Consider the following 230686-nt stretch of genomic DNA (forward strand, 5'->3'; position numbering starts at 1 on the left):
TCCATGATGTGTCGTGCTTCACCAAAACCCAGTTGCCATTGTTTGACAACGAAGCGTACCCCATCCCACGCTATTTGTTGCCACTGACTCTGTGCAGGTGGCAATGTGAAAACAAACTTAGATTCTGCACGTACACGCTGTAAATTTCTACTAATAATTTGGTTAATATCATCAAGGAGAGCCTGACACTTGCGGCGTAGCTTGGCAGTGATATTCCACCAGAGAAGGTTCGGTAAATCAGCTTTGAGTATTTCTGCATCCTCAAGAAACTGTAGCGACATCTCTAAGAGATATGTAGCATGACCACCATAATAAACTTCCCGTTCTAATTGCTTTTTGAGTAGTTCTAATTCTTGCTGTGTACCATGAACTGGCCACTCTTTCAAGAGACGAGACAACAGTAAGGAGGGAATTTGACACCGTAAATCATCTTTCCAATCCAGCAGATCATCTAGCATTTGATTGGCAAGATAGAAGTGATCAATTGATGCCGTCAATGGAATTAAGAGTTCATCGTTTTGTGCTAGTTCTACTAATCCTGCGATTGTACACTTAGCTACACCTGTTTTGCCTTTAATAATTTCAATTGCCAGTGCTTGTGTATATTCAGACCAATGGCGTTTCCCTAATGCAAAATATTGCTCCTGAAGACAAGCGTCGGTATAACCTGCATAATAATTACGAAAGCGGCTCCAAAAGCTAGCATTTGGTAGAAACAACTGCTGTAGGAGTTGGTAAGCTTCAAATTGCATTGCTTGCATACCTAAAATTCTCTCTGCCTCTGGATAGGCAACTGCTAGAGAATCCATCATCTTGTCGCATAAAACCAATGAACTGGCAAATATCTGACCGGCAGATGTTAAGTATTCCAATTGAGTAGGTGTGATTCCCACAAAAGCACTGATAAACAGTTCAGGAAAGTAATCACAAATGTTTTCCCGTTCATTAGTTAAGGTTTCGATATAAATTCCACTCGGCCAATACTCTCGCAAAAAGTTTCTAGCAGGAGTGACCGCGCTTGTATCTTGTCGAATAAACAATGTATCCATTGTTTTAAAAATCTGATAAATTTAAATTGGGTGTCTTCAGTAGTAAATTAAGAAAAAAATTGTATATGCAGTACCGTCACTTCATCTATTGCTGTGTTGGTTTTTCCCGATGACTGCACTGCACATACATTACTTTTGTCAGTTAGGTATACAACCCTGGTATTTCCTCAAGATGCCAGGGATATACCATTTCCTAAGATATTGAGTCCTTTAGTTTGCAGTGGTGGTATCAGTGGTAGTCAATAATGGTTCTTTTGAGAATCCATCACAGTTACTACCACAACTTCCTCCCCAACCGGCAGTTGTAGCAACTGCTAGTTCTAAACGTCTTTCTAATTCTTCTACATCCATTTCTTCAAGGTTGAGGCTTTCAAACTCATTGTTGGGATTTTCAATGTTCTGACTCATTGGTATCTCTCCTTATGGATAAATAAACAGCAAATAGTGGAAATACACAGCTATACAGATGAAGACTTTTTTAAGCAGGACATACTTCTGGTTCTAACTCAACAGCATCCTCAGTCCTGGCAATATGATCTAGATAAGCCTCAGCTACACTGGCACGGAAGCGATTAGCAAAGCCATCACAATAATTTGTGTGAAATTTGTTTTTATGGCTCATAGCTAAGGCAGCACAACCTCCGCCGCAAGAAAATGCGTAGCGACACTTGCGACAGACGGGATTTGAAACTACTGTACGATTTCGCCAAGTTTGGTTTAACTCTTCATTCAAAATCACTTGGCTGTCTTCGGTAATGTGACCAATGCGAATTTTTTCATCACCAGTTTTTTCCCAACACGCATAGATGTCGCCAAAGGAATCAAAGATGTACATCTTATTGTGTGCTGAACAAAAACTAGATTTAAAACTTGGTAATGGATCTCGGTGTTGTGTGAACAACTGCTTTGCTTTTTCTACTAGACCATCATTAGGGCGATAAATTACTTGCATATTAGGATATTGATGGCGCATTTTGTCTAATGCCTGATTTAGCTCCCACGAGTTGAAAGTTGTTTTGACACTGGTTTGGGAATTGCTGGCGTGAACTGGCGAAGTATAGGCAGAAAACTTTTTGTATTTATGCCATCCCCTGGCAATTATTTCATCAGCTAAATCAGGTAATGTCTCAATATTATTGCGGTCAATATTCATGCGTACACTGACTTCAACTCCTAAGCTTAAAGCCATGCTAATATTTTCCGCAATCACCTCAAATGAGCCACTACCATCTGCATAGATTCGTCGTTTATTATGTTCATCTGGTGGGCCATCAAGAGTAATTTGTAGTCTGGAAATTTTGTCAGGACTTAGCAAATCTTGGTACGCTGTTAACTCAGTAGCATTAGTCACAGCCGAGAATGTAGCTTTACCTAAAGATAAGGCCTTATTGACAATGTAATTAACAATAGAATGGCTGGCTTCTAATAATGGCTCTCCACCAAAAAATGTAATATGTCTTGGTAAATCTGGATTGTCTAATATGCCATGACCGGCTTCAATCTTAGGCATAGCAGCAAAAATCCTATCTACCATTTCTGGCTGCATTGTTTGCAATAAATGTTTGAAAGCAGAATTTGTCCTCATGTGATCTTGGAAGCAATAAGGACAACGTAGATTACAACTATAGGTAGGCATAAATATATATCCAGGCATCAAACGGCTCTGGAAATAATGCAATTTTGTTGCCACCTGAGAAAAATATTCCTCTTCTTCCATCACTGTCATTTCAGTTAAGTAACCGCGTTTTTTGAGTAACTCGATAGTGACATTAGTAGGAGGAACTACTTTACCTGTAATTGTTGGTTCAGGACTCCAGTCTCCATAAAGTGGTTTAGGAGGATGTTTATGTTCTAGCGATCGCAAATAGGTAGCTACACGTTGAGAAACTTTATCATAAGCTCCTGTGTAGCCATGAATAATCAACATTTCTTCTTGATTGCCGGGTAAGTCTACATAAATTGTGTAACTGCTTGTACGCATCATATTTTTGTGTGTTTTCAATAGTAACTAGAGTATATAAATGCAGAAAATATTACCTGTGTTTTCTTTGCTAATCAGTGGTTTTAGCTCCAAAAATATTTAATTTTATAGGTTATTTATTTGGTTGATGCTTGCGCTTTTCTTCACAAATTCAAGACTAAAATTCAAAATTTAATTACTGCTTATAACTGAATTAACTTTTGATTAATTTCCATATTTAAACTACTTTATTTAGTTTTGTAATTAATAATAAATTATTAGTAATAATTAGCCAATAAATTCGTAAAAGCATATATTTTTGCTTGAAAATTTATTTATTAAAAAAATATTGATTATGTAAACACAAGTAAATTAATAATTAATAAATATTGAGAGAGTATACAAAAAGTTATATGGCAATCTGATTTGATTCCTACAATTATTTGCATAGGCCGGGAGTAGGGAAATCTTGCCCTGTTCCCTGTTCCCTTTAATACGCGGTCTTAGGGCTTCAGCTGGAATTTCGAGTTGAACTAAGCCCCTGCTTTGTAGATGATTAAGTGATTGCCCCATCTAAACCTCCGGGGTACTCCCGCCACATCTGTACTCAGATGATTACAGGCCGATTCAAATCCTCAATTCCCCAACCTATTTTGTCAAGTGGCTGAATATTGGGTTAAAATAAGCGATCGCAAACTTTGTAATTAGTAGCCGGATATTCCCCGGAGGTATAATTGTCCAAGTTCATTTTGAAAATTCTTTGGCTAGACGAGAACGTTGCCCTGGCAGTCGATCAAGTTGTAGGCAAAGGTACAAGTCCTTTGACTAAGTATTTTTTCTGGCCCAGAAATGATGCCTGGGAAGAGTTAAAGAAAGAACTCGAATCTAAACACTGGATCTCTGATATTGATCGCGTCGAGTTGCTCAACAAGGCAACAGAAGTGATTAACTACTGGCAAGAGGAAGGCAGAAACCGCCCGATGGCAGAAGCACAGTTGAAATTCCCTGAAGTTGCCTTCACTGGTAGTGCTTGATGAGGTATTGGGGATTGGGGATTGGGGACTGGGGACTGGGTAAAATTTTTACACCCAGCACTCATGACTCAATTGCCATAATTTAATGGTTTTGTCTTTACTACCACTGGCAATTAGTTGTGACACTTGACTGGTAGCGATAGCAGTCACTGAGTTTACATGACCGGAAAGGGTAGCAATCTCCTCGGTTGTGCTGATTTTCCAAAGCTTGATTGTTTTGTCCCAACTTGCACTAATCAGTGTTTTGCTATCGGCAGTAAAAGTTACTGCCACCACTGACCAGGAATGGCCTAAAAGTGTGCCAATTAGCTGACCAGTGTGAATATCCCACAATTTAATGGTGTTATCATCGCTGCCTGTGGACAGAATTTTACCATCTGGACTAAAAGCGATCGCTAAAACTGCCCGTGTATGATCTAACAAGGTATCACACGGGCAGTTTTGTATTTCTCCCTCAGACTCAGTAATTGCTTTCATCCGCCATAGCCGTATTGTTCTGTCAAAACCAGCACTGGCTAAAAGTTGCCCTTGGGGACTAAACCCTACTGCACTGACTTGTAGAGTATGTCCTTTTAAGGTGTGAATTTCTTTACCTGTGTTGACATCCCACAATTTGATGGTTTTGTCCCAACTACCACTGGCGAGAATTTGTCCATCGGGATGAAAACTCACTGATTTGACGGCGCGTGAGTGTCCAATTAAGGTGTACATTTCTCTTGATGTTTTGAGATGCCATAATTTGATGGTGTGATCATCGCTGGCTGTGGCTAAAATGTCTCCGTTGGGACTAAAAGCAACTGATGTTACAGTTTGGGAATGTCCCGATAAGGTATTAACTATTTTTTGAGTATTTAAATCCCATAATCTAATAATTTTGTCTTCGCCACCACTGGCTAATGTATTACTATCAGGACTAATGGCTAGAGAATTAATAGTATTGGTTGTGAGAGTTTGAACGCATTGCCAGGGCGATTTTAAATTACTACTGCTGGTGTTGTATATATTAGCAATACCCATTAATTGCATGACTTCTTTTGCTGATTGGAAACGTTGAGAAATAGCTTTTTGTAAGAGTTTTTCTATAAGTTGTGTCAGGCGATCGCCTATTTTATTAGTAAGATATTGTTGCCACACCCAGCAATCATTGGCAATGTCAAATAAGTCAAAGGGTGAAATCTGCGTTAGGAGATAAATACAAGTGATACCTAAGCTATAAAGGTCACTAGCAAATATGGGTTGACCTCGAATTTGCTCTGGTGCGGCATATTCGGGATTACCATGAATATTTTCATTATGCTTTATTCCTGAAGCGATTTGAGCAGTACCAAAATCGACTAATACTAAATTTCCTGAACTGGTACGAATGATATTTTGGGGTTTGATATCACAATGAATAATCTGGCGATCGCTAATAAATTTCAATACTGGTAATATATCTTTTAAAAGTTGCCAAATTTGAGCTTCATTAAAAGTTCCTTCTTCTTCAACTACCTGAGCTAAATTTGAGCCTGCAATAAATTCTTGTACTAAATAAAAGTGTCCGTTTTCTGGGAAGTATGCTAATAAAGCTGGTATGTGTGGATGTTGACCTAGTTCCTTTAATAGCTGTGCTTTTTGTGTAAATGTTTCTGGTGTGTAGTTGTGAGTCCATAATTTTTGGACTACGCAACGCACAGGAGGCAATTGACTCTCATCTACAGCCAGGTAGGTTTGACAAAATCCTCCTTGACTTAACAAAGTTAGTAGACGATAGCGGTTTTGTAAAAGCATTATTGGGGATTGGGGATTGGGGATTGGGGACTGGGAAAAGTCTTCCTCATCTTCCCTCACTCCCCCATCTCCCCTACCTTATTTATCCTTCGGTAATTCTACAAATAGCTGAGGAGTCCCATTCTGTGAGGCTGGTGTAGGTATTGGTTGTGGATGTATGGGTGTGACTTCACCAGTTTTATTGGTTTGATTCCATAAAATCATGGACAATAACCCATCAACTAAGCCGTTGGTGCTGCCGTTGCTGCCGCCTACTAAGATATCGGGAATCAAACGGACGTTGCGATCGCCTATAATCTGCATCAGTTGCATAGCGGTATAACCTTGTGTTCCCAAGGCTTCCACACCAGCGCGGTAGGTTTCGGCTTTGGCGTTACCTGTTGCTCTAATTCCTTCAGCTTCCGCAACTGCCCGTAGTTTGGTAGATTCAGCTTCCCCATTGGCTTGCTTAATGTGGGCTTGGGCTTTCAGTTCCGCAATTTGCACGCTTTGCTCTGATTTCACCATTTCTTGCTGAATATCAGCCAAAGCGGTTTCTCTCACAAGTTTCTGCCGTTGGGTTTGTGCCATCTGCTGCACTTCGTAAGTTTTACGTTCTTCCTCAGCAATTTTGCGGTCTGTTTGAGTCTGCATCAGCGATGCTGGCGGTTGAATGTCACCAATCAACGTATCAATTGCTTGCACATCGTAAGTCCGCAATGCTGTTTTGATATACTCCGAGGCTTCAACTTGGCGTTCACTCCGAGCATTCAAGAAGTCTAGTACCGTGTAATCTTGGGCTGAGTTGCGGAAATAATTCCCAATACTTGGTTCTAAGACGTTATCAACTAAGTTTTGCATTGAACCAACGCGAGAAATGACCTTTGGCGCATCCAACGCGCCGACATGAATAATTTGTGAAACTTCTAAATCAAAGGCAAAACCATCTTTAGAACGTACCGTTAAAGATTCTAAATTTGCGTCGTATTTGTGTCTTTCTGTGCGTCCTGACCAGTTCAAAACTATGTTAGTAGTTGGTACTAATTCCACTTTCATGATGCGGGTGTTAATAGGGTGTTTACCTGGATACAGAGGTTCAACCCAAACACCTTTATGACCAGGATTGACTAAGTTACCGTGGGTAAAAGCCGCACCACTCACATCTTCTTGGGCTTCACCCACAAAGGAAATTACTACACCAACATAACCAATGGGAATTTCCGTCATTGGTACTTGTTCAACATTTACCAACCAGGGATTGAGATTCCAAGAACCAGAAAGCAGAATCTGCTCTTGTAAACCTCTGCGTCCACCACCGTCCAAAAACTTCTGACCACTTTGAAAGTTATCATGTCCTGCAATCACCGGCCCGGCGATTTCACCCACAGGAATCGGCATCCCGTCCAAGGTGGTGACAATACCCACTTTATCAGAGGCCACGGTATACACCCGTAACTGTTCAGGACTCATGCCCTGAGCCGTGGCGTTAGCAGCCATGATGATTTTAAACAGGGCAGTGTTGATGCGGTATGTACCAGCCGTGAGAAACCCCATTTGTCGCCCTTTTTCACCACCTTGGGTGAGGAATTTCCGGGCATCTTGGAAGTTATCACAATCTATGATTTTACCTAAAATGCGCTCTGGTGGAATAGAACCGCCATCAGCAGCGACAAGTAAGGCAATTTCACCTTGCGGCACTACAACCACGGACTCCTTCCGTACTGAATACTGCCAAGGCCAGTAACCCCAGTGCCACCCAGGAGCAAGAGTATCTGCTTGTAAACCTGCTTCACCGTTGAGAGCAATCAACCGTCCGGCTGGTAGTCCCTTACCAGAAACAGCAAATTTTTTGACGACAATACCAACTTCCCGTTCGCCAATGACGACCAATCCGCCAAAAAACAGAGGAAAAAAGATCACCAAACCGCCAACTATCACAATCGGGACAAGCACCAGAGGATCAACCGCAGCAGCTCGATATTGTGTTGTGCTGATTGGTAATTGGATAATATTTGGTTTTGTTTGCTCCAGTGATATTACAGTAGATACTTTTACATTCGTAGCCTGAGCAGAGTTAACACCACCAGCTAATGCCAAAGAAGCTATTAAGGTAGTTGCAAAACGAGCTAATTTATTTTTTTCAGTCTTACCAAAGACAGATGAAAAACTTTTCATAATTTGCGCCCTTCTGGGCAACTAATTATCTAAAGTATCACTTCAACCGAACTGAGCAAGATTTCTTAAACTTAGTATTATTTTTCCTCTCTACTCTGCGTTTAAAAAACCCATAAACAAAATAGGGTGAGCCAATAGCCCACCCTAAAAAATACTTACTTAGGATACTTTTAAGCCAAACCGCCAGCCGCTTGAAAGCGAGCGCGAGCGCGTTTAAAGGCTTGATTTGCCTGAATTTGGGCTTGCCGATCGCCTGCGGGTACTTGGTTCAATTTTGCTTGTGCTTGGCTATAAGCAGCACGAGCTTCTTCTAGGTTAATGTTGTCGCCACGTTCAGCACCATTCACCAGAATAGTAACTTCGTTCTCTTCAACTTCAGCGAAACCACCTAGAAGGGCGATCGCTTGCCAATTTGTGCTTTTGCTGGGGCGTACTCTGAGTACGCCTGTATCCAGTGCGGTTAACAGTGGTGCGTGTCCACTGAGGATACCTAGCTGACCGGTAGTGCTGGGTAAAACCACTTCATCAGCTTCTGCATCCCACACTGTTTTATCTGGGGAAATTACACGGACAGTTAGGGTCATGTTGCGGTTATGAACTATCAGTTATTAGTGATTAGTGCTGAGTGCTGAGTTAAAGGGTATTTTAAAAAGCACATCAGCAACAAGTAAGGAGACATTACTCATTACTCATTACTCATTACTCATTACTCATTACTCATTACTCAGCACTACTGTTTAGCCTTTGAGTTTTTCGGCTTTGGCGATCGCTTCGTTGATGTCGCCTACCAAGTAGAAGGCTTGTTCTGGTAGATCATCTAACTCACCAGACAGAATCTTCTGGAACCCTTTGATGGTGTCTTCCAACTTCACATACTTACCAGGAGAACCGGTAAATACTTCTGCTACGAAGAAGGGCTGAGACAAGAAACGCTCAATCTTCCGCGCCCGTGCTACGGTGAGACGGTCGTCTTCAGACAATTCATCTAGACCCAAGATGGCGATGATGTCTTGCAATTCTTTGTAGCGTTGCAAAGTCGCCTGTACAGCACGCGCAGTGTTGTAATGTTCATCACCAACAATGTTGGGCTGCAACATGGTAGAAGTTGAACCCAGAGGATCAACTGCGGGATAAATACCCTTAGCTGCCAAACCACGAGACAGTACGGTTGTACCATCTAGGTGAGCGAAAGTAGTTGCTGGTGCGGGGTCGGTCAAGTCGTCCGCAGGAACGTATACAGCTTGAATTGAGGTAATAGAACCTTCGGTGGTGGAGGTAATCCGCTCTTGCAGTTCACCTACATCAGTACCCAAGGTTGGCTGATATCCTACAGCAGAAGGCATCCGACCTAACAGCGCGGATACTTCAGAACCTGCTTGTACGAACCGGAAGATGTTGTCAATAAACAGCAGTACGTCTTGCTTGTTCACATCCCGGAAGTATTCTGCCATTGTCAAACCGGACAAACCAACCCGCATTCTCGCTCCGGGTGGTTCGTTCATTTGACCGTACACCAGCGCAATCTTAGACTCGTTGAGGTTGTCTTTGTTGATTACCCCAGATTCAATCATTTCGTTGTAGAGGTCGTTCCCTTCACGGGTACGTTCACCCACACCAGCGAACACAGACACGCCACCGTGCTGAGTAGCGATGTTGTTGATCAACTCCATCATGATCACGGTTTTACCAACACCCGCACCGCCGAACAGACCAATTTTACCGCCACGACGATAAGGGGTGAGCAGGTCAACAACCTTAATTCCGGTTTCAAACACGGAAGGTTTGGTTTCCAGATCAGTTAGTTTAGGTGCGGAACGGTGGATGGGTAGAGTTTCTTCGTTGTTGACTGGCCCTTGGTTGTCTACAGGTTCGCCAAGAACGTTGAAAATCCGACCGAGGGTAGCTTTACCAACGGGTACGCTGATGGGAGCGCCTGTATCAACAACTTCCAAACCACGCACTAAACCATCGGTAGAACTCATAGCAACGGCGCGAACTTGGTTATCGCCCAAAAGTTGCTGTACTTCGATGGTGAGGTTGATTTCCTGTCCAGCTTCGTTAGTGCCTTTGATGGTCAAAGCGTTGTAGATTTGCGGTAATTTTCCGCCGGGAAATTTAACGTCTACAACCGGACCAATGATTTGGGTAATGTAGCCAATGTTTGTTTTTTCTGCGGTGGTGACCATGCTGCGCCTAATGATTGAAGCTATATTTCAGAATGGGTCTTAGAAGACATAAGATTATGCAATGTCATCTTTCACTCTAACACCGGAGGGGGACAGAGTTCCGTTAGTAATTCCTTAAAAAACAGTTCGGCGACTTTATTCCCACCAGCTTGACTGAATGACCCAAGTGTTTATCATAAATTGATTCTTAAGATTTAAAACGCAGAGGCGAAATTAAGCTAAGTCTGCATCCCCAGCAATGGATGGGGATACACTTAGTATTTTCGGAAACCTGAGCAATCAATGGCGCGATCGCGTATCCGCCTGTTGTAGGCGATCGCTAAGGAACGGCACGCTACGCGTCGCTCATTTTTACAAAAAGCTCAGTATAATTACCAAGTTTTTGGATTTGCTAAAAAATTATCTGGGGGTGGATTAACTGATATCCGGCTGCTTTGATTTTTTGGTTAGAAACTTTGGCATTATAGGGACGTGTACTTTTGCTGGTATCATCCCACGATACTTTGGGCAAATTATATGTTGATAACAGCGTATCTAGTAATTCTTTACTGGTGAGATAGGCATCGTCTACTAAATTATAAATGCCTTGTAATTGGTGTTGTCTGACAAACTCTATGGCTGCCACAATATCATCTAAATGAATCCAGTTGGTGACATCACTACCATTACCAGGACGAGTTGTGCCAGGAACACGGCTAAAGATTTTCATCAGTTCTCTACCATTACCATAAATACCTCCCAATCGCAAGATACAAACGCGAAGATTTTCATTAGATGCTGCTAGTAAAACATCTTCTGTTTCTTTCAGAATTTCTCCGTTCCGATTGCCGGGTTTAGCTGGGGTTTCTTCATCTACCCATGCGCCATTATGATCGCCATAAATGGAATAACTGCCTGTATATATCAGTTGTTTAACATGAGAATTTTCTTGTAAAACCGAAACTAAAGTTTTAGCAGTATTTAAATAAGTTTCTTCATAGACATCTGCACCTTTTGCACCAACACTTAAAAGTACAACATCTTGATTTTGTAGTGCTGCTTTTAATCCTTCTAAGTTATTGCCTTTAGTAACTACAACTTTATGAGCTAATGTTTGTAGTATGGGAACACGCTCAGGTGTAGTGGTGGTGACGGTAACAACAAAAGATGAATTTTGCTGCCAAGATTTAGCAATGGCGCAACCGACATAGCCACAGCCAATAATTGTAATGTTCATGGGGATTGGGGATTGGGGACTGGGGATTGGGGATTGGGGATTGGGGGAGATAAGGAAGTCAAACTATTGCCTATTGCCTATTCCCTATTGCCTACTAACTAACGATGAATTACTCCATCAGGCATAATTGCACCGCTTAAGTTTGCACCGATTAATTTTACCAGTAGGCGATCGCCTGAACGAATTCGCGCCCCTGTTAAGTCAGCGCCACGCAAATCCGCGCCACTCAAATCCGCGCCAATTAGGTTAGCCGCACGTAAGTTTGCTTCTCTTAAATCAGCTAAAAGTAAATTGGCTCTAAATAAATTAGCCTCTGATAAATCTGCACCTCTAAGAATGACTTTGTGCATGAAAGTATCACTGAGATTAGCACCGCTTAAGTTAGCATAACTGAGATTTCTACCAGATAAATCTTTATTACTGAGATTTGCTCTGCTGAAATCTTTACCACTTAAATCTGGGTTTTGTTTTGGTGGCTGATAGTGAGTTTCGGGTGTTTTTTGAGGTTGAGGTGATGGAGAATGATAAATATTTTGAGCTTTGCCATTGAAAGAGCGCAACCTTTCACGCGCTTCATTAATGGCTTTGAGTTTTTCTTGTGCTTTCTGTTGTAAGCGGAGATTATCTTTAGGTAGACGATCTGGATGCCATACAAATACCAAATCTTTATAAGCCTGGTTGATTTCCTCCAGGGTGGCTCCAGGTTCCAATTCCAATACCCGATAATACCGCTCCAATTCGCTCATAGGATGTTTTTAATGGAGAATCAACTTTATTTCAACAGGTGTAGCCCTCCATATATTTAAATAGGGACTGGGCATATCCTTAGTAACTATTTGTACAGTTTGATTCTACGGTAAAAAGTTAGCACTCAGATATTATATAAGCCTATCGCAGCCAGCAAAGTCGATCAATAACTTTTTATACGAAAATTCAGAGCGATCAGATCGCCCCATCGTAGTTGAGTACCATACTTTTTTTAAAATGTACAATTCTCGATTTTAATTATCTTTCCATCTGTCGATTTCTCCATCTATTCATGGCTCGCAAATAAGCAGATACAGGTATTTGATAAACTTCGATAAAAATCCAAATAATAATTGATAAATGCGATAAGAAAGTTAATATCGTCCAGATATATGGCAACCAAGTAATCGGATCGTGAGAACTTGGAGGGAAATAATAAGCTACTATACCAATTAAAAATGTAGGTAGCAAAATAAAAGTAATTGCAGCTAATCCATAACCCCAACCTAGTTCTACACCTTCTAACTGCACCTCTGACCAATTAAAACCATTCCATCGCCAAATCAAAGGCGGTTGTCGAGAAGGCATTTTCAGTTGTTGTTGTTCAACATTAACAGTAAAAATTTCATGGCAGAAATCACAACCCATTGCCTCCATCAATGGTATGTGAGAAATCTTACCTACCCGACAAACTGGACAGGGATAAACACCTTGAGGATCAAAAGGTTGAGTGAAGATTTTAGTCCTGGGCATAATTAAACTAGGTTGTGCTTAACAGTTGATGAAATAGATGCACAATTGGGTTAAAATTATCACAACGGTATATTTTTCCGTCTAGTTTCGATAATCCTCATCACCCATTAGTTGAACACAAATATATAAATCTGGTGTTATGTAGCTATATCAGCAACAAGTTTTGCTTGCCAGATTTGTAATGAGTTTATCGTTTTTTTTAGATGTTGTGCTGGTCTTGACGCTACCAAATCATTCTGTTATGTTTATTCTCATATAAGACATTCATTAGTTTTTTTAGCCTATCATCTTAGAAATGTTCAGCAGCACTCGTTACTTTTATTTTTGGTTTAAGGCGGTTCACCGGCGGTGAATTAGTTTCCGAATGGAAACCGCCCGGTGAACCGCAGAGCCAACTCTGCGGTTTTTGTTTTTTCAGGAGCAAATTTTGATCGTGATGACCTATTTAAGTAACTGGTTTTATGGCTTTTACTTTTGGCCCAGAGCAAGTTCCGGGTAAATAGCGTCATGCCGATAAATCATACGCGCCCGGAACTGATAAGGTTCTGGGCTTTTTTTTTCGAGATGAGGGAGATGAGGGAGAATTTTTCCCAATCCCCAATCCCCAGTCCCCAGTCCCCAATCCCCAAATTTAGGAGTCTAAAACCATGATTAACGCCAAACTTGTAGCACAATCTCATCCCAACCACCAAACCATCGTCAAGCTTTCCGAAACAGTTGCTTTCGGTGGGGAAGAACTGGTAATTATCGGTGGCCCCTGTACAGTGGAAAGCTTAGAACAAATGGAGACAGTCGCCGAAAATCTAGGGGCTGCACCTGTACAAGCCTTGCGCGGTGGTATTTTCAAACCACGTACTTCACCCTATGCTTTCCAGGGGATGGGTGAGGAAGGATTGGCAGTTTTAGCCCAAGTGCGATCGCGCTACAATATCCCTGTTGTGACTGAAGTCATGGCTATCTCTCAAATTGAGGTAGTCGCTGCCCATGCGGATATGCTACAAGTCGGTAGCCGCAATATGCAAAACTTTGACTTGCTCAAAGCCTTGGGAGCAGCTGGTAAACCGATATTACTGAAACGGGGTTTAGCCGCCACTATTGAAGAATTCGTCATGGCGGCGGAATATATTGTTAGCCACGGGAATCCTGATGTAGTGCTGTGTGAACGAGGTATCCGTAGTTTCGATACTTATACCCGCAATGTTTTAGATTTAGCGGCTGTAGCCGCACTCAAACAAATCACCCACTTACCTGTGATTGTAGATCCTTCCCATGCCGTCGGTAAACGGGAGCTAGTAGCACCTGTAGCGAAAGCGGCTATAGCTTGTGGTGCAGATGGCTTAATTATTGAGTGTCACCCAGAACCAGAAAAATCCGTATCTGATGCGCGTCAAGCTTTATCTTTGGAAGACATGGCGAATTTAGTTGCTAGTTTAAAGCCTGTAGCGGCTGCCGTAGGACGGAAAATATCAAACACAAAAGGGGTGGGTTTACAACCTACCCCTATTTGTTATGCAGCTTAAAGTTTATAGTGAGGGCTTCAGCCCTCATTCCGAACATAGAGATTGCACAGTTAAATCCTTCAAAGTAATAGTAAAACTACGCTGTTCTTTCGTAGCGATAAAAGAAAAGATTGCCTCATACCAATTCACGAAAATCTTGAAACAGATCCAAATCCGAAAACCCTTGTCAAGTCAGGATTTCTCAATTGCGAATTGCGTTAGCGGAGCGGGACGTTAGTCCATTGCGTAGGCGTTAGCCTTGCCGTAGGCTATTGTGAATTGGTATCACAGGTTACAGCCACAGTTAACATTACCAAGTTTCGCGCCAGTGGATAATCACACACATCATCATTCACATCGGAAGGAACGCGATTCTGCATCCTAGCAAACTGAATCTAAATTATTTGCTTAATTTTGGATTTTGCATTTTTACTGCTTCGGCCAGCGCCAATTATAGCGGTTCCATTCGTATATGCCTTGAATTTCATACTCAGTGCCGTTATAGAAGCGAACAACACAGTTAGTAGAACAATCATCATCGTGATTAATCTCATCAATCTGAATCACGATAGAAAGAAACCATTCCCGTTTGCAGGGTCCATCTTCCTGCACCCATTCCCACAAAGCATTGGAAACTTCAATGCGATCGCCTACTCTCAGTTTTAGGGCATCCTCAAAATAGGCATACTTGTCAAAGTGATACGACTCCACACGATTTAACCATTGCAAACCGTAGCGATCGCGAATAAACTGTACTTTGCCGGAATCATTATTATGTAGCCAGTCGTTAAGTAGTTGCACTTTCCAAGTCCGGTTTTGCTGTTCTTCTATCTTGACAAAATCTAAAAATGTTTCTAATTCCTCTGGGGTAAGTTCATCTAAAGGATTAGGAGTATCTGACTTCCCATGCTTAGATTTCTTGTGAATTTCCTCGACCAATTGCAATAAAATCTCTTTTTGCTTGTCAGTGAGAGGACAGCTGGCTGCATCACAACGATTAAATGCTGTTTGCAACGCTGTTGTTATCTCATCTGGTGTCATAAGTTAATACTAATCGAGGTTCTGATTTAATAATTATTACAAAAGTTAAATAGAAGTTTCTAGTCAATAGGCAATAGGCAATAGTTATTCTCCTCTGCTCCCCTGCTCCCCCATCTTTCCCAATCCCCAGTCCCCAGTCCCCAGTCCCCAATCCCCAATCCCCAGTCCCTATTCTCCATTCCCTCATCACAACGGTATAAAGTTTAGTTAGGTTTCCTTGCTACCTTATACAGTTATGGAAAAGAAAATCAGAATACCACTTAATTTAAACTACTCCAGATTGATGAGGGCGATCGCTATTTCTTGCCTCATGATTTTGATATCGTGGGTATGGACTCCTGTGGCTGTCGCCTTGACCCAAATTAAACTATCTGATTTGTCATATCAAGAATGTCCACCAGAATTAGCTCAAGGTGCTGTCACCAGTAGTGGTAGTGGTGCTGCTAATTGCTTTATTGTCACTGGGAAGGCAGAAAATAGCACTTATAAAACCGTCTACGATGCAGATATCTATGGGCGCATCTATGATGCTAACAATGACCCCATTTTACAAAATCGCACCCGTCTTGGTTCTATTGCGGAAGTTCCACCAGGAGTTAGTGATTTTGAATTAAGAATTTCTGTACCTGCCAATCAGCCTTTACCTCTGAAGCTGAAGCAGTTTAAAGCTTCGGGATTTAGTGCGACAGTCCGCAGGTAAATAAAAAGACAAAATTTGTAGAGACGCTGTTTGAGTTTCACGTCTCTACAAAGATGGTTTGGCGTGTCGATTAAAATCCCTGTACAAATGGCAAGCTAGTTAGAGTTCTCAAGAAATCACTGGTTAAAGTTAGTACCAAAAAGGCGAGGATAGGGGAAAAATCCATACCACCCAAGGGAGGGATGATAGAACGGAAGAGATTAAGATAGGGATCTGTAATTTGGCTCAAAGCCGCAAATGGCTGATTATACCAGTTGACATTGGGGAACCAAGTCAATAAAACCCGGATAATTAGCAAGTAGCTGTAAATAGATAAGAAAGTAACTAACGTAGTAATCAGTAAATTCATGGATTGGTTGGTTTCCTACTAAGTGTTAAAAGCGGTCTTACTATAGATTTTAATTTAGTCCATGTCAGGGCGTATGCTGAAAATTACCGCATTAACCGACTTAATTAGGGAGTGGGGAGTGGGAAGTAGGGAGTGGTGTAGTAACATCAAATTTGAAACGCTCTCACCACAAGTAATCTAAGAATCTTGGCTGAGGGAACGGTCATTCACAGATTGAGTGGAACCACCGTTAACATTACCAAGATGCTTTCTGACTTCATCGATGGTGGCATTCAACTGGGCAATTTTATCTTCTAGCGATCGCCTAGCAGTTTCTATTTCCATGCCTTCACTTTCAGAAGATATCATCTGACGGCGTTTGGTGGACACTTTTTTATTTTCTGTGGGGCTATTCATTAGTTCTGTAGCCTCTTCCACGATTTCGTCATCACGGCGAGAAGCAATCACAGCGCCCAAAATCCCCCCGACTACGCCGCCAAATATTGCCCCTGCGAAAAACCCACTGGCGAAACCATCACGCTGACTCATAACTTTACCCCTTCAAGCAACTTTGCAACCTGTACATCAGTTAAGCGATTGTTCTTCCCTAGCTGCATACTAACTTAAGTGCCGAAGATGCGATCGCCTGCATCTCCTAATCCCGGTACAATATATCCTTTACTATTGACCGTTTCATCAATTGTGGCAGTGTAAATTACTAAGTCAGGATAAGCATTACTCAATTTTTGTAAAGCTGGTGGTGCAGCTACTACGCAAACAATCCGTGTTAAGGCTGGATCAACACCCCGTTGAGTCAATTCTGACATTGCTGCCATAATTGATCCACCTGTAGCTAACATCGGGTCGGTAATCAACACTCTGGTTTGGGGGTCAAACTTTTCCGGCAATTTATTGAGGTAACAGGAAGGTTCTAGGGTTTCTTCGTTTCGCACCAAACCCAAATGATAAATCGAAGCTAAAGGTAGTAAAGTTTGCGCTCCTTCTAATAACCCCAAACCCGCCCGTAAAATCGGCACAACTGCCACAGGTATCCCTGGATTAACAACTGTTCCAGGGCAACTATCCAAGGGACTTTGCACCATGATATCTTGGGTGGCTAACCATTCCCGCGTCGCTTCATAAGTTAGCCAGCGCCCTAACTCGGTCATGGCACTACGAAATAATACTGAAGGCGTAGCAGCATCACGGGCAACTGCTAGCCAGTGCTTGATTAAAGGATGGGGTGGAACGTAAACACGCAGTTGTACCGCCATAGCTGAAAATAGCCGCTTTTTATTCTACAAGAACTGAAACATCATCATACTCTTTCCTGCGTAATGCTAACAGCTAAAATCAGCACTCACAAATTTTATTGCAAAATATTTGCATTAATAGTTGACATATATTCTCAATCAAGGTTATATTATTAATCAGTGTTCTCCTCTCTTTAAGGATCGGCAGACGGGATTAGTCGGCGGTAGCAGACTCGTCCCTCTTTTTTGTGTAAAAGAAGGGAGTGGGGGTACTAGAGTAAAAACTAATGACTAATGAATTGAGCAAAATAAAAGTAATATATAATACGATTCTCTTAGTTAATTTTTTGTATTTCCTGTCCCTATGTTGCCCAATTTCAGGACTTCCCCATCTTTTTCATTTGATGTGATTGTGATTGGCTCTGGCATTGGTGGCTTAGTAACAGCAACCCAATTAGCGGCAAAAGGCGCTAAAGTGCTGGTATTGGAAAGTTATTTAATTCCTGGGGGTAGTGCCGGCTATTTTGAAAGCCAGGACTATTGCTTCGATGTGGGAGCATCGATGATTTTTGGATTGGGACACAAAGGTACTACAAATTTACTTACTCGCGCCCTCAGTGCCGTTAATTCTAGCTTAGAAACTATCCCTGATCCTGTACAGATTCATTATCATCTACCCCAAGGATTAGACCTGAAAGTTGACAGGGATTATGACAAGTTTTTGCAAAATCTTATTGCTTACTTTCCCCATGAGTCTAGAGGGATTCGTCGCTTCTATGACGAATGTTGGCGAGTATTTAACTATCTCAACAAATTTGATTTACTGTCACTAGAAGAACCTCGCTATCTGCTGCGGACATTTTTGCAGCATCCTTTGGCTTGTCTTGGTTTAGCTAAGTATCTGCCACAAAATGCGGGTGACGTTGCCCGTCGCTACATCAAAGACCCCCAATTATTAAAATTTATCGATATGGAATGTTACTGCTGGTCTGTAGTTCCAGCAGATATGACACCAATGATTAATGCAGGCATGGTCTTTTCTGACAGACATTACGGTGGTGTGAACTATCCCAAAGGAGGGGTAGGACAAATTGCCCAAAAATTAGTGGCAGGTTTAGAAATGTCTGGTGGTACGATTAAATACCAAGCTAAAGTCACCAAAATCCTCACCCAAAGAGGCCGGGCTGTTGGTGTGCAATTAGCTAATGGCGAAATTTACCAGGGTAAACGCATAGTTTCTAATGCTACGCGTTGGGATACTTTTGAAAAATTACTACCCGTGGAGAAAATACCAAGTAATGAGAAAAATTGGCAGCAACGCTATCAAAAATCACCTAGTTTTTTGAGCTTACACATGGGGGTAAAAGAGTCGGTTTTACCTGGGGGGACGGAGTGCCATCATATTGTCTTGGAAGATTGGGCAGATATGACAACACCGGAAGGTACGCTGTTTGTATCTATTCCCACCTTACTTGATCCAGATTTAGCTCCAGAGGGACATCATATCATTCATGGGTTCACACCCCACTGGGTTAATGATTGGGAGGGAATGTCTGCAAGAGAATATGAGGCGAAGAAAGAAGATGCAGCTTGGCGAATTATTGACCGCTTAGAGAAGATTTTTCCAGGGTTAGATGCAGGTTTAGATTATTTAGAAGTAGGGACACCGCGCACCCATCGCCGTTTTTTGGGACGTGTAGATGGGACTTACGGGCCGATACCTCGGCGTAAGTTATGGGGGTTATTGGGAATGCCGTTTAATCGCACGTCTATTCCAGGGTTGTATTGTGTGGGTGATAGTACATTTCCAGGTCAGGGTTTGAATGCGGTGGCGTTTTCGGGGTTTGCTTGCGCCCATCGTATCGCGGTGGATTTGGGGTTGTAACGGGCATTGGGTATTGGGCATGAGTATTAAAAATAAAATCTTCCTCATCTGCCACCCTACGGGTAGGCTTACGCCATCGTAAGAGAAGCTGACGCTACATCTCTCCTTACTCTCCTGCCCCCTGCCTACATAGCGATGGGATATTTCTTTAGTTGGAAGTCGCTTAAAACCGTTGACCGATGCCTAAATGTACTCGACTTTCCCCTTGGTCATTAATGCCGTAGTCAGCGCGAATTAAACCCAAAGGCGAGTCTACCCGGACTCCAGCACCGTAACCAAAGCCAGCACCGGGTTTATTCCTGACACCTGCGGGGTTGCCGAGAACAGTGTCACCAGAACCTAAGTCTGAGGCAAAGTCAGCAAATACTACACCCCCAACAATAGGCAAGATGGGAAAGCGGTATTCGGCGGTGGCTAGTACATAACTGCGACTACTACCGACATTTCCAGCGTCGTAACCCCGCACGGAATTAGAACCGCCTAAGTTAAAGGCTTCATAAGGGGGCAAATTACCAAGGACAGTACCAGCTTGCACATTCAAAGCAAATACTTGGGGTGTTTGACTGTTAAATAGCTGTACTGGCACATACTGACTGTAATTGGCGGTGAGGCGATTCATGGAGATGTTACCTTGACCGATGGGTACAGATTGTTCTGTACTGAGTCTGAGAACAGAACCTTGGGTGGGGTTGATAGGGTTATCGCGTTGGTCTTTCGTAGCTGTGAAGGATACGGTAGTGAGGTCATCAACGCCAGTACGGCTAGCGGAGAGGGGATTTCCTTGGGCATCGGTGGGGGTGATATTGCCTTGGCGATCGCGGATGCTGGTACGAGTATAATTAAACCCTAGGGAGGTATCCCAATCATCAAGGGGTCGTTGTAAGCTAATACCTGCGCCAATCTTACCTTCCCGGACTTTATCACCGTTAGCTAGTTTAATCTCATCATCAAAGGTTGCCGAAATTTCTCGACTGCGGAAGGCTTTCACGGTGTAGCCTAGACGGTCAGGATTAGTGGCACGATAGGGACTAATAAATTTAGTATCAAACTGCAAATCACGGCTACTTAAACCGAGATTCACATTGAAAATATCATTCTTACCGCCAATATTTTGGTCTTGATAATTTAAAGTCCCCATTAACCCTGTATCAGCATTGTAACTACCACCCAAATTAATCGCACGGGCCCCATTTTCCTTAAGTTCGTAAATCACATCAAGGTTGGTAGCATCACCTTCAAAGGCGACATTAAGACTTTGAAATAAGCCAGTACGATATAACTGTTGGACATCTTGCCGGACAATATTTTCTTGAAAGACTTGCCCTGGTTTGAGTTGGAGTTGTTGTTTTAAGAAATCTGGTTTGGTACGTCCCCCGATGGGATTACCATTGTTATCGACGGTTTTACCTTCATCATTTACAAAACGGAACTTGATATCATTCACCAAACCTTCTGCGACATTGACGGAAAGGATACCTGCATCATTGGGTTGAATTGATAGCACCCGCGCCAAGTTATAACCATTATCGGTGTACCATTTATTAATTTGTTGGACTGCTTGTTTGAGTCCATCTGGACTGATGGGTTTACCAATTTGGGATTGAAAAGGTTTGAGGGCGACTGGATAGGTGAGGGCTTTAGCACCTGCTAGTTGGAGCGATCGCACTACCACTGGTTGCACCTGATACACTACATTTAAGCCAGATGGAGTAGTGCGGGTATTGACGTTAGCATTGACAAATAAACCAGTCTGCAAAATCGCCTCTACATCTCTTTGTAACTGGCTTTGGCTGGTTTCGCCACCAGTTTGGGTTTTAATGACTTGGCGGATGATTTCCTGTAATTCAGGAGTTGCGCCCACTATCTGCACATCGATAGCTGTCACAACCAAAGTGTTTTCAGGCGTGGTAGGCTTGGAGGCTGACGGAGTTGCAACCGAAGGTACAGGAGAAAGTACAACAGGTTTTTGAGCTATGACTGGAGATTGAGAAAATTGGGGAGTAATCTCTGTTTCTGGTGCAGCTACAGCCTTCAGAGGTGCAGGGTTTTCTTCCACTACTGGCACTACTAAATTTTGCTCTATCTCAGCCGGAGTTGAGGCGTTAGTCGATGCAGCCATAGTTTGTTGAGTGGCATTGCTAACCGCCAAAGTAGCTAAAGTCAAGATTGTAGTAGAAGAAACACGCATATGATTTAGGGAATTGGGCATAGGGAATTGGGCATGGGGACGAGAGATGTTCATCCCCATTGTTGTGTGATTGTTCACACGGCTTTATAGCTTCCGCAATAGCGGAATCAAGAATCAAAAATTACGAATTACCTAAACAGACAGCCAATTTTGTTATTTTGTTTCTTATGCACAACCCCCACCATCAACTACCCCTCCAGGAAACATTGGTTATGGAAGAGATAACGAAGTGGGGGGAGATGAGGAAGAAAAGCTTCCTTGTCTTGTTTCCAGACCCTAATCCCCAGTCCCCAGTCCCCAGTCCCCAATCCCCAGTCCCCAATTCATGAGCGATATATCCCAGTTATCCCTAGCCAATTCACCAACTGCCAGTTCTCGGTTGCAGTTGTTGGTATTAAGTAATGGTCATGGGGAAGATGTCATTGCTGTCCGCATTTTGCAAGAATTATTACAACTATCCCACCCACCAGATATCTTTGCTTTGCCTCTGGTGGGTGAAGGACGGGCTTACCAACAGTTAAATATTCCCCTCATTGGTGCAGTCCGGACTATGCCCTCTGGTGGGTTTATATATATGGATGGGCGACAATTGGCGCGGGATGTACGAGGTGGCTTGGTGCAACTGACTTGGAGTCAAATTCAAGCGATGCGGCGGTGGGTGCGTTCCCAAAAAAAATTAGGCAACAAGAACGCTGTTTTGGCAGTGGGGGATATTGTACCGTTATTGTTTGCCTTTGTTAGTGGTACTCAATATGCTTTTGTAGGAACGGCGAAGTCAGAATATTATGTGCGGGATGAAGTGGGAATCCTGCCGAGAAAATCAAAATCTGCCCGTTGGGAAAATTTTTCTGGTTCGATTTACCATCCTTGGGAGAGGTGGTTAATGAGTCGTCGCCGTTGTCGGGCGGTGTTTCCTAGGGATGGGTTGACAACACAAATCTTAAATCAATGGCCGATTCCGGCTGTTGATGTGGGAAATCCGATGATGGATGGTTTACAACCCAGGTTTACTACACAAAAATTTTATAGTGCTGATGCCCAACAACAAGAAATAGCTAGACCTTTGGTGATGACTCTTCTTCCTGGTTCTCGTCCACCGGAAGCTTATCAAAATTGGGAAATCATCATGATGGCTGTGTCTGCATTAATGGCAAGTTTCCGAGAACAGAACTCATTTGTACACAGTTCTGGTAGTGTAGTGTTTTTAGGAGCGATCGCACCCAATCTAGATATGCAGATCCTAGCTCAAAGTGTCCAGTCTCAAGGCTGGCGACCCCATACAGAATCACCTCTACCTCTACCCGATGCTGAGGCTTTAATATTCCAACAAAGAAACGCCTATTTCATCTTGACTCAACAAGCATACAACGAATGTGTGCATTGGGGAGACGTGGCGATCGCAATGGCTGGTACAGCTACAGAACAGTTTATCGGTTTAGGTAAACCTGCGATCGCTATTCCTGGGGAGGGGCCACAATATAACCCAGCCTTCGCAGAAGCCCAAAGCCGACTGTTAGGCTTATCGTTGATTTTAGTGGAAGAACCAGCACAAGTGGTGCAAGAAGTGCGATCGCTTTTCACTAATCCTGACAGGCTGCATATCATTGCAGAAAATGGTATGCGACGTATGGGTAAAGCCGGTGCAGCCCGCCGGATTGCTGAGTGTTTGCTGGAGAGATTTGAGTAATTGGGCATGGATATTGGGGGCTGGGGACTGGGTAAGAACTTAAATATTTATGATTCTCTTCTGCTCCCTCTGCTGTCTGAATGTGCAGATTATTACTCAGATGGTTGATAGAATCGTCTTTTTGCAGCCAGTAATAAGCTGATGTTTTGACTATTTAAAGCTGGGGAAAACAAGTGTCCTTGTGCTTGGTCACATTGTAATAATCTTAACTGTACTAACTGGCTGATTGTTTCTACACCTTCAGCAACTACACTCATACCCAAATTGGAAGCTAGGGTGACAATGGCTTTCACAATTGCTAATCTCTCGCCATCCCGGTCAATACGATTCACAAAAGAACGATCAATCTTTAAAACATCAATGGGAAAATGATGTAAATACGCTAAAGATGAGTAACCAGTACCAAAATCATCAATACACAACTTGATTCCTAAAGCTTTAAATTGCTGAAGAATGGTAGCCGCTTGTTCAGGGCTGGCCATAATGGCGCTTTCAGTAATTTCTAGTTTTAAACTACTGGGTTCTAGGTCAACATCTCGTAAAATTTGGACAATTTTTTCAACTAAATAAGGTTGAGAAAACTGTTTGCCGGAAAGGTTGACATTCATGCTTAAAGGTGGAATGTTAGGAACTTCTAATTGCCACTGCCGTAATTGTTGACACGACTCCCGCAATACAAATTCACCAATTGGGATGATGAGTCCAGTTTCTTCGGCTATGGGAATAAACTCGGCTGGTGAAATTAGCCCTCGTTCTGGGTGTTGCCAGCGTACTAGGGATTCAAATCCTGTAATTTTCCCTGTAGCTACAGAGACAATTGGTTGGTAGAAAACTTGTAATTCCTGGCGCTCAATCGCCCAGCGTAAGTCAGTTTCTAGTTGCAAAAGTGCTACAGCCCGGTCATACATAGTGGTATCAAAAACTATATGCCAAGCTTTACCTTGCTCTTTAGCACAATACAGAGCAGTATCAGCATCTCGCAGCAAATCTGCGGGTTGAGTGTAGCCTATTGTACTGAGAGCAATGCCAATACTCGTAGTAGTAAATACTTCATATCCATTGAGGTTAAATGGTGATTTCAGTACCTGATGAATATGTTCGGCGATGCGGGTAGCTTCATCGATGGAAGAAATTTGAGTCAACAAAATTGTAAACTCGTCTCCACCTAGGCGAGCAATGGTATCTTCAGGACGCAAGCAGTTTTGTAAACGTTCGGCAAAGCTTACCAGGAGTTGATCACCAACAAAGTGTCCTAAACTGTCATTGACGACTTTAAAACGGTCAAGATCCAAAAATAATACAGCAAATAATTGGTCTGGGTGTTGTTGTATTTGACCTATGGCCTGCTCTAGCCTGTCCATAAATAAAACTCGGTTGGGCAGCCCAGTGAGATGATCATAGAAGGCATGACGCATTAACTTTGCTTCCATGAATTTGCGTTCGCTAATATCTGTAGCGATGCCTTCGATACGGATAGGTTTACCACTTGCGTTATAAATTACATGACTGCGGTTATGCAACCAGCGTATCTCGCCATCGGGTCTCATAATCCGGTATTCTAGGTCTTGACTGCCAGTTAACAGCAAAGGCTGAATTGCCTGACTAACTATTGGTTGGTCTTCTGGATGAATTACCTCAAACCACAGATTTGAGTTTTCCACAAATTCAGATACAGAGCGGCCATAAATTTTGACAACGGCGGGATTAATATAGAGAGTCTCAAAAGTCTCTGCGGAAACTGACCAGACTACATCTTCCAGAGAGTTTAAAATCTCGTCGAGACGCTGTTTACTCTCTTGTAATGCAGCTTCTGCCCGTTTGCGATCGCTGATGTTTGTCACCATACCCAAGGCTCCGCTATAATTCCCTAGATTGTCAAACAATGGCGCACAGGAAATAATTGCCCATAGGTCTGAGCCATCCTGACAAAGAAATTTAAAATCGTGGGTTTCATTAATGCCTTGGTGACGGCGTTCCAGGTATGTCTGGGCAATTTCTAAGCCTTCGGCATCCATAAAGGCAAATAGCGTTTTACCTAGCATCTCTTCCACGGTGTAGCCCAACATAGCTGCCATTTGTTGATTGACGAAGGTAGTCTGGTTATCTGGATTCAGTAGCCAAATACCTTCAGTAGCTGTTTCCACAATGCGACGATATTGTTCTTCTCGCTCCTGTAATGCCTCCAAAGCCTGTAGGTGTTGAGTAATATCGTTTTGTACACCTATAAAGTTAGTTAAACGCCCAGAGTCATCAAACACAGGCGCAATGTAGAGTTCATTCCAAAAGGGAGTACCATCTTTACGATAATTTTTTAAGATGACATGGCATTCCCTCTGCTCTTGCAAGGCCTTACGCAACTCCTCAATCCCCAGCTGATCTTGAGCATTTCCTTGTAAAAAACGGCAGTTACGGCCAATCACTTCCTGAACAAAGTAGCCCGTTATGCTTTCAAAAGCAGGATTGACGTAAATGATGGGATTGTCTGGTTGAGTAGCGTCTGTCAACACAATCCCATTGCTGCTAGCAGCTAGCGCCCGTTCCATCAGATGTAAACGTGCTTGGGATTGTTGGTAGTTAATCTCACACGTAGAATTTACATTTTCTGGGGTAGTGGGGATAGCGATCGCATCCTCCGTTACTGGCTGTTTTTGCAGAGGTTCATTGATATCTGTAAAAACCAATAAAGCTGCTAACTTACCTTGGTAATTAACGGCTTTCGCTGAAATTCTGGTTACAACAGTATTGTTAAATACATTGACTTTTACTGCCAAATTACTAACAGACTCACTGCCTTTGAGACTACTATTTAACCATTTACATAAAGTATAGTTGTTATAAATATCTGCAACTAAATTATCATAATTTTGACAAAAATTAGCCCCAAAAACTTTTTCTACTAGCTTATTTTTAAATAAAATTTCATGAGTTTCTAAACAAAGAATAACAATAGGAAAGGGGCTAACTTCTGCTAAAAAAGTGACTATTTCTTGCAAGTTTAACATTGACATTTTTTGAACATCAACTTCTTGCACTAATCCTAAATTCGTACCATTGCCCCCAACTGTATGATTTTCTTCTACAGCTATCAAGGCTCTATTTTTATTTTGAATACTATGCTGATTTTTATACACTTTGCCACGAGTAAAAACCATTGCCAGAGTTATGTAAACTGCTGAGGATATTCAATAAAAAATGCACATTTAACAGTTGCTTTGACACGTTAGCTTATAGTGCTTGTACACCAGTAAATAGGACAGCAATGATTTAGCAATCTGACATCTGTATGAATGAAAGTTTGTTTAGCCAAAGTTTCCGTATTATGACAATATTCAGATTGAAAACCCCATATAAGTTCGGGGTTAAGTGTACAAGAATTAGTAGGCACTAACTATTAATAGTCAAAGCGATTTATTAAACTATTTTTAACTTTACCCCTTGAGATAGATGTAGTTACATTTTTTACTGAAACTTCATATAATATTGAAATATTTCTTAATCTTGATGTGATACGCTATTGTGAATCAATTGATATTCACAGCTATAAGTATATACCGCCAGTATTTGGTATAGGACTTACGCTTTAGTAACTAAAAATTAAGGATTTGGGTTGGGTATTGGGCATTGAGCATGGAAAATTCGCCAAAGCCCCATGCCTCATACCAGATATAAAGGAATAAGCTTGTTATGTAAGTCCTAAGTCCAAAAAACTACGTAAAGGCGTAGCACAGCTACGTCTCTCTCAAAATTTCAAGTAACGCATAATTAATTTGTGGATATGTCTATTAGAGATTTACATAGAAGTACAGTAAATCTCTAGTTCCCAACTGCCCTAATCATCAACAAACCAGCAAAACCTTAAATTTTGGTTTGCTTTATTACTCTGGCTTAATCTATTCTGTTGAAAATATAAACAAACATTAAGACAAGTGGTGTGTAAAACGACATGATGCAAATGTTGCTTGCAAGCTTGACTGAGATTGAGGCCAGGTTACAGATTAATTGGGAACTGGTGAATTCTGGCTTACAGTTTACCAGTTGGGGATTCTTCTCTGTACTGCTAGCAGAGATATTGAGAGATAGCTATCACGCGTTGTGTCACAAAGTCAATTGGTTAAGCAAATGGCACAACAAGCACCACATGGCATATCGCCGGGATTTATCAGTTGTTTCTCTGAAAATTTATCAAGAATCCCAGCTCTACAACGACATTGTAGAATCAAGTCTGTTGGTAGTAGTATTAGCGGTAATTGCCTTAGCTGTGCAGCAAATTGGATTATGGTTGGGAGTAGCTTATGCTAGCACTTTTTTGTTTGGTGCATCCCGGCGATATTTCTTGGGAATTATTGACACAGACTATAATCACTTACCAGGGCCTCTAGAGACAGCTCCTTCTGTGTGGTTTGTGAATCGGTCTTACCATTGGCGACACCATTTCGATGATGTTAACGCTTACTACAGTGGAGTATTTTCCTTGGTGGATAAAATACTGGGAACATCACTTTCTCTTAAGGGTAAAACTATCGCCATCACAGGTGCATCAGGTGCTTTGGGGCAAGCATTGATGGCGGAATTACTCAGGTATAATGTCAAAATTGTAGCATTAACTACTAATCCAGATAAATTACCTACGGTCGCAGGGCTAAAAGTAATTTCTTGGCAGTTAGGTAATGAAGCTGAAATCAAAGACAGTTTAGAGAAAGTAGATATTTTAATTATTAACCACGGTGTTAATGTTTACAGCGATCGCACATCACAAGCCATTAACTCTTCCTATGAAGTGAATACTTTTTCGGCGTTACGTTTAATGGACATATTTTTGACAACGGTGACAGGGCCACAAGCAAAAGCAACTAAAGAAATTTGGGTAAATACTTCTGAGGCTGAAGTATCCCCAGCTTTAAGTCCTCTCTACGAATTGAGCAAACGTACCTTGGGAAATCTAGTAACTCTGAAACGCTTGGATGGTAATTGTGTAATTCGCAAGTTAATTTTGGGGCCGTTTAAAAGTCAACTTAATCCTTATGGTGTGATGTCAGCACAGCAAGTAGCTCGTGCCATCTTGTTTTTAGCACGCCGTGATTTCCGCAATATTATTGTGACGATTAATCCTTTGACTTATGTACTGTTTCCTGTCAAGGAAGTTAGCACTTGGCTATATTATCGAATTTTTAGTAAGACACTGAAGAATTAAAATTTTGTGTCTGAATTTTTTGGTAAGATGATTCGTCAAAGCAGTTATTTGTCATACAAACAACTGCTTTGGCACGGTTAAATCTAAATTTATTTATAGATTTTAATCAAAGTATAAGGTGAATTTAAATAAATAAATAAAAAGTATAAATAGGAAATTAGTTGTACAGTAATTGCAGTCAGTAAGTTGCTGCAATAATAAATTAATTCACAGAAGCTATGTCCCAACCAATTCGCATTCTGTTACAAACTACAATTCCCACAACTGAAGATGACTGGAGCATTTTTCGATTTTCACTATTGCAAGAATACTTAACATCTATCAAAGATGAAGTAGGCAACCAATTATTTAAAGTTATAGCACGCGATCGCACCTCAGATTCAGAAGGGAATGACCCTGTTTTAAGTACCTTAGATAAATCAGATTATGACGAACTTTGGCTATTTGCTTTAGATACTGGTGATGGTTTAACGGAAAAAGATATTGCTGGAATTAATGCTTTTAGAAAACGCGGTGGAGGAATTCTTTCCACACGAGACCATCAAGATATGGGCTGTTCGATGTGTGGCTTAGTTGATATTGGTGATCTTCACTATTTCAATACTCAAAATCCTGATCCTGATGATTCTCGCTGGAGTCGTGATGATCCTCACACTACCTATATTTCCTGGCCAAATTACCATTCTGGAGCTAATGGGGACTATCAAACAATTATTCCTGTAGAACCAATTCACCCACTTTTGCAGAATCCCAATTCAGCTTCTGGATTAATTGAATTTTTTCCATCCCATCCCCATGAAGGTGGTATTGGTGTAAAGCCAGATAATCTTAATAGTCGTGTAATTGCATTAGGTGAAAGCCGAGTTACAGGGCGGACATTTAATCTAGTTGTAGCGATGGAACACTACACAGATACCCAAGGCAATCAGCTAGGAAGAGCAATAGCTAATTCTAGCTTCCATCACTTTGTTGATTACAACTGGGATATTGAAAAAGGTTGTCCTTCGTTTGTAGATGAAGCACCGGGAATGGGAATGAAAACACAGCCACAGGCTTTAGAAGATATCAAAACTTATGTGCATAATGTGGCTTTGTGGTTAGCAGGTTCGTAAAAAGCAAAGTTCAGGGGGCGCATTCCTGAACTTTGATGATTTGAATCCCTAAAGTGAATATAGGAATCCTATCTGGGTTTAGAATTCAAAGTAGAGTGCTATCTCTAAATTTTATTATTTTTCCTAGCCCAAGCTGTTCCCTTCCAAAAAGTAATAAATAAAGCCGCAGAAATTAAAGCACCTAAGTTCCATTTCACAGAACTCCTAAACAAATTCAGACGACCAGTAGCTTTAGTTGTTTCCACTCGTGTTTTCAACTGCTGTTTCGCTTCAGTAATTCCTAAAGATATTTGGTTTTTAATATCTTCAGTATTTCTATTACCCTCTAATCTGACACCTTGATTTCTCAGCAAATTTTCTATCTCTTGAGGTGTAGCTTCACTCAATCTTTTTTCTAGCTGATTAGCTTGGGACAGTTGCTGATTATATTGGTTAGTAATTTGTGTAACATTATTGTTATACAACCTCATGGTATTCACTATTCCTACAGGAATCAGCAATATATACAATAATCCCACTAACAAAGTTAAATAAGACAAAAATGCTAACAGGCGTGGTTCCCATCTAGCTCGCCTTTCTAATTTTCCTGAGAAGACAAATACTAACCCAATCAAAGGTACAGCTACTCGTTCTACTATTCTTCCCATAGTTTGGAATTCCCAACCAGGGTTCATAAAGTTGGGTGGGACAAATGTCTCAACTAGATCGAAAAATGCTAGTAGCAACATACCATAACCAATGATTCGCCACAGACCGATAAACTCTAGTGAAGAATCTAAAGAGTCTACAGATTTTTTTAGCTTTGAAAACTCTGTTTCTATTACTTTGGAAAACTCAAAATCAGTCATATTTTTAGGAAGTATTAAACGATTTGTATTGGATGAAATTTAAGGTTTAGGAAATCTAGGCTGCCACCATTGATACCACGAAAACCAAGCTTGTTCTAGAACTTTGTAGGCATTGTCTGGGGAAGAATTTTGTAAAGGCATAGACAAATGTACTAAAAGACAACGCTTATCTATTAATGCCTCCTGCCCTTGCAAAACAGGCAGTAACCGCTCGAAACTGATGTCTTGGGAATACCGATTATGTCTATATTGTGCATGAGTAAAGGTACTACCTCCCCTTGGATTGATACAGGCACTAAGATAAGCATTTTGTTTATCTAACCCAAGACCGTAATAGCCTACCCCATCTTTGTAACGTACAATATTTGAAGGTTGCTTAGTATTATCATGCTTTCTTAAAATAGTAACATCAGCAGGATAGAAATTTTGTAAATAACGCATATCAATATTCAACTTGAAGTCATTTTTGATATATTGATAATTGATGCGAGATAGCAAGTCTGGATACTTTTCTGCTACGACTTGTATAGACTGATAATCACTCAGTTGCCATGGTTTTAGAGGTACATCTTTGGGGAATATAAGAGTTCTATTCTTAGGCTTGCCAAAGCTGGGGAATAAGATTGATATTAAAGAAACTAATAAACCTATGCTAAAGGTTAAAGTTAGAAAATAAATACGAGTTTGTTGCCAGTACATTGCCCTTAGCTATCTGTTAAATTTTGTTCTTTGCGTTGATTGTTGCTCAGTAATACCCAACAGAAACAACAAAAAAGAAAAGCAGTAATCATAGAAAAGAGTAGAGAACCATCACCGTCATGCCAGTAATCAAATGCTTGTTTATCTCCTTGTGCTACTAAGAGTGCCATAAGACAGACACGTATTCCATTGATAATAAATGCCAGGATAGCAGCTACTAATGGTACGATAATTTTTTGCTTTAAATGTAGCTCAAACATGAAAAGAAAAAGTATGGCTAAACTCAAAGTGTCTAGAATTAGAACTATACCAGAGCAGCCATGATAAACTTCTACAGTTCCTGTTGGTAAACTAATTGTTAATCCAGAACGATTCACGTCAAAACCTGTATACCAAAGCAGAAAAGCAGAAAATTTGGCAGTAATAATGGATATGTCAATACTATTAATTGAAGGTATCCATGTGCGTAGACTAAAAAACAATATTGTCAGTAATTCTATGAAATATTGTTTTAAACCAGAAAAACCAGAAGCTATAATAGCTAACGCAAAACCAGATATAAACGGAGAAAATGACAGTAAAATCCCAGAGTTTAACTGATATATGCTATTGATAAATATAAATAGCAGCAGAAAGAAGCCTAAAAAACTAGATATAATTCCGCTTTCTAACTTTAAACTGTGCTGCTTTTCTTTAAGCTGAGAACATACAGTTGCTAAAAACAAAAAGCACAGACAAAAACTGACAGAATCTTTATATCTCCAGAATAAGCTGAGGTGGATGGCTATTAAGCTTGCACCTATCCCTATGAGCAAGAATTCAGGATTTTTAATTAATACGTTTGTTTTATTTCTAGTGTGTTCCATTTCAACTTAGTAGCAGCTATTTGTTGAACAATTTAATTAAGTCATATTCCTTATATTAAAGCTCATGCGATCGCCTACGATAAGGGATAGTGTATCGTACGTAAAATTACACAAGTTTATTATGGCCTTATGGAACACACTGAATGCCTACCAGATAAAATCTAGTCAAGATGGCATAAAAAGCTGAACAAGGACTTAAATAGATAAATTTAACTTTCTACAGATAGGTAGATGTTAAATTTATCTAGTATCTTCTAGATAACCATAATCTCATCGACGCATCAGTGAAATTTCGGTAAAGTCATGTTGTTTTATTTTAAAGACCTAGAGTACACAGTATAATTTAGCAATCAGTATTCATTAATCGGCGATAATTGGTTAGGTACTACCACTAGAACCTACAATCCGATTAACCGCACAATTACGGTTCTTTACCTACGAATAAAAGTGTTTATAGATACATATAAATTTTTGTACCTCTGCGGTAAAAACACCTTTTGAAACGCAGAGGCACAAAGACACCAACAAAAGAGCTATTTAATGTTTATTCCGACGACGGAATAACCATCCGAATAAAGGTACAATTCCTAATCCCACCATGGCACTAGGTTCAGGAACTAAAGCAGCACGTACTTTGAAGGCTGTATCTGGGTTATCGCTGAATACACCATCAAGACCAGTATTGTAAAAACGTCTGTATTCCTCTTCAGGATTACCTTGTAAATTGGCAGGTAGGAAGACGTTTTCATTACGGAATGTCCAAGCGTGAACTATCAAGCCTGCTGCATGAGCATCCTTAACCAGAGTAGTAGGAGATGCTAGATTACCACCCACTCTCGGAATAATCAGGTTTTTGTTAGCTCCAATACCATCAGCATAGGTAGCAATTTCTGCCAAACCCGCAGGAGTAATTAAATCAGCGTAAGTACGAGTATCTCCACTGACTACAAAATCATAGGGTCTACCACTAGGGCTAATGAGTTGTACTAAAGAGACATCGGTTAATGTGTTAAGGTCTTTGAGATTGCCAACTTCAAAAGATTGAATGTAAACTGGTGCAGTTTCATCGATGTAGCCGTTAGCATTTAAAATCTCCACCAATGGCTCTTCCATGGATAAACCAATGGAATCAAAATAGGTTGGGTGCTTAGTTTCGGGATAAATACCAATCGTCCGTCCCAAAGCTGCGCTGTTGGCTTTTGCTAAATCAATAACTTCTTGCAAAGTAGGAATTTCAAACAGTCCATCAAAAGCTGTGTTATCAGGACGAACAGCCGGAATTCTTTCAATGGCGCGGAGAGTTTTCAACTCAGCTAAGGTAAGATCCTCTGTAAACCAACCTGTGATAGTACGTCCATCAATAACCTTAGTGGTTTTGAGAGCAGCAAATTGTGGACGCAGATAGATATCTGTACTGGTGTCTGTAGTATTGAGCGTACCATCAGGATTGAGAATTGCTAACGCGTTTTCGTGGCGTGCTACCAAGACACCATCTTTGGTGGCGACTAAATCAGGTTCAATATAATCAGCCCCCATGTCAATAGCTAGTTGATAAGCAGCTAAAGTATGCTCTGGACGATAACCACTAGCACCTCTGTGTCCAATCACAATGGGGGGTTGACCTGTTAATGTTCCCGCTAGGACTTTTTCTGTTGGCATAACAGTTATTGTAGCCATTCCCAGCAAAAATGCTCCCAAGAAATGCCGCATGATTTCTCCTCACAAGTATTTGATTACAGGCGAATTACTTCAAGTAGCTAAGTTTGTGAAGTTGAGCTACTGAGTAAGTTTCAGTAAAAACACTTGAATAGGGTAGGAATCCAACGTTAACAAGTCATTAATCTTTAATTATGTATGTTTTAAATTTATCATCAAGCAAAAATAACCCTGGTTTCTTTAAAAAACCAGGGTTATGAGTTGGTAGTAAGCGGCTCTAGGTTTGATTATTAAATCTAAACAGGACTAAAATCCTTACTACAAACTAGGTTATTTTAAAATCTCATTCGCCAGTAATTGATAAGCCATCAACCCAAATTCTAGGAGCTACACCACCAGGGGTTAACTCTACTTCTTTCTCTACATAAATAATTGACTTCAAAAGTTCCAGAAAATCACCAGCAACGGTTGCTGATTCAATACTTGTTCTCTCACCTTGGTTAATTAACCAACCATCAAAGGGCAAAGAAAACGAACCTTGTAAAGATTTTACTCCAGCATGGAGAGCGTGTAAATCATCAATTAAAATCACGTTTTCAGCAGTGGCTAAACTCAATTCCTGATCAGAGCTTCCGGCTGAAAACACATGATAAAAATTCGGACTAACGCTCACCTTCGCCCCAATACTAGCATTACCTGTTGGTTGAGCATTTAACCTTTTGGCAGTGCCTGCACTGTGCAGAAAACTGGTTAAAACACCATTTTCGATTAACTTCACCTGACGAGTAGGTGTACCTTCACCATCAAAGGTTTCTGCGCCTATATTAGCTGGATGTAATGCGTCATCGTACACTGAAATTAGAGGTGAAGCAATTGGTTTACCCAAATCATCGGGAGTAGATAAGCTTTGTTTATCTAAAATACTTTGGGCATTAAACAAATTAGAAAATGCACCCAATAAGCTTAAAAAAGCCTCTGGTGAGAACACTACTTGATATTTACCAGTCTTAACTTTTTCGTAGTGCAAATGACTAATAGTTTTTTCAGCAGTTTCCTTGATACAACCATCAATATCTAAATTGTCTAAACTGCGGTTAACTCTATAAGCACCTGCACTGCGGGGTTTTCTATTTTCTTCCTCGGTTTTGCTGTAAAGATAAATCGAAGACAAAGACAGAGAATCTTTTCTCAAAGCACCATCACTATTGAGATAAAATCTATCAATGTCTCTTTGCGCTAAACCGTTATAAGGTACTCCTTTAATGGCTGGATGAGCCGCTAGTAATTCTTTCTCAGCTACTAACAGTTGTTCTATTAGTTCCGATACAGGTGCTTGGGGAACTTTTTCATCTAATGTTTTGGCTATTGGAACTGTCGCTTCTGGACTAAAATCTGGGACGTGTTCTTTGACTCCAAAAAAACTAGCTTCGTAAGCAGTTTTTAAAGCTAATTCTAATCCTTGGGGGTCTACATCGGTGGTACTGGTGATACCGATTGTATTGTCTTCGTTCCAAACACGGACAGTTACACCAGAGCGATTAGAGGCTTTAACTTGTTTTGGCTCACCTTGGTCAACTTGCACGCTAGTTTCATCAACGATTGAGCCGTAAATGTCAAATTTTTTAATGCCAAGTTTCTCGGCATTATCCTTGGCGTAAGCAGAAATTTCCTGAATATTTGGCATAACAATTCAAAATGCAAATTGATAAGTTTGTAGTGAGGACTTTAGTCCTCATAATTTTGGGGACTGAAGTCCCCACTACGAACAAATTGAAAATCTCAAATTTTTTAGCGGCCACCGACGGTAATAGAATCAACTTTGATATGGGGTTGTCCGACTGTGGTGTAAATACTGCCACTAATGGAACCGCAAAAACCAGGAGCAAGATCCAAATCTTGGGAACACATGGAAATTTTGTTCATAATTTCCTTAGCTTCACCAATGAGGGTAGCACCTTTTAATGGCTTGGTAATTTTGCCATTTTCAATTAAATAGGCTTCATCCACACTAAAGTTAAATTGACCAGTCGCGCCTACACTACCACCGCCCATTTTCTTACAGTAAATACCTTTATCTATAGAGGCGAATAAATCGTCAATTTTGTAATCACCAGGAGCGATGTAAGTATTACGCATCCGGCTAGCCGCAGCAAAGGTATAATTTTGACGGCGGCCACTGCCAGTTCTGGGGTGTCCAGTCCGCCAAGAACCGGCTCTATCTGCTAGGAAGTTCTTGAGAACGCCTTTTTCTATTAACAGGGTTCTTTGAGCAGGCATCCCTTCGTCATCCATATCAATTGTACCGAAGGCATTATCTGCACGTCCTTCATCCCAAGCTGTCAGGCTTTCGTGGGCAATTTTTTCGCCTTTTTTATCGGCAAAGGGTGAGGTGTTGCGCTCAATTTGGGTTGTTTCTAGTAGGTGTCCGCAGGCTTCATGGAAAATCACGCCACCAAAGTGATTGGCCATGATGATGGGGTAAGTACCTGATTCTACATAATCGGCGTAGAGCATTTTCCCGGCGGATTCTGCTATCTGTTCGGCAGCTTGTTGATAGTCCCAAGTTCTCAGGAAGTTAGCATCACTGGTATTACCAGCTCGTTCACCAATGGAGGCGCGATTGGCACCATCAGCACACAGGATGTTAAAACCCACCGATTGAGTCAGGCGAATGTCACGGGCAAAAGTGCCATCACTAGACGCAACTAAAACTTCTTGCCAATCACGGAAATAGCTGGCACGGCGGGATTGCACATGGTTAGCTTTGCGATTTAAGTAGGCAGTACCATCCAGGAGAATTTCGCCCATTTCACGGATTGAACTGCACAGAGGTAGCCAACCGTCTTTACCTCGTCTGGTGGCGTAGTCTCTGAGTAGTTCTAGGTTAATTTCTGGGATAAAAGCGTTGGGGGCTGGGAGTTGTAAGCCGAGGATGGAAAGCCCTTTTTCTAAAGCTGCTTTTAAGCCAGAAAATGATAAGTCATTGGTGCTGACGTAGCAATCAGCTTTGCCGCGAAATACTCTGACTCCCGCACCTGTGGTAAGACTAGGTGAAATACTGGTAATTGTGTCGTCTTCTGCCAAACTACTAATATAGTTGCGACGTTCTAGAAAAAGTTCTATAAAGTCAGCACCAGCTGCGCGTCCTAAACCCAGGAGGGTAGCCAGGGGGGCTTCCCAGGTTTCATCGAATCGCTCTGGTGTAGATGAATATTGCAGCGTGGGGAGTTGATTTGAGAGAAGTAGGGTATTTGTAAGCATGAATAGCCTCGTCTGCTGGCGTGATCAGAGATTTGACTGAAAAATCCTGGTGTCATCAGTCTAACAAATCGGTGAAAGAGGCAGTTGGCAGATAAGCGGTAAGGTTTACCCTACTTGGGAGCATAAAAAGATTGAATAACAAAAGCTTCGATTTATCTAATCGGGACTCTGAGGATGGCGGATGGCGATCGCTCACAAGTTTTGATTTACGGTCTACTACTTCTCTTAATATACAAGGGTGCGTCAGTACGAATACATTCCTGTTACATCAAGGGTTTCTCTAACTGACGCACTCTACTATAGGAATCCGGTTTGATTTTTGAAATTATCTGTGTAGGCAGGGAGTAGGGAGTAGGGAGTGGGGAGTAGGAAAGAGGGATTTTTGGGTGTACGGATTTTTTTTCATAAATCAAATATGAGTCCTATAGCAGGCAATTTGGCATAATCTGTTTTTGGTTTTCCCTTGTTAAAATTATATTACTAAGATTCTTTTTGTAGATGCTTCCTAATAGTTTCAACATCTAGTTCTAAAAAATCAGCAATTTCTTGAATACTCATACCTCTTTCAATACATTTAGGAACTAATTTTAATTTTGTTTCTAGTTCTGTTTCTGGCTTGGTCTTGGCTAAGATGCTTTTGTATAAACGAGTATTTTTGAATTCATCTAAATCAAGCATAGCTTCAATTTCCTCTAAGTCCAGGTTGGGAAATTTATAAAATACAATGGCTTGGATAAATGCTAGCACTTTCTTTTGCAGATTTTCATCAGATAAGTTTTCTCTTGCCTGAGTTATGAGCTGTTGTGCTAGAGTAGGAGCTTTTGTCGGTAACTCTACAAATAATTTGGCAATTCCTATACCCAAGGAGTCATCAGCACTTACTGCAAGTTCATTCAGATAAATACAGCGCAAATGTGATGCTATTAAAGCCTGATAGCGGTGATGGGGTGGGATTTCATTACTGCGTTTGTCGTAAATAACTATTGCATACCAATCTGAGTTGGCTGGTTGATATTGACGGAAGTAAACGAAAATTTCCCCAAAAAGTCGTTCGTAAAATTCTTCGTCTTTGTAAGTTTGTAATTCTACAAAGTATAAGGGTTCATGTTCAAATCCCTCGATGGTGTAAAATAAACCATCTAAACGAAATGACTGTTGTTTGACTTCCGGTGCTGTAAATATATAGATATTGGGATTAGTATCAGGTTTCCCAATCAGTTCAAAAAATATCTGTGGTAGTTCCTTAATTAATTCATAAAAAATTACGTCTGTTTTCATTGATGCTTATGATGGCGAACTATACAGCCGTTTTTCTTTGGATGCAATATATTGTAGCTTTCTGAGGATGCGGTAAGTTGTAAATATATAGATCAAGTTCTCCGAACTCAGACAAGTGAATGGTGAGAGTGCAGGGTTTATATCACCTATGATAAACAACCAAAAATAAGGTGATTCGGAAAAAACTAGCCTACGATCGCCTGACTTGTCTTTTGTGCAAACTAAACATCTGAATCAATTGTCAGTAGACAACAGGAGATATACCTGATTTATCCCAACTCACCACAGGACGTACTCGTAAATACACGTAAATATAGATTGAGGGAGAAAGTTTTTTTACTGAAGTGATAGATCACAGATCACAACTGGGTAAGTTCTTTTTAGAACAGAGCGATCGCCTACTACTTACCCCAAACTTCAGGAGAAACCCATGCTCAAGCCAGAATTGCAAGCTAAATTCCTCAGCCACCTCAGCAATCGTAAGAATAGAGAAGAAGAAGGTTTTACCTTAATTGAGTTGCTAGTTGTAGTAATTATTATCGGTGTACTTGCTGCGATCGCGCTACCTTCGCTACTAGGTCAGGTTAACAAAGCTAAACAATCAGAAGCGAGAAACTACACAGGTACGGTCAACCGTTCTCAACAAGCTTTCTTCTTAGAATATCAAAGATTTGCTACTGATCTCTCTGAGTTGCAAGTAGGTATTAGAACAGCATCTGAGAATTACAACTATAGCGTCGAAACTGCTAATGGTAGTGGTAGTGTTGCTAGTGTTGCCCAATTTAAAGGAATTGCTAGTAAAGATGCACTTAAATCTTACTATGGACTGGTAGGTACGCAACTGGGAGATAGTGCAACTAAAGAAGCACTGACAATAGCAATAGCTTGTGAGACGAAAGCCCCTTCTAAAACAGTAGCCAGCATCGCTACATTTTCTGAAACCTGTGCTGATGATTTTGTCTCTTTATCTAGGTAGAAACATATAAGAGTTTGTCTGCTTATCCTTCTAAGCAGTATCAGATAAAATTTTGTTCGATTGGGTAGTGTTTCTACACATTACCCAATTTTTGCAATTTGCTTACCATGACATTACTTATCCAATTTACATCCCAACATTTTTATCCACTATCACTATGCTTTCTTTAACTACTCCCAATGAATGGCATTATCGTGCTGAAAAATATTTACTCACCGGAAATTACTCACAGGCGGCTAGTCTCTACGAAGAAGCGATCGCCATAGAACCTGATGTTAAATCCTACTATTGGTATCTAGGATTAATGCTGCTGTTGCAAGAGCAAGATGTGGAAGCTCAAACAACTTGGTTGATAGCGATGATGGAAGGAGAACCGGAACAAGTTGAGCTTTGGAATAGTGAATTAGTAATAGTTCTGCAAACAGAGGCAGAAAGGCAGGAAGAATTAAAAGAATATTCAATTGCCAAGAAGATTCGTCAAAATATTAAAGAATTTTCTCCTCAAGATATTCACAATTTATTACATCTACTACAGCTAGCTATCAAGCTAGATGTCTATACAGGTGAAGATTTACAAGAATTAGGAATAATTGAAATTCTTCAATCTCAATCGATAGTAGAAGTCAATTTAGAACTATTGTTGCAATCTCTCCAGAATCTTCTAACTTATGATCCACTTCATCCATTAACGCTAAATTTTGTTGAAGAATGTTTACCATATTGTAAAAATAATACCCAAGATTTACTAATTATTTTATTACCAGCAGCCTTAGACATTGGTTATTCTCAAAAGCAATTTAGTATAGCAGTGAAACTGTGTGAACTATATTTAAATTTAAGCCCTAACAATACAGAATTTATCAGTCATTTGTCTAGCCTTTATCAAAATATTGGTCAATATGAAAAAGGTATAGCATCTGCTAAATTATTATTTTCTTTAGTAGAAGAAGTCGCTGATAAAGTTTTTGCTAATCGCCAAATACTCAGAGGATTAATGAGTACAGGAGGTCATTGGGAAGAATCTTATTATGTATATCAAAGACAAGAAAAATTAATAAAATTTCTCATAGAAGATAATCATACACAACTAGATGTCTCTAGAATAGCTAGATTATTTAACGCTAACTTTTTTACTCCTTATATTGAAGATAATCCTATAAACACTAGAAATATTCAAAATCAGTTATTGCAGATTTGTCAAGTCAATATAAATAATTTGGAGCAAGAACACATAGAGAAGTATTCTCAGGGAAATCTGAACAGAAAAACACAAAAACAAATTAATAAAAAATTGAACATAGGATATCTATCTCATTGCCTGAGAAGTCATTCTGTAGGTTGGCTAGCACGATGGTTATTTCAACATCATGACCGAGATAAATTTCAAGTCAATGGTTATTTTATTAATACTAATCCAACTTTAGACCCTTTGCATGAATGGTATCTTACCAAAGTTGACAAAACTTATAAATCAAACGACTATTTGCAACTAGCTGATGAAATCTACCAGGATGAAATTGATATTTTAATCGATTTAGATAGTATTACATTAGATACTACTTGTGACATCATAGCCCTGAAACCAGCACCCATTCAGGTTACTTGGTTGGGTTGGGATGCTTCAGGAAGCCCATCAGTTGATTATTTTATTGCTGATCCCTACGTTTTACCAGAATCAGCCCAGGAATACTACACAGAAAAAATTTGGCGTTTACCTCATACTTATATAGGAGTAGATGGCTTTGAGGTGAGTGTCCCTACAGTTAGACGTGAAGAATTAGATATTCCTAATGATGCAATAGTCTATTTTTGTGGGCAAAGAGGCTTTAAGCGACATCCAGATATAACTAGACTGCAATTGCAAATTATCAAAGAAGTTCCCAATAGCTACTTTTTAATCAAAGGAATGTCTGACGAAGAATCTACTAGAGTCTTCTTTGAAGAACTAGCAGACAAAGAAGGTGTAGAGATATCCCAACTAAGATTTCTTCCAGGCGTGATTTCAGAATCAGTTCATCGGGCTAATCTAGGAATTGCCGACATAGTATTAGATACCTATCCCTACAATGGAGCTACAACAACCCTAGAAACTTTGTGGATGTGCATTCCAATGGTAACAAAGGTAGGTGAGCAATTTGCGGCGCGTAACAGCTACACCATGATGATGAATGCTGGTATTACAGAAGGTATTGCTTGGACTGATGAAGAATATGTAGAGTGGGGTGTGCGCTTGGGTAAGGATGAAGCTTTAAGACAACAAATTGCTTGGAAGTTGAGACAATCAAGAAAAACATCACCGCTATGGAATGGTAAGCAATTTACCCGTGAAATGGAGAAAGCTTACACCCAAATGTGGGAAATATATACAAGTTCGTAGTGAGGGCTTTAGCCCTTACTACAAACTTTCTCAACAAAGTATTAATTTTATTTTTAAAAATAAAATTAATACTTTTTTATATGGTATTATTTCCCCATCAACTATCCGATCAATGACCAAGCATCGTAATATAAAAATAAGAAATATAATCATGGATAGATATGTCTGCTAGAGATATCTTTCATCAAGTGGTCAAACAAGCTTTACAGAAAGATGGTTGGTACATAACTCACGACCCACTGACAATTAGTGTGGGTGGAGTGAATGTCTCTATTGATTTAGGAGCAGAAAAACTAATTGCAGCAGAACGGGAAGGAGAAAAAATTGCAGTCGAAGTCAAAAGTTTTTTGGAGAAGTCATCTGCAATATCAGAATTTCATACCGCATTGGGACAATTTATTAACTATAGAGCGGCACTGAGGCGACGACATCCAGAGCGTGTTTTATACTTAGCAGTACCTTTGACAACTTATAAAACATTTTTTCAACTTGATTTTCCTCAAGAAATGATTGAAGAGAACCGAGTCAAGATGATTATTTATGATGTAGAAAAAGAGGTAATTGTTACATGGAAAAATTAGCTAAATATCGTAAAATTATACAACAAATATTACAAGATTATAGCCAACAAAAACCTGATAATGGGAATATAGAAGTTGAAAATATTTTTGATACAGAACGTGATCATTACCAAATAGTTCATGTGGGTTGGGAAGGACAGGATTGGATACATAGTTGTATCATCCATATTGATATTAAAAATGAAAAAGTTTGGCTTCAGTGGAATGGCACAGAGGATGATATAGCAGCCAATTTAGTCACTATGGGAGTTCCAAAAGAAGATATTGTTTTAGGTTTTCAATCTCCTTTTATGAGAAAATTTACAGAATATGCAGTTGGTTAACTCCAAATCATCTGCAAGTCTAAAGTAAAACCAATTAATATGTCTTCTCCAGATAAACTAGTAGGAGATTCTAATACTTCTTTTGATTGTCCTTGACGATAAATTTCTACACGACGGGTTTTTCTATCTATTAACCAACCTAACTGTACTCCCGCATTCATATATTCTTCCATTTTGGCTTGGGTTTGATTCAAGCTATCAGATGGAGACATTAACTCTAAAACAAAATCGGGAGCAATGGGAGGAAATTTTTCCCGTTGTTCTAATGCAAGTGCATTCCATCGGCTAATTTTTATCCAAGAAACATCGGGAGAGCGTTCTGCACCATTGGGGAGTTTAAAACAAGTAGAGGAGTCAAAAACTTCACCTAGTTTTGTTTGCTCATTCCACAAAACAAATCTTGTTGTAAGTTTAGCGTTATATCTTCCAGTTTCTCCCCCTGTGGGTGGCATGATGATTAATTCTCCATTGACATTGCGCTCAAATTTTACATCGGGATTATCCCGACAAAGCTGATAAAATTGGTCTTCGCTGAGTCTAATTACATTGTTCAAGTTAATAGTAATAGCAGCCACGGCGATATTTTAAGATAGGGGTATAGTATTGAGATATAGAACTTCTAGCCTTAATCTTAGTTTATCAGTACAGACATCAAAACAATGAAACTGCGATCGCATATAAAGAGTTTCGTAGTAAGGACTTCAGTCCTCGTTTAAGGGCTAAAGCCCTTACTACAAACATTACAAATCCCAATCTTGACCATAATCTCGCACTGGATATTTAACCCAGCAATCACGTAACCATTGTCTTCCGCAAACTTGTAAATACCAGTTCACACTACTTTCAACCCAGTCATAAGGAGATGTCACTAAACCATGTTTGACTGGATTGTAATGAATATAGTTAAACGTTGTATAGTAATGTCTTTCAGAACGAATAGCGCGATCGCTCCAAGAATACCAAATTTTTCGCTTGGTTACATTATCTTCAAGGTTCCATTGGCGTGAAGTCACACCATGTATCTGGCGAAATAAGTCACTCAAGGCATCAAAATTTACAACCTCAACCAACAAATGATAATGATTCAGCAAAACAACCCAAGCACAAATAGTTATGTTCGTAGTAAGTGCTAAAGCACTTTCTTCTTCATCTCCACCATCACCAAACCTATCAAAAATCATATTGAGTAATTGCTGACGGCGAGATTCAGTGTGCATATAACACTGATGTTCATAACAAGTAGCCGTCAACAAATAGAGTCTTTTATCTTTTACTGGATATGGTGGCGCGTGCGGAGGATAGCCACGTTTCACGCGCTCTTCAATAAGTTCAGCTTTTTGTTCTGGCGTAAGTTTGCGATATTCATACATAGATATTTAAGCACTGAAGTGCTTACTACAAACAAAAGTTTGTAGTGAGGACTTTAGTCCTCATTACTACTAAGACAAACAAAAAGAATCTTTCTCTTGCGCCTGACTCAAGCTTTCTAAGTTATAGGTTAATAAAGTTTCTGCTTTAGCTTGAATGAGTGCATCTTGGTTTTCATATTGCAAAGCAATGCGGGCGTGAATACGAGGTAATAAAGCTTGCCACTGAATATCACTCAAACTTTCCACAAGAGAAATTTCTAATCCCTCAGTTACATCTAAATCTTCTTCCATCAGCAGATTCATTGCCACAGCCGATAACAATAGTTCAACATCCTCAACAGCAACATTATTAATGTTGATTAGTAACGTGGTTTTTTCACTATTAGGATGAGTTGCCACTGCCTTAATCACCTGTTCCAATTCTGAACTAATCAACTCTTCTGGTTGCAACCAATCAGGGAAAATAATTAAGTTGATATCTCCTAAGCGTAAATTTTGACTGAGAGTATCAGCCATATAATTACTGAAGAGTTCTTGGAATAGGTTTCCTATTTTAGCTGAGTAAGAGCGACTATCTAAAAAACTAGGATTACTCTGCATTTTTTCTTTGATTTGGACGCTCTTTTCTCGCCGCAATTCCGAATTTGTACCTAATGCAACTGCTAACTCAATGTAAGATTCTTCACTATCTGCAACTAAATTAGGAATATCCAATGTTTGTATTATCGCTGCTCCCATTGCAGAACGAAAACAATTTCCTTGTCTAGCGATGACAGGTAAATTAACCTGTAGTGGTTCTATTAATGAAGTTGTTCCGGCAAATGGATAGGAATCTAAATAAACATCGGCAATTTTATAGTATTCCTTCATATCTTCCCGATCTGGGACGGGTTGAGGATCTAAGACTATTAGGCGTTCAGTAGCTAACCCATGCTTAGAAAATATAGATTTCAGGTGATGGATAAATTCTATTTTTGGATAATTATTTGACCAATTTAGCCCAAATGGTAAAAGAACTAAAACAGAATTTGAAACTTTAGAGATAATTTTAGCCCATGTCCCCATCAATTCTGGAACTGTTTTAAAGTAATTAGCACCAGAGATAAAAACAACAGCATCTTCAGGAACTCCTAAACTATTCCGCTCAACGGGAGTTGTTAATTTTCCTTCTTCAGTACCATAACTAAAACAGTGAGCAGTTCCTTCTAGTTTGATTAATTTTTCTTGATAGTGGTCTTGTGCTGTTGGTGAAGGATCAGTTAATGTACCGGAAATATAATAATCTACATTTCTCATTCCAGTTGTCACAACAGAACCGCCGCTAGTTACTTGTATTCTAGCTAATCTATGAATTGCTAATAGGCAGATTTGATTAGTTACTGCGGTTACATTAGTTGCAATGAATAATATATCTAAGTCATCACTACGAATTGTATTAATCTGTTCCGATAAATTTTGTGGTAACAGTTTAAAAGAGTTTGCAGACAATTGACAATATTGCTCTAATCTATGACCTGTTTCGATAAGTGAGTACAAAATTACTTCAAAATCTCGACTGATATATTCATAAACAGGAAGATAGGCAAACGTTTCGGCTGAGGGTGTAAAATGTGCTGCTAGGATACCCAGCCTAATTTTTTTTCGGTTTACAGGCGTATCTGTAAATTCATAATTAATTTCTTGTCCCTTGAGTTTCAATAAATATTCTATTATTTCTGCGCGTTTAACATATATATTTTTTAAATTTATCTCGTTAAAGTAAGCTTGGATAAAATTGACATTTTGGGCAAAATGCTCAACTATTTGATTCCATAAATCAGAATCAGAATTACTGAATGTAGATGCGTGTAGATAATCAAGTGACTTCTGTAAGTATTCAGAGTAATTATCTGCCTCATCAATTTCTAGGAAATAAGGTTTAGGAGAAAACAGAAATTTTAAATAACCATTTTCCTCAATTATCTGCTGATATTGGTGAAAAACTTTAGCATTTACATTAATTTGATTTTCACTTATATCAGATATTGGTTTAACTACACGTAATTCTGCTATAACATGAATGACGTTACCAGGAGATTCTTCCTGTTCAAGTTGCACAATATTAAACTCACCTTTAAATCCATACTTTCTACAAAGCTGTAGATAAACAGGGAATTCACTACAGTAGTAGAGGAAAGAATTAATATTCCAAAAACTGACGTGAGTTGGATCTTGAAAAGCACCTCTCCCATCTGTAGATGGTACTCGAATATCAACTTTTGCACCAGGTTTACAGACTCTCCAAATCTCATTCATTGTATGAATTCTGTCTTGGAGATGCTCAATAATATCATGCGCCTTTAATTCATCTACAGAACTATCAGGCAATGGAAATTTTTTATTTAAATCTGCAACAATATCAACGGATGGATCATTACAAATATCAACTCCAATAAACCCAACACTCTTATTAGCCCCACAGCCTAAATCAATTCTTACTGTTTGTCTATTTAACTGTTTTAAATAGCTAGAGATAGTATCTTGATGTTCATGTTCTTGGTTTGAAACTTTATTTTTTTTCTTTATTATTACGATAGCATCACTATAAATTTCACCAAATTGTCTGTCTTGGCTATCATAAAAATGAATAAATTCAATATTTTCTTGAATATCCTTTAATGTCTCAATTTTTAAAAATTGGGTGTCATTAATAATTCCATTTTCTAGAGATTTAAGAATCTCTTTAGTGGTTGTAATTCCTGGATATTCTATCTCACATGGCTGATAGTGTAAGTCTTCAATAATATAAAATCCACCTTCCCGAAGATGTTTAAACAGATATCCTAATGCTATCTGTTGATGATGAGAAGCATGGCTAGCATCATCAATTATAACATCAAATTTTGACGGATTTTCTTGCACTAATATTTGAAGATCGGATATTTTCCCCATATCACCACGTATAATTTTGACATTTTCTAAAGGTAGACATTTAGAGAAATCAGCAATATCAAAACCTACAATAAAGGCGTGAGGGAAATATTCTCTCCACATTTTTAGGCTAGGCGCATCATCATAAGGTCCTCCTGGATTTCTTTTTTGAACATCATGCCGAAGAAGACCTAGTTCGAGCAAATTTATATTTGAATCTTTATATTTAGAAAGATATTTTTGATAAATTGAAGCATAACCATGACAATTATAATATAGACTTCCTTTGTCAGTCTTATACTTATTGGCTATAACTTCAAGCTCCCATATGTATTTTCTATATGGTAGCTTCTTGTAAGCTCCTATTTCTAAATAATGTTGTCTTGGTGACATATGAGAAGTTGTCACTTCTGGATTCAACCATGAATAAATTTCATCTTTAAACCCCGGTGGTAGCCGAGGAATAGTTCCTTTAGGTGCTAACCACTCAATTATAGGATTAGATATCAATGAGCCATTAAATAACGAATATTTAAAATTCCGATGCCAAGCAACGAAAGGAAAAGATAGCTGATCTCTTTTAGAGAATCTTAGAACATGGTTAAACCATTCTTCTGTTAGTTCTATCAATTTTGTGTCTAAATGTTTACGCAGTAGTATTGTTCCTGCAATTAATCCTTGATGTTTTGGAAATCCTTGTAATTGATAAAAATCTAGTTGTTCTCTAACTCTACACTCATCTTCTAGTCCTGAATGAATTACGACTTCTCCTTCGTCATATATACAATCACGCCAAGGATGATTAAAACAAACAAGTGAAGATTGTGAATTTATATACTTCTTGAAAATATCTAACGGATCTACTTTAAAATCTATGGTGTTATCAATATATAAACTATGTTCAAAATCAGATAAAAAATGATGTGGTAACAACTTTGGTCGCCGAGATTCCCGTTCTGCTTTCAGGCTATGATTGTCTATAAGTACAATTGACCAATCTTTAGATTGCAATTCTGGATTATCTGTGAAACAAATCCTTTCATAACCAAAAGAATCATTTGGGAAAGGATTTCTAAGATTTTCTTTATAGCCAGTGAGAACTGTATAAACAACACATTTATTTTGATTCATTGATTTTATTGATATTTGTATAATTTTGATAACTTTTGCTTATTTCAATATCCTAAAAAATTTGTATTTTACTTAGTTGTATATTTCTTGTTCATATCCTCCAATACAGTTTTATAATCTTGTCGAGCAGGATGCTGTTGTACCAACTTTTCCATTAGCGCGATCGCTCCCTTATGATCTTTCAAACGTAAGCGGATAATAGATAGCTTTTCCAACGCTTCTTGATTATTTGGTTCACGTTGTAAAACTAATTCGTAACCCTTAGCTTGTTCTGACAATAAAGACTCAGCAGATGTAGTTGTACTTACTGGCGGAGGACTATAGATAGCCCGTTGAACAGTTGAAATAGCTCCAAATGCTAATGAACCAAAAAAAGAAATCATCGAAACTGTCGTTAATATTCTTTTTTTCCTATCAATCTGTCTTTTACGGGCTTTCAAATAGTCTTCGCCTGATCTAGCCATATTTGAATCGGGATTGCGGTAAATACTGAGTTACAACAAGCTTCTAGATAAGAGATTACCCATTACCTCACAGAAACTAACATCTGAACTAAAAATTTTTTATGCTGGAATGAGGCTAAACGTGAAGATATGTTATGCACTGACTACCACACGTTGATGAGTGTCGCGCTACTGCCCAGCAAAGTTACTTACTCATAAAGTTACAACATACTTAAGTAGGGGCGGGTTTAACAATTGCACCAGTGAGTAAACATAATTCTGGATAAACCCGCCCGTACAGGGTTAGGAAGTATGAAAATGAGGAAGATCGGGCAGAGCAATTAATCTCCAATCCCCAATCCCCTACTACTACATATCTGCTTAATCTCTAGAGAAAAATTAAATATATATTAAGATTTGCGATGATTTGATTTAAGTCTAGATGTTTGCGTTATTGTAGATAACGGTTAAATCTACAGAGTAAAAATTCTCTCACTGTTGTTTAACATCTTCAAATCAGCCATTAATTTATGGGCTTTTTAGCAATTGCACAGATTCTGATCAATACAAAACATAAGATTTTACAAATCCTCTCCCTTTTGTGCTGTTACTGCAACCTTCAGGGCGACTAATTTTTTCGTTGAGCATTCACCATGTCTGCTGGGTGAGATTTGAGTTTTGTGGAGTAATTACCGTACAAAGCCGAATTTCATCGCTGATGAGAAGAGTTTGTTATGGTATAGTAAAAAAGTTAAGACTAGCTTTGCCAAACACACACTCTACGCATTGTTGACATTTGCAAGGCGGAAAGCAGTTTTGATTAAGCATTTACCCAATTAAATTTTGAATTGAATTGAGAGTTATGACTCAGCAAGTAATTCACCCAATGGTGAAATTGCAGCGTAATGTGCAATCACTCGTTGAATCGAATATTATCAAGCCGACTGATAGCATTTGGAAGATTGCGCTGCTCTATGGCAACGATTGGCAGCACTGGAAACAGGAACTGCTCGACTTTGGTTTTAGTATGCAAGATCCAATAGGCGATTTACTCGCTGTGGAAGCATGGGATGAGGAATAGGGGCTGGGGACTGGGGACTTTTACGAGATGTGATGCGTAAAACCCCGGATTCATCCAGACGATATAAGCGAATAGTCAAATTTATTTGGCTTTCTTATATCACTACGAAGCGGGGAAAGTCGTAGCAACAGTAATATGAAGATTCCTTCTGACGCTATTATTGCCGATGAAAAAATCACACGCTACTTGTTAGTACCAAGAGAACAAGACGATAAATCAAAGTTTCTCGCCCAGGCTGGATTCACAAAAGAAAACCCAGAACTTTTAAAAGCAGCAATTCGGCAACTGGTGGATTCAACAACAGCAATACAAGATAGGGATAATGAATATGGGGTGTTCTATCGCGTCACTGGCGAATTAATCGGCTTAAAGGGGCGAAACTTAGCAGTGATTACAGTATGGCTGCAAAGGTCTGTTGATGGTAAGTTTCAGTTTATCACCCTCAAACCTAACAAGGAGTCTCCAGATGAACTTTGAACTATACCAGCGTGTTGCTTTAAATCGTGACTTAAACGAATATCAATTAAAAAAAGGTGATGTGGCAACTTTAATTGATTTTGTTCCTCATCCTAGCAATGGATCAGAAGGATGTGTTCTAGAAGTATTCAGTGCTACTGGTGAATCAATAGCTGTTGTCATCGTTCCCATGACTGATATTGAACCGTTAAAAAATAATGAGATTTTAAGTGTTCGCTCTTTGGTGGAAATTTAGGTCATGCAGTTATCCCATGCCCAATCCCATCACTGACAATTAGCTAATGCTTGCGCTAGTTCTTTGGCAGTTTGATAGCGATCGCGTGGCAAAGGTTCTGTCACTCGGTCAATAATCTCCCTTAATTGGGGTGTCACAGTGGGAATTTTGCTCACATCGAAGCGAAAGCCTCGCCCCTTTTGGCGATAGAACTTAAAAGGGTTTTCGCCAGTGAGGAGAAAAATCAACGTCGGGCCGATCGCATATAAATCAGATTGTGTTAAAGGTTGTCCCCGTTCTTGTTCAGGGGCGCAATAACCTTCAGCACCGATGCGCGTTCCTGGGGTTGTACCAATTTCCTTAACTGCGCCAAAATCTAACACAACTATTTCATTATTCGCAGTCCGCACCATTAGGTTAGCGGGCTTAATATCACGGTGAATTAACGGTGGTTCTTGGCTGTGGAGATAGTCGAGAATTTCACAGGTTTGAATCATCCAGGCGATCGCTTGCTTCGGTGTCACAGGACCATTAGTATAGATGCGTTTTTCCAAATCCTGCCCGTGAACTAATTCCATCGCTAAGTATTTTTTCCCACCCTCCACAAAAAAGTCGTAATACTTAGGAATACCCGGATGATTGAGGGACTTGAGGGTATTTGCCTCTCTGACAAACAATTCCTGAGCCTTGGCAATTTTCGCCATATCAGCATTCATTTGCTTCAACACCAATAATTGCGGGTGTCTAGCAATCAAACCGGCTGCATCCCAAGCCAGATAAGTAGTACCCATACCTCCCTGTCCCAGAGTCCGTAAAACTTGGTAATAGCGAATCGTCTGCTGTACCGTAAGTGGTTGTCCGCAGTGGATACAAAACAGATTTCCTGGAGAATTACCTTCATGGGTGCAACTGGGGGACGTGCTAGCTCTTTGTGAAGTTACTGGTACAGCAACATTTTCTAGCACACTACCCACGGTTGGCGATGCCTGATGATCTGGTGGTGTCGCCTCCTGAATTTGGAATTGTAAAATTGGCCCTCCTTGCGCTAGTTGCAGCAAAGCATTGTCCGGTAAAGCACCCTGAATGACTAATACACCATTGAGGAAAGTGCCATTTGTGCCTTTACTAAACACTTGCCACGCAGCACCATTCTTAGCAGAACTGACTTGCCGAATTTCCAAATGATGGCGGGAAACCAAACTATCAGTTAACACAACATGATTATCCGCCGCTCGACCAATCCGAATCACGGCGGAATTTTCAAAGCACCACTGTTTGAGGGGTGTTTTTTGCTGCGGTTCTAACAATGTCAGAGTAACCACAATACAACCTGGATAATGAGGGACTGGGGATTGGGGATTGGGGATTGGGGATTGGGGACTGGGGATTAGGGATTGGGGATTGGGGACTGGGGACTGGGGACTGGGGACTGGAGACTAGGAATAATAACTCTCTTCAGCTCCCCTGCTCCCCTGCTCCTCTGCCCCTCTGCCCCTCATCTCCCACCCTACGGGAAGCAAGCTACATCTCCCTCATCTCCCACCCTACGGGTAGGCTTACGCCATCGTAAGAGAAGCAAGCTACATCTTCCCAGTACCCATCTCCTACTCCCTACTCCCCACATTCGGACGCACTTTCGCCCGGACGAGTATAGCAGTAATGTTGTCATGACCATTGTATTGGTTGGCCAATTCAATTAATTCTGTAATGCCTCCTTCCAAGCTAGTACCAGAACTTAAGAAGGGTAGTAGGTGGTTCTGCCAGTGGGTTTCTAGTAAATCATTATCTGATAACCCATCGGAAACTAGAACGAACAGACTATCTTCATTGATCTCGAAAAACTCTACATCGGGGTTAATGGCAGTTTCATCACGCGGCCCCAAGGCTTGGGTGAGTTGGTAAGCATCAGGACGCGCGTAAGCTATATCAGGTTCTACACCTCTGGCTATTTCTCGTTGACCAACTTCATGATCTACTGTGATTTGCTCCAAACCTCGTTTACGAGTGACGCGGTAGCAGCGACTATCACCAACATTAGCAACTGCGGCTTGATTACCTTGAATTAGCACCATCACCAAGGTAGTACCCATCCGTCCCACCCCGGAACGGGCATCTTGTTGATTTTGTTCAAAAATTGTCTGATTAGCTAGATAAACTCCCTCACGGATAATATCTTCCGTTGGCAGTTGGTTTGTAGTCCAGTGTTTCTGAAAGTATTGCCGTAGGGTGTTAACTGCTAATTCGCTTGCTACTTCACCGCCAGCGTGTCCGCCCATACCGTCGCAGAGAATATATAAGCCTCGCGCTTGCAAGATGCGGTGTTTGGGCAAGTCTACCTTCTCAATTTTAGTTTCAATGCCAAAACAATCCTCATTATGTTGTCGTTGCCGACCGACATCAGTTTGTCCAGCATCTTCTAAGCTACTTAGCTGTACGGACAGTACAACTGTTGGTAAGTCATCAGATTTACCAGCAGTATCTTCTGACTCATCTCTTTGCAAAACCGTAGGTGCAGAGGTGTTTTCTTCTTCCATTGGTTCAAAAATAGGGGATGTGGTTATTTCTAGTTCTGTGGCTACTGCTTCTAAGCGCGATCGCAACTGTGCAATGGTCTGAATATTACCCTGTTCTAAATCATCCAAAATCTGCACGACCGAACCAAATTGAGTCCGTTGGGAGGATCTAAACAGTGCCTGCCATACTCGACCTAATGCTGTCAGAGTCAAAGGCTGCTCAAGTTTAGCCGGCGTTTCTGCATTCTCATCTGCCTGGAGTGCGATCGCCAAATCACGCTCCGGTAGCTGCACGTACAACCGTTGTAGCACCAGCGTTTGGTCTTCATCCAATCGTAAATTTGCCAAATCTAGCAAACTGTAATGAAAACCCAGTGGTTCTAGTAATGCCCAAAGTTGGGTCATTTGATAACACCAGTGTAAAATTTGTACCGTACTGGTTGTTTCTGCTGACCACAAATCCAGTAAAGACCGCCAATGAGAACGGTATTCTATCAGTAATACTTGCAAATCACCCTCCAGCCACGCATCATGAATCTGTGGTATTTCTGGGTAATTGGCAGATTGTAAAGCGAGGTAAGCTTTAGCCAGATGAGGAATTCCACTCGCTTCTACAGAGGGCGTGAGTAGACCCTGTTGCTGATTGGTTAAAATTGCCTCAAATGGTGATATTTGATACGGTTGGCAATCCAAAACCCTGGTACACACTTCACCATTTTGGACTGATATTTCTTCCAACAACTGATAACGCTGCTCTTTGTCTAAATATGAACCCACAGAAAACTGTGAACTAGAAACTGGAGCAGTAGAAATAGGGGATGGGTGAGGGGGTATCGTCTCCCCTCCGCTTCTCTGTTCCCAGTCTCCAGTCCCCAGTCCCCAATCCCCAGTTCCCTCCTTCCCAAGAATCGCCCACCATACCGTTCCACATTCTGCGCCACAGTTATGACAATTGAGAGCATCAACAGGTACATCTGTACCGCATTGATGACATACTTTGTGGGACAAGGAAGCACCACATTTTTGACAGAATTTGTTAGCGTTAGGGTTTTCAAATTGACACTGAGGGCAAATCAGCATAGTGGAAGTTCCTTAATTCCCGTTCCAAGGTGCTTCTAGCCACTAATATCCAAAGTGCCACAATCCGCCGCTTCTGCCTACAGTAGACCTACAAAAAATTGTGGTTTCACCCGTGAATTTTGGTGGCAGTATTAATTGTGACGCATATTCGCTAAATATTTCAGACATCGGCAAGATAAATTGGGGATTGGGGACTGGGGATTGGGGACTGGGGATTGGGGACTGGGGATTGGGGACTGGGGACTGGGGACTGGGGATTGGGGACTGGGTAAAAATTCTACCTTTTCTACCTTATCTCCCCTCACTCCCTCATCCTCCTCATCCTCCTCTGCTCCCCTGCTCCCCTGCTCCCCTGCTCCTCTGCTCCCCTGCTCCCCTACCCCTATTCCCGACTCCCTACTCCCTACTCCCCATTTTCATCAACTTAACTTCCGCAGCAGTCAAGTTACGCCATTCACCTAAAGCTAGACCATCCAAGCATAAATGAGCAATACTCACCCTGATTAAGCGCAAAGTCGGAAACCCCACTGCGGCAGTCATGCGCCGTACTTGGCGATTCTTACCTTCGGTTAGGGTCAATTCTAGCCAACCTGTAGGCACATTTTTACGAAATCTAATTGGCGGATCGCGATCGCACACAGGCGGATTTGCTGGCAATAAGCGCACTTTTGCTGGTCGCGTGCGATAATCTTGAATCTCTACCCCTGTTTGTAATTTGTTGATAGCATCTGCATCAGGAATCCGCTCTACTTGTACCCAGTAAGTCCGTTCATGTCCAAAGCGTGGATGAGACAGACGATGCTGTAACCTGCCATCGTTGGTTAATAACAATAACCCTTCGCTATCCCAATCCAACCGCCCCACCGGATACACATCAGGCACATCAATATAATCTTTGAGGGTTCTATGTTTGGGAGTTTCCTGAGTAAACTGACTCAAGACACCATAGGGTTTGTGAAAAATAATGTAGCGATCGTCAATAGTCATTAGTTATTAGGAATCGACCCTGACCAATTGTAGACAAAGAGCGATCGCCCTTGCCAGTAAAGCCCAACTTCTCTTTTCCTCTTCTTTGAGTTAAATGCCGACATAGCACATCACCCACCCCATCAGGAATTGTTAACAACCTTGCACCCAACCGTGAGCAAAGTGGTAAAATCTACATCCATGCTAGGGGTGCCTAAACCATCAGGCTGAGATCACACCCTTAACACCTGAGTCTGGATAATACCAGCGAAGGGAAGCTGTTTATTGAGGAATTTCATATGCGGAAAGAATGGGTTGCTAAACGGCGTGGGCAAAGCAATGTAACTCAAATGCACTACGCACGTCAGGGTGTCATCACCGAAGAAATGCACTACGTCGCCCAAAGAGAAAATCTGCCAGATGACCTCATTCGTGAGGAAGTAGCACGGGGACGGATGATTATCCCTGCAAACATTAATCATACCAACCTAGAACCAATGTGTATTGGCATTGCCTCCAAATGTAAGGTAAATGCTAATATCGGCGCTTCACCCAACTCTTCCAACCTGCAAGAAGAAGTTGATAAGCTGAATCTAGCGGTGAAGTATGGTGCTGATACTGTGATGGACTTGTCAACAGGCGGCGGTAACTTAGATGAAATTCGTACCGCTATCATCAACGCCTCACCCGTTCCCATTGGTACTGTGCCGGTCTACCAAGCTTTAGAAAGCGTCCACGGTAGAATTGAAAACCTCACACCAGAAGATTTTCTCCATGTCATCGAAAAACACGCCCAGCAAGGGGTAGATTATCAAACTATCCACGCTGGCATTTTGATTGAGCATTTACCCTTAGTGAGAAACCGCATTACCGGGATTGTTTCCCGTGGTGGCGGTATTTTGGCGCGGTGGATGCTGCATCACCACAAGCAAAACCCCCTATACACCCACTTCCGCGACATTATCGAAATTTTCAAGCAGTATGATGTTTCTTTCAGTTTAGGGGATTCTCTCCGCCCTGGCTGTACCCATGATGCTTCTGATGAAGCCCAATTAGCAGAACTCAAAACCCTCGGTCAACTCACACGCAAAGCTTGGGAACACGATGTACAGGTGATGGTAGAAGGGCCTGGACACGTGCCAATGGATCAAATTGAGTTCAATGTCAAAAAGCAAATGGAAGAGTGTTCTGAAGCACCCTTCTATGTGCTGGGGCCATTAGTCACAGACATTGCTCCTGGTTATGACCACATCACTTCTGCGATTGGGGCGGCAATGGCTGGTTGGTACGGCACAGCTATGTTATGCTATGTCACACCCAAAGAACATTTAGGACTACCCAACGCCGAAGATGTCCGCAACGGCTTAATTGCTTACAAGATAGCTGCCCATGCTGCTGATATTGCCAGACATCGCCCAGGTGCAAGAGACAGAGATGATGAACTTTCTCAAGCCCGGTACAATTTCGACTGGAATCGTCAGTTTGAATTAGCACTCGACCCCGAAAGAGCGAAAGAGTACCACGATGAAACTTTACCAGCAGATATTTACAAAACTGCTGAGTTCTGTTCTATGTGCGGGCCTAAGTTCTGTCCCATGCAAACTAAAGTCGATGCTGATGCGCTGACAGAACTAGAGAAGTTCTTGGCGAAAGAAGCTGTAACACAAAGTTAAAAGTTTGGAGCCATACAAAAAAGCCTGCGATCGCAGGCTTTTCATATTGATACTGTCTCTTGGGATGGCATTTTCTAGAGAAGATACATCAATTAATGACATCCGCCTTTGAGGGTTCCGAAGAGACATAAGTTGGTTTAATCTGGCTTTGAGAGATTTGAGCATCTAGGTTAGGAGTAGGAATATACTTCATCTCCCAAGCTTTCAGCAAAATCAAATATTCGTAGAATGCCTGTAATGTACACCAAGCCAAGCCGGCGCGTCCATCTAAACAACCGCCCAAGAGAAAATACATATACAAAAAACGCAGAAACGGTCTAGCAGGTAAACGCAAAGACAAATCTTTCAAAGCACGTCGCCGTTCCACTTCAGACTGGCCAAAGAACAAATCTCGCCAATTAACTTTACCTTGCTCTAATTGATACAATGTTTCTTTGGCTTCATCAGTAGAATAACGGTTATGTTTTTCAATCCAACGGCTCAAACCCTTGCTACAAGTATAGTGGGGATAGGTTTCCTTTAAGAAACTGGTAGCACCGTCACACACTTCCCGTTCAGTATGGCCGTAATCTGTAAACCAAACTTTACCATGACGGAACAGACGCAGTTGGTAACGGGGATATTGAGTGCTGCGACGAATCCATTGATTCAGAAAAATCACACGTTCTGCAACGTAATAACCGATGTAATCTGGATTTTGCTTTGCTTGTTCACATTCAGCAAACAATTCTGGTGTCATGCGTTCATCGGCTTCCAGGATATATACCCACTCATGTTTGGGGGGGATAGACTCCAGCATCCAAGTGCGTTGTCGTCCGTGGCTTTCAAAAGCGTGCTGCACAACGCGCACAGGATAGCGACTGGCAATTTCTACGGTGCGATCGCTACTACATGAATCCACAACGATGATGTCATCCGATAGCATCGCTGACTCTATACAAGCTGCGATATCTAATTCTTCGTTATAAGTCAATATGTAAATTGAGAACATTTCCCAGTCTTATAGAGATTTTACTAACTGCTAAGTATATTTTTATTATCGGATGAATCACGGTCAAAGGCAGTATAAACTGTCAAAAATTGTTTGATATTTTATACTGCCTAGTGATGATTAAAGTTAACGTGCTGGAACTTTACCTTTAGGCTTACCACCTTGAAAAGCACCCATACCTCTTAATCCTGTCCAACCGATGATGATGTAACCGATAGATAATAGTAGGCTGCTCATCCCAATCCGGAGTCCAGATTTCCAAGCATTATCTTTAGCTTGTTTAGCAGCATCTTCTTTACGCTGACGAATTTGGTTCAATCGTTGATTAGCTAGCCCTTGAGGATCTGTTTGCTGGGCAATAAACTGATCAAGCTCTTGGGGATTGGCTTTAAATTTTTTGAGTAGTTCTTTTTGGGCTGCTGGAATTTGGGGATTCCTTAGTGCTTGTTGATATTTCTGCTCATCTTGAAGCAGATCAGTAAATTGAGCTTTAGCTTGATTGCGTAATTGTTCTAACTGAGCTTTTCCTTGATCATTATTTAGTTGGGCTTGAAATTGGGATAACTGATTTTTCAGTTGGTTTTCTGCTTGTTCTGCATCTTGGTTAATTTGATTTACTGTTTGATCACTTGCTTGTCTGACATTATTGAGGTGCAAGGGAAAAACCAGTAAGAACATTAAACCTAAGATGCTAGAAAGCACCAAAACTGGAAATCTTAAGTCAAAACCTTTCGATCCGCCCTCACTAGCATCTTGCATCCAATAACCAGTAAACAAAGCTCCCACACCAACCAAGGGTACAATACCTCGGTCTACGAGTGCTGTTGTTAGGTTAATTTGCCATAACCGATCTGTTGGTTGAAAGGGCAACAACAGAACTAAAAAGTCAAGCAAAAAGGACAAAATTAAAATTATTCCCACCACTTTCAGGGTGAGGGCGGCATTTACAGAATTAGAACGGTTAACCATAGTTTCTCAAACTTTTGCTCAATTCAAAGTAATTTTCCAATTTCAGTTACTTGAATATTCCATAACGTTGTTTGTTATGCGAAGTATGACTGTACATACTGAAAAACGTATGCCATCATAGTACAGAATTTTTGCCCTTGAGTTTGAAGCTACACCAAAGTAACATTTGTTATTCAGGGTGTCGTCGGCAAAATAGCGTATTCTAGGATACAAGGGTAGCCTACTGGGAATTTGCCTTTCTCATCTTAACTTCTGTATCCAAAATCCGTTGCCAAATCGGTAAATCTTCTGGGCGGTCAATATCAGCTAAAGTTGGTAAGTAAAAATACGAGATGTTAAGTTGATTGGCAATATCTATAGTTTGTTGTAATACCTGAGAAGTTCCCCAAGTAATGTTACAAAATAATTCCGGGATAAAGCGACGTAGCCCAATCAAGTAGTAGCCACCGTCAATCGCTGGGCCTATTACCAAGTCAAAAGCTTGCAGTTGTGCAGAAGCTTGAGTGAGAATCTGAGCATTAGCTTCTGGACAATCAGTGCCAATTATAATTACTTGTTGTGCATGGTGATCGAAAGCATCAGCTAGCGATCGCACCATTCTCACACCCAAGTCCCCTTCCCCTTGACACTGATATAATAAGTCATATCCTAACCACTGTTGCATAAGTTGCAGATTACCACCAGCAAATCTCACTTCTATAGATACGTTCTTTGACAATTCTCCAACTTGAGATAGCGTGTACTCTGTCATCTGCTTTTGCAAGTTCGCAGCACCAACACTACCCAAAGCTGGTATCAGTCGGGTTTTCGTCTTCCCCGGTTCTGGATAGCGAGTAAATATAATTAAGTGCCGTTGAGCAATTTTAATTGGTTTCAGAATAAAGTACCTAGTTGGAATTGAATAAAAATATATTAATAGCAATACTTACCATTTGTGTTAGCTTTAGGATTTTCTTTGCCCCTCCTTAGTGCGCCTATAATCGTAGAAACATAAACACAACGCTTAACTTTAGAACTCTTTTGACTATAGAAAGTTACTTGGCTTAAGGTTCTAAGTGATGTCTTAGTACACTCATCTTCAACTTTGTAAACGGGACATCCTTGGTAGTTAAATAAAATTCGCCAAACTTGCTGCGAAGATTGTTTTGGAATAGTAGTTTCGTTTTTATCCTTATTATTTTTTTCTTGATCAATCTGAATATTTGGATGCAGATTGTGCCATATGTGATCGTTATTTTTAACAGCATTAGGAATAAAATTTTCTGCATCTGCTGCATGAACAGTCCATTGCACAATGCCGTTGTTTTCACGCAAGCTGACTTGATTGGTTATTTTGTCTTTAGTGGCTTGGCTTTGGGCTTGGCGCATAGCCCAAAAAACCTTGTCTTGAGCATCGTTAAGACGGCGAGTTTCTACAAAAGCTTGCCAGCTAGGTAGTGCTAGGGCAGCTAATATACCAAAGGCAACAACTACTACTAAAAGCTCTATCAGTGTAAAGCCACTGATAGAACTATGCGTACAGGAATTTTTGGTATTGCTGAGAAGCCAAAAACGTACTGAATATTTATCCATGCACCCCAAATAATAGCAACACGAAATTTGCTAATATAATCTTTAGATATTTCTTTGAAACAAATAAAAATCGCTTAAGATAGACAAAGGATTATATATTGTTTGCATACTTATTTGTCAAAATACCCATTTCTCCACAGATAAAACGGGCTAATAAAACTACTTAAAAATAGTTGCATTTCGCAAGCAGCTACTAAATCTGTCTTTATCTTGAATCTATATTTAAGTAAATGTAATGATATTTTTCTGAGATCATTGAGAATATAAGCTAATAGAGCAAATGGCTTAATCCAAGGATTTATGATTAACATTCTAGTCACATAACGGCTTAATCCAATACCTCTAAAAAACGGAATTAAATACTCCTTATTTAATCGTGAACTCGGAATTTTGTGCAATATTTCCATTTCTGGATTATACCAAACTTCCCACCCAGATTTTTGAATATAAGATAACATTTCTAAGTCTTCACTGGTGAGCATATTACCAGTAACTCTACCAGTTAAAATTGGATTGTTTGGGACGCTATCTAACCAAGCTTGACGACGCACAACCAAACCAGCAGAGGGAGGAAGCAATTTTTTAGCTGGTTCATACCTTAAAGGCAAATTACCGCGTTCTGTAATTGCTAAAAATGCAGCAATACGTTGAAAATTTTCTGGTGGTTCTATTTCCCAATCAGGATGTATCTGACTACCATAAGCACCTGCTTGAGGATATTTATGAGCAAAATTATAAGCAGATATTACCCAATTTAAGTGAGGGTAGTTATCATCATCTAGAAAACCTATTAATTCACTTTTGGCTTCTTGAATAGCACGTTTTCTAGCGTATGCTGCGCCCTGTTGGGGTTCAAAATAATATTTTAAAGGATAAGGAGATGACCAATTTTCTTGATAACTTTGAATAACTTTTGCTGTGTCATCGCTGCTGTTATTATCTACAACAATAATTTCCCAAAAGAAATTTTCAGTATGAATTTGATCACGTAATCGTTCCAGTAGTTCAGGCAAACGTTCTGCCCCGTTATAAGTTGGAATAGCTACAGTAAAATCAATACACATAATCATCTACAAAAACAAAAGCTAACTAGATTACGACTTACGCAGGTGACACACCCTACAAATGTGCCAGTCGCGTAAATCCTCTAGATATATCGATTTTTAATTATATTCATCTGTATAGCATTCAGTGAATTCACTGAAATTTATTTTCAAATTTTTATGACTATATTTTTAACCGCAATCACTATCTTTCGCAATTTTTATTGAACCTAAGAGAGTTTTGATAACTACGCATCTTTTGATGTTAGTTGCTTGAGTTGGATTCCCAGGTTTAGCCACAGCAACAGAGACAATTAAGCCTTTATACTGTTTGGTGGTACTATCATAACCTAGTTTGTTTTGTTGCACCGATGTTAATCCGTCAGTTTTTGTTTTGACTGACACATCTAAAGCACCTGTGTAGTCAAAGGTTATTGTTTGCGCGGTTGTTGAACCATAAGTAACAGATGTAGTGCTAGTAGTCTGATTATTACTTGTGAGATTTGTACCAATTACAATTTGTCCTGATGCAATGTCGAAATTTTGACTTCTCACCTTCCAGTTGTCGTCAGTGGGTGTTAAACCTTTAGGATGTACAACAACTTGTGGAATATTATTGTTGTTTCTAAAACTCACACTGTAACTGAGTTTGTTGCGTTTAGCTTCTTGTTGAGCTTCTTGGATAGCAGCTAGAACAACATCGTTAGTTTTACTGGCTCTTTGTCTATTCACTAAGGCTATCCAATTAGGTGCTGCGATCGCTGCTAAAACACCAATCATTAATACTACTGCCACAACTTCAATTAGGCTAAAACCATCATTTTTTTGTTCAAATTTAGAATTATTATTCGCTTTCAAAATAAAAAAATTCACAAAAATTCTATGTGATATTTTACCTAGCGCAATAGCATACATTGCAGATTCACCTTTGTTGGAATGAGAGTTTTAAACACCAGTCAAAATTTTCAGACAATTTATATATTATTTCTAATTACTGAGTAAACAAGAAACCAATCCCTCTTACTCGTGATGTTAAGTCAGGAAAATACATTTTTAAGCTTGTATTATCTTTATCAAAATTTATGTTATTACTTTGAATTCGGGCTAAGGCATTACCACGTAAATGAACTTCTGCTACAGTTTTATCTGAGTCTACACAGACATAGAAACCACGGGTTTTCACATTACCTGTAGCAACACTATCTCCACTTCCAGAATATTTTGGAATCATATCCCCAGTAGAGCAGGTGGGTGCGGGATTAGTAGTAGTATCTGTTGTAGTTTGATCAATATAATCAACAAGGGGTAAAATATCTTGTGTATATGCTTCACTACTATTCTTGACCCATTTATTCATTTTTGTTTTTAAGTCGCCTTCATCTTGCAAACTAAATAATTTAAATCCTGCATCCCTAGTATTGTTGATCTCAGTTTCAGTGCTGCCATAACCATTACTAATTTGAAATCTACCAATCCTAGCTGCTTTAGACCAAGTAGAGTCCCCATCATTAATTATATAATAAGCTACTAAAGAATAGACGAAAGTATCATCATTGCCGACGGTAGTAGCTCCACTTTTCACAGCTAGTCCACCTGAAATATACTGTCGTTTCCAAAATACTAAAACGGGAAAAAACTGTGTTTTATTATCTGATTTGGGTAATTGATCTCTAATCTCAGCTATACCTTCAGAATCATATATGTATACTGCCTGCTGCAAATCCCTGGAGATATAGTCCAGTGCTGCTTTGATTTCTTGCTCTGTATTTGTCTTAGCTTGTTCCTTGCGATCATTTTCCATAATACTGATCATAAATCCCATTAAAGGTGTGATTACAAGAAAAGCTAAAAGTAGACCTACCAATAATTCAATTAAAGTAAATCCACCTGTTTTTTGCTTTACCTTAGAGATTTTTAGCTGATGACTTAAAAGCCAAGTTAACAGTTTCATAATGCTACATTTTCTCCTGGAAGTTGTAGATATTTAGCTGCTAGCTACAAGTAGAAGCTGTATTGCTAGTATTTTTGAGCCGGGTACACAAATCACTGAATGTTGTTCCTTTTGTGATTTCTGTAGTAATTTCTATTAAGGGTGTTTTACGATCGCCTATTCCACCGGTAAAGGTTGTTTGTTTATTCGGTGCTTTTTTCAAAACGCCACCAGCACTAGAAAACCCATCTGATCTGTAAACACGTATGCCTAACTGATAGCCTTTTGTGGAGTCAGTAATATTGGTTGTGCTTCCCCCGGTAGTCTCGGTGGCTTGGTTATAGCGAATTGCTTGAATCACATAGTTGTTGGTACTAGAGGTGGTACAGTTAGCTCCATCAACAGAGACACAGTACAAATTAGTTGCAGGTACAGAACAGTAACTATTGGCTGTGCAGGTTAGAATTCCCACTGTAGGTGCAGGGTAATCTGCTAAGGCTGTGCCGTCTGTAATGGGGGAATCAGGAGCAGCAATTGTTCCAGAACGAACCCCATCAATGTAGCTTCTAGCAGCATCACTAGCTCTCTCAATTCGTTTTGCTTGTACTCGTGTCGCCACTGAGATGACAATCACAGGTGAAACTGCTGCTAGTAAAATAGCGGCAACTAAAAGAGCTACCAATGACTCAATGATGGTGAATCCTGATTCTGTAGATAAAGATGCTGGTTGCGGTGTGTGATGAATCATAATTCAGCAGTTGAGGTAGGTAATATCATGGGCAACTAGGACGTTGATCTGAGCTAATAGCATATTTATAGTTAATTGCTGGAATAGCAGGGGTACCAGTGGTAGTATTAGCCGGAACAGCTGCAACATTATATTGGCTAGCTGCGTTGTCATAACCGCCAGTAGTGCTAACTTGAGCAGCGCATAACAAAGTTTTCACCCAATTGTCATCTCGTGGCACTTCCCTATAGAACTCATTGGGAGCATTGGTTGCTGGTGCTGTAAAGCGTTGAGAGAATAAGTCAGGTAACTGAGTCAACAAGGCGACATCATAACCCCAAGCCCGGTTAGGTGTGATGTAAAAGGGTGAACGACCTCGGTTTTGCCCACTAACGTTATTTGAATTGACTCGATAACCTTGTGGGTAGCCAAAAATTGTTCCTGAAGTGCTGTAGCCCAGATTGTCAGTATTAAAGTTAGCAATTAAATTTTGCCAAGGTGCTGTGGCATAGGAACTCCGTTTAAACTGAATAAACGAGCCACGCGCTGTTAAATCTCTCCCTGACCAATTTTCTAAGAAACGGATAAAGTTTTCCAAACCACCGCCAAGTTCACCAGTATCAGAAAAAGTACCTGATGTTGCTCCTGGAGTTGGTGGGCGACTGGGAGTATCTCCTTGAGCGAATACAACATTTGTTTCGGTAGCTGTAGCGCGTTGAAACCAGTCACCATTACTAATGACTCTATCACCGTTCTGATTTTCAGTGAGAGTAGCTGTGTCTTCTGGCGTTTTAAACGGAAACTGAATTTGTAATACTGGTACTAGAAGAGGTTGTGCTGTAGCTCTACTTCCAGTTAGGCTAGTGCGATTTAAAATGAACAGTGGATAGTTAGCCGCATAGTTACTAACACCAGATACGCCTGTCTTGTCGGTTCTAAACCAAAGAGTGTTACCTGGCGTGTCGGGCTTGTTAGTTGAGGAATCAAATTTAGTATAATCAACGCTGTTAATTGTGAGGGTATTAGTGAAAGGCAGATACTTGACAGATCCACTAACTATACCCAGAGGTACTGGTGTTTTGTCGTTATCTAATACTAATTTGTTATCTATGGGACTAGATGGAACATTTGTTAGAGCAGTACCATCTTTTCTGACAACATTTGCAACGGGAAGATTCGCACTACTGTATCTCAAAAATGCAACTCGTCTTGGGTAAAGTTGGATCAACGGATCACTAGAATCTGTCGCAGGCCTTTGTGTAGTACCTGCCCAGAGTTTGGTTTTATCAAATGACGCAATACCAACTAATTGATTTGCCTTGATTGTTTTGTCACCGTCATAACCAACCACCCAATCATCAGGTTCACAAGCTGTGATTGTTCGTTTCGGGCAGATTTCCATGACGTACTCAGAAAATGTCACACGACGTTGAACTGGTGTAACAAAGTTGTTGAAGTAAGAAGAATAAGAACTAGATGAGAGGCTTCCTGGAGTGCTAGATGTTGAGGCGTAGGTACTATCTGTAAAGTTACGACTGGTGACAAAGTTGTTATCCCAAAAACCGCTTAACCTTGCTGCTACTGTTGCGGTGATGTTGCTTTCATTAATACTGACAGCAGTGTCAGCCATATCACCATCACCATTAATATCAGCTTTCAGGACTGTTTCATTTAATTGGGTAACTCCTGTATCACTCGTCTGATTGAGATTGACATCAAATTGAATCGCTGTTTCATCCAGCGTTACTGCTGTCCCTGGATCAATATTGCCATCGCCATTGAAGTCAAAACCTACAGGATAATTACCGTAATTATCATTCAGGTCATAGTCACCATCATTACGCCACCCTAATTGGAAATTACCAGACAGCACGGTAATAGAATCAGCAAGCACTGTTGCGGGTCGCCATGATTCACCAGTGGTACAAGTGGAAAACTGACCGTTACGGCAAGCAAAGTTGGGATTGAGTCCACTAGCAGTGGTACTACCACGGGTGTAAAAGTTACTCCAATTGCTGGTTAGATTTTCCAGGAATTCTTGCTGAGTATGTTGATTGAAGTTACCTCTCATATATACAGGCAGATTGGTAGCTAAGATTAAGCCTTTTTCCTCTGCTTTATAGGTTGAAGCACGACTTAAGTTACTACCATTAATCAACATAATGCCATTAGGTCGGCGAGTAGGATCTAGCTTAAAGTCTTTGGAACTTAAATCTATATCTGCACTGGTAGCAGAGTTGGGGTTACTAACACTGCTGGCATCTGGTAGAGCATCATCACGGGTAGCATAAATAATCCCACTATTGGGGAATAAAAACTCTCCACCAGTCTTAGATTTTCTTCGCAATAAATCCAAATTTAAGGTAGTAGTACGAATTTCTAAAGGTTGGCGTAACTCTATATCCAAATCGTACTTTGTAGCACTTGAAGAGTACGGCTTATCAATTGCCTTTATCTGTCTGGCATCAAGAAGTGAGGTTTCTATGATGGCACCATGCGGAATGTTGGTATCAACAGGGCTACCAATAGTACCATCCAAAATTTTTAAGGCACACATTGCAGAATCAATAGCCGATTTTTGGGAAAGGCTAAGGTTTCCAGTATTAGCTAAAGCATCCTTAAGTGGCTTATTTACCCAACGTCCGTTAGGATATTTCAACTCTGCTTGGTAGTCCAACACTGCTGTGTAATCAGTTGTTGCTAATGAAGAAGCTGAGTATACAACACCATTGTGAGAATTACCGCCACTACCTGTAGGAATGTTGGACAACCCTGTTAAATCTCTACCAGACGCGGGAAATTGTGGAAAATCTGGCAACCCTTCCTTATTTTTGGCTGTGGTGCTGTTGGTGGGGTCGTAGTAAGTGGCAACACAGGCTATGGGAGCTTGATAACTACTTGGATTCTTGGGATCGTAAGATGAATCTTGATAGTGATAAACTGCCGTAGCTCGCATTTTTAGATAGGGTGTTTCAGCTTTAGGCAAGCCATTGCTAGTGCTAGTAACGCCCATTGGCATACTATCAGGCCAGACTTTATCTGTAACCAGAAGATCAGCATCAAATTCTGCTTCAGTGCTGGCGGGAGTACGATTATCAGGTAAATAAATTCCCGCACCCGTGACGACACGCAAACCCCCGACTACATCCAGAGGTCCTGTTGGTTTTTGAGCAGCCGCCTTTTCCCAGAAGCCATCCCGTTCTGTAACGCCCAAATCATCTAATAAGTTAGCTTGGGTGAATCGCTGACGAGTAGTAGTATTGTTATCCCATTGCTTAGTAGAAATATTTTGTCCTTTTTCTGAACTGACAAATTTGCTACTGCTACTGTCGTACCAATATTGTGGTAGGTTGTTGCCTACTAAAATGCGATCGCCAATTCTTTGTTCTTGTCGCGTAGTCAAGCTTCTCAAAACTGCTGGATCTGTGGCTGGTAGATTAATCTTATTAGCGGTACTTTGCTCATAAACTCCTATCCCTGCATAACCACCAGTCTCAGTTGTTCCATTGCTGGGATCAAAGGGGAAAACCCATCTATCTATAGGTCTTAGAGAATCACCACTTCCTTCAAGCGGACTAAGCGCACTAGTTGATGTGTAGTCATAAGCTCCAGTTCCAATTCTAACTAGTGCATTGACACCAACACCTACTTCTGTGTAGGGAACACGCCGTGTTCGCTTCTTGAAGTAAATCGTTAGCTGCTGTGTTTTAGCATCACTGCTTGAGAGTGTAGGATCAGCTTGTTGAGCAGAGGTGATTCCATCTTGAACTTCTGTAGGCAGCGATGTCGTAGCTATACTATTAGCAGCCTCTACTAAGCGGTTAATTCGTTGAGTATGGGCTGCATCATTAAAACCTGCTTGGTTTCCATAAACACTACTCGGTACCGTCTTATTAGTGTTGTTGATGTTAGCAGCTGTGTTGGGGTCACTACCAGTTGTGGCAGTTGTGGGAGAGTAAGGTCTAGCATCTTTATAGAAATCTACTACTACGCTAGTAGAATTAGATGTATTCGTAGTTTCACTGATTCGGGTATTAACCACATTGCCAGCAACAAGAATTTTGCTGTTTTCCTCAGTGTAATAGCAAGAATAGGGACTGCTAACTTGATAAAAGTTAACTGTATTTCTAGTTAGCAAATTACCATTAGTAAAAACACGTCCATTGATCCTAATCCCACCTCCAGGTGAAATTTCCAGATCGTTTTCATAAATGACCGCATTATTAGTCAGTGGAATCCGTTCCCGATCTTGTTGATACTCTAAAGATACAAAGCCTTTATTTCCTGTAAAAGTTTCATATTGGGTATTATCTAGCCCTGTAATATCTGTAATAGGTACGTTGGTGGTGTAGACAAAAATACTTCTTTTCAACTTACCACCAACTTTATACCAACCTTGGCTACCTACCAAATCAGCACTAGTAGCTACATTACTTGAGCATCGACCACCAGAAAGACCTTCATCCATCGGCTGCGCTCTTGCTTCTAGCTGACTTCTAGCTCTGGTTGTGCTAGGAGTCCTAAAATAAATTCCATATAAAGTAAAACTATCAAACTTACCATCATTATCAGTATCAATAGGATATTTCCAAGCTGAGTAGAGAGTTTCTTCGTCTTGAATACCACTTGTACTATTGAATTCCTTAACCAATTTCAACTGAGTCTCATCACCAAGGGTAAATTCGTTAATATTGTCATTAATAACCTGAGTCAACGAAAAATCTGAAGGTGTTGAACGTGGTAATCTAGGGTCTTGAAATAGCTTGTCTAATTTTGCTTTTGCACGATCAAGGGCTGGTGCTGCTGCTCTAAGCACAGTCTCATTTACTCTGACATTACTAGCATTTTTAGAACGCTCAAAAGAGCGAAATAAAATAGCTGTAGTCAGTAAAACTACTACTAGAGCAACCATTACTACTGTCGGCAAAACGAAACCAGCATTTGCAGAACTTCGCCGTTTTTTAGTTACAAACAAATTCCGCAGCAGCCAAATAATAGGCTTTTTAATTGCAGAAAAAGACTGCTTACTCAGCAGTTTTATCTTTTTAAACAGTTGTCTTCTTGCTTTGAATAGCTGGTGTTTGGGCGACATAGCTACTTTCCTGTGAAGTGTTTTACAAAGAATTGGAAAATGCTTTTAAGATTGAATAATCATGACTGTTACGTAATTTAATTGATCAGTCATGATGAAACTTAAAACTTCTGTAAATAATCACCCTGTGTTAGCAACACTAAACTCAGTAGCAACACAAAATATTACGATGTGTTCAAGTTATATCATTGAATAAGTTGTTTATCTTATTCGGAAAATACTGATTTTACTGAATTACTTGAATTAGTATCAATTCAAGTAAACAACACCGTTAATTCACATTAACTTGTCAGAAGTTTATTTCATTAGACAAAGATTTTATGAAGATATTCATAACAGATTAAACTTATATTACCCATCTGCTCAAGAAAACATATCAATTTGATAACAACTTATAGCTGTAGCCAATGAGATTAGGACATCAGGAAATCATAAAACCATTACCATCAGAGGCTTTTAAACCTGTCACCTGTCACCTGCTATATATAAAGAACCTTTAAAATCAAAAACCTCCCCATAATGGAGAGGTGGCAGAGTGATTATTCTTGTGTTTAGGTAAATGACCAGTGATTAATTTTGGCAGTGAATACTTCTGTTTAACAATTGTAACCACTTTGATTGGTGATAGTGCCTTTTGAAGTATTTAACTACCAATTTATTAATAAAAGAGGAGCTTGTGAGGGATATTAACCTCACAACTTTGGCAACCTGGTATTAGTAATGATTTAGATTAAGACCAGCTTCTTTCGCCATTGCTTCTATCCCTCTCTTCTCTAGGGTTTTGATGGCTTTGGTAGACAGTTTCAGCTTTACCCAACGGTTTCCACCTGGCCACCAAACACGCTTGCTTTGGAGATTGACTTGCTGAAGGCGCTTGGTACGACGATGAGAGTGAGAAATTGCAAAGGCGTTATTTGCTTTTTTACCAGTGAGTTCACAACGGCGAGACATAGTTAAGTATCTCCTGATTTGGAATTTCTGTACAACCTTTCTATTTTAGAAGCTCTAGCGCGAATATTGGGGTGAGAGTTGCTGGAATGTTTTGTATTTTTTTAAAAAATAGACTGGTATGTTTGTAGTAAGGACTTTAGTCCTGAGAACGTTAAGGACTAAAGTTCTTACTACAAACTTTTATTTGCTGGCTTGTTCTGTGAGTTTAGTCAGCACTTCATTGGAACGCTCAACAAAGGACTTCATCCCTTCAGCGTCAAATCCTTTTTGAGACATCAGTGCCAAATCATAGACGTGTTGACAAATTAAGTTCACCAAGGGATTTGTCGTTGACTGTCCATCACCTTGAATGATGGTACCTTGATTGAGACTGGTGAGGTTTTGGATGAGGGGATGGGCAGTGTTTACCAGTAAGATGTGATCTTCGGGAAACTCTGCATTTTGCTGCTGCATCATGGCGTTCATTTCCCGCAGGCGGCGCAAGATTTCTGGTAACAGAACCATTGCAGGTGGTGTACCTTGGGGATCATCTGATTTTAACGCCTCGGTGCGGATGTTGACTTTGGGTTTGTTGAGGGCTTTCTCAAATAACTCTTTCACAACCTCACTTTTAGTTTTATTGGTTGTGGGGTCAACAATTTCTCCGGCTTTGTCTTGATCGAGCAGGGTATTATCTAAGTCAGAGTCTACCCGTGTGAATTTGACATCCTGATATTCGCGTTCCAGGAAGTTAATAAAGTGGGTGTCGATAAAGGAGTCCATAAATAGAACTTCCAAGCCTTGGTTTTTGTGCAGTTCTATATAAGTGGCTTGGCTAGCTTCATCGGTGCTGTATAAGACGCGGTTTTCGTGGCGTTCTTTGTTGCGTTCTAAGTATTCTTTGAGCGTTGTGTATGGGAAATGAGAAGTGGAGGCTGAGGAGTCGGGGGAAGACGTGACATCTTGCCAGACATCATCTTCACTAGATTGCACTTGTACTGAAGGAGTTTCGCTACTCCCTACACCCGATTCCCTATTCCCTGGATTCTGGACAGTGCTGCGGAAAATGATGATGTCTTCGACTTGTTTTTTAAATTTTTCGTCGTTGAGAACACCGAACTTAACAAAAGTGCCTAGGTCTTTCCAAGCAGTAATGTATTGTTCCCGGTCTTCGCGGTATAATTCTTTGAGTCTATCGCCAACTTTCTTAGCTATATAATCGCCGATTTTGCGGACGGTGCGATCGCCTTGTAAGGCACTACGGGATACATTGAGGGGAATATCCGTACTATCAATTACCCCCCGCATCGGCATCAGAAATTGAGGAATAATTTCATCGCAGTTATCGCTAACAAAAACTTGGTTGCAGAATAATTTGATTTGCCCTTTCGTTACATCTACATCGGGGCGCATTTTGGGAAAGTAGAGAATCCCATTGATAATAAAGGGATAGTCGGTATTTAAATGCACCCAAAGTAAAGGTTCTTCTTGGAAAGGATACAAATAACGGTAAAACTCTAGGTAATCTTCTTTTGTCAGGTTACTGGGAGACTCGCGCCAAGGTGCTTTTTGCTGGTTTAATACTTCACCATCTAGTTTGATGACAACTGGCATGAAGTCGCAGTAAGTTTTGACAAGATTTTTAATCCGCGCTGGCTCTAAATATTCTTCCTCATCGGGTAAGAGAGTCAGAGTTATTGTAGTACCGCGAGTTGTGCGGGTTGACTCATCCAGAGTAAATTCTGGTGAACCATCACAACTCCAGTGAACCGCTTGCGCCCCTTCTTTGTAGGAAAGGGTATCAATTTCTACCTTCTGCGCCACCATGAAGGAGGAGTAGAAACCTAAACCAAAATGACCGATAATTGGTTGGTCTGCTTTGCCTTGATATTTGTGAATAAATTCTTCGGCACTGGAGAAAGCTACCTGATTGATGTATTTCTTTACTTCTTCAGCAGTCATGCCAATGCCGTTATCGCTAATAGACAGGGTTTTGTTGTCTTTATCGATGGCAATTTGAATTTCTGGTTCCTCGACTTCTCCCGCATATTCGCCAGCACGGGATACCATCTTCATCTTTTGAATTGCGTCTACAGCGTTAGATACAAGTTCCCGCAAGAAAATTTGATGATCTGAGTACAGAGATTTCTTGATGATTGGGAAAATATTCTCAGTATGAATAGTGATAGTGCCTTGTTCTAGCATGATGGTAATTTTCGATGTTAGTCTTGAAATCTATGTTTTCCGCCGATAAACACTAACCCTCTGCATTCAGGGGTTAGATGGGTCAGTACGAGAGGGAATTATACCAATTAGGATTTTAAAGACATAGTTTAGGCGATCGCTCCTCGCTTGCGGGATTGTTTGCCCCCAAGCCAAGATTCGGATTTCCCTACTAAGTAAATTTTCTTATTTTTTTATTCAGGAATATTTTATTTTCTTATATAAGACATGATAATTTTATATTTTATTTTTAAATTGGATTAAATAGTAATAAATGTGAGAAAAATAAATCTTGACTAGTGCTATTGATAAAAGTTTTATTTGTTTGATAAAAGATGGATCATGAATGATACATTTCCAGAGAAATTTAAGTGCTAAATAACTATTCTGTTGTGCTGGATTTGCTTCCAAGGCTTTAAAAGTTAAATATCGATACAAATAAGCAAGACTACGTTTTTTTAAATGTTGCAATGCTAAAGCTTTTGGTTCAGAAAAAGCACGCTCAATCACAATTAATGACGCTGATTCTTGCCTTTTAAGATTTGTAGACATAGAGTTCAATGATATTCGATATAATATCTGAACTTCTGGAACAATTACAAAATCGTAATGAGCAGCTAACCGCAACCACATATCCCAATCTTCAGCCGCAGTAAGTGATTCATCAAAACCACCAACAGTTGCTAAAGCTGATCGACGAATTAAAGGATTGGAACCGTTTTCTAAAAAATTAGATATCAGTAATTTACTATAAACATCACCAACATTTGTAACTCGTCTACCTGATTTTACTATTTTACCGTTTTCATCAATATAATCTGTCCAACTATATGATACAGCAGCACTCTCAGAAGCAAGTATACTTTTTAGTTGACTTTCTAGTTTATTTTGTGTCCAAATGTCATCAGCATCTATAAAAGAGATAAACTCACTATTGGCGTGTGATACACCACGATTTCGACTAGCAGGCAATCCTGCGTTTGGATAAGAAAATATTTGTAAACGTTCATCAGAGATATTTTTGACAATTTCCTCTGTGGAATCACTTGAGCCATCGTTAATGACTATTATTTCCAAATCTTTCAGGGTTTGTGATAAAATTGAATCTAAAGTTTTTCTGATTGTCTTTTCACCATTGAACACAGGTATGATTACAGATACTAATGACATACGTGTTGTTTTTAATAATTTAAAACATAATTATTATCTTACGAATCTAAAAAAGGCATTTAGACTATATTTCGCCATACTTAACATATGCTAATATAGTGCTAGTATTTAAATTATTTTTTGTTGTCTCTAAAAACTGAAAATAATTATTCTGAGCCATTAAGTTAATAACTATTATCTTAAATAATAGTTTAATAAAAGCTTTTGTTCTGATTATAGATACATCATATTTGGCAATCATACACAAAAATTTGATAGATAAATTTAAGAATTTATCTGGTGATGAGCTTTCCAAAAGTTTGTAAATTAAATATTTATATAAATTGCCAATACTATAATTTTTTAAACTCTGTAAAGATTGAGGGGCATGATTAAACGCTTTTTCAATAATTTTTAAGGAAGCTGCTTCCATTTTTACTATATTAGAAGACATAGAATTAGAAGTAACTCTGTATAAAACATGGGGAAAGGGGACAAGTACAAAATGATAACTACTTGCTAAACGTAACCATAAATCCCAATCTTCAGCAGGATTAAGCGATGGTTCAAATTCACCTACTGAAAGCAAGGCTTGCCTACGAATTAAAGGATTAGAACCATTTTCTAAAAAATTTCCTACCAAAAGTTTAGCGTAGACATCACCATTGGCGCTAATGCGACTACCATTGCGTAAAAAATGGCTTGATTCATCAATATGATTACACCAACTATAAGCTACAGATGCTTGAGGGTTTTCTTGTAAAGCCTTGAACTGACAAGCTAGTTTATCAGGAGTCCAAAGGTCATCAGCATCAAGAAAAGCAATATAATCACCCTTGGATTTTATGATACCACGGTTCCGGCTAATAGCTAGACCAGCATTGTAAAAAGAATATACGTGTAAACGGTGATCAGCAAACTCATTAATAATATCTAACGTAGTATCTTGAGATCCATCATTAATTACGATTAATTCCCAATCAATAAAACTTTGATGTAAGATTGATTGGATAGTTTCTTTTATTGTTTTTTCCCCGTTATAGACAGGAAGAATTATAGATATTAATGTCATATATTGTTGCCCATATTACTTATGTGGTAAGGTATGCGGATCTGTAATTATATAACCTAGTAAACTACTTGTGTTTTTAATAGAAGGAAATTTGGAAAATATTTTATTATTTATATTTCGAGTAAATAGAATAATTAATATTAGTTTTAATAATGCTTTATAAATAGTTTTTTTAAACAAAATAGATGGATCAGTTTTGATTGTATAGATAATAAATTTGGTAGTTATCTGAATTTTACTTCTATCTGAATATCCTTCAAGGGATCTATAAAGCAGATACTTATAGAGATTAGCTAAACAGTATGACTTAAGATACTGTAACGATGCAGGAGCATGACTAAAAGAGCGTTCAAGAACCTGTAAACAGGCAGATTCTAACTTCCAAACATTAGCAGACATAGAATCAGTGAGAATTCGATATAAAACTTGTACTTTTGGTACTGCTACAAACTGGTATCGTGCAGCTAACTTCAGCCATAAATCAGAATCTTGTGCATTAGTAAGAGATTCATCAAAACCACCAACATCTTTGAATGCCTGATAACAAATCATAACATTAGAACCATTGCCAATAAAGTCTTCTAATAAAAGATGTGGATAGACATTACCTGTGACTGCAATAGTGCTACATTTACGCAAGAATTTACCTGTTTCATCTATACAATTTGTCCAACTATAAGCTACAGCAGCTTCAGGATATTCTACTAAAGCTTTGTATTGAGCTTCTAATTTATCAGGAGTCCAAAGATCATCCGCATCTATAAAAGTTAAAAACTCACCAACAGCATAAGCAGCGCCCCGATTACGATTAACTGCTACATTTGCTTTAGGATAGGAAAATACTTTGATACGTGAGTCTTGGAACTGTGAAATAACATCTAAGGTAGAATCTGTAGAACTGGCATTAATAATAATCAGTTCAAAATCATCAAATGTCTGCTGTAAAACAGATTTAACAGTTTCTTGAATGGTTCTTTCGCCATTGAATACTGGAATGATGACTGATATTATTGGCATATAATAGTCTGTCATATCTGTATAAACAAATGATTTATATATTAATAATTCACATATAGTAATATCATCAGTATAATTTCATAATTTTTCTCATTCTGACCCATCCTAAATAAAAAGGACTAATAAAGGTGGCAAAAAGTCTTTCTAACTCGCAGCTAGCAACTGTATCAGTTTTCAGTTGGGTATAATAAGAAATGTAATGAAGTGTTAACTTATATCCGTCATTTATTAAATAAAATAAAGAAAACAGAGGTCTTTGCCACTTTTGTAGAGCAAGCATCCTTAAATGATAGCGACTCAAACCAATACCACGCATCAAAGAAATTAAGTAACTTCTTTCTAATCTCCAATGCGGAATAATATGTTCTACTACCATCGCCGGATTATACCAAATTTCCCAACCTGCTTGATAAATGTAGGACAAAGCTTCTGCATCTTCACCTGCTAACATTGATGTTCCCACCCTACCTACTAAAAAAAGACGATTGGGTACACAATCTTTCCATACTTGGCGACGCACCACTAAACCAGCACCAGGGGGAAATCCTTTTTGGCGAGGCTCATATAGCATAGCTTGTGAACCTCTTTCGTTAATAGCAAGGTAAAAAATGATTGGCTTGAGTTGTGCTGAGGGTTCAACTTCAAATAGTCCATGAATCTGACTGGAGTATGCACCTGCTTTGGGATACTTTTGTCCAAATTCATATGCTGAAATAACCCAATCATTTGCAGGTAAATTATCGTCATCTAAAAAGCCAATGAATTCTCCGTTAGCTTCTTGAATTGCTTTGTTTCTGGCAAAAGCTAATCCTTGCTCTGGTTCAAAATAATAATGTAATTTTAAATAACTAGACCACTGATTTTGATAATCTTTAATAAGTTGAGATGTACCATCTGTACTATTGTTATCTATAACAATAATTTCCCAGTTGATATTATGTAGGTCAATTTGATTTCGTAACCTTTCTAAAACTTGAGGTAAGCGATTTACACCATTGTAAGTTGGTATCGCTACAGTAAAGTTGATAGACATAATAGCTCACTTAATATTGATATCAATACCTCTAACAGCTTTAGTATTCCCAAGCAAGCTATTATAGTCAATAATCATCAGTGTATTGCAACAATGAAATGTCACCCCACCTAAAATCGAAGTTTTTTTAGGATGTTTAGGTGGGAACTGCCGTAAAATTCAGAGCAAAAACTAGGTCATAATCTGTGGCACTGAAACCTTAACTGGTGCTTTATTGCTGAAAGCCAACCCATTTTCACCTTTGTCAATGTAAATGGTGTCTCCAGCAATAAAAGTATTTTCCAATAACTTGGTAGCAATAGGGTTTTCAATTTCTCGCTGAATGGAACGTTTCAGGGGACGTGCGCCGTAAACTGGATCATAACCACGTTCAACTAAGAAATCACAAGCGGCTGGGGAGATTTCAAAGGATATTTTTTGCTCTCGTAGCAGATTTTCCACACGCTTGAGTTGAATGCGGATAATATGCTGCATTTCAGAACGGCTGAGGGTGTGGAAGAGAATTATATCATCAACGCGGTTGAGAAATTCGGGGCGGAAGTGCGATCGCAAGGCATCCATTACCCGATTTCGCATTGTCTCATACTGGGAATCATCACCAGACACATCTAATATATGTTCACTACCAATGTTACTGGTCATCACAATCACTGTGTTGCGAAAATCTACAGTTCTTCCCTGAGAATCAGTAATTCTTCCATCATCTAACACCTGTAACAAGATATTGAACACATCGGGGTGGGCTTTCTCTACTTCATCCAAAAGCACTACTGAATAGGGATGACGGCGAATAGCTTCTGAAAGTTGTCCGCCTTCTTCGTAGCCTATGTAACCAGGAGGCGCACCCACTAAGCGTGAAACTGAGTGTTTTTCCATGTACTCGGACATATCGAGGCGCACTAAAGCATCATCCGAGTCAAAGAGAAATTGGGCTAAGGCGCGGGCGAGTTCGGTTTTACCGACACCAGTCGGCCCCATGAATAAAAATGAACCGATGGGGCGGTTGGGGTCTTTCATCCCCGCACGGGCGCGACGAATGGCGGCGGAAACTGCTTCTACGGCTTCCTGTTGACCGATCACACGTTGATGTAAATGGCTTTCTAATTGCAGTAATTTTTGCCGTTCTGATTCCAGGAGGCGATTAACGGGGATACCTGTCCACTTAGCAACGATTTCTGCGATGTCGGCTTCGGTGACTTGTTCGCGTAGGAGGGTAGAACCTTGGCTTTGTAATTCTAACAGCTTCGCTTCTTTCGACTCGCGATCGCGCTGTACTCCCTCCAATTTGCCATACTTCAACTGAGCCGCTTTATTCAAATCGTAGGCGCGTTCGGCTTGTTCAATCTGAGTTCTTAAAGCTTCTTCTTCTTTCTTTAAAGCACTGATGGCTTCCAATAGTAGCTTTTCACCTTGCCATTGATTGCTTAAATCCTGTTGTTTTTTAGTTAAATTAGCAATTTCTAGCTCAATGCGCTCCAAACGCTCCTTAGTTTGGGCTGGAACTTTCTCTTCCCCAGCTAGAGATAGCTTTTCCATTTCTAGCTGCATCAAGCGGCGGTCAATGGTTTCTAATTCTGATGGTTTGGAGGTAATCTCCATTTTTAACTGGGCTGCGGCTTCATCTACCAAATCAATGGCTTTATCTGGTAAAAACCGATCAGAAATATAACGCGCCGATAAAGTCGCCGCCGCCACCAACGCCGAGTCAGAAATTTTCACATTGTGATGGACTTCGTAGCGTTCCTTCAAACCCCGGAGAATCGAGATTGTATTCTCCACACTGGGCTGATCAACATATACCTGCTGAAAGCGACGTTCTAGGGCTGCATCTTTCTCAATAAACTTGCGGTATTCATCGAGGGTAGTCGCCCCAATACACCGCAGTTCGCCCCGCGCCAACATAGGTTTGAGTAAATTTCCCGCATCCATCGCCCCTTGTTGATTTGAGCCTGTACCAACAACTGTATGCAGTTCATCGATAAACAGAACAATTTGACCGTTGGATTCCGTAACTTCCCGGAGAACAGCTTTCAGACGGTCTTCAAATTCACCCCGGTATTTTGCCCCAGCGATTAAACTACCGATATCTAAAGAGATGAGTTGCCGATTTTTCAGAGATTCTGGGACATCACCATTGATGATACGTTGTGCCAGAGCTTCGGCGATCGCAGTCTTACCCACCCCTGGTTCACCAATCAACACCGGGTTATTCTTACTCCGGCGAGATAACACCTGAATTACGCGGCGAATTTCATCATCCCGCCCAATTACTGGGTCTAACTTCCCTGATTTTGCCTGTTCTGTTAAATCCCGACCAAATTTTTGTAGGGCTTCATAGCGGGATTCTGGATTTTGGTCTGTCACTTTTTGACTACCGCGAACTGCTTTAATACTGGCTTCTATTTTGATATTGTCTACATTAAAACCTTTGAGTACCCGTCTACCAACACGCTCATCATCAGCAAAAGCTAACAGAATATGTTCCACAGAAATATAGCCATCTTTCATCCGCGCCCTAATTTCTTCAGCGCGGTCAAGCATCGTATCTAAGCTACGACCGAGGTAAAGCTGATCACTTTTGCCAACTTTAGGTTGACGTTGAGTAAAAGCTTCTAATTGCTGTTGTAAGCGGACAGGATCAACTTCTGCACGAGCCAAAATTCGGATTGCTAAACTTGTAGGCTCTTCTAATAGCGCAATAATTAAATGTTCAACATCTAGTTGCTGTTGTTGATATGCACGAACTATATCCTGAGATTTCACAATTGCTTCCCAGGCTTTATCAGTAAATTTATTAGGATCTGTAGGCTGCATCTTTACGATTTTTGATGTGGAACTTTAAGATTTTGTAGTTTTAAGGTAAAAATTGAGTAATGAGGAAGAAAGAGTTTAGAGGTGAGAAGCTAGAGGTTAGTATTGTTACGCAGCACTTTTGCCAATTTCTACTCCCCAATCAGTAATTCCAATATTTTCAACTTGTATCCGCGTATTTATGTTGCGGCAGTCAAGGACATAGCAACTAAGTTATAGTTTGACCCACTACCTATTCCCTAATTTAAAACGAAAACATCATCATGAGGTGACTTTGCCAAATGGGATTCGGGAAAATATTTAGTTTGGTAGACGGGTAAGAGGGATGAGGGGGATGTAGCTTGCTTCTCTTACGATGGCGTAAGCCTACCCGTAGGGTGGAAGATGAGGAAAACAAGGGAGCATACGGGAAAATTCAATCCCCAATCCCCTGCTTCCCCAATCCCCAGTCTCAATATGAAAATTACTGAGTTACCAGTTGTTCTGACGATTCCTGTTTTTGTGCTGAACCTTGAGTTCCTAGTTGAATTAACTCAATTTTGTATCCGTTTGGATCTTCTACAAAAGCAATGACTGTAGAACCATGTTTCATTGGCCCTGGTTCTCGCACTACTTTACCGCCACGATTTTTAATTTCTGCACAGGTAGCGTAGATATCATCTACACCAAGAGCAATATGACCGTAAGCATTACCTAATTCATACTTGTCTACACCCCAGTTGTAGGTTAATTCTATGACTGTGTTATCGCTTTCGTCGCCATAACCAATAAAAGCTAGTGTAAACTCTCCACTAGGATAATCCTTGCGCCGTAGTAGTTTCATCCCCAGAACATCACAGTAAAATTTCAAGGACTCTTCCAGATTGCCTACCCGCAACATTGTATGAAGTAAACGCATAATTACCTTTGGTGTTGGCTCTGTAAAATATTGATTTCTGCCAACATTGTACAGAGGGAATGGGGAGTGGTAAAAATTACTCTCCTCTGTTCCCTGTCATCTGTCACCTGTCACCTGTCACCTGTCACCTGTCACCTGTCACCTGTCACCTATCACCTGTCACCTGTTCCCTTTCAAAGACTATTGACTATTGACCAATAAATAATCCAAAATCCAAAGTCCGCCCATTTAACCCAATCTCTGGAAATCTTCATTTAATCTCAGCCGATAGTTCGCCTCAGAGCATATGCTAGCGATTGGGTTGAGCTACTAGATTTTGTGCGATTAACGGTAAGAAGGAGACCAAAAATCAATGAGTAACATTGTAGATACAGCCATTGAGGCAATTGTAGCCCGCGAAATTCTCGACTCACGGGGTAGACCAACGGTAGAAGCAGAAGTACATTTACTCAGTGGTGCTGTGGGACTAGCACAAGTTCCTAGTGGTGCTTCTACTGGAACTTTTGAAGCCCATGAACTACGAGACAAGGACAAAAGCCGCTACGGTGGGAAAGGGGTACTCAAGGCAGTACAAAACGTTAATCAGGTACTGACCCCGAAATTAATTGATTTAGATGCCCTCGATCAAGAACTGATTGACAGAACAATGATTGCCCTGGATGGTTCGGCGAATAAATCCAACTTAGGCGCAAACGCAATTCTGGCAGTTTCCCTGGCAGCAGCAAGGGCTGGGGCTGAGTCTTTGGGAATTCCTCTGTATCGCTATTTAGGTGGGCCTTTAGCGAATTTGCTACCTGTACCTTTGATGAATGTCATTAACGGTGGGGCGCACGCTGCTAATAATGTAGACTTTCAAGAGTTTATGATTGTCCCCATTGGCGCGTCTTCTTTCCGGGAAGCACTGCGCTGGGGTGCAGAGGTGTTTGCTACCCTCAGTGAAGTATTGCATGACAAAGGTTTATTAACTGGTGTGGGCGACGAAGGCGGTTTTGCTCCGAACCTAGAATCAAACCAAGTAGCTTTAGAATTACTGGTGGCTGCCATTGAAAAAGCTGGTTACAAGCCAGGGGAACAAGTGGCTTTAGCTTTAGACGTAGCTGCGAGCGAATTTTACAAAGATGGGCAGTATGTCTACGATGGTAAGCCTCATGCACCCACTGAGTTTATTGATTATTTAGGTCAGTTGGTTGACCAATACCCGATTGTGTCCATTGAGGATGGTTTGCATGAGGAAGATTGGCAGCATTGGCAATTACTCACCCAGAAAATTGGCTCAAAGGTGCAGTTAGTAGGGGATGACTTGTTTGTAACTAATGCTACTCGCTTACAAAAAGGCATCCAAGGAAAAGCCGGTAACGCCATTTTGATTAAACTCAACCAAATCGGTTCTTTGACTGAGACTTTGGAAACAATTGACTTGGCAACTCGTAACGGTTTCCGGTCAGTTATTAGCCATCGTTCTGGTGAAACAGAAGATACAACAATTGCGGATTTAGCCGTCGCCACCCGTGCAGGTCAAATCAAAACCGGTTCTCTGTGTCGTAGTGAACGGGTAGCCAAATACAACCGCTTACTCCGCATTGAAGATGAACTAGGCGATCGCGCCGTGTATGCTGGGGCTGTAGGTTTAGGACCAAAGTAGGTGACAGGTGACAGGTGAGCCACTGCGGTGGACGGGTTCCCCGGCATATAGCAAGTGGCGAACCCCTTTAGGGGTTACAGGTTACAGGTTATAAGAACTGTCACCTGTCACCTGTTCCCTGTCACCTGTTATGGATAAAATCCCAACTTGGGTAAACCCAATGTCTCATCCCAACCCATCATGAGGTTGAAACACTGAATTGCTTGACCCGCCTGGCCTTTAATCAGGTTGTCAATTGCTGACATCACGATTATCCGGCCAGTACGGGGGTCAACTTCTACACCGATGTAACAAATATTAGTACCACTAGCCCATTTAGTATGGGGGTAAACGCCGCTATCACATATATTTACCCAAGGGGAATTGCGATAGAAGGCTCGATAAATTGTGGTTAAATCATCTCCTACTAAACCAGGATCGCGGAGTGTGGCGTATACCGTTGCTAAAATTCCCCGCACCATCGGCACCAGGTGGGGGGTAAACTGTACCGTAACTTCATGGCCTGCCAGTTCGCTACAAATTTGCTCAATTTCTGGGGTATGGCGATGACGGGTAACACTATAAGCAGCCAGGGAATTATCAGCTTCTGCTAGTAATAAATGAGTTTTAGTTTCTCTACCACCAGTTGATGCACCAGATTTAGCATCGATAATTGCCGTTTCGGGTACGATTAAGCCTTGCTTGAATAGAGGTAAAAGTGCTAACAGGCTGGCAGTAGGGTAAGCACCAGGACAGCCAACTAACTGGGCATCAGCAATGCGATCGCGATAAAGTTCGGGTAATCCATACACGGCTGTGGCGACGGTAGCGTGATCACTCCTTTCTGTACCATACCAACTGGTGTAGGTTGCCAAATTCATAAATCGATAGTCTGCACTTAGATCGATTACCTTACATCCTTTTTCTATTAATGTGGGCGTAATTTGGCAAGCCAGACCATTTGCTAGGGAAAGAAACACCGCTTCACAACGATGGGCAATAGTTTCTGGTTCTACAGCCTCAATTGGTAATTTCACGACATTCGCCAATTGAGGGTAGGTAGCAGCCAATGTCTTTCCTAAATTATTTTCTTCACCTAAATAAACTAATTCGACTTCTGGATGTTCCAGTAGTAATCGTACTAATTGCAATCCGCCATAGCCTGACGCGCCAACAATCCCAACGGGTACGCGTCTAAAATTACCCATGATCTCAAATCCCCATCCGCTTTTGGTTAATCTATTGTTATTTGTCAACTACTAGCTACCAGAGGCGAAATTGATAAACCGCCACAGAAGACCAGCACCAGAGCATATTCAACGACACAGCACTAAAGCCCAATTTTAACGGTAGAACTGACGCACGAGGATGAAAAATCATTGGCAATCTTTACAACCGCCCACAGCGAAGAAGATTTTTGCGCCAGTCCTGATTGGCAGAAATTTCTCCATGCGATCGCAACATTGCTAGTCTATATCTGTGCTGCACAAAGGAGCTACAATCTAAGATAAGAAATTGTTAAAAAAATTTACTATTCCTTAGTTAACATTCTCTGTGTCACAGTCTAAAAATACACAGCAGCCAGAAAACGCTCCCATTCCTGGAGATGATCCCAACATGGATATAGCTCCTCAAGTAGAGGAGATGAATCATGGTATTAGCCCTGCAACCCCAGATTTTATGTTTGATACTATTGATGCTGCCTTGAAAGAACTTAAGGCTGGTCGCGCCATTGTAGTGGTAGATGATGAAAATCGAGAAAATGAAGGCGACTTGATTTGTGCAGCCCAATTTGCCACACCCGACATGATCAATTTCATGGCGGTAGAAGCTAGAGGCTTGATTTGTTTGGCGATGACGGGCGATCGCCTAGATGAACTCGATTTACCATTAATGGTGACAAATATTACCGATCCTAATCAGACGGCTTTTACTGTCAGTATCGATGCGGGGCCACATTTGGGCGTATCAACTGGGATATCTGCCGAAGATAGGGCGCGTACCATTCAAATAACTCTCAACCCAGCTACCAAACCTTCAGATTTACGTCGTCCTGGTCATATTTTCCCCTTGCGAGCTAGGGAGGGTGGTGTTCTCAAACGTGCTGGACACACGGAAGCGGCTGTTGATTTATCTCGATTGGCAGGATTGTATCCAGCCGGGGTGATTTGTGAAATTCAAAATCCCGATGGTTCAATGGCGCGCTTGCAGCAGTTAGTTGATTATGCTAAACATCACAATCTCAAAATTATTAGTATTGCTGACTTAATTAGTTATCGCCTCAAACACGATCGCTTGGTATATCGAGAAGTGGTAACTAAGCTACCTAGTCAATTCGGTCAGTTTGATATTTACGCCTATCGCCACACCCTAGACAACACAGAACACGTTGCCATTGTCAAAGGCAACCCCGATAACTTTAAAGATGAGCCAGTGATGGTGCGGATGCACTCAGAATGTCTGACCGGCGATGCTTTGGGTTCTTTGCGCTGTGACTGTCGGATGCAATTGCAAGCCGCACTGAAAATGATTGAAACTGCCGGTCAAGGGGTGATTGTCTACCTCCGCCAAGAAGGACGAGGAATTGGCTTGATTAACAAGCTCAAAGCCTACTCGTTGCAGGATTTGGGATTGGATACGGTAGAAGCTAACGAGCGTTTGGGATTCCCCGCCGACTTGCGAGATTATGGGATGGGGGCGCAAATTCTCATGGATTTAGGGGTGAAAAAGATTCGCCTAATTACTAACAATCCCCGGAAGATTGCGGGAGTTAAAGGCTATGGGTTGGAAGTAGTTGATCGCGTGCCATTATTAATTGAAAGCAACGATTACAATTCCTATTACCTAGCAACTAAGGCGAAAAAGCTGGGTCATATGCTGTTACAAACCTACTTAGTGACAGTAGCCATTGATTGGCAAGATGACCCGCAATTGGTGACAAAACGCTATGAACGTTTAGAGAAACTGCGGCATTTAGCGAAAAGTCATGATTTATTGTTACAGGAAGAAGCCCGGCCATTAGCGATCGCCTTATTTGATGAGCCATCGTTAACAGTACACCTGGGTTTTGACCAACCAACAGTTGCTAGTTCTGACTGGTATCAGCAAAGTGGTCATCCCTATCTCCAAGCTATCTTGCAAATTTTGGATAACCTAGTCACTTTGCCTTATGTTCAAAAGCTAGAGTTTCTGATTTCTCCTGGTAGCGATCCTCTGAGTAACTTGCAAGTCCAACTAGATAGGCAAACAATTGCAGACGGGGAATTGCCTTCTGTGGTAGGTGATCGCTTGGAGACACAAAAAATTTATAGTTTTACTAAAAAATTAGACTGATGGGCTGTGCTTTACCTCTAATTTTTGTAGTCACACGAAAGTATCCGCGATCGCACATCTTAGGTGAAAAGCTATGTCAGACACAATCCTAGCTACACCAGAAATTCAACTTCCACCAACCCAGACAGAGTTACCCTACGATGATGGCATCCCAATGGAAAGCTCACGGCATAAAGCCCAAATGGATTTGCTCATTGATGCTTTAATCCCTTGGTTAGAACTACGAGAGGATGGGTTTGTCGGTGGTAATATGTTTGTTTACTACAGTCTGGCGCAAGTGCGAAACAAAGACTTTAAAGGGCCAGACTTTTTTGCAGTGTTGGGAGTTCCTAAAGGAGAACGACGTAGTTGGGTGGTGTGGGAAGAGGGGAAAGCACCGGATGTAGTGATTGAGTTACTTTCTGACAGCACAGCCTCAGCAGACAACAATGAGAAAAAGCTAATCTATCAAAATCAAATGCGTGTATCGGAATATTTCTGGTATGACCCTTTTAATCCTGATGATTTAGCTGGGTTTGCTCTCCAAGAAGGCCTTTATGTCCCCATCACAGCAAATACTCAAAATCAATTGGTTAGTAAATCTTTAAGGTTAGCATTGCAGCTATGGCAAGGAAATTATCAAGGTACTGACGCAACTTGGTTACGCTGGGCAACTTTGACTGGAGAATTACTGCCAACTCCTGAAGAAAAAGAACGTCAACGCGCAAACAAAGCAGAATTACAGTTACTACAAACTGCACGTAATTTACTTGAATCCGGGATGACAGTCGAACAGGTAGCTAATTTAACAGGTTTGTCTGCCTCGGAAATAGAAACAACATCAGGGTGAGTTTAATATACAAGGGTGCGTCAGTGCAAAAAACCCTAGCTATACCAAAAAATTATTCATACTGACGCACCCTACTAACCGTAAATTTGGGATAATTTATTTTTTGCTGTTCCCTTAAGAATTACCAGCTCGATACACAGGACTGATTTGGCGATAGGTGTTAAGCAAGCCGAATAATCTGTCACTATCAAAACTGAAAGGGTCAGCTCTTTGTCCAGAACGATCTACGGCTTTGTGCGTGGTAATACGATCTTCTGGTACTTGGCTTTGGGCAATTAACCAAGCCAAAGATTGATACTGCACCTCTGTGTAACCACTATGAGATGTGATGTAATTATTTCCACGCCCATCTGGGGGTGTTTCTAGGGAAACGTGGTAAGCAAAATTATTTACAGATGGTGGTAAATTCGGGTTAGTTTTGACAGTTTCGGGGCCATCTGCACCATCAAATACAGAGTTAGCTGCGCCAAACGCCCGCTTATCTGGAGGGACAAGATAAATTACAGTCCCGTCTAACTTAATAATGGCGTGATAACTTGCTTGCACATTTTCATCTTCATGAGGTGTCTGAAAAAAATTAACTGCACTAGCAGCTGAATTAGCGGTTTCGTGAATAACAATAATTGGTTGATTATTTAAAATTACACCGTTAGCATCTTGAATATATCTGTCACCGTAGTTGCTGGGGTGTACAGCAGCAATTTCGTATCTAGGTCTATATCTGTTAAAAGCTTCAGTGGTTATGTATCTGCCAGAGCTATTGTTCGTTTTAGTTGGAGATGTGAGTAAATCTTGTTTTTGCTCAACTTGGGCTTGAACTGCTTGAACTTGCATTGGTGGATATTGATTCCAGGTGGCAATCTCTTGATTTGATGATGTGGTTGTATTATCTGGTAATTGTGTAACTTTCCCCACGCTGAGTGCAAAAACTAAAGCAGATAACATGAAAAAAATGATTGATACTCTGCTCGCCCAGGTTCTAAATTTCATTTTTTTATGCTTAATAAAGCAGTTTTAATTAATATTAATATATTCCTGCTTTATATAAAACAGAATACCAATATAATTTCGTCTACTCACAGAAATATTTCTCTAGGAAGAGATAAATTTAAGTTAAGTATTTGTTAAAGTGAGAAAATCATTAACAAGATCAATCCCAAATTATTGTTGACACCAGATTCCACCTTCAAATGTCTTGATCTGGTAAAAATAGCGTGAATTGACTGCCTACCCCTAACGTTGATGTGACTGTCACATCACCGCCATGTAACCTAGCTAACTTCTGTGTTAAGGCTAAACCTAACCCAGTTCCTTCATACTGACGATTTAATTTACTATCTAGCTGTTTAAATGGTTCAAATAAAAATTGAAACTGGCTTGGGTCAATGCCAATCCCTGTATCTGATATTGTAAATTTCATGCCTTTTGGCACTTTTTTGACTGATAAAGATACCTCACCTTCTGGAGTGAATTTAATAGCATTGTTGAGCAAATTGATTAACATTTGCTTGATGCGACGTTCATCTGCCGTGCAAATAGCTGCTGCTGAATCAATTTCACAGGTGAGTTTTAAGCCTTGAGCGATCGCGCGATCGCGCACTGTTGATAAAACATAATTGCACAAATCTGGCACTAGGATAGGCATCAGAAATAATTCTTCCTTGCCAACCTCTACCTTAGATAAATCCAAGATATCGTTAATCAGCGCCAGTAAATGTTCGCCACTGCTATATATACAACTTATATATTCTTTTTGTTTCTCATTGAGAGCGCCGACTATTTCTTGTTGTAGTAACTGTGACAAACCCATAACGGCATTTAGTGGTGTCCGCAGTTCGTGGCTCATGGTTGCTAAAAATTCACTTTTAGCTCTACTTCCCGCTTCGGCTGCTGCTTGGGAAGCACGCAGTTTTAACTCTGTTTGTTTGCGTTCTGTAATATCTTCAACGATTACCAAATAAAACTCAGGTTGATCATCAACATCTGACAACATAGCAACCGAAAGTTTAGTCCAAATTAAGCTACCATCTTGATGACGGAAATGTATTTCGGTGGCTACATATCGGTTTTCATCAGTCTGCTGGAAACCTGTGCAAATTGTCGCTGTTAGTTGTTGATAACTATTTAAATCTTCTGTTGGCTGAGAAATATAATCTGTAAAATACTTACCGTATAAATCTTCTAGACTGTATCCCAACATTTGACACAGGGCTGGATTTGCATCTACTATCTGTGCCTTCATATCTAACAGCCCAATACCCATTGCAGAATGCTCAAGAATGGCTTGCAATTGCATTTCACTCTTTCGCAATGTTGATTGTATGGCTTTGCGTTCTCTTGTCTCTATGGCTAGGGACAAAAAATCAGAAATTGAACTGACAAAATTTTCTTCTTCTAAAGTCCAATGACGCACTTCACCACAATGTTCATAACACAAGATTCCTACTAAACAACCTTCTACCCAAATTGGTGTATTGAGCAACGATACAACGCCAAATGCAGAATAATACGTAGATAATTCTTGGGTTCTGTAGTCATTGATCACATCATCTACTGCTATGTTGCGTTCCTCTGCTAAAACTTGAAAATAACTTGGGTAATTCTCTTGTAATAAAGATTGACCATAAGTATGTTCTTGTGTACTCAGATCATATAAATCGATACACTCAAGTGCAGAGCGTTCTTGATTGTAGAACCATACGCCTACTTGCTTCACGAATAGTGTTCTAGCCGTAGCCTCCGTAATTTCTTGAAATACAGCATTGAGATTACCTTGTTGAAATGTCTTGCTTGTTGCCAATTGCACTAGGGTCTGACTTTGTTTACGTCGCTCTTTTTCTTGAATTCGCAAAGCCTCTTGGGCTTGCTGGTGTTGTGTAATATCTTTAACCACTAGCACCTGCATTTGTTATTCCTGAAAAGAAATTACTTTGGTTTGCAGTTCTCAATTCAGATTGAGAACTGTCTTTATAGATACAATTTCCTCAGATAGTTTTACATAACCGGAAGGTATATTTTTTTGTAGAAGTTTGCCATGATGATGTGATAATTTGAACACTATTTTGAACATCAGTTTTCTAACTTCATCACCCACCACTATAATTGTCGCATTGAAAGCCAGTGATACGCTACGCCATATATTCGGTAATCGCACTTAAAGTACATTTGTTAAGTTTAAAAATTATTTCATATAAACTTCAATGCAGCTAAATTTATAGCTGGATTCATCTAAGTGAGATCAATATAATCAGTATTTCTGAATATACATTTAATAAAAATACTAATTGTTGCTTAGGCATTATCCTCTAGAAAGATACTTGCTAAGTTGAATTTTGCAACAATTAAATTAATGTCAGAGTAGCTATTGCAAAGGTGTTGCAATGAAAAATGATAATGTCAGAATTATTTCTTTGATTCCCAGTGGAACTGAGATTTTAGCCAGCTTGGGGTTAACGGATGCGATTGTCGGGCGATCGCATGAATGTGACTACCCGCCAGAAATCCAAAATCGCCCTATTTGTACGCAGCCACGCTTAGACAGCAATGCTCCCAGCACTGAGATCCACAATGAGATCAATAATTTACTGCAATCTGCTCTCAGCATCTATCAAATTAAGACAGATGTGGTTGAGAGGTTACAACCTACCCATATTTTGACGCAAGACCAGTGTGATGTTTGCGCTGTGAGCTTCCAAGAAGTGGAAAAAGCCGTTGCCGAACTCACCCATAGCTCACCTCAGATTGTGTCTTTACAACCTAATCTGCTAGAGGATGTTTGGAATGACATTGAACGAGTCGCTGATATATTTGGTGTAGATGCTGTCAAAGTCATAGAAAACTTAGAAGCCCGTGTCAAAATTTGCCAGCAAAAAATCCAAGGGCTTTCATTAGCAGAATTACCTACTGTCGCCTGCATTGAGTGGACAGACCCTTTGATAGTAGCAGCAAATTGGATTCCTGAATTAGTCAACTTAGCTGGTGGACAATCACTCTTTTGTGTAACAGGTCAGCCTTCCCCTCATTTGCGATGGGAAACACTGTTAGTCAGTAATCCAGATATCATAGTATTTATGCCTTGCGGTTTTGACTTAAATCGCACTCGTCAAGAAGCCAAATTATTGACACAAAATCTAGATTGGCAAAATCTTCATGCCTTTAAAACTGGTAGAGTCTACATTACTGATGGTAATGCCTACTTTAATCGTCCAGGCCCCAGACTGGTAGATTCTCTGGAAATTTTGGCAGAAATTTTACATCCAGAAATTTTTGACTATGGCTATAGAGATACGGCTTGGGAACGATTGTAATCTCAATAGGCAATAGACACTGTTGCAATATTCATTAGTTAAAAACAAAACTAATTGCTATTAACTACCTGTAATTTTGTTGTGGTGTACCAGTTACGTAAGTCCTACTTATCTAGAATTTGCTGCTTGATTGAGCCATGCGATGAGAATACTTAAAGTGTTAGATAATGCGGCTTCACTTATAGTTACTGTATGCTGTTTACCATTTTCTTTTACAGTTAACCGATACTGAAAGCGATCGCACTGAGGATCAGGAGAATTAATCTGTTCAGGTAGGTGAAAAAAATCGGCGGCTGTTACCAGTTGAGAAAGTTCCTCTGCCGCTTTGGCTGGTAGATTATCGGTGTCAATGCTGAGTGACTTCCTGATGCCAGCAAAACCACCCGTGCGTTCCCAGAATATCTGCATTGATGACTCTCCGTGGCAAGCTTGAAAGGAAAAACATCAAAACTGGAAGATGAAAATTTTCACCTTCCAGTTTAGCAGTTGAAAAGAGGGGACTGGGCAATATCAATATATCACCTCTGCTTTGTCTGCCCTCCATTCCCCATTCCCTACTCCCCACTCCCTACTTCCAGAACTCCTACCTGTTGCCAAGCATGATGTACTGCTTGATGTTCTTTACTGCCATCCCCGTAAAGTTCGCTAGCTATTTGCACAGTCACCTCAGCAGCTTTTTTAAAATTCGCCTTAGCACGGAGGCGATCGCATAAAGCTATGTACCAGATTTTACCTGCTTTTTCCCAGGCATAGCCCCCGATTTCCATAGCTGCTAGATAAAAAGCGCGATTAGGAATACCTGAGTTGATATGTACACCACCATTATCTGCCCAGCCAACATATTGGTCTTTAACGTGTCCCGGTTGAGGATCTTTACCTAAAACGGGGTCATCGTATGCGGTTCCTGGCTCCTTCATAGAGCGAATGCCAATACCTTTGACAGTTGGCATTAATAGACCCTCACCAATTATCCAGTCTGCTTCTTCAGCTGTCTGGTTTTTTACCCTTTGTTTAACTAAGGAACCAAACACATCAGAAAACGATTCGTTTAAAGCTCCTGATTCGCCATAGTAGAATAAAGCAGCCTCATACTGGGTTACGCCGTGAGTTAGCTCATGGGCAATGACATCAATACACTTAGTAAAACGTGAAAATAGTTCGCCATCACCATCACCATAAACCATCTGATCGCCATTCCAAAAGGCATTTTCGTATTTAACTCCGTAATGAACTGTGGAATCTAAACGTCTTCCCTGATTGTCAATGGAATTACGCTCAAAGATTTCGTAAAACAAATCATAGGTATAACCAGCCGCGTCATAGGCTTCATTTACAGCTTCATCGGTGCTAGGGGGATCACCTTCATTCCGCACTAAAGTTCCTGGTAGTATCTGCATATTTTTAGCATCGTAAATGGAGCGGCGCTTTTCTCCAGGTGAAGGTGCAAAAGAGATATTGCCAACGATGTCTCTGCGTCCGCGTAATTGTGCTGAAAGATTTAATGTCTGAAAAGCCCAATGACGCTGTTGAGATGTACCATTACTCGCAACATTTTCTAGTATATGTGGCGGAATAATACAACATATAGGACATCTAGTATTTAGTGAATGATCACACTTAAAACTAGATGGTTTTCTGTTTTTTCTAGCCATCTAATGTAATCTCCTTGGGGAAGTAAGGAAGGTTCAACAGTGGATTCAAATCCACTGTTGACAGGAGCAGTAAATTAATGAAGATGGCAGATCCCTGGTTAATACTCTAGTGAATATTTTCTAATCTTTATTGTCCAATGAAAATCTGAAAAATAAACGGCATCAACATGATTTTATTGTCTATAAAATCACTATACAAAATCATTTTTTCTTTATATTCTTGTTTTGGTAATTTTAAAAATTTTGGTATTAATAAAAAACTACTAGATAGCAAAAGTTTCAAAAAAAGCTAGATATTTATCAATAGTAAATTTACGTGAACTCTTGAAACTATAAAAAAAAATTATATGACATAAATCAGCATCATCTCTGATACTGACAGAATAGTTTTACATCGCAGGTAATGTTAAATTTAATTACGCTCAATTTTGATTGAACAGTGAGGCTTGAATTTGGATTGTGAAGAACGTTTGTTCTAGTTAGGGGCGATCGCACCCATACCAAGCCCATACAACAGTTGTTTTTGCTCAGAGAGATATGACTCCCTGCGGTAATGAATAGCGAAGCAGCAAATTCTGAAGATAATAAAGATAGTTACTAATTAGGAGACGATCCATTCCCATCTTTGGGAAACAATATGCTACAGCTTATAACTACCGTAATTGTTGTCATTCTGGGTTCAGCGTTGTGTTCTAGTGTAGAAACGGCGCTGTTTTCTGTTTCTACGCTGAGAGTTAGACAATTAGCACAATCAAATAACCCTTCAGCATCTGCACTTTTGGCGATTCGGGAAAATATGAATCGACCAATTGCGACTATTGTCATCCTCAACAACACTTTCAACATTATTGGCAGTATTGTCACAGGGGGCGTTGCTACTCAGTCGCTAGGATCTCAGTGGCTGGGCGTATTTTCCGCAGTATTAACCTTCCTGATCATTATATTTGGTGAAATTATTCCCAAAACTATCGGAGAGCGATATTGTGAACAACTCGCTATGCTGGCAGCTCTACCTGTAACAGCACTGTCAATTGCTTTTACACCCTTAGTGTGGCTTTTAGAAAACGTAACTGCACCGTTTTCTAGAGGTAAAAAAAGACCAACAACTAACGAGGCGGAAATTAAGTTATTGGCGAATATCGGTCAACAGGAAGGGATCATTGAAAGCGATGAAGCAGAAATGATTCAAAGGGTGTTTAGACTCAATGATGTCACAGCAGCCGATCTCATGACTCCCCGGATTATGCTGACACATATACGCGGCAATCTGACCATAGCGGAGGCGAAACCAGATATCATTGCTTCCCAACATACCCGGATTATTGTGATCGATGAGTCTATTGATCAAGTGATGGGATTTGCTTTAAAACAGGAACTGTTGACAGCAATGGTGGAAGGGCAAAAACACCAAAAAATCTCTACCCTGACTCGCAAGGTTCGCTTTGTTCCAGAGTTAATTCAGGCAGATACACTGTTGAAAAACTTTATAGAAGCCCGTGAACATTTGGCGGTAGTAGTAAATGAGTATGGAAGTGTTGCTGGTGTCGTCACTTTGGAAGATGTCCTGGAAGTAATCACTGGAGAAATTGTTGATGAAACTGATAGAAGCGTTGATTTGCAAGAGATAGCTCGCAAAAAGCGGGAGAAAATGTTGCAATCTATCAGTATTAAGTAGTTGGGAACTGGGGACTGGGGACTGGGGACTGGGGACTGGGAAAGAATTTCTATCTTGTCTACCTTATCTCCCCTCACTCCCACCCTACGGGTAGGCTTACGCCATCGTAAGAGAAGCAAGCTACATCCTCCCCTGCTCCTCTGCTCCTCTGCTCCCCTGTTCCCCTACACCCCTACATCCCTACTTTCTTGCAACTGCTGGGCTGCACCACCCTGTTGTGACATGATGAGAGTTATTCCAGCTACTGCCAACATTCCCATCATTGCTAAACCTAAGACAGCTGTTTGTCTTCTTAATCTTACAGATGCCATGAATGTTTCCATCGCATTGGCAGCACCAGTTACTGGTATTAGTTGTAATGCCACCAATGCAGTAGCTGCATTAGCATAGCGATATTGAGATTTGGGTTCTACCATTCTCCTTAACCACAACCCAAAACGGGGGTGAATGTGGGGAAGCAATTGCTGAAAATTAAAACGGTAATTAGGATCAATTAACTCGCCAATATCTACAGAACGGGTAGCGGTAAGTAAGCAAATCAGTGTCGCGCCTAAACTATATAAGTCTGAAGCAGGGGTGAGATCATCACCGCGTTGTTCCTCTGGAGGCATAAAGCCTGGGGTTCCTACTGCCAAGCTGCTCAGAGCCATTTTCTCACTCTGTACCTGAGCCAAATCAAAATCAACTAGGTAAGCATTCAATTTCTCATCCACTAAAATATTCTCTGGTTTAATATCCCGATGGATAATTGGCTCAACTTGCTGTTGCAAATAAACCAAAATTTCTAAAATTGACACAGCTATCTGCTTAATTTCTTCTGGTTGAAAGTTGCGTTCTGAAGCCAAAGAAGGAGCGTTTTTATACTCTTGCACTAAATAAAAACCTGTAGGCGTGGCAAAAGAATTGAGATAGTGGGGAATCCGGGGATGATTGAGTCTTTGCAGAATTTCCACTTCCCGTTCATAGGCTGTTACACCCGACCAATCCGCACCTGTATGGGAAAGACTAAACCCTTTAATGACTACCTGTTGAGAAGAGTGCCGGACATTGGCAAGGTAAGTGATGCGTCCACCTTCCTGATTTTGTCCCAGTTCTCGGATCACTTCATAACCTAAAGCAGAAAAATCTGGATGGTGAATTAAGGGAATTACCCCTTTATTACGGACATCAAGCTCCATCACACACCACCTGAGTTTAATTTTGTCAAGGTGCAATCACAAAATTATAAAGATTCTCCCAGATTCTTACCTGCCATTTTGGCTGAATACACACGATAGAGTGCTTAGTCATGAGTCACCGAAGTTCAGATGTCTGAGGACAAGCCGCTTGTGCGTCTACGGCAGAGCCGACGCTCCGACTTCTCACTGGGTGCTGAGTGGGGATTGCAAAGAAAATTCTTCCTTGTTTACCTTGTCTCCTTTGCACCCCTGCACCCCTAATCTTCCTAGCCTCTAACCTCTAACCTCTGTGCTAGCCAATCAACAATCTGGGCATTGACAACATCTGGCACTTCATCGTGAGGGCAATGACCGGCTCCAGGAATGGGAACAATTTTAATATCTTTGCCATTCTCCAGTGCCTTTTCGTAAATCTTGACCCCCGTAATTGGTGTCCAAGGATCATCAGCACCCCAAATTACCAATAATGGACGTTCTATTTTGGGTAATAGTTCCTTTGGTTCTGGCCCTGGAGGAGCTGAGAGGATGGAGGCAAAAACCTGTTGCGCTCCAGGATCACAGGAGGGAGTATAAAGTAAATCAACTAACTCATCAGTAACGGCAGAGCGATCGCGGTAAACTTGGTAAAGTGTGCGGCGAATTTGGGATTTTTGGCGGATACGGTTAAACACAAATTTACCAGTCATAGGCGATCGCACGACTCGATTAAAAGCCGCCATGACAATTCTGAGAGGTGGGTTCAATTCATGGGGACGATGACTTAAACCACCAGCTGAGTTAATTAACACACCACCAGCACTAATCTCTGGATGTTCTGCCAAGACAATCAGGCTTAAGAGTGCGCCGATGGAATTACCGATAAATACCGCAGGCTGTTGAATCTGGTCTGTCCAAAAATCTTTTAATAGTTCTACCCAAACTTCTGTACTGTAATCAATGGGCGCTTTATCTGAACCGCCAAAACCCAAAAGATCCACCGCAAAAACTTTGTAGCCAGCACTTGCTAAGACTGGGATATTTTTGCGCCAATGTCCAATGGAAGCACCAAAGCCATGCACGAGTACCAACGGTTGTCCAGTCCCCATGACCGTATATTGAATTTTATGATTGCGCCAAGTCCAAATCAGTTTTTCAAAATACGTTGTAGTTACTAGCTGCTGAGTCGTTAAAGTCATTATTAAGATTCATAAACTGTTGCTATATATAGTAAAGTGTTTCACCTCTAAACATTCAAAGCAAAATGCTATTTTGAAACCAGGAAACATACAAATCTCCCAGGGCTAACCATAAAAATATTCTGAATTGGTTGTAAAACCAACATCAAAACTAGCGCCCAATACCCAAGATTCAAAGTTATACGTCGAGATGTTAGTTTCAACTTCACAAAGGGATTAATAAATGAAGGAACGATGAAGTTCCCGTCAAATTTAACCATTTAATCCGGTGTGAGATGAAATATCAGCATCCTCGTTCCCTAACTCACCTTAGCAAAGCCTTTCTAGCCGCCACGTCATTAGCAATATTTTTTCCTCTAGTTCCTGCTGATGCAAATCCAGGTGTCTCTAGCACCGTTCCACAAAGACAGATCATCGCCGACGAATCTCTCAATAGTGAAGCTGATAACCTGCCAGAATCCATTCGATTAGCTGTACTTCAAGATATTTCCCAGCGTACAGGTTCAGAAATTGCAAATTTACAGATTATTCAGGCTCAACAGCAAATTTGGTCAAATGGTTGTTTGGGTATAAGCACTGGCGCAAGTTGTACTCAAGCGCAAGTTCCTGGTTGGCAAGTAATAGTTACTAATCAAAGACAGGTGTGGGTGTATCGCACTGATGAGTCTGGGATGTTAGCCAAACTTGATGAAGGTGCAACTCAGTTTGTCACCAGTATGATACAGAGTCAGGAAACTGTCTCGCGGCGAACTACTAGCCGCACTGCTCAACAACGAACTATGACATCTCAACGCAGTACGCAGCTAACTGCTACTAACACTGCTGTCAAAGGGAAAAAGACAGGTTTTACCTTAGCAGTTTTGCAACCGACTGGTAACTTTTCTGATGTAATTGCCCGTGTTTCTTTTAAAGGGAAACGTCACAAGGGTTTTTTAAAAGAAAGATTTTTGGGTGATTACAAGTATAAGGTGAAGCAGAGGGCGAAATTTGTCAAAGGATTAAAAGCAGGCGATCGCGTGGTTGTGCGTCTGTATAATCCTCAAAACCGCTTTATTGGCTATAGCGAATTTGAATTATTATCAGCACATACAGCCGTTAACCTAATTTTGTCTGGTGATCCAACAGAATATCACGTAGTTCGCACTGTGTATGGTGCTGATGTCAATCAAGATGGCATGATTGATGCAGGTAGCACTTCCTACGACTATTTCACCAAGGTTAGCGGCGAACGGGTGACATTTTTGAATAGTTCTCAAGCAATCGACACCAGTCAGTTCCAAACAGAAAGTTTCTCCACAGTTGCGACAAATAGCGTTTATCCTACCTCTTTTACTACAGGTAGTTTTGCTTTAGTAAATCAGACAGTCAGTGTTTTTAGTTACAACTTAGCAGAAGCTTTAAAGGTTGAACCCGGTCGATTGGTAGAACTCAATCAAATCAGTGATGATAATTCTATCTATGATCTCGGTCAGATGATGATGAGTTATCGGGAAGTAGGAGTAGCCAACGGTATCCAGGTGAAATTTACCGATGTCTCCGTCAATCACTGGGCTAAAGATTTTATCTCTGAATTAGCCGCATTGCAAATTATTCAAGGGTTTCCTGATGGCAATTTCCGCCCTGATGAACAGTTAACTCGCGCCCAGTTTGCGGCAATGCTAACTCAAGCCTTTGCGAAGGCGAAAGTGCGTAATCCTGTCAGTTTCAGAGATGTTTCTACCAGATACTGGGCTTACAATGCCATCCGTGAAGCTTATGCCACTGGCTTTTTAGGAGTTGCTGGTAATAGATTCAATCCCACCCAAAGTCTGTCTCGCGTGGAAGTTCTGCTAGCTTTGGCACAAGGACTTAACTACACTTTTAGCGGTTCGACACAGACGATGTTGGCAGTTTACAAAGATGCTAGCAGCATTCGTAGTGATGTTCGTAATGCGATCGCTGCCCTTACACAACGGGGTATTATCGTCAATTATCCCCATGTCCAAACCCTCAATCCTGATAAGGTAGCGACTAGGGCAGAAGTTACTGCTTTAATCTACAAAACTTTAGCTAGCACTGGTGAAGTAGCTGATATATCGTCTCAATACGCTATAGACAGCATACAACAGCGAGCTGAGATTGATAAATTCAATCAAACTGACGACGATGATGATGATGACGATGACGACGATGATGATGATGACGATGATAAAAAAGTCCGTCGTCGCCATTGTAACCAAGGTATTGGTAATGGTGCTGAAGGTTGTGATCCTGGTAATTCTCGTCCCCACGGTGGTAGTAACGATGAAGGTGGACGAACCCCAGTCCGCCCAAGATAGCATTTCTCAGTTTTTAAAGAAGCAATAATTTGCCTCTTTACAAGTTCACAGTAGGATAAAAACCAAGGGTAAAAGGTAAAAACCTATCTACATTTTTTACTTTTTACCTTTTTTAAATTTTATACTTCATTGAAAATAATTTTCTTAAATTAAAGATGTTGCAACATATAGGAATCATATTTGATTTTTGAAAAACTCAGTACACCCCTAACTCTCTTCTTTCCTATTGCCTATTGCAAGAGTGCCTATTGCCTACCTACGCAAATCATTTGGCTACGTCACGTTACACGAGCATTAATCAAAGCGGATTCCTATATAAATTTCATGCCTCATCAGAATTAACATTTTCTTTGATATAAACATCTTGAATGGGGAAAGGAATAGAAATATCTACTTCTTGATAACGCTTGTGCAGTTTTTTAATAAATAAATGTCTCCCAATACGTTGATCAAAATATTCACTCACACGCATATATAAAGTAAAATCTATACTAAAATCACCAAAAGTATGAAATCTGATGTATGGTTCATTGGCAATTAATTCTGGTGCAATTTCTTGCATGACTTCCTTGGCAACTTCTACCGTTATCCTTTCCACTTGTTCTAAATCGCTATTGTAACTCACTCCTACATTCATAGTTAAAGTGATTTCCTTTGCAGGTAGATGATAATTAGTAAAAATCGTTGAGCCAAGCTTAGAATTAGGGACGATGACAACATTATTAGATAGCTCTCGAATTGTTGTGTTGCGCCAAGAAATATCTATTACATATCCCTCATTGCCATCATCTAATTTAACATAATCTCCTGTTCTCACCTGCTTAGAAAGAATTAGATAAAAACCAGCAAATAAATTAGCTAAAGTGTCTTGTAATGCTAAACCAACTGCTAAACCACCCACCCCTAAAGTTGTGATAATCGGGGTAATGGCAATACCCAAAGTTTGCAGAAGAATTAAACCTCCTAACCCTAAAACAGCAGCTTTCGCAAGGTTAGATATGAGTGAAGCTGTGCCTCTTTCTGCTGTTTGAGTATATAGACTCACAAAACCAGCAGTAAGTCTGGCTAAAACTAAAGTGATGGACAAAAGAAAAGCAATTGTAGTCAGCTTTTGCAATAAAATAATAATGTCTGCTTTAATAGGTGCGCTCACAACTGCACCAGAAAAACCCGCAAGCATAAACCAAACAAAAGGCATACGTCGCAGAGATTTAAATATGATATTGCTGCCGGGAATATGTTTATTAGTGGCAAACTTTTGCAGTCGGTTGAAAATAACTTTTTCACCAATAATTCCTGCCAGCAAGCCAACTAAGATTAATGCTAGAGGTAAAATCCAGTCCATCATTATCAATTTTGAATTTTCAGCAAACGGATGATTACTGCAAGATTTTACATCATGACTACACAATCAAAAACCTCCAGGCAGATTTAATACAACAGTTCGGGTAAAAATAAATAGTATGGATTTACCAATTATTTATCATCCCGATTACGTAGCACCATTGCCTGAAGGTCATCGCTTCCCGATGCCAAAGTTCCAAAAACTCTATGAGTTATTATTAACTGAAGGCGTAGCACATCTAGAACAATTTCATACCCCCACGAGGCCAAACTCAGAGTTAATTGAGTTAGTCCACACTCCAGACTATGTGCAAGGTTACTGTGAAGGTACATTAGATCCTAAAGCACAGCGTCGGATTGGTTTACCTTGGAGTCCAGCATTAGCAAATCGTACCTGTGTCGCCGTCGGTGGGACAATACTGACAGCACAATTGGCATTAAGTCAAGGTTTAGCTTGTAATACGGCTGGTGGAACCCATCACGCCTTTCCCTGTTATGGATCTGGTTTTTGTATTTTCAACGATTTAGCGATCGCTTCCCGTGTTCTCCAAAAACAGGGACTGGTGCAGAAAATCCTGATTGTTGATTTAGATGTCCATCAAGGAGACGGTACAGCGTTTATCTTCCAAGATGACGATAGTGTATTTACTTTCTCCATGCACTGTGAAGTCAACTTTCCTGGAACTAAGCAGCAAAGTGATTTAGATGTTCCCCTACCCGTAGGTATGGAAGACGACGCTTACCTACAAACCTTAGCGAGTTACTTACCAGATTTGTTATCTGAAGTCAAACCAGACTTAGTATTGTATGATGCTGGTGTTGATCCGCATATAGGCGATCGCTTAGGTAAATTAGCTTTAACTGATACTGGCATATTCCGTCGAGAAATGCAGGTGTTAAGTACCTGTATCAGTGCAGGCTACCCCGTCGCCTGCGTCATTGGTGGTGGATACGCTGATGATCTGAAATCTTTAGTTTGGCGGCATTCTCTCTTACATCGGGCTGCCAGTGAGGTTTACCGCCAATATATGTTGTGACCTCCTACTATCTAAATCAGCATTTGTGAGAATATAGTAAATACCAGAATTTGAAGAAGTAGTCAGAATTCCGCACTCAGAATTCACAATCCAATTAGTCAGGAATTCCCACCCTTCACTAATTGCAGACCACTCCATCTTTTTTATCTCTGGGTAGCAAGCATTACTATGCAAAACTACCAGTGAGGTTGTTTGTCAATACAACTAATATCAAATCATTTAATCTATAAAAAGTTAAGTAATTAGTAAACATGATTAATGATGAATGGAGAGTATTCTTGACATTCATGATTTTCTGTTGATGAGGTAACACACTTGTTCACCTCTGCTTCAGGTTCGATAATTCTTAACTTTTAATTAGCTCTGATAGTCGATGTAGAAAACCGTCTGAACCGATACAATTTATAGGCTGGGAGAGCCGAGGAGAACGCAGTGGTCTTATTAAAAGGCTTTGAAATTGAAATGTACACCGGCACGCCTCAAGGTGAAATCGTCGGTCTCTCGGATAAAATTGTTGCAGCATTGGACGGATTTGTGCGAGAACCAGATAGCCGCAATGTAGAATACACAACCAGTCCATTACAAAAATATGAAAATCTTTTGTGCGCCTTGCTTCGTCCCCGGCGCGAATTGCGGAAATACTTAGAAAAATTAGGAAACTACACCCTCATTCCCGGTAGTACCTTATCTCTAGGTGGGAGCGATCGCTTTTTTCGTTCTGATCCAACTAACCCCTATCACGACTATATAGAAAATACCTACAACACCAAAGTAGTTACCGCTAGTGTTCATATCAATATAGGTATTGATAATCCAGATGTATTAATGCGGGCTTGTCGGCTGATTCGTTTAGAAGCACCCCTATTTTTAGCTCTGAGTGCCTCGTCTCCCTTTTTAGATGGCAAAGTTACCGGTTATCACTCCACTCGTTGGGGTACATTCCCCCAAACGCCAACCTATGTACCACTGTTTGAAAGTCACGCTCATCATATCGAATGGGTAGAACAGCAGTTGGTGGCTGGTACAATGCAAAACGTCCGTCACTTGTGGGTATCAGTCAGGCCAAATGGCGATCGCCGTCCCTACGATCTCAATCGTCTAGAACTGAGAATTTGTGATTTAGTAACAGATCCCATCGCTTTACTAGCGATTACAGCCCTATTAGAAGCGCGCTTATTGCAAATCATCGCTAATCCTGAGATTGATCCTTTAACCCAAAGTGTCTTTACCCCAGAAGAACTGATCGCCATCACCACTAACAATGAACTAGCAGCCGCTAGTGCGAGTCTGGATGCTCAACTACAACATTGGCAAGATGGCCGCAGTATCATCGCTAGGGATTGGATTGCTGAACTATATGACGAAGTGTGGGCGATCGCAAAACAGCAAGGTTTTAGCTGTTTCCTCTCACCTTTACAAAAAATCTTGCGAGAAGGTAATGAAGCCCAACACTGGCTACAATTGCATGGGGTTGGTTTTGATTCCCAGCGAGTGATTCAGCAAGCAATTACTGCTACCCACGAACGTGAAATCGAACTACAAAACAAATTGTGTTCGCCTTTAGTAGCTTAGAGATTGTTTGTATCTCTCCGTAATTTCCTAGAACACCTAACATTCTAGGAAACTACATTAAGTGCTTTGACAAAATTAAATTTACTTAAACGTATTTTTATCTCCTGACAGTATTATTCCCTACTCCCTACTCCCCACCCCCTTTTTGCAACTGATTTTTTTGTTTTAAAAATCTAATCTGTAGGTATTGCTTGATAATTATTAACAAAACCTATGGTTAATCTCTGTCTATTGGTAGATATTACATGGTAAGAATATTTTTTTATACAAATAAAATTTCTACGGACAATGCCCCAGGTAGTTTTAGTTAATCCGCAAATTCCCCCAAATACAGGTAATATTGCCCGTACTTGTGCTGCTACAGGTACAGAGTTGCATCTAGTGGGACCATTGGGATTTGAAATTAGCGATCGCTACCTCAAAAGAGCTGGTTTAGATTACTGGCCTTACGTGAAATTGCACTATCACAAATCGCTAGAGTCCTTTCAAATCGTGCATCAAGAACGAGGTGGCAGATGGTTAGGCTTCTCTGTTGGAGGCAGTTCTAACTACATCCACTACCAATTTCAACCCGATGACTGGTTACTGTTTGGTAGTGAAACTACTGGTTTATCATCCGAGGTGCTGTCAGCTTGTGATGCCACCTTACACATTCCTATGGCTCAACCGGGGGTTCGTAGCTTGAATCTTTCAGTCAGTGTGGCTATAGGCTTATTTGAAGCTCGTCGTCAGTTAGGTTATTTACTGTAATGCTTAAACATATTTTGTATAAGCAAAATTGCCTATACAAAATATGTACTTTTATTACGGAATCAAGGTTATTGCCTAATCAAACTCTAGTATCAATAAACAATAAACGTATCACCTGATACTGACAATTATAATGTCAACTGTAATTATATTGAAAATACTTAAATGTCGAGGTTGGTTGATATAAGAAATCTGTATATGAAATTCCATCCTATATCGATTCTGAATGATAGATTTTGATGAACTCAAGTTATCTGATTTTACGGAACAAAAAGTTTCAAAACCTTTCTAATGAAGCGTTTGGACTATTTTTCTCGTAAAAAAATCTCTAGGGAGCAAAATAGTTGATGAGAGTTTGTACGGTTGTCTTTTGGGGAATAATCAACGTAAAGTCTCGTGTTGGGAAGACGGATCAGGGAAAAAAACCTTGAATATATCTACAGCAGGGGGCATCGCTTTTCCAGAAGTCGTAGCCAAAAAAATTGCTGATAGTGGCAGTGACCAGAAAAATATCTAGTTATTTTCTAGTTACAACACAGGTGGCAAGGCAGGCAGAGGCAACTGCGAATAGCAAACTGTTTGAGGGTGTGAGGAGCGAAACGGACAAGTAAGCATAGCAACTTTAAGTTTTGCTAACAGGTGTGAACTTGTCTAAATCAGAGAAGCAAGCTAATCTTGCGTATGTATCTCTGGTGAATGTGATTTTGATATATCGTGTGATGTGATCAAAATCATTGACTAGTATCAGACTGGAAAATCTAGGTCAGTTAAGCGCTAGTGATCATAGGAGGTCGTCTTTGAAACGAGCATTGAAAAAAAGAGAAAAAGCTGTGCTGAACAATACCCCTAGCAGCGATGATGCCCCGGCAGACCAGCTAAACGTAGCTAATACTAAAATGAACCGTCGGGCGCGTACACAAGCCGCCATGATTGGCTTGGCCATCTCAATGGGAGCAACCAGCCTCTTGGTGACTCGGCAAAGCGATCAAGCCCAAGCAGCAGCCCCTGTAGGTAGCCAAAAAGCCGCCTCAACAATTCCTGCTGATGCTGATCAAGAAGTGAAATTTGCTGCCACAAAGCTGGGAACTCCCCTAGTTCTATCAGCAAGTGTGCCAAATAACCCGGTCATTATGGAACCGACAGCAATTTCACAGTTGCCTGGGCTTGAAGCTAAATTGCAAGTTCTGGCAAGTGGGATATCTGTACAGCCTTCTAACCCAGAGAATTTTTCCCCAACAACTGTTAATAAAGAACCATCTCAATTGGCACAGACAGAGGCTAAAGTCGCTAAAGACTCTGTAGAGCAGCTGGCTAGTGCTAATGGTGATCAAACTAAATCCATAACAACCCAACCACAAACAGACGTAGTAGATAGCACATCTGCCAGTGGTGAAATTAATGCTCAACTTAAGGCGCAGCAAGAATTTGCGCTCAATCGTTTACAAGAAAAATCGAACCGTTTAAGAAAAAGTCTGGCGGAGTTGCGGTCTGAGGAGTCCAAAGATTTATCAAAAGCTACCACGCAGTTAGCACAGCCAACGACTGTGGCTAATCAAATGCCCCCTCTCAGCACAAGTGGTACAGTCATCGAACAGTCGCCAAATTTGACTGCTGGTAGCCAAGAAAATCTGGTATCAAGTTTCAATCAGCCACAGGCAATTAATATACCTGTACCTGTACAGCCAGCAGCAACTGCACCAGCTACCTCTAACATTGCTGCCTCATCCCATCAGACAACTTACGAAGTTAAACCTGGCGATACATTAGCGGCGATCGCTAACAGACACAATACTTCTATCTCAGAGCTAGTTAAAGCAAATAGTCTCAAGAATCCCAATCAGCTGCAAATCAGCCAGCAACTTGTGATTCCTGCGGCTCCAGTTAACACTGGGATCACCGTTCAGACACCAGTAGTAGTTAATTCCCCCAGCGTACAGTACGGTAATAATCCTGAAATAGCTACTGTCCCGGCTAACACTACCGATGTTAACCGCAGATCAACTACTTCACAAGCATCAGTTCTAGCTGATAATAGCCGTGTCACAGTTCCGACACCAGTAACTGACAATAGCCAAACTCAGACAGATGATGATGTAGTTGCGCCAGAAACAGCAGCTAATAACATCAACTCTCAAGGCGTGGGTGGTGATACTCCAGTACCATCAGCTTTTGTGGAAATACAGCAACCTAAAAAACCTGCTGATAAAATTGCTAGAGCCAAAAGCGATCGCCTCCGCAGTTTACAAGCAGAAATTCAGAGATTACAGCAAAAATACCGCGCTCAACAGTCTGGGAATACTGCTGTGCCAGTAGCTGCAAGTGAAAGCGAAAATGCTGCTGTACCAATTCCCGTAGCTAGTCCCAATAGCTTGAGAGTATCTAGACCCAGCTCTAACGGACAAAATATTGCTATACCAATTGCCGTACCTAGCCCAATCACACCTAGCTACGCCAATGAGCCGGTTAAACCACAATTCCGTGCTACTCGTCCTCTGAATAACGAGGCAATTAATCCAGAGTTCTTACCTAACAGTGCAGCTAGTCAGTTAAACCCCTCCCGTAACACAGCCGGTACAAGGATAGCAGCACCGCCTACAGGTCTTAACGCTAACGATTCTCTAGGACAGATGCGGGGAACAACTGTATCTCCCGGCAAGCTCCCACCTTTGGCAGCAGTAGACCAGTATTTACCACAACCAATTGATGAGACAACACCACCTCCTTCAGGTTCTTCTACCACCTACATTTGGCCAGCTAAAGGTGTACTCACCTCTGGCTATGGTTGGCGCTGGGGAAGAATGCACAGAGGTATTGATATTGCCAACGCCACTGGTACACCGATTTTCGCCGCTACTGACGGCGTAGTTGAAAGGGCTGGTTGGAACAATGGTGGCTTTGGTAATCTCGTAGATATCCGTCATGCCGATGGTAGCTTAAGTCGTTACGCTCACAACAGCAGAATCTTGGTTCGAGCTGGGCAACAAGTGCGCCAAGGTCAGCAAATTGCCACAATGGGCAGCACTGGTTTTAGCACTGGACCCCACCTCCACTTTGAGATTCACCCAGCAGGTAAGGGGGCCGTCAACCCTATCGCTATGCTACCAAGCCGTGGACGTGTGTAATTAGTATCTGTTTTCCATTAAATCATCTGTTAGGAGGGAGTTTTACTCCCTTTTTTGCTTTTAAGATACAGGGGTTTGACACTCCCTGAAATTCAATTTTGGGGATTCCAGTGAATTTACCCACCCGGCGCGAACACTACGCGAACAGTAAGGGACTTCCAGAGAAAAAATATTCCCAATGTAGGGTGCGTCAGTATGAATAATTTCTCGGTGTAGTTAGGTTTTCTGACACTGACGCACCCTACTAAACTGTCAATTCTGGATAATTTATTTTTTGGTATTCCCTAAGTTTAATAAATTTTTTGTAAACCACAGGTTTGTAATTTGCTTATAACATTTATAAGCATAAATTATATTAAAACGATTTCTTTCAGTATTGTATTTTTTAGATATCTCAGTATAAACCGCTATAAATTCAGAATATGAGCAGGAATGTCACTTAATTTTTAATGGCTTTTTCTCTCTAAATCAAAGGTTTTGCTTAAATACTGAATAATAAAATTACATTATTTCCTAGACACAGCTTGTGAAGTATCTATTCGTTTTCATGGGCAACATTTCTTTTATTTTGTTAATCTTTTTAACGCAAGATGTGTAGAAATTTTACTAGATATGCAAAGAAGTCTTCTTTTATTAAGAATAATCATAACTTTGATTGGTAATTAGTCAGTTTCATAACTACTTATAAGTATAAGTTTTTACATTTATTCATATATTGAAGATTATATAAAGTTTAAAATTACCAGAAAATCCGGTAAATTAAATAAATACTTCCCAATATTCCCATAAAAAATAATTGAAGTTCGGCTAAGATTCAATTTCAACACTTACTATTTTTAGAAAAGAGGACGTTGATGTTGATAATTTTCATGAGATTTTCTGTTTAAAAGCGCAAAAATGTGGTTTTCCTGAATAAATCTGATAAAAAAGATGCGATAGAATTCACAAAACCACAGAACAATACAGCAGATTCGATGTTTATGAGGTACAGCAAATAATTGAAAGTAATAAGTGATAAGTAGTGAGTAATAAGTAAGTTTTTTACTCATTACTAATTACTCATAGTGTACCTCACTTACTTCAAAAGTGCTGTATATAGTTCCAATCTACAAATCAATACAATTTAGTTAAGGCTAAAAACTAAGTTAATAAAAGTTTAATAGGATTGGAAACTTTACTTCTTATAGGCAGTGTATTAATACGATTCGGATAAGAGTACTAGTAGCGACTGTCTTAAAACTAAACTCAACAAATGCTTACAAATGTTGGGTTACGCTCCGAGAAGGCTGTGCCTACGTGCCTCAAACCAACCTACACGTTGTGATTTTTTAGCCTTAAACTAACCATATTAGGCATTGTATTGCCAGTTAAATCGCAGATCTACTTCTTGGGATTAGCTGGACTTCACTGCAAATTTCGTCAGCGTAACTGGGCGCAGCATAGTTGTGTTGCCGCTAGACTTCCGCTTGCAATATTGCAAAATATTTTGCATAACATTCAGTCACCTGATAAGTGTATCGACTGTCAGTAAATAGCTCTGTACTTATTACCACTGCCCTAAAAGACTGATTTGGATCTGACACCAACATTCTCATAGTGTACCAAAGGAAAGTCCGCGTAGGCTTTTTACTATCACCAGATATGGATATATTGACATCAGTATTAAGAATTTCTCAAGAGGAAACTACTTTTGCAAAACGTGGGTTTTGTGGAGATGATACTCAGATACAGCAGCACCTAGAAAATATTGGGTGGATATTTTTACAAGGTTATCATGCAGCGATCGCCACAGATAATCTTGAAGCACTTGTAGCCCAATTGAATACAGTAGAACCAGATGGGCGTGGTTTTGCGTTTGAAGGGGCGGCAATGGGTTTAGCCTTGTTAGATTTCCTGACACCTTGGAAACGCGATCGTCTGCAAAACTTTTTGTCTGGTGCAGGCGCAGCCCACATTTATATGGTGTATGTCGGGTTGGGGTGGTGTCTAGCTCGTATCCCGTGGGGAATTGAGCGATATCTAGCCAGATTGGGACACAAGCCCTTTCCTGATCCCTTACTCGGATGGCTAGCCGTTGACGGCTATGGATTCCACGCAGGATATTTTCAACCCCGACACTATATAGACTTACAAATTATTCATCAAGCACTATCTGACGATGCAAGACACGTATTTGATCAAGGTTTAGGACGCAGTTTGTGGTTTGTTCATGGTGCTGATGTGGATCGTATTGGTACCACTATCAAAACTTTTCATCCCAGCAGACAGGCTGATTTGTGGAGTGGTGTAGGGCTAGCCTGTACCTATGCTGGTGGAGTAAATCAACAAAGTCTAGAGACATTAAGAATATTGGCTGGCGCATATTTGCCCCATCTGGCGCAGGGGGCTGCATTTGCTGCCAAAGCTCGTCAAAGAGCTAACAATATAGTTCTACATACAGAGATAGCCTGTGAAGTGCTATGTGGAATGTCTGTAGAAGCTGCTGCAACCACAACAGATATTGCCCTTGAAGACTTACCAATAAATTCCCATTTACCTAACTACGAAGTCTGGCGACGAAGGATTCAAAAGCAATTTACAGGTTTAACTGTCACAGCATCATAACTAAGTTGCGCTCAAATACAAGCTTTTTACTCCCAAATCTCAGACAGTTGCATATGAGTCAATTACCAAGATTCACCCAACATTATCTAAAGCGACTGGTAGCCATTACCCTTGTGATCATTCTATTTTGGTTTACCCGCTTACCAGTCTTGTCCGCCACACAAAAAGAAGCGATCGCCTCCCGCTTTCACTTCACATCCTTACCATTACCGGAATTAACAGACAAATCACCGCAGTTTTCGCGAGATGTTCACCCTAGTTTAGAGCGTCATTCAGGTTGGATATCCGCAGTTGGTGCAGCTATAGCTTTGAACGACTTAGATGGGGATGGATTATCCAATGATACCTGCCATGTCGAAACCCGCACTGATCAAGTGATTGTAGCCCCTGTACCTGGGACTGGTAATCGCTATACACCCTTTGCCCTAGAAGCAAATACCGACCTCTACAACGTTCAGACTATGGCTCCAATGGGCTGCTTACCGGCAGACTTAAACGAAGATGGACTAATGGATATCCTCGTTTACTATTGGGGACGCACACCGATTGCTTTCTTGTGTCAAACAGAAACTACCCTTACCAACCATAGTTATATCCAGCAAGCCATTATCCCAGGGGATGACAGATGGTTTACTAACGCCGCCACCTTATCTGATTTAGATGGGGATGGACACATAGACCTACTATTCGGCAACTTCTTTCCAGACAACGCCGATATTCTCAATCCTCAAGGTAGCGGTATAGAGGTCATGCAACATTCTCTCAATCGTGGTGACAACGGTGGTAGTCATCACCTACTACGTTGGATAGCAGCAACATCCGGTGAGCAACCAAGCGTACAATTCCAAGAAATCCACGGCATTCTGGATGATTCAGAGCATCAACCTTGGGCTTTGGCCATTGGCACAGCTGATTTAGACGGTGATATGTTGCCAGAAATTTACTTTGCTAACGATTTCGGCCCTGACAAACTGCTGCATAATCGTTCCCGACCTGGAAAATTTCAGTTTGTCGCCCTAGAAGGTCAGAAAACCCTAACCACACCGAACTCAAAAGTCCTTGGTCACGATTCCTTTAAAGGTATGGGTGTAGACTTTGGTGATGTGAATGCTGATGGTTTGTTAGATATTTATGTCAGCAACATTGCTGGTGAATATGCCTTAGAAGAGAGCCATTTTCTGTTTGTTAGCACTGGCGAAGTCGCAAAAATGCGTCATGGAGTCGCGCCTTACATTGACCGCAGCGAACCGTTAGGAGTCTCCCGTAGTGGTTGGGGTTGGGAAACCAAATTTGGTGATTTTGACAACGATGGTATTTTAGAAGCCCTACAAGCCACCGGCTTTATGAAAGGAAACGTCAATCGCTGGCCAGAATTGCATGAGTTAGCAATGGGTAACGATGAAATGGTGAGTATTACCCACAGTTGGCCCAGGCTGCAAACCGCAGCAGGCGACGATTTGAGCGGTCATGATCACAATCCCTTTTTCGTCCGTGCGGCTGATGGTCGGTATTACGACTTCGCTAAAGAACTGGGGTTAGATCAACCTTATGTAACTCGCGGAATTGCCACAGCAGATGTTGATGGTGATGGGGATTTAGACTTTGCGATCGCAAACCAATGGGAAGCTTCTTATTTTTATCGCAATGATAGCCAGCAATTAGAAAAGTTTTTAGGACTGCATTTATTTGTACCAACTGCATCTCCAACCAGTAAACGACCTGCAATTGGTGCAAGTGCAACTGTTCACCTCCCGGATGGACGACAACTGGTAGCCCAGGTAGATGGGGGTAATGGTCACTCCGGCGCACGTAGTCCAGACCTACACTTTGGGCTAGGACAAGTAGCCATTAATACTAATTTGCCTGTGGATTTACGCTGGCGAGATGGACAGGGACAAGTCCACCAACAAAGTTTGTTGTTGTCACCGGGTTGGCATACGGTGCTACTAGGTGAATCGGCAAAACCGTTTCCTAACTTGAGCTAGAAGAATTTTCACCTTTAATCACACGTTTATTCAGGAGAATCAAATAATGAATTTATTTAGTATTGGTATTAATCGCACAGCATCAGTTGTAGGGGTTTTGGGTTTGAGTGCGATCGCGTTTATGGGTAGCGTAGAATCTGCTAAGGCTGTAGATATAGGTAAGGGTTCGGATTATCTTCATACTCCGGCTGGGTTTTCATTTTTTGAATTTCCGGGAATTGGTAGAGTTGATTTTGTTGGTCTTCCGGTGGGGATAGGAAATACCGACACTATCATTGAGCGACAAGCAGATTGTATTTTCGTGAATGGTTCTTGTACAATCCCCATTGAATTAACACTGTTATCTATGAAGAGTGTTAACCCTGTGGATGTGGGCGGTTCATTATTTGATGTTTTTGTTGGTCTTACGCCCAATACCAATTCAACGGGGACAATGACCATCAACCATGAATTTCCTGACAATGATACTCCTGCACCAGAGGGTACTTTTACATCAGATTTCACTGTCTTCTTTGATGCTGTATTTCAACCCATAAATAATGGTCAGCAGTTTACAGTTTCTGACTCTGCTACGTTAATCAATTCAGGCTCATTTTGGAGCCATGAACCCCCACCAGGAGCAGTATTAGTCAGGGGAATAGTGGGAGATCAAGCAGCTAATTGCCATGATCCTATCAGTCCCCTTTGCGCTCGTGGTAACTTACGTGACTTCTTTCCAGTGAGGACATCTCACGGCAAACCTGGCGGTGATCACACAACAGATATAGCCACAGTCCCCGAACCCACAACCATGCTTGGTTTAGGTATAGGATTAGGATTCAGCACGTTCCTCCGCAAGAAATACTCCCGACAAGGTAAAAAACAGGCTGTCTCTTAGTTCCAACCAAAAATGCTGTCTTATGTAGGCATTGCCCATCAAAAATCCGCCTACATAGCTACTCAACCCATCTCAATATCACCGCGCCCCTCTGCGTTTTAACTTATACCAATTCTATGATTGCAGACAACATTTGGGACAAATCCCACCGCCTCGCAGGATTGCGCCGCTTTGCGATCGCAATTACCATACTCAACCTTCTAGGGCATACCATTCTAGGCTTTGAACAATCTTGGATACAGCCCTTTGTCGGAATATTTACAGCCTATAGTGTAGAACTGCTCCTAGAAATCATAGATAGCAAAATTAACCAACGTTCTCCGCATTTTAGTGGAGGATGGAAAAACTTAGTAGACTTTCTCCTATCTGCCCATATTAGCGGTTTGGCAGTGTCGATGCTGCTGTATGCCAATGAGAGACTGTTACCCATAGCCTTTGCTAGTGCCGTGGCTATTACCTCAAAAGCCGTCTTTCGTGTTCCTGTCGGTCAGCAAACACGACATTTTTTAAACCCCTCCAACTTTGGTATTAGTGTCACCCTTGTATTATTTCCTTGGGTGGGAATCGCTCCCCCGTATCAATTCACTGAAAACCTGAGTGGTGCAGCAGATTGGATATTACCAGCTATCATTGTTTGTTCTGGCACATTTCTCAATAGTCGCTTTACCGGGAAAATCCCTCTGATTGCTGGTTGGGTTGGTGGTTTTATAATCCAAGCATTCTTGAGAAGTTTGATATTTAGCACACCAATTATACCTGCATTAATACCGATGACTGGTGTGGCGTTTGTATTATTCACCTTTTATATGGTGACAGACCCAGGCACAGTACCGAGCAAACCATTACACCAAGTTATATTCGGTGCATCTGTAGCCGCTATTTACGGACTGCTGATGTTGAATCATATAGTATTTGGGTTTTTCTTCGCTCTGACTACAGTCTGCATATTACGGGGAATCAACCTTTACATAACTAATTATCTAGAATCAACAAGATTCTTCACCAACACCCCAAAATCTCCCATCTCTCTCATACCAACGAAATAAGGGAATACCAAAAAATAACTTATCCGAAATTAATAGTTGGGTAGGGTGCGTCAGTATAAAGAATTTCTGAGTATATTTAGGTTCTATCGCACTGACACACCCTACAGTTTGGATATTTTTATCTGGAACTCCCTAATCCACCCTCCCCCCCAATTACAAATTACGAATTAGCAATTACGAATTACCTATGACACCTGCGATCGCAATAGTGGGGATGGCTTGCCGTTATCCAGATGCAGCCTCACCGATAGAATTATGGGAAAACGTCCTAGCTCAACGTTGTGCTTTTCGGCGAATGCCAACGGAACGGCTGAATTTAGCTGATTATTACTCTAGCGATCGCCACGCTAGCGATCGCACCTACGGCTCTCAAGCAGCAGTCCTCGAAGGTTACGAATTTGATCGAGTGAGTTTTCGGGTAGTTGGGAGTACCTTCCGGGCGGCTGATTTGGCTCATTGGTTAGCCTTAGATATTGCCAGCCAAGCCTTAGCTGATGCTGGGTTTACTGATGGTGAAGGTTTACCCAAGTCAGCCACAGGGGTAATTTTAGGTAACACCTTAACCGGGGAATTTTCCCGTGCCAATACCATGCGGTTACGCTGGCCTTATGTGCGTCGCGTGGTAGAAACAGCATTAATCGATGCCAATTGGACATCACAACAGCGTCATTCATTTCTGGAAAAACTAGAGGCAGAATATAAAGCCCCATTTCCCGAAATTGGTGCAGAAACTCTAGCAGGCAACCTATCCAACACCATCGCTGGACGGATCTGCAATCATTTCGATTTGCAAGGAGGTGGTTATACAGTCGATGGTGCTTGTAGTTCTTCTTTGTTGGCAGTTACCCAAGCTTGTACAGCCCTGATGACTGGTGACTTGGATGTAGCTTTAGTTGGTGGTGTAGATTTAAGCCTAGATCCCTTTGAACTGGTGGGTTTTGCCAAAGCTGGTGCATTAGCCCAGGATGAAATGCGGGTTTACGATGCCCATTCTGCTGGGTTTTTTCCCGGTGAAGGTTGCGGGTTTGTCGTCTTAATGCGATATGCAGAGGCTGTTGCTCAACAACGGCGGATTTACGCCCTAATTCGGGGCTGGGGTATCTCCTCAGATGGCAGTGGTGGGATTACCCGCCCAGAAGTTGCGGGACAAGTTCTAGCACTACAACACGCCTATCGTCGCGCCCATTTTGGCATAGACACAGTGGCTTATTTTGAAGGACACGGTACGGGTACATCTGTGGGGGATACCACAGAACTGCAAGCTTTATCTCAGTCCCGTCGAGAAGCTTCATCCCCGGCAGCAATTGGCTCTATCAAAGCCAATATTGGTCATACCAAAGCGGCGGCAGGGATTGCTGGCTTAATCAAAGCCACAATGGCAATCCATCATCAAATTTTGCCCCCAACAACAGGTTGTCAACAGCCCCACCCAGAACTATGTGGTGCCACACCTGCTTTGCGCGTATTAAAGCAAGGTCAAATTTGGGATAAGCATCTGCCACTACGAGCTGGTGTCAGTGCTATGGGTTTTGGTGGCATTAATACCCACGTTGTTTTAGAAGGGATAACTACTACCAAACGGCAGACATTGACTGCTCAAGAACGTCTACTACTGGCTTCATCTCAGGATGCCGAACTGATTTTGATGGTTGCCCAGAGTAGAGATGAAATGCGAGAACAGATAGAACATCTGTTAACCTTAACCCCTCGATTATCTAGAGCCGAAGTCATAGACTTAGCTGCTCAGATGGCGAAAAATCTACAAACTTCAGGATTAATCAGAGCTGCGATCGCCGCCCGAAATCCTAGTGAGTTAACTAATCGGTTAGAAATTCTCCAATCCTGGCTACAAGAAGGTGTAAGCGATCGCCTCAATATCCCCACAGGGGTTTTTCTGGGAACAGGTAGAACTCAACCCAGGATTGGCTTTTTGTTCCCCGGACAAGGTTCACCCGTATATCTTGATGGCGGTGCTTGGTATCGTCGGTTCGCATCTGTTCAAGAACTTTATACTCAAGTAAATATCCCGACAGATATAGACTGTAAATCTACAGCCGTAGCTCAACCAGCAATTGTTTTAGGGGCAATCTCAGGGCTACGGGTTTTGGATCAAATAGGTATTAAAGCTAATATTGCTGTTGGCCATAGCTTAGGTGAATTGGCTGCCCTGCATTGGGGTGGTGCTTATGATGCTGCTACATTAGTCAAAATGGCTACCATGCGCGGAAACGCAATGTCTCAACTGGGCAGTCCTACGGGGGCAATGGCTAGTATTCAAGCATCGGCACAGCAGGTAGAAAGTATACTCAATGGGCAGGCAGTGACGATCGCAGGTGTCAATTCCCCCCAGCAAACTGTGATTTCCGGTGCGGCGATCGCTATTGCTGAGATTGTCTCTAAAGCTACAGCAAAAGACTGGAAAGCCGTAAATTTACCAGTTTCTCATGCCTTCCATTCTCCCTTAGTTGCTGCCGCCGTCGAGCCTTTTGGCGCATATTTGGAAAGTGAGGACTTCCAACCATTGCATCGTCAAGTAATATCTACAGTTACCGGATGTGAGATAGACAAAGAGGCAGATTTGCGATCGCTCCTAATGCAGCAAATCACTGCACCAGTTCAATTTATGGCAGCTGCCAGCACAGCCGCTACAAATTTAGATTTGTGGATAGAAGTCGGCCCTGGTCGGGTTTTGAGTGGATTAGTCAGCAATTTTCTGAATGTACCTGTAGTTGCACTAGATACAGGTAGCAACTCCCTCTCCGGTTTGTTAAGTGCAGTAGCAGCAGCCTTTGTCTTGGGTGTACCAATTAACCATCAAGCCTTGTTTGCTGACAGATTTACCCGACCATTTAATTTAGATTGGCAACCCAGGTTTTTGGCCAACCCCTGTGAATTAGGGAGCAGGGGAGCAGGGGAGCATGAAGTCAGACAAGCAGGAATCTCTGACGCTGACCGGGGGAGCAGAGGAGCAGAGGAGAATAAATATTACCCAATCGCCAGTCCCCAATTCCCAGTCCCCAATCCCCAGTCCCCAATCCCCAATCCCCAATCCCCCCTTAATTTAGTCAGAAAATTAGTTGCGGAACGTACAGAATTGCCGATGACAGCAGTCACAGATGATTTGCGGTTATTGAGTGACTTACATCTCAATTCCATTAGTGTGGGACAGTTAGTAGCTGAGGCGGCACGGAGTTTGAGTTTAGCCCCACCTGTTGCACCTACTCATTACGCTGATGCTACGGTGAGGGAAGTTGCCCAAGCTCTGCACGAACTCTTAACTACGGCGAATTCCCCAGTTATAGATGCCCAACAGCGATCGCCCCAAGGAGTAGATGCTTGGATTCGTCCCTTTACTGTGGAACTTCTCCCACGCCCATTACCACGTCGTCCCCTGTCTAAAAATTTTGTCAGTAGTTGGCAGGTAATAACTACAGCTAACTATCTATTAACAGCTAGATTACAAGCTGCCTTGACCGTTTGCCCTGGCCAGGGAGTTGTGGTTTGTCTGCCGCCAGGATGTGATCCAGACCATATTCCCTTGCTATTAGCAGCAGCAAAAACTACATTATCTCAGAGAGAAAACACTCATTTCGTCTTGGTACAGCATGGTGGAGGTGGAGCAGCATTTGCCCGGACGCTATATTTAGAAATGCCTGACTTGACAACCTGTGTGGTTGATGTGCCGCTAGACCATCCTCAAGCGATCAATTGGATACTGACAGAAATTTCATCTGCCATCGGGTATACTGAGGCACATTATGATCAATCAGGAAACAGATATGAACCTCGTCTGTGTTTATTGCCAGATGAGCAATTTACCATTGCTAATTCCCCATTACCAATAACTCATACCGATGTTTTACTAATTACTGGTGGTGGTAAAGGCATTGCGGCGGAATGTGCCTTGTTTCTCGCCAAACACACAGGAGTCAAATTAGTATTACTGGGGCGATCGCATCCCGAAACCGACAAGGAACTCTCTACCAATCTGGCAAGAATCAGGGCAGTTGGTGTATGTGTGCGTTATCTAGCTGTGGATGTGAGCGATCGCCCAGCCGTGCAAGCAGCAGTTCAGGAAGCAGAAGCAGAATTAGGAACAATTACAGCGATTTTACACGGTGCAGGGGTAAATGTTCCCCAATTAATTAGTTCTTTGGAGGAAAGCGACTTTTTACGCACTCTTGCACCGAAAGTCACAGGGTTGCAAAATCTCTTAGCAGCCATCAAGCCAGAAAAGTTGCGGTTATTAATTAGCTTTGGCTCCGTTATTGCTCGTACTGGTCTACCAGGAGAAGCTGACTACGCTTTAGCCAATGAATGGCTCAGTCATCTAATGGACGACTTCCAAACATCCTACCCTAACTGTAAGTGTCTGAATTTGGAATGGTCTATTTGGTCTGGTGTGGGGATGGGTGAACGCTTAGGGCGGGTAGATGCGCTGATGAACTCAGGTATTACTCCCATCTCACCAGATGTGGGTATTTCTATGTTGCATCGCTTACTTGTTCAGTCGTTACCAACTACTTCTGTGGTGGTTACAGGTCGTTTTGGTGATGTTCCAACACTCAAGCTAGAACAGCCGGAACTTCCCTTACTGCGTTTTCTGGAACACAAGCGAATTTATTACCCTGGTGTAGAGTTAGTTGTGGACATAGAGTTGTCATTAGATACCGACCCCTATCTCAATGACCACGTATACCAGGGAGAGAGGCTGTTTCCTGGAGTCATGGGGTTAGAAGCAATGGCACAAGCGGCAATGGCATTAGCCGAGTCTAAAAAGCTACCAATTTTTACAGACGTGCAGTTTCATCAGCCTGTGGTGATTTCTGAAGGTTCACCCCAGAAAATTCGCCTAGCCGCACTCGTCAGAAAACCCGGAGAAATTGAAGTAGTCCTCAAAACTGAGCAGACTGGCTTTTGTGTAGATCACTTCCAAGCCACCTGTGATTTCCGGGAACTAGAAGCCAGAAATGGGGAAAGTCTCCTGCCCCTGCTTCCTCATCTTCCTATACCTCTAAGTCGGGAAACCCCCCCAGTCCAGTGGCTTCCCTACACTACCCTTGAGACTCTCGACCCCCAACAGGATCTTTACGGTAATATTCTCTTTCAAAGTGGTAGATTTCGACGTTTGGGGAGTTATGGACATCTGCGGGCTACAGAGTGTATCGCAGAAATTACACCAACTACTGACACCAATTGGTTTAGTTCTTATTTGCCAGGAGAATTGGTATTGGGTGATCCAGGGGCTAGGGATACAGCCATTCATGCTCTACAAGCTTGTATTCCCCATGCGACAATTTTACCTGTGGGGGTGGAACGATTGGTAATTTTGGCAACGCAAACATCTGGTGTGCGTTATGTCTTGGCTCAAGAGCGATCGCATATCGAAAACACATTTATTTATGATTTGCAAGTAATCTCAGCAGATGGTGTATTACTAGAACAGTGGCAAGGTTTACAACTCAAAGTTGTTCAGCAACAAGTATCTCAGCAACCTTGGGTAGAAACGCTTTTAGTACCCTATCTTGAGCGTCAACTCCAGGTGTTCTTCCCCAAATTAGATTTGAGAGTTGCCCTTGAGAGATGTCCCCAGCGTCAACGACGAGTCAGCAGTCATGGACTACGCCAAGGTACTGCCCTTGCTGATCATGCTATTAAACAGGCTCTTGGTTCAAGTCTACCCATCTTCAGACGACCTGATGGTAAACCAGAAGTGACAAGTAAACTGGCTGTATCTGCCGCCCATGCTGGAGACTTGACTTTAGCGATCGCTGGTGTTGAACGGGTGAGTTGTGATCTCGAACCTGTGGTAGAAAGAACAAGAGATACTTGGCAAGAATTACTGGGTAGTAAACTCTTTTTACTATCACAAGCGATCGCCACAGCCAGTAATGAAGACCAAAATACCGCCGCTACTCGTGTTTGGACTGTCATCGAATGTTTGCAGAAAGTGGGAGCTATGGTTAACACCCCACTCTCAATCGTGTCGGTAACTGCTGACGGTTGGGTATCCTTGAGTGCCGGCTCCCTGTTAATCGTCACATTTGTCACTCGTATTCGTGGTATGGATCACAAATTAATTGTGGCAATTCTCTCTAATAATGCTCGAAAATTCCAGGTAGGCGATCGCATATGACTAATTCCCATTTGCCTGCTTATGAATACCTACATATAGTCAGCTTTGAAGAAACTAACCTAGTCGGTAATGTCTACTACGCCAATCATGTGCGCTGGCAAGGACGCTGCCGAGAAATGTTCCTGCGCGAACTGGCACCAGAAGTATTAGCTGAACTATCACAGGATTTAGCTTTGATTACCATCCGGGTATCATGCGAATACTTTGCAGAGTTATTTGCCTTTGACAAAATTGCAATTCGGATGCGTTTGGGAACACTCAAGCACAATCGAGTCCCAATGTTATTTGAATACTGGCGACTCACAGATGCTGGTGAGGAAATGGTAGCTCGTGGCGAACAGGAAATAGCCTGTATGCGCCGACAAGACAACAAACTTGTACCAACTGCCATTCCTTCAGCACTACAGCAGGCATTGATTCCTTATTATTGACCAAGCCCCGTTGGGGTGGGGTGTGGGGAAACAGGCCACCTCAAAAACCATCGTGATACAACCCCCGTATGAGTCAAGACGATTGCATTAGTGGGGGTTCCAAGCCCAGAGCAATGCTGTCTTCCCTACTCCCCACTCCCCACTCCCCACTCCCTTCTTCTTCACGGGCAATTAGGAATTGCAGATTTTTCTAAGTTGGCTACTAATTTAACCCCAAATTCTGCTTCAAATACCCCTTTTTTGTAATCTAAACTCCAACGTTCTAAGCCGCAGTCATCACCTAATTTAGCCGGATAAATCAACAAATTGAATTGCCGGAATTGGGAATAATATTCACATTGAATTCGTGCGATCGCCCCAATTTGTCTTCTATCTAATGCTACCGCTAATCTTAATAGCGCACTTAACTGACTGACTATTTGCCGATGTTGTTTACTCAACAAATTGCGGTAATTATCATGCTTTTTCTTGGGTGGTGATTTGCGGTGATAACGGGCTAAATTGGCAATGATTTCTATCTCGGTTTCGTTATAGCCGAGTAATTCACTATTACGAATTAGATAGTAAGAGTGTTTATGGTGCGATGAATGGCTAATATGATGACCACAATTATGTAATATTGCCGCCGCCCATAATAGTTGTCGTTCATTAATTCCCCAGTGGTGCAGTTGTCCTTGGGTTTGGTCAAATAAACTTAAGGCAAAAGCTGCCACGCGATCGCTATACTCTAAATTGACTTGGTATTTACTGGCCTGCTTGAGAACGCTACGCTCACGAATGGAACTTTGAAAGCGCAGTCTATCTTCAATCAAGCCGTGGCTTAACATCCAATCAACAATCACACCTTCCCGTAAAGCCCGCCCACAGGTTGTAAGTGAGTCCACACCCAAAAGGATCATTGCTTCCTGTAAAATAACTGCCCCAGCGAGGATGACTTCAGACCGCTTTTCTGGCATACCAGGTATGGCGGCTCGTTCAGCATTGGTCATTTTCTTGAGGCGGTTAACCCAATCTTGCAAGTCTGAGAGAGTGAATTGATAGCCGTTGAGGGTAGAAGGAACAGAACCCAACTTTTCCCGCGCATGAATCATGGCCATCGTTTCAATCGTGCCGGAAGTGCCAATTAAGCGGGGAAATTCGCCAAATTTGAAGTTTGCTAGCACTTCTTCTACAGAACGCTCCAACATCCCCCGTGTGTAGGCTTGTAGGTATTGAAACTCAACATCCATGATGGGGTCAGAACTGATTAACTCAGTGGTGAGGCGCACTGCACCGACTTTTGTGCTAGTGAGAGTACGCGGTTCTTGACTATCGCCCAAGATGATTTCTGTAGAACCACCACCAATGTCAATAATTAAGTGAGGCTGGTTATGGAACTCCATCCCCGATAGCACACCCAAGTAGATGCGTCGCGCTTCTTCTTGCCCAGAAATCAAGTCAACGCATAAACCCAACTCCGCTTCTACCCTGTGTAAAAAATCTTTACCATTAGGAGCTTCCCGCACGGCGCTGGTGGCTACGGCAATCATAGTTTCTGCATTAGCAGTTTTAGCCACTTCTTGGAAGCGTCTCAAAGTAGCGATCGCCCTGTCCATCACCTCTGGTTTTAGCTCCCCAGTAGAAATATCGCGATCGCCCAGTCGGACAGTTTCTTTTTCTTTGCCAATAATGCTAAAAGCTGGTAACGTCGGGTCAATCCTCACAATCACCATGTGCAGGGAATTTGTTCCCATATCAATGGCAGCAATAATCCGGTGTTGCTTAACTGGTTGAGTATTGACACTCTGCCAGTCGGATGAAACTAAACTCGGCATCTAGTTTTCTCTCTCTATAAGGAAGGATGGGAAAAGATGGTGTGTCGGGGTAGTTGGCACTGATATTCGTTGCAACACACTTATGCTCAGATTGACCTTATCAAGTCGCACTGTTCTAAGTATATTCACCCTGCTTATTACAATTTTAGTGACAATTTAGCTGGATTTACAGTGATCACTTGAGATTGTGTTTTTACAAATATCAAAAAAAGATATTCTATAGATGTGAAGATGTGTGAAGTAAAGGGGCAGAGGGGCAGGGGAGCAGGGGAGCAGGGGGAGATGAGGGAGATGAGGGGGATGTAGCTTGCTTCCCGTAGGGTGGAGGATGAGGGAGAATTTTTTACCCAATCCCCAATCCCCAATCCCCAGTCCCCAATCCCCAATCCCCAATCCCCAGTCCCCAATCCCCAGTCCCCAATCCCCAGTCCCCAGTCCCCAATCCCATGCTAGAAACTCAGCAAGAACCAGTTTGGCTAACAATTATCCGGCTTTTGCGGTGGCATAAACCCGAAGGACGTTTGATTTTGATGATTCCGGCACTTTGGGCAGTGTTTTTGGCTGCTGCTGGTAAGCCGCCTTTACCTTTGGTGGGGGTGATTATCTTGGGTACTCTTGCCACCAGTGCGGCTGGATGTGTGGCAAATGATTTGTGGGATCGGGATATTGATCCAGAGGTGGAAAGAACACGCGATCGCCCCCTTGCTTCCCGTGCGTTATCTGTGAAAGTGGGCATTGCCGTCGGGATAGTAGCGTTAGCTTGTGCGGCGGTGTTGGCTTTTTATCTCAACTCTTTGAGTTTTTGGTTATCTGTAGCGGCTGTACCAGTAATTCTGCTGTATCCAGGTGCGAAGCGTGTCTTCCCTGTACCGCAGTTAGTGTTGTCTATCGCTTGGGGATTTGCGGTTTTAATTAGCTGGAGTGCAGTTACACAAGATATTTCGCAACCCACTTGGTTATTGTGGGGGGCTACCCTACTGTGGACACTGGGATTTGATACAGTTTACGCCATGAGCGATCGCGAGGATGACCGACGCATTGGTGTTAATTCTAGTGCTTTGTTCTTCGGAAATTACGCACCTGTAGCCATTGGTATTTTCTTTGCTGGCACAATTGCTTTACTAGGGTGGTTAGGTATTTGTATCCACCTGAAGCTGGCTTTTTGGGTGAGTTTAGTTATGGGGACTATTGGTTGGTTGTGGCAGACTATACGATTAGCTAAACCGGAATTGCCTAACCCTGCTTACGGTGAAATGTTCCGGCAGAATGTTTGGATTGGGTTTATTTTACTAGCTGGGATGATTGTAGGTTCATTTTAAAGTAGGCGATCGGCTATGCTGGACGACTGGAAAAAAATACCAGGATTCAGTTCGTAGTAAGGACTTTAGTCCTTTCCTGTTCGCGGAGCGTCTGTCTACGACACGCTATGGGAACGCAGAGAGAACTAAAGTTCTCACTACAAACCTTTGTTTACCTTGTTTTACGAGTCGTGATGCGTAAAGCCCCCGTCATTCATCTAACCATTATAAACATCTTTCTTAACATTTCGAGAGTATTAACTCACGTCTCTAGAACCCTGATTCGTTCGTTTTTCATTCTCAATAAAAACACTGTTTTAGCGAGAAGAATAAATGATGATTTGTCAAGTATGCTTAAAGTTTTAGTCCTTAAGATGCTTATAGAGCAAGGGTTTTAAGATTGTAAAGAAAGATGTGGGTAACGCATAGCTTTTTAAGGGGGGCTAGGGGGGATCTGAACGTACATAAACTCACAGCCAACCATTGTTCAAACAACCTCTAACCACAAACTTTCATTTATTCCAACCCAGGCGATCGCTAAAATATTGACGATACAAATTACACAAAGGCATAACTTTATTCCCCTGAAATTTCACTAACCCCATACTGCGGAGTTTAAACGCTGCTGTTGTTCCCACATCTACGGGATGATCTGCTGTTACCACTTGTTGCAGTGCAGCTAATAATTGCTCATCTGCTTGTAAATTCAGTAAATGGCGGCGTAAATGGTCATTATAGGGACCGGCTTCAGTAGGTGCGACTTGTGCAAGTTCATTTAAAGTCATCCTATCCCGCGCAATTTGATAAAGTGCCACTCGCACTAAATAAGGATGTCCCCCCACTAACGTCATTAACTGTTCTACTTACGAATTAGACCAAGTTAACCCATGACGCTGCACCAAATCTTTTACCTGTTGTTGATTTAACTCTGGTAACTCCACAGGTAAACCCACATTAAAAGGCGACTGATTGATATTGAGTGGAATATACACCTCCTTAGAATGCACAATAATTAACTTAAGTTTTTTCCAGGCTGGGTCATTTTTAGCACGCTCATGCCACGCCCGCAGCAATCCAAAAAAATCTGTCGCAATTTGGGGATATTTGAAAATTTCATCGACTTCATCCAAACCCAAAGCAATAGGACTATCAATCTTAGCTAACAAATATCTCTGGAAGTAATTTGTACACTTATTCTTACTTCCCAAAACACCTTTCCAATAGTCACCTATCTTCTCTGGGAGATTCAGGTTATCGCTAATACTGGCACAGAACCACTGTAAAAATAAATCCAAACTACCCAGAAACTCTGCATCTGCTGACTGGAGGTTAACGGAGGCAACTTTGCAGGCGTTTTGACTAGCATGGTGAAGAATCCGTGACATTAACGAGCTTTTGCCCATTTGTCGGGGTGCTTTGATGCGAATTAAAGCCCCAGATTGGAGAATTTGCTGATAGCAGTCTGTTTCAATCGGTGGACGTTCCACATAAAAAGCTGAATCCAAAGGCACTTGTCCCTCTGGAATTTCTAAGGCTATTGCTGGCGTTGTCTGAATTTGATCAACTTGATGCTTCCGACTTTTAAGAACTGGTGTAGAAGATTCAGGAATACTTTTGAGATCAATGGCATTACGGCCAAACTTATAAGCCTCCTCGTATGATCTATTAGCACCCAGAGCATCATAAAAACCAACCGCAAACTCTATGGCTGCTACATCCCCGATTTGCTGATTCATTCCCATTACACAGCCAATGTGCTGATAAATCGCCTCAGCTTGCACCTCACTGTAACAGGCATTTAACAATACACACTCAATCTTGTCTTTAAATAACCCAAATAGATTAGCCAGTGCTTCTGTACTCACCAGCCGCTTTTCTCCGGCATCATTTTCTAAAACTAAACCCTCATCACCCTCTCCATGTCCGGCAAAATGGACAATTTGAGGCTCATAATCTAAAAGCGATCGCCGCAAATCTTCAGGACGCACCGCCCATTTAGAGATAATTTCAAATTGATCTCGATTTTTAGAACGTTCCAATCCCGCCTGAATTTTCCGTACTTCCTTATCTAAGCGTAAAGGGCCAGTGTTTGTCGGATTCGCTGACAAAATCAGAATTTTCTTCACAGTTAAGATTAACTAGGTAGATGCTGGCTGTTGGTATATGTGTAGTTTACTACAATACTTACGTGATTGTTGGTACTTTATCTGTTGGCAGCATCTTCAAACCAGGGTTTTTTATATGGCTCGTAAAAAAATAACTACTTGCTCCTAAGAGTGAATTTACCTAGATATTTTTTGCTTTAATGTTTAGTCGCCAAGCTGGAGCGATCGCTTGCCTATGAAATTGTTGATGCACTTATTTAATAAAATTCATAAATTAATACTAACTTCAATATAGTTATCGCAATATTGATTCATACCATCAGCAACTTCTATCAAAAGTTATATTTATCTCATGAAAAATATTAAACTCATTAGCGATGATCTTAACAATAGCTAAAATCAATGTTAAAAAATACTCACAGCAATGTAAACTCTGTTAACCTTTGCTGGAGGTCACTACTAGCATTTTTGTGGTTGTATTTTAGATTGATGTAGGTGTAGTTAATAGCTCATAAAGCTTAAGTTTCCAGCGCAAACTGGAAAAATTTGTCATGGGTAAGATGACCTTCAGACAGTAAATAACTACACTGGCATAGGACAAAAATTCGGCAAAATTATTGTGTAATGGAGTTTAAGATGACTCTAGCAGTTTCTCCGCAAACAAAGCCTTTAACTGATGCAGAATTGCATAAAATTAATGCCTACTGGCGGGCAGCTAACTATTTGTCAGTTGGGCAAATATATTTACTGGACAATCCTTTACTAAAAGAACCACTCACCCTAGAACACGTTAAACCTAGATTGCTAGGACATTGGGGAACAACACCAGGATTAAACTTTATCTATGTTCATCTAAATAGGATCATCAAACAGTATGACCTAGACATGATTTACCTTGCCGGGCCTGGTCATGGCGGGCCTGGATTGGTGGCGAATACTTATCTAGAAGGAACTTACAGCAAGTTTTACCCCAATATCTCCCAAGATGCTGAGGGGATGAAAAAACTGTTTAAACAATTCTCTTTTCCTGGTGGTATTCCGAGTCACGTAGCACCGGAAACTCCTGGTTCTATCCACGAAGGCGGGGAACTAGGTTATGCCCTGGTTCATGCCTTTGGTGCTGCTTTTGACAATCCTGATTTGATTGTGGCTGCTGTTGTCGGTGATGGAGAAGCTGAAACAGGGGCGTTAGCTACTAGCTGGCATTCCAACAAGTTTCTCAACCCCGCTACCGATGGGGCGGTGTTACCAATTCTGCACTTGAATGGGTATAAAATCGCTAACCCCACAGTCTTGGCGCGGTTGAGTTACGAGGAATTGGAAAGCCTGTTTGTAGGATATGGCTACAAACCTTACTTTGTGGAAGGTTCTGAGCCTGCGGATGTGCATCAGCAGATGGCGGCAACTTTAGATATCATTACTAACGAAATTCGCAATATCCAACGAGAAGCCCGTGTGCATGGGTTTACCCACCGTCCCCAATGGCCGATGATTATCCTGAGAACCCCCAAAGGTTGGACAGGGCCAAAAGAAGTAGACGGGAAAAAGACAGAAGATTACTGGCGATCGCATCAAGTCCCCTTTGGGGATCTAGCTAGTAAACCGCACCACATCCAACTCCTAGAAGAGTGGATGAAGAGTTATAAACCCGAAGAACTCTTCGATGCTAACGGGACACTCATCCCCGAATTGGCAGAACTTGCCCCCACAGGACATCGCCGCATGGGTGACAATCCCCACGCTAACGGCGGTATCTTATTGCGGGATTTAAAGATGCCAGAATTCCAAGACTATGCTGTTGATGTTCCCCAACCCGGTAGAGTGATTGCGGAAGCAACCCAAGTAACTGGCAAATTCCTGCGGGATATCATGGAACTCAACCTAGATAGCCGGAATTTCCGCGTCTTTGGTCCTGATGAAACAGCATCAAATCGCATCAATGCTGTATTAGAAGTCACAGACCGGACTTGGGTAGCTCAAACCCTCCCAGAAGATGATCATCTTTCCCCCAGTGGTCGGGTAATGGAAATCCTCAGCGAAACCACCTGCCAAGGATGGTTAGAAGGATACCTACTTACAGGTCGTCATGGCTTCTTCTCTTGCTACGAAGCATTTATCCACATCATTGACTCGATGTTCAACCAGCACGCCAAATGGTTGAAAACTACCCGTGAAATTCCTTGGCGTAGACCGATTGCTTCACTTAACTATCTACTCACCTCCCACGTTTGGCGACAAGACCATAACGGTTTCTCTCATCAAGATCCTGGTTTTATCGACCATGTAATGAACAAAAAATCCGAAATTATTCGCGTCTATCTCCCACCCGATGCCAATACTCTCTTGTCAGTGACAGATCACTGTTTAAGAAGCCGTCAATATGTCAACGTCATCGTGGCAGGTAAACAACCAGCACTGCAATACCTTGATATGGATGCAGCCATTAAACACTGCACCAAAGGTATTAGCATTTGGGAATGGGCAAGTAATGACCAAGGTGGTGAACCAGATGTAGTCATGGGTTGTGCTGGCGATGTCCCCACCTTAGAAACCCTAGCGGCTGTAGATATTTTGCGGCAACACTTCCCTGACTTAAAAGTCCGGGTAGTCAACGTTGTGGATTTAATGACCTTACAACCCAACACAGAACATCCCCACGGTTTAAGTCCCAAAGAATTTGACACCCTATTCACCACCGACAAACCCATCATCTTCGCCTTTCATGGCTATCCCTGGTTAATCCATCGTCTTACCTATCGCCACACCAACCATAAAAACCTCCATGTGCGCGGTTACAAAGAAGAGGGAACTACCACCACCCCCTTTGATATGGTTGTCTTAAATGATCTAGATCGCTTCCACTTAGTCATGGACGTAATTGATCGCGTCCCCAAACTAGGCTACAAAGCCGCCTATGTGAAGCAACATCTCCAAGATAAGTTGATCGAACACAAACACTACATTGCTAAACACGGCGAAGATATGCCAGAAATTCGGGACTGGCAGTGGCCGTATTAGGGATTAGGGATTAGGGACTGGGAAAAATAATTTTGGATTTTAGATTTTGGATTGAGTTTCAATTTCTAAGAATTGCCTAATCCCCAGTACCCGATACCCAATCCCCAAAACCTTAAAAGATGCCAAGTAAATAGGCTTTTGGTGGCTGGGACTGTCACGATCAGCTCAGTCACACTAAAATTCACCCGGCTAAATCCAGTTTTGCAGGGTAATAAGTTTGTGCGCCTATATTTTGAGGCGATCATACTTTTTCAGAGGAGGTTTGTTTTGACGAAGTTAAAAGTTGGCATCAATGGATTTGGTCGTATCGGTCGGCTTGTGCTTCGCGCTGGCATTAAAAACCCCAATATTGAGTTTGTGGGTATTAACGACCTAGTACCACCAGATAACCTGGCTTACCTATTAAAGTACGACTCTACTCACGGTAGGTATGACGGTGAGGTGACAGCAACAGAAGATGGGATTGTGATTGATGGACATTTCATTCCGTGCGTGTCAGTCAGAAATCCTGCCGAATTACCTTGGGGTAAACTTGGCGCAGATTATGTTGTCGAATCAACCGGACTGTTTACAGACTATGAAGGGGCATCCAAGCACCTACAAGCAGGAGCAAAGCGCGTAGTTATTTCTGCGCCTACCAAAGAACCAGACAAGGTGCGGACGCTGTTGGTAGGTGTTAACCATGAAATTTTTGATCCCAGCAAGGATCTAATTGTCTCTAATGCTAGCTGTACAACCAACTGTCTAGCACCCATTGCCAAAGTGATTAATGATAACTTTGGTTTGGCAGAAGGGTTAATGACTACAGTTCATGCCATGACTGCAACCCAACCCACTGTAGATGGCCCCAGTAAAAAAGACTGGCGGGGTGGTCGTGGTGCAGCTCAAAATATTATCCCTTCTTCCACAGGTGCAGCGAAAGCAGTAGCCTTGGTGTTACCAGAGTTAAAGGGTAAGCTAACTGGGATGGCGTTCCGAGTGCCTACCCCTGATGTATCTGTAGTTGATTTAACTTTCAAAACCACCAAAGCCACCAGTTACAAAGAAATCTGTGCAGCCATGAAAGCAGCTGCGGAAGGTTCACTAGCAGGGATTTTGGGTTACACCGACGAAGATGTAGTATCTACAGATTTTCAAGGCGATCGCCGCTCCAGTATTTTTGACGCGGGTGCTGGTATTGAATTGAACTCTAATTTCTTCAAGGTTGTCGCTTGGTATGACAACGAGTGGGGCTACTCTAACCGTGTAGTTGACCTGATGTTGTCAATGGCACAAAAAGAACAATTGGCCGCAGTTTAAGCAGGGAGTAGGGGTGTAAGGGTATAGGGGTGTAGGGGTGTAGAGACAAGGAAGAATTTCTCCCCCTGCCCCCTGCCCCCTGCCCCCTGCCCCCTGCCTCCATTCCCCATTCCCTATTCCCTCACATCTATGCGTCGAACAAAAATTATCTGTACTGTAGGGCCTGCTACCTCTGCACCAGACAGACTGCAAGCGTTGGTAGAAGCCGGGATGAATGTGGCGCGGTTGAATTTTTCCCACGGGGCTTATGAATTTCATGCCCAGACTGCTCAGTATATTAGGCAAATTAGTGCTGATGAGCAAAGACCTGTAGCCCTGCTACAAGATTTATGTGGGCCGAAAATTCGGTTGGGAACTTTACCACCGGATGGGTTAACGGTGGAAGCTGGTGATGAAGTCACTTTTGTCTTAAAAGAGAAGGGTGAGAATATCAACGAGTTACCCTTACCTTTGCCGACTTTGTTCGCGATGGTCAGACCGGGAGAACCGATTTTAATTAATGATGGTCGGGTAAAAATGATTGTGTGCGATCGCGATGCCGATCGCATTCATGCTCAAGTCAAAACTGGCGGGGTAATTTCCACCCGCAAGGGGGTCAACTTACCTGTGACTCGTTTACCTGTGAGTTCCATCACTGAAAAAGACTTGCAGGATTTGCGCTTTGGTATGGAATTGGGTATTGATTGGGTGGCGGTTTCTTTTGTCCAGTCACCCTACGATTTAGAACCTGCCCAGCGCATGATTGAAGCGGCGGGTTTGTCTATTCGCGTCATTGCCAAAATTGAGCGTCCAGAAGCAGTGGAGCAAATTGACTCCATCATTGCTGCCGCCGATGGGATTATGATTGCCCGTGGTGATTTGGGGGTAGAGATGCCCATTCACGAAGTCCCCCTGATTCAAAAAGATATCATTCGCCGTTGCAATCAGGCAGGTAAGCCGGTAATTACTGCCACCCAAATGCTAGAGTCGATGATTAGCGCACCTGATCCCACCCGTGCCGAAGCTACCGACGTGGCTAACTCTATCCTCGATGGTACAGATGCGGTCATGCTCTCTGGAGAAACGGCTGTGGGACAGTATCCCATTGCGGCTGTGCAAGTCATGCACGATATTGCGATCGCCACAGAAAAATCTTTACAAGAGGGTAGTAGACACTGCTGGACAAATGATGCAGGTAGTCTCAGCGTCACTGAATCCGTAGCCGAAGCCGTCTGTCGCATCGCCTATGAAACCGGCGCAAGGGCTATTTTGTGTAACACCTCATCGGGAAGTACAGCCAAACTCGTCTCTAAATATCGCCCCCAAACACCGATTTTTGCTTTAACTCCTGATGAAACCGCCTATCATCAGATGGCATTGTCTTGGGGTGTGGAACCGTTACTGATTCCACCTGTTTACAATGCGGAAGAAATGTTTACGAATTTAGTCAACACCATTCTGAGAACAGGTTTAGTACATGAGGGGGATAAGGTAGTTATTACCTCTGGAGTCCCAATTGGTAAATCAGGAACAACTAGCTTAATTAAAGTGCATTCTATCGGACAGCCGATTACGGCTTAACACCCCTAAAATTAAGCTGAGGCTTCAGCTAATCGGCAATGGTTAAGAAAAGTTGCCAAAATCAGAATTGTAAGGAATAAGAACGGGTGTGAAGAAGAGGGGAAGTGTAAATCCTAAATAAAGAAGGCAGAGGGGCAGGGGAGCAGAGGAGCAGAGGAGCAGAGGAGACAAGGAAGACAAGGAAGACAAGGGAGACAAGGGAGAATTTTACTCTCATCCCCAATCCCCAGTCCCCAGTCCCCAGTCCCCAATCCCCAATCCCCAATCCCCAGTCCCCAGTTGCCTGAAGCACAGATAAACAACATCATGGAGTATTTTATGTCTAAAAGTTTACTAGAACAATTGCGGACAATGACTGTTGTGGTGGCGGATACAGGCGATATCCAAGCCATTGGCAAGTTTACACCCAGAGATGCGACTACTAATCCCTCGCTGATTACGGCAGCAGCTAAAATGCCGGAATATCAGGATATTGTTGACCAAACCTTACTCCAAGCTAAAAAAGATGCAGGCGCAGGTGCTAGCCAAGCCCAAATCGTGACTTTGGCTTTTGACCGTCTGGCGGTTTCTTTTGGTTTGAAAATTCTCCAAATTATCCCCGGTCGCGTGTCTACAGAAGTAGATGCCCGTTTATCTTACGATACCGAGGCTACAGTTGCTAAAGCACGAGAATTGATTGCTCAATATAAAGCGGCTGGTATCACCCCAGAGCGCATTTTAATTAAAATTGCTGCTACCTGGGAAGGTATTAAAGCTGCGGAAATTCTAGAAAAAGAAGGGATTCACTGTAACTTAACTCTACTATTTGGTTTGCATCAGGCGATCGCTTGTGCGGAAGCTGGTGTCACCTTGATTTCTCCCTTTGTTGGGCGCATTCTCGACTGGTACAAAAAAGAAACCGGTAGAGATAGCTACCCCTCTGCGGAAGACCCCGGTGTATTGTCAGTGACTACAATCTACAACTACTACAAAAAATTTGGTTATAAAACCGAAGTTATGGGTGCTAGCTTCCGTAACATCGGCGAAATCACTGAATTAGCAGGTTGTGATTTGTTGACCATTTCCCCAGCTTTGTTGGGTGAATTGCAAGCTACTATCGGCGAACTACCCCGCAAACTTGATACTGCTAAAGCAGCTACTTCAGATATTGAAAAAATATCTATTGATAAAGCTACCTTTGACAAGATGCACGCTGCTGACCGCATGGCTTATGACAAACTTGATGAAGGGATCAAAGGCTTTACTAAAGCACTGGAAGACCTAGAAAAACTATTGGCAGAAAGGCTTACTCATCTAGAAGGAGTAGTCGCCAGCCATTAGTAGGCTTTCCCAAAAGATAGCTAGACATTGATAGCAGGGGAGCGGGGGAGCAAGGGAATAGAGGAGAATATCCTCATCCTGTCCCCTTTTCCTGTTATCTTTGTCTGTCTTAATTCAATACGGTTCATAAAAAAATATCCCAAATTTTCTTATGGGATGGGGATGGGGTGAGCTATCTAGCGCACCCTAAAAGATGGATAATTATTGCTCGGAAAGTCCTTAATACCGCCGCCAATCGTACATCAATCTACCATAACGATCGCGGACTCGCTGCCATCGCCCATGACGATAGTATTGTCCACGATAATAACTGCGTGGATACCGCCTTCTACCGTTATAGTGTCGTCTATACCGTCTACCGTTATAATGCTGTCGATACCGCCGTCTACCATGACGATAGTGTCGTCTATTGTGTCGTTGAGCTAGCAATATTTCTTGACTGGTATCTCCCGCCGCTAAATCTGTCTCTAGCTCCACAACCTGCTCAGTCAGTTGAGTGTTCAACCCATTTTCTACCCAGTCCCTAGTCCCTATATCCTTAGCTTCAGCCATAGCCGGCGGATATATGAAGGCAAATAGCAATATCGTAATGGAGGATAGTTTCTGGAAACTTTTCACGTTTTTGCCTTTCCTCAACTATTGGTAATGAGTTTATTTAATAGCTGAAAATTGGCAACCATACGGTTAACCATTCACAAACCTCAAATCCACAAAAGTAATGAAAGTATTAGTTTTGAATGCCGGCTCCAGCAGCCAGAAAAGTTGTCTGTATGAAATCCCTGATCATGCTATCCCTCATGAAGCACCCCAACCCCTGTGGGAAGGCAAGGTTAACTGGACTCAAGATAGGGGTGTGGCAGAAATTGAAGTGAAAACCGCCACGGGTGAAAAGCTCCATGAATCTATCTATGGCGATTCTCGTCAGGCACACGTTGCTTATATGCTTTATACCCTCAGCCGTGGTACTACCAAGGTGATTCGGGAATTATCGGAAATCGATGTTGTCGGACATCGGGTAGTACATGGCGGACAAAGTTACCGCCATAGTGTCATGATTACGGAGGAAGTAAAACAGGCGATCGCCCGACTCTCTAACCTAGCTCCAGCCCATAATCCAGCAGCTTTAGAAGGAATTGAAGCCATCGAAAACAGTCTAGGCAATGTCCCCCAAGTCGCAGTTTTTGATACTGGGTTTCATGCCACCCTTCCCGATGCTGCCGCCATCTATCCCGGCCCCTATGAATGGGTAGAACAGGGGATTCGCCGTTATGGTTTTCATGGTATCAGTCACCAATACTGTTCTGCTCGTGCAGCACAAATCTTGGAGCGAGATTTAGCATCTTTGCGAATCATTAGCTGTCATCTCGGTAATGGTTGTTCTCTAGCAGCCGTTGAAAATGGCCGCAGTATTGATACAACAATGGGTTTTACACCTCTAGATGGCTTGATGATGGGTAGCCGTTGCGGTTCTTTAGATCCGGGGATCATTGTTCACTTAATGCGTCAACATGATTACTCAGCCGAAAGATTAGATTACGTATTAAATAAAGCTTCGGGATTAAGGGGTATTTCTGGTGTTTCCAGCGATTTACCCCAGGTGATGGAAGCCATCACCCAAGGAAATTACCGCGCTCAACTAGCTTGGGATATCTTCGTACATCACTTAAAAGCAGGTATTGGTTCAATGCTGGCAAGCTTAGGCGGTTTAGATGTGTTGATATTTACCGCAGGGATTGGGGAAAAATCCGCAGGGATTCGCCAAGCAGCTTGTGAAGCCTTTGGATTTTTAGGGTTAAAAATTGATCCCCAGAAAAATCAAAATAAACCCATAGATGAAGATATATCCACCCCTGATTCTACAGTGCGGGTGTTAGTAATTCATACTCAAGAAGATTGGGCGATCGCTCAACAATGTTGGCATTTATTGAAAAGGTAGGTTAGGCAATAGGCAATAGACAATAGGCAATAGGCAATAGTTTTTCTCCCCTGCTCCCTCATCTCCCTCATCTCCCCCACTCCCACCTACGCAAGTTAGTTCTACAATCAAAAAGGATTACTGTAAACGTAACTAGAGTTACAGACATTTGACTTGTAGTCCTGTCTACTTGCCATTTCCGAGCAAATGAGTACAGCTTAATATATCGCAAAGTATTTTGACTAAAACGTGGCAAATTCTTGCAGGCACAGCTTTTGATAGTGAGTACAATAATTCTGAAACCCCTACCTAAAAAATGCTAGTACCTCTACCCTAAAAAACTAGCACCCCCACCCCCAAGGAAATTTTTAATTGATTACAAATCTGGGTTGAAGGTGGTTGAGTACAAGCTTAATTAATCCAATAAATCCAATCAAGACAGGGTGTACTGTCCTGTTGGGAGTCGCCTGATATAAGCATAAAAATAGCACACGGCTCTTTTAACCAGACAGTAACGATGCAACAGTCCCTAGACAGTATCGAGAATCCCCAAGATTCTACAAATACATCCCTGCTGAAAAATCTACTCTCTGGCAGCTTTCTAGAGCCATTATTGAGTGATTTTTGCATTATCTTTGAACGTGATCCCGCCGCTCGCAATTGGCTAGAGGTGGTGTTTTGCTATCCTGGCTTGCACGCCATCTGTTTGCATCGTCTCGCCCATTGGTTGCACTGTCGAGGTGTGGTTTTCTTCCCTCGCTTCATTTCTCATCTGGCTCGGTTTCTCACTGGCATCGAAATTCATCCAGGTGCAAAGATAGGTAAAGGCGTATTTATCGACCACGGCATGGGCGTTGTCATTGGTGAAACTGCCATTGTGGGAGACTACACCCTCATCTATCAAGGTGTCACCCTAGGCGGTACAGGGAAGGAAAGCGGTAAACGTCACCCCACTGTGGGTAACAACGTTGTGGTAGGTACAGGCGCTAAGGTTTTAGGCAATATTCACATTGGCGATCGCGTCAGGGTGGGTGCTGGCTCTGTTGTCTTGCGCGATGTCCCTCCAGATTGCACAGTTGTTGGAATTCCCGGACGGATTATTTCACGCCAAGAAAAACATAACTTATGTCCCCTGGAACACGGCAAATTACCTGATGTGGAAGCAAATATTATTCGCTCTTTGCTCGCTCGCATTGAGCAACTCGAACAAAAACTGCAAACCCTTACCAGTCAACCCCAAACACCAGAATTGTTGACTAAAGATAAGTGACTATGTTACCACCTTGTAGTTCTGATGCTTTAGGTGATCAAGTTTTGCAGATACCTCTGGGCGATCGCTGGCAAATTTATCACCGTTTGCAAGAGTTGATGATTCCCTGCTCCTGTCCCCCTGATGGTTCATTACGAGTACAAGTTAATACTTGGTTGGCAGCAATTTTAGTTCGCAGTACAGTCAAGCAATTTCTAGCTCCTCGCCAGGAATTAGTAGATTGGCTAGAGTGTTGTTGGCATTGCAAACATGGCTAAAGTCAGAGTCATGAGTTTTTGTCTCCTATACCCCCGTTTTCAATATCTCAGGACTTAATTTTGATTGCAACTATTAATCTCTATTGGTAATTTGGAGATTATTCATCTCATAACAATGCCTGAATTATTGTCCTGTGGATATTAATGAAAAAAAATCAGAAAATCCTCAAGTCTTGGAGATTTTATTTTTCTGATTTTCTAAAAAAATAATTAAATAACTGAAGATGAACATCCCAAAGAATGATACAGAACTGCTAGATTTTTTACATCAAGAACTTGAGCTTTCTAATAAAGATATTGCTATAGCTCTCAAACATCGTGAGTTTGATAATGGCCCTTTACCTATGTTGCTTTGGCAGTATGGCTTAGTTAACTTAGAACAATTAGAACAAATTTTAGATTGGTTATATAACAAGATTTAGTAGATAATTTTTTCTAAAGCCTTGATATACCAGATTTAAACGTATATTAATATGTAAGGGAAAGACAATATTTCTCAGATAAATAGCCAAAAGACTAGATAATTTTCTGCCAATGTTAATGTTTGCATTGGTGGATTTTTTATTTATGAATAAAGGTAAATTTTGCAAATACTTTCTTAAATGATACATGGTTTTGGTTCTCTGCCATACAGATATGTTGTTATTGTTTAGGTAATATTTAGAAATCATGAAGATGAATTATTAAGGGTGAGAATTTAAAGCATTTACCAATACCAAGAAGTACAGAAAAACTAGCTCTCACCGCAGAAAGTATATTAAGAAAAATTGCTAAGAGGGACGTTTGAGATGAATAAAATTATCATTAATGACACTACATTACGTGATGGTGAACAAGCAGCAGGTGTTGCTTTTACCTTAGAAGAAAAAGTGGCGATCGCTAAATTTCTCGATAGCATTGGCGTTCCCGAACTAGAAGTAGGGATTCCGGCGATGGGTGAGGAAGAAATGCGTGCCATCTCCGCAATTTCTAACTTAGGTTTAGGTGCTGATCTCCTAGCTTGGAATCGCGCCGTGATCTCAGATATTAAAGCTTCTATTGCCTGTGGGATGAAGCGGATACACATTGCCATCCCGGTTTCCGGTATCCAAATCGCCGCGAAATTCCACGGGCAATGGCGGGTAAGTCTGCAAAGACTCAAAGATTGTATCAGCTTTGCAGTTGATCAAGGTCTTTGGGTAGCAGTGGGGGGAGAAGATTCTTCCAGAGCTGATGAAAACTTCCTGTTGGATGTGGCACTATCAGCCGAAGAATGGGGTGCATCACGTTTTCGCTACTGCGATACCGTAGGAGTTCTTGATCCTTTCAGTACCTACGGGGAAATTAAGCAACTGGTTTCTGCTTTATCAATTCCCGTAGAAATTCATACACACAATGATTTTGGTATGGCTACAGCCAACGCTTTAGCTGGAATCAAAGCAGGAGCGACATCTGTAAATACTACAGTCATTGGCATGGGTGAAAGAGCTGGTAACGCCGCTTTAGAAGAAGTTGTCATGGCCATTAAACGCATCTATGGCGTAGATATGGGTATTGACACACCTCGGTTGTTGGAATTGTCCAAACTGGTAGCCACAGCCTCTGGTGCTAATGTACCACCTTGGAAGGCGATCGTTGGTGAAAATACCTTTGCTCACGAGTCAGGAATCCATGCTCATGGTGTCCTGCAAAACCCTGACACCTACGAACCCTTTGCACCGGAAGAAGTCGGTTGGGAACGCCGCTTAGTAGTAGGTAAACATTCTGGACGGCATTTGGTGTCTAGCTTGCTAGAGCAGCATGGGATTGTTCTCAATGCAGAAGAAACCAAGTCTGTGTTAGATGCAGTCCGCCAACAGTCTGTCAAGAAAAAACGCAGTTTAACCACAGAAGAACTGCTGAACTTGGTAAAAGAACAGAGGTATTCTCATGCAACGCGATGAATACGAGTTGGATTCCGAACCTGTTTTTGAATTGGGAGAAAAAGTCAGACTTCGTAAACAAATTAAGAACGATGGCACATTTCCCGGTAGAGAAATTGGCGAAATCCTAGCAAAGAAAGGAGAAATTGGCTACGTAGCAAGTATAGGAACTTTCTTACAACGTTCCTATATTTATGCCGTGCATTTCTTGGAAAAAGGAATCATTGTTGGCTGTCGGGAAAAAGAACTAGAATCTGCTGAGGAAAACCATGAAAGTGATGTTACGGATGGATGACGCAGGCAACTTAACCGTCTACGTTGCTAAAAAAGATCTAGAAGAAGTAGTAGTTAAACAAACTGATAGTGCTGAAGGCAAGATTCTGACTCTCGCTAACGGTTGGGAATTGGAATTTCGGGAAATACCAGATGCAAGTAATTTACCTAAAACCGTAGAAGCAAAAAGACTTACCTAAGAAGGCAGGAGGCAGAGGGCAGGAGGCAGGAGGTAAGAAGAAGTGCTAGATAGTTTCCATAAGAAATATTGTACTGACAGAGAAGTAATCAGTATTTTTCCCTGATACTTCTACACTTCTGCATTTCAACACAGTTCAGTTTTGCTTCTGCTTTTTCCCTTCTGCCCCATGCCTTCTGAAATTTAAGTTTTCATTTTTTGCAGAGTGGATACGATAATTCTTTGCAGTCTATCAACATCTTCCATTACAGGAAGAAATAATTCGTGATTTGTTAACCCAACTTCTTTAGCAATAATTAATTGCGTATCTAGTTCTCGCAACGAACCCAAAGCTATATGAAGAAACTGAATATATTCAGCTTTGGTTTTACGCCCATATCCTTCTGCAATATTTGATGGTACAGAAACACAAGAACGTCTGATCTGACTTGTTAAACCATATAGTTCAGATTTAGGAAAGTTATCAGTTAATTTATAACACTGAACTGCCAGTGCAATTCCACGCTGCCAAATAAACTGTTTCCTATAACTCATAAATTTAATCAATAAGGTAAAAACTTAAAGAATTCAAGTATTACACAACCTACTGGTCTGTAAGTAGACATTAGATAAAAAAATCAAAATCAAAGTTTAAGCACTCCTACCTCCTCCCTCTTATTCCCTCCTGCCACCTGCCTCCTGCCACCTGCCTCCTCTCCGTTCTTATACTTGGAGTTGCTAAATATGAGTGACAAATTTTTGACGTTATCAGAGTTCAATCTTGAGGGTGGTTTTTTAGGTTTTGTTGGTAAGAAACCTAGAAAGATGAAATATTTAAGTTTGGCAATTTCCTCTGGAAGCGTGTTAGTTAGACTACCAAAAAAGTTGCGCGTTGCTTTGAGTTCATCTTTAGAAATAGGTGAACAGATTAACATTTATGGCATCAGTAAGTTAAACCGTCATAAAGGTACAATCAAACTCAAAGCACGGCAGGTAACAAAAATTGCCGATCGCTCCCATCTTGATCAAGATTTACCACCGCAACCACCAGCCAAGATTATGGTGTGTCAAAAAGCAGGTTGCATGAAACGGGGTGGTAAGGGATTACTGTCAGAATTAGAACAAACTTTGTGCGATCGCGGTTTACTCGATAAAGTGACAATAGAACACACAAGCTGTCAAAAACGCTGTAGCAGCGCCCCCAACTGTATTTTGATGCTAGGTAAGAAAAAATACAAGAAAAACTGTCCCCAAGCGATCGCCTCACTGTTAGAACAATACTTGACTACAGAAGAATAGTCTGTTCTTATGTCAGTGAATGTTAACAATCTCAGATCCCTGACTTTTTGAGAAAAAGTTGGGGAGCTTATTGTTTAATTTAATTTTTGTATCAATTCCCTCAATTCATATTATCAATGCTTATGCAGATCTTCTGCGGCTTGTGTAAAGTCAAAAGTCCTAAAAAGCCTTATTATCGTGGCTTTTAGGACTTTAACCCCTGGGTTTTGATGCTGCCGACTGACTACTGATATCTAAGAATTTCTCTATATTTAAACTCATATCCATTAATAAAAGCCTATAAATAGACTTTATTTATACTCAGGTGCGGTAAAGATTTATTTTGAGAAGTTTACAAAGTTTAATAGAATAGGTTTATTCACAAATAAGTATTTTTGCTTACTGCCATGATAGCTGATGGATTTCCTTGGCTAACCGCGATTATTCTACTGCCACTCGTTGCTTCCTTTGCCATTCCCGTGCTGCCTGATAAAGACGGCAAGCTGGTGCGATGGTATGCCCTGGGTGTAGGGATCGCGGACTTTGTTTTGATGTGCTACACCTTTTGGCGGCATTACGATACTAGCAGTGCGACTTTTCAACTCGCGGAGAAATATGCCTGGATACCTCAGTTGGGCTTTAGCTGGGCTGTTTCGGTCGATGGTATCTCCATGCCGCTTGTACTGCTGGCAGGATTTGTCACAACGCTGTCGATGTTTGCGGCTTGGCAAGTTAACCTCAAACCGCGCCTGTTTTATTTCTTGATGCTGGTATTGTATTCCGCACAAATCGGCGTGTTTGTTGCTCAAGACTTGCTGTTGTTCTTTATTATGTGGGAACTGGAATTGGTTCCTGTATATTTGCTGGTATCTATTTGGGGCGGTCAAAAACGCCGCTATGCTGCGACAAAATTCTTACTTTACACCGCAGCTGCTTCCATTTTTATTCTCGTAGCTGGGTTGGCAATGGCTCTCTACGGTGACAATACCACCTTTGATATTGTGGAACTGGGTGCCAAGAATTATCCCCTTGCTTTAGAATTAGCACTTTACGCCGGATTGTTAATTGCCTTTGGTGTCAAACTAGCGATTTTCCCTTTACATACTTGGTTGCCTGATGCCCACGGTGAAGCTTCTGCTCCCGTATCAATGATTTTGGCGGGTGTACTGCTCAAAATGGGCGGATACGGATTGATTCGCCTGAATTTAGAATTACTTTCTGATGCCCATATTTACTTTGCTCCTGTCTTAGCAACTTTGGGTATTATCAACATTATTTATGGTGCTTTAAACTCCTTTGGACAAACCCATATGAAGCGCCGCCTCGCCTATTCCTCTGTGTCTCACATGGGATTTGTGCTGTTGGGTATCGCTTCCTTTACTGATGTGGGTGTAAGTGGTGCGATGCTGCAAATGCTGTCTCACGGGTTAATCGCTGCCTTGTTATTCTTCCTGGCTGGTGTGACTTATGATCGCACCCACACAATGGCAATGGAAAATCTTGGTGGTATCGGTCAAGTGATGCCTAAAGTGTTTGCCCTGTTTACCGCCGGCGCGATGGCTTCCTTAGCACTCCCTGGCATGAGTGGCTTTGTCAGCGAACTTCAGGTATTTGTTGGTGTCACCACCAGCGACATCTACAGTTCTACTTTCTGCACAGTGATGGTATTCCTCGCTGCCGTGGGAGTTATTCTCACACCGATTTATCTGCTGTCGATGTTGAGACAGGTATTTTACGGCAGTGGTGCAGAACTATCCTGCAACATTAATAATGCCGCTTATGAAAATCAGGAAGACGAAGGCACAGTTTGTTTTGGTACAGACTGTCTACTACCTAGCCAAGCAGTGTATAGAGATGCTACACAGCGTGAAGTTTTTATTGCCGCCTGCTTCTTGGTATTGATTATTGGTGTTGGTATTTATCCGAAGTTAGCTACCCAAATGTACGATGTGAAGACTGTAGCTGTAAATACTCAGGTACGCCAATCATATACTCAAATAGCCCAAGCAAATCCCCGGATATACGCTAAAAGTTTCCTCTCTCCCCAAATCAGCGAACCTGAAATTATGGCAGTTTCGGGAATCGTTAAGTAAATCATCCTCTGGATAATAACAAGCGATCGCTCCACCATCAAGCGATCGCTTTTTCTTTATGCCAAAAGTTCCTCGCTTAAAGACTAGACAACATAATAAAACAAATGTACTATAAACAAAGCCCAATATATTGGCAAAAATTGGGATATTCACATAGATTTATGGTGAAACTTATTACCTATCCAGAGGTAAAAGCATCATGGCAGACAATGATTGGAATCTTCAAGAACGGTTGCAGAAATATCCAGGGTACAGAGGTGAACACGCTACCACCTTTGCAAACCGACAAGTGGTAGAATTTAGCCCAGAAGTGGGAATTAGTGATCCTGTAGGTACTGCTTACGCGATTCGTTGTGAATATTATGCTGGAGAAAAAGTCGCAGATCAACTAGCAAAACTGCTGCAAGATAACCAAGTTAGTAATCTGCAAGCTTTGGTTTTTGGTATTTGGGATGCGGATATGTCTAACGGTGGTTCCCAGGTTGTAATTGAGGCATTATTATCTGCCAAAGATCAGCTGACAAGTTTGCAAGCAGTATTTATTGGAGATATTCACTATGAAGAAAGTGAAATTTCCTGGATTGTGCAGAGTGATATTAGCCCCATTTTAGAAGCGTATCCTAATTTGGAAGTATTACAAGTGCGGGGTGGTGAGGGTTTAGCCTTTACACCTTTTGTGGGACATGAAAATTTAAAAGCTTTAATTGTTGAGACTGGTGGTTTGAGTAGTGCAACAATTAACCAGATTTGCGCCTTGAACTTGCCAAAATTACAGCACTTAGAATTATGGCTAGGTTCAGATTACTATGGTGGCGATTCTGCCATCGCAGACTTAAATCCCATATTAGTGGAACAGAGATTTCCGAACTTAGTTTATTTGGGGTTACGGAATAGTCAATATTCTGATGATATTGCAGAAGGAGTGGTGCGATCGCCTCTACTCACCAAAATCAGAATTCTCGACTTATCAATGGGAACTCTCAGCGATGCAGGTGCAGAATTGCTGCTGAAAAATCCGGTTGTACAGCAATTAGATATTCTCAATCTGTCTGAAAACTATCTATCAGAAGAAATTATTAATTTTGTAGAAGCACAACAGGCTAATTTTCATGTTCAAGTCATGATTAATGGGCAAAGAACAGAAGATGAAGACGACGAAGAACGCTACTGTGCTGTTGCTGAGTGAAGGGATTGGGAATTGGGTAAGTAAATCATGAATGATTATTATTAATCTTCTTTGTCTACCTTGTCTCCTTTATACATATTTACAATGAATGAGTGAATGTTTAACTTTGTTATTATTGCCAACCTAGAAAATCGTCGGGTTGGCTTTATACAACAAGCACTAGCACATTGTGATTTAACACCTGCAACCGTTGTTTCTTACGCCGACTTGATTGCAGGTAGAGAGACATTAGAAAAATTCAAAGCACCTAATACTATTATTAGGTTTGAGTCGCCAGAGAAGAATTTTGAGGTGGAGAAAGCAATAATTGCGGTTGGTGCAGAAGTTTCAGATACAGGTAATCAACAGTTTATTAGTGCTAAAGCTGCGGCTGATTTAGTATTTGATAAAGGACGTATTCTTTACCCGCGACAATGGTATTTAGGTTGGCGATATTTACTAAATCAATGGGGAAAGCAACTGTTATCGCCAGTAATAAATCATCCCCATGATATTAGTGTGATGTTTGATAAGCCATTATGTAGCGATCGCTTTTCTCGCCATCATATCCCAATTCCCCGTTCTTTGGGTGTAATTCACAACTATGAGCATTTGCGAGAACAAATGCAAATTCAGGGATGCGATCGCGTGTTTATCAAATTATCTCACGGTTCTGCTGCCTCTGGAGTCATTGCCTACCGTGCCAATTCCCACAGAGAATCTGCCATCACCACAGTAGAACGAGTCCGCCAAGATGGACAAACTAGACTTTACAACTCCCGTAAAATTCGTCACTATACTGATCACGAAGAAATTACTGACATCATTAATATATTGACGGCTGAAGGCGTACAAGTAGAAGCATGGCTTCCCAAAGCACAAATTCAAGGACACCCCTTTGATGTGCGTGTAGTTGTGATTAATGTCGAAGCACAGCACATAGTAGTCAGATTAGGCAAAAGTCCTATGACTAATCTACACCTAGGTAATGAACGGGGAAATACAGAAGATTTTCTAGCCAAAATTGGATATGAAAACTGGGAGAAGATGAAACAAACCTGTGAAGCAGCAGCCGCATTGTTTCCTAATAGCTTGTATTGCGGAATTGACTTATTAATTTTCCCTGATTTTCGTCGTCATGCCATTTTAGAAATCAATGCTTTTGGTGATTTACTACCTGGAATTTTTTGGAAAGGTTTAGATACTTATACAAGCGAAGTAAAAGCAGTGTTGAAAATAAGGCTAAACAAATGCTTGATATGAATCAAATCGTTGGAACACACGATATGGTATTTATAACATTCGATACTCTTCGTTATGATGTTGCAGCTGACTTATTAGAACAAGGACGCACCCCCAATTTAGCGACAGTTATACCCAAAACAGGCTGGGAAGAACGCCATGCCCCTGGAAACTTTACTTACGCTGCACATCATGCTTTTTTCGCAGGCTTTTTACCAACACCAGTTAAACCTGGAATCCACCCCAGATTATTTGCTTTGGGATTTGAAGGTAGCACAACCACTACTGAAGAGACTTGTATATTAGACGGCTCTAACATTGTGAATGGACTAGCTGCCAAAGGCTACCATACAGTGTGTATCGGTGGTGTCGGCTTCTTCAACAAACTCAACCCCTTGGGAAAAGTCCTACCTTCCTTATTTGCTGAAAGTCATTGGAGTAGAGAACTTGGTGTCACCAATCCCAACTCGACAGAAAATCAAATCAGACTAGCCGAGAAAATTCTCACAGCAATACCCCAAACTCAACGCCTATTTCTATTCATCAATATTTCCGCACTGCATCAACCAAACTACTTTTATCTTCCTGGTGCGACAACAGACACCATCGCTTCCCACGCCGCCGCCTTGGAATACGTAGATAAACATCTAACTAAACTCTGGGAAGCCCTCAAAAAACGCGCCCCCACCTTTTGCATTCTCTGTTCAGATCATGGCACAACCTACGGCGAAGATGGGTACACAGGCCATCGCCTCAGCCACCCCATAGTATGGACAGTTCCCTACGCAGAATTCATCCTCCCCAACTAAAAATCCCTCCATATCTCTCTCTGCGTCTGTGCGTGCAATTTTCACAATCCTACTCCACCAAACCCACCATCCTAAAAAATGCTCACCACCAAAACCAAACCTCTCCAACAACTCTTAAAACAATCCCCCTATCAAGCCTACGTCTACTCCTACCCCCATAAAACAGCCTATCGGCCCCTCAACCCACCTATCAAGCTCGCCGAACTGTGGACAAAACAAGATAAACAATCACTATTCCTCTACATTCACATCCCATTTTGTGAAATGCGCTGTGGATTTTGTAACCTATTCACTACCGTCACCCATAACGAAGACTTCATTACTCAATACGTCTACACCGTTCAACGACAAGCAAAACGAGTCAAAGCCGCACTAGGAGAAGCATCCTTTGCTAGATTTGCGTTAGGTGGCGGGACACCAACCCAGTTACCATTACACCACCTAGAAACCATACTCAACATAGCGGAGGAAACAATGGGTGCTAATTTACAGCACCTTCCCATTTCCGTTGAGATGTCACCAGAGACAGCCGATAAAGATAAATTACAACTATTGCGCGATCGCGGCGTTGATCGAGCTAGTATTGGCGTACAAAGTTTCATTGAATCAGAAGTTTTAGCCACCCAACGCCGCCAAAGTACCCCCCAAGTAAAAGCCGCACTCACCAGAATGCGCGAAGCTGGCTTTCCCACAATTAACATTGACTTAATTTACGGACTACCGGGACAAACCGTAGACACATGGTTACAGTCAATACAGTCTGCTTTACATTTTCAACCAGAAGAAATTTACCTATATCCCTTATACGTCCGACCCCTCACTGGTTTAGGAGGCTCAGACAAAGAATGGGATGATATCCGTATATCATGTTACCGCGAAGGGCGATCGCTCCTCCTATCACAAGGATACACCCAAGTTTCCATGCGAATGTTCAGAAGGGTTTCTTCCTTGTCTTCCTCAACTCCTGTATACTGCTGTCAAGCTGACGGTATGGTAGGAATAGGCTGTGGAGCACGTTCTTACACAGATACTTTGCATTATTCCAATGAATATGCTGTAGGTTCAAAAGAAATCCGCGATATTTTACAAGCCTATATCCAAACACCCAACGAAACTTTCGACTACGCCACCTATGGTTTTCAATTAAATATTGAAGAACAACGTCGCCGCTACATCTTATTATCTCTCTTGTCAGATGAAGGCTTAAATACCACTGCTTATCAACAAAGATTCCAAAGCAATCTTTATACTGATTTCCCCGAATTAACACAACTCATAGATTTAGAATTAGCAACACCAACAGAAAAAAAAATACATTTAACCGCAAAAGGTATAGAACTTTCAGACACCGTTGGTGCTTGGCTATTCTCAGAACAAGTCAACCAACTAATGCAAACCTACAACCTCAAATAAACTCTCTGCGCCTCCGCGTCTCTGCGTGCATAAATTCTAATATTTAAATTCAGCAATGCACCTCACAATACTCTATCGTGGTTCCCTAATCAGTTGTAACTATGGCTGTGAATATTGTCCTTTTGCCAAAAAACAACAATCAGCTACAGAATTAGCAATTGATAGACAAGAAGTAGAAAAATTCGTGAATTGGATAGCTCAAAATTCACAACATCAATTTTCGATTTTATTTACCCCGTGGGGAGAAGCACTAATTCATGAGTGGTATCAACAGGCATTAGTGAAACTAACTCAAATGCCCCATGTTAATAAAGCCGCAATCCAAACTAATCTTTCTTGTAAATTAGATTGGGTGGAAGCTTGTAACAAAGAAAAACTGGCATTTTGGGCAACATTTCATCCCGAATGGGTGACGTGTCATAGATTCCTCTCCCAATGTCTAGAATTAAATCGACGTGGTGTCCGTTTTAGTGCTGGCGTTGTCGGTTTTTCGCAATTCAAAGCACAGATTACTTACCTACGCCAGAATTTACCAACTCATATTTATTTATGGATTAATGCAGTTAAAAAAGAACTGCCAAATTTATCCCAGGAAGACAGAAAATTTTTCCAATCTATCGACCCATTGTATGAATTAAATACTCAACATTACTCCAGTTTAGGTAAAACTTGCCGTGCTGGTAAATCATTGATTTCTGTTGATGGTGAGGGGACAATTAGACGCTGTCACTTTATTAAATTACCTATTGGCAATATTTATGATTACGACTGGGAAACTGCACTATTTGAACGTACTTGTACTAATGAAACCTGTCATTGCCATATAGGTTATATTCACCTGGATTATTTAGACTTAGATAAAGTATTTAGTTCTGGTATTTTGGAGCGAATTCCGCATAATTGGGATTCTAATTTATGGTTTTTTAGTAGTTAGTATGCCAAACTAAATTAGTAAATTATGCCATAAATATTTGCTACATCAGAAGCTATAAACCTAATTGATGCTTGCCAAATTATTGCTAAACCACTATATTGTAGATACGCTGTATATATAGATATCCGGTTTACTCAATCAAGGTTTAGTTTATGGCTGCGACTGTTGCCAAGTGGGGAAATAGTCTTGCGATTAGGATTCCCCAGAATTTAGCGAAAGAGATTCATTTAACCGAAGGGGTAGAAGTAGAGCTTGCTGTCATAGATGGTAGCCTAGTAATTAAACCCAAAACCCGCAAGCGATACTCACTTGATGAGTTAATTGATGCTATTACACCAGAGAATGTTCATGGTGAGATTGATAGTGGAATAGCTGTGGGGAATGAGGTTTGGTAACAACAGCAAATTTCTATGTCCCCAGTCGGGGAGATATTGTCTACTTAGATTTTGATCCCACAAAAGGACATGAACAACAAGGATATAGGCCTGCTTTTGTAATCTCACCTCGCAGGTACAACGAGAAAAGTTCTTTGGCTTTATTTATGCCGATTACAAAGCAGCAAAAAGGATATCCTTTTGAGGTTCTTTTACCGTCTGATTTGAAAATTCAAGGTGTAATTCTTGCGGATCAGATCAAGTGTTTAGACTGGAAAGTACGCGGGATTAAATTTATTGAGTCTGCACCAGAAAGTGTCATTGCAGAAGTGCAAGCAAAAATTGAGCCATTACTTTTGTAGAAATATTTTTAACGGCATTGTCAACAGGCGATCGCCTGAGTTAAAACTGATACAAATAAAGTCTGTCACTATTTCTTGTAGTCTGCTTGATGCAAGACTGCCAGCAATTTTATTGTGTTAATTTTATTTAAATATACATATTTAAAAATAAATGTCGTTATTTACCAATTTACTTAAACTGCATTCAGGGAATCGACCAATTGAGGACTTTTTTACTGAAATTATCGCTTATTTCTTTGAATGTAACAAACACCTTTTAATTGCTTGGCTGCAAGAAAATCTAATTATTGATAATAACAATTATCATAGTATCAATATTTCCACGCAAAAAGAACATCAAGGCTTAGATAGCCATAAACAAGATAGCAGATTTGATATGGTAATTGAGCTATCTAATCAAGTAAATACAGACGTAATAATTATTGAATCAAAAATTGGTTCTAAAGATGGGGACAATAATTTAAAAAAATATGCTGAAATTTTGAGTTATTTTCCAAATGTTAGACGACGAACCTTAATTTACATTACCCGTGAGTATGACCCACGTGAAGATATTAAAAACTTTGCTGATGATTTATTACCGATGGTAGCCTTTTATCAGTTGAGGTGGTATCAATTTTATGCGTTTTTACAAAAAAATGCAGATGATACTTTGGGTAAAGAAATAATAATTTTTATGAGGAATAATGCAATGTCTCACACTAATCAATTTTCACCCATTGACTTAATAACAATGATGAATTTCAACAAGGCTCTCGAATCTATGAAAGCAACTCTAAGCGAAGAAGTAGAAAAAGAATTTAAACTGGCTTTCGGTAATGTTATAGGAGGTTCAGCAAGTATGACTCAATGGCGATGGGCAGGTAGATATATTATCTACACTCATTTTGCTCCAAAGGGGAATCTTTGGTGTGGTCTTGGATATTTTAATTTAAATTCAGATGTTTTTACAAAGTACCCACATATAGGAATATGTCTAGAAGTTTCACCAGGTTTTAAACACCGCCCAGAAATTATTAATTCTATGAAAAAAGTAGTTAGTGTTAAACCTGAAACATGGATTCCTAATAATTTAACTATTACACCAAATTGGTCAAGTATTCATTATCGAAAAACTTTCCAAGATTTTTTGTGTTATCAAGACCAATTTTCAGAGATTAAATTATTTTTTTTAGAATGTATCAAGGAATTTAAAAAAGTTCAAGAATTGTATTTTGATTTTCCTTGGAAAGCTGTAAGCAGTGAAGAATCTACAGAAGAAGAATAAACTTTTCATCGCTTGCTGTAAATCATTTGTGAGGTGTGATAAGCGAGACGCTACGCGTAGCTTGCTTCTGCGTAGGGGTACGGCGATCGCAATCTCTTCTCTGTTGATGTAACCGGAGTTAAACTAGAGTCAGACTAATTGCAACTACAGTAAATTTCTTTTCAGGTTGTGTCAGAATCATCTGGTGCTTCACCAAGAGTCTGCTGTGTGGCATGGCGGATGTGAAGTACACGAACTGTAGATATTTCTTCTCCTTCCACAATTGTGAAAATTATTCTATATGAGTTACGCCCTCGACCGTAAAGAATTTGGCGAATTTCTTGGCTAAAATAATCATTCTCTCTGGCTAGAGAACATCGCTTTGGCATTTGTGATAAAGATTCAATAATTTGTAGCAATCCCGCATACCACAGCTTTGCTCTCTCAGGAGAAGTGAATTGAGTTAAATGTAAAAATACTTTGTCTGCTTCTGCTTCTGCTACGCTAGAGATTTCAACACGGTATTTCATGAATCGCTTGGCAGGTTGTATTTGCGACGCTGTTCCTCGGCAAACTCATCAAAGGAACGAAATCTACCTGCTTCAAAGTCTTCCAATCCTTGCTGAATACCCTTGATAGCTGCTTCTGAGTCTTGTAACTCCCATTCTAGGATACTTTCTAGCAATTCAGTAGCAACCAAACTAACATCTTGCCCTTGCTGTGCAGCCTTCTCGCGCAGCCTTGCTTCTAATTCTGGACTCAAGGAAACAACGATCGCCATAATCGTAATATTTTGCTCTTATGTTTCTAGATCCAATTCTATATTTTTTCAGCCATTGGCTTTGATGCCGTCTCCAATCAAATTCTCCATCCCCTGTTGTAAATCATTCGTCAAATCAGCAACCGCTTGTCTCGCACCTAAGCGACTTTCTTTATAAACTGGATAACGTTCCGATACAGAGATTGGTTCACCAATAGTTAATTTTACCCTTTGCTTACCTAATGGTGGCAGTTGAAAAGCTTTTTCACCTTTAATTTGAGCAATCATTTTCGACAAGATTAAAACTGTTTCCGCAAATCTTTCGACTGTGGGTTTTTCGCGGATGTAGTTACCAGAAACCGCCACAAAACTTTCTACTAATCTCATGTGCCACATTCTAGCATTGGCTTCTTCCGCCACACGATCGCCTAACGCTCTCTCAACAGCAGATAATCCTTTAATATCCTTATAATCTTCCCGAAAGATATAATTCCAACCAGCTTGCTCTACCCGCCGACAGCGATCGCTTAATTGTCCCTTCGGTTGTAAATTAAAATATTGCTCGGCTATCTCTAAGGCTGCATTCAATAAAGCTTGTAATCTTAATGCTAAGGCTTGATTGCGATCTGTCACTTCCTTCGGCACAGTAGATAACTTGAGATGATAAAAGCGCGTATAAAACTGTTCCATCAAAGACAGTAGATGTTCTGCTAAAGTCAACAGCCGGGGATAAAGTGACTCTAAATCGGGAATATGACTTCGTACGCTTGTATCTACAGGTAAACCACTAGCAACGGCTAACTCATCTAAAAGTTGAGCGATCGCACCCCAGGGAGCATCAACATAACTATATCTAATCCCAACTGGTACAATTAAAACCTGCTCCGTGCGTCCAGCTTTTTGCAAATCTTCAGCACACCAAAAACCCATTTGAGCAATTCCCGGTTCTATGGGAGTGATGAATTCTGAAAGTCCGTTAGTCGCACCTTCTGGTGCAGCCATCATCGGAAACTGTCCATTGGCGAACAAATCCCGCGCTGAACGTAACCCAGTCCAGTCAGCTTTACCCCGTTGAATGGGAGTCCCACCTAATTTTGACGCAAGCCAGACAACGTAGTCACCCGCCCAGAGGGGAATACCGCGATCGTAGATAAAATGAGCATGAATAGGTGATTTTAATGGTATACCCTGCTGTTTTGCTGCTCTTGGCACAAGTCGAGACAGCAAATACAGCAAACTCCAAGGATCTTCAGTTGAGGGATGACGAAATGCCAACAAAAAGCGGATTTTCCCCTCGTGAAACTGGCGATAGAGATTTGCTAAAACCTCTACATTCTCTGCTTCAATTTGCTTAATAGAAGTTTGAGTACGTATCCACGTCGGTAGCAGTAGGTGAACACAGCGCAGCAATAAGGGATTAAACGCCGGAGGAATAAATTCTAAAGGTGGTTGTGCTTGGTAAATCATAGGGATTGGGGATTGGGGATTGGGGACTGGGGACTGGGGACTGGGGACTGGGATTGAATCTAAAATCAAAAATCTAAAATTTTTACTCCTATACCCCTACACCCCTATACCCCCAAATCCCTATTAGGAATAACCTATACTTTGTACTTCATACTTCATGCTCAGTATTTCGTACTTGAGTTGATACAGAAATTAGTGATTTTGTAATTAGGAGTTAAAAAATCAACGATGCGACTGTCACAAATGTTATTCGTCACACTGCGGGATGATCCGGCTGATGCGGAGATTCCTAGCCATAAGTTGTTACTGCGTGCTGGTTACATTCGTCGCATCGGTAGCGGTGTTTACGCTTATATGCCTTTGATGTGGCGCGTACTGCAAAAGGTTTCTCAGATTGTGCGGGAAGAAATGAACACCACAGGCGCACAGGAATGTTTACTTCCCCAACTCCAACCTTCTGATTTATGGAAGGAGTCGGGACGCTGGGATACTTACACCAAAGCTGAGGGAATTATGTTTTCCCTAATTGATCGCCGTGAGCAACAATTAGGGTTAGGGCCGACTCACGAGGAAGTCATTACTGCGATCGCTCGTGATATGATTCGCTCTTACCGTCAGCTACCTCAGCATCTTTACCAAATTCAAACTAAGTTCCGTGATGAAATTCGCCCCCGCTTCGGTTTAATGCGTGGTCGAGAATTTATCATGAAGGATGGCTATTCTTTCCACGCCGATGAAGATAGCCTCAAACAAACTTATCAAGATATGTATCAAGCCTACAGCAATATGCTGCGGCGGGCTGGTTTAGCTTTCCGTCCTGTGGAAGCTGATTCTGGTGCAATTGGTGGTTCTGGTTCAACAGAATTTATGGTGTTGGCGGAAGCTGGGGAAGATGAAGTTATCTACACCGAGGATGGTAAGTACGCCGCGAACGTTGAAAAAGCGGTTTCTTTACCTGCTGATGCTGAAATTTCCCAATTTACTACCTACGAAAAACGGGAAACACCGGGAACAGAAACAATCGAAACAGTCTGTAAATTCCTCAATGCTTCTCCGACTCAAGTAGTAAAAAATGTCCTTTACCAAACAGTATATGATAACGGCTTAACAGTTTTGGTAATGGTAAGCATTCGTGGTGATCAGGAAGTTAATGAGGTTAAATTACAGAACGAATTAACAAAATTAGCTCCTAATTACAGTGCAAAAGCGATTATTGCTTTAAATGTTCCCAGTGCCGAAACTCAGCAAACTTGGGCAGCGAAATCTTTACCTTTAGGCTACATTGCTCCTGATATTGCTGATGATTATATTGCCGCTAACAAGCAAATTCATCCTAAATTTGTCCGGTTAGTTGATCAAACTGCCGTTGAGTTAAAAAACTTCATTACTGGTGCTAATGAAAGCGGCTATCACGTCGTCGGTGCAAATTGGGGCGAGCAATTTCAACTAGCAACAAGTGTAGTAGATGTACGCAAAGCTAGACCAGGCGATCGCGCCCTTCATGACCCGCAACAAATCTTAAAAAGTGCCAGAGGTATTGAAGTCGGTCACATCTTCCAATTAGGCATAAAATATTCCCAAGCAATGGGAGCAACCTATACTAATGAACAGGGTGAAGAAAAACCTCTAGTTATGGGTTGTTACGGTGTCGGTGTATCCCGGTTAGCACAGTCAGCCGTAGAGCAATCTTACGATAAAGATGGCATTATATGGCCAGTAGCGATCGCACCCTATCATGCGATCGTGACAATTCCTAACATTAATGATGCCCAACAAGTAGAAATTGCGGAAAAACTTTACATAGCCCTGAATCAATCAGGAGTAGAAACATTATTAGATGACCGCAATGAAAGAGCCGGAGTAAAATTTAAAGATGCTGATTTAATCGGCATACCTTATAGAATTGTTACCGGACGAGCAATTAGCAACGGCAAAGTTGAAGTTGTAGAAAGAGCAACCCGTCAATCTCAAGAAATCCCCATTGATGAGGTTATTACTAGGCTGAAACAATGGATTACAACAGCTACAAACAATAGCAATTAAACTCTGAGAGACGCAGAGTAGTAAATAGTCAACTTTTCTCTGCGTTCTCCTAGATTATTAACTGAAATGTTAAGAATTTCGTAAAAAATAGTCAGTAGGTAGTAAACATAATTAAATGTGAAATATCAGCCTGTAGAACTCTGCCTCCTAACTCCTGCCTCTGACTTTCTCATGATTTACAGATTTAAATAATTTTGCAGGTGACGGATTTCAAGTACAAATTCTAAAATTAGAAATAAAGTTGCTCAAATGAGCCGATGCAACATTTGAACCTACATATCTATCCTTTAGGTTTTAGGAAACTCTGTATTTATAAGTATCGTCTTCAACTCTTCAACCAGGCTGCTCTTCACCCATCAAGACCATATCAGCCATCAGTCAGGAATGTTTTAAACTATGAATGACCAACAAGGATCGAACCGTATATCATCAGGTGTAATTGCGGCCGTCTCAGCAGCAGTTTTAGCAGTTGGCGGCGGTGTGGCTTGGTTGACAGCAAATACAACCAACTCTCCCACCCCATCAACACCATCTCAACGTATCCAACAGCCGGGACAATCAAACACCAGACAGCCAGGAAATGAGCAAACAGCCAATGTTTATTGGCTCAGAACCAACGAAAAAAGTTTTGAATTAGTTCCCCAACCCATTCAAGTAGCTGCTGCACAGCCAAATCAAGTTTTAGAGACAGCTTTTCAAAGTTTGTTAGCTGGCCCCACAGAAGGCACAAATTCCACCACCATTCCCCAAGGAACTAAACTATTAGGGTTAAAAGTGGAAGATAACGACGAAATCCACGTTAATTTATCTCAAGACTTTACCAGTGGTGGCGGTAGTACCTCTATGATGGGTCGTGTAGGTCAAGTAGTTTATACTGCCACAACATTAGACCCCAATGCCAAAGTGTACATTGAGGTTAATGGCAAACCCTTAGAGGTTTTAGGTGGTGAAGGTGTAGAGATAGAACAGCCTCTAACCCGTGAAAGCTTTAAAAAAGATTATCCGCTTTAGTCAATAGTCAATAGTCAATAGTCAATAGCTAACAACTTTGGACTATGGACTTTGAACTATTGACTGCTTACCTAACTTTTACTACTTAGCACCCTAAAGCTACGGGCTTGCTGTTCCAACCTTGTAGCTAGGCGATCGCAAACCCGATTACATAATTCAAAGATCATTTCATCTTCTACCCTGTAGTAAGCGCAAGTTCCTTCACTGCGGCGGCTAAGAATCCCTGCTTGCCACATTACCTTCAGGTGTTTAGACACATTTGCCTGCGAAGTCTGTGTTGCCTCGACCAACTCTTGTACACATTTTTCTTCATCCCTTAATAAGTGCAACAAGCGCAAACGCATCGGCTCACTTAACAGGCTGAAGTATTCGGCTACTTGTTGCACCACTTCTGGAGGTACAGGCAACGCTTGTTTCATCAGGATTAACCCGCAGGACTTAAAGTTTAACAATGATTCATTAAGAGTAATGATTCACTTGTTATATAGATTAATACTTAATCAGGGTTAATTCTCATCAAGGGTTGGTTATATTCCACAGGTTCACCATTTTGGATGAGAATTTCCATGACTTGCCCAGAAACCTCAGCCTCAATTTCATTCATCAGCTTCATTGCTTCAATGATGCAGACTGTTTGACCTTTACGGACGCGATCGCCCACCTCGACAAATGCTGCTTCCCCTGGTGCCGGAGCGCGATAAAACGTCCCTACCATCGGAGAATGCACTTCTACTAATCTTTGGTCAATTGTTGACGGAGCATTCCCTCCTACCTGTGCGCTAGAACTAGCGATCGCACTATCTACGCGGCTTGCTACCTCCATTGCTGGAGTTGGTGCTGCTGGGGTAAAAGTGGGTGCAACCGATGGCAAACCCGAACCAACCACACCACCCAAAGTTGCTTGACTAACCGACACAATTTGATTACTGACACTAACAGCTTTCCGTACCGTTAGTTCAAAGTCATCACTTTTTAGTGTTACTTCTGCAATATCTGTTTGTGCAATAGTTGCCAGCAGTTGGCGGATTTCATTAAAGTCCAATGGCACAGTTTTTATTACCTCAACCTGTCCGTAAATTAAGAATCTTAAGTTTGGCAGGGATTTAATCCCCCTAGAGGGATTGAAATCAGTATTTACTCAGGAATGAGATAAAACTTATTCCCTGCCTAAGTATTTATCCTCACGAGTATCAATTTTGATGCGTTCGCCTTGCGAAATAAACAAAGGAACCATCACAGTTGCACCAGTTTCCACTGTCGCTGGTTTAGTACCGCCTGTAGCAGTGTCACCTTTAACACCTGGATCTGTTTGGATAACCTCCAAAACTACAGAATTAGGCAATTCAACTTCTAGCACCTGTTCGCCCCAACGAATGACGTTCACTTCCATACCTTCCTTTAGGTACTTGACGCGATCGCCAATTTGGGTAGCACTTAATCTACCCTCTTCGTAAGTTTCCATATCCATAAAGACGAACTCATCGCCCTCTTTATAGGTATGCTGCATCGTGCTTTTTTCTAAAGTAGCCTGTGGCACAGTTTCCCCAGCCCGGAACGTTCTTTCAACAACGCTCCCACTCTGGACGTTTTTCAGTTTAGTCCGCACAAAAGCGGAACCCTTACCTGGCTTAACGTGGAGGAATTCTACCACACGCCATACAGACCCATCTAATACGATTGATACACCGGGTCGAAAATCGTTACTAGAAATCATGAAGCTTTCAAATTGTGGAAGACAATCGGCATTTATTGTACCCTTCTAGGGCGGTAATTAGGTAATTAGTCAAAAGTTAATAGGCAATAGGCAATAGGCAATAGGCAATAGGCACTCTTGCAATAGTTAAACATTCTTTCCTTACACCCCTACACCCTTGCTTCCCCACTCTCTCACTACTCAGCACTCAACACTCATGCCTCGTACTGTGGGAAGATGATTGATGGGTTACGCCTAGTCAACAATTTGATGCTGCATTTGAGCCGTCCCATGTTTAATTTATTAAAATCCTGGCTGAAGAACAGCCTCATCGCCATACTGTTGGTAACAATATTTTTAGGCATAAATACAGCTGGCTGGACTCCTTCCAGTAACGCCGCCCTGCCATCTGGAAATGCAATCACTGACGGCAAAGCTTTATTGCGGTATGCACTCCCAATAGACAATAAACCAGTGCGTGAACTGCAAGCCAGTCTAGAAGATATTTCTACCCAACTACGAGCAAACCGACGCTGGGGTGCTGTCTCCAAAGACCTGAGTAAAGCATCCCGCATTCTTGATAAACCTTCACAAATCCTAGCAAGCGTTCCGGAAGAACGCCAACCCCAAGCTGAATCTTGGCTGACGGAATTAAAGTCTGGAGTAGAAAAAGTTCAAGAATTGGCGCAAGCTAAAGATAAAGAACAAATTCTTCAAGAGAGAGCCAAACTACTGAATCTGGTGTCTCTCATCGAAGAATCAATGGTCAAGGAATATCCCTTTGAAGTTCCAGAAGAATACAGTAACCTCCCTCAACTCAAAGGTCGTGCCACAATTGCTATCAAAACCAATAAAGGGGACTTAACCGTAGTTGTAGATGGTTACAGCGCCCCTGTAACTGCTGGTAACTTTGTTGATTTGGTGCAGCGTGGTTTTTACAACGGTTTAGAATTTACCCGTTCTGAAGAATCCTACGTGCTACAAACAGGAGATCCACCAGGAAAAGAACAGGGTTTTATTGACCCCAAAACTGGTAAGTATCGCGCTGTACCTCTAGAAATTCTAGTAGAGGGCGATGAAAAACCCACCTACGGCATTACCCTAGAAGATGCTGGTCGTTATCTGGATATGCCAGTCTTACCTTTCTCTTCCTTTGGTGCATTGGCTATGGCTCGTCCCGAAAGCCAAGTTAATGGCGGTTCTTCTCAAGTCTTCTTTTTCTTATTTGAACCAGAACTTACTCCAGCCGGACGTAACCTATTGGATGGTCGTTACTCAGTATTTGGCTATCTCACTGAAGGCAAAGACATTTTAGATACACTCAAAGCTGGCGACAAAATCGAATCGGCAACTGTGGTTCAAGGTATAGAAAATTTAATTGAACCCCCAGCAGCATAACTAGATCAAGTTTGTAGTCAGCACTTTAGTCTGGGAATCAGACCTAAAGTGCTGACTACAAATACTACAAAATTTTTTTAACCAAGCCTACCAGATGCTAATACCTGCTCAACACTAATAGTTATATCTCCAAAAGCCCGTGAGATAATTTTCTCGTTAGCAGTAAATACTGTCTCTTCGTACAGCCCTTCTTGCAATAACAGTACAGAAATCTTCGCTTCTAACGGGTCTACAATCCAATATTCCGGTACTCCCAACGCCGCGTATTCAGATCGCTTATAACGATAGTCCCGCTTGATTGAATCTGGACTAACCACCTCTACAATCACTAAGGGAGGTGACTCAAAAACAGCAGAAACCTTGAGCAATTCTCGTGCTTGCTCCTGTGTTACCACACACAAGTCAGTCAACCTAGACTTATTTCTCCCTGTCCTCACCCCAGTTTCTCGAAAAGTTAACCAAGGTAAATTCAACCCCTTAATTTCTGCATCCAAAAATTGCTCAAGGAATTTAGCAATCAAGAAATGTTCAATTGTAGGTGGGTTCATTAATTCCAGCCTGCCATCTACCAGTTCATAATGAAAACCATTACCATCATCGTAGGTTAAGTATTCCTCAAAGCTGAGGTGAGTAACTGGTGTAGTGACCATCTTAACTGACTCCTAGACGATATTCTGATTTTAAACTGAGGGAGTAGGAAGAAGCAGGGGAGCAGAGGAGCAGAGGAAACAGAAGAGACAGGGGAGACAAGGGAGAATAATTAATGACTAATGACTAATGACTAATGATTAAAGTCGAAGATATTGGCGAACAAGGCCTTTTAGAAAGATTACAGCGTTTCTGTCCACCAGAAATTATTGGCGATGATGCGGCGGTATTGGGAACAGCACCAGAGCAATCTTTAGTTGTCACAACCGATATGCTAGTTGACGGGGTACATTTTAGTCATGTCACCACTTCCCCAGGCGATGCTGGGTGGCGGGCTGCGGCTGCTAACTTATCAGATTTGGCGGCGATGGGTGCTACTCCCTTGGGAATCACTGTAGCTCTAGGACTTCCTGGAGATTTAAGCGTGAGTTGGGTTGAGAGCTTATACCAGGGAATGACAGAATGCCTGCAAGCATACAATACCCCAATTGTGGGCGGGGATGTAGTGCGATCGCCTGTTACTACTCTCTCAATTACCGCCTTTGGTCAAGTTCACCCCCATCAAATTATCCGTCGTTCTGCCGCTCAAGTAGGGGATGCAATTATTGTTACAGGCGTTCATGGAGCATCCCACGCGGGCTTACAACTGCTGTTACACCCCAAATTAGGTAAAACCCTCACCCAAGGGCAAAAGGCGGCTTTAATCAAAGCACACCAGCGTCCTCAGCCACGATTAGATGTCTTACCTCTTCTCTGGCAAACTTTAGCATCCCGACTCCCGACTCCCGACTCCCGACTCCCTATTCCCGTCGCTGGTATGGATAGCAGTGATGGTTTAGCAGACGCAGTCTTACAAATTTGTCGCGCCAGTGGGGTTGGTGCTGTGTTAGAAAGTGAACAAATCCCTTTATCACCAGCTTTTGAAAATTGGCTAACCACAGAGCAAGCTTTAGAATATGCTCTCTATGGTGGTGAAGACTTTGAATTAGTGTTGTGTTTACCCCAAGCAGCAGCAGATATTTTGGTACAACAATTAGGTAAAAGTGCAGCCATTGTCGGAACGATTACATCTCATCCCCAAGTTATATTACACAATCAAAACCAAAAAATCCCTGACCGAGTTCTGAGCCTCAGTCAGGGATTTCAGCACTTTAGTCAATAGTCCAGAGTCCAGAGTAAAAAACTTTATCTTCAGCTTATTACTATTGACTATTGACTATTGATTAAAAATTAAGCCCACTTTTGAGCTACAAGTTCTGCTAAATCTAGAACGCGTTGGCTATAACCCCACTCGTTGTCATACCAAGCCATGACTTTCACTAGGTCATTGCCCATAACCATAGTCAAGCTAGCATCAACGATAGAAGAAGCATCGCTACCTTGATAATCAGAAGATACCAAGGGTAGTTCGCTGTAGTCTAAAATGCCTTTGAGTTGGCCTTCAGCTGCATCTTTGAGAGCTTGGTTAACTTCTTCAGTAATAGTACGCTTCTCAACCTGAACTACGAAATCTACCATTGAGACGTTCGGGGTAGGTACGCGTAAAGCAACACCATTCAGCTTACCTTTAAGGTCTGGAATTACTAATGCCACAGCCTTAGCCGCACCGGTGGAGGTGGGGACAATGTTGATGGCTGCTGCTCTTGCCCGGCGTACATCACGGTGAGACGCGTCTAATAAACGTTGATCACCTGTGTAGCTGTGGGTGGTAGTCATCGTACCTTTGATGATCCCGAATTTATCATTCAACACCTTGGCAATAGGAGCCAAACAGTTGGTTGTACAGCTGGCATTACTAATAACGTGGTGTTGGTTGTGGTCGTATTCGTGATGATTCACACCAATTACGAAGGTACCATCTTCGTTTTTACCGGGGGCAGTGATGAGAACTTTCTTGGCTCCAGCATTTACGTGCTTTAACGCCCCTTCTTTACTGGTAAATACGCCTGTAGCTTCGATAATGAGGTCAATTTCCCACTCTTTCCAGGGCAAGTTTTCTGGATTGCGATCAGATACGCATTTAATGGTCTTACCATTAACGATGATAGAGTTGTCATCAGCAGTAATGTCAACATCCTTTAACTTCCCAAGCATTGAGTCATACTTCAGGAGGTGAGCATTAGTTCTAGGATCTGATGTGTCATTAACAGCTACAAGGTCAATATTGCTATTTTCACGACCTAGCCAGCAACGTGCAAAGTTACGTCCGATACGCCCGAAACCGTTGATTGCGACTCTAATCACAGTGTCTTGCCCTCTGTATTTATGCCTATAAGTTGATATCTTTGACCCCAATCATATCGCAAAGGGGGAGAGTATTTATAACCATAAAGTGTTAGATCCATAAAAAAAAACATATTTTATTCAGATTCATCTCCTGTAGAGTTCATGAAACTTCATGTAGGATCTAACCTCTTCTGGAACTAAGTAACGAATTGATTTACCGTCTCGACACAATTTACGAATTAAGCTTGACGAAACTCCTACTAAAGGTGTATCCAAGAGTTGCCAGTGAATAGTAACCGACTGCTTCTGGAGTTGTTGCCTCACTTGCTTGCAGATTAACTCACTTTGAGTTATATTCTCACCACCTAGGAGTCGGGGTGCAATTAACCAATCACACATTTGTGCTAATTCTTCCCCACGGTACCAACGTGGCAAGGTTTGGAAAGTATCCAATCCCACAATCCAGTACCAGTGAGTATTGGGATAACACGCAGATAATTCGATCAATGTATCGATGGCATAGGAATTTCCTGAGCGTTTTGTCTCTATCTGTGAAACTGTAAACGCTGGGTTTTCTCGTGTAGCTATTTGCAGCATTGCTACCCGATGCTCAAACAAAGCTGCTGTTTTGTGAGGGGGATAGAATGACGGCATCCAAATTACCTTTTCTATAGGTACTTGATGCAAAGCTGTCTCGGCTATCAGTAGGTGTCCCCAATGAATGGGATCAAATGTGCCGCCAAAAATCGCCAGTTGCTGCATCTAAATTATGCCTTGACATTATGACAGTGAAAATCATTCTCATTACTAATGCTATTTTAATCAATTCATGCCTGGGCTTGAGGAAAAATAGCAAGTGGTTTTGCTACGAATAAATATACTAATGTCGCCAACACTATTAAGGAAGCGAAAAATATGTATTTCACATTACAGGAATTTCTTTCCCGATGTCACGGAAATTTACTGAATAATCATAAAAACAGTTTAGAAATAGCAAAAACCTCTAACCAAGGTAAATTCATTCTCAACAAACAAAGACTCAGTAACAAATTTCAGAGAACATCAAAGTTGAAATTGATATAGGAGGTAGTTACGGTAAAAAACAAAATCCTGTTATGATACGCGTGTCATTTGTGATTATGGTGTGGTGTGGTGTTTAAGAGGAGCTATCAATGAGTGATACTGTAGATTTTGGCGGTAGACCATTTCATTTTATAGGTATCGGTGGTATAGGGATGTCAGCTCTGGCATATGTCCTGGCAAAACGCCAATTGCCAGTGTCAGGTTCTGATTTACGCCCCAATCATATTACGCGTAAGTTGGAATCTATCGGAGCGCATATTTTTAGTAGACAAGAGGCCGGTAATCTCGAATTCTTTCATCCCCAACCAGAGACTAATAGAGTAGAATTCACTCCACAAGAATTAGTTCCTGTTGACAAGACAAAACTACCTCAAGTCATTTGTTCAACAGCAATTAACTCTAATAATTTAGAATACAAAGCAGCACTGGAATTAGGTTGTCCAATTTTACATCGTTCTGATGTACTGGCAGCTTTGATAGCTGACTACCATAGCATTGCTGTAGCAGGAACTCATGGAAAAACTACAACCAGTAGCATGATTGGTTATATGTTACTAGAAGCTGGTGTAGATCCTACGATTATCGTCGGTGGTGAGGTCAATGCTTGGGAAGGCAATGCTCGTCTAGGCAAAAGTCGCTATTTAGTGGCTGAAGCAGATGAATCCGATGGTTCTCTGGTGAAGCACGCGCCTGAGATTGGCATTATTACTAATATTGAATTAGATCATCCTGACCACTACGACACATTAGATGAAGTTGTTGACATCTTCCAAACATTTGCTCAGGGTTGTAAAACCTTAATTGGCAGTATTGATTGTGCGACAGTACGCGAGTTGCTACGCAACGCCTCCAGCGATCGCCTTCAACCCACCATCACCTATAGCTTACATCCAGATACTAACGCTGACTACACCGTCACTAATATAGATTATCGTGCTGATGGCACTACCGCCCTAGTCTGGGAAAAAGGTAAAGCTTTAGGCGTGTTGAATTTAAAATTGCTCAGTCGTCATAACCTGAGTAATGCTCTAGCCGCAGTAGCTGTAGGTCGCCTCTTAGGTTTAGAATTTGGGGAAATTGCCAAAGGTATTGCCAGCTTTGAAGGTGCTAGACGACGCTTTGAGTTTCGCGGCGAAGTCGCTGGTATTACTTTCATTGATGATTATGCTCATCATCCTAGTGAACTGCGCGCTACCCTAGCTGCTGCCAAGCTGCAAGCCAGACCAGGGCAAAGAGTAGTTGCTATCTTCCAGCCACATCGCTATAGTCGCACATTTACCTTTCTGGAAGAATTTGCTCAGTCCTTCAGCCATGCTGATTTGGTGGTACTAACTGATATTTACAGTGCAGGCGAACCAAATTTAGGACAAATTAGTGGTGAACAATTAGCCCAGGCAATTGCTCAAGAACATCCACAGGTAATTTATCAACCAACTTTACCTTCAGTGTGTGAGTTTCTATTGCAAAATCTGCGCCCTGGAGACTTGGCACTATTTTTGGGTGCAGGAAATTTAAATCAGGTAATTCCTGAAATGATTACTACACTTTGTGAGCCAGCTACAGCTACGTCATAAATAGGTTTGGATCAGACTAGATTGTCTCTGGCACCAGAGTTTGACCCATGATCTCAGTTGCTGTATTTCTACAGCAATTAAATGTAACAATTTCACAACTAATTAATTGATGTCAAGATGAAAATTTCCCAGGCAGATGGCAACACCTGCACAGCCCCTGCTACGACAGTAGAAAAACAGGAAAAAAATAATTTAGTTGAAAGTAAAATTATTTACTTGCCGGGTACAAATTGTGAGATTAAATCTCATGTTTTGTTATCTGCGTATACTTCTTATCGGGTTGGGGGAGCAGCTGAATGGTATGTTGCGCCACGCAACCTAGAGGCATTGCAAGCCAGTCTCAAGTATGCCAAAGAACATAACCTAAGAATTACTACCCTAGGTGCAGGCTCTAACTTGTTAGTGAGCGATCGCGGTCTTCCAGGTTTAGTGATTGGTACTCGACATCTGCGTTACAGTCACTTTGATCCCCATACGGGTTTGTTAACTGTTGCAGCTGGAGAATCAATACCCAGTTTGGCATGGGCAGCTGCCCAACTAGGATGGCAGGGCTTAGAGTGGGCTGTGGGTATCCCTGGAACCGTGGGTGGTGCGGTGGTGATGAATGCCGGCGCACACAATAGCTGTATGGCACAGATATTAGTCAGTGCTGAGGTATTATCACCAGATGGGACATTAGAGACACTGACTCCGTCCGAGTTGGGTTATGCTTACCGGACATCATTATTGCAAGGTAGCGATCGCATCGTTACCCAAGCCACCTTCCAACTCCAACCAGGAGCCGATCCCGCCCAAGTTTTAGCCAACACTAAGCAACACAAACAGCATCGTCTCAGTACCCAACCCTACAACTTCCCCAGTTGTGGTAGTGTGTTTCGCAATCCCAACCCCTACGCAGCTGGTTGGTTAATAGAACAAGCTGGTTTAAAAGGCTATCAAATTGGCGGCGCACAAGTAGCCCATCTTCATGCAAATTTTATTGTGAATCGTGGAGGCGCAAAAGCTAGCGATATTTTTCATCTCATTCGCCATATCCAGTATGAGGTACAGGAACGCTGGTCAATCTGCTTAGAACCAGAAGTCAAAATGATTGGAGAGTTCCAAGCGGCTTGATGATGGACTGGGGAGAGCAGGGGAGCAGGGGAGGTAGGGGGAGAAAAATCCTATGCCCAATACCCAATGCTCAATCCCTATGTATGAATTATTAGTAAAAAAAGAGGCAAATTACCGACCGCCTCTATAATTGAATTTGATTTGTTATTCAAAGCATACGCGGAAAATTAGTTATGACAGGAAAAGGACAAGGGTTTGGCTTTGGCTTAGGAAAAATGAAAGAACTAGCTGAAGCTTTTAAGAAAGCACAACAAGTTCAAGAAGGTGCAAAGCGACTCCAAGAAGAATTGGAGCAAATGGAAATTCAAGGAGAGTCTGGTGGTGGACTGGTGAAGGTAATTGTGAGTGGCAACCAAGAACCAAAACGTGTGGAAATTTCCCCGGATGCACTAGCACAAGGTGCAGATATGCTTTCGGACTTGGTAACAGTAGCCATGAAAAATGCCTATGAAAAGTCTACAGCAACCATGCGGGAACGTATGGAAGAACTAACCAGTGGATTAGAATTGCCTGGTTTTTAGTTATAAGTCTTGATGCGTCAATCCCCGTCATTTATGTAGGGGATATAAGCGGATGGCTGAATTGAGAATAGCCTTGAATGGTAATAAATATATTCTGGGTAGGGCGTTGTCCATTGGGTGAGGCAATATCAGACAAGTGTACTTGCACTTGCTGCTTGAAACCAGAATTCCCCCTCATTCATGCTATGCGTTACCCACATCTTTCTTTACAATCTTAAAACCCTTGCTCTATAAGCATCTTAAGGACTGAAACTTTAAGCATACTTGACAAATCATCATTTATTCTTCTCGCTAAAACAGTGTTTTTATTGAGAATGAAAAACGAACGAATCAGGGTTCTAGAGACGTGAGTTCATACTCTCGAAATGTTAAGAAAGATGTTTATAATGGATAGCTCATTCATGGGGGGGGAGTGCGTCAATAGTGAGCTAGTGCAGCCTTGGGGTGCCAGTCGTGTAGGCAGGTACCCAAATTGGGCTTACTGGGTTGTTTGCGCCCATATTGGCATTAGCATACTCTACGAGAAACCCTGACACATGAATATTTTATGGTTTCACGCATACTGCAAGCGGAACTCGCAGGGTAGAAGCAAAAGTCAAAATGTTCATAATATGACTTACTTTATTATTTAATAGGCAAAAGTAGTCTTACAATCACCTTTATTTTGCTCATCTTACGGTTTAGCAAAAATTCCCTCCATATCATAAATGCGATGGCGTAACCGCCCAGCGTAGCTGATCGCACCAAATTCATGTGAGTTAAGACTTACACAACTGGCATATTCGTAGGGTGCGTCAAAATCTGACGCACCCTACAAGATAGTTTGAGTGTGACACCTGCGTAAGTCCTGTAAGTCATTAAATAGCAAGAAGCAGGGGTGCAGGGGAGAAAACTTTTACCCAATTCCCAATTCCCTAAGTATTTTTTCCTTCATAAAAAGTCACAATTGGGTAGAATTGGTTAAAGCAATCTCTGCACCTGTAAACCAAAGGTATCAGCAAACTCATGCAACTGAAACTCAGTGCATCTAAACTACCCTTCGCTCCTCTCCTACTCATCGCCCCCTTTTTCCTATGGGGAACGGCAATGGTGGCCATGAAAGGAGTTATCCCCCATACAACACCACTGTTTATGGCGGGAGTACGTTTGCTACCAGCTGGTGTGTTAATTTTGATTGTCGCTGCCCTCATGGGTAGACCCCAGCCTACAGGTTGGCAAGCATGGCTATGGATTGGTTTATTTGCCTTAGTCGATGGCACATTATTTCAAGGCTTTTTAGCTGAAGGATTAGTGAGAACCAGTGCCGGTTTAGGTTCAGTGATGATTGACTCTCAACCTCTGGCTGTCGCCTTGCTGTCTTTGTGGCTATTTCAAGAACAGATTGGTGTTTGGGGATGGCTAGGGTTAGGCTTGGGAGTCACAGGTATTAGTTTAATTGGCTTACCAGATGAGTGGATTTTCGGTTTACTAGGTACAGGTACAGAGGTAACAATTGGTAACTGGCAAAATCTGTTTGCCAGTGGTGAGTGGTTAATGCTGTTGGCAGCTTTGTCTATGGCTGTGGGGACAGTGTTAATTCGGTATGTGACTCGGTATACTGATCCGGTGACAGCCACAGGATGGCATATGATTTTAGGTGGATTGCCATTATGGGGAATCTCATCAGTGCTGGAATCCCAGCAGTGGGAGAATCTTGTCACTTCTGAGTGGCTGGCACTAGGTTATGCTACGGTGTTTGGTAGTGCGATCGCCTACGCTTTATTTTTCTACTTTGCCTCTAGTGGTAATCTCACCAGTCTTAGCTCCCTAACTTTTCTCACGCCAGTGTTTGCTTTAATTTTTGGTCATCTATTGCTCTCAGAAGTCTTGAGTACATTGCAATGGATGGGAGTTTTTCTCACTTTAATCAGCATCTACCTCATCAATCAGCGTGATCAATTAGCAGGGAAAAATCAAAAGCTAGCTGTGGGAGAACCTGCTAATACACAGCAGCCGCAAGTTGCTGGAGCATCTACCAATAAGCTCAATACTGTAACTGTAACAATGAGAAAATCTGAGTCCGAAACTCTGTCTTAATCATTGGTGTTACCTGTTGCGTGGGAATTGAAAATTGTGACCCACGGTAGGATAATATACTATCCCCTCACAAAAATCATAATTTCTTGGTCAAGATAGAAGTTAATATTTAGACAGATTGAGATTGTTAACATTACTGTCACTTTCCTAGCACGTTTAGGCTGCAAATCTTAACTTAATATGAGGCTACATCGCTCCTCAATTTTCATAATTACCTGTTTGTCTGGGCTGGGTTTTTACTCAAGTTGCGCTAGCGCAGCTGCACCTAACTTAGCTCCCAAAGTTATACAACTAACACAAGTTAATTCTAATTTACTGGCTAAGGAAGTTGTTCTCCAACTCGGTAGTCAAGGGTCAGAAGTGCAGAAGCTCCAAACACAATTGCAAGCATTAGGACACTACAATGATGTTATAGATGGCAAATACGGTCAAAGTACAAAAATTGCTGTCACTGAATTCCAGAAAGCCAGGGGTTTAAAAAGGATAGATGGAATTGCCGACCGAGCAACTCAGCGCAACCTGCAAGCAGCTTTGGCAAGTAAAACAAATCAACTGGCTGTCTCCAATATCAGTCAAGCTTCAGACTCGAACAGTCAACCCTCTAACCAAACCCCGTCAAACCAAACAGATTTCCTGTGGTGGTCAATATTGGGTCTGGGGACTTTAGGTAGTATTGGAGCTATTCTATTTTTGTTGAGATGGTTTGAGCAAAATAAACCACAAAAATATCCTCAAAACGCAGAATTCAAAGCCTTGAGTCCAGCAAAACAAGACGCTGTTACACTGGAACCATCCATACAAGAACAAGAGTTAGAACATACAGCTACTTATGAGGAAAATACTACTCAAGTCACAAATTCACAAATAACAGCAACATCCATGTTGCCTGTAGAACCGACTTCTCGTTTGACGAAACTGAGCATTGTTGATGAATTGATTAAGGAATTACGTAGTAACGAGCCTGCCAAACGACACAAAGCGATTTGGGATTTAGGTCAACAGGGTGATTCACGGGCTATTCAGCCACTGGTGAACCTGTTGATTGATGCGGATTCTCAACAACGTAGTTTAATTTTGGCTGCTTTGTCAGAAATTAATATCCGCACCCTTAAACCCATCAATCGCGCCTTAGCTATTTCTATGCAGGACGATAGTCCCAAAGTCAGGCAAAATGCTATCCGTGATTTGACTCGTGTTTATGACATGATGGCGCAAATGAGCCAAATGTTAGCCCATGCTCTAGAAGATCCTGATACTGAAGTCCAAGCTACAGCCAAATATGCTTTGACTCAGATGAATAGAATGCGGGGTGTATCAACTGCACAAACTTTACTAGAAGATACTCCAGACGACACAGCAGAATAAATTGCTGAATGCTGACTACTCTATAAATATGTCATTTGAATTTGGATGTTGGTGTTGGGGCCAGCTACCAAAAAAGCTGTTTCACTAAATTTAGGTGCTTTCGTGCGAACTTCTGGATTTCTGGAAAAACCAAAGCCTTCTGTGGGCATACTGAGAGAATTACGATTCAAAGTGCGATCGCTATTTTCGTCATGAATCACAGCCACAGCGTAACTACCTGCTGGCAGATTTTCAAAGCTAACTTGCAGAGGAATTTCACTAATTTTAGTACATTGCTGCTTGAATACACGCTGGCGATCGCTAGGAAATCCTTGACTGCTAGCAAATAAATTGATGCAGACTTGCCCCTTTTGGTTGTTTAAACCATCAATGTTGACAGTCAGCTTACCTTGAAAATTAGCCTTAGCACTTGACGACCATGCCAAATTTCCTACGGTTGCCAGCAACATCATGCTAACTGTGACTTGTTTAATCATAAGATTTCTGAATAAAACAAATATTTTTTGAGCGTGTAGACTTATCCTGACACGATTCAGTCGATACACGCAAGCTGATGGTATTAATTAGAAGTAAATGGTCTGATAGGAATTTGCATGATAAATTCAGCCCCTTGTCCTAGACTCGATAAACAAGACAACTGTCCACCGTGTTTTTCTACAATAATTTGATGACAGATAGACAGCCCCAATCCCGTACCTTTACCTACAGGTTTAGTAGTAAAAAATGGGTCAAATAATCGCTGTTTAACAGTTTCTGGCATACCAGGGCCATTATCAGCGATGCGAATGATAATTTGTTGATTATTAGTAATTGCAGTCCGAATCCGAATTTGGGGAGTGTTCCCCATTCCCTCCTCTAACGCATCAATTGCATTTGCCAACAGATTCATAAATACTTGATTGAGCAAGCCAGGGTAACAATCTACAGGGGGAAGTTCGCCGTATTCTTTAAGAATGCTAATATTTTGACGATTTTTGTGATTTTTAAGCCTGCTTTGTAATATGAGCAAGGCACTGTCAATACCTTCATGAATATCAACTGTTTTTTTGTCAGATTCATCTAGGCGAGAAAAATTTCTCAAGGAGCGAACAATCTGCTCAATGCGCCCGCAACCAGTTCGCATAGAAGTTAAAAGCTCAGGTAGATCGTCTGTGATAAATTCTAGTTCACTTTGAGCGATCGCATTTTTAATCTCTGCTACAGGTTGGGGATAGTGCTGGCGATACAAACTAATCAAAGCGAGTAAATCATGAATATAGCTAGTAGCATGAACAAGATTCCCCGCAATAAAGTTGATGGGGTTGTTAACTTCATGGGCAATACCCGCTACCAACTGACCTAACGCCGCCATTTTCTCATTTTGTAATAGTCGGCTATAGTTCTTCTTTAAGTCCCGAAAACCAGCTTTAGCTAATTGGGATTGTTCCTCTACGCGCTGTAATTGAGCCAAGGTGAGAGCATGAATCTGAGCATTAGCTAAAAGTAATTGCTGGCAATCAAGTATTCCATACTTACCAGATTGAGATTTGACCAGAATAGGCTCATAAACGAGTTCGGGTGATCGCCCTAATGCTAACTGATTTGCTTCTACAATCAGCATATCTCCAGAAAGTATGCACATTTCTGTCTCCAAAAAGTTATAGAGACTTTCAATTGGACGCATTGAAAACAACCCAAGACTGTAGGGGCGGCTCATATGCTCAAAAAATCTCCGCCGTGAAACCATTCCCACAAATTGCTGATTTTTAGTCAAGATAATCCCAGGTAATAAAGGCTCTTGCTCAAATAAACTCATCAGTTTATTGCCTGGAAGATATTGCTCAATTTGAGCTTCCCATACTGGTAATTCTTGCAAGGTCGAATCTAATTGCAAGCTGAAATCATCAGCATTAGTCATGCTACGGGTAGCGAGCATCATGACAATTTTTTGCCCTCTAGATGTTATGGCTATTAATTTCTCTGTGACAAAATACCGCTTTAATTTCCAGCCAAATTACTAAAACTAGCAGTATTGCTATAGTTAGTATTCCCAAAATGTTTTTACAAAACTTAACTATAACCAGTCTTCACTCAAACTTCATACTGGGTAATATTTTCAATCTGGACTTTATTGTCATGCTATCTGCCTGACTGTCTGGTGCTGTTTTCCTGAAGGAGCGATCGCCAATCTGCTAAAATTTCTTCTGTCCACAGCCAATTATTGCTTAATTTATTCACTTGGAAATTGATAGGATCAGAGTTAAGAACTGTTTGTCTTAACTTGACGGCTGTATTAATATATTCAGTTTGTTTATTGCCAGTCAAACCCTGTGCAGATTTATATAGTCCGAGAGCCAAACCCGCATAGGGCGTTAACGCTTCAGGAGGTACTTCTGCATTGACAGATATTGCTGTGGTAGCAGTTTTATTTTGCCTTTGGAGTGCTAAATCTAACGCCCTAAACCAAGAGTCATTAGCTCGATTTAAATTACCTTCAGCATAGTTGGCAAATCCTAAAGCATTATTATATAAAATTGAGTCTGGGTTAGCTTTGACAGCATTTTCCCAGTAACGGCGAGCATCATCAATACTATATTTTAGATCTCCCGTTTGGATCGACTGCCAAACTAATCGCCCTTTGAGAAAGTTGACAGATGCTGTCTGCGCTTGCTCTGGCGGAATCACATTCAGGGCTGTTTGAGCAGCAGTTAACACATTACGATTCAGTAATTCTTCTACAGCTTCTAACCCCCCTTCTAAATCACCTTGATTTAACTTGTCTGTGGCAATGGTTGTAACCATTGCTGTAGTCATTTGTCGGATATCCGTAGGAACTGGGTTAGACTGAGGTAACTGTTGGCTTGGGAGGGGTGGAATATCTGGTAATCTTGGTATCTGACGACTTTGCGACCACCAAGTAAAAGCTATCACCATAGCGATCGCACTAGCCCCAATCATACCTAAAATCGACCATTGTTGACGACGCAGCCGCGCTCTTGAGGATAAGACACGCAAATTTTGCCAAGGTTCTGGCAAGTTTTGGGGAGTTTCCTCTGTCTGTGCCGCAACTACCCTTGGTAGGTCTGTTTCTCTTGATGTAGGAGCTAGCGGTCTGTCTAAAAGACTATCATCTTGCTGTTGTTGTCTAACTTCTTCTGGTAGTAATAGTTCTTCATCCTCAGTAGTTTGTTGATCTAATTGACGAAATATGTCTGAAACAAAAGCATAATCTTCTGCATAGGTAGGATCATCGTACTCAATTTCATCAACTAAATCGCCCCAGGTATCTTCCCCTAACCAATCTAATCCGGAACTATCATGGGCTAAACCAGAGGGAATCATCCCCTCAATGGGTAAAGATATTTCGGGATCATCAATCACATGAGAGTAAGTCGCTGTAGTATTGGAGGTTCCCGTCAGAGGGAGACTATACTCCTCTGGTGCATCGACACTTGCAGTAATAGCAGTTTTTGGGTACAGAAAACCGTCAAATTCTGGCTGGAGATACAAAATTGGTAACGCCCAATATAATTGGTGCGAACCATAGGCAGAAATTAATCCTTGACGTACCCGACTCACGCATAAATCAACGGGATATCCTTGACTGAGGTTACGGTAAAACAATTGTGTGAGTGTTAGGGCTACTTCATCAGGAATCCGTTCTGACATTGCCAAAACACTTTGAATCCCGCGTTTGACAAGGCTTTCTGTTAGGTTCCGTTCCCAGGAGTCTTTGGCATTATTTTCACTGGTGGCGGTGTACGTTCCCCAACAGGAGTTAAATACCGCCATTTGGATATTGTTATTGACTAGCAAACCTGCTAAATCATCACCACTGAGGGTTTCTGTTAAACCAGTTCTGCTACTAACTAAATAGATTTCACCCCCATTTGGTCCCAAATCACTGTGGCCAGAGTAATGTAGAACGTCATATCTTCCTTGTTCTAAAGTTTGAGTTAATTCTTCTCTACCTGGCTGGTCTAACAAGGTGAGTTCAATTTCTGGCAGATAATGAATACCATCTGAGGATCTTGGTAGCTGACGGTGTAGTTCAGCTTGTAGTTTGATAGATTCTTGTTTGAGTAAATCTAAACTAGCTTGATCTGAGGGGGATGCTAGTACCATTAAGACTTTAATTCTACCATCTTCCGCAATTTTCACTCTATTGCTTGAGGTTAAGCGAGAAGTTGGAGAAATACCGCTTTGATAACGAGACAGGGCAATATAGGGGCCTGTTGCTAGGGGGCGATCGCCTGCGTGCATCACTTCCCAAGGTAAACGTGCTAACCTATTATCCTTAAGACCCAAACGTAAACGCAGTACCTGCTGATGATTCTGGGCAATGCCTTGAGCCGTAATCCAACTATCTCTAAGAGTGCCTTGAAACAGTGCAAGATAAAGTTGCTGACCCAATGTTACCAAACTAACAGAGTTTTTGGCGATGGTACTAGAGGCGAACGCATCTCCCTGTAACACTGCCTTTAATGGATCGTTCATCAGATGCCCAGCAGCTGCTAACCAATCAGCCACAGGCCAAGTCACCAGTTCCTCCGCCAATGGCACCCCAGGCGCGACTTGTTCCGTCCGCACCAAGTAGTCATTCTGCCCTACTGGAGTCACGGAAATGTGAAATTCCTGGGTCACAACTTCTCCTGTTCGCCTCCTGAATCTAATTTGAAACGCGAAAGTTTCAATTCGATTTTTCGCCTCTTCTGATACTGTAGATGGATTCGACCACTGAATGTTTCTTTAAATTGAGTGATTTTGCTTCCTCTACTATTTACAACTTTATCCGGATTAGTTAGCATCCGCCCAGAATAGTTTATTGGTAGATGCACCTTGATCTTCAACTCCCCTGGTTGGCTAACACCTACCTGGGGTTTTTTCTATCATAGATATATCCATCTAGTACCGGGAAAGCTACAGTCAGCAATAAGCGTCAAGCTAGCTGTATACTATAATACTGCCACATATGTTATTTTTAGTGAATACACCCTGATAAATAACTTCCCTAGTTGGCTAAAACCTGACTAGGGGCTTTTTTTTCTATTCTGCAAAATTTATCCGGAAGATGGGGCGGAGATTAGGAACAATGAATTGGTAGATGCACCCTGATAACTAACTCCCCTGGCTGGCTGCCACCACCGGGGGTTTTTTATGTGCAGTTAACAGCAATGATCAATCTGCGAAATTATCCGGAAGATGCCACTGACAGTAGGAACAATGAATTGGTAGATGCACCCTGATAACTAACTCCCCTGGTTGGCTAACACCTGACTAGGGGCTTTTTTTATGTGCATTCGACGATAATAATCAATCTGCGAAATTATCCGGAAGATGCCACTGACAGTAGGAACAATGAATTGGTAGATGCACCCTGATAACTAACTCCCCTGGTTGGCTAACACCTGACTAGGGGCTTTTTTTATGTGCATTCGACGATAATAATCAATCTGCGAAATTATCCGGAAGATGCCACTGACAGTAGGAACAATGAATTGGTAGATGCACCCTGATAACTAACTCCCCTGGTTGGCTAACACCTGACTAGGGGCTTTTTTTATGTGCATTCGACGATAATAATCAATCTGCGAAATTATCCGGAAGATGCCACTGATAGTAGGAACAATGAATTGGTAGATGCACCCTGATAACTAACTCCCCTGGTTGGCTAACACCTGACTAGGGGCTTTTTTATGTGCATTCGACGGCAATAATCAATCTGCGAAATTATCCGGAAGATGCCACTGATAGTAGGAACAATGAATTGGTAGATGCACCCTGATAACTAACTCCCCTGGTTGGCTAACACCTGACTAGGGGCTTTTTTTATGTGCATTCGACGGCAATAATCAATCTGCGAAATTATCCGGAAGATGCCACTGATAGTAGGAACAATGAATTGGTAGATGCACCCTGATAAATAACTCCCCTGGTTGGCTAACACCTGACTAGGGGCTTTTTTTTATGTTTGACAACCAGTAACTCCATATATATGGAATGTACTGATTGTCTTGGAACAAAACTAATTATTTTGATGAATGAACCCTAATCAATAACTCCCCTAATTGGCTGCCACGGATAGGAGCTTTTTTTTCGTAGACAAAAAAGCAAATCCATTTGTGACAATTTCCTCCGGAACATACTATTGAATCTTGGAAAAGTTAATTGGTAGATGCACCCTAAATAATTGCCTCCCCTGGTTGGCTGCCACCACTAGGGGCTGTTTTTGAACATAAATTACAGATAACCTTACCATCAATTTATCCGGAAGACTGTAATTTGCAGTGGAACAATTAATTGGTAAATGCACCGTGATAACTAACTCCCACTTTTAGTTCATACTCATTGGAGTATTTGGGGATAAATCTTTAGTTTCTCTGCCCTGGTAATTGGTAGTTGCTTAGGGCTACATTCTAGCTCAAGATTGGAGTTATATTCTAGCCTAAATGTTTTGTTATTGCCGTGAATGTCACAGCTTTTTGACTAGATTTTCTTGAGTCTCAGGAATTATAACCTATTTTTTCACTTTGCAAGTGTAAATTTATCGCAGAGTCATTACATATATTTTGAATCAGTAATCAATAAAAGGTTCCCAAGGAGCTATTCTGATTACTTATTGTTTGTGCGATCGCCTAGTCATACAGCAAAAAATCTGATGTGGTGAATTATTTGCCGCTCCAGCATACCATGATTCTAGGCGATGACTATATATTAGTTTGCTGCTTATTGCCATTTTTGTGCAGAGAGAGCATATCTGAGTGTTTATGTGTTAATGTTGATTTTCTCAAAGTTTTAATTTTTTTCTAGAATCTTTACTTTTATACCCCTGATGGATTAATACCCCTAGCTTAACAGCTATGCTGAAGTATATCGGCTACATTACAAATATACATAGAGCTACATGAGTTTAGCTGTTATTAAATTTTCTTCCGAAGAGTGCGGCATCTGCCACAAAATGTCTTTTTATGACCAAAAGGTGGCTGAGGAACTGGGTTTGCAATTTATTGACGTAAAAATGCAGGATACGGCAACTTATCGCAAGTATCGCAAGATTCTACTCACCCAGTACCCTGATAAATCTCAGATGGGATGGCCTACCTATATCATTTGTGAGTCTCCTGAAGATGAATTTGAAATCATCGGCGAAGTCAAAGGAGGACATCCCAAAGGAGAATTTAGAACTCGTCTACAGCAAGTTCTTGATTCTGTAGCTAGTGCTTGAGGTTTGGGGACTGGGGTTTGGGGACTGGGGACTGGGGACTGGGGACTGGGGACTGGGGACTGGGGACTGGGGACTGGGGAGCAGGGAGAAAAGGGGAAATTTTTCACCCTGGCACTCTGCCCCCTGCTCCAGTTGCTTTTATCCAAATGCCCAATGACGGCAGTTGCTACAAGTCGGGAAACTCGCTCAACGCACTGCCTCCGCAATACTCTCCTAGTCAGAACTAATTACTTCAAAGGATTTTACTTCTAGGACAGGGCCAATCATGGCAATAGTCATGACATCTTCGCGCACCTGTCCTGTAACTTGGGCTTTTTGTCCAGCTTTGAGTAATTCTTTGTCTGCACCCTTGAGGATTTCGTAGGTTGTGCCGTCATCGGTGACTAATGCCCATGCGCCCATGCCAACTTGACGGCGTTCAATTGTACCTGTAAGTGTGATGCTCATAATTTTTAGTGCTGAGTGCTGAGTAGGAGGAGATGAGGAGGATAGGGGAGATGGGGAAGAAGAAAGGTAGACAAGATATAGTAATCCGGTTTGATTTCTGTATCCTTCACAAGAGGCGTAGCCAATTTACTTGCGTGGTGCGCTTCGCGCAGCGCAAGCGCGATAGGTAGGTGATAGGTGGCAGGGAAAAAAGATTATCAGTCGTACTGAATTTTTATGCGCCAGCGCAGGCTACGCCAAGAAAAATCAAATACGAGTCCTATATCATTTATTTTTAATACCTAATCCCCAATCCCCAGTCCCCAGTCCCCTTTATGCTGTTTGTCCTTCGTTTTTCAATGCTAAACGAGCTAGTCCATAACAGAGTAAGGCGTTGGCTATGAGGAATATCCTGGCTAAGTTCTCACTACCTAAACCCCAAACTGCTGGGTCTAAAACTGCACTGACTGTTAAGCAAGCGGCTACACCTAGGGTAGAACCAATGGCGAACCATTTCCAGTTGGGATGACCTAGTAATAATGCCATCAACACAATTGGAATTAATACACTAGCAAATATGGGATTTAAAGCACCAGTTCCTTGAATGGTGTTGCCTAATTCGGGAATGGAACTACCTAAAACGCGGAACGGCCATTGGGGTAAGTCAAATATATAGATGCCTTGGAGGAAGAATAACCCGGAACTGCCAAAAATTAAGCCGCTAGATAATGACCAACTCCAAGCGAAGGGGAAGTAAACCCGCAAAAACCACGCTAGCAGATAGGAACCAACTACCATCAATATCTTTGGTAACAGTGCCACTGCACCGCCATCTATCCAAAAACCAGGGTTGAGATAACCGTTATCGCGTAACCACCGGAAGAAATCTTGGAAACTGATTTGTCCGTCGGTGGCGAGTTTCACGGCTGCTTCGGCGTTGAGTTGTCCCGCACCGTAGTAGTTCAAGCTGTCATCTTTAATGACTCTGGCTGACTGCTTGAGAACTTTTAAAATTTCCTCTGGTTCTTGGATGCCTTTAGCTTTAACTAAAGCGGCTACACCGGCAACGTGAGGAGAAGCCATGCTTGTCCCTTGGAGTCCCAGAAATACACTTTCCCCTTCTTCGTTGATGGTTTCTTGTAGAATCGCCCCAGCATCAGTGCCACCAGGGGCGGAAATATCAACGCCAGCACCAAAGTTAGAATAGGGGGCTTTTTCTCCGTCGGGGCCAAAGGCAGAAACCCCAATAACGTAAGGGTAACGGGCGGGATAGGCGGCGGAGTTTTCGTTTTCGTTACCGGCTGCGGCAATGATGACTACACCTTTGCTGTGGGCATAGTCAATTGCTTGTTTGAGAAGTTGACTTTCACCGCCACCCCCTAAGCTCATATTAATTACATCTGCGCCTTTGTCAGCCGCAAATTTAATGGCTTCGGCAATATCAGCAACGGTTCCACCACCGTAGGCACTCAGCACTTTCAAAGGCATGAGTTTGGCTTCGTAGGCAATGCCTGCTACACCATATTTATTATTGGTGGCTTGGGCGATAGTACCGGCGACATGAGTACCGTGTCCGTTGTCATCGCTGGCTTCTTCTTTGTCGTTGACGAAATCGTAGCCTTTGACGAATTTTGTTTCGTATAAGTCCCGGACTTTGGTAACACCTGTGTCAATGACTGCGACTGTGACACCACTACCTTTAGTTTGACTCCATGCACTTTCAACGCCAATTTTGTGGAGATTCCACTGTTTGCTGTAATATTCGTCGTTGGGTGCAGTTAATGAGGGTTGTACCTCTTCGCTATCTTGGGGTCTTAAGAGTTCGCCTAGCCAAGTGGGTTTAGCTGCCGGCTCAATTAGTTTGTAGATATAATTCGGCTCGATAATTTCTGTAGCTTTAGCAAAGGGAGATTTCTTTAATTCTTTGAGGCGATCGCGATCGCCTTTGATAATATAAACATTGTCTTGTGCTGAGAATTTATTATCTAATTGAGGAGTAACGTTGTATTTTTGTGCGATCGCTTGTAAATCTTGTTTGATTACCTCTGCTGGAATATCTTCGCGGAAATCTAACAAAATTGTCTCGAATTCGCCCTTAGCTGCTAGTCCCTGAAAATTCAGGAACCCAAATACAGCCGATACTAACCCGATGACAAACAAGCACAATATTATAAGTTTTCTCATACCAACTCATCACCGCTTTTTGCCAGTTTGTTCACTACGATAACTTATCTGTGTCCCTAATTGGTGGACTTTGCAATTTAGTTAAACCTTTTTAGTTAAATCTTTGACTGAGGACTGTTTAAACAATGGAACGTGGTCTTTTCTGGTTGCCTTTGTTAATCATATTTTTTTGGTTGGCTTGGCAAGGCTCAAAGGAGTATCAAAAAGTTGAAGCTTATCGTACTTGGGCAGAGCAATTTGATCGGGCTAAATACGATATTTACGCGGTTTTAGGTCAAAAAAACAACGATATTACCTGGGGTAAACCCACAGCTAAAGGGCTAATTCAATTACAAACTTTTTCTTTGATTGATATTCAAGAAATCCAGCTTTTGGTAGATGGAAAAGCAGTTGACATTAACTTTTTACCTAATAAGGGTCGTTCTATAGAGCTAGAATTTATATTTCGTGAAACTGCTAATACAGTCAAAATCCCATTTACAGAAATCCCTTTAGCAGCAGAGTGGGGTAAATTTCTGCAAAAATTATTAGTCAATGGTCATTAGGAATTGGTCATTGAAAAGCATACTTTCCCTAGCTCCTAATCCCCAATCCTCAGTGATGCCCTGAGCTTGTCGAAGGGTTGAAGGGTTAAAGTGTCTCCAGTCCCCAGTCCCCAGTAACCTATTTTCAAAATGAATACTGAAACAATATTTAGGGTTCCGGTTGCATTAACAATTGCAGGTTCCGATAGTGGTGGTGGTGCAGGAATTCAAGCTGATTTACGCACATTTGCTTTTCACTGTGTCCACGGTGCTAGTGCTATCACCTGTGTCACTGCACAAAATACTCTAGGGGTGGCGCGAGTGGATGCTATGTCGTCAGAAGCTGTTGTAGCCCAAATACAAACCGTAGTTGAGGATATTGGGTTACAGGCGACGAAAACTGGTATGTTACTCAATCAGGAAATTATTGCGGCTGTTGCCCAGCAGGTAGAGGCTTTACAAATACATAACTTAGTTGTTGACCCGGTGATGGTATCACGTACAGGGGCGCAATTAATTGATGATGATGCCGTCAAGACACTCCGTGAGCAACTGATACCCAAGGCAGCTATTATTACACCAAATCGCTACGAAGCTCAGATTTTAAGTGGTTTACCAGTAAACTCTCTGGATGATATGAGGGCAGCCGCGCAAGTAATTCACCGCAATTTCAAAGCGAAGGTGGTTTTAGTGAAGGGTGGAGGAATGGTAGGAAATGCCCGTGGTGTTGATATTTGGTTTGATGGACAAAAGCTAGAAACATTAACTACACAGCAAGTAGACACTAAGAATACTCACGGTACTGGTTGTACTTTATCAGCTGCGATCGCTGCCAATCTAGCTAAAAGTGAAGATTTATGGCAATCTGTACAGCAAGCTAAGAAATATGTTACTACTGCACTCACTTACACATTAGATATCGGCAAAGGACAAGGCCCTGTAGGTCATTTTTTCCCATTACTGCAAAGTGAGGGAGTGGTGAGTGGAGAATAGGGAGTAGTAGAGATGGGGGAGATGGGGGAGAATTTTTGGCTACTGCCCAATGCTCAATACCTATTGCTTAAGAATGTAATTTTCAATATCTTTGCACTCCGAGCATTTTTCTATTATTCTTGGGCTAGTTTCAGTGCTGAATATCTTTTGATAACATTTCTGATACTCTAATTAATTTATTTTGATACCAACTAACCGATGCGAACAACCACAGGTTCTGTTCACGGCAATCCATCAAAACCACCATCTTCAACCCTTCCAACTTCTGTACCATTATACGTATATCGGGAATTAGCAACAGAATTAAAAGCAACACAGGCACAATTAGATGCGCTGAATGCAAAAAATCGACAACTAGCGCAAGAAAACCAACGACTGCGCCATGAAATTACTCAAGTTGTTCAGTCTTTTTTACACTTGCAAAAATTGGTGGATTACCAAACTACACCAAGTTCTTATTCATCTCCCACTTCCCACCCTGAAGTCAACGTTCCCAAAAACTATCAATCTACTCAAACACAACCACGTCCACAGGCTCATCGTTCCCGACAGCCTGTTGTCCCTGAACCACCAAACAGCAAAAGCCGTCATCCTGATTTCTCTGTCCCTTTAGTTGAAATCAGTTCTCCCATGCCAGAAACAGTATTAGTTGAAGAACAAGAAGTAGGTTACTATCCAACTGCTAAGTCACAAGCAAAAGAACTTAATGGTTGGTGGTTGGCACTTGGCATTTTGTTAATTATGTTAACAGCTTTTGGGGCTGGGTATTTAATTGTGCGTCCCCTATTTGCACATCAAAGCCGCTAATCAAGAAAAAGATATTAGACATAAACTTTAAACTTTTTGCTGCTCACTAATGTTATATTTATTTCTGCCATGTCGTAGTCTTTGGCACCATAACTAATGCTGGAATTTTTGCACTGGTGTTAATTCTTTAAAGCTAGTTGCTAATTTTCTGAGCATATCTAATCAAACTTGGCATTTATTAGTTTTGAGTTATCAAAGCTACATGAAAAAAGCAAATCTGATGACAGCAGTTTAATATCAAAATTTCTCAAATTAACCAATTAATCTATAGGTTCTACTGCTAATCTGATAAATGCTTATGTGGGTCAGATGCAGTTAAAAAAATTTGCAATTCCCACATCTGTCTTGAAAGTGCTGAGTGCTGAGTGATAAGTGCTGAGGAAGAAATTCTAGTCTCTAGCCTCTAGTCCCTAAACTCTCTGGTGAAACTCGTTTCATTGGGACTTTCTTGAAAATCAGGCGAATGGTGACAGTGTCAGACATTTGATCTGGTTAGATATATAAAACGAACCTACTAAAAATTAGGAGTCGATGACATGAAAAAAGTAGAAGCAATTATCCGTCCATTTAAGCTAGACGAAGTGAAAATCGCTTTAGTCAATGCTGGTATTGTGGGTATGACGGTTTCTGAAGTTCGGGGATTTGGACGGCAGAAAGGACAAACAGAACGCTATCGCGGTTCTGAGTACACTGTTGAGTTTCTACAAAAACTCAAGGTGGAAATTGTGGTTGAGGATAACCAAGTTGATATGGTGGTTGACAAAATCATCTCGGCTGCCCGTACCGGGGAAATCGGAGATGGTAAGATTTTTATCTCACCTGTAGAGCAAGTAGTGCGGATTCGCACAGGGGAAAAGAATACAGAAGCAGTGTAAGTGCTGTTAGAGTTGATTTGGAAAAAGTAGTTGGCTGTGATTTTAGGCTCTTATTGATCTCCACCAACTCCCCTTCAACCGGGGAAAATTAGATCAAAGTCTCCCTTCACAAAGGGGATTTAGGATCAAAGGCTCATTCATGAGTAGTTGATAACTATCATCACAAAAAAAGGGGCAGATAATCTACCCCTTTATCCAACCAGAAAATTTAAACTACTCTACAGCAGAACTTTAACCATAATTGGTGCCAAATGGGTAGTAATTTTTGAAATATATATGAAAAGATATTTTTACAAAAAATCTGACCATACTTTCATGTATCTACTGAATAAATAATATTTGTTTCATCATCTGAAAACTTGTTATGGCCAATTTTTCAGGTCAAAAATAAACCTTAACTTTAAGTTAACCCGAAAGCGATCGCATGATGGCGGATGTGGTCTTCTATAAAACTGGCAATAAAATAATAACTGTGGTCATATCCTACTTGATAACGCAAGTTTAAAGGCTGGTTAACCAACTTACAAGCCTGCTCAAATACTTCTGTTAACAATTGTCCAGCCAAAAATTGATCAGCCGTACCTTGATCAATCAAAATAGAACTGTGATAACCCAACTTTTGAACTAATTCGCTAGCATCATAACCACGCCAACTTTCTTGATTGCTACCCAGATAACGACTGAAAGCTTTTTGTCCCCAAGGACAACACATAGGTGCAACAATCGGGGCAAAAGCTGAAACTGATTTATATGACTTGGGATTTCGCATCGCACAAACTAATGCACCATGTCCACCCATCGAATGACCAAAAATCCCTTGATTATCGGTTTGTACATGAAAATTTACCGCAATTACAGCAGGTAATTCTTGCACTACATAACTATACATTTGATAGTGCTGATGCCAAGGTGTTTCAGTAGCATCAACATAAAAACCCGCACCTGTACCAAAGTCCCAGTCATCATCCTCACCGGGAATATCTGTATTACGGGGGCTAGTATCTGGTGCAACTAACATCAATCCATACTCAGCAGCATAACGTTGCGCCCCAGCTTTAACCATAAAATTCTCTTCCGTACAAGTCAACCCAGAGAGAAAATAAAGGACTGGTACAGGTTTCTCGGCTGCTTGTGGTGGTTGATAAACCGCGAAGCGCATTTCACCGTTACAACTAGAAGAAGCATGAGCATAAAAGCCGAGTTTGCCCTCAAAGCTTTTATATTCCGAGATAAGTTTGATGTTAGCCATAAATCATTATATTCAGGACTGACGCAACTACAGCGATGGCTACGCCTGCCGCAGGCATCGCTATTTAAAAGTATAGTCACCTATAACTTTTAATAGAGTTAATAGGGTTAGAAGAATTAAATATAGGAGAAAAGGCAGAAGCATCAGCGACATTACTTATATAGATAACCCCTAAACCTGAACTATTTAAAAAGAAGACCTTGCTTGCATTGCTAATACTAATTCTGCCAATTGACAGACGGAAGTCTTAATCAAAGCCTCTACCTTGAAAAAAGTGTTGGTTAATTGCCCAACGCCTACAAAGTATAGAGTAAAACAAGAAGATGTCCAAGAAAAAAGCGGAAGAAAAATACACTGACCCAGAATTACGCGAAGAAATTAAAGAAGAAATAAAAGAATCAGATAAAGGTGGTAAACCTGGTCAATGGTCTGCGCGTAAAAGCCAAATGTTAGTCAGGGAATATGAAAAACAAGGTGGTGGCTATAAACAATCCCAAAAAGATGAAGCAGCTAAATCTTTAGAGAAATGGTCTGAACAAGATTGGCAAACCGAAGAAGGAGAAACACGCGCCCGTGATGGTGAAGTAACTAAACGTTATTTGCCAAAAGAAGTTTGGGAAAGATTGAGTGATCAAGAAAAAAAAGAAGCTGAACAAACAAAAGAAAAAGCCGCAAAAGAAGGTAAACAACACGTTGAATGGCCGGATGCTGTGAAGCGGGTAATGCGTGAAGTTGAGCAGAAATCTGATCAATAATTTGTTTGTAGTAAGGGCTTTAGTTCTTATTTAAAAACACTAAAGTGCTTACTACAAATCCATCTAAAACGTCACCACACTGCGAATTGATTCGCCTCTGTGCATTAAATCTAAAGCATCATTAATCTTTTCAATGGGCATAACGTGAGTAATTAAATCATCAATATTGATTTTTCCATCCATATACCAATCAACAATTTTCGGGACATCTGTCCGCCCTCTCGCACCACCAAATGCTGAACCTTTCCATACACGCCCAGTTACCAGCTGAAAGGGACGAGTGCTAATTTCCTCACCTGCACCAGCAACACCAATAACTACACTTACACCCCAACCTTTGTGACAGCATTCTAATGCTTGACGCATAACTTTGACGTTGCCAATACATTCAAAACTGTAATCAGCACCACCTTTAGTTAAATCAACCAAGTAAGCAACTAAATCACCCTCTACTTCCTGGGGGTTAACAAAGTGTGTCATCCCAAATTTTTCCGCTAATGCTCGCTTGCTAGGGTTAATATCCACCCCGACAATCATATTAGCCCCTACCATCCGCGCCCCTTGAATGACATTTAAGCCAATACCCCCCAGTCCGAAAACTACTACATTCGCTCCTGGTTCTACCTTGGCTGTATTAATAACTGCACCAACACCTGTGGTTACGCCACAACCGATGTAACAAACTTTATCAAAGGGGGCATCTTCTCGAATTTTCGCCACAGCAATTTCTGGTAGCACTGTGTAATTAGAAAAAGTCGATGTACCCATATAGTGATGAATCATCTGCCCGTCGATAGTAAAACGGCTAGTGCCATCGGGCATCACACCACGTCCTTGAGTAGCGCGAATAGCTTGGCAAAGATTAGTTTTGAAACTCAAACAATATGCACATTGCCGACATTCGGGAGTGTACAGGGGTATTACATGATCCCCTGGCTTGACGCTAGTGACACCAGCACCCACCTCTACCACCACACCCGCGCCTTCATGTCCTAAAATGGCTGGAAATAAACCTTCAGGATCAGCACCAGAAAGGGTAAAGGCATCAGTATGACAAACCCCACTAGCTTTGATTTCTACTAAAACTTCTCCAGTTTTTGGCCCCTCAAGTTGAACAGTTTCAATCGTTAATGGCTTACCCGCACTGTAAGCTACTGCTGCTTTAACTTCCACGAGTTAGCCCTCCTTGAACAATTCAAAAGTCAAAATTCAAAAACAGAGGTAAGTAAGTTAGGGTAAATGACTTACGGTTTGTAATGATTTTATATCGTAGGGTGGTTGCCAATACATTAAATAGGCTGTGCGCCAATTAACAATGAAATTGCATTTTTTTGAGAGATTGGTACATTAGTTACAGGCGGCAGACTAGGAACATGATACTTCTCCGCAGCCTGAACCTATATTTTTGTCAACCCCTCAGTTATCTACACTTTTGTAAAGCTTATGAACCCTGCCCTAACTAAAATTGGCGCTCAAATGTCCAACCTAACTGGTGTACGAGCGATTATGAAGGACATTATCGAAACGTTAAAAGCCAGTGCGGGGCAGGAATTAATTAATCTAAGTGCGGGCAACCCGTTGATTTTACCGGAGGTAGAGCAGTTATGGCGGGATTATACGGCAGAACTTTTAGCTAGTTCAGAGTATGGAGAGGTAGTTTGCCGTTATGGTTCTAGTCAGGGTTATGCACCTTTAATTGAGGCGATCGCTAAGGATTTTAATCAACGCTACGGTTTAAACTTAACTGAGCGCAATATCTTAATCACCCCTGGTAGTCAAAGTCTTTACTTCTATGCTGCCAATGCTTTCGGTGGGTATACCAGCAATGGGGAACTCAAGCAAATAGTATTGCCCCTGAGTCCCGATTATACAGGCTATGGGGGTGTGTGCTTGTTTCCAGAGGCTTTACTGGCTTACAAGCCAACTTTAGATATTGACGCATCCAACCATAAATTCAAATATCGCCCCGATTTTAGCCAACTATCAGTCACAGACAACACAGGCTGCATTATCTTCTCCCGTCCCTGCAACCCAACAGGCAACGTCATGACTGAAGATGAAGTGAAGAAAATTGCTGCCTTGGCTGCTAGCTACGATGTACCAGTGTTAATTGATTCCGCTTATGCTCCTCCATTCCCGGCGTTAAACTTCACAGATATGCAGCCAGTATTTGGCAATAACATCATCCACTGCATGAGCTTATCCAAAGCTGGGCTACCAGGAGAACGCATCGGTATTGCCATTGGGGATGAACAATGGATACAAGTTTTAGAATGTTTCCAGACGAATTTGTGCATTCATCCCTCACGCTATGGACAGGCGATCGCATCTCGTGCTATCAACTCTGGTAGTTTGGCACAAATTGCCGAAACCGTGATTCGTCCCTTTTACCAGGAGAAGTTTACTGTTTTAGAAGATACCTTAAATGCTGCCATGCCCAAGGATTTACCTTGGTTCCTCCATCGTGGTGAAGGGGCTATCTTCGCTTGGTTGTGGTTAAAGGATCTACCCATCACTGATTGGGAATTCTATCAAGAACTGAAAAAAGTCGGTGTAATTGTAGTTCCTGGTAGTACATTCTTCCCAGGTTTGAAAGAAGAATGGCAACACAAGCATCAATGTTTACGCATTAGCCTCACAGGTAGCAATGAGGAAATTACTCTGGGAATGCAACGTTTAGCTAAAGCCGCAGAGCAAGTTTATCAAAGTGCAGTGATGAGTGCTTGAGAAAATAGAAATCAGGGGAGGAAGGGAGACAAGAGAGACAAGAGGCATACCCAATGCTCTAATCCCCAATCCCCAGTCCCCAATTCCCAGTAATAACCAATGAATAGCGAAGAATTAAAAGAAGGTAAGGGGAGTAGAAAAGCAAGGGGAAAGGCAAAAACTAAAAAACCCCAATCCCCAATCCCCAATCCCCAATCCCCAATCCCCAACCTTGATGATTGGATTGAAATAGGTAAAATCGTGGCTCCACAAGGTTTGTCTGGAGAGTTAAGAGTTTACCCTAACACTGACTTTCCCGAACGTTTTGAAGAACCGGGACAACGTTGGCTGTTGTATCCAGGAAAGACGGAACCGCAACCGATTGAGTTGTTAACAGGACGTTACATAGAAGGCAAAAACCTATATGTGATTACATTGGCTGGTGTAGATAATCGCAACCAAGCCGAAGAATTACGCGACTGTAGATTATTTGTACCAGTCAGCGATCGCCCCCAATTAGGTGAAGATGAATATCATGTCATCGATTTAATAGGTTTGGAAGTTTTTCTGCAAACATCGGGTGAACTGGTGGGTACTGTGGTAGATGTGATGGCCGCAGGTCATGATTTATTAGAGGTTAAGTTACCAGAATTGCCTGCTAGTAAGCAAAAACAAAAGACAGTTTTAATTCCCTTTGTTAAAGAGATTGTCCCTGTAGTAGATTTACCAGCCCATCGCATTGAAATTAATCCACCTGCTGGGTTACTGGAATTAGCGACTGGCAGTTAGGGACTTTTCCAGGGTTCTACTCCCCAGTCCCCAGTCTCTTCTGCCATTCAGCATCAATTTGTGCAGAACGCTCAACTTCCTGTTCTAGTAAGTCAGTTTCAGTTGTGTACACCAAATCTTCATTACTAATAACTGTTTCTGCACCAAACTGATGGGCGTAATCAATTTTTTGTTGTAACGCTGAATTGGGACTTGCTAATAATCTTGCCCTAGAAAGGCGATCGCTGTTACGGGCAGAAATTTTACTATTACGCCATTGAATCCAAAAATAACGCACCAAAGGTATAGCTAAAAAGCCCATACCATAAGCCAACAGCAACCAATAAATGCCTTGGACAAAAGCTACTAATCCACCTAATTCAGCCGCAACTGTACCATCTGCTAATAAACTACCAAGTACCAAAGCACCAACAAGATTAGCTACACCTAACCCAGCACTCAGCATAATTTGTCCAGAACTAGCTGCACTAAAACGCCAAGGTACTTCTTCTAAATATACTGGCACTGACTCATGACGTTTGCTGCTGGCTCTCACCTGCAACTCTGGGAAATAATACACAATTTGTCCTTCAGGACTAACCTTTGGTTGCCCATTAAATTTTAAGAGTACGGGCAGCATATAATCTTCGTATTCTTGTTGATATGCTGCACCGATATCATCTAGATAAGGAGATATTTGTTCAGCTACTACTGCACCACGGTTAGCACGAATTACGGCAGCAACTTCCTGCCAACGACGTTCTTCTAAATTGGCGTTAGGATTCCCATCACCAAACAAAAATGAAAATACAGCCTCCAAGAAATTCATCTGGCTGTCTTCTTGTCTACCGCGCCGCCGTTGTTGAGGGTAATTTTGATAGTTTGGGTTGAAATACCAAAATAAATCGGGAAAATAAATAAAGCCCCAACCACCACTACCATGACTGCGGCGATCGTCATTGTCACTACTAGAATTCATCGCCGTAATAATGACAATGATCGTAATAGTAATCAGAATAATAGAAGCAATTAACAAGATGCCAAAGGAAACGCGAATCAGGTAGAATAGAACGCCCCATATCTTCTGCCACCATTCTTGCAATTGCAACTGTAAGTATTTATTACGTAAAATATCCCTAAAATTGCGGGGAAACAGGTAAACCACATCTCCCGTTTCTGCCACCTGTAAATGTCCACCAGCATCGGTGGCTAGAGCTAATAAGCTTTGGTTAGCCTCAGCTATATTCAATCCAGCCTGAGTTGCCACATCACCAACAGTGACTCGGTAGCCCAGTTTCTCCACCGCTTGCATGATCATTGGATTGGGAGCCATCGCTTTCCCCCCTATTGAAACTTATTCGCCTTTCTTTCAGTTTGACATTACCGAATAAATTCGGCTATTCGCTTATATCACCCTAATCGAATTCGGGGGTTTTGCAACTCATATCAGTATTTTCACCCCTTTTTTATGTTATTATGATTTTTTTATGCTTTATTAACTAGGACAATTTCTGTCCTAAATATGTATGGTTCAGTACACTCTCGCTCAAAGTCCAGAAATCATCCTCACTGTTTCTGGCAAGGATTCAGCTAAAGCCCGTGACAAAGCAATGGATCAGTTGATGGAACTGATGAATGCTGGCAAACTACCTACGGAATTGGAAGAAGGATTTGGGCCTCAACAATTAATTGAAGTCAAGGAAACCGCAACGGATTCCACCAGTAGTGAAGATGCTGTTACACAAGCTGTACAAGTTCTGAGCAACCTAGCCACACTGAAACTAAAGGTACAAGAATCACGAGCCGAAGCTTTAGAAATTCGTCAGGCTGTTGATGTACTGTTTTCAGATGAATCAGTATCAGAAGAAGAAATTACTCGTCTCAAAGAAGGTTTTAAAGTTCTCAAAAATTTTGCTCAAGCTAACCTGCGTTACCAAGAAGCACGCACTAAGGCAGAACAAGCTCGACAAGTGCTAGATCAGGCTTTGAAATCACCTGATAAGTAGCTTATATCTGTTTACATCTAAGAAAAATAATCATTTGGGTGTTGCTTAATAGCAACATCAGTTTATTTCTTAACAGACGAAGTTTACTATAAGAACACAATAAAGTCTAAATTGGTGTCGTTGATTATAGATCCGACATCAATATCGAGTAACTGAATGTATGATCAACAAGCTGAGATTTTTGACTTCAACTGGGGCGCTAGGATTCGAACCTAGGGATGGCGGGACCAAAACCCGCTGCCTTACCGCTTGGCTACGCCCCAAAGTTTCAACTTTAATAATATAGCAGTGTGTACCGGGGTAATGTCAAGTATTTTGTCCCAGGAAATTCCAAAATTTTTTTTCTCTTGGTTTGTGTGATTTTTCATCGACAGGAGTTAGGGGCTGCCAGTGAAGACTGTCAATAGGCAATAGCCCAAAATAGCTTGATTTTTGACCTTTCTATCTTTCAGGAAGTTATGTTATTACAATAGTATTACTCCTAGAAGGAGGCTCATCATTCTATGCAAGTACAAAAAGTTCGTAAAGTGGGTAACTCTTTGGGTATTACCCTTCCTAAAGAAACTCTTCAAAAGCTTAGAGTAAAGGAAGGAGATAGCTTGTTTATTACAGAGACCCCTGGTGGTGTTTATATAACTGCTCATGATCCAGAATTTGAAAAAGCAATGGAAGCTTATCGAAAAGTAAGCACGAAATACAGGAACGCATTACGTGAGTTGGCAAAGTAATATTTTTTGGTTGAATGAAAAAATCATACTGGCTATTCATGATGACCAGTTAGCTGTACATGGTGGAAGATCCGGTATAAGGGACTACAATCTACTTCTAGCCAGTTTAGATAGACCGAAAAATCTTTTGGCTTACGGAGAGCCAACTCCTAATATTTTTGATTTAGCTGCTGCTTATGCTTTTGGATTCACAAATAACCATGCGTTCATAGATGGTAATAAACGAGTGGGTTTTGTTGCAGCAGCTACTTTTCTGGAATTAAATGGCTACTCCTTTGATGTTCCTGAAGTAGAAGTTGTTTTTACCTTTGAAAGACTAGCCGATAAAAAAGAAACACAAGAATCTATAGGGATTTGGTTTAAAAATAATTCTATTGAAAATAGCACTGAGTAATTAAAGAAGCCCGATCGCTCTACTCATTCCACTATTGGGTTAAAGGCCGCTAAAGCTTCAGGAATAGCGATCGCTAGTTAAATTAAAAAAATTTGATTCGCTCAACATCATTTTTGGGCAAGTTAGTAAATAAACAAGGGATTGTTTGCAATCTTTATTTACAATGTATCTCTTTTTATAGGTATCTCAGTGGACACCTAAACACGTTTTTCACTGCTAAAGTGCAAGCCCCGTTAATTCAGCAAGCAAAAGACACACGCCAAACAAAGCGCGATCACGCGGGTTGACAAACCCCTGAGTAAATAAGATATTAATTTGGTCAGGGATGAGAATTTCTGCCCTGCCGCAACGATTTATTTTCATAGGGTCTAGCCTACATTGTCTTCTGGCACAAAATTGAATAGTCAAAACTATAAATAAAACATTAGGAAATGCCCTTATTTCTTAAAAGCTATTACTTCACTTTGTAAGAGAGTTGTATCATGCAATTGAAAAAACTTTTACGATTGGCTATTAATAGCAATAATATTAAGCAGCCACATCTTATACTTGGCAGTTTGATGCTGATTGGTTTGGTATTACGTCTACCAAGTCTCAGCTTAGGTGCTTGGCGGGATGAAGGGTCAACTTATTTCAATGCACTTCCAATAGATTTGCGCGAAGTAATTAATACTGTTATTTATAGCGAACTCAATCCCCCTGGTTTTTACCTAATTATGCACCAATGGATACAGTGGTTTGGTGCAGACGATGTCAGTTTTAAACTGCCTGCATTCATTTTTGGCATATTGCTAATTCCTGCCACTTATACACTAGGTTCTCTATTAAGTTCACGTACAATTGGACTCATTGCTGCTGCTGTAACTACTTTTGCACCAGAAGCTATCTATTACTCTCAAGAGGCTCGACCCTATACTCTAGCAGCTTTGCTATGCTGTTTAGTAGTATTTTTATACTGCAAAGCCATCTATAGTAAAAAAGCAAAATCGTATTTATTAGGTTTTGTAATTTGTGCAACTACATTACTTTATGTACAGTATACAGGTTTAATTTTGCTTGCTAGTCTTGCCATCATTACTCTTTATCTGAAATGGCGCGGTGTAGCAAATATTCGTCTAACGCGATTTGTTATGGCTTATATAATAATCTTTTTGCTATTCACACCTTGGTTGCAAGTTTTTTTAACACATTTGCATACTGGTCTTCCTTGGTATACTAAAAAACCTTGGTTAATGCGACCTAAAATATTATATGAAAATTTTCAGTATACTTTACCTATAATTAGATGGCGAGGACTCGCAGAACTGATTATTTTGTTAGCATTAATTATTCAAGCAAGTCAGTTTTTTTCTCGTAGTAAGCAATTTGTTAACCAATGGGAATTACGGCTAAAAACATATACATTAATTTTGAATTTAAATGCCTTGATATCAACTATTGTAGTAGCTGCACTTTCCTATAGTGGACGCTATATGTTTCCTTTTGCGCCCCTTGCTTGGGTAGTCTATAGTAGTAGTGTCATCAATCTTCTCAAGCACATATATTATTACTGGAATGAAAAATTTAATCGTCTTAGTAAGCAGATAGTATTAATTTTACTTGTTACTTCAATTATTTTAATTATTATACCCAATATAAAATACGCTATGTATTTAGGAAATAGCGAAAAATCGGGAATAAGATCACTAGCTGCTGATGTGCAGAAGAATGATCAAGAAAAGACTTTTTACCTTATTAATCCTGACTATTTAAGCCCTACATTTGGTTACTATTTTGCACATAAAAAAGTTGAATTTTATGGTGTTGGTCGATGGAATAATCCAGAAATATTTAGTCCTCAAGGCTATGCAGAAGTTTGGGGAAATCCAACATTGATATCAGATATAGAACAGCGTATTCAAAATAAGATTCACGATGGTTATAGACAATTATTTTTTATTCAGCAAGCAAAGGTTATGAGTAATTATGGAAAAATGAAATATAGCGTAGCTAACGAAGTTTTACCAAGATTAAAGAGAAATTATCCATTACTAGAAAAAACTGACTATCCTGGTAAAAATGAATCTATAACTCTTTATAAATTTTCACTAATAAAGAAGGAGTAATATGCCTTAATTGACTTACGGCACGATATGTTTTTCAAAAGTAAGAAATTCAAAAATCGCTTTAAAATGTTTTGATGGAATTTGACTAAGAAATTTTCTTCAGTACAATTTTGTCGGGAGCATATTATTTCCTGATTTTTGAGCATCACTAAGACCAAAAATAGCTAATTGCTAGTTTTAAACTCACCAGCAATTAGCTATTTTGTTACAGCTAGCAATTGACTTATTCCTAACCCAGTGCTTCTGCACCGCCAACAACTTCCAGGAGTTCCTGGGTAATAGCAGCTTGGCGGGCTTTGTTGTAAGACAATGATAGGGTCTTGATTAATTCACCGGCGTTGTCGCTGGCGTTGCTCATGGCTGTCATCCGTGCTGCTAGTTCACTAGCGGCAGATTCTTGCAATGCCCGTAAGAGTTGGTTACTCAAATACAATGGCAGCAAGGAATCCAGAATTTGTACTGGGTCTTGCTCAAAAATCATGTCACGGGGCAAAGGCCGAACTTGGCTAGTGACTGTCTGCCGTTCAACTTCAAATTGACCGCCACGGGTTGTTAGACGGAAGATTTCGTCATCGGCTGCTTCAAAACCTTGGGGGTCAAGAGGTAGCAGAGTTTGGATAACTGGACGAGAACTAACTAAAGAAACAAACCGAGTGTAGACTAACTCGATGCGGTCTACTTTTTCGGAGAGGAACAAAGACAGCAATTCGTCAGCAATCTTTGTTGCTTCTTCGGCAGTGGGAATTTGTTCTAAGCCACTGTAGGTAGCATCAACAGGTTGGTCGCGGCGTTGGAAATATTGGGTAGCTTTGCGTCCAACAATGACAAAGGTGTAATCTAAACCTTCGGCTTTGAGTTCCTTCGCGCGGTTTTCAGCGCGACGGATGACGTTGTTGTTGTAACCGCCACACAGACCTCTGTCACCGGAAATGACCAGCAACCCGACTGATTTAACTTCCCGTTTTTTCAGTAGGGGTAGGTCTACATCTTCAAACCGCAACCGGGTTTGCAAACCATACAAAACTTGTGCCAAGCGGTCAGCAAAGGGACGAGTGGCAATTACTTGTTCTTGGGCGCGACGTACTCTAGCCGCAGCCACCAGCCGCATAGCTTCTGTGATTTTTTTGGTATTTTTGACCGACTGAATGCGATCGCGTATTGATTTAAGGTTAGGCATATTCTTAAGTTCCGAGTCCTGAGTTCTGTTAGCGGTAGCGGGGCTTTTAGCCCGTCCTGAGTTACAGAATGTGCTGAATGCCAAGCTGGGGAGGAATTTTTTCGATCAGAGTTCACAAATAAATTTGCTTAACTCTTAACTCCTACTTTCACTCAGCACTCAGCACTCAATACTCAGCACTATACTAAGCTGTAGCTTTGAAGGTTTTTTTGTATTCGTCTAAAGCTGCCTTCAATGCTTTTTCTTCATCATCACCCAGTACCTTCTTAGACTGTACGTCTTGGAAGTAGGGGTTAGCGCCGGATTTCAAGTAATCTCTGAAACCTTTGGTGAAGGTGGTTACTTTATCTACAGGGATATCATCTAAGTAACCGTTAATACCAGCATAGAGAATTGCTACTTGTTCAGCTACGGACAGAGGTTGGTTTTGGGGCTGTTTCAGTAGTTCCCGCAAACGTTGACCCCGTGCCAATTGGTCTTGGGTAGCTTTATCTAGGTCGGAAGCAAATTGCGCGAAGGCTTGCAGGTCATCAAACTGTGCCAGTTCCAGTTTAATCTTACCGGCAACTTTCTTCATGGCTTTAGTTTGAGCCGCAGAACCTACACGGGATACAGAGATACCGGGGTTTACAGCCGGGCGTACACCAGCGTTGAACAAGTCAGAAGATAAGAAAATCTGACCGTCGGTGATGGAAATTACGTTGGTAGGAATGTATGCGGAAACGTCACCAGCTTGGGTTTCGATGATGGGTAGGGCGGTCATGCTACCTTTACCCAATTCGTCGCTGAGTTTAGCAGCACGTTCCAACAAGCGGGAGTGAATGTAGAATACGTCTCCGGGGTAAGCTTCCCGTCCGGGTGGACGACGCAGCAGCAAGGACATTTGGCGATAAGCTTGGGCTTGCTTGGACAAGTCGTCGTAGATTACTAGGGTAGCTTTGCCTTTGTACATGAAATACTCAGCAATGGTAGCACCTGTGTAGGGAGCCAAGAATTGCAGAGTAGCAGGTTCACTGGCGCTAGCTGCTACAACTACGGTGTAGTCCATTGCACCTTTTTCTTGCAGGGTTTGGACTACGTTGGCAACGGTAGAAGCTTTTTGACCAACGGCAACGTAAACACAAACTACATCTTCACCCTTTTGGTTAATGATGGTGTCGATCGCGATCGCAGTTTTACCTGTTTGACGGTCGCCAATGATCAATTCCCGTTGACCCCGACCGATGGGAATCATGGAGTCAATCGCGGTGATACCAGTTTGCATCGGTTCATGTACAGACCGACGGGCAATAATACCGGGGGCTGGGGATTCAATCAAACGGGTTTCGCTGGTTTTGATGTCGCCTTTACCGTCGATAGCACGACCCAAAGCGTCTACAACACGACCAATCAGGGCTTCACCTACACCCACCTGAGCAATTCTGCCGGTGGCGGTAACGGTGCTACCTTCTTGGATGTCGCGGCCTTCACCCATTAATACCGCGCCTACGTTGTCTTCTTCCAAGTTTTGGGCGATACCAACTGTGCCGTCTTCAAATTCTAAAAGTTCTCCAGCCATGGCCTTCTCTAGACCATAAATCCGGGCGATACCGTCGCCTACTTGCAATACAGTACCAACGTTAGCGACTTTTACTTCTTGGTCGTATTGCTCGATTTGCTGCTGAATAATACTGCTGATTTCGTCAGGTCTAATTGAAATGCTCATGTGTGTATCTTTTTTTCTTGCGAGACGGAAGATATGGAATAGACGCGATAATTATCGCGTCCGCATTCAGCTTGAGGAGTTAAGAGTGAAGTCTTCATTTACTTGCCTCCTAACATTTCCTCCTAACTTTCTAGCTACTGCTTAAACGCAAGGACAGGCGACGAAGTTGACCCCGGATACTGGAGTCTATTACCTGAGAGCCTACTTTGATAATCACACCACCGATCAGGTCACTGTCTACTTTGGTTTCTAGTTCTACCTGACGAGCCTTAGTGATGGCGAGTACCTTTTGGGTCACAGCTTGCTGTTGTTCTTCTGTGAGCGGTACAGCAGAAGTCACTTCCGCTAACACAGTTTGATTAAGTTGCCGCAATAGTGCTAGATACTGCTGGAGAATTTCTGCCAAGAAGAAAATCCGGCGTTTATCTACCAGTAGTAATAAGAAATTGCGTAAGTAAGGGTTGGCATCTGCGCCCAAAATTTGTTTAATCGCAGCCTTTTTGTTCTCGGCAGAAATAAAAGGGTTGTCGATAAAAGTTTTTAGCTGCTGGTTTCCGGAAAGTAGACTCAGCAAAGTACGCGCATCTGTGCCGAACTCTTCCGTCAAATTTTGCGATTGGGCGATGGACAACAGTGCCTGTGCATACGGCTGGGCTACTTCGGTGTTTGCTACTTTACTTGTCATACCTAGCCTCCCAGTTGTGCAATGCTGCGGTCAATTAAAGCCTTTTGAGCATCATCAGCAATGCCGCCTTTGAGTTCTGTTTCGACCTTTTGCAATGCCAAAGCTACTACTCGCTGCCGCAACTGCGCGATCGCTTTATCTAGTTCTGCATTCAAGTCTGCTGCGCCAGCTGCTTGCAAGCGTTCAATGTCTACAGCAGCTTGTGCAATGATTGCTTGACTTGCAGTTTGGGCGCTCTCTTGAGCTGCTGTTTTGATTCTTTCAGCTTCTGCTTGCGCTTGCTCTAGCTTTTGTTGTGCCTCTTGCAGTTGTTTGGCTGCATTAGCGGCACGTTGTTCTGCATTCTTAATTGCTGTCTCGATGTTCTCGCGACGAGTTTTTAGGGTATTACCTAGCACCTTCCGCCCAAACACCAACAGCACAGTAATAATAATGGCCAGGTTAATCAGGTTGGTTTCTAGAATATTAGTATTTAGACTAAAACCACCTTCCGCCGCACCCTCTGCCAATTCACCTCCAACGGCGCTGGCTTCCGCCATCAACAGTAAAAAAGTCCCCATGATTCTTCATCCACAACTGCGCTGCCAAAGGTTTGTCATTTGTCTTGTATCAATCAATGACTAATGACTTATCACTAATTTGTTGAGTTAGCGGTGGCTTACTAGATCAGCTCCTAACAGCTTTTCTAGAATTTGGCGACTTAGGGCATCCACTTGTTGCTCTAAAGAAGCCAGGGCTTGCTGCTTTTGCTGCTCAATTTCACCAGCAGCTTTTTCTCGTTGCGCTTGAGCTTCTTGTTGTGCTGCGGCAATTTTTTGGGCAGCAATTTTTTGTGCCTCGGCTTGAGCGTCAGCAATAATTGTTTGGGCTTGCCGTCTAGCTCCTGCTAACTCTTGCTCATACTGCTGTGCCAAATTTTCAGCTTTTGACAAACGCTCTTGAGCTTCTAATTGATTTGTACGGATATATTCATTCCGTCCATCGATAGCGTTGCCTAGTGGTTTGTAAAGAGTGGAGTTCAACAACAAGGCTAACACTAAAAACTGGATTGCCATTAAAGGTAGGGTAGCGTCTAAATCAAACAGCCCCCCTTCTTTAGCAACCTCTTCCACAGCCAATAAGGTGATCCAATGTGTCATGGTTGCTTTTTCCTATCTACTATGCTTAGTCCTGAGTCCTGAGTTATTTAGTTATGAGTTACGAGTTGTGAGTTGTGAGCTTAACTCTTAACTCTTAACTCTTGTAACTCAGCGAGAAGTCAAAGCGGCGGTTTCCGCCGTTCTGAACTTCGGTGACTCAGCACTCAGTACCCGGTACTGATTATGCGAAGGGGTTAGCAAATAGTAGTACAAGAGCAACTACTAGACCGTAGATGGTTAACGCTTCCATGAACGCCAAGCTCAGTAGCAATGTACCGCGAATTTTGCCTTCTGCTTCTGGCTGGCGAGCAATACCTTCTACAGCTTGTCCTGCTGCATTACCTTGACCAATACCAGGGCCGATAGCAGCCAAACCAACAGCTAAAGCAGCAGCTAAAACGGAAGCAGCAGAAATCAATGGATCCATGATATTCTTTCCTTACTTTACTGAATCGAATGGGTTTTGAAGTTGTGTTGCATCAAGGGTCATTTGTCTTGCGCTTTTCGTTATTTTTGAACTAATAACTCATGACTCATGACCAATGACTCTCTTTCATCTGAGGTAATCTTAGTGATGTCCCTCATGCTCTTCGCCATGATGGTCTTCCATCGCTTCACCGATGTAAGCCGCGGCCAAAGTGGCAAAAATTAGTGCCTGGATGGCGCTGGTAAATAGTCCCAAAGCCATGACTGGCAAAGGTACAAATAAGGGAACTAATAATACCAATACACCAACTACAAGTTCATCAGCTAAGATGTTACCGAATAAACGGAAGCTTAGGGATAGGGGCTTAGTGAAGTCTTCAATAATCTTAAATGGCAACATGAACGATACAGGTTGTACGTAGTTGCCAAAATACCCCAAACCTTTTTTGCTGAACCCTGCATAAAAATATGCCAAAGATGTCAACAAAGCTAAAGCAACCGTGGTATTGATGTCACTTGTAGGTGCTGCTAATTCCCCTTCTGGCAAATGAATCAGCTTGAAAGGAACTAGCGCCCCAGACCAATTTGACACAAAAATGAACAAAAACAAAGTGCCAACGAACGGCACCCAAGGGCGATATTCTTTTTCGCCAATCTGGTTTTTAGCCAAATCCCGAATGAATTCGAGGGCATACTCCATGAGGTTCTGTATGCCACTGGGAATTCGCTTAATATTACTGCTTGCTGCTACAGAAACTAGCACTAACAAGCCAATAACAAACCAGGATGTGAGAAACACCTGACCATGCAATTTTAAGTTACCTATTTGCCAGTACAGATGTTTTCCCACTTCCAATTCGGCAAGTGGAACAGAATAGAAGTTCAGAAAATTCAGCATTTTCTTTCCATTTCAAATACTTCTCCAAGCTTAACTGGAGAAGAGGAGCCTTTTAAGGTTGCCGGAGCTTTGGCGAGTCAGAGATAAAAGACACCCTAACTACATAGATGATGAGCGTAGCTTTATAGGTGAGAAATCCCAAAAATATGGGCATGATTTGTAGTTGATTCCACCGCGATGCTAGCAAAATCAGAGCTACTAACAGGGCTAACCGAGTTTTACTCAGTTGCTGTTTTTCTCTACCTAAACGCTCAACGTCTTTCGCCAACATTCTCAAGTAAACCACACCTGTACACGCCCCCAATAAATAATTCAGGGCAATGTTTAGGGAGTAAAAAATCCAGACAGAGATAAAAATAATCCCTGTTAAGACAAGTGTGATTAGCAACAACTCCTGATAGAGTTGATAGAACTCCTGCATAGAAGAGTCTACTGGTTCTGTGTCCTCAAAACCAGGCTGAGTATCTTGTCGCGTTGTCTGAGTGGGTGCTATTGATTCGTCTGACAAGCTCACGGGACTTGAAACCAGTACAGCTAATTATGGTGACTGCACATTCAGTCAGCTGAATCATATCACGATCCGGTAACAATACTTTAGAAAAAAACAATTAACTTCTTGTTACACTGACACCGACAGAAAAGAGCGACTCTCAGCAATTAGAGAGCAGGTTTAAAAACCAAGTCTAGTATGCACTCATCAAGCCAATTTTACTGACCGAAAATTCCGAATTTTACTTGATTTGAATAAACTGCTATCCTCCAATCTGGTTTTTTGAGTGTCCAGTTAGTTCTGTTGTGATTAAGTCTGTTTTCATCAACTCAGCTAGTGTTTGAGGCGCAATCACATCACTGCTGGATTTTAAAAAACTCTGACTTATGGAGTGATCATCATCAGATGTTGAGCAACTGCTGGTCACACTTCTACTTTACATGAGATTTTCTGAAAGCGGTTGTAGGCGATCGCCCATCACAATCCTAGGGTGTAGGGGTGTTGTTTACCTATGTTCCTACACACTTTTTTTAGATTATCAAGAAAGGCAGGGGGCAGAGGGCAGGAGGCAGAAGGGATGTATTTGTTATGCCGAATACCAGAACTATAAAAGGCCTCTGTCTCCAGCATAGGTGCCTTTTTCAAGGGTTCTCAGCCTGGATTTTGGAGCAACGTAATTAAGCTGGTGTTAACATCACTAGCTGCTGCTGCAACAGTGTTCTCACTCCCTCTAATCCTAGTTCTACAGTTGCCAAAATCTCAGCTACTGAGGAATTACCATCACACTTTTGCAAAAACTCAAATTCAGCAGGTGACAAGTTGACAATCTGGTAGTCGTAATTAAATATACACTGGCTAGGAAATCCATCAATACAAGGATTTAGTTCGGGAATTGCTGACAAGAGAGTATGATCATCTGACCAGTCGGTTTTGGTGATGGGTGGACGACCGAGGAAAAATTCGTAATGTGTGACTTCGGGGTCGAGTAATTCTATTAAACGGTAACGTTGGCGATCGCTCAACTGTTGCGCCCGTTCGATTAACTCTGGTGCTTTGCCCAAAAGTCTATCTAAATTCCAAAAATTCGGATTGGAGAAACCAATAAACTCTAATTCTGAAGCATCAATTAATTCAAACAGAGTTTCGATGTTGTAGTCAATCTCTTGGGGATGAACATACATATCAGCAAAGCATTCATCCCTTTGGTTTTCCATTGCCCAGCGTTCTTTTTCCCGCTTGAGAATGCGGTTGTTTTCTGGAAGAGAAGCAAATATTTGTCTTCCGACTTGTACACCGTCGCGGTAATCGCCTCTTTTTTCATTTTGCAGGAGAGCGATCGCTTTTTGCATCAACTGTATTTCCCAGCGTCCCAACTCCCCGTAGACAAAAATGTGCATTAAGCCACCAGGGGCTAATTTTTTGGCTAAAGCTTGTATACCACGGATGGGGTCGGGTAGGTGATGCAACACACCCACACAGTTAATTAAATCAAACTCACCCGGTAATTGTGCGACATCATACAAACTCAGGTGATGAAATTCTACACGGTCAGCACCAGAACTTTGACAACGTGCTTTTGCTACCTCTAATGTACCGGAACTTAAATCAATTCCTACTACCTGCGCCTGGGGGTTGAGATGTACCAAATATTCTGTCCCCACTCCTGAACCACAGCCAGCATCCAAAATCCGAATATCCTGCTTTGCTGGTTTGCGTTCCGTACAAAAACTGTAAGCAGCTAACCAATTCCAACGCCAATTGTAACCAGGGGGTGGTTCATCTAGGATGGGTTCGGGCGGGAAAGGGTAAGTATCGTAGAGTTTGGCAACAGCACTACTAACAGTTTGGGTATCGGACATGATCAGCAAGAACGCAGCATTTTTGAGTTTAGCGGATAGGTGTAATTAGGGCAAAGGTGACTATAAAAACCTTAGCTTTGATTGTTGTATTCTATTTCCCAGTCTTCGAGTTTTAGTCCTTGAATGCGTTGAAATTCTCTAGTGTTGTGCGTAATCAGGATAAGATTATTAGCTAAGGCGATCGCTGCAATTTGGAGATCATAAGCTCCAATAGGTGTACATAATGTGGCGAGTTGAGCGCGGATATTGCCAAAGATTAAAGCAGATTAGTCATCAAAAGGTAAGGAGACAAACTGATTCAGAAATTTCTGTTTTATGTTCAGATTACGCTCTGGGTTAGCACTACGGTTTGCACCATAAAATAATTCACCCTTCACGACTGAAAACACAGCAATATCTGAAGGTGGTATTTCATCTAATTTTTGTTTTAAATAGATATTTTTACCTTTGAGATAAACAATACAGGTATTGATATCTAATAGGTAAATCATTAAAATGCTTCTCTCTCTGGCTGTTCTGGTTGTGGATGTCTAAAAAAGGTGTCATCTTGGATAATACCGTAGAAGCGATCGCTTATTTTTCCCGTGTCTTTTGTAGGTGATACTGGCTCATAAACTAGAATAATGTCTAATTCAGTTCCTTCCGATGTTTGAGGTAACTGAATCTGTAATAAGCCATTTTTACCAATGCGCGATCTCACTCTAATAGTTTGCATTATTTTTCCCTCTGTTATTGCTCTTTCTATTGCTAGCTTATCAATCCTCCGCCGGCTTGAAAGGCAGGATTTTACTTTTAGTCTAGGTAGGCGGAAAGAGTTTGTATAACCGCAACTTCCAGTCATTCATGAGAATCACGGTAATCATTAATTTAAAATATACTAATTCAGTATTTACTAGTTAATGTGGATATGTGTGGGGAAAAACTATTGAACGCGTCACAATTCCAGTAATTAATGCCCGTGAGAAACAAACATATTACGGGGCTTTAGACTACAAAACTAAGGAATTTCTTATTTATCCAGCCGAAAAAGGCTACTCAGAAAACACAATTAAGTTTTGAGAATATCTTCGTGTACAACGTCCTCAAGCACAATTATTAATTATTTGGGATGGAGCAAGTTACCACCGTTCCCAACCCATCAAAGATTATTTAGAATCTTTAAATAGTCAACTCCAACCAGAGGATTGGTTGGGAGCATCCAGTTTTGGCAGAAACACTCAAATAGCAAGTAAACCATTCAGATAAGCACAACGAACAGAAAGAATTTGGTTGACACTCTCAACATTCCACTGTGCGCCAGAAATTTTCATCCTAGCTCCAATCTGTTTAATAGCAGACTCAACTGCACCAGAACCAATAGAACAAAGTTGTTCAGCTTGATAATAGCTATAGTTGACAATACGGGAGCAATGTTTTTCGAGATAAGCGATGAAGTTCTTAGCTTGTTTGCCTCGGCAATTATGGAATAAAGCTTTAGCTTCTTCAACTTGACCCTGCCATAAAAGAGTTTCAGCTGCTTTGAGTCGCTTATTTGAACCACCTACTTTATAAAGATTTTCCTTGAGATGATACCAATCTAAAATTTCCCAACGCTCAAAATTTCCTGGTTTACCAAACTCTTTGACGAGATTCCATACACCATCATGACCATCTCCTAAGCAGACTAACGGGTTAACTAAACGCTGGCTATTGACATAATCAATTAATGATTGGTTGTCATCAAAAAACGCACCATAGTAAATCCCTTGCAAACGAACCGTTTTATAGTCTCGCCAGTGACAGCCTGCTTTGAGTTTACCTCTAAGTCGAACTTTTCCTCCATCTACGCTGACTTCTGAAACTGATTGTTTAGCCTGCGGTAGTTGAATTTCTTGTGACAGAACTAGTTTTTGTTGGGTTGAGTGACCAACTTTCACTCCTGTTAATGCCTCAATCTCAATTTCTGCTTTTTGATATGATTCATTTGCTGATAGCCTCAAACAGCACTTTTGAAGTAATGGGCTTAACCTACTTCTTGCTTTTATACCTAGTCTTTGTAGCTGTTTGGCTTTAAGAGTCAATTCCCCTACTAGGCTTTTTATTTTCCGGCTTTTACCTACTTTTGTTCCTGTTTTTTGTTCGATAAAAAAAGGGCTATTTCTGGGCTGACTAGCTCTAATACTTGACTGCGAACGGTTTTTTCTATGCCTTCGAGGTCTGTCAGCTTACTTTTGTCTGCTTCTTCATACAGCAGTGTTGACAATTCTTGTAAGCAGGCTTTGATCCGTTCTTTTTTCTCTTGATTCATTGTCAGCGCGCCCACAGGGTTATTTCCCTTTACATTTTCCCATAAATGGTAAATCTGCCAAAACTGGATGCTCCCGATTGGTTAGTTACTTGTGTTCGCGTAGCGTTTCGCAGAAAAAGATTTGCGCCCCATGCTCCACAACAAAATCCTGTAGAAGATATTTGATTACAAGCGAAAAGATTAATTCGAGAGTTTTATTTTCTGTGTGATTCTTTCTCTGTAGTCAAGAGTTTATTTGAGCTATCTGTACATTGTCAAATATTTAACTTTCCTAAGTTACATGAATATGGTGTTTTCTCATTAATCATTTAGGACTGCTATAGAAAAGTATCAAAATTTACGAATGATCTGATTTTGATTTGTGTTGTAAGTATGATTCAAAAAGAAGGGTTCAGAGAATTTTTCAGTAAAATCACCCTTATTTAAGTATATATATAGCGTTTCTCAGTCTGGTGAAGTACAGTAGCAACAGTGGGTAAACCAATTATAAATATCATTTAAAGAGATTTGGTTAAAAGCCATTTCAATTGCTTTTGCTAAATCTGGATAACTTCTAGCACCAAGAGAACGTAGTATGTTCTTCAGCTTCGACCAACAATTTTCAATAGGGGAAAAATCAGGAGAATATGGTGGTAAATAAATCAACTTAGCTCCGGCAGCCTCAATGAGTGCTTCAATATCTCCACCTTGATGAATTGAGCAATTGTCCATGATTACATAATCACCTTCCTTAAGTTTAGGAACTAATTTTTGAGCAATATAAGCCTCAAATGTCAGCCCATCAGTTGCACCTAAAATGCTATATTGACTAATCACACCCCTCAGACCAATTGCACCAATTATCGAAACATTTTTACTGCGTTTTTGAGGTCGAGAACCATGCGCTCTTTTACCTTTAGGGGAACGAGCAGAATGTCGGCTCAAAGATAGATTAGCTCCAGCTTCATCAAGGAAAATCAGATGATCAGCAGGTATTCCTTGAATTAAGAGCCAGAACTGGACTCTTAATAATTGAACTCTCTCAGTTTCCTTTTCTGCGGCGTGCAATGTTTTTTTTAAGCTGATTTCCATCTTCTGTAACATTCTGTCTACTGTGGAAATACCAATCGTTATCCCTGTCTTCTCTTTGAGTTGCTCACGAATTTCTGATAAAGTGGCATCATTCTTGGCTTCTACTATTTCAAAAAGAACATTCAATTGTTCTTCATTTAGCTTTGGTGGAGTTTGTTGCATCCTGACTTTAGGCGCGATACTTCCTGTTTCTCTATATTGTTTAAGTAATTTCTCAATAAAGCTTAAAGTTACACAAAATCTTTTGGCTAACTGACGTTGTGATATTCCACCTGTCTTATATGTATCAAGTATTTTTTGGCGTAAATCGAGCGAATATGCTTTCATTTTTACCCTGGCGAAGATGTACAGTTTTATTTGATTTAGTGTACTTCATTAGACCGGTAAACGCTATAAGCCAATAAAATTTAACTTATATACTTTGTATTATAAATTACTAAATCAGGAGTATCGGATGCCGATAGGATTACCTGAATTTGTAGAAAATCCAGAAAACCGTTGTCCAGTTATTTTGTTATTGGATACCTCTGGCTCTATGGTAGGTCAACCCATTCACGAATTAAATCGAGGGTTGGCAACTTTTAGGGAAGATGTTTTACAAGATGCTCAAGCATCTCTCAGTGTAGAAGTAGCTATTGTGACATTTAGCCCAGTGCAACTGACGCAAGATTTTGTGACCATAGAGCATTTTACAGCACCCCAGCTAGAAGCAGAAGGTTTAACACCAATGGGTGAGGCGATAGAGTACGCTTTAAATTTGTTGGAAAACCGAAAACAGACTTATAAAAATAACGGTATTCTCTACTATCGTCCTTGGGTGTTTTTAATTACTGACGGTGCGCCTACAGATTATTGGGAAGGTGCGGCGCAAAGGGTAAGAGAAGCAGAAGAAAATCGTAGACTGTCATTTTTTACTGTTGCTGTTCAGGGTGCGGATATGAACAAACTCAGACAAATTGCTCCGCCTCAACGTCCACCAGTGATGCTGAATGGCTTAGATTTTCGCTCTTTATTTGTTTGGCTTTCTACTTCTATGAAACGAGTTTCTAGTGGAAAAGTAGGTGAGGCTGTAGCATTACCGCCTGTGGGATGGGGTCAAATTATAACCTAGATTTTAAGGATTTGTTATGGGTTGGAAAGCAATTGCTCGTTCTGCACTGGGAACGAGTCATGAAAGTCAGGAAATACCTTGTCAAGACTACGGGGATGACCGCATTTTTAATGATGTAATTGTAGGTGCTGTTGCTGATGGTGCTGGTAGTGCTAAGTATGCTGATCTTGGTGCTAATTTAGCTGTAAAAACAACACTGAAATATTTATCAAAAATTAGTGAATATCTTCGCAAGCGTCAACGGTGTTGGGAAAGATTTTCTCACGCACTCTCAGAAACAGAAGCTAAAAAACTATTTACTAAAACTGTAGAAAAAGTTATTAAAGAATTAGACGAGCAAGCAATCAAAAAAGACTATTCTGTAAATGAATTAGCCTGTACTATTTTAGTTTTTGTGGCTACTCCTCACTGGATTGCAGCTATGCAAATTGGAGATGGATTTATTGTAGTACGTTCTCAAAATTCCGAAGAATATCAACTATTATTTCATCCCGATAGAGGTGAGTTTGCCAATGAAACAACTTTTATCACTTCAGCTAATGCACTACAAGAAATGCAGGTGAAGGTTATAGCAGGAGAGCAAGCATTTATTTGTGCTTCTACTGATGGACTGGAAAAGGTAGCTATTCGCTTGCATGATTGGAAACCATTTCCACCTTTTTTTAAACCTTTTGAGGAATACTTGCAGGAAACACCAAACCCCAAGGAAGACCATAAATATTTAGATGATTTCCTCAACTCTGAACGGTTAAATGCTCGCACTGACGATGATAAAACTTTGCTTTTGTGTCTTTGGGAAAGAGAGTAAAATTCCATGACGCTTCTCATTTGTGGTAATACGAGTGAATCAATTACTCTCTTGGGTGAACCAATAGCTAAGAGTGGTGAAGGGACTATTTGGCGAACTAATCATGGTTATTTAGCGAAAATTTATCATTCACCAACTATTGAGCGTGTGCAGAAGTTAGCGATGATGATAGCGTACCCACCCACAGAGCCAAATTCTCATCTTCATCATATTTCTTTTGCTTGGCCTAAGTCGGTGCTGAAAAATGCTCAAGGTGATTGTGTCGGCTTTTTAATGCCAGAAATTAAGGATGCAAAGGAAATTCTTGATATATACAATCCTCAGCGTCGTAAGAAGTTAAAGCTGCAAGTTGATTGGCGTTTTTTACACATCACAGCGCAAAATATTGCTTCCATCATTACCGCACTTCACACTACTGGCTATGTATTAGGTGACATTAAGCCACAAAATATTCTTGTCAACAACCGGGCTTTACCTTCAATTATTGATACAGACTCTTTTCAAATTCGTAGTCCAAAAAATGGCAAGATTTATTATTGTCCAGTTGGTTCGCCAGATTACACACCACCCGAACTAATTGGTAAGGATTTTTCGAGCATTGAGCAAACAGAAGTACATGATCGCTTTCGTCTAGCAGTCATTATCTATCAATTGTTGTTTGGCGGTCAAAGTCCTTTTGGTGGGGGAAAGTGGATAGGTGCGGGGGAAACTCCAGACATGAATGAACTTATCCGTCGGGGTTTATGGCTGTATGCACCAAATAGTCTGTTGCAACCTGTACACAGGACAATTCCTCTTGAGATTGTTCATCCAGAGGTGCAGCGATGTTTTCTTAGATGCTTTAATGATGGGCATCTAAATCCTCATCTACGCCCTACAGCTAAGGAGTGGTTTGATGCGTTAAAGGTAGCGAGTAATGAACTAATTCTATGCGGGAGGATAGACAGTCACTACCATAGCCAAACATATGGTAAATGTTATTGGTGCGATCGCTCTACGCAACTCAGGCTTGATATTTTTCCTGGTGTTGTTAAACCAAACTCATCTGTTGTTGTGGAATCAAAAACACAACCGTCTATTATCAATCATCACATAATAGGAAACCTACTGCAAACCTTCACTGACCATTCTGACTGGGTTTGGTCTGTAGCCTTCAATCCTGATAGTCAAACCTTGGTTAGTGGGAGTGGGGACAAGACTATCAAACTGTGGAATGTGAGGAGGGGAAAACTACTGCAAACCTTCACTGGTCATTCTAACTCGGTCGTTTCTGTAGCCTTCAATCCTGATGGTCAAACCTTAGCTAGTGGGAGTAGGGACTCCACTATCAAACTGTGGGATGTGAGGAGGGGAAAACTACTGCAAACCTTCACTGGTCATTCTAACTCGGTCATTTCTGTAGCCTTTAGTCCTGATGGTCAAACCTTGGCTAGTGGGAGTCTGGACAAGACTATCAAACTGTGGAACGTGAGAAGCGGAAATCTACTGCAAAGCTTCATTGGCCATTCTGACTGGGTTTGGTCTGTAGCCTTCAGTCCCGATGGTCAAACCTTAGCTAGTGGGAGTAGGGACTGCACTATCAAACTGTGGAATGTGAGAAGCGGAAAACTACTGCAAACTCTTACTGGTCATGCTAGCTCAATTTATTCCATAGTCTTCAGTCCCGATGGTCAAACCTTGGTTAGTGGTAGTGGGGACTACACTATCAAACTGTGGGATGTGAGAAGTGGAAAACTACTGCAAGCCCTCTCTAGTCATTCTAGCTCGGCTTTGTCTGTAGCCTTCAGTCCCGATGGTCAAACCTTAGCTAGTGGGAGTAGGGACTACACTATCAAACTGTGGGATGTGAGGAGGGGAAAGCTATTGCAAACCCTTACTGGTCATACTGGCTGGGTTAATTCTCTAGCCTTCAGTCGCAATGGTCAAACTTTGGCTAGTGGTAGTGGGGACAACACTATCAAGATGTGGCAATTAACATTATCTACTACCACAGCAACCCCATCCGCCGTTAGGCCAAATCGAACCCAAATTGCTCAACCTAATCAATCCTCAATTGCATCTAGTAAATCTTCTCAAGTAGCAACAACACCCAATAAAAATACACAGCAGAGTATTGTTAAAAGTACAGTTTCTCAAAGAAATTATTCATCAGTCAATTCAATTCCCTCTACAAATCATACAAGCTATACAGATGGAAACAATATACATTTAGCTTCACTTACTATCAATATATTTAAAAGTTGCATTAGGATTATTTATTGGATAATAATATCATTAGGAGTATTATTTTTTTAGCCTTATTATTTTCATTTTGTCTTGCCATAATTAAGATTTATTATAATGACAAAAACCATGAATATTCTAGCAAGGATGTACAAGAATTAACTCAATCCCAATTAAATAAAATAAATAATACTAAAAATGAAAAATATATTGTTGGTATTGGTATTTCATTTAAAATTGATGAAAAAACTAAAATTCCAACAATTACCGATGTCTTTAAGAAATCTCCAGCAGACACAAGAAATCTTAAAGTTGGCGATCAAATATTAGCAGTAGATGGTAAATCGACAGTAAACATGAGTTCGACAGATGTCACTAATCTGATAAGAGGTGATGTCAATACTGTCGTGTCATTGCGGATTAGTCGCCCAGGTCGCAGAAGTAGAAATGTAAGATTGATCAGGCAACGTATAATCAATACAAAACTTTAATATATAGACCAATTCTCTCAACGTAAATTTGGAACTTTTTCAAAATTTTTCCGGTTGCACGTAACTAAAATACATTGATATGTTGCGTAACAACTGGATGTCTATTTTGAAAAAATGAGACATGATCAGTATCAAGTATCCACAAACTCACTTGTTACATTCTCCGGATAAACAAAAGTATTTGTAAATTTCATTTTTGCCTTAATAAAGCTACAAACCCAGATTGTACAAAATGAATATCGGCCGTAACGGCATAAATTAAACCCTGATCCTTCATAACAATAAATGATATACAATCTGTCAAACCCCAACTTTTATCTTGACGACTGTGATAAAGTTCCAGCGCACGCATGAGAAGCTGTGTGTCTACACTGACAACCTTGATATTATCTGTTTTATAACACTGATTAATAAACTGAACTGATGCTGTCCGATTCACTGCACTTAAAGCATTACCAACTTCTATCAAAACTGCTTCTGTTACCCATACTTCAGCAGCATTTTTCACTCTTGGTAATAATGCTTTTGCTTGATGATGGTATTGATCATTCTTGTTCAGTATAGCCTGAATAAATACTGTATCTAAAAACAATCTTTCTTGATTCATTCTATTATCTCATCGGGATTTTTAGGCGTTCCATATAAATAGTGATTATGTTGACTTGACCAATCACTTGGTGCTTCAATTGTTCCTGTTAATGCCTCTAGCACATCCCAAGCGTTACCCTCAGCGTTCAAGATTTCCCCAACTTCCATTAAAGGAGATTCGATTTTAGGAGGTAAAATTTCTTCTAAAATAAGTATTTTGGGGTTTCGTTCCTGAAAAAGCTTAATCAGATTATTTATAGCTTCTTCTTGAGTCGCACCAAAACATTGATAGTCTGGTAAATCTAACAATGTAGCTTTCACTGTGCCATCTAGTTCGTTTTCAATTAAGACATCATAAGTTAACTTAGATGCTGTGTTTTTAGGGGAACTAATGAAATCTAAATTCATGATATTTTTACTATTTAATCTTTAAATTAATTATAACTGCTGACATTAGTTCGTAGTGAGGACTTTAGTCCTCGCAGTAGCACTAAAGTGCTTACTACAAACCTTTATTGAATTGTGGTTTTTCATTAATCTTATTTTTAGTGGCTCTGAATAATTTCCCCATATGTCAGAGTTTGACTGGTAATCTACATAATTATTGATTTGATGTAAAAAATATTACCAATTTTTGGTAAATACTTAGAAACATAACACGATACGTTAAGTATTGCCGTAATTTAATTGACAAAGCTTAAAAATAATACGTAGGATTCATCCCTAATCACTGCCTTTACAGCATTTTTTGTGTTCAAATAAAATTATGGGTCGATCGCCAAATAAAAATTTCTCAGAGTTTTTGTCAGAAATGTTTACAAAACTTAAGCTTTATCTCAGCCAGCAAAGAGTGTTGACTCCTCAACCTTCAGGGAAAAAGCCTCTAGAATCTACATACTTCTTAATAAATCAACAGTGCAAACGCAAAACGTTCTAATCTAAAAGCTGACTGGGTTAATTTTACTGGCAGTTTTGTAGGCAGTAATCGCAATACATAAAAATAATTATGTGTCAAGCCTCAAAACGACCCAGACTTAACACATAAATGATTATGATGGGAGTTTTACAAATCCGATGAGTGTTAAGGCGAGTGGTGGAAGCTCAGTTGCGCGCCCGCAACTATATCAAACCCTAGCTGTAGCAACCATTTCCCAAGCGGAACAGCAAGACCGCTTTTTGGGAACCGGTGAATTAAAGGAATTAGCAAGCTACTTTGCATCTGGTGCAAAACGTCTAGAAATTGCTCAGATCCTCACAGACAATTCCGAGATTATCGTATCTCGTGCTGCTAACCGGATTTTCGTTGGTGGTTCGCCAATGGCTTTTTTAGAAAAGCCGAGAGAACAAGAAATGGCAATGGCTACTGCTGCTGTGACGGCTGGTGCTGGTGGCGATGTCAGAGAAGGAATGAAATTAGGAACTGTCACCTACGTGGAGACTCGTGGTGGATTCCTAGAAAATTTACGCTCCATTTTCAACACATCTCCTAGTGGCCCAACCCCTCCAGGTTTTAGACCAATTAACATTGCCCGTTACGGCCCTAGCAATATGTCCAAGAGCTTGCGGGATTTATCCTGGTTCTTGCGCTATGCTACCTATGCGATCGTGGCTGGCGACCCCAACATCATCGCAGTGAATACACGGGGCTTGCGAGAAATTATTGAAAATGCTTGCTCTGGAGAAGCGACTTTAGTAGCTTTACAGGAAATCAAAGCAGCATCACTGTCTTACTTCCGCAAAGATTCTGAAGCCACAGACATTGTGACTCAGTACATGGATGTGTTGCTGACAGAGTTCAAAGCACCCACACCTTCTACTAAACTGCGTCAACGTCCTTCTGGCGATCAACAAGGTTTACAACTGCCACAAATTTATTTCAATGCGGCGGAAAGAAGACCGAAGTTTGTCATGAAGCCTGGGTTGTCTGCTACCGAAAAAACTGAAGTAGTTAAAGCAGCCTATCGGCAAATCTTTGAGCGCGATATTACCCGTGCTTACAGCTTGTCAATCTCTGACTTAGAATCCAAAGTCAAAAACGGCGACATCTCCATGAAGGAGTTCGTGCGTCGCTTGGCTAAATCTCCCCTTTACCAAAAACAGTTTTACCAACCTTTTATTAACAGTCGCGTTATCGAACTAGCTTTCCGTCACATTTTGGGACGGGGACCAAGTAGCCGTGAAGAAGTACAAAAATATTTCTCGATTATTTCTAACGGCGGTCTACCAGCTTTAGTAGATGCTTTGGTAGATTCTCAAGAATACAGCGACTACTTTGGGGAAGAAACAGTACCTTACCTGCGTGGTTTGGGTCAAGAAGCACAAGAATGTCGCAACTGGGGGCCGCAGCAAGACCTGTTTAACTACAGTGCGCCTTTCCGCAAAGTACCTCAGTTCATTACCACATTTGCGGCTTATGAACAGCCACTACCAGACCAACACCCCTACGGTTCTGGTAACGACCCCTTGGAAATTCAGTTTGGGGCGATTTTCCCGAAAGAAACCCGCAACCCCAGCAACAGTCCCGCTCCTTTTGGTAAAGACACCAGACGGATCTTGATTAATCAAGGCCCTGGGATTAATAACCAACTGAGCAACCCCAAAGCACGGGGTGTAGCACCTGGGACTCTTGGCCCCAAAGTGTTCAAGTTGGATCAAATTCCTGCCACCCTGAGCAAAAATACTGGTAAGGGAGCCAGCGTTAAGTTCTCTGAAAGCTCTACCCAAGCAGTCATCAGAGCGACCTACTTGCAAGTGTTTGGTCGGGACGTTTACGAAGGTCAACGGCTAAAAGTACAAGAAATTAAGCTAGAAAACGGCGAAATTTCTGTACGGGAATTTGTTCGGGCTTTGGCGAAGTCGGATTTATTCCGCAAGCTGTACTGGACACCGCTTTATGTTTGTAAAGCGATTGAGTATATTCACCGCCGCTTGTTGGGTCGTCCTACCTACGGTCGTCAAGAAAACAACAAGTATTTTGATATCGCTTCTAAGAAAGGTCTTTACGCTGTGGTTGATGCCATTCTTGACAGCGTAGAGTACAGCGAAGCTTTTGGTGAAGATACAGTGCCTTACGAACGCTATCTGACTCCTGCGGGTGTAGCCCTGAGAAAACTCCGTGTGGGTAGCATCCGTGAAGATGTGGGTGCAAAAGTTGAAAAACTAGAAACACCACGCTTTGTGGAATTGGGTACAGTTGCAGAAAAACGCACAGAACCGGATGTTGATTTCCGCATCAAGCAAGGTGTCACCAAGCAAAGGGAACAAACGAAGGTCTTTAAGCTAGTAGCCAATACTGTTGATAAAGTCGCAGTCCAAACTCTAATTAGTGCTGCTTATCGTCAGATTTTCGAGCGTGATATTGCACCTTACATCGTCAAAAACGAATTTACAGTCTTAGAAAGCAAACTAAGCAACGGCGAAATTACGGTTAAGGAATTTATTGAAGGTTTGGGTTATTCCAATCTTTACCTGAAAGAATTCTACACACCTTACCCCAACACCAAGGTAATTGAGTTGGGAACTAAGCACTTCCTAGGACGCGCACCGATTGATCAAGCAGAAATCCGCAAGTATAACCAAATTCTTGCTACTCAAGGTATTCGTGCTTTCATTGGTGCTTTGGTGAATAGCCAGGAGTACCGCGAGGTGTTTGGTGAGGATACAGTACCTTATCGTCGCTTCCCCACCTTACCTGCTGCTAACTTCCCCAATACCCAAAGACTTTATAATCAACTGACCAAGCAAAACACTGACTTGGTTGTACCTAGCTTTAAACCAGTTAAAGCGCGGATTGAGTCTGATAAGACACCAATTTTAGCGAAGGCGATCGCAGATTTAGCGGCTCAAGCCAAGCAAATGGACAAGAGCAAACCCTTGTTCATTGAATTGGGTCGTTCCTTCAACGATGGCCGCGGCCAGTCTGTAGAAGTGGGTGTTGGTACAGGTCGCCGTAAACCCATTCGGATCTACCGCCTCACTGATGGTACCAACCAACCAGAAAGACAGGTAGTAATTAACGCCATTTACCGTCAGGTAATGGATGTATTTAGCGGCCAAATTCCTGACTACTTACGTCGTTCTAACCTAGACAGTAAATTGCGGAATGGCGAAATTACCGTGCGTGAGTTTGTGCGGGAATTAGCCAGTTCAGAAATCTATCGCAAACGCTTCTATACGCCTTATCCCAACACCAAGGTAATTGAGTTCCTATTCCGTCACCTGTTGGGACGTGCGCCAGCTACCCAAGGCGAAATCCGTCAATACAACAAGTTATTGGCTGATAGCGGTTTACGGGCTGCTGTGGACGCGATAGTAAATAGTGCCGAATACAGCCGCTTCTTTGGTGAAGATGTGGTGCCATACCCACGCTTCCCATCTCTACCCGCAGGTAACTACCTCGGTAGCGTCCAAGCTGCTGCTGATTTGGTGAAACAATCTTGGTCTAGCTTGTCGCCTTCTACATTGACCGGTAGACCAGGCGATCGCTAAACTCCTTCTATTCAATTCAGTGATAGGGGACTAGGGACTAGGAACTAGGGACTGGGACTTAACCAATCCCCAATACCCAGTACCCAATCCCCTATTTTCCCGTGGCAACTGTTGGAATCACGGTAAAACTGAAAAAGAATGTTACAAACTGTTAAGAGCAGTCATAAATGCTCAACAGAATGCCGGAGAATAATTTGCGGAAGGTAGCTGAGTTTAAAAGCTGGTTTAGTTGTGTTAACTCCAGCCAACTCGTACTCTAAAGGCAGTAGCAGTTACTTCAGTGAACTGTTGTGTCAAAAAGACGAGACAATAATCTCAGTCAACCAAATTGCAAAATCGCACCAGTTTAATTAAATCCTGGTTTTATTTCGTACTGGAGGAATCCATTAATGAGTATCGTCACGAAGTCCATCGTGAATGCTGATGCAGAAGCCCGCTACCTCAGCCCTGGCGAATTAGATCGGATCAAGAGCTTTGTTGCTGGTGGTCAGCAACGCCTACGCATCGCTCAAGTTTTGACCGACAACCGTGAGCGCATCGTTAAGCAAGCTGGCGACCAACTGTTCCAAAAGCGTCCTGACGTTGTTTCTCCTGGTGGAAACGCTTACGGTCAAGAAATGACCGCTACCTGCCTGCGTGACCTAGACTACTATCTCCGCCTCGTGACCTACGGAATCGTTGCTGGTGACGTTACCCCCATCGAAGAAATCGGTATCGTTGGCGTTCGTGAAATGTACAAGTCCCTCGGTACTCCCATCGATGCAGTAGCTGGTGGCGTTGCTGCTATGAAGAACGTTGCTGCTGGCTTGCTGTCTGCTGAAGACGCTGCTGAAGCTGGTTCTTACTTCGACTACGTTGTTGGTGCAATGCAGTAGGTCGAAGCTGTTTCCACGGCACGAAACTGAAATCTATTGCAATAAGGTTGGAAATAAGGAAATAACAACATGCAAGACGCAATTACCTCTGTAATTAACTCCTCAGACGTTCAAGGTAAGTACCTTGACACCGCAGCTTTAGAAAAACTCAAAGGCTACTTCGCGACTGGCGAACTACGTGTACGTGCTGCTACCACCATCAGTGCTAACGCAGCTGCAATTGTTAAAGAAGCTGTAGCTAAATCTTTGTTGTACTCTGATATCACCCGTCCCGGTGGTAATATGTACACCACCCGTCGTTACGCTGCTTGTATCCGTGACTTGGATTACTACCTCCGCTACGCTACCTACGCTATGCTAGCTGGCGATCCTTCCATCCTCGATGAGCGCGTACTCAACGGTTTGAAAGAAACCTACAACTCCTTGGGTGTACCCATCGGTGCTACCGTTCAAGCAATCCAAGCAATGAAAGAAGTAACCGCTAGCTTGGTTGGTCCCGACGCTGGTAAAGAAATGGGTGTTTACTTCGACTACATCTCCTCTGGCTTGAGCTAAGAGCTAATTGCACTTAAGTAATTAGGTGCGCCTATCGTAAGGTCTGGAAATCAACCATGAGTGCTAGAACGTCTATACGCTTATCTAACTAAAACTTAGTCATGAGTGTTAGCTGTCTAGTGTTGATGTTTGATTTCCAGCCTTGGACAGATTAATTAAATATCTGTGTAAAACTCATAATCCCTTTCATTTTTGAGATAAAAAAAGTTTTCACACTCACCATAGGAGATTCAAAACATGGCGCGGTTATTTAAAATTACAGCTTGCGTTCCCAGCCAAACCCGGATTCGCACCCAACGCGAATTACAAAACACCTACTTTACCAAGCTTGTTCCTTACGAAAACTGGTTCCGTGAACAGCAACGGATTCAAAAAATGGGTGGCAAAATCGTTAAGGTGGAATTGGCAACTGGTAAGCAAGGCGCTAATGCTGGGTTGCTGTAATTGCTATAAGTTGAAAATTTATTATAAGAAGTTGTCGAAGAGGTCTAATTAGACCTCTTTATTTTTTGCGTAAAAGTAAATAAATTATCCCAAATTGCCCCTAATGGACTGACACAACTACAATAATGCCAAAAAATTGTAGGGTTTCCTTCCGTCAACTAAGGTGCGTTAGTCCCAATAACTTCTCAGTATATCAATGGCTTCTTTGGCTGATGCACACTACATATTGAATATTGTAAACAGCCTATATCCTTACACTCTTTTGCTATAGGGAAAATAAAAAGTAGAAATACTGATGCACCCAGACCAAGTTGTAGCAATAGAATTCAGACATTACCGATAAGCTTCGGACATCATCAAGATGTTAAAAAGGGTGCTGGGGCTAGTTTAAAGGTATAAACGTTCAGCCATCTATTGATGTAACTCTGCAAAACTGAGTTACATCAATAACTTGTGAGGTTATATATTTAAGAGGAAGCTACTATGTATGGATTAGTAAACAAAGCGATTAAAGATATGGTGTGCAGTCGCTTTGGTGAAGAGATTTGGCAAGAAATTAAACAAAAAGCTGAGATAGATGTAGACGTTTTTATTAGCATGGAAGGCTACCCGGATGACATCACCCATAGGCTGGTAAAAGCTGCCAGTATGGTTCTCAAATTATCTCCCTCAGAAATTATGCAAGCGTTTGGGCAATTCTGGGTTAAATACACATCGGAGGAAGGCTATGGGGAGATGATGGATATGAGTGGGGATAATCTACCTGAGTTTTTAGAAAACTTAGATAATCTTCATGCTCGTGTGGGGATTAGTTTTCCTCAATTGCAACCTCCATCATTTGAATGCAGTGATATGGAGGAAGATTCCCTAACGCTACAGTATCGCTCCAGCAGAGAAGGACTAGCACCAATGGTTATTGGTTTAGTGAAGGGATTAGGAATACGGTTTGAAACAGAAGTTGATATTACCCAAACTCAGAGTCGCAATGATGGTTATGAACATGATGAATTCTTGGTGAAATATAAACCACACTGAGCAATATATAGAATTCCTATTTGATTTTTGAAGAAACTCTCTAGGGGCGGGTTGAAAAATCTCATCAATTATTAATCATGATTTCACTGAATCCGCCCCTATGGGAATATGCTTCTTCCCTAATTCCTAATCTCTACTCCCTACTCCAGCCAGTTCAAAAATCAAAGCGGATTACTATAGTAATGGTTACTCCTCACTTAAGTCTCCCACCAGAGCTATTTACTCAAATTTTTCCGTTCCACTTTGTCTTTAACAAACATCGAGAAATTTTACAGGCTGGTGACGTTATAGAACGCATTAGCTCTAAATCACTGATTGGTAGTTATATTGAGCAACATTTCAGAATTAATCGGCCCAATATTCCAGTTGATTTTGAAAATATTCACAAAAAATCCCGCTCTCTTTTCATTTTGGAGTTTATCCATAATGGAATGCTGATGAAAGGACAAATGATGTATCAAAAAGAGCAGGAGATCATCTTTTTCTTAGGCTCTCCTTGGATTACTGATACAGCTAGTCTTGTCCCCCTGGGTATTAAACTTAAAGATTTTCCCATTCACGATCCAATTGCTGATTTTCTCTTTTTATTACAGGCAAAAAATACTGCTCTAGCTGATGCTGAAAAATTAACAGCAGAACTTACTCAACAACATCAACAATTGCAGAGTGCGCTACAAATTAAGGATAATTTGACTCAGATTGCTCAAACACAGGCTGAGGAATTAAAGAAATCTTTAAAAGAGCTACAGCAAACTCAATCTCAATTAATTCAAGCCGAGAAGATGTCTAGTTTGGGACAGCTAGTTGCTGGAATAGCTCACGAAATTAATAATCCAGTAAATTTTATCCACGGTAACTTACAGTATATTGGCGAATATACTCATGATTTAATCCAGCTTGTGAATCTTTATCAGCAGTTTTATCAAAATCCTGAACCGGAAATTTGGAATTATATACAACAGATTGATTTAGATTTTTTACTTGATGATTTACCTAAAATATTACACTCCATGCAAGTAGGAACTGGACGTATAACGGAAATTGTTTTATCTTTACGAAATTTCTCTCGTCTTGATGAAGCGGACATTAAAATGGTTGATATCCATCAAGGTATTGATAGTACATTATTAATCTTGCACAATCGACTCAAAGAAAAATCTGATCATCCTAAGATAGAAATAATCAAAAACTACGGTAATTTGCCCCTAGTAGAGTGCTATCCTGGACAACTAAATCAAGTTTTTATGAATATTATTAGTAATGCAATTGATGCTTTAGAAGGTTGCCAACATAAACACTCTATAACAGCAAATTGTGTTCGTCATAGCCAAATTACAATTACCACAGAGGTTTTAGAAACAAATTGTGTTGTGATCAGAATTGCTGATAATGGTTCAGGAATGACAGAAGAGGTAAAGAAACAACTATTTGATCCGTTTTTCACAACTAAGCCTGTAGGTAAAGGTACAGGATTAGGTTTATCAATCAGCTATCAGATTGTCGTTGAAAAGCACAAGGGAAAACTCAGATTTTTATCAGAAGTTGGCGAAGGAACTGAGTTTTGGATAGAAATTCCCTTATCACTAGGTAGTTATGTAGTTGATGAAGATCAATCGCTGAGTTTTGTTAGATAATCAAGTTTAATTCAGGGAATTAACAATCAATTTCTAAAAAGTGGTCTGAGAAAAATATTCTATACTCATACTGGAATTACTGCTTAAAAAGTTGCTTCTTCCTTATATGAACAGAATTTTATTAATTACAGAAAGATTTGCACCAGATTTGGGGGGAGTAGCTAGTAGTGCTACGCGATTGGTGACAACATTATCTCAACTTGGTATAGAAACTGATGTTGTTACCTGGAGCCGTTACTTACAACCGGGTGAAGTTTTACCACCGCAGTCTTTTGATATCAAACCTCGTGTCTATCGTATAGGGTTATATCGCCATTGGGATATGACCATGCCTCATACTTTAAATTTTTTAGCATGGTTGCATCAGACTCATAATTATGATGCTATATGGGGTCATTATCTTTTTCCTAGTGGGTTTCTAGCGACTTGGTTTGCGGCTTTACAAGGAATAGCTAGCACTGTTAGCGCCCGTGGTAATGATATTGACAGAGAAATGTTTCCACCAGGAGATTTTGCCCGTTTACAGTGGACGCTGCAACACGCTAATGTCATCACAGCCGTTAGTGCTGATATGGCGCGTAAAATTCAGCTACTGAGTGGGCGTAATGATGTTTTGGTGTTGAAAAATACGGTTGATACAGAAGTATTTTCACCTAGAAATAAAACTTCGCAGCACTTCACAACCGAGGAAAATAATCTGCGGAAGAGTTTGGGAATTGCGCCGGAAGAAGTAGTATTAGGCTTTTGTGGGGAACTGCGGGAAAAGAAAGGACAGCAGTTTTTATTGAGTGCTTTAACAAGAGTGCGCCAAGAACGTCCTACTTGTCTGTTAATTATTGGCGAAGTCAGGACTTCTCAAGAATCTGTGCTGCAATTGTATGCAACTCATCAGCCAGAAAATGCCCAAAGAGTGATTGTAACTGGACATCTACCTAACCCTGAGACGGTGGCAGCTCATCTGCGGTTGTGTGATGTTTATCTTCAGCCTTCACTGTGGGAGGGTATGCCGAATGCACTGTTAGAGGCTATGGCTTGTGGTTGTTGCTGTATTGCTAGTGATGCGGGTGGGATTCCAGAGATGATCTCGCATGGTGAAAATGGCTTTTTGCTGTCTCGTTCCCATCTACATAAGTTGGGTGAGGCTGTGTTGGAATACTTGGGAATACCGTTAGAGGAAAAGAAGAGGATTCAGTCAGCAGCACGCGATCGCATCTTAACTGCCCATTCTATCACGCAAGAAAAACAGCAACTTCAAACTTTAATTACTCGCTTAATTCCTAGTTCTTGATAAGCCGTAACTAAAGCATCTCCAGCCCGTTGCCAAGTATAATTACTCTCTATTCGCTGATGGGCGTTAGTTGCTAGTTGAGTTGCTAATTCCTTCCCATTTTGTAAGCGTAAAACCGCATCTTTAATGGATTTAGCTGAACCTGGTTTAACTAATAAAAAATGTACCCCATCTTCTCCTAACTCTCTTACTACAGGCAAATCACTAGCAATTACAGGCCTTCCCGTTGCCATACCTTCCAGAATTTTCAGAGGACAGCAACCTTGAACTAAATTGCGATCGTTGGGTGTGAGGGGAGCTAAAATCACATCTGAGGTGTGAATATATGCCACCAATTGTTTTTGTGACATTGGTTCTAAAATAGTGAGATGCTTGGTTACTCCTAACTTTAACGCCAGTTGCTTTATAGCCTTAATTTGATACTCTCTGGATTGCCCAATTACTGTTAAATTAGCCGGAAAATCTCGATTTATTAGCCCTAAAGCCTCAATAGCTAAACTTACACCTTGCCACGGTGAAAGTGTACCAAAATATAACATCTGTAAGGGTAGATTGACAGCATCTGTTGTTATTGGCTGTATATTACGCGTGCTTAAATCGTAACTAAACACATCTAAATCGACACCATTAGGGATTACTCGAATTTTATATTTAGGAATATTTCTTATAGTGTGCAAATACTCGGCAGTTACCTCACTAGGCGTTACGATTAAATCTGCTGCCGTTAAACAAACTTGCTCTTGAGAATGTAATTTATGTAAAAGTTCTCGATCATTAACAACAGCAGGGTAGCGATATTTTAATTCTATGGAAGGTAACCCATTCACTTCAAAAATTAACTTATCACAATATTGATTTTTGTTAAGGGCAATGACTAAGCCTTCGTAAATTGACCGAATATGTATGGCATCAAATCGCCTTCCTTGTAACCATCCTCGCAAGCAACGACGAAAGTACAAAATTCGCTGAATTAAATTTTCACCCAAAGCTGGCAACATGGTTTGCATAACTTGTGGGTAAATTTGGTGATAATTTATCAATTCTGCTGTAGGAGAAACTGTTAATAAATGTATATCATCAAAAGCTGTTGCTAAGGCTCTAGAAAAAGCCTCAATATGGATAGCAGCACCCTTTGGTGCTGGTACTGTGTCAAAGGAAATATAGGCTATTTGGGGGTGATTCATAAATGTTTAATTTCGTTGACACTTAATTTTTCGTTTGATATACTGGCGGCGATTTAGATTTGTTGTAAATCAAGATTATTTTGCCAAAAATCAAAATCTTTAATAAAGTTACACTAATTTTAAAAACCTTGGTAACACATTGATATTTTGGAGATTCGCAAGGAATTGCGCCCCTATTATCGCATTCTTCAGATTGTATTAATCAAAATATATTGAATTTATGGAATTTGGATAATATGCCTATTGAATTAGAGAAATTTCGTAAACAATTAATTTATGAAGAGACAGCACCAATTACAGTTATTACAACTGATTTGGATGATTTAGCAGCACTTGATCAACTGGCAGAGCTAAAACAAAAGAAGTATGGTAGACAAGCATTTTACTATTTTTTAGGATTAGTAATCTTAAGTGTTCTGACTTTTATTCTATCTGGCATAAGTCTAGGAGTAGGATTTATTGATATAGTTGTCGCCTTGTTAATTTTAGGTTGTATTGGTTTGGGTGTTGCTTGGATTTATGCCTTGATAATGAGATATAAATTCAGCAGCTTAAACCTGAGTAATTATCGTTATACTTTAGCTAAAAGCGTTTTACAGATGCTAGCTAGAGATGTGGATACAACAGCATCAGTATCTATAAGAGTAAGTTTTAATCAAACAGAGAAAGACGCAAATAAAACAAATACTGTACCACACCCATATAAATCGGGATGGAAAATAGATATTTATGAAAATGAATGGTTGAGAGTTAGAGGTAGTTTTTTAGATAAAACCAGATTTTCGTTAACTACTAATGAGCTATCTAAGAAACAATATGGTTGGAAACGTGGCAGGAGTGGCAAAAATAAATACAAATCCAAAACTAAGGCTTGTGGTTTAGAAGTGAATTTAAGCTTAACCTATCCTCAGCGTCGCTATGGAGCAGTTAAAATCTTGAAAAATGATGTGATTAATGCAGTACAGCTACCTCCATCATCAACACTCAGAAGAATAAGAGTTACAAATAAGGTAATATACCTGCTTGTCAGAATTATGCCCCAGTTTGCAGCGAGCGAAGATAAAATCTATCAAACAATTACATCAATGTTTTTGAGTATTTATCAGGTACTGAATTTAGCAAAAATACTATCTAAATAAAATATGTCAAAACAAATTGTCAAAATTTTAATTTGTTGCTTCTTGTTGACAATAATTGTGAGTTGTAATAGCGATCAAGCTAATAAGACAACTTCTAGCATAGATACTCCAGGGAAAACAACCACTGTAACTAATATCAATGAGAGTACAGATAAAATCAAGTTTAAAACAGAAGGTGGTACAGATTTATTTTCTCTAAAACAGCAAGCAGATGGTTCAAAGTTAGTTGATGGCAATAATCAAGAAATAGCCAGAATTAAAGCTGATCAATCTGGAAAAATTAAAATTAAAAATGCTCAAGAGCAAGTTCTGGGCTATGTAGTAACTGAGCAAGGTACTTGGAAATTAAAGAATCCACAACAAAACCAAGATTTATATAGCTTCAAACGCCAAAGTGATGGCAATTATCAATTAGAAGATGCAAATAAAAAAGTAGTCTATAGAATTCAAAACAATAAAAATGGTTTAGAAATTATCACTGCTGATAAGAAATTAGCTTATCAAGTGAAAATCAAAGATGAAAAAATGTCCTTAAGAAATCCATCGGGAAGGACAATTTTTTCAACAAAATCAACCATGTCTCCAATTGCTTTCGCTTGCTTTGGTTTAGATACACTCACCCGCGAACAACAAGCGGCTTTAGCTTATGCTGTGAATTTAACAGGAGGTCAATAAATTGTGCAGATTCAGTTAAGTTGGATAGATCCGAATACAGGCGATCGCAGGCAACCATTATTAGAAACACCAGTGGCAATTGGTAAAGAATTTGCAGTTATGCCACAAGAAATGAATGATAAAAGAGTATCCAGAATTGTTATTCAAGATGACTTAGTTGCAGCTTATCATGCTTTAATTACTTGGCAAAATCAAGAATTAACTATTATTGATCAGAATACCAGTAATGGCATACAAATTAATGGTGTACAGTTAACAACTGGTAGCATTAATGATGGCGATCGCATCCAAATCGGTAGTTGTGAAATCGTCATCAACTATACTACAACTGCTTGGGTGTGCGATCGCATGGTAGGCTTTTTATTCAAACGTCTTTGTGGACGTACTGACACCACAGATTGTCCCTACTGTAACCAGTCCTACGCAGAAGACTATGCCTACTATACTGACTATGGGAATTATCGTTCTAGCTCTTGGAGTAGTAGTTATTACGACAATCGCGATCGCTATGAATATGACCCCGAAACTGGCAATATAGACTTTACAGAAGCCGATGCTATCAGTTTAGAAACTGAAAGAGATAGCGATTTTGAACGCAACATGGGTGCAAGTTAATTCAAAATTCCGAAAATTTTCACTATCGAATAACTAATGACTATTGACTAAAACTTGGTTAATTTACGCCCTTGGTGGCGGTTGGGGACATCTGAATCGGGCTTTGTCTGTGGGGAGAATTGCAGCCCATCAAAGAACTGTAAAAATTCTGACAAATAGTCCTTATGCCAAGCACATCAATAATGAAGGGTGCTTATTATATTCAATTCCCAATCATGCAGATTTTGCGGCAACTTGTCTGCAAATACAAGAAACTTTATTAAATACTCACTACGATTGCTTGATTGTTGATACCTTTCCTAGAGGTTTAGGGGGTGAATTGGTGGATATCTTACCGCAACTGCACAAGATACCTCGGATTTTCATTCATCGAGATATCAATCCTCATTATGTGATAGCTAAAGATTTGCGATCGTTTGTCATAAAAAATTTTAATGCGGTGATTGTACCAGGAGAAGGAACAGATGTACCCTTGGGTGACTTACCTGGGGTGATACATACAGCACCTTGGTTAGTACGTAATCCTGGGGAATTAATGGAGCAAAAAACTGTGCGATCGCGTATTCTCAGAGTTGATGATGCTCGTAAAATCATCCTAGTTTGTGCAGCCGGGCAAGCATCAGAATTAGCCTTCTTTAGTCAAATCACCCTCAAGCTACATCAGACTTTTCCTGAATATGCCGTAAGAATTTTAACACCTCATTGTCCCCAAGATAATCTCAAAGATTTATGGATATTTCACCATCCAGGGATTGAATGTTTAGCCACTGCTGATGTAGTTGTAGGCGGCGCAGGGTATAACACCGTTTACGAATGTGCATCTGTAGGTGTACCGTTAGTAGCATTGCCACTGCCGCGATTGTACGATCGCCAACAAAAACGAGCTAGCAAAGTTTATGCGGTAACAAATATTGAGGAGGCGCTAACCACTGTGAAAAGACTCCTAGAACAAATAGAACCAGCAATTAAACAGTCTATCCCAGCTTACACTAATGGTGCGATCGCAGCCGTGTATCACATTATGAATTTTGGGTTATAAGTTATTGAGTGTTATTCCTGACTTTTATCTGTACTAAATCGTGAATCTACGCAGCCTGATTCCAATTTTTGATAGTTCTGTCTCCGAATGGGCATTAGAAGCGCGGTTACTGCGCTGGTTAACATTTACTTGGCTATTCGTGGGATTGATTGTGCTGTTTTCAGCATCCTACGTAGTAGCTGATGTCCGTCAAGACGATGGTTTGTTTTACTTTAAGCGGCAAATCCTGTGGGTTTTAGCAGCCCTGGTGATATTTAATCTGATTGTGAATCAACCTTTGCAGAAAATTCTCAATGTATCTCATTGGTGGTTAGGGCTATTTTTATTTTTAATTTTTTTAACTCTCATCCCAGGGTTGGGAAAAAAAGCCTTTGATGCAGCCCGTTGGATAGCAATTGGGCCGATTCCCGTTCAACCCTCAGAACTGATTAAACCCTTTTTAGTGTTGCAAAGTGCGCGTGTGTTTGGTCAGTGGGAAAGGCTAACTTGGCGAGTACGTTTCACTTGGTTGGGTATTTTTAGCTTGGTAATTTTAGGAATTCTTGCCCAACCTAACTTGAGTACAGCATCACTCTGCGGTATGACTATCTGGCTAATTGCCCTAGCTGCTGGCTTACCTTACAAATACTTGGGAGGAACAGCAATCGGTGGTTTTTTATTAGCATTACTCAGTATTAGTATTAAAGAATACCAACGTAGAAGGGTGATGTCATTCCTCAATCCTTGGGCAGATGCCACAGGAGACGGCTACCAGTTGGTACAAAGCCTCTTAGCTGTAGGTTCTGGTAAAACTTGGGGCGCTGGCTTTGGAATGTCTCAACAAAAGCTGTTTTACTTACCAATTCAGGATACCGATTTTATTTTTGCAGTCTTTGCAGAAGAGTTTGGCTTTGTTGGCAGTATTGCACTTTTGCTGGTATTAGCCACATTTACAACTCTAGGGTTAATTGTGGCATTGAAAGCGAAAAATCCGGTATATCGATTAGTCGCAATTGGTATCACCATTATCATGGTCGGACAATCTCTGTTGCATATTGCTGTAGCCACAGGTGCATTACCAACTACAGGCTTACCCTTACCCATGTTTAGTTATGGTGGTAACTCAATGATTGCTAGCTTAATCGGTACAGCATTGCTAATTCGGGTAGCACGGGAAAGCAGCGAAGCCGAGGTAGTACCCTTACGCAGACCCCAACCAGAAAATAATCAGCGTCAACGTCGGCGCAATTTTAGATAAATTAGCCAGTAGTTTTTCATCGATTTTGTTTTGTGATGCAATGATCTATAAAAAATTCGTTATCATTACCACTCATGTAGTATGATTACTGGCTAATTTTATAAATCACAGTGCCATGACTTGGTTTTCCTTCTTAGGGCAAAGATGGGGTCGGGTGACAAAATTCCTATCTTTGTTCTCTCTATGTTTACTGTTAGTTATCAGTTGCGGGACACAGCCACAGACAACTAACACATCTTCTACTTCTGGAAGTACACCTGCGGGTGATGGTCGCATTACCATAGGTACAACATCCAAGCCAAGAACTTTAGATCCAGCTGATGCTTATGAGTTAGCATCATTGGGTTTAGTGTTTAATATGAGCGATCGCCTCTATACTTATGAACCAGGAAGTACAGAAATTCAGCCCCAACTAGCGACGGGTTTACCAAAAGTTAGCTCTGATGGTTTGACTTACACGATTCCCCTGCGCCAAGGTGTAGTGTTTCACGATGGCACACCCTTCAACGCCAAAGCAATGGAATTTAGCATTCAGCGATTCATTGAAAACAAGGGTAAACCTTCCTTCTTACTCGCAGACACAGTAGACTCAGTAACAGCCACAGGAGACTATGAGTTAACAATTAAGCTCAAAAAACCCTTTGCAGCCTTTCCTTCCCTGCTGGCCTTTTCTGGGGTGTGTGCGGTTTCCCCAACTGCTTATGAAATTGGTGCAGGGAAATTTAAACCAGATATTTTTGTAGGTACTGGCCCTTATAAATTGGCGCAGTATGGTACAGATTCACTACGCCTGGATGTATTTGACAAATATTGGGGAGAAAAACCAACAAATCAAGGGATTAACGTTCAAATCCAGACTAGCCCTGTTAACTTGTTTAATGCCTTTCGTACAGGTGCTGTAGATGTAGCTTACTTGTCATTACAGCCAGATCAAATTCGCAGCTTAGAAGAAGGTAGCAAAAAAGGAGATTGGCAAGCGATTACATCTCAAGGTAGTGTAGTCAGTTATCTGGTATTGAATCGCAATCAACAACCATTAGATAAACCAGAAGTTAGACAAGCGATCGCAGCCATCATTGACCGTCCATTATTAATGGAACGAGTCTTATATGGTCAAGCCGACCCGCTTTATAGCATGATTCCCACTACATTCGATGTTTCTCAACCATTATTTAAAGATAAATATGGTGATGGTAACTTTGAAAAAGCAAAACAATTGTTAACTGCTGCTGGTTACTCCAAAGACAACCCAGTTAAGATTCCAGTTTGGTATCCTTCGAGTTCACCTACTCGCAGTTTGGCAGCCCAAACATTAAAATCCCTTGCCGATACCAAAATGGATGGCATATTACAATTGGAAGTCAACACAATAGAAGGGGCAACCTTTTTTAAAGATATTTCCAAAGGTTTATATCCCGCAGCTTTACTTGATTGGTATCCCGACTTTTTAGATCCAGATAATTACGTGCAACCTTTCTTAGCTTGTCAAAAAGGTTCAGAAGCTAAAGGCTGTGAAGATGGCGGTAGTCAAACTCAGGGTTCGTTTTACTATAGCGAAACCATGAATAAATTAATTGACCAGCAACGTCAAGAGCAGAATCCAGAAGCAAGACAGAAAATTTTTGCTCAAATTCAAACCCAAGTATTAAATGATGTTCCTTACGTTCCTTTATGGCAAAGCAAAGACTATGTATTTGCTCAGAAAGGTGTAAATAACGTCAAAATTGACCCCACCCAAAATCTGATTTATCGCACCATCAAAAAATAGTCATTGGGTAATTCGTAATAACTTACGGACAGGCTTACACCTAAGCAATTCGTAATTATGAATTACCCAATTTGATATATGATTTTTAATTTTGTAGCTTGCCTCCCGTAGGGTATTTTGAATTGTTATGTCTCGTTCCAAAGCTTTACAATATTACATTTTTTCCCGGTTGCTCCTAGCACCACTTCAGCTATTAACTATCATTACCATCGTCTTTTTGTTATTAAGAGCTACCCCCGGAGATCCAGCCGATGCGATTCTCGGTGGACGTGCGCCGGAAGCTGCCAAAGAAGAATTGCGAAAACAATTAGGTTTAAATCTCCCTTTGTGGCTGCAATACCTCAATTACTTGGGTAATTTGCTCCGGTTTGATTTAGGAACATCCTTAACTAGCCGAGGACAGCACGTTTGGAATATTATCGGGCAACATTTTCCAGCAACAGTAGAGTTAGCAATCTGTAGTATGCTGGTTGCTCTCGTCGTCGGCATTCTTGTTGGTACACTGTCAGCTTCTCGCCCAGGAACATCATTTGATATTGGCGGCAGATTGTTTGGGATTATTACTTACGCACTGCCTATGTTTTGGGCTGGAATGCTGTTACAGTTAATTTTCTCAGTCCAATTAGGCTGGTTTCCCAATTCCAACCGTTTTCCTCCTAATCTTCCCGCACCTAACCCCATTACTGGTTTATATACACTGGATAGCTTACTAGCTGGTAACTTTCTCCAGTTTTTCACATCTCTACATCATTTAGCCCTTCCCAGTATCACTTTAGGAATTCTGCTAAGTGGGATTTTTGAGAGGATTGTCAGAGTTAACTTAAAGCAAACCCTGCGAGCAGACTATGTAGAAGCCGCTAGAGCTAGAGGAATTGGGGAAAACAAGATTTTAGTATCTCATGCTTTAAAAAATGCCTTAATTCCAGTAATTACCGTCTTGGGTTTAACCTTTGCTTCCCTATTAGGTGGCGCGATTTTAACTGAAGTGACATTTTCTTGGCCTGGGTTAGCCAATAGGTTATATCAAGCCATCTCCGATCGCGATTATCCCACAGTCCAAGGTGTGTTGGTGTTTTTTGGCGCGATCGTTGTCAGCGCCAGCATTTTGATTGATATTCTCAATGCTTATGTTGACCCACGAATTCGTTATTAGACCATCTAGCAATCAACATTTGTTAACAATCAAACTTTAACAGGACTTACGCAGGTGTCACACTCAACCTATCTTGTAGGGTGCGTCAGATGCCAAAAATCTTTTGAGAATAGCGAAAAACTCTAATCTGACGCACCCTTGTATATTAAGAGTGCGCCTTTTTTATATTGCAAAATTTAGGAAAAAATAGCAGATATATTTAAATCAAGCAAAATAATTACTGTTATCAAAACGACTCTATAATTCATGCGAGTTCTCTTCCTCCATCCTAATTTTCCCGCCCAGTATCGTCATATAGCCCTAGCTCTGGCTCAAGATCCCAAAAATCAGATAGTTTTTGCCACTAAAAATCAAGATGTTACACTCCCCGGTATCAACAAAGCCATTTTTGCACCTAGCCGGGAAGCTCACCCCACCACCCATCACTACGTCAAACCTTTAGAAAATGCCGTCTTACACGGACAAGCAGTTTTTAAATTGACTGAACAACTCAAAAAACAAGGCTTTGTACCTGATATCATTTGTGGTCATTCCGGTTGGGGGCCGACTTTATTTGTCAAAGATGCTTTCCCCAATACACCACTCATTTGTTATTTTGAATGGTTTTATCATGCCCTGGGTTCAGATGCAGATTTTGACCCAACAGACCCGATAACAGTTGATGATATAGCACGTATCCGCATCAAAAACGCCCCGATATTAATTGATTTATATACTTGTGATTGGGGTTTATCTCCAACAGGTTGGCAAAAAGCTCAGTTCCCTAAAGAATTTCAGCAAAAGATTTCTGTGCTGCATGATGGAGTCGATACGCAATACTTCAAACCCAACCCAGGTGCAAAATTAGTGTTACCTAATTTAGATTTATCTGGTGTTGATGAAATTATCACTTATGTAGGGCGAGGAATGGAACCTTATCGAGGGTTTCCCCAATTTATCGAAGCTTTAGCTTATGTTCAAGAACGCAGGCCGAATTGTCATGCTGTGATTGTCGGTTCGGATAGAGTCTGCTATGGAAAATCTTTACCCGATGGTAGTAGCTACAAAGATTTGATGTTGAAAAAAGTACCGCTAGATTTATCACGGGTTCACTTTACGGGTTCATTACCCTATGGTCAATATCTGCAAGTAATTCAAGCATCATCAGCACATATTTATCTGACTAGACCGTTTGTTCTCTCTTGGTCAATGATTGAGGCAATGGCTACAGGATGTTTAGTAATTGGTTCTGATACTGCACCTGTAACAGAAGTAATCCAAGATGGCGAAAATGGACTGCTAGTTGATTTCTTCTCACCCCAAAAGATCGCCGATCGCATTGATGAGGTACTTGATCATCCTACACGCATGGCAAACCTCCGAGCCAACGCCCGCAAAACTGCTCTAGAACGTTATGATTTAGCGAAATTACTACCCCAGCATCTGCAATTAATTCAAGACGTTGCTAATCGCTCAAAATCAATTTCTACTGTTGTTAATTAAAGTTTGTAGTCAGGACTTTAGTCCTTCTTTCCTGGCGATCGCATTCTCTCATAGTGCGATCGCCATCTTCCATAACAACTGTCTTAAAACTCAAGCAATCAACTCACTCCACCTTTTGCGATCGCTCTCATCAATACGTGATCTACTGAAATGAGAAAGCATTTACGCCTTTGAGAAAGTAAACAGACTATTTACTTGCGGAAAACACCAAAATGAGTGCGTGAACTACTGAAATGAGAAAGCATTTACGCCTTTGAGAAAGTAAACAGACTATTTACTTGCGGAAAACACCAAAATGAGCAAGCATTTTGGCATTTTGAGAAAGTAAACAGGCTTTGTGATTATCCAAAATACTAAAACGAGAATTTAATCAGCCAAATCGCATCTTCTATATTAGTTACTCAATATGCGCCAGCTAAAACTACACTATTTTTTCTCACAACAGCTTTTGGTGGGAGCGTTGTCGCTGGATTACTTACCAGTATAATAGCCTGGATATTGCTAAAAAAAAATGCGTGGCTAACAGCTATTGCCTCTGCCGTTTAATATTTTTACTATGTCTACCCAACCAATAATCCAAAGCATATACACAGATGGTGCTTGCACCGGTAATCCTGGTCCTGGTGGCTGGGGTGTCGTTGTCTATTTCAATGACGGTTCAATACATGAAATGGGCGATGCCGCCAGTCATACAACGAATAATAAGATGGAGATGCAAGCGGCGATCGCCGCTTTAAAATATTTCCACGCCGCTAGACAAACTGAACCTATCACCCTCTACACCGATAGCGAATACTTGATTAACTGCGTTACCAAGTGGGTGAAAGGCTGGAAGCGCAAAGGCTGGAAAAAGTCAGACGGGAACCCAGTACAAAATCAAGATTTATTAGAAATTCTAGATGAACTAAATAGTAAGCAAGTCAATTGGCATCACGTACGTGGCCATTCTGGTAACGTCGGTAACGAACGCTGTGATGTCATTGCTCGCAGTTTTGCCACTGGAAAAATGCCTTCTTTACAGCAAATATCTGACTCTGTTCCTCATAAATCTTTACCCTCTACTAGCGCAAATAGTGTAACAAAAGTACCTAATTATGTTACAACCTCTACAATAGTTAACAAAAAGACACAAGAAGTCGGTACTTCTGCAATAAACACAACCACTATGGAACCATCTACCGCACACGCTGCGGCTACAATCGAAGAACAGCCACCTGAACATCGGGTTGAACAACTCCGCAACTTAATCGAAACTCTACATATTGCTGACGAAATTGCCACCAAAGGCTACCTCATCACCAGTTCTGAGTTAGCAGATTTGATGGATGTTCACGCTAGTGCTGTCACCAGTCGCGGAGACCAATGGCGCTGGCGAAATTGGATAGTCTCACGGGTGAGACGTGAAGGTAATCAAATTCTCTGGGAACTTGAACGAGGCGATCGCCTGGGAGGTGAAGAAGACTAAGTGAGTGCTGAGTTAAATTAGCGTAGCGGGCTGTGAGCAGCGTGCTGAGTTATGAGTTTTAAAGCAAAAACTCTTTATGACGAATAACTCAATTCTGAGAAATTCTCGTCATCCCTATTGACTTTAATTACTACTCAGCACGCTGCTCAATGCCCCGCTTCCGCTAACACTACTTACCACTAAGTAAGTCGGTGGGAAAAAACACAACTATGTTAAGAAAATAAACTAGGCTCAAACCCTCTTCCCTCCTGCCTCCTGCCTCCTGCCTCCTGCCTTGCCATAGCGATAATTTTTAACACTGAGCTACTTAATTACTGTATTTCCTACCTCGCCACTCCTTGGGTTTACGCAAGGCTGACAAGAAGATTCGCAGCACTGCTAAAGGATCAGCCAAGGGAGATAGCCAGAACAGCCAGCCGCCTTGAGCATTTTTCAGGTCGTAGGAAGGTGCGATCGCCAATAGCATAGCAAAGCGCATCACCAACAAAAATAGATTCAATCCCAATAGGCATTGTAAAGTCAGTACGGCAGGTAGGGGCAGCAGTAACACAATTAAGAAGTAACTCAGTAAAATTAGGATAGGTAAACCTTGTACTGCCGATAATAACCATAAGTCTGACCATACTTGCCCTTGAGGTGATGCGTCTTTGAGGTCGAGACTACGCCCCCATTCTTTCCAAGTTTCTCTAGCTCCCTCATACATTCTTACCTTCAGCACCTTTGCACCATCTAAAAAGCCCACCTGATAGCCTTGGGCGGCAATATAACGAGCTAAAGTCACATCATCACAAAAAGAACTGCTCGCACTACTATAACCACCCACAGCCGCCAAAACAGAACGCCGACACAAGAAGCATTGACCATTGGCCATGACTCTTTCTGGTTGGCCAGTAGTAATCCC

The 230686-nt window shown here is 41.3% G+C and carries 190 protein-coding genes, 1 tRNA gene, 5 pseudogenes and 1 riboswitch (2 of these 197 only partly in view); of the genes and pseudogenes, 99 read left to right on the forward strand and 97 right to left on the reverse strand.

Going from position 1 to position 230686, the window contains the following annotated elements; all coding sequences use genetic code 11:
- The 3 genes from NOS7524_RS25105 to NOS7524_RS25115 all read right to left on the reverse strand — a co-directional run.
- Positions 1–1049, reverse strand: partial view of a prenyltransferase/squalene oxidase repeat-containing protein gene (locus NOS7524_RS25105; protein ID WP_015141287.1) — the 5' portion only. The gene continues 1000 nt to the left of window position 1, outside the view; only the first 1049 of its 2049 coding nucleotides appear in the window; the start codon lies at positions 1047–1049; the stop codon falls past the left edge of the window.
- 210 nt (positions 1050–1259) lie between these two features.
- The gene (locus NOS7524_RS25110; RefSeq protein WP_015141288.1) at positions 1260–1457 is read right to left on the reverse strand and encodes a hypothetical protein; all 198 of its coding nucleotides are present in this window, start codon (positions 1455–1457) and stop codon (positions 1260–1262) included.
- A gap of 70 nt (positions 1458–1527) precedes the next feature.
- Positions 1528–3033, reverse strand: coding sequence for a radical SAM/SPASM domain-containing protein (locus NOS7524_RS25115; RefSeq protein WP_015141289.1), 1506 nt, complete (start codon positions 3031–3033; stop codon positions 1528–1530).
- A gap of 710 nt (positions 3034–3743) precedes the next feature.
- Between NOS7524_RS25115 and NOS7524_RS25120 the strand changes: the two genes are divergently transcribed.
- Positions 3744–4043 (forward strand): 30S ribosomal protein PSRP-3, encoded by a 300-nt coding sequence (locus NOS7524_RS25120; RefSeq protein ID WP_015141290.1) that lies wholly within the window; start codon positions 3744–3746, stop codon positions 4041–4043.
- A gap of 48 nt (positions 4044–4091) precedes the next feature.
- Here NOS7524_RS25120 and NOS7524_RS25125 read toward each other — a convergent pair whose 3' ends face one another.
- From NOS7524_RS25125 to NOS7524_RS25155, 7 genes are all read right to left on the reverse strand, one after another.
- Complete coding sequence (locus NOS7524_RS25125) at positions 4092–5813, reverse strand: serine/threonine-protein kinase (protein ID WP_041555951.1); 1722 nt, start codon at positions 5811–5813, stop codon at positions 4092–4094.
- A 78-nt stretch (positions 5814–5891) separates the two neighbouring features.
- Positions 5892–7967, reverse strand: a complete 2076-nt coding sequence (locus NOS7524_RS25130) for an SPFH domain-containing protein (RefSeq protein ID WP_015141292.1) — start codon at positions 7965–7967, stop codon at positions 5892–5894.
- A 170-nt stretch (positions 7968–8137) separates the two neighbouring features.
- Positions 8138–8551, reverse strand: a complete 414-nt coding sequence (atpC, locus tag NOS7524_RS25135) for an ATP synthase F1 subunit epsilon (protein WP_015141293.1) — start codon at positions 8549–8551, stop codon at positions 8138–8140.
- A 153-nt stretch (positions 8552–8704) separates the two neighbouring features.
- Positions 8705–10153 (reverse strand): F0F1 ATP synthase subunit beta, encoded by a 1449-nt coding sequence (gene atpD / locus NOS7524_RS25140; protein ID WP_015141294.1) that lies wholly within the window; start codon positions 10151–10153, stop codon positions 8705–8707.
- Positions 10154–10544: 391 nt separating this feature from the next.
- On the reverse strand, positions 10545–11369 hold the full coding sequence (locus NOS7524_RS25145; protein ID WP_015141295.1) for an SDR family oxidoreductase: 825 nt from the start codon (positions 11367–11369) through the stop codon (positions 10545–10547).
- A 98-nt stretch (positions 11370–11467) separates the two neighbouring features.
- Positions 11468–12115: a pentapeptide repeat-containing protein gene (locus tag NOS7524_RS25150; protein WP_015141296.1), complete on the reverse strand. Its 648-nt coding sequence runs from the start codon at positions 12113–12115 to the stop codon at positions 11468–11470.
- Positions 12116–12374: 259 nt separating this feature from the next.
- The gene (locus tag NOS7524_RS25155) at positions 12375–12869 is read right to left on the reverse strand and encodes a hypothetical protein (RefSeq protein ID WP_015141297.1); all 495 of its coding nucleotides are present in this window, start codon (positions 12867–12869) and stop codon (positions 12375–12377) included.
- Positions 12870–13516: 647 nt separating this feature from the next.
- Between NOS7524_RS25155 and aroF the strand changes: the two genes are divergently transcribed.
- On the forward strand, positions 13517–14389 hold the full coding sequence (gene aroF, locus NOS7524_RS25160) for a 3-deoxy-7-phosphoheptulonate synthase (protein ID WP_015141298.1): 873 nt from the start codon (positions 13517–13519) through the stop codon (positions 14387–14389).
- A gap of 263 nt (positions 14390–14652) precedes the next feature.
- Here aroF and NOS7524_RS29715 read toward each other — a convergent pair.
- Both NOS7524_RS29715 and NOS7524_RS25165 read right to left on the reverse strand, forming a co-directional pair.
- Positions 14653–14739, reverse strand: a pseudogene (locus NOS7524_RS29715) (ThiF family adenylyltransferase); the annotation flags it as partial.
- A 58-nt stretch (positions 14740–14797) separates the two neighbouring features.
- A complete protein-coding gene (locus NOS7524_RS25165; protein ID WP_015141299.1) occupies positions 14798–15409 on the reverse strand; it encodes a hypothetical protein in 612 nt (203 codons plus the stop codon).
- A gap of 283 nt (positions 15410–15692) precedes the next feature.
- Here NOS7524_RS25165 and NOS7524_RS25175 point away from each other — a divergent pair, with 283 nt between their 5' ends.
- Positions 15693–16109 carry a hypothetical protein gene (locus NOS7524_RS25175; RefSeq protein WP_015141300.1) on the forward strand — a complete coding sequence of 139 codons (417 nt, stop codon included), beginning with the start codon at positions 15693–15695 and terminating at the stop codon, positions 16107–16109.
- Between the two features lie 70 nt (positions 16110–16179).
- On the opposite strand, the gene NOS7524_RS25180 is transcribed toward NOS7524_RS25175, so the two are convergent.
- From NOS7524_RS25180 to upp, 3 genes are all read right to left on the reverse strand, one after another.
- Positions 16180–16458, reverse strand: a complete 279-nt coding sequence (locus tag NOS7524_RS25180; protein ID WP_015141301.1) for a YggT family protein — start codon at positions 16456–16458, stop codon at positions 16180–16182.
- A 177-nt stretch (positions 16459–16635) separates the two neighbouring features.
- Entirely contained in the window at positions 16636–16986 is a 351-nt protein-coding gene (locus tag NOS7524_RS25185; RefSeq protein WP_015141302.1) for a hypothetical protein, read from the reverse strand.
- 74 nt (positions 16987–17060) lie between these two features.
- Positions 17061–17711, reverse strand: coding sequence for a uracil phosphoribosyltransferase (gene upp / locus NOS7524_RS25190; RefSeq protein WP_015141303.1), 651 nt, complete (start codon positions 17709–17711; stop codon positions 17061–17063).
- 343 nt (positions 17712–18054) lie between these two features.
- On the opposite strand from upp, the gene crtH reads away from it, so the two are divergent.
- Positions 18055–19575, forward strand: coding sequence for a carotenoid isomerase (gene crtH, locus NOS7524_RS25195; protein WP_015141304.1), 1521 nt, complete (start codon positions 18055–18057; stop codon positions 19573–19575).
- A gap of 163 nt (positions 19576–19738) precedes the next feature.
- Here crtH and NOS7524_RS25200 read toward each other — a convergent pair whose 3' ends face one another.
- The gene (locus tag NOS7524_RS25200) at positions 19739–21763 is read right to left on the reverse strand and encodes a BamA/OMP85 family outer membrane protein (RefSeq protein WP_041555953.1); all 2025 of its coding nucleotides are present in this window, start codon (positions 21761–21763) and stop codon (positions 19739–19741) included.
- Between the two features lie 325 nt (positions 21764–22088).
- Between NOS7524_RS25200 and NOS7524_RS25205 the strand changes: the two genes are divergently transcribed.
- Positions 22089–23450: a lipid-A-disaccharide synthase-related protein gene (locus tag NOS7524_RS25205; protein ID WP_015141306.1), complete on the forward strand. Its 1362-nt coding sequence runs from the start codon at positions 22089–22091 to the stop codon at positions 23448–23450.
- 92 nt (positions 23451–23542) lie between these two features.
- Here NOS7524_RS25205 and NOS7524_RS25210 read toward each other — a convergent pair whose 3' ends face one another.
- The gene (locus tag NOS7524_RS25210; RefSeq protein WP_015141307.1) at positions 23543–26602 is read right to left on the reverse strand and encodes a sensor domain-containing protein; all 3060 of its coding nucleotides are present in this window, start codon (positions 26600–26602) and stop codon (positions 23543–23545) included.
- Between the two features lie 791 nt (positions 26603–27393).
- Here NOS7524_RS25210 and NOS7524_RS25215 point away from each other — a divergent pair.
- Both NOS7524_RS25215 and NOS7524_RS25220 read left to right on the forward strand, forming a co-directional pair.
- Positions 27394–28641 carry a bifunctional sterol desaturase/short chain dehydrogenase gene (locus tag NOS7524_RS25215; RefSeq protein ID WP_015141308.1) on the forward strand — a complete coding sequence of 416 codons (1248 nt, stop codon included), beginning with the start codon at positions 27394–27396 and terminating at the stop codon, positions 28639–28641.
- 218 nt (positions 28642–28859) lie between these two features.
- Positions 28860–29753, forward strand: a complete 894-nt coding sequence (locus NOS7524_RS25220; RefSeq protein ID WP_015141309.1) for a hypothetical protein — start codon at positions 28860–28862, stop codon at positions 29751–29753.
- A gap of 104 nt (positions 29754–29857) precedes the next feature.
- Here NOS7524_RS25220 and hpsJ-A read toward each other — a convergent pair whose 3' ends face one another.
- The 6 genes from hpsJ-A to NOS7524_RS25250 all read right to left on the reverse strand — a co-directional run bounded on the left by hpsJ-A (position 29858) and on the right by NOS7524_RS25250 (position 37083).
- Complete coding sequence (hpsJ-A, locus tag NOS7524_RS25225) at positions 29858–30601, reverse strand: HpsJ-like protein, cyanoexosortase A-associated (RefSeq protein WP_015141310.1); 744 nt, start codon at positions 30599–30601, stop codon at positions 29858–29860.
- 39 nt (positions 30602–30640) lie between these two features.
- Positions 30641–31300 (reverse strand): cyanoexosortase A system-associated protein, encoded by a 660-nt coding sequence (locus tag NOS7524_RS25230; protein ID WP_015141311.1) that lies wholly within the window; start codon positions 31298–31300, stop codon positions 30641–30643.
- A 5-nt stretch (positions 31301–31305) separates the two neighbouring features.
- The gene (gene crtA / locus NOS7524_RS25235; RefSeq protein WP_015141312.1) at positions 31306–32166 is read right to left on the reverse strand and encodes a cyanoexosortase A; all 861 of its coding nucleotides are present in this window, start codon (positions 32164–32166) and stop codon (positions 31306–31308) included.
- 537 nt (positions 32167–32703) lie between these two features.
- The gene (locus tag NOS7524_RS25240) at positions 32704–33876 is read right to left on the reverse strand and encodes a PEP-CTERM sorting domain-containing protein (protein WP_015141313.1); all 1173 of its coding nucleotides are present in this window, start codon (positions 33874–33876) and stop codon (positions 32704–32706) included.
- A gap of 289 nt (positions 33877–34165) precedes the next feature.
- On the reverse strand, positions 34166–35506 hold the full coding sequence (locus tag NOS7524_RS25245) for a TldD/PmbA family protein (RefSeq protein WP_015141314.1): 1341 nt from the start codon (positions 35504–35506) through the stop codon (positions 34166–34168).
- Between the two features lie 104 nt (positions 35507–35610).
- The gene (locus tag NOS7524_RS25250; RefSeq protein ID WP_015141315.1) at positions 35611–37083 is read right to left on the reverse strand and encodes a TldD/PmbA family protein; all 1473 of its coding nucleotides are present in this window, start codon (positions 37081–37083) and stop codon (positions 35611–35613) included.
- 131 nt (positions 37084–37214) lie between these two features.
- Here NOS7524_RS25250 and NOS7524_RS30280 point away from each other — a divergent pair, with 131 nt between their 5' ends.
- Positions 37215–37367 (forward strand): hypothetical protein, encoded by a 153-nt coding sequence (locus tag NOS7524_RS30280; RefSeq protein WP_171815395.1) that lies wholly within the window; start codon positions 37215–37217, stop codon positions 37365–37367.
- 196 nt (positions 37368–37563) lie between these two features.
- Here NOS7524_RS30280 and NOS7524_RS25255 read toward each other — a convergent pair whose 3' ends face one another.
- Positions 37564–38361 (reverse strand): Rpn family recombination-promoting nuclease/putative transposase, encoded by a 798-nt coding sequence (locus NOS7524_RS25255; RefSeq protein WP_015141316.1) that lies wholly within the window; start codon positions 38359–38361, stop codon positions 37564–37566.
- Between the two features lie 430 nt (positions 38362–38791).
- On the opposite strand from NOS7524_RS25255, the gene NOS7524_RS25260 reads away from it, so the two are divergent.
- From NOS7524_RS25260 to NOS7524_RS25275, 4 genes are all read left to right on the forward strand, one after another.
- Positions 38792–39337 (forward strand): type IV pilin-like G/H family protein, encoded by a 546-nt coding sequence (locus NOS7524_RS25260; protein WP_015141317.1) that lies wholly within the window; start codon positions 38792–38794, stop codon positions 39335–39337.
- Between the two features lie 157 nt (positions 39338–39494).
- Positions 39495–41714 carry an O-linked N-acetylglucosamine transferase, SPINDLY family protein gene (locus NOS7524_RS25265; protein WP_015141318.1) on the forward strand — a complete coding sequence of 740 codons (2220 nt, stop codon included), beginning with the start codon at positions 39495–39497 and terminating at the stop codon, positions 41712–41714.
- Positions 41715–41875: 161 nt separating this feature from the next.
- A complete protein-coding gene (locus NOS7524_RS25270; RefSeq protein WP_015141319.1) occupies positions 41876–42295 on the forward strand; it encodes a XisH family protein in 420 nt (139 codons plus the stop codon).
- Positions 42283–42618: a XisI protein gene (locus tag NOS7524_RS25275; protein ID WP_015141320.1), complete on the forward strand. Its 336-nt coding sequence runs from the start codon at positions 42283–42285 to the stop codon at positions 42616–42618. Before NOS7524_RS25270 ends, NOS7524_RS25275 begins: the two co-directional genes overlap by 13 nt.
- Here the strand turns inward: NOS7524_RS25275 and NOS7524_RS25280 are convergent.
- From NOS7524_RS25280 to NOS7524_RS25295, 4 genes are all read right to left on the reverse strand, one after another.
- A complete protein-coding gene (locus tag NOS7524_RS25280) occupies positions 42615–43193 on the reverse strand; it encodes a Uma2 family endonuclease (RefSeq protein WP_015141321.1) in 579 nt (192 codons plus the stop codon). The two genes, NOS7524_RS25275 and NOS7524_RS25280, sit on opposite strands and share 4 nt — an antisense overlap.
- Before the next feature lie 165 nt (positions 43194–43358).
- Positions 43359–43988, reverse strand: a complete 630-nt coding sequence (locus NOS7524_RS25285) for a transposase (protein WP_015141322.1) — start codon at positions 43986–43988, stop codon at positions 43359–43361.
- A 69-nt stretch (positions 43989–44057) separates the two neighbouring features.
- Complete coding sequence (locus NOS7524_RS28950; protein WP_015141323.1) at positions 44058–48029, reverse strand: O-linked N-acetylglucosamine transferase family protein; 3972 nt, start codon at positions 48027–48029, stop codon at positions 44058–44060.
- Positions 48030–48097: 68 nt separating this feature from the next.
- Positions 48098–48493, reverse strand: a complete 396-nt coding sequence (locus tag NOS7524_RS25295; RefSeq protein ID WP_015141324.1) for a tetratricopeptide repeat protein — start codon at positions 48491–48493, stop codon at positions 48098–48100.
- An 841-nt stretch (positions 48494–49334) separates the two neighbouring features.
- Between NOS7524_RS25295 and NOS7524_RS25300 the strand changes: the two genes are divergently transcribed.
- The 3 genes from NOS7524_RS25300 (at position 49335) to NOS7524_RS25310 (ending at position 50265) form a co-directional block, all read left to right on the forward strand.
- Complete coding sequence (locus NOS7524_RS25300; protein WP_015141325.1) at positions 49335–49553, forward strand: DUF4327 family protein; 219 nt, start codon at positions 49335–49337, stop codon at positions 49551–49553.
- Positions 49554–49688: 135 nt separating this feature from the next.
- Complete coding sequence (locus NOS7524_RS25305; RefSeq protein WP_015141326.1) at positions 49689–50030, forward strand: DUF6883 domain-containing protein; 342 nt, start codon at positions 49689–49691, stop codon at positions 50028–50030.
- A complete protein-coding gene (locus NOS7524_RS25310; RefSeq protein WP_015141327.1) occupies positions 50020–50265 on the forward strand; it encodes a DUF4926 domain-containing protein in 246 nt (81 codons plus the stop codon). The genes NOS7524_RS25305 and NOS7524_RS25310 overlap by 11 nt, the downstream gene beginning before the upstream one ends.
- A 29-nt stretch (positions 50266–50294) precedes the next feature.
- Here NOS7524_RS25310 and NOS7524_RS25315 read toward each other — a convergent pair whose 3' ends face one another.
- The 4 genes from NOS7524_RS25315 to NOS7524_RS25325 form a co-directional block, all read right to left on the reverse strand.
- Complete coding sequence (locus tag NOS7524_RS25315; RefSeq protein WP_015141328.1) at positions 50295–51566, reverse strand: FHA domain-containing serine/threonine-protein kinase; 1272 nt, start codon at positions 51564–51566, stop codon at positions 50295–50297.
- A gap of 282 nt (positions 51567–51848) precedes the next feature.
- Positions 51849–53837, reverse strand: coding sequence for a serine/threonine phosphatase (locus NOS7524_RS25320; RefSeq protein WP_015141329.1), 1989 nt, complete (start codon positions 53835–53837; stop codon positions 51849–51851).
- A gap of 131 nt (positions 53838–53968) precedes the next feature.
- Positions 53969–54142, reverse strand: a complete 174-nt coding sequence (locus tag NOS7524_RS30285; RefSeq protein WP_171815396.1) for a hypothetical protein — start codon at positions 54140–54142, stop codon at positions 53969–53971.
- A 91-nt stretch (positions 54143–54233) separates the two neighbouring features.
- Complete coding sequence (locus tag NOS7524_RS25325; RefSeq protein ID WP_015141330.1) at positions 54234–54824, reverse strand: rRNA large subunit pseudouridine synthase E; 591 nt, start codon at positions 54822–54824, stop codon at positions 54234–54236.
- Between the two features lie 175 nt (positions 54825–54999).
- Positions 55000–55096, forward strand: a riboswitch (TPP riboswitch).
- Positions 55097–55102: 6 nt separating this feature from the next.
- On the opposite strand from NOS7524_RS25325, the gene thiC reads away from it, so the two are divergent.
- Positions 55103–56476, forward strand: a complete 1374-nt coding sequence (thiC, locus tag NOS7524_RS25330; RefSeq protein WP_015141331.1) for a phosphomethylpyrimidine synthase — start codon at positions 55103–55105, stop codon at positions 56474–56476.
- Positions 56477–56564: 88 nt separating this feature from the next.
- Here the strand turns inward: thiC and NOS7524_RS25335 are convergent, their stop codons facing one another.
- The 17 genes from NOS7524_RS25335 to gloA all read right to left on the reverse strand — a co-directional run bounded on the left by NOS7524_RS25335 (position 56565) and on the right by gloA (position 79933).
- Positions 56565–57467, reverse strand: coding sequence for a glycosyltransferase family 2 protein (locus NOS7524_RS25335; RefSeq protein WP_015141332.1), 903 nt, complete (start codon positions 57465–57467; stop codon positions 56565–56567).
- 126 nt (positions 57468–57593) lie between these two features.
- Positions 57594–58436 (reverse strand): hormogonium polysaccharide biosynthesis protein HpsJ, encoded by an 843-nt coding sequence (gene hpsJ-B / locus NOS7524_RS25340; RefSeq protein WP_015141333.1) that lies wholly within the window; start codon positions 58434–58436, stop codon positions 57594–57596.
- A 220-nt stretch (positions 58437–58656) separates the two neighbouring features.
- Positions 58657–59316, reverse strand: a complete 660-nt coding sequence (locus NOS7524_RS25345; protein WP_041555956.1) for a TIGR04282 family arsenosugar biosynthesis glycosyltransferase — start codon at positions 59314–59316, stop codon at positions 58657–58659.
- Positions 59317–59348: 32 nt separating this feature from the next.
- Positions 59349–60008, reverse strand: a complete 660-nt coding sequence (locus NOS7524_RS25350; protein ID WP_015141335.1) for a pilus assembly FimT family protein — start codon at positions 60006–60008, stop codon at positions 59349–59351.
- Positions 60009–60118: 110 nt separating this feature from the next.
- Positions 60119–61072, reverse strand: coding sequence for a hormogonium polysaccharide biosynthesis glycosyltransferase HpsE (gene hpsE / locus NOS7524_RS25355; protein WP_015141336.1), 954 nt, complete (start codon positions 61070–61072; stop codon positions 60119–60121).
- Between the two features lie 171 nt (positions 61073–61243).
- Entirely contained in the window at positions 61244–61966 is a 723-nt protein-coding gene (locus NOS7524_RS25360; RefSeq protein WP_015141337.1) for a pilus assembly FimT family protein, read from the reverse strand.
- A gap of 76 nt (positions 61967–62042) precedes the next feature.
- Positions 62043–63002 (reverse strand): hormogonium polysaccharide secretion pseudopilin HpsC, encoded by a 960-nt coding sequence (gene hpsC / locus NOS7524_RS25365; protein ID WP_015141338.1) that lies wholly within the window; start codon positions 63000–63002, stop codon positions 62043–62045.
- Between the two features lie 40 nt (positions 63003–63042).
- Positions 63043–63729, reverse strand: coding sequence for a hormogonium polysaccharide secretion pseudopilin HpsB (hpsB, locus tag NOS7524_RS25370; RefSeq protein WP_015141339.1), 687 nt, complete (start codon positions 63727–63729; stop codon positions 63043–63045).
- A gap of 25 nt (positions 63730–63754) precedes the next feature.
- Positions 63755–68800: a hormogonium polysaccharide biosynthesis protein HpsA gene (gene hpsA, locus NOS7524_RS25375; protein WP_015141340.1), complete on the reverse strand. Its 5046-nt coding sequence runs from the start codon at positions 68798–68800 to the stop codon at positions 63755–63757.
- A gap of 714 nt (positions 68801–69514) precedes the next feature.
- Positions 69515–69751, reverse strand: a complete 237-nt coding sequence (gene rpmB, locus NOS7524_RS25380) for a 50S ribosomal protein L28 (RefSeq protein WP_015141341.1) — start codon at positions 69749–69751, stop codon at positions 69515–69517.
- A gap of 180 nt (positions 69752–69931) precedes the next feature.
- The gene (gene htpG / locus NOS7524_RS25385) at positions 69932–71935 is read right to left on the reverse strand and encodes a molecular chaperone HtpG (protein ID WP_015141342.1); all 2004 of its coding nucleotides are present in this window, start codon (positions 71933–71935) and stop codon (positions 69932–69934) included.
- A gap of 255 nt (positions 71936–72190) precedes the next feature.
- Positions 72191–73123 carry a glycosyltransferase gene (locus NOS7524_RS25390; protein WP_015141343.1) on the reverse strand — a complete coding sequence of 311 codons (933 nt, stop codon included), beginning with the start codon at positions 73121–73123 and terminating at the stop codon, positions 72191–72193.
- Positions 73124–73187: 64 nt separating this feature from the next.
- Positions 73188–74174 (reverse strand): glycosyltransferase, encoded by a 987-nt coding sequence (locus NOS7524_RS25395; protein ID WP_015141344.1) that lies wholly within the window; start codon positions 74172–74174, stop codon positions 73188–73190.
- Between the two features lie 15 nt (positions 74175–74189).
- A complete protein-coding gene (locus tag NOS7524_RS25400; RefSeq protein ID WP_015141345.1) occupies positions 74190–75206 on the reverse strand; it encodes a glycosyltransferase in 1017 nt (338 codons plus the stop codon).
- 52 nt (positions 75207–75258) lie between these two features.
- The gene (gene hpsE / locus NOS7524_RS25405; RefSeq protein WP_015141346.1) at positions 75259–76224 is read right to left on the reverse strand and encodes a hormogonium polysaccharide biosynthesis glycosyltransferase HpsE; all 966 of its coding nucleotides are present in this window, start codon (positions 76222–76224) and stop codon (positions 75259–75261) included.
- 171 nt (positions 76225–76395) lie between these two features.
- Positions 76396–79038 (reverse strand): ATP-dependent chaperone ClpB, encoded by a 2643-nt coding sequence (clpB, locus tag NOS7524_RS25410; protein ID WP_015141347.1) that lies wholly within the window; start codon positions 79036–79038, stop codon positions 76396–76398.
- Between the two features lie 460 nt (positions 79039–79498).
- On the reverse strand, positions 79499–79933 hold the full coding sequence (gene gloA, locus NOS7524_RS25415) for a lactoylglutathione lyase (protein WP_015141348.1): 435 nt from the start codon (positions 79931–79933) through the stop codon (positions 79499–79501).
- Positions 79934–80285: 352 nt separating this feature from the next.
- Between gloA and eno the strand changes: the two genes are divergently transcribed.
- On the forward strand, positions 80286–81575 hold the full coding sequence (gene eno, locus NOS7524_RS25420; protein ID WP_015141349.1) for a phosphopyruvate hydratase: 1290 nt from the start codon (positions 80286–80288) through the stop codon (positions 81573–81575).
- A 128-nt stretch (positions 81576–81703) separates the two neighbouring features.
- On the opposite strand, the gene argC is transcribed toward eno, so the two are convergent.
- Positions 81704–82762: an N-acetyl-gamma-glutamyl-phosphate reductase gene (gene argC, locus NOS7524_RS25425; RefSeq protein ID WP_015141350.1), complete on the reverse strand. Its 1059-nt coding sequence runs from the start codon at positions 82760–82762 to the stop codon at positions 81704–81706.
- Positions 82763–83198: 436 nt separating this feature from the next.
- Between argC and ribBA the strand changes: the two genes are divergently transcribed.
- Both ribBA and NOS7524_RS25435 read left to right on the forward strand, forming a co-directional pair.
- A complete protein-coding gene (ribBA, locus tag NOS7524_RS25430) occupies positions 83199–84887 on the forward strand; it encodes a bifunctional 3,4-dihydroxy-2-butanone-4-phosphate synthase/GTP cyclohydrolase II (protein ID WP_041555959.1) in 1689 nt (562 codons plus the stop codon).
- 73 nt (positions 84888–84960) lie between these two features.
- The gene (locus tag NOS7524_RS25435) at positions 84961–85716 is read left to right on the forward strand and encodes a Uma2 family endonuclease (RefSeq protein WP_015141352.1); all 756 of its coding nucleotides are present in this window, start codon (positions 84961–84963) and stop codon (positions 85714–85716) included.
- 114 nt (positions 85717–85830) lie between these two features.
- Here NOS7524_RS25435 and NOS7524_RS25440 read toward each other — a convergent pair whose 3' ends face one another.
- Complete coding sequence (locus NOS7524_RS25440) at positions 85831–86706, reverse strand: peptidoglycan recognition protein family protein (protein ID WP_015141353.1); 876 nt, start codon at positions 86704–86706, stop codon at positions 85831–85833.
- 196 nt (positions 86707–86902) lie between these two features.
- Positions 86903–88621: a sensor histidine kinase gene (locus tag NOS7524_RS25445; protein ID WP_015141354.1), complete on the reverse strand. Its 1719-nt coding sequence runs from the start codon at positions 88619–88621 to the stop codon at positions 86903–86905.
- 475 nt (positions 88622–89096) lie between these two features.
- Between NOS7524_RS25445 and NOS7524_RS25450 the strand changes: the two genes are divergently transcribed.
- Complete coding sequence (locus tag NOS7524_RS25450; protein ID WP_015141355.1) at positions 89097–90023, forward strand: cobalamin-binding protein; 927 nt, start codon at positions 89097–89099, stop codon at positions 90021–90023.
- Between the two features lie 108 nt (positions 90024–90131).
- On the opposite strand, the gene NOS7524_RS25455 is transcribed toward NOS7524_RS25450, so the two are convergent.
- Together NOS7524_RS25455 and NOS7524_RS25460 are read right to left on the reverse strand one after the other, a co-directional pair.
- Entirely contained in the window at positions 90132–90431 is a 300-nt protein-coding gene (locus NOS7524_RS25455) for a protealysin inhibitor emfourin (protein WP_015141356.1), read from the reverse strand.
- Positions 90432–90577: 146 nt separating this feature from the next.
- Positions 90578–91675 (reverse strand): M4 family metallopeptidase, encoded by a 1098-nt coding sequence (locus tag NOS7524_RS25460; RefSeq protein ID WP_015141357.1) that lies wholly within the window; start codon positions 91673–91675, stop codon positions 90578–90580.
- 637 nt (positions 91676–92312) lie between these two features.
- Here NOS7524_RS25460 and NOS7524_RS25465 point away from each other — a divergent pair.
- A complete protein-coding gene (locus tag NOS7524_RS25465; RefSeq protein ID WP_015141358.1) occupies positions 92313–93350 on the forward strand; it encodes a hemolysin family protein in 1038 nt (345 codons plus the stop codon).
- A 164-nt stretch (positions 93351–93514) separates the two neighbouring features.
- On the opposite strand, the gene NOS7524_RS25470 is transcribed toward NOS7524_RS25465, so the two are convergent.
- Both NOS7524_RS25470 and NOS7524_RS25475 read right to left on the reverse strand, forming a co-directional pair.
- Positions 93515–94528: a serine/threonine protein kinase gene (locus tag NOS7524_RS25470; RefSeq protein WP_015141359.1), complete on the reverse strand. Its 1014-nt coding sequence runs from the start codon at positions 94526–94528 to the stop codon at positions 93515–93517.
- Between the two features lie 266 nt (positions 94529–94794).
- A complete protein-coding gene (locus NOS7524_RS25475) occupies positions 94795–95703 on the reverse strand; it encodes an alpha/beta fold hydrolase (protein ID WP_015141360.1) in 909 nt (302 codons plus the stop codon).
- Between the two features lie 275 nt (positions 95704–95978).
- Between NOS7524_RS25475 and NOS7524_RS25480 the strand changes: the two genes are divergently transcribed.
- Positions 95979–98021, forward strand: a complete 2043-nt coding sequence (locus tag NOS7524_RS25480; protein ID WP_015141361.1) for an S-layer homology domain-containing protein — start codon at positions 95979–95981, stop codon at positions 98019–98021.
- A 322-nt stretch (positions 98022–98343) separates the two neighbouring features.
- On the opposite strand, the gene NOS7524_RS25485 is transcribed toward NOS7524_RS25480, so the two are convergent.
- Entirely contained in the window at positions 98344–99369 is a 1026-nt protein-coding gene (locus NOS7524_RS25485) for a mechanosensitive ion channel family protein (RefSeq protein ID WP_015141362.1), read from the reverse strand.
- 115 nt (positions 99370–99484) lie between these two features.
- Between NOS7524_RS25485 and NOS7524_RS25490 the strand changes: the two genes are divergently transcribed.
- The 10 genes from NOS7524_RS25490 to NOS7524_RS25535 all read left to right on the forward strand — a co-directional run bounded on the left by NOS7524_RS25490 (position 99485) and on the right by NOS7524_RS25535 (position 118925).
- Positions 99485–100402, forward strand: coding sequence for a histone deacetylase family protein (locus tag NOS7524_RS25490; protein ID WP_015141363.1), 918 nt, complete (start codon positions 99485–99487; stop codon positions 100400–100402).
- Positions 100403–100834: 432 nt separating this feature from the next.
- Positions 100835–101974, forward strand: a complete 1140-nt coding sequence (gshA, locus tag NOS7524_RS25495; RefSeq protein WP_015141364.1) for a glutamate--cysteine ligase — start codon at positions 100835–100837, stop codon at positions 101972–101974.
- A gap of 288 nt (positions 101975–102262) precedes the next feature.
- Positions 102263–102724, forward strand: a complete 462-nt coding sequence (locus NOS7524_RS25500; RefSeq protein ID WP_015141365.1) for a tRNA (cytidine(34)-2'-O)-methyltransferase — start codon at positions 102263–102265, stop codon at positions 102722–102724.
- Between the two features lie 830 nt (positions 102725–103554).
- A complete protein-coding gene (locus NOS7524_RS25505; protein WP_144050908.1) occupies positions 103555–105846 on the forward strand; it encodes a peptidoglycan DD-metalloendopeptidase family protein in 2292 nt (763 codons plus the stop codon).
- A 1641-nt stretch (positions 105847–107487) separates the two neighbouring features.
- Positions 107488–108450 carry a DUF1702 family protein gene (locus NOS7524_RS25510; protein ID WP_015141367.1) on the forward strand — a complete coding sequence of 321 codons (963 nt, stop codon included), beginning with the start codon at positions 107488–107490 and terminating at the stop codon, positions 108448–108450.
- A 53-nt stretch (positions 108451–108503) separates the two neighbouring features.
- The gene (locus NOS7524_RS25515; protein ID WP_015141368.1) at positions 108504–110435 is read left to right on the forward strand and encodes a CRTAC1 family protein; all 1932 of its coding nucleotides are present in this window, start codon (positions 108504–108506) and stop codon (positions 110433–110435) included.
- Positions 110436–110481: 46 nt separating this feature from the next.
- Complete coding sequence (locus NOS7524_RS25520) at positions 110482–111312, forward strand: PEP-CTERM sorting domain-containing protein (protein WP_015141369.1); 831 nt, start codon at positions 110482–110484, stop codon at positions 111310–111312.
- Between the two features lie 116 nt (positions 111313–111428).
- A complete protein-coding gene (locus NOS7524_RS25525; RefSeq protein WP_015141370.1) occupies positions 111429–112358 on the forward strand; it encodes a hypothetical protein in 930 nt (309 codons plus the stop codon).
- Positions 112359–112545: 187 nt separating this feature from the next.
- Positions 112546–118494, forward strand: a complete 5949-nt coding sequence (locus tag NOS7524_RS25530) for a type I polyketide synthase (RefSeq protein ID WP_015141371.1) — start codon at positions 112546–112548, stop codon at positions 118492–118494.
- Positions 118491–118925, forward strand: a complete 435-nt coding sequence (locus NOS7524_RS25535) for an acyl-CoA thioesterase (protein ID WP_015141372.1) — start codon at positions 118491–118493, stop codon at positions 118923–118925. The genes NOS7524_RS25530 and NOS7524_RS25535 overlap by 4 nt, the downstream gene beginning before the upstream one ends.
- A gap of 161 nt (positions 118926–119086) precedes the next feature.
- Here the strand turns inward: NOS7524_RS25535 and NOS7524_RS25540 are convergent, their stop codons facing one another.
- Positions 119087–120739 (reverse strand): Ppx/GppA phosphatase family protein, encoded by a 1653-nt coding sequence (locus NOS7524_RS25540; protein ID WP_015141373.1) that lies wholly within the window; start codon positions 120737–120739, stop codon positions 119087–119089.
- A gap of 328 nt (positions 120740–121067) precedes the next feature.
- Between NOS7524_RS25540 and NOS7524_RS29725 the strand changes: the two genes are divergently transcribed.
- Together NOS7524_RS29725 and NOS7524_RS25550 are read left to right on the forward strand one after the other, a co-directional pair.
- Positions 121068–121247: a hypothetical protein gene (locus tag NOS7524_RS29725; RefSeq protein ID WP_144050909.1), complete on the forward strand. Its 180-nt coding sequence runs from the start codon at positions 121068–121070 to the stop codon at positions 121245–121247.
- Entirely contained in the window at positions 121186–122058 is an 873-nt protein-coding gene (locus NOS7524_RS25550; RefSeq protein ID WP_015141374.1) for a 4-hydroxybenzoate solanesyltransferase, read from the forward strand. Before NOS7524_RS29725 ends, NOS7524_RS25550 begins: the two co-directional genes overlap by 62 nt.
- Before the next feature lie 491 nt (positions 122059–122549).
- Here the strand turns inward: NOS7524_RS25550 and NOS7524_RS25555 are convergent.
- Positions 122550–124163, reverse strand: a pseudogene (locus NOS7524_RS25555) (AAA-like domain-containing protein).
- A 615-nt stretch (positions 124164–124778) separates the two neighbouring features.
- On the opposite strand from NOS7524_RS25555, the gene NOS7524_RS25560 reads away from it, so the two are divergent.
- The 4 genes from NOS7524_RS25560 to NOS7524_RS25575 all read left to right on the forward strand — a co-directional run bounded on the left by NOS7524_RS25560 (position 124779) and on the right by NOS7524_RS25575 (position 131339).
- The gene (locus tag NOS7524_RS25560) at positions 124779–127160 is read left to right on the forward strand and encodes a phosphoketolase family protein (RefSeq protein ID WP_015141375.1); all 2382 of its coding nucleotides are present in this window, start codon (positions 124779–124781) and stop codon (positions 127158–127160) included.
- A 267-nt stretch (positions 127161–127427) separates the two neighbouring features.
- Positions 127428–128459, forward strand: a complete 1032-nt coding sequence (gene gap / locus NOS7524_RS25565) for a type I glyceraldehyde-3-phosphate dehydrogenase (RefSeq protein WP_041555963.1) — start codon at positions 127428–127430, stop codon at positions 128457–128459.
- A 129-nt stretch (positions 128460–128588) separates the two neighbouring features.
- Positions 128589–130019, forward strand: coding sequence for a pyruvate kinase (pyk, locus tag NOS7524_RS25570; protein ID WP_015141377.1), 1431 nt, complete (start codon positions 128589–128591; stop codon positions 130017–130019).
- A gap of 318 nt (positions 130020–130337) precedes the next feature.
- Positions 130338–131339: a transaldolase gene (locus NOS7524_RS25575; RefSeq protein ID WP_015141378.1), complete on the forward strand. Its 1002-nt coding sequence runs from the start codon at positions 130338–130340 to the stop codon at positions 131337–131339.
- Positions 131340–131558: 219 nt separating this feature from the next.
- Here the strand turns inward: NOS7524_RS25575 and NOS7524_RS29730 are convergent, their stop codons facing one another.
- The gene (locus tag NOS7524_RS29730) at positions 131559–131891 is read right to left on the reverse strand and encodes a hypothetical protein (protein ID WP_015141379.1); all 333 of its coding nucleotides are present in this window, start codon (positions 131889–131891) and stop codon (positions 131559–131561) included.
- Positions 131892–132057: 166 nt separating this feature from the next.
- On the opposite strand from NOS7524_RS29730, the gene NOS7524_RS25580 reads away from it, so the two are divergent.
- The 7 genes from NOS7524_RS25580 (at position 132058) to nifT (ending at position 137155) form a co-directional block, all read left to right on the forward strand.
- Positions 132058–133275, forward strand: a complete 1218-nt coding sequence (locus NOS7524_RS25580; protein ID WP_015141380.1) for an acetate kinase — start codon at positions 132058–132060, stop codon at positions 133273–133275.
- Between the two features lie 496 nt (positions 133276–133771).
- A complete protein-coding gene (gene cysE, locus NOS7524_RS25585) occupies positions 133772–134524 on the forward strand; it encodes a serine O-acetyltransferase (RefSeq protein ID WP_015141381.1) in 753 nt (250 codons plus the stop codon).
- Positions 134525–134526: 2 nt separating this feature from the next.
- Complete coding sequence (locus NOS7524_RS25590; protein ID WP_015141382.1) at positions 134527–134781, forward strand: Asr1405/Asl0597 family protein; 255 nt, start codon at positions 134527–134529, stop codon at positions 134779–134781.
- A 224-nt stretch (positions 134782–135005) separates the two neighbouring features.
- Positions 135006–135203, forward strand: a complete 198-nt coding sequence (locus NOS7524_RS25595; RefSeq protein WP_015141383.1) for a DUF2949 domain-containing protein — start codon at positions 135006–135008, stop codon at positions 135201–135203.
- Positions 135204–135569: 366 nt separating this feature from the next.
- Positions 135570–136703: a homocitrate synthase gene (gene nifV, locus NOS7524_RS25600; RefSeq protein WP_015141385.1), complete on the forward strand. Its 1134-nt coding sequence runs from the start codon at positions 135570–135572 to the stop codon at positions 136701–136703.
- On the forward strand, positions 136690–136977 hold the full coding sequence (locus NOS7524_RS25605) for a nitrogen fixation protein NifZ (RefSeq protein WP_015141386.1): 288 nt from the start codon (positions 136690–136692) through the stop codon (positions 136975–136977). The genes nifV and NOS7524_RS25605 overlap by 14 nt, the downstream gene beginning before the upstream one ends.
- On the forward strand, positions 136952–137155 hold the full coding sequence (nifT, locus tag NOS7524_RS25610; RefSeq protein WP_015141387.1) for a putative nitrogen fixation protein NifT: 204 nt from the start codon (positions 136952–136954) through the stop codon (positions 137153–137155). Before NOS7524_RS25605 ends, nifT begins: the two co-directional genes overlap by 26 nt.
- A gap of 182 nt (positions 137156–137337) precedes the next feature.
- Here nifT and NOS7524_RS25615 read toward each other — a convergent pair whose 3' ends face one another.
- Positions 137338–137688 (reverse strand): four helix bundle protein, encoded by a 351-nt coding sequence (locus NOS7524_RS25615; protein ID WP_015141388.1) that lies wholly within the window; start codon positions 137686–137688, stop codon positions 137338–137340.
- A 189-nt stretch (positions 137689–137877) separates the two neighbouring features.
- On the opposite strand from NOS7524_RS25615, the gene NOS7524_RS25620 reads away from it, so the two are divergent.
- From NOS7524_RS25620 to NOS7524_RS25665, 10 genes are all read left to right on the forward strand, one after another.
- Entirely contained in the window at positions 137878–138432 is a 555-nt protein-coding gene (locus NOS7524_RS25620; protein ID WP_015141389.1) for a (2Fe-2S) ferredoxin domain-containing protein, read from the forward strand.
- Between the two features lie 386 nt (positions 138433–138818).
- Entirely contained in the window at positions 138819–140504 is a 1686-nt protein-coding gene (locus NOS7524_RS25625; protein ID WP_015141390.1) for an NAD(P)H-quinone oxidoreductase subunit 4, read from the forward strand.
- Positions 140505–140703: 199 nt separating this feature from the next.
- Entirely contained in the window at positions 140704–141690 is a 987-nt protein-coding gene (locus tag NOS7524_RS25630) for an STM4015 family protein (RefSeq protein ID WP_015141391.1), read from the forward strand.
- Positions 141691–141786: 96 nt separating this feature from the next.
- Positions 141787–142932, forward strand: coding sequence for an STM4014 family protein (locus NOS7524_RS25635; protein WP_015141392.1), 1146 nt, complete (start codon positions 141787–141789; stop codon positions 142930–142932).
- A gap of 23 nt (positions 142933–142955) precedes the next feature.
- Positions 142956–143720, forward strand: a complete 765-nt coding sequence (locus NOS7524_RS25640; protein ID WP_235622379.1) for an STM4013/SEN3800 family hydrolase — start codon at positions 142956–142958, stop codon at positions 143718–143720.
- A gap of 78 nt (positions 143721–143798) precedes the next feature.
- Positions 143799–145133: an STM4012 family radical SAM protein gene (locus NOS7524_RS25645; RefSeq protein WP_015141394.1), complete on the forward strand. Its 1335-nt coding sequence runs from the start codon at positions 143799–143801 to the stop codon at positions 145131–145133.
- A 55-nt stretch (positions 145134–145188) separates the two neighbouring features.
- Positions 145189–146067 (forward strand): STM4011 family radical SAM protein, encoded by an 879-nt coding sequence (locus NOS7524_RS25650; protein ID WP_015141395.1) that lies wholly within the window; start codon positions 145189–145191, stop codon positions 146065–146067.
- A gap of 152 nt (positions 146068–146219) precedes the next feature.
- Positions 146220–146462: an AbrB/MazE/SpoVT family DNA-binding domain-containing protein gene (locus NOS7524_RS25655; RefSeq protein ID WP_015141396.1), complete on the forward strand. Its 243-nt coding sequence runs from the start codon at positions 146220–146222 to the stop codon at positions 146460–146462.
- On the forward strand, positions 146456–146803 hold the full coding sequence (gene mazF, locus NOS7524_RS25660; protein ID WP_015141397.1) for an endoribonuclease MazF: 348 nt from the start codon (positions 146456–146458) through the stop codon (positions 146801–146803). Before NOS7524_RS25655 ends, mazF begins: the two co-directional genes overlap by 7 nt.
- 151 nt (positions 146804–146954) lie before the next feature.
- The gene (locus NOS7524_RS25665; RefSeq protein WP_015141398.1) at positions 146955–148070 is read left to right on the forward strand and encodes a PD-(D/E)XK nuclease family protein; all 1116 of its coding nucleotides are present in this window, start codon (positions 146955–146957) and stop codon (positions 148068–148070) included.
- Between the two features lie 161 nt (positions 148071–148231).
- Here the strand turns inward: NOS7524_RS25665 and NOS7524_RS25670 are convergent, their stop codons facing one another.
- The 3 genes from NOS7524_RS25670 to NOS7524_RS25680 are packed head-to-tail and all read right to left on the reverse strand — an operon-like array spanning position 148232 to position 150276.
- The gene (locus NOS7524_RS25670; RefSeq protein ID WP_015141399.1) at positions 148232–148579 is read right to left on the reverse strand and encodes a type II toxin-antitoxin system RelE/ParE family toxin; all 348 of its coding nucleotides are present in this window, start codon (positions 148577–148579) and stop codon (positions 148232–148234) included.
- Entirely contained in the window at positions 148576–148830 is a 255-nt protein-coding gene (locus tag NOS7524_RS25675; protein ID WP_015141400.1) for a hypothetical protein, read from the reverse strand. The genes NOS7524_RS25670 and NOS7524_RS25675 overlap by 4 nt, the downstream gene beginning before the upstream one ends.
- Before the next feature lie 48 nt (positions 148831–148878).
- Positions 148879–150276: a hypothetical protein gene (locus tag NOS7524_RS25680; RefSeq protein ID WP_015141401.1), complete on the reverse strand. Its 1398-nt coding sequence runs from the start codon at positions 150274–150276 to the stop codon at positions 148879–148881.
- Positions 150277–150504: 228 nt separating this feature from the next.
- Between NOS7524_RS25680 and NOS7524_RS25685 the strand changes: the two genes are divergently transcribed.
- Both NOS7524_RS25685 and NOS7524_RS25690 read left to right on the forward strand, forming a co-directional pair.
- A complete protein-coding gene (locus tag NOS7524_RS25685) occupies positions 150505–152319 on the forward strand; it encodes a proline--tRNA ligase (RefSeq protein WP_015141402.1) in 1815 nt (604 codons plus the stop codon).
- A 396-nt stretch (positions 152320–152715) separates the two neighbouring features.
- Positions 152716–153330 (forward strand): GerMN domain-containing protein, encoded by a 615-nt coding sequence (locus NOS7524_RS25690; RefSeq protein WP_015141403.1) that lies wholly within the window; start codon positions 152716–152718, stop codon positions 153328–153330.
- Between the two features lie 71 nt (positions 153331–153401).
- Here the strand turns inward: NOS7524_RS25690 and NOS7524_RS25695 are convergent, their stop codons facing one another.
- The 3 genes from NOS7524_RS25695 to efp form a co-directional block, all read right to left on the reverse strand.
- Positions 153402–153749 (reverse strand): ArsR/SmtB family transcription factor, encoded by a 348-nt coding sequence (locus NOS7524_RS25695; RefSeq protein ID WP_015141404.1) that lies wholly within the window; start codon positions 153747–153749, stop codon positions 153402–153404.
- Between the two features lie 77 nt (positions 153750–153826).
- On the reverse strand, positions 153827–154378 hold the full coding sequence (gene accB / locus NOS7524_RS25700) for an acetyl-CoA carboxylase biotin carboxyl carrier protein (protein WP_015141405.1): 552 nt from the start codon (positions 154376–154378) through the stop codon (positions 153827–153829).
- Positions 154379–154486: 108 nt separating this feature from the next.
- On the reverse strand, positions 154487–155044 hold the full coding sequence (efp, locus tag NOS7524_RS25705; protein ID WP_015141406.1) for an elongation factor P: 558 nt from the start codon (positions 155042–155044) through the stop codon (positions 154487–154489).
- 270 nt (positions 155045–155314) lie between these two features.
- Between efp and NOS7524_RS25710 the strand changes: the two genes are divergently transcribed.
- Positions 155315–156421 carry a peptidylprolyl isomerase gene (locus NOS7524_RS25710; RefSeq protein ID WP_041555965.1) on the forward strand — a complete coding sequence of 369 codons (1107 nt, stop codon included), beginning with the start codon at positions 155315–155317 and terminating at the stop codon, positions 156419–156421.
- 77 nt (positions 156422–156498) lie between these two features.
- Here the strand turns inward: NOS7524_RS25710 and NOS7524_RS25715 are convergent, their stop codons facing one another.
- Positions 156499–157071 (reverse strand): Uma2 family endonuclease, encoded by a 573-nt coding sequence (locus tag NOS7524_RS25715; RefSeq protein ID WP_015141408.1) that lies wholly within the window; start codon positions 157069–157071, stop codon positions 156499–156501.
- 134 nt (positions 157072–157205) lie between these two features.
- On the opposite strand from NOS7524_RS25715, the gene thiL reads away from it, so the two are divergent.
- The gene (gene thiL / locus NOS7524_RS25720) at positions 157206–158231 is read left to right on the forward strand and encodes a thiamine-phosphate kinase (RefSeq protein ID WP_015141409.1); all 1026 of its coding nucleotides are present in this window, start codon (positions 157206–157208) and stop codon (positions 158229–158231) included.
- A gap of 68 nt (positions 158232–158299) precedes the next feature.
- Here the strand turns inward: thiL and NOS7524_RS25725 are convergent, their stop codons facing one another.
- Positions 158300–159313 carry a type I glyceraldehyde-3-phosphate dehydrogenase gene (locus NOS7524_RS25725; protein ID WP_015141410.1) on the reverse strand — a complete coding sequence of 338 codons (1014 nt, stop codon included), beginning with the start codon at positions 159311–159313 and terminating at the stop codon, positions 158300–158302.
- Positions 159314–159439: 126 nt separating this feature from the next.
- The gene (gene nadD, locus NOS7524_RS25730) at positions 159440–160057 is read right to left on the reverse strand and encodes a nicotinate (nicotinamide) nucleotide adenylyltransferase (RefSeq protein ID WP_015141411.1); all 618 of its coding nucleotides are present in this window, start codon (positions 160055–160057) and stop codon (positions 159440–159442) included.
- A gap of 410 nt (positions 160058–160467) precedes the next feature.
- Here nadD and murC point away from each other — a divergent pair, with 410 nt between their 5' ends.
- The 5 genes from murC to NOS7524_RS25755 all read left to right on the forward strand — a co-directional run bounded on the left by murC (position 160468) and on the right by NOS7524_RS25755 (position 167027).
- A complete protein-coding gene (gene murC / locus NOS7524_RS25735) occupies positions 160468–161952 on the forward strand; it encodes a UDP-N-acetylmuramate--L-alanine ligase (RefSeq protein WP_015141413.1) in 1485 nt (494 codons plus the stop codon).
- A gap of 117 nt (positions 161953–162069) precedes the next feature.
- Entirely contained in the window at positions 162070–163065 is a 996-nt protein-coding gene (gene murB, locus NOS7524_RS25740; protein WP_015141414.1) for a UDP-N-acetylmuramate dehydrogenase, read from the forward strand.
- Positions 163066–163238: 173 nt separating this feature from the next.
- Complete coding sequence (locus NOS7524_RS25745; RefSeq protein ID WP_015141415.1) at positions 163239–163586, forward strand: YbaB/EbfC family nucleoid-associated protein; 348 nt, start codon at positions 163239–163241, stop codon at positions 163584–163586.
- A gap of 1005 nt (positions 163587–164591) precedes the next feature.
- Positions 164592–165662, forward strand: coding sequence for a DMT family transporter (locus tag NOS7524_RS25750; protein ID WP_015141416.1), 1071 nt, complete (start codon positions 164592–164594; stop codon positions 165660–165662).
- Between the two features lie 180 nt (positions 165663–165842).
- Entirely contained in the window at positions 165843–167027 is a 1185-nt protein-coding gene (locus NOS7524_RS25755) for a peptidoglycan-binding protein (protein ID WP_015141417.1), read from the forward strand.
- Positions 167028–167047: 20 nt separating this feature from the next.
- On the opposite strand, the gene NOS7524_RS25760 is transcribed toward NOS7524_RS25755, so the two are convergent.
- From NOS7524_RS25760 to hetF, 3 genes are all read right to left on the reverse strand, one after another.
- Complete coding sequence (locus NOS7524_RS25760; protein ID WP_015141418.1) at positions 167048–167503, reverse strand: DUF2141 domain-containing protein; 456 nt, start codon at positions 167501–167503, stop codon at positions 167048–167050.
- A gap of 83 nt (positions 167504–167586) precedes the next feature.
- Positions 167587–168942, reverse strand: a complete 1356-nt coding sequence (locus NOS7524_RS25765; RefSeq protein ID WP_041555966.1) for an ATP-binding protein — start codon at positions 168940–168942, stop codon at positions 167587–167589.
- Positions 168943–169145: 203 nt separating this feature from the next.
- Positions 169146–171650, reverse strand: a complete 2505-nt coding sequence (gene hetF, locus NOS7524_RS25770; protein ID WP_015141420.1) for a cell division protein HetF — start codon at positions 171648–171650, stop codon at positions 169146–169148.
- 2260 nt (positions 171651–173910) lie between these two features.
- On the opposite strand from hetF, the gene NOS7524_RS25775 reads away from it, so the two are divergent.
- Entirely contained in the window at positions 173911–174231 is a 321-nt protein-coding gene (locus NOS7524_RS25775; RefSeq protein ID WP_015141421.1) for a hypothetical protein, read from the forward strand.
- Between the two features lie 213 nt (positions 174232–174444).
- Here the strand turns inward: NOS7524_RS25775 and NOS7524_RS25785 are convergent, their stop codons facing one another.
- Positions 174445–174678, reverse strand: a complete 234-nt coding sequence (locus tag NOS7524_RS25785) for a hypothetical protein (protein WP_015141422.1) — start codon at positions 174676–174678, stop codon at positions 174445–174447.
- Positions 174679–174990: 312 nt separating this feature from the next.
- Positions 174991–176841: a S8 family peptidase gene (locus NOS7524_RS25790; protein ID WP_015141423.1), complete on the reverse strand. Its 1851-nt coding sequence runs from the start codon at positions 176839–176841 to the stop codon at positions 174991–174993.
- Positions 176842–176966: 125 nt separating this feature from the next.
- On the opposite strand from NOS7524_RS25790, the gene NOS7524_RS25795 reads away from it, so the two are divergent.
- The 4 genes from NOS7524_RS25795 to NOS7524_RS25810 all read left to right on the forward strand — a co-directional run bounded on the left by NOS7524_RS25795 (position 176967) and on the right by NOS7524_RS25810 (position 180040).
- Positions 176967–177386 (forward strand): hypothetical protein, encoded by a 420-nt coding sequence (locus tag NOS7524_RS25795; protein ID WP_015141424.1) that lies wholly within the window; start codon positions 176967–176969, stop codon positions 177384–177386.
- Positions 177387–177515: 129 nt separating this feature from the next.
- Positions 177516–178358: a bifunctional hydroxymethylpyrimidine kinase/phosphomethylpyrimidine kinase gene (gene thiD, locus NOS7524_RS25800; protein WP_015141425.1), complete on the forward strand. Its 843-nt coding sequence runs from the start codon at positions 177516–177518 to the stop codon at positions 178356–178358.
- A 198-nt stretch (positions 178359–178556) separates the two neighbouring features.
- Positions 178557–179165, forward strand: a complete 609-nt coding sequence (locus tag NOS7524_RS25805) for a hypothetical protein (RefSeq protein WP_015141426.1) — start codon at positions 178557–178559, stop codon at positions 179163–179165.
- A 536-nt stretch (positions 179166–179701) separates the two neighbouring features.
- Complete coding sequence (locus NOS7524_RS25810; protein WP_015111218.1) at positions 179702–180040, forward strand: P-II family nitrogen regulator; 339 nt, start codon at positions 179702–179704, stop codon at positions 180038–180040.
- Positions 180041–180440: 400 nt separating this feature from the next.
- Here NOS7524_RS25810 and fghA read toward each other — a convergent pair whose 3' ends face one another.
- On the reverse strand, positions 180441–181289 hold the full coding sequence (fghA, locus tag NOS7524_RS25815) for an S-formylglutathione hydrolase (protein WP_015141427.1): 849 nt from the start codon (positions 181287–181289) through the stop codon (positions 180441–180443).
- A 323-nt stretch (positions 181290–181612) separates the two neighbouring features.
- Between fghA and NOS7524_RS25820 the strand changes: the two genes are divergently transcribed.
- Complete coding sequence (locus tag NOS7524_RS25820; protein WP_015141428.1) at positions 181613–182044, forward strand: hypothetical protein; 432 nt, start codon at positions 181613–181615, stop codon at positions 182042–182044.
- 63 nt (positions 182045–182107) lie between these two features.
- Here the strand turns inward: NOS7524_RS25820 and NOS7524_RS25825 are convergent, their stop codons facing one another.
- Positions 182108–183217, reverse strand: a complete 1110-nt coding sequence (locus NOS7524_RS25825) for an S-(hydroxymethyl)glutathione dehydrogenase/class III alcohol dehydrogenase (protein WP_015141429.1) — start codon at positions 183215–183217, stop codon at positions 182108–182110.
- Between the two features lie 270 nt (positions 183218–183487).
- Between NOS7524_RS25825 and NOS7524_RS25830 the strand changes: the two genes are divergently transcribed.
- The gene (locus NOS7524_RS25830) at positions 183488–184771 is read left to right on the forward strand and encodes a valine--pyruvate transaminase (RefSeq protein ID WP_015141430.1); all 1284 of its coding nucleotides are present in this window, start codon (positions 183488–183490) and stop codon (positions 184769–184771) included.
- Between the two features lie 99 nt (positions 184772–184870).
- Positions 184871–185539 carry a ribosome maturation factor RimM gene (rimM, locus tag NOS7524_RS25835; protein WP_015141431.1) on the forward strand — a complete coding sequence of 223 codons (669 nt, stop codon included), beginning with the start codon at positions 184871–184873 and terminating at the stop codon, positions 185537–185539.
- Between the two features lie 16 nt (positions 185540–185555).
- Here the strand turns inward: rimM and NOS7524_RS25840 are convergent, their stop codons facing one another.
- Complete coding sequence (locus NOS7524_RS25840) at positions 185556–186851, reverse strand: hypothetical protein (protein ID WP_015141432.1); 1296 nt, start codon at positions 186849–186851, stop codon at positions 185556–185558.
- 193 nt (positions 186852–187044) lie between these two features.
- Here NOS7524_RS25840 and NOS7524_RS25845 point away from each other — a divergent pair, with 193 nt between their 5' ends.
- On the forward strand, positions 187045–187524 hold the full coding sequence (locus NOS7524_RS25845) for a hypothetical protein (protein WP_015141433.1): 480 nt from the start codon (positions 187045–187047) through the stop codon (positions 187522–187524).
- Positions 187525–187715: 191 nt separating this feature from the next.
- Here NOS7524_RS25845 and NOS7524_RS25850 read toward each other — a convergent pair.
- Positions 187716–187787: transfer RNA gene (locus NOS7524_RS25850), tRNA-Gln, on the reverse strand.
- Between the two features lie 240 nt (positions 187788–188027).
- Between NOS7524_RS25850 and NOS7524_RS25855 the strand changes: the two genes are divergently transcribed.
- Positions 188028–188252, forward strand: a complete 225-nt coding sequence (locus NOS7524_RS25855; protein WP_015141434.1) for an AbrB/MazE/SpoVT family DNA-binding domain-containing protein — start codon at positions 188028–188030, stop codon at positions 188250–188252.
- Positions 188236–188646 carry a type II toxin-antitoxin system death-on-curing family toxin gene (locus NOS7524_RS25860; RefSeq protein ID WP_015141435.1) on the forward strand — a complete coding sequence of 137 codons (411 nt, stop codon included), beginning with the start codon at positions 188236–188238 and terminating at the stop codon, positions 188644–188646. The genes NOS7524_RS25855 and NOS7524_RS25860 overlap by 17 nt, the downstream gene beginning before the upstream one ends.
- Positions 188647–188862: 216 nt before the next feature.
- Here the strand turns inward: NOS7524_RS25860 and NOS7524_RS28970 are convergent, their stop codons facing one another.
- On the reverse strand, positions 188863–189009 hold the full coding sequence (locus tag NOS7524_RS28970; RefSeq protein WP_015141436.1) for a hypothetical protein: 147 nt from the start codon (positions 189007–189009) through the stop codon (positions 188863–188865).
- 119 nt (positions 189010–189128) lie between these two features.
- Between NOS7524_RS28970 and NOS7524_RS25865 the strand changes: the two genes are divergently transcribed.
- On the forward strand, positions 189129–190751 hold the full coding sequence (locus NOS7524_RS25865) for a glycosyltransferase family 39 protein (RefSeq protein ID WP_015141437.1): 1623 nt from the start codon (positions 189129–189131) through the stop codon (positions 190749–190751).
- A gap of 229 nt (positions 190752–190980) precedes the next feature.
- Here the strand turns inward: NOS7524_RS25865 and NOS7524_RS25870 are convergent, their stop codons facing one another.
- From NOS7524_RS25870 to NOS7524_RS25920, 11 genes and pseudogenes are all read right to left on the reverse strand, one after another.
- On the reverse strand, positions 190981–191928 hold the full coding sequence (locus tag NOS7524_RS25870; protein ID WP_015141438.1) for a F0F1 ATP synthase subunit gamma: 948 nt from the start codon (positions 191926–191928) through the stop codon (positions 190981–190983).
- 184 nt (positions 191929–192112) lie between these two features.
- On the reverse strand, positions 192113–193633 hold the full coding sequence (gene atpA, locus NOS7524_RS25875) for a F0F1 ATP synthase subunit alpha (RefSeq protein WP_015141439.1): 1521 nt from the start codon (positions 193631–193633) through the stop codon (positions 192113–192115).
- 130 nt (positions 193634–193763) lie between these two features.
- A complete protein-coding gene (atpH, locus tag NOS7524_RS25880; protein WP_015141440.1) occupies positions 193764–194318 on the reverse strand; it encodes an ATP synthase F1 subunit delta in 555 nt (184 codons plus the stop codon).
- 2 nt (positions 194319–194320) lie between these two features.
- Positions 194321–194878 carry a F0F1 ATP synthase subunit B gene (locus NOS7524_RS25885; RefSeq protein ID WP_015141441.1) on the reverse strand — a complete coding sequence of 186 codons (558 nt, stop codon included), beginning with the start codon at positions 194876–194878 and terminating at the stop codon, positions 194321–194323.
- An 87-nt stretch (positions 194879–194965) separates the two neighbouring features.
- Positions 194966–195457: a F0F1 ATP synthase subunit B' gene (locus NOS7524_RS25890; protein WP_015141442.1), complete on the reverse strand. Its 492-nt coding sequence runs from the start codon at positions 195455–195457 to the stop codon at positions 194966–194968.
- Positions 195458–195638: 181 nt separating this feature from the next.
- Complete coding sequence (gene atpE / locus NOS7524_RS25895; RefSeq protein ID WP_006278178.1) at positions 195639–195884, reverse strand: ATP synthase F0 subunit C; 246 nt, start codon at positions 195882–195884, stop codon at positions 195639–195641.
- A gap of 141 nt (positions 195885–196025) precedes the next feature.
- On the reverse strand, positions 196026–196781 hold the full coding sequence (atpB, locus tag NOS7524_RS25900) for a F0F1 ATP synthase subunit A (RefSeq protein WP_015141443.1): 756 nt from the start codon (positions 196779–196781) through the stop codon (positions 196026–196028).
- A gap of 52 nt (positions 196782–196833) precedes the next feature.
- On the reverse strand, positions 196834–197295 hold the full coding sequence (locus NOS7524_RS25905; RefSeq protein ID WP_015141444.1) for an ATP synthase subunit I: 462 nt from the start codon (positions 197293–197295) through the stop codon (positions 196834–196836).
- Positions 197296–197948: 653 nt separating this feature from the next.
- The gene (locus NOS7524_RS25910; protein ID WP_015141445.1) at positions 197949–199130 is read right to left on the reverse strand and encodes a class I SAM-dependent methyltransferase; all 1182 of its coding nucleotides are present in this window, start codon (positions 199128–199130) and stop codon (positions 197949–197951) included.
- 71 nt (positions 199131–199201) lie between these two features.
- Positions 199202–199621: pseudogene (gene vapC, locus NOS7524_RS25915) on the reverse strand (type II toxin-antitoxin system tRNA(fMet)-specific endonuclease VapC).
- Entirely contained in the window at positions 199621–199845 is a 225-nt protein-coding gene (locus NOS7524_RS25920) for a hypothetical protein (RefSeq protein ID WP_015141446.1), read from the reverse strand. The pseudogene vapC and the gene NOS7524_RS25920 overlap by 1 nt, the downstream one beginning before the upstream one ends.
- Positions 199846–200030: 185 nt before the next feature.
- Between NOS7524_RS25920 and NOS7524_RS30840 the strand changes: the two are divergent.
- Positions 200031–200321 (forward strand): annotated as a pseudogene (locus tag NOS7524_RS30840) (transposase); the annotation flags it as partial.
- Positions 200322–200347: 26 nt separating this feature from the next.
- Here the strand turns inward: NOS7524_RS30840 and NOS7524_RS25930 are convergent.
- Positions 200348–201417 (reverse strand): ISKra4-like element ISNsp6 family transposase gene (locus tag NOS7524_RS25930; protein ID WP_085999916.1). Its coding sequence is split into 2 segments (ribosomal slippage): positions 200348–201261 and positions 201261–201417, totalling 1071 coding nucleotides; the frame shifts between segments, so codons are not numbered across the junction.
- Between the two features lie 114 nt (positions 201418–201531).
- Here NOS7524_RS25930 and NOS7524_RS28975 point away from each other — a divergent pair.
- Positions 201532–201729: pseudogene (locus tag NOS7524_RS28975) on the forward strand (IS630 family transposase); the annotation flags it as partial.
- 132 nt (positions 201730–201861) lie between these two features.
- Here the strand turns inward: NOS7524_RS28975 and NOS7524_RS25940 are convergent.
- Positions 201862–202815, reverse strand: coding sequence for an IS630 family transposase (locus NOS7524_RS25940; RefSeq protein ID WP_015137436.1), 954 nt, complete (start codon positions 202813–202815; stop codon positions 201862–201864).
- A 127-nt stretch (positions 202816–202942) separates the two neighbouring features.
- Here NOS7524_RS25940 and NOS7524_RS25945 point away from each other — a divergent pair, with 127 nt between their 5' ends.
- Genes NOS7524_RS25945 through NOS7524_RS25960 form a run of 4 tightly spaced genes read left to right on the forward strand, consistent with a single transcriptional unit; the run spans position 202943 to position 207121 of the window.
- Positions 202943–203599 carry a vWA domain-containing protein gene (locus NOS7524_RS25945; RefSeq protein ID WP_015141449.1) on the forward strand — a complete coding sequence of 219 codons (657 nt, stop codon included), beginning with the start codon at positions 202943–202945 and terminating at the stop codon, positions 203597–203599.
- Between the two features lie 16 nt (positions 203600–203615).
- On the forward strand, positions 203616–204407 hold the full coding sequence (locus NOS7524_RS25950; RefSeq protein WP_015141450.1) for a PP2C family serine/threonine-protein phosphatase: 792 nt from the start codon (positions 203616–203618) through the stop codon (positions 204405–204407).
- A 6-nt stretch (positions 204408–204413) separates the two neighbouring features.
- Positions 204414–206702 carry a protein kinase domain-containing protein gene (locus tag NOS7524_RS25955; RefSeq protein WP_015141451.1) on the forward strand — a complete coding sequence of 763 codons (2289 nt, stop codon included), beginning with the start codon at positions 204414–204416 and terminating at the stop codon, positions 206700–206702.
- Positions 206666–207121, forward strand: a complete 456-nt coding sequence (locus NOS7524_RS25960) for a PDZ domain-containing protein (RefSeq protein ID WP_015141452.1) — start codon at positions 206666–206668, stop codon at positions 207119–207121. Before NOS7524_RS25955 ends, NOS7524_RS25960 begins: the two co-directional genes overlap by 37 nt.
- Positions 207122–207311: 190 nt before the next feature.
- Here NOS7524_RS25960 and NOS7524_RS25965 read toward each other — a convergent pair whose 3' ends face one another.
- Both NOS7524_RS25965 and NOS7524_RS29735 read right to left on the reverse strand, forming a co-directional pair.
- Complete coding sequence (locus NOS7524_RS25965; protein ID WP_015141453.1) at positions 207312–207728, reverse strand: type II toxin-antitoxin system VapC family toxin; 417 nt, start codon at positions 207726–207728, stop codon at positions 207312–207314.
- Entirely contained in the window at positions 207725–208117 is a 393-nt protein-coding gene (locus tag NOS7524_RS29735) for a type II toxin-antitoxin system HicB family antitoxin (RefSeq protein WP_015141454.1), read from the reverse strand. Before NOS7524_RS29735 ends, NOS7524_RS25965 begins: the two co-directional genes overlap by 4 nt.
- A 666-nt stretch (positions 208118–208783) precedes the next feature.
- Here NOS7524_RS29735 and NOS7524_RS25975 point away from each other — a divergent pair.
- The 7 genes from NOS7524_RS25975 (at position 208784) to NOS7524_RS26005 (ending at position 218028) form a co-directional block, all read left to right on the forward strand.
- Entirely contained in the window at positions 208784–212197 is a 3414-nt protein-coding gene (locus tag NOS7524_RS25975; RefSeq protein WP_015141455.1) for a phycobilisome rod-core linker polypeptide, read from the forward strand.
- Between the two features lie 389 nt (positions 212198–212586).
- Positions 212587–213072 (forward strand): allophycocyanin subunit alpha, encoded by a 486-nt coding sequence (gene apcA / locus NOS7524_RS25980; RefSeq protein ID WP_015141456.1) that lies wholly within the window; start codon positions 212587–212589, stop codon positions 213070–213072.
- Positions 213073–213141: 69 nt separating this feature from the next.
- The gene (apcB, locus tag NOS7524_RS25985; RefSeq protein WP_015141457.1) at positions 213142–213627 is read left to right on the forward strand and encodes an allophycocyanin subunit beta; all 486 of its coding nucleotides are present in this window, start codon (positions 213142–213144) and stop codon (positions 213625–213627) included.
- Between the two features lie 237 nt (positions 213628–213864).
- Positions 213865–214071, forward strand: a complete 207-nt coding sequence (locus NOS7524_RS25990) for a phycobilisome linker polypeptide (protein ID WP_015141458.1) — start codon at positions 213865–213867, stop codon at positions 214069–214071.
- Positions 214072–214554: 483 nt separating this feature from the next.
- Positions 214555–215106, forward strand: coding sequence for a heme NO-binding domain-containing protein (locus NOS7524_RS25995; RefSeq protein WP_015141459.1), 552 nt, complete (start codon positions 214555–214557; stop codon positions 215104–215106).
- A gap of 182 nt (positions 215107–215288) precedes the next feature.
- Complete coding sequence (locus tag NOS7524_RS26000; protein WP_041555969.1) at positions 215289–216740, forward strand: ATP-binding protein; 1452 nt, start codon at positions 215289–215291, stop codon at positions 216738–216740.
- A gap of 106 nt (positions 216741–216846) precedes the next feature.
- Positions 216847–218028, forward strand: coding sequence for a glycosyltransferase (locus NOS7524_RS26005; RefSeq protein WP_015141461.1), 1182 nt, complete (start codon positions 216847–216849; stop codon positions 218026–218028).
- On the opposite strand, the gene NOS7524_RS26010 is transcribed toward NOS7524_RS26005, so the two are convergent.
- Positions 217992–219212, reverse strand: coding sequence for a glycosyltransferase family 4 protein (locus NOS7524_RS26010; RefSeq protein ID WP_015141462.1), 1221 nt, complete (start codon positions 219210–219212; stop codon positions 217992–217994). The two genes, NOS7524_RS26005 and NOS7524_RS26010, sit on opposite strands and share 37 nt — an antisense overlap.
- Positions 219213–219448: 236 nt before the next feature.
- Here NOS7524_RS26010 and NOS7524_RS26015 point away from each other — a divergent pair, with 236 nt between their 5' ends.
- The 10 genes from NOS7524_RS26015 (at position 219449) to rnhA (ending at position 229785) form a co-directional block, all read left to right on the forward strand.
- Positions 219449–220351, forward strand: coding sequence for a hypothetical protein (locus tag NOS7524_RS26015; RefSeq protein ID WP_015141463.1), 903 nt, complete (start codon positions 219449–219451; stop codon positions 220349–220351).
- A gap of 3 nt (positions 220352–220354) precedes the next feature.
- The gene (locus NOS7524_RS26020) at positions 220355–221026 is read left to right on the forward strand and encodes a hypothetical protein (RefSeq protein ID WP_015141464.1); all 672 of its coding nucleotides are present in this window, start codon (positions 220355–220357) and stop codon (positions 221024–221026) included.
- A gap of 3 nt (positions 221027–221029) precedes the next feature.
- Positions 221030–221641 (forward strand): FHA domain-containing protein, encoded by a 612-nt coding sequence (locus NOS7524_RS26025; protein ID WP_015141465.1) that lies wholly within the window; start codon positions 221030–221032, stop codon positions 221639–221641.
- Between the two features lie 43 nt (positions 221642–221684).
- Positions 221685–222680: a UDP-N-acetylglucosamine--LPS N-acetylglucosamine transferase gene (locus tag NOS7524_RS26030; protein WP_015141466.1), complete on the forward strand. Its 996-nt coding sequence runs from the start codon at positions 221685–221687 to the stop codon at positions 222678–222680.
- A gap of 40 nt (positions 222681–222720) precedes the next feature.
- Positions 222721–223917, forward strand: coding sequence for an FtsW/RodA/SpoVE family cell cycle protein (locus tag NOS7524_RS26035; RefSeq protein WP_015141467.1), 1197 nt, complete (start codon positions 222721–222723; stop codon positions 223915–223917).
- 115 nt (positions 223918–224032) lie between these two features.
- Positions 224033–225685 carry an ABC transporter substrate-binding protein gene (locus tag NOS7524_RS26040; RefSeq protein WP_015141468.1) on the forward strand — a complete coding sequence of 551 codons (1653 nt, stop codon included), beginning with the start codon at positions 224033–224035 and terminating at the stop codon, positions 225683–225685.
- Between the two features lie 127 nt (positions 225686–225812).
- Positions 225813–226838, forward strand: a complete 1026-nt coding sequence (locus tag NOS7524_RS26045) for an ABC transporter permease (protein ID WP_015141469.1) — start codon at positions 225813–225815, stop codon at positions 226836–226838.
- Between the two features lie 246 nt (positions 226839–227084).
- Positions 227085–228320: a glycosyltransferase family 4 protein gene (locus tag NOS7524_RS26050; RefSeq protein WP_015141470.1), complete on the forward strand. Its 1236-nt coding sequence runs from the start codon at positions 227085–227087 to the stop codon at positions 228318–228320.
- On the forward strand, positions 228310–228474 hold the full coding sequence (locus NOS7524_RS30295) for a hypothetical protein (protein ID WP_171815398.1): 165 nt from the start codon (positions 228310–228312) through the stop codon (positions 228472–228474). The genes NOS7524_RS26050 and NOS7524_RS30295 overlap by 11 nt, the downstream gene beginning before the upstream one ends.
- 402 nt (positions 228475–228876) lie before the next feature.
- Positions 228877–229785, forward strand: a complete 909-nt coding sequence (rnhA, locus tag NOS7524_RS26055; protein ID WP_015141471.1) for a ribonuclease HI — start codon at positions 228877–228879, stop codon at positions 229783–229785.
- A gap of 307 nt (positions 229786–230092) precedes the next feature.
- Here the strand turns inward: rnhA and cruG are convergent, their stop codons facing one another.
- On the reverse strand, positions 230093–230686 hold the end of the coding sequence (cruG, locus tag NOS7524_RS26060; RefSeq protein WP_015141472.1) for a 2'-O-glycosyltransferase CruG. 621 nt of this gene lie beyond the right edge of the window; 594 of the gene's 1215 nt are visible here — the last part of the coding sequence; its start codon lies beyond the right edge, outside the window; its stop codon occupies positions 230093–230095.

This window comes from Nostoc sp. PCC 7524 (assembly GCF_000316645.1).
Taxonomy (GTDB): domain Bacteria; phylum Cyanobacteriota; class Cyanobacteriia; order Cyanobacteriales; family Nostocaceae; genus Trichormus.

Excerpts from the sequence above, each read along its gene's own strand:
- NOS7524_RS25110 (WP_015141288.1), bottom strand. The coding sequence starts at position 1,457 with ATGAGTCAGAACATTGAAAATCCCAACAATGAGTTTGAAAGCCTCAAC.
- NOS7524_RS25115 (WP_015141289.1), bottom strand. The coding sequence starts at position 3,033 with ATGATGCGTACAAGCAGTTACACAATTTATGTAGACTTACCCGGCAAT.
- NOS7524_RS25125 (WP_041555951.1), bottom strand. The coding sequence starts at position 5,813 with ATGCTTTTACAAAACCGCTATCGTCTACTAACTTTGTTAAGTCAAGGA.
- NOS7524_RS25130 (WP_015141292.1), bottom strand. The coding sequence starts at position 7,967 with ATGAAAAGTTTTTCATCTGTCTTTGGTAAGACTGAAAAAAATAAATTA.
- atpC (WP_015141293.1), bottom strand. The coding sequence starts at position 8,551 with ATGACCCTAACTGTCCGTGTAATTTCCCCAGATAAAACAGTGTGGGAT.
- atpD (WP_015141294.1), bottom strand. The coding sequence starts at position 10,153 with ATGGTCACCACCGCAGAAAAAACAAACATTGGCTACATTACCCAAATC.
- NOS7524_RS25145 (WP_015141295.1), bottom strand. The coding sequence starts at position 11,369 with ATGAACATTACAATTATTGGCTGTGGCTATGTCGGTTGCGCCATTGCT.
- NOS7524_RS25150 (WP_015141296.1), bottom strand. The coding sequence starts at position 12,115 with ATGAGCGAATTGGAGCGGTATTATCGGGTATTGGAATTGGAACCTGGA.
- NOS7524_RS25155 (WP_015141297.1), bottom strand. The coding sequence starts at position 12,869 with ATGCCCAGGACTAAAATCTTCACTCAACCTTTTGATCCTCAAGGTGTT.
- aroF (WP_015141298.1), top strand. The coding sequence starts at position 13,517 with ATGATTAACGCCAAACTTGTAGCACAATCTCATCCCAACCACCAAACC.
- NOS7524_RS25165 (WP_015141299.1), bottom strand. The coding sequence starts at position 15,409 with ATGACACCAGATGAGATAACAACAGCGTTGCAAACAGCATTTAATCGT.
- NOS7524_RS25175 (WP_015141300.1), top strand. The coding sequence starts at position 15,693 with ATGAGGGCGATCGCTATTTCTTGCCTCATGATTTTGATATCGTGGGTA.
- NOS7524_RS25180 (WP_015141301.1), bottom strand. The coding sequence starts at position 16,458 with ATGAATTTACTGATTACTACGTTAGTTACTTTCTTATCTATTTACAGC.
- NOS7524_RS25185 (WP_015141302.1), bottom strand. The coding sequence starts at position 16,986 with ATGAGTCAGCGTGATGGTTTCGCCAGTGGGTTTTTCGCAGGGGCAATA.
- upp (WP_015141303.1), bottom strand. The coding sequence starts at position 17,711 with ATGGCGGTACAACTGCGTGTTTACGTTCCACCCCATCCTTTAATCAAG.
- crtH (WP_015141304.1), top strand. The coding sequence starts at position 18,055 with ATGTTGCCCAATTTCAGGACTTCCCCATCTTTTTCATTTGATGTGATT.
- NOS7524_RS25200 (WP_041555953.1), bottom strand. The coding sequence starts at position 21,763 with ATGCGTGTTTCTTCTACTACAATCTTGACTTTAGCTACTTTGGCGGTT.
- NOS7524_RS25205 (WP_015141306.1), top strand. The coding sequence starts at position 22,089 with ATGAGCGATATATCCCAGTTATCCCTAGCCAATTCACCAACTGCCAGT.
- NOS7524_RS25210 (WP_015141307.1), bottom strand. The coding sequence starts at position 26,602 with ATGGTTTTTACTCGTGGCAAAGTGTATAAAAATCAGCATAGTATTCAA.
- NOS7524_RS25215 (WP_015141308.1), top strand. The coding sequence starts at position 27,394 with ATGATGCAAATGTTGCTTGCAAGCTTGACTGAGATTGAGGCCAGGTTA.
- NOS7524_RS25220 (WP_015141309.1), top strand. The coding sequence starts at position 28,860 with ATGTCCCAACCAATTCGCATTCTGTTACAAACTACAATTCCCACAACT.
- hpsJ-A (WP_015141310.1), bottom strand. The coding sequence starts at position 30,601 with ATGACTGATTTTGAGTTTTCCAAAGTAATAGAAACAGAGTTTTCAAAG.
- NOS7524_RS25230 (WP_015141311.1), bottom strand. The coding sequence starts at position 31,300 with ATGTACTGGCAACAAACTCGTATTTATTTTCTAACTTTAACCTTTAGC.
- crtA (WP_015141312.1), bottom strand. The coding sequence starts at position 32,166 with ATGGAACACACTAGAAATAAAACAAACGTATTAATTAAAAATCCTGAA.
- NOS7524_RS25240 (WP_015141313.1), bottom strand. The coding sequence starts at position 33,876 with ATGCGGCATTTCTTGGGAGCATTTTTGCTGGGAATGGCTACAATAACT.
- NOS7524_RS25245 (WP_015141314.1), bottom strand. The coding sequence starts at position 35,506 with ATGCCAAATATTCAGGAAATTTCTGCTTACGCCAAGGATAATGCCGAG.
- NOS7524_RS25250 (WP_015141315.1), bottom strand. The coding sequence starts at position 37,083 with ATGCTTACAAATACCCTACTTCTCTCAAATCAACTCCCCACGCTGCAA.
- NOS7524_RS25255 (WP_015141316.1), bottom strand. The coding sequence starts at position 38,361 with ATGAAAACAGACGTAATTTTTTATGAATTAATTAAGGAACTACCACAG.
- NOS7524_RS25260 (WP_015141317.1), top strand. The coding sequence starts at position 38,792 with ATGCTCAAGCCAGAATTGCAAGCTAAATTCCTCAGCCACCTCAGCAAT.
- NOS7524_RS25265 (WP_015141318.1), top strand. The coding sequence starts at position 39,495 with ATGCTTTCTTTAACTACTCCCAATGAATGGCATTATCGTGCTGAAAAA.
- NOS7524_RS25270 (WP_015141319.1), top strand. The coding sequence starts at position 41,876 with ATGTCTGCTAGAGATATCTTTCATCAAGTGGTCAAACAAGCTTTACAG.
- NOS7524_RS25275 (WP_015141320.1), top strand. The coding sequence starts at position 42,283 with ATGGAAAAATTAGCTAAATATCGTAAAATTATACAACAAATATTACAA.
- NOS7524_RS25285 (WP_015141322.1), bottom strand. The coding sequence starts at position 43,988 with ATGTATGAATATCGCAAACTTACGCCAGAACAAAAAGCTGAACTTATT.
- NOS7524_RS28950 (WP_015141323.1), bottom strand. The coding sequence starts at position 48,029 with ATGAATCAAAATAAATGTGTTGTTTATACAGTTCTCACTGGCTATAAA.
- NOS7524_RS25295 (WP_015141324.1), bottom strand. The coding sequence starts at position 48,493 with ATGGCTAGATCAGGCGAAGACTATTTGAAAGCCCGTAAAAGACAGATT.
- NOS7524_RS25300 (WP_015141325.1), top strand. The coding sequence starts at position 49,335 with ATGACTCAGCAAGTAATTCACCCAATGGTGAAATTGCAGCGTAATGTG.
- NOS7524_RS25305 (WP_015141326.1), top strand. The coding sequence starts at position 49,689 with ATGAAGATTCCTTCTGACGCTATTATTGCCGATGAAAAAATCACACGC.
- NOS7524_RS25310 (WP_015141327.1), top strand. The coding sequence starts at position 50,020 with ATGAACTTTGAACTATACCAGCGTGTTGCTTTAAATCGTGACTTAAAC.
- NOS7524_RS25320 (WP_015141329.1), bottom strand. The coding sequence starts at position 53,837 with ATGCTGATTTGCCCTCAGTGTCAATTTGAAAACCCTAACGCTAACAAA.
- NOS7524_RS25325 (WP_015141330.1), bottom strand. The coding sequence starts at position 54,824 with ATGACTATTGACGATCGCTACATTATTTTTCACAAACCCTATGGTGTC.
- thiC (WP_015141331.1), top strand. The coding sequence starts at position 55,103 with ATGCGGAAAGAATGGGTTGCTAAACGGCGTGGGCAAAGCAATGTAACT.
- NOS7524_RS25335 (WP_015141332.1), bottom strand. The coding sequence starts at position 57,467 with ATGTTCTCAATTTACATATTGACTTATAACGAAGAATTAGATATCGCA.
- hpsJ-B (WP_015141333.1), bottom strand. The coding sequence starts at position 58,436 with ATGGTTAACCGTTCTAATTCTGTAAATGCCGCCCTCACCCTGAAAGTG.
- NOS7524_RS25350 (WP_015141335.1), bottom strand. The coding sequence starts at position 60,008 with ATGGATAAATATTCAGTACGTTTTTGGCTTCTCAGCAATACCAAAAAT.
- hpsE (WP_015141336.1), bottom strand. The coding sequence starts at position 61,072 with ATGTGTATTGATTTTACTGTAGCTATTCCAACTTATAACGGGGCAGAA.
- NOS7524_RS25360 (WP_015141337.1), bottom strand. The coding sequence starts at position 61,966 with ATGTATGCTATTGCGCTAGGTAAAATATCACATAGAATTTTTGTGAAT.
- hpsC (WP_015141338.1), bottom strand. The coding sequence starts at position 63,002 with ATGAAACTGTTAACTTGGCTTTTAAGTCATCAGCTAAAAATCTCTAAG.
- hpsB (WP_015141339.1), bottom strand. The coding sequence starts at position 63,729 with ATGATTCATCACACACCGCAACCAGCATCTTTATCTACAGAATCAGGA.
- hpsA (WP_015141340.1), bottom strand. The coding sequence starts at position 68,800 with ATGTCGCCCAAACACCAGCTATTCAAAGCAAGAAGACAACTGTTTAAA.
- rpmB (WP_015141341.1), bottom strand. The coding sequence starts at position 69,751 with ATGTCTCGCCGTTGTGAACTCACTGGTAAAAAAGCAAATAACGCCTTT.
- htpG (WP_015141342.1), bottom strand. The coding sequence starts at position 71,935 with ATGCTAGAACAAGGCACTATCACTATTCATACTGAGAATATTTTCCCA.
- NOS7524_RS25390 (WP_015141343.1), bottom strand. The coding sequence starts at position 73,123 with ATGTCATTAGTATCTGTAATCATACCTGTGTTCAATGGTGAAAAGACA.
- NOS7524_RS25395 (WP_015141344.1), bottom strand. The coding sequence starts at position 74,174 with ATGACATTAATATCTATAATTCTTCCTGTCTATAACGGGGAAAAAACA.
- NOS7524_RS25400 (WP_015141345.1), bottom strand. The coding sequence starts at position 75,206 with ATGACAGACTATTATATGCCAATAATATCAGTCATCATTCCAGTATTC.
- hpsE (WP_015141346.1), bottom strand. The coding sequence starts at position 76,224 with ATGTCTATCAACTTTACTGTAGCGATACCAACTTACAATGGTGTAAAT.
- clpB (WP_015141347.1), bottom strand. The coding sequence starts at position 79,038 with ATGCAGCCTACAGATCCTAATAAATTTACTGATAAAGCCTGGGAAGCA.
- gloA (WP_015141348.1), bottom strand. The coding sequence starts at position 79,933 with ATGCGTTTACTTCATACAATGTTGCGGGTAGGCAATCTGGAAGAGTCC.
- eno (WP_015141349.1), top strand. The coding sequence starts at position 80,286 with ATGAGTAACATTGTAGATACAGCCATTGAGGCAATTGTAGCCCGCGAA.
- argC (WP_015141350.1), bottom strand. The coding sequence starts at position 82,762 with ATGGGTAATTTTAGACGCGTACCCGTTGGGATTGTTGGCGCGTCAGGC.
- ribBA (WP_041555959.1), top strand. The coding sequence starts at position 83,199 with ATGAATCATGGTATTAGCCCTGCAACCCCAGATTTTATGTTTGATACT.
- NOS7524_RS25435 (WP_015141352.1), top strand. The coding sequence starts at position 84,961 with ATGTCAGACACAATCCTAGCTACACCAGAAATTCAACTTCCACCAACC.
- NOS7524_RS25440 (WP_015141353.1), bottom strand. The coding sequence starts at position 86,706 with ATGAAATTTAGAACCTGGGCGAGCAGAGTATCAATCATTTTTTTCATG.
- NOS7524_RS25445 (WP_015141354.1), bottom strand. The coding sequence starts at position 88,621 with ATGCAGGTGCTAGTGGTTAAAGATATTACACAACACCAGCAAGCCCAA.
- NOS7524_RS25450 (WP_015141355.1), top strand. The coding sequence starts at position 89,097 with ATGAAAAATGATAATGTCAGAATTATTTCTTTGATTCCCAGTGGAACT.
- NOS7524_RS25455 (WP_015141356.1), bottom strand. The coding sequence starts at position 90,431 with ATGCAGATATTCTGGGAACGCACGGGTGGTTTTGCTGGCATCAGGAAG.
- NOS7524_RS25460 (WP_015141357.1), bottom strand. The coding sequence starts at position 91,675 with ATGGCTAGAAAAAACAGAAAACCATCTAGTTTTAAGTGTGATCATTCA.
- NOS7524_RS25465 (WP_015141358.1), top strand. The coding sequence starts at position 92,313 with ATGCTACAGCTTATAACTACCGTAATTGTTGTCATTCTGGGTTCAGCG.
- NOS7524_RS25470 (WP_015141359.1), bottom strand. The coding sequence starts at position 94,528 with ATGGAGCTTGATGTCCGTAATAAAGGGGTAATTCCCTTAATTCACCAT.
- NOS7524_RS25475 (WP_015141360.1), bottom strand. The coding sequence starts at position 95,703 with ATGACTTTAACGACTCAGCAGCTAGTAACTACAACGTATTTTGAAAAA.
- NOS7524_RS25480 (WP_015141361.1), top strand. The coding sequence starts at position 95,979 with ATGAAATATCAGCATCCTCGTTCCCTAACTCACCTTAGCAAAGCCTTT.
- NOS7524_RS25485 (WP_015141362.1), bottom strand. The coding sequence starts at position 99,369 with ATGATGGACTGGATTTTACCTCTAGCATTAATCTTAGTTGGCTTGCTG.
- NOS7524_RS25490 (WP_015141363.1), top strand. The coding sequence starts at position 99,485 with ATGGATTTACCAATTATTTATCATCCCGATTACGTAGCACCATTGCCT.
- NOS7524_RS25500 (WP_015141365.1), top strand. The coding sequence starts at position 102,263 with ATGCCCCAGGTAGTTTTAGTTAATCCGCAAATTCCCCCAAATACAGGT.
- NOS7524_RS25510 (WP_015141367.1), top strand. The coding sequence starts at position 107,488 with ATGGATATATTGACATCAGTATTAAGAATTTCTCAAGAGGAAACTACT.
- NOS7524_RS25515 (WP_015141368.1), top strand. The coding sequence starts at position 108,504 with ATGAGTCAATTACCAAGATTCACCCAACATTATCTAAAGCGACTGGTA.
- NOS7524_RS25520 (WP_015141369.1), top strand. The coding sequence starts at position 110,482 with ATGAATTTATTTAGTATTGGTATTAATCGCACAGCATCAGTTGTAGGG.
- NOS7524_RS25525 (WP_015141370.1), top strand. The coding sequence starts at position 111,429 with ATGATTGCAGACAACATTTGGGACAAATCCCACCGCCTCGCAGGATTG.
- NOS7524_RS25530 (WP_015141371.1), top strand. The coding sequence starts at position 112,546 with ATGACACCTGCGATCGCAATAGTGGGGATGGCTTGCCGTTATCCAGAT.
- NOS7524_RS25535 (WP_015141372.1), top strand. The coding sequence starts at position 118,491 with ATGACTAATTCCCATTTGCCTGCTTATGAATACCTACATATAGTCAGC.
- NOS7524_RS25540 (WP_015141373.1), bottom strand. The coding sequence starts at position 120,739 with ATGCCGAGTTTAGTTTCATCCGACTGGCAGAGTGTCAATACTCAACCA.
- NOS7524_RS29725 (WP_144050909.1), top strand. The coding sequence starts at position 121,068 with ATGAGGGAGAATTTTTTACCCAATCCCCAATCCCCAATCCCCAGTCCC.
- NOS7524_RS25550 (WP_015141374.1), top strand. The coding sequence starts at position 121,186 with ATGCTAGAAACTCAGCAAGAACCAGTTTGGCTAACAATTATCCGGCTT.
- NOS7524_RS25560 (WP_015141375.1), top strand. The coding sequence starts at position 124,779 with ATGACTCTAGCAGTTTCTCCGCAAACAAAGCCTTTAACTGATGCAGAA.
- pyk (WP_015141377.1), top strand. The coding sequence starts at position 128,589 with ATGCGTCGAACAAAAATTATCTGTACTGTAGGGCCTGCTACCTCTGCA.
- NOS7524_RS25575 (WP_015141378.1), top strand. The coding sequence starts at position 130,338 with ATGTCTAAAAGTTTACTAGAACAATTGCGGACAATGACTGTTGTGGTG.
- NOS7524_RS29730 (WP_015141379.1), bottom strand. The coding sequence starts at position 131,891 with ATGGCTGAAGCTAAGGATATAGGGACTAGGGACTGGGTAGAAAATGGG.
- NOS7524_RS25580 (WP_015141380.1), top strand. The coding sequence starts at position 132,058 with ATGAAAGTATTAGTTTTGAATGCCGGCTCCAGCAGCCAGAAAAGTTGT.
- cysE (WP_015141381.1), top strand. The coding sequence starts at position 133,772 with ATGCAACAGTCCCTAGACAGTATCGAGAATCCCCAAGATTCTACAAAT.
- NOS7524_RS25590 (WP_015141382.1), top strand. The coding sequence starts at position 134,527 with ATGTTACCACCTTGTAGTTCTGATGCTTTAGGTGATCAAGTTTTGCAG.
- NOS7524_RS25595 (WP_015141383.1), top strand. The coding sequence starts at position 135,006 with ATGAACATCCCAAAGAATGATACAGAACTGCTAGATTTTTTACATCAA.
- nifV (WP_015141385.1), top strand. The coding sequence starts at position 135,570 with ATGAATAAAATTATCATTAATGACACTACATTACGTGATGGTGAACAA.
- NOS7524_RS25605 (WP_015141386.1), top strand. The coding sequence starts at position 136,690 with ATGCAACGCGATGAATACGAGTTGGATTCCGAACCTGTTTTTGAATTG.
- nifT (WP_015141387.1), top strand. The coding sequence starts at position 136,952 with ATGAAAGTGATGTTACGGATGGATGACGCAGGCAACTTAACCGTCTAC.
- NOS7524_RS25615 (WP_015141388.1), bottom strand. The coding sequence starts at position 137,688 with ATGAGTTATAGGAAACAGTTTATTTGGCAGCGTGGAATTGCACTGGCA.
- NOS7524_RS25620 (WP_015141389.1), top strand. The coding sequence starts at position 137,878 with ATGAGTGACAAATTTTTGACGTTATCAGAGTTCAATCTTGAGGGTGGT.
- NOS7524_RS25625 (WP_015141390.1), top strand. The coding sequence starts at position 138,819 with ATGATAGCTGATGGATTTCCTTGGCTAACCGCGATTATTCTACTGCCA.
- NOS7524_RS25630 (WP_015141391.1), top strand. The coding sequence starts at position 140,704 with ATGGCAGACAATGATTGGAATCTTCAAGAACGGTTGCAGAAATATCCA.
- NOS7524_RS25635 (WP_015141392.1), top strand. The coding sequence starts at position 141,787 with ATGTTTAACTTTGTTATTATTGCCAACCTAGAAAATCGTCGGGTTGGC.
- NOS7524_RS25640 (WP_235622379.1), top strand. The coding sequence starts at position 142,956 with ATGGTATTTATAACATTCGATACTCTTCGTTATGATGTTGCAGCTGAC.
- NOS7524_RS25645 (WP_015141394.1), top strand. The coding sequence starts at position 143,799 with ATGCTCACCACCAAAACCAAACCTCTCCAACAACTCTTAAAACAATCC.
- NOS7524_RS25650 (WP_015141395.1), top strand. The coding sequence starts at position 145,189 with ATGCACCTCACAATACTCTATCGTGGTTCCCTAATCAGTTGTAACTAT.
- NOS7524_RS25655 (WP_015141396.1), top strand. The coding sequence starts at position 146,220 with ATGGCTGCGACTGTTGCCAAGTGGGGAAATAGTCTTGCGATTAGGATT.
- NOS7524_RS25665 (WP_015141398.1), top strand. The coding sequence starts at position 146,955 with ATGTCGTTATTTACCAATTTACTTAAACTGCATTCAGGGAATCGACCA.
- NOS7524_RS25670 (WP_015141399.1), bottom strand. The coding sequence starts at position 148,579 with ATGAAATACCGTGTTGAAATCTCTAGCGTAGCAGAAGCAGAAGCAGAC.
- NOS7524_RS25675 (WP_015141400.1), bottom strand. The coding sequence starts at position 148,830 with ATGGCGATCGTTGTTTCCTTGAGTCCAGAATTAGAAGCAAGGCTGCGC.
- NOS7524_RS25680 (WP_015141401.1), bottom strand. The coding sequence starts at position 150,276 with ATGATTTACCAAGCACAACCACCTTTAGAATTTATTCCTCCGGCGTTT.
- NOS7524_RS25685 (WP_015141402.1), top strand. The coding sequence starts at position 150,505 with ATGCGACTGTCACAAATGTTATTCGTCACACTGCGGGATGATCCGGCT.
- NOS7524_RS25690 (WP_015141403.1), top strand. The coding sequence starts at position 152,716 with ATGAATGACCAACAAGGATCGAACCGTATATCATCAGGTGTAATTGCG.
- NOS7524_RS25695 (WP_015141404.1), bottom strand. The coding sequence starts at position 153,749 with ATGAAACAAGCGTTGCCTGTACCTCCAGAAGTGGTGCAACAAGTAGCC.
- efp (WP_015141406.1), bottom strand. The coding sequence starts at position 155,044 with ATGATTTCTAGTAACGATTTTCGACCCGGTGTATCAATCGTATTAGAT.
- NOS7524_RS25710 (WP_041555965.1), top strand. The coding sequence starts at position 155,315 with ATGTTTAATTTATTAAAATCCTGGCTGAAGAACAGCCTCATCGCCATA.
- NOS7524_RS25715 (WP_015141408.1), bottom strand. The coding sequence starts at position 157,071 with ATGGTCACTACACCAGTTACTCACCTCAGCTTTGAGGAATACTTAACC.
- thiL (WP_015141409.1), top strand. The coding sequence starts at position 157,206 with ATGATTAAAGTCGAAGATATTGGCGAACAAGGCCTTTTAGAAAGATTA.
- nadD (WP_015141411.1), bottom strand. The coding sequence starts at position 160,057 with ATGCAGCAACTGGCGATTTTTGGCGGCACATTTGATCCCATTCATTGG.
- murC (WP_015141413.1), top strand. The coding sequence starts at position 160,468 with ATGAGTGATACTGTAGATTTTGGCGGTAGACCATTTCATTTTATAGGT.
- murB (WP_015141414.1), top strand. The coding sequence starts at position 162,070 with ATGAAAATTTCCCAGGCAGATGGCAACACCTGCACAGCCCCTGCTACG.
- NOS7524_RS25745 (WP_015141415.1), top strand. The coding sequence starts at position 163,239 with ATGACAGGAAAAGGACAAGGGTTTGGCTTTGGCTTAGGAAAAATGAAA.
- NOS7524_RS25750 (WP_015141416.1), top strand. The coding sequence starts at position 164,592 with ATGCAACTGAAACTCAGTGCATCTAAACTACCCTTCGCTCCTCTCCTA.
- NOS7524_RS25755 (WP_015141417.1), top strand. The coding sequence starts at position 165,843 with ATGAGGCTACATCGCTCCTCAATTTTCATAATTACCTGTTTGTCTGGG.
- NOS7524_RS25760 (WP_015141418.1), bottom strand. The coding sequence starts at position 167,503 with ATGATTAAACAAGTCACAGTTAGCATGATGTTGCTGGCAACCGTAGGA.
- NOS7524_RS25765 (WP_041555966.1), bottom strand. The coding sequence starts at position 168,942 with ATGCTCGCTACCCGTAGCATGACTAATGCTGATGATTTCAGCTTGCAA.
- NOS7524_RS25775 (WP_015141421.1), top strand. The coding sequence starts at position 173,911 with ATGAGTTTAGCTGTTATTAAATTTTCTTCCGAAGAGTGCGGCATCTGC.
- NOS7524_RS25785 (WP_015141422.1), bottom strand. The coding sequence starts at position 174,678 with ATGAGCATCACACTTACAGGTACAATTGAACGCCGTCAAGTTGGCATG.
- NOS7524_RS25790 (WP_015141423.1), bottom strand. The coding sequence starts at position 176,841 with ATGAGAAAACTTATAATATTGTGCTTGTTTGTCATCGGGTTAGTATCG.
- NOS7524_RS25795 (WP_015141424.1), top strand. The coding sequence starts at position 176,967 with ATGGAACGTGGTCTTTTCTGGTTGCCTTTGTTAATCATATTTTTTTGG.
- thiD (WP_015141425.1), top strand. The coding sequence starts at position 177,516 with ATGAATACTGAAACAATATTTAGGGTTCCGGTTGCATTAACAATTGCA.
- NOS7524_RS25805 (WP_015141426.1), top strand. The coding sequence starts at position 178,557 with ATGCGAACAACCACAGGTTCTGTTCACGGCAATCCATCAAAACCACCA.
- NOS7524_RS25810 (WP_015111218.1), top strand. The coding sequence starts at position 179,702 with ATGAAAAAAGTAGAAGCAATTATCCGTCCATTTAAGCTAGACGAAGTG.
- fghA (WP_015141427.1), bottom strand. The coding sequence starts at position 181,289 with ATGGCTAACATCAAACTTATCTCGGAATATAAAAGCTTTGAGGGCAAA.
- NOS7524_RS25820 (WP_015141428.1), top strand. The coding sequence starts at position 181,613 with ATGTCCAAGAAAAAAGCGGAAGAAAAATACACTGACCCAGAATTACGC.
- NOS7524_RS25830 (WP_015141430.1), top strand. The coding sequence starts at position 183,488 with ATGAACCCTGCCCTAACTAAAATTGGCGCTCAAATGTCCAACCTAACT.
- rimM (WP_015141431.1), top strand. The coding sequence starts at position 184,871 with ATGAATAGCGAAGAATTAAAAGAAGGTAAGGGGAGTAGAAAAGCAAGG.
- NOS7524_RS25840 (WP_015141432.1), bottom strand. The coding sequence starts at position 186,851 with ATGGCTCCCAATCCAATGATCATGCAAGCGGTGGAGAAACTGGGCTAC.
- NOS7524_RS25845 (WP_015141433.1), top strand. The coding sequence starts at position 187,045 with ATGGTTCAGTACACTCTCGCTCAAAGTCCAGAAATCATCCTCACTGTT.
- NOS7524_RS25855 (WP_015141434.1), top strand. The coding sequence starts at position 188,028 with ATGCAAGTACAAAAAGTTCGTAAAGTGGGTAACTCTTTGGGTATTACC.
- NOS7524_RS28970 (WP_015141436.1), bottom strand. The coding sequence starts at position 189,009 with ATGAAAATAAATCGTTGCGGCAGGGCAGAAATTCTCATCCCTGACCAA.
- NOS7524_RS25865 (WP_015141437.1), top strand. The coding sequence starts at position 189,129 with ATGCAATTGAAAAAACTTTTACGATTGGCTATTAATAGCAATAATATT.
- NOS7524_RS25870 (WP_015141438.1), bottom strand. The coding sequence starts at position 191,928 with ATGCCTAACCTTAAATCAATACGCGATCGCATTCAGTCGGTCAAAAAT.
- atpA (WP_015141439.1), bottom strand. The coding sequence starts at position 193,633 with ATGAGCATTTCAATTAGACCTGACGAAATCAGCAGTATTATTCAGCAG.
- atpH (WP_015141440.1), bottom strand. The coding sequence starts at position 194,318 with ATGACAAGTAAAGTAGCAAACACCGAAGTAGCCCAGCCGTATGCACAG.
- NOS7524_RS25885 (WP_015141441.1), bottom strand. The coding sequence starts at position 194,878 with ATGGGGACTTTTTTACTGTTGATGGCGGAAGCCAGCGCCGTTGGAGGT.
- NOS7524_RS25890 (WP_015141442.1), bottom strand. The coding sequence starts at position 195,457 with ATGACACATTGGATCACCTTATTGGCTGTGGAAGAGGTTGCTAAAGAA.
- atpE (WP_006278178.1), bottom strand. The coding sequence starts at position 195,884 with ATGGATCCATTGATTTCTGCTGCTTCCGTTTTAGCTGCTGCTTTAGCT.
- atpB (WP_015141443.1), bottom strand. The coding sequence starts at position 196,781 with ATGCTGAATTTTCTGAACTTCTATTCTGTTCCACTTGCCGAATTGGAA.
- NOS7524_RS25910 (WP_015141445.1), bottom strand. The coding sequence starts at position 199,130 with ATGTCCGATACCCAAACTGTTAGTAGTGCTGTTGCCAAACTCTACGAT.
- NOS7524_RS25920 (WP_015141446.1), bottom strand. The coding sequence starts at position 199,845 with ATGCAAACTATTAGAGTGAGATCGCGCATTGGTAAAAATGGCTTATTA.
- NOS7524_RS25940 (WP_015137436.1), bottom strand. The coding sequence starts at position 202,815 with ATGAAAGCATATTCGCTCGATTTACGCCAAAAAATACTTGATACATAT.
- NOS7524_RS25945 (WP_015141449.1), top strand. The coding sequence starts at position 202,943 with ATGCCGATAGGATTACCTGAATTTGTAGAAAATCCAGAAAACCGTTGT.
- NOS7524_RS25950 (WP_015141450.1), top strand. The coding sequence starts at position 203,616 with ATGGGTTGGAAAGCAATTGCTCGTTCTGCACTGGGAACGAGTCATGAA.
- NOS7524_RS25955 (WP_015141451.1), top strand. The coding sequence starts at position 204,414 with ATGACGCTTCTCATTTGTGGTAATACGAGTGAATCAATTACTCTCTTG.
- NOS7524_RS25965 (WP_015141453.1), bottom strand. The coding sequence starts at position 207,728 with ATGAATCAAGAAAGATTGTTTTTAGATACAGTATTTATTCAGGCTATA.
- NOS7524_RS29735 (WP_015141454.1), bottom strand. The coding sequence starts at position 208,117 with ATGAATTTAGATTTCATTAGTTCCCCTAAAAACACAGCATCTAAGTTA.
- NOS7524_RS25975 (WP_015141455.1), top strand. The coding sequence starts at position 208,784 with ATGAGTGTTAAGGCGAGTGGTGGAAGCTCAGTTGCGCGCCCGCAACTA.
- apcA (WP_015141456.1), top strand. The coding sequence starts at position 212,587 with ATGAGTATCGTCACGAAGTCCATCGTGAATGCTGATGCAGAAGCCCGC.
- apcB (WP_015141457.1), top strand. The coding sequence starts at position 213,142 with ATGCAAGACGCAATTACCTCTGTAATTAACTCCTCAGACGTTCAAGGT.
- NOS7524_RS25990 (WP_015141458.1), top strand. The coding sequence starts at position 213,865 with ATGGCGCGGTTATTTAAAATTACAGCTTGCGTTCCCAGCCAAACCCGG.
- NOS7524_RS25995 (WP_015141459.1), top strand. The coding sequence starts at position 214,555 with ATGTATGGATTAGTAAACAAAGCGATTAAAGATATGGTGTGCAGTCGC.
- NOS7524_RS26000 (WP_041555969.1), top strand. The coding sequence starts at position 215,289 with ATGGTTACTCCTCACTTAAGTCTCCCACCAGAGCTATTTACTCAAATT.
- NOS7524_RS26005 (WP_015141461.1), top strand. The coding sequence starts at position 216,847 with ATGAACAGAATTTTATTAATTACAGAAAGATTTGCACCAGATTTGGGG.
- NOS7524_RS26010 (WP_015141462.1), bottom strand. The coding sequence starts at position 219,212 with ATGAATCACCCCCAAATAGCCTATATTTCCTTTGACACAGTACCAGCA.
- NOS7524_RS26015 (WP_015141463.1), top strand. The coding sequence starts at position 219,449 with ATGCCTATTGAATTAGAGAAATTTCGTAAACAATTAATTTATGAAGAG.
- NOS7524_RS26020 (WP_015141464.1), top strand. The coding sequence starts at position 220,355 with ATGTCAAAACAAATTGTCAAAATTTTAATTTGTTGCTTCTTGTTGACA.
- NOS7524_RS26040 (WP_015141468.1), top strand. The coding sequence starts at position 224,033 with ATGACTTGGTTTTCCTTCTTAGGGCAAAGATGGGGTCGGGTGACAAAA.
- NOS7524_RS26045 (WP_015141469.1), top strand. The coding sequence starts at position 225,813 with ATGTCTCGTTCCAAAGCTTTACAATATTACATTTTTTCCCGGTTGCTC.
- NOS7524_RS26050 (WP_015141470.1), top strand. The coding sequence starts at position 227,085 with ATGCGAGTTCTCTTCCTCCATCCTAATTTTCCCGCCCAGTATCGTCAT.
- rnhA (WP_015141471.1), top strand. The coding sequence starts at position 228,877 with ATGTCTACCCAACCAATAATCCAAAGCATATACACAGATGGTGCTTGC.